The sequence below is a fragment of the Dyadobacter linearis genome (assembly GCF_907165045.1).
GTDB classification, from domain to species: domain Bacteria; phylum Bacteroidota; class Bacteroidia; order Cytophagales; family Spirosomataceae; genus Dyadobacter; species Dyadobacter linearis.
This window is the reverse complement of sequence record NZ_CAJRAU010000003.1, coordinates 1-230,686: the sequence shown is the minus strand read 5'-3', so window position 1 is coordinate 230,686 and position 230,686 is coordinate 1. Positions and strand designations below refer to the sequence as shown.

Annotated in this window: 200 protein-coding genes and 2 pseudogenes (1 of these 202 cut by a window edge); 104 read left to right on the top strand and 98 right to left on the bottom strand. The window is 45.9% G+C overall.

Annotated features, from left to right (window positions below; all coding sequences use genetic code 11):
- A protein-coding gene (locus KOD92_RS11445; protein WP_215233709.1) for an ABC transporter permease crosses the window boundary here: on the bottom strand, window positions 1–368 show its beginning. It extends 2,026 nt beyond the left edge of the window; 368 of the gene's 2,394 nt are visible here — the first part of the coding sequence; the start codon lies at window positions 366–368; its stop codon lies beyond the left edge, outside the window.
- 206 nt (window positions 369–574) lie between these two features.
- On the opposite strand from KOD92_RS11445, the gene KOD92_RS11440 reads away from it, so the two are divergent.
- On the top strand, window positions 575–2,059 hold the full coding sequence (locus KOD92_RS11440) for a glycine--tRNA ligase (RefSeq protein WP_215233708.1): 1,485 nt from the start codon (window positions 575–577) through the stop codon (window positions 2,057–2,059).
- A 72-nt stretch (window positions 2,060–2,131) separates the two neighbouring features.
- Here the strand turns inward: KOD92_RS11440 and KOD92_RS11435 are convergent, their stop codons facing one another.
- Window positions 2,132–2,389, bottom strand: coding sequence for a helix-turn-helix domain-containing protein (locus KOD92_RS11435; RefSeq protein ID WP_215233707.1), 258 nt, complete (start codon window positions 2,387–2,389; stop codon window positions 2,132–2,134).
- A 151-nt stretch (window positions 2,390–2,540) separates the two neighbouring features.
- On the opposite strand from KOD92_RS11435, the gene KOD92_RS11430 reads away from it, so the two are divergent.
- Window positions 2,541–4,016 carry a nicotinate phosphoribosyltransferase gene (locus KOD92_RS11430; protein WP_215233706.1) on the top strand — a complete coding sequence of 492 codons (1,476 nt, stop codon included), beginning with the start codon at window positions 2,541–2,543 and terminating at the stop codon, window positions 4,014–4,016.
- Between the two features lie 36 nt (window positions 4,017–4,052).
- Here the strand turns inward: KOD92_RS11430 and KOD92_RS11425 are convergent, their stop codons facing one another.
- The 3 genes from KOD92_RS11425 to KOD92_RS11415 form a co-directional block, all read right to left on the bottom strand.
- Window positions 4,053–6,863, bottom strand: a complete 2,811-nt coding sequence (locus KOD92_RS11425) for a M16 family metallopeptidase (RefSeq protein ID WP_215233705.1) — start codon at window positions 6,861–6,863, stop codon at window positions 4,053–4,055.
- 153 nt (window positions 6,864–7,016) lie between these two features.
- Complete coding sequence (locus KOD92_RS11420) at window positions 7,017–7,733, bottom strand: lipocalin family protein (RefSeq protein ID WP_215233704.1); 717 nt, start codon at window positions 7,731–7,733, stop codon at window positions 7,017–7,019.
- Window positions 7,734–7,920: 187 nt separating this feature from the next.
- The gene (locus KOD92_RS11415) at window positions 7,921–10,896 is read right to left on the bottom strand and encodes a DNA polymerase III subunit alpha (RefSeq protein ID WP_215233703.1); all 2,976 of its coding nucleotides are present in this window, start codon (window positions 10,894–10,896) and stop codon (window positions 7,921–7,923) included.
- A gap of 55 nt (window positions 10,897–10,951) precedes the next feature.
- Between KOD92_RS11415 and KOD92_RS11410 the strand changes: the two are divergent.
- Together KOD92_RS11410 and KOD92_RS11405 are read left to right on the top strand one after the other, a co-directional pair.
- A pseudogene (locus KOD92_RS11410) lies at window positions 10,952–11,204 on the top strand (type II toxin-antitoxin system RelE/ParE family toxin).
- Between the two features lie 6 nt (window positions 11,205–11,210).
- Window positions 11,211–11,510: a HigA family addiction module antitoxin gene (locus KOD92_RS11405; protein ID WP_215233702.1), complete on the top strand. Its 300-nt coding sequence runs from the start codon at window positions 11,211–11,213 to the stop codon at window positions 11,508–11,510.
- A gap of 8 nt (window positions 11,511–11,518) precedes the next feature.
- Here KOD92_RS11405 and dinB read toward each other — a convergent pair whose 3' ends face one another.
- Window positions 11,519–12,748, bottom strand: coding sequence for a DNA polymerase IV (dinB, locus tag KOD92_RS11400; protein WP_215233701.1), 1,230 nt, complete (start codon window positions 12,746–12,748; stop codon window positions 11,519–11,521).
- Between the two features lie 131 nt (window positions 12,749–12,879).
- Here dinB and KOD92_RS11395 point away from each other — a divergent pair, with 131 nt between their 5' ends.
- Window positions 12,880–13,641, top strand: coding sequence for a LexA family transcriptional regulator (locus KOD92_RS11395; protein ID WP_215233700.1), 762 nt, complete (start codon window positions 12,880–12,882; stop codon window positions 13,639–13,641).
- A gap of 1 nt (window position 13,642) precedes the next feature.
- Here KOD92_RS11395 and KOD92_RS11390 read toward each other — a convergent pair whose 3' ends face one another.
- Window positions 13,643–15,424: an ABC transporter ATP-binding protein gene (locus KOD92_RS11390; protein ID WP_215233699.1), complete on the bottom strand. Its 1,782-nt coding sequence runs from the start codon at window positions 15,422–15,424 to the stop codon at window positions 13,643–13,645.
- Window positions 15,425–15,653: 229 nt separating this feature from the next.
- On the opposite strand from KOD92_RS11390, the gene nusB reads away from it, so the two are divergent.
- The 6 genes from nusB to coaE all read left to right on the top strand — a co-directional run bounded on the left by nusB (window position 15,654) and on the right by coaE (window position 19,353).
- Window positions 15,654–16,820: a transcription antitermination factor NusB gene (gene nusB, locus KOD92_RS11385; RefSeq protein WP_215233698.1), complete on the top strand. Its 1,167-nt coding sequence runs from the start codon at window positions 15,654–15,656 to the stop codon at window positions 16,818–16,820.
- A gap of 96 nt (window positions 16,821–16,916) precedes the next feature.
- Window positions 16,917–17,219 carry a YtxH domain-containing protein gene (locus KOD92_RS11380; protein WP_215233697.1) on the top strand — a complete coding sequence of 101 codons (303 nt, stop codon included), beginning with the start codon at window positions 16,917–16,919 and terminating at the stop codon, window positions 17,217–17,219.
- Window positions 17,220–17,228: 9 nt separating this feature from the next.
- Window positions 17,229–17,666 carry a DUF1573 domain-containing protein gene (locus KOD92_RS11375; RefSeq protein WP_215233696.1) on the top strand — a complete coding sequence of 146 codons (438 nt, stop codon included), beginning with the start codon at window positions 17,229–17,231 and terminating at the stop codon, window positions 17,664–17,666.
- Between the two features lie 57 nt (window positions 17,667–17,723).
- Entirely contained in the window at window positions 17,724–18,026 is a 303-nt protein-coding gene (gene yajC / locus KOD92_RS11370) for a preprotein translocase subunit YajC (RefSeq protein ID WP_215233695.1), read from the top strand.
- Between the two features lie 12 nt (window positions 18,027–18,038).
- A complete protein-coding gene (locus KOD92_RS11365) occupies window positions 18,039–18,728 on the top strand; it encodes a YbbR-like domain-containing protein (protein WP_229254636.1) in 690 nt (229 codons plus the stop codon).
- Window positions 18,729–18,747: 19 nt separating this feature from the next.
- Window positions 18,748–19,353 (top strand): dephospho-CoA kinase, encoded by a 606-nt coding sequence (gene coaE / locus KOD92_RS11360; RefSeq protein ID WP_215233694.1) that lies wholly within the window; start codon window positions 18,748–18,750, stop codon window positions 19,351–19,353.
- Here coaE and KOD92_RS11355 read toward each other — a convergent pair.
- The 3 genes from KOD92_RS11355 to KOD92_RS11345 form a co-directional block, all read right to left on the bottom strand.
- Window positions 19,350–21,098, bottom strand: a complete 1,749-nt coding sequence (locus KOD92_RS11355) for a DNA polymerase III subunit gamma/tau (protein WP_215233693.1) — start codon at window positions 21,096–21,098, stop codon at window positions 19,350–19,352. The genes coaE and KOD92_RS11355 overlap by 4 nt on opposite strands.
- Before the next feature lie 35 nt (window positions 21,099–21,133).
- Complete coding sequence (locus KOD92_RS11350; RefSeq protein ID WP_215233692.1) at window positions 21,134–21,964, bottom strand: glycoside hydrolase family 16 protein; 831 nt, start codon at window positions 21,962–21,964, stop codon at window positions 21,134–21,136.
- A 144-nt stretch (window positions 21,965–22,108) separates the two neighbouring features.
- A complete protein-coding gene (locus tag KOD92_RS11345; protein ID WP_215233691.1) occupies window positions 22,109–22,546 on the bottom strand; it encodes a DUF6934 family protein in 438 nt (145 codons plus the stop codon).
- A gap of 110 nt (window positions 22,547–22,656) precedes the next feature.
- Here KOD92_RS11345 and KOD92_RS11340 point away from each other — a divergent pair, with 110 nt between their 5' ends.
- The 6 genes from KOD92_RS11340 to KOD92_RS11315 all read left to right on the top strand — a co-directional run bounded on the left by KOD92_RS11340 (window position 22,657) and on the right by KOD92_RS11315 (window position 31,576).
- The gene (locus tag KOD92_RS11340; protein ID WP_215233690.1) at window positions 22,657–23,658 is read left to right on the top strand and encodes a GSCFA domain-containing protein; all 1,002 of its coding nucleotides are present in this window, start codon (window positions 22,657–22,659) and stop codon (window positions 23,656–23,658) included.
- A 59-nt stretch (window positions 23,659–23,717) separates the two neighbouring features.
- Window positions 23,718–24,824: an Mrp/NBP35 family ATP-binding protein gene (locus tag KOD92_RS11335; protein ID WP_215233689.1), complete on the top strand. Its 1,107-nt coding sequence runs from the start codon at window positions 23,718–23,720 to the stop codon at window positions 24,822–24,824.
- Between the two features lie 69 nt (window positions 24,825–24,893).
- Window positions 24,894–25,151 carry a NifU family protein gene (locus tag KOD92_RS11330; protein ID WP_215233688.1) on the top strand — a complete coding sequence of 86 codons (258 nt, stop codon included), beginning with the start codon at window positions 24,894–24,896 and terminating at the stop codon, window positions 25,149–25,151.
- Window positions 25,152–25,265: 114 nt separating this feature from the next.
- Entirely contained in the window at window positions 25,266–26,981 is a 1,716-nt protein-coding gene (locus KOD92_RS11325) for a D-alanine--D-alanine ligase family protein (protein WP_215233687.1), read from the top strand.
- Between the two features lie 111 nt (window positions 26,982–27,092).
- Entirely contained in the window at window positions 27,093–29,783 is a 2,691-nt protein-coding gene (locus tag KOD92_RS11320; protein WP_215233686.1) for an MGH1-like glycoside hydrolase domain-containing protein, read from the top strand.
- Between the two features lie 29 nt (window positions 29,784–29,812).
- Window positions 29,813–31,576 (top strand): phospho-sugar mutase, encoded by a 1,764-nt coding sequence (locus tag KOD92_RS11315; protein WP_215233685.1) that lies wholly within the window; start codon window positions 29,813–29,815, stop codon window positions 31,574–31,576.
- Between the two features lie 77 nt (window positions 31,577–31,653).
- On the opposite strand, the gene KOD92_RS11310 is transcribed toward KOD92_RS11315, so the two are convergent.
- From KOD92_RS11310 to KOD92_RS11300, 3 genes are read right to left on the bottom strand one after another with little or no spacing between them, the layout of a single operon-like run.
- Entirely contained in the window at window positions 31,654–32,589 is a 936-nt protein-coding gene (locus tag KOD92_RS11310; RefSeq protein ID WP_215233684.1) for a hypothetical protein, read from the bottom strand.
- A gap of 51 nt (window positions 32,590–32,640) precedes the next feature.
- Window positions 32,641–33,390, bottom strand: coding sequence for a M56 family metallopeptidase (locus tag KOD92_RS11305; RefSeq protein ID WP_215233683.1), 750 nt, complete (start codon window positions 33,388–33,390; stop codon window positions 32,641–32,643).
- Between the two features lie 32 nt (window positions 33,391–33,422).
- Entirely contained in the window at window positions 33,423–33,791 is a 369-nt protein-coding gene (locus tag KOD92_RS11300; protein WP_215233682.1) for a BlaI/MecI/CopY family transcriptional regulator, read from the bottom strand.
- 192 nt (window positions 33,792–33,983) lie between these two features.
- Between KOD92_RS11300 and KOD92_RS11295 the strand changes: the two genes are divergently transcribed.
- From KOD92_RS11295 to KOD92_RS11280, 4 genes are all read left to right on the top strand, one after another.
- Window positions 33,984–37,100, top strand: coding sequence for a SusC/RagA family TonB-linked outer membrane protein (locus KOD92_RS11295; protein WP_215233681.1), 3,117 nt, complete (start codon window positions 33,984–33,986; stop codon window positions 37,098–37,100).
- 4 nt (window positions 37,101–37,104) lie between these two features.
- Window positions 37,105–38,532, top strand: a complete 1,428-nt coding sequence (locus KOD92_RS11290; RefSeq protein ID WP_215233680.1) for a SusD/RagB family nutrient-binding outer membrane lipoprotein — start codon at window positions 37,105–37,107, stop codon at window positions 38,530–38,532.
- 27 nt (window positions 38,533–38,559) lie between these two features.
- Window positions 38,560–39,036, top strand: a complete 477-nt coding sequence (locus KOD92_RS11285; protein ID WP_215233679.1) for a hypothetical protein — start codon at window positions 38,560–38,562, stop codon at window positions 39,034–39,036.
- Between the two features lie 146 nt (window positions 39,037–39,182).
- Window positions 39,183–40,331, top strand: a complete 1,149-nt coding sequence (locus KOD92_RS11280; protein ID WP_215233678.1) for a carboxypeptidase-like regulatory domain-containing protein — start codon at window positions 39,183–39,185, stop codon at window positions 40,329–40,331.
- Here the strand turns inward: KOD92_RS11280 and KOD92_RS11275 are convergent, their stop codons facing one another.
- Window positions 40,332–41,879, bottom strand: a complete 1,548-nt coding sequence (locus KOD92_RS11275) for an FG-GAP repeat domain-containing protein (RefSeq protein ID WP_215233677.1) — start codon at window positions 41,877–41,879, stop codon at window positions 40,332–40,334.
- Window positions 41,880–42,092: 213 nt separating this feature from the next.
- Between KOD92_RS11275 and KOD92_RS11270 the strand changes: the two genes are divergently transcribed.
- The 3 genes from KOD92_RS11270 (at window position 42,093) to KOD92_RS11260 (ending at window position 50,782) form a co-directional block, all read left to right on the top strand.
- The gene (locus KOD92_RS11270) at window positions 42,093–45,338 is read left to right on the top strand and encodes a SusC/RagA family TonB-linked outer membrane protein (RefSeq protein ID WP_215233676.1); all 3,246 of its coding nucleotides are present in this window, start codon (window positions 42,093–42,095) and stop codon (window positions 45,336–45,338) included.
- Between the two features lie 57 nt (window positions 45,339–45,395).
- Complete coding sequence (locus KOD92_RS11265; RefSeq protein ID WP_215233675.1) at window positions 45,396–47,135, top strand: RagB/SusD family nutrient uptake outer membrane protein; 1,740 nt, start codon at window positions 45,396–45,398, stop codon at window positions 47,133–47,135.
- Between the two features lie 95 nt (window positions 47,136–47,230).
- Window positions 47,231–50,782 (top strand): VCBS repeat-containing protein, encoded by a 3,552-nt coding sequence (locus KOD92_RS11260; RefSeq protein WP_215233674.1) that lies wholly within the window; start codon window positions 47,231–47,233, stop codon window positions 50,780–50,782.
- Window positions 50,783–50,856: 74 nt separating this feature from the next.
- On the opposite strand, the gene KOD92_RS11255 is transcribed toward KOD92_RS11260, so the two are convergent.
- From KOD92_RS11255 to KOD92_RS11235, 5 genes are all read right to left on the bottom strand, one after another.
- Complete coding sequence (locus KOD92_RS11255) at window positions 50,857–51,258, bottom strand: Hsp20/alpha crystallin family protein (RefSeq protein WP_215233673.1); 402 nt, start codon at window positions 51,256–51,258, stop codon at window positions 50,857–50,859.
- 31 nt (window positions 51,259–51,289) lie between these two features.
- Complete coding sequence (locus KOD92_RS11250) at window positions 51,290–51,490, bottom strand: hypothetical protein (RefSeq protein WP_215233672.1); 201 nt, start codon at window positions 51,488–51,490, stop codon at window positions 51,290–51,292.
- 3 nt (window positions 51,491–51,493) lie between these two features.
- Window positions 51,494–51,751: a hypothetical protein gene (locus tag KOD92_RS11245; protein WP_215233671.1), complete on the bottom strand. Its 258-nt coding sequence runs from the start codon at window positions 51,749–51,751 to the stop codon at window positions 51,494–51,496.
- A gap of 127 nt (window positions 51,752–51,878) precedes the next feature.
- Window positions 51,879–52,259 carry a hypothetical protein gene (locus tag KOD92_RS11240; protein WP_229254635.1) on the bottom strand — a complete coding sequence of 127 codons (381 nt, stop codon included), beginning with the start codon at window positions 52,257–52,259 and terminating at the stop codon, window positions 51,879–51,881.
- An 11-nt stretch (window positions 52,260–52,270) separates the two neighbouring features.
- The gene (locus KOD92_RS11235) at window positions 52,271–52,819 is read right to left on the bottom strand and encodes an RNA polymerase sigma factor (RefSeq protein ID WP_215234290.1); all 549 of its coding nucleotides are present in this window, start codon (window positions 52,817–52,819) and stop codon (window positions 52,271–52,273) included.
- A gap of 436 nt (window positions 52,820–53,255) precedes the next feature.
- Here KOD92_RS11235 and KOD92_RS11230 point away from each other — a divergent pair, with 436 nt between their 5' ends.
- The gene (locus tag KOD92_RS11230; protein WP_215233670.1) at window positions 53,256–53,621 is read left to right on the top strand and encodes a hypothetical protein; all 366 of its coding nucleotides are present in this window, start codon (window positions 53,256–53,258) and stop codon (window positions 53,619–53,621) included.
- 75 nt (window positions 53,622–53,696) lie between these two features.
- On the opposite strand, the gene KOD92_RS11225 is transcribed toward KOD92_RS11230, so the two are convergent.
- Both KOD92_RS11225 and KOD92_RS11220 read right to left on the bottom strand, forming a co-directional pair.
- Complete coding sequence (locus tag KOD92_RS11225) at window positions 53,697–54,734, bottom strand: Gfo/Idh/MocA family oxidoreductase (RefSeq protein WP_215233669.1); 1,038 nt, start codon at window positions 54,732–54,734, stop codon at window positions 53,697–53,699.
- Between the two features lie 61 nt (window positions 54,735–54,795).
- Window positions 54,796–55,749, bottom strand: a complete 954-nt coding sequence (locus tag KOD92_RS11220; RefSeq protein ID WP_215233668.1) for a sugar phosphate isomerase/epimerase family protein — start codon at window positions 55,747–55,749, stop codon at window positions 54,796–54,798.
- A gap of 122 nt (window positions 55,750–55,871) precedes the next feature.
- Between KOD92_RS11220 and KOD92_RS11215 the strand changes: the two genes are divergently transcribed.
- The 8 genes from KOD92_RS11215 (at window position 55,872) to KOD92_RS11180 (ending at window position 65,623) form a co-directional block, all read left to right on the top strand.
- Window positions 55,872–57,158, top strand: a complete 1,287-nt coding sequence (locus KOD92_RS11215; RefSeq protein ID WP_215233667.1) for a Gfo/Idh/MocA family protein — start codon at window positions 55,872–55,874, stop codon at window positions 57,156–57,158.
- Between the two features lie 116 nt (window positions 57,159–57,274).
- The gene (tsaE, locus tag KOD92_RS11210) at window positions 57,275–57,706 is read left to right on the top strand and encodes a tRNA (adenosine(37)-N6)-threonylcarbamoyltransferase complex ATPase subunit type 1 TsaE (RefSeq protein WP_215233666.1); all 432 of its coding nucleotides are present in this window, start codon (window positions 57,275–57,277) and stop codon (window positions 57,704–57,706) included.
- Between the two features lie 32 nt (window positions 57,707–57,738).
- The gene (locus KOD92_RS11205) at window positions 57,739–58,965 is read left to right on the top strand and encodes an alanine dehydrogenase (protein WP_215233665.1); all 1,227 of its coding nucleotides are present in this window, start codon (window positions 57,739–57,741) and stop codon (window positions 58,963–58,965) included.
- A gap of 131 nt (window positions 58,966–59,096) precedes the next feature.
- Window positions 59,097–59,501, top strand: coding sequence for a hypothetical protein (locus KOD92_RS11200; protein WP_215233664.1), 405 nt, complete (start codon window positions 59,097–59,099; stop codon window positions 59,499–59,501).
- Window positions 59,502–59,643: 142 nt separating this feature from the next.
- Window positions 59,644–60,081 (top strand): hypothetical protein, encoded by a 438-nt coding sequence (locus KOD92_RS11195; RefSeq protein WP_215233663.1) that lies wholly within the window; start codon window positions 59,644–59,646, stop codon window positions 60,079–60,081.
- 152 nt (window positions 60,082–60,233) lie between these two features.
- Window positions 60,234–61,148, top strand: coding sequence for an ABC transporter ATP-binding protein (locus tag KOD92_RS11190; protein ID WP_215233662.1), 915 nt, complete (start codon window positions 60,234–60,236; stop codon window positions 61,146–61,148).
- Window positions 61,149–61,178: 30 nt separating this feature from the next.
- Entirely contained in the window at window positions 61,179–62,504 is a 1,326-nt protein-coding gene (locus KOD92_RS11185; RefSeq protein WP_215233661.1) for an ABC transporter permease, read from the top strand.
- A gap of 143 nt (window positions 62,505–62,647) precedes the next feature.
- Window positions 62,648–65,623, top strand: coding sequence for a glycosyltransferase family 117 protein (locus KOD92_RS11180; RefSeq protein ID WP_215233660.1), 2,976 nt, complete (start codon window positions 62,648–62,650; stop codon window positions 65,621–65,623).
- 66 nt (window positions 65,624–65,689) lie between these two features.
- Here KOD92_RS11180 and KOD92_RS11175 read toward each other — a convergent pair whose 3' ends face one another.
- The 3 genes from KOD92_RS11175 to KOD92_RS11165 form a co-directional block, all read right to left on the bottom strand.
- Window positions 65,690–66,856 (bottom strand): endonuclease/exonuclease/phosphatase family protein, encoded by a 1,167-nt coding sequence (locus KOD92_RS11175; RefSeq protein WP_215233659.1) that lies wholly within the window; start codon window positions 66,854–66,856, stop codon window positions 65,690–65,692.
- Window positions 66,857–66,968: 112 nt separating this feature from the next.
- Window positions 66,969–68,135, bottom strand: coding sequence for a molecular chaperone DnaJ (dnaJ, locus tag KOD92_RS11170; RefSeq protein WP_215233658.1), 1,167 nt, complete (start codon window positions 68,133–68,135; stop codon window positions 66,969–66,971).
- A gap of 44 nt (window positions 68,136–68,179) precedes the next feature.
- Window positions 68,180–68,812 (bottom strand): nucleotide exchange factor GrpE, encoded by a 633-nt coding sequence (locus KOD92_RS11165; protein WP_229254634.1) that lies wholly within the window; start codon window positions 68,810–68,812, stop codon window positions 68,180–68,182.
- Window positions 68,813–68,923: 111 nt separating this feature from the next.
- On the opposite strand from KOD92_RS11165, the gene queG reads away from it, so the two are divergent.
- From queG to ppk1, 12 genes are all read left to right on the top strand, one after another.
- The gene (queG, locus tag KOD92_RS11160; protein WP_215233657.1) at window positions 68,924–69,871 is read left to right on the top strand and encodes a tRNA epoxyqueuosine(34) reductase QueG; all 948 of its coding nucleotides are present in this window, start codon (window positions 68,924–68,926) and stop codon (window positions 69,869–69,871) included.
- Between the two features lie 78 nt (window positions 69,872–69,949).
- Window positions 69,950–70,363 carry a DUF1761 domain-containing protein gene (locus KOD92_RS11155; protein WP_215233656.1) on the top strand — a complete coding sequence of 138 codons (414 nt, stop codon included), beginning with the start codon at window positions 69,950–69,952 and terminating at the stop codon, window positions 70,361–70,363.
- Between the two features lie 758 nt (window positions 70,364–71,121).
- A complete protein-coding gene (locus KOD92_RS11150) occupies window positions 71,122–74,250 on the top strand; it encodes a SusC/RagA family TonB-linked outer membrane protein (RefSeq protein WP_215233655.1) in 3,129 nt (1,042 codons plus the stop codon).
- Window positions 74,251–74,269: 19 nt separating this feature from the next.
- Window positions 74,270–75,853 (top strand): SusD/RagB family nutrient-binding outer membrane lipoprotein, encoded by a 1,584-nt coding sequence (locus KOD92_RS11145; protein ID WP_215233654.1) that lies wholly within the window; start codon window positions 74,270–74,272, stop codon window positions 75,851–75,853.
- Between the two features lie 128 nt (window positions 75,854–75,981).
- Complete coding sequence (locus KOD92_RS11140) at window positions 75,982–76,734, top strand: hypothetical protein (protein WP_229254633.1); 753 nt, start codon at window positions 75,982–75,984, stop codon at window positions 76,732–76,734.
- Between the two features lie 35 nt (window positions 76,735–76,769).
- Window positions 76,770–76,973, top strand: coding sequence for a hypothetical protein (locus KOD92_RS11135; RefSeq protein ID WP_215233653.1), 204 nt, complete (start codon window positions 76,770–76,772; stop codon window positions 76,971–76,973).
- The gene (locus tag KOD92_RS11130; protein ID WP_215233652.1) at window positions 76,970–77,419 is read left to right on the top strand and encodes a PIN domain-containing protein; all 450 of its coding nucleotides are present in this window, start codon (window positions 76,970–76,972) and stop codon (window positions 77,417–77,419) included. The genes KOD92_RS11135 and KOD92_RS11130 overlap by 4 nt, the downstream gene beginning before the upstream one ends.
- 212 nt (window positions 77,420–77,631) lie before the next feature.
- Window positions 77,632–78,504, top strand: coding sequence for a ThuA domain-containing protein (locus KOD92_RS11125; protein ID WP_215233651.1), 873 nt, complete (start codon window positions 77,632–77,634; stop codon window positions 78,502–78,504).
- 43 nt (window positions 78,505–78,547) lie between these two features.
- A complete protein-coding gene (locus KOD92_RS11120; protein WP_215233650.1) occupies window positions 78,548–81,721 on the top strand; it encodes a PVC-type heme-binding CxxCH protein in 3,174 nt (1,057 codons plus the stop codon).
- 199 nt (window positions 81,722–81,920) lie between these two features.
- Entirely contained in the window at window positions 81,921–83,618 is a 1,698-nt protein-coding gene (locus KOD92_RS11115) for a hypothetical protein (protein ID WP_215233649.1), read from the top strand.
- 197 nt (window positions 83,619–83,815) lie between these two features.
- Window positions 83,816–85,771, top strand: a complete 1,956-nt coding sequence (gyrB, locus tag KOD92_RS11110) for a DNA topoisomerase (ATP-hydrolyzing) subunit B (RefSeq protein ID WP_215233648.1) — start codon at window positions 83,816–83,818, stop codon at window positions 85,769–85,771.
- 164 nt (window positions 85,772–85,935) lie between these two features.
- Window positions 85,936–88,245, top strand: coding sequence for a polyphosphate kinase 1 (gene ppk1 / locus KOD92_RS11105; RefSeq protein ID WP_215233647.1), 2,310 nt, complete (start codon window positions 85,936–85,938; stop codon window positions 88,243–88,245).
- A gap of 1 nt (window position 88,246) precedes the next feature.
- Here the strand turns inward: ppk1 and KOD92_RS11100 are convergent, their stop codons facing one another.
- Genes KOD92_RS11100 through KOD92_RS11090 form a run of 3 tightly spaced genes read right to left on the bottom strand, consistent with a single transcriptional unit; the run spans window position 88,247 to window position 92,740 of the window.
- Window positions 88,247–90,721, bottom strand: coding sequence for a bifunctional UDP-N-acetylmuramoyl-tripeptide:D-alanyl-D-alanine ligase/alanine racemase (locus KOD92_RS11100; RefSeq protein ID WP_215233646.1), 2,475 nt, complete (start codon window positions 90,719–90,721; stop codon window positions 88,247–88,249).
- Between the two features lie 36 nt (window positions 90,722–90,757).
- Entirely contained in the window at window positions 90,758–91,879 is a 1,122-nt protein-coding gene (gene corA / locus KOD92_RS11095) for a magnesium/cobalt transporter CorA (protein ID WP_229254632.1), read from the bottom strand.
- 6 nt (window positions 91,880–91,885) lie between these two features.
- Window positions 91,886–92,740, bottom strand: coding sequence for a universal stress protein (locus KOD92_RS11090; protein ID WP_215233645.1), 855 nt, complete (start codon window positions 92,738–92,740; stop codon window positions 91,886–91,888).
- A 432-nt stretch (window positions 92,741–93,172) separates the two neighbouring features.
- On the opposite strand from KOD92_RS11090, the gene KOD92_RS11085 reads away from it, so the two are divergent.
- Both KOD92_RS11085 and KOD92_RS11080 read left to right on the top strand, forming a co-directional pair.
- Window positions 93,173–94,573, top strand: a complete 1,401-nt coding sequence (locus tag KOD92_RS11085; RefSeq protein ID WP_215233644.1) for a dicarboxylate/amino acid:cation symporter — start codon at window positions 93,173–93,175, stop codon at window positions 94,571–94,573.
- Between the two features lie 29 nt (window positions 94,574–94,602).
- Window positions 94,603–94,959 carry a Spx/MgsR family RNA polymerase-binding regulatory protein gene (locus KOD92_RS11080; RefSeq protein WP_215233643.1) on the top strand — a complete coding sequence of 119 codons (357 nt, stop codon included), beginning with the start codon at window positions 94,603–94,605 and terminating at the stop codon, window positions 94,957–94,959.
- Here the strand turns inward: KOD92_RS11080 and KOD92_RS11075 are convergent.
- Window positions 94,952–96,169 (bottom strand): THUMP-like domain-containing protein, encoded by a 1,218-nt coding sequence (locus KOD92_RS11075; protein ID WP_229254631.1) that lies wholly within the window; start codon window positions 96,167–96,169, stop codon window positions 94,952–94,954. The genes KOD92_RS11080 and KOD92_RS11075 overlap by 8 nt on opposite strands.
- 58 nt (window positions 96,170–96,227) lie before the next feature.
- Here KOD92_RS11075 and acs point away from each other — a divergent pair, with 58 nt between their 5' ends.
- Complete coding sequence (gene acs / locus KOD92_RS11070) at window positions 96,228–98,117, top strand: acetate--CoA ligase (RefSeq protein WP_215233642.1); 1,890 nt, start codon at window positions 96,228–96,230, stop codon at window positions 98,115–98,117.
- 297 nt (window positions 98,118–98,414) lie between these two features.
- Here acs and KOD92_RS11065 read toward each other — a convergent pair whose 3' ends face one another.
- The 7 genes from KOD92_RS11065 to KOD92_RS11035 form a co-directional block, all read right to left on the bottom strand.
- Window positions 98,415–98,573, bottom strand: a complete 159-nt coding sequence (locus KOD92_RS11065) for a FeoB-associated Cys-rich membrane protein (protein ID WP_215233641.1) — start codon at window positions 98,571–98,573, stop codon at window positions 98,415–98,417.
- A gap of 17 nt (window positions 98,574–98,590) precedes the next feature.
- Complete coding sequence (locus tag KOD92_RS11060) at window positions 98,591–99,127, bottom strand: YfiT family bacillithiol transferase (RefSeq protein ID WP_215233640.1); 537 nt, start codon at window positions 99,125–99,127, stop codon at window positions 98,591–98,593.
- A gap of 208 nt (window positions 99,128–99,335) precedes the next feature.
- A complete protein-coding gene (locus KOD92_RS11055) occupies window positions 99,336–100,130 on the bottom strand; it encodes an inositol monophosphatase family protein (RefSeq protein WP_215233639.1) in 795 nt (264 codons plus the stop codon).
- A complete protein-coding gene (locus KOD92_RS11050; RefSeq protein WP_215233638.1) occupies window positions 100,096–101,334 on the bottom strand; it encodes a lipoprotein N-acyltransferase Lnb domain-containing protein in 1,239 nt (412 codons plus the stop codon). The genes KOD92_RS11055 and KOD92_RS11050 overlap by 35 nt, the downstream gene beginning before the upstream one ends.
- Entirely contained in the window at window positions 101,324–102,025 is a 702-nt protein-coding gene (gene rsmI / locus KOD92_RS11045) for a 16S rRNA (cytidine(1402)-2'-O)-methyltransferase (protein ID WP_215233637.1), read from the bottom strand. Before rsmI ends, KOD92_RS11050 begins: the two co-directional genes overlap by 11 nt.
- A 45-nt stretch (window positions 102,026–102,070) precedes the next feature.
- On the bottom strand, window positions 102,071–102,313 hold the full coding sequence (locus KOD92_RS11040; RefSeq protein WP_215233636.1) for a 4a-hydroxytetrahydrobiopterin dehydratase: 243 nt from the start codon (window positions 102,311–102,313) through the stop codon (window positions 102,071–102,073).
- Between the two features lie 21 nt (window positions 102,314–102,334).
- Complete coding sequence (locus KOD92_RS11035) at window positions 102,335–102,763, bottom strand: hypothetical protein (RefSeq protein ID WP_215233635.1); 429 nt, start codon at window positions 102,761–102,763, stop codon at window positions 102,335–102,337.
- 119 nt (window positions 102,764–102,882) lie between these two features.
- On the opposite strand from KOD92_RS11035, the gene KOD92_RS11030 reads away from it, so the two are divergent.
- The 3 genes from KOD92_RS11030 to KOD92_RS11020 are packed head-to-tail and all read left to right on the top strand — an operon-like array spanning window position 102,883 to window position 104,782.
- The gene (locus KOD92_RS11030) at window positions 102,883–103,311 is read left to right on the top strand and encodes an OsmC family protein (protein ID WP_215233634.1); all 429 of its coding nucleotides are present in this window, start codon (window positions 102,883–102,885) and stop codon (window positions 103,309–103,311) included.
- Window positions 103,312–103,341: 30 nt separating this feature from the next.
- A complete protein-coding gene (locus KOD92_RS11025) occupies window positions 103,342–104,163 on the top strand; it encodes a thymidylate synthase (protein ID WP_215233633.1) in 822 nt (273 codons plus the stop codon).
- 10 nt (window positions 104,164–104,173) lie between these two features.
- Window positions 104,174–104,782, top strand: coding sequence for a trimeric intracellular cation channel family protein (locus KOD92_RS11020; protein WP_215233632.1), 609 nt, complete (start codon window positions 104,174–104,176; stop codon window positions 104,780–104,782).
- An 11-nt stretch (window positions 104,783–104,793) separates the two neighbouring features.
- Here KOD92_RS11020 and KOD92_RS11015 read toward each other — a convergent pair whose 3' ends face one another.
- Window positions 104,794–105,699 carry a DUF2911 domain-containing protein gene (locus KOD92_RS11015; protein WP_215233631.1) on the bottom strand — a complete coding sequence of 302 codons (906 nt, stop codon included), beginning with the start codon at window positions 105,697–105,699 and terminating at the stop codon, window positions 104,794–104,796.
- A 72-nt stretch (window positions 105,700–105,771) separates the two neighbouring features.
- On the opposite strand from KOD92_RS11015, the gene KOD92_RS11010 reads away from it, so the two are divergent.
- Window positions 105,772–106,311 carry an NUDIX hydrolase gene (locus KOD92_RS11010; protein ID WP_215233630.1) on the top strand — a complete coding sequence of 180 codons (540 nt, stop codon included), beginning with the start codon at window positions 105,772–105,774 and terminating at the stop codon, window positions 106,309–106,311.
- Here the strand turns inward: KOD92_RS11010 and KOD92_RS11005 are convergent.
- The 6 genes from KOD92_RS11005 to KOD92_RS10980 form a co-directional block, all read right to left on the bottom strand.
- Window positions 106,298–107,962 (bottom strand): S8 family peptidase, encoded by a 1,665-nt coding sequence (locus KOD92_RS11005; RefSeq protein WP_215233629.1) that lies wholly within the window; start codon window positions 107,960–107,962, stop codon window positions 106,298–106,300. The two genes, KOD92_RS11010 and KOD92_RS11005, sit on opposite strands and share 14 nt — an antisense overlap.
- Window positions 107,959–108,633 (bottom strand): hypothetical protein, encoded by a 675-nt coding sequence (locus KOD92_RS11000; RefSeq protein WP_215233628.1) that lies wholly within the window; start codon window positions 108,631–108,633, stop codon window positions 107,959–107,961. The genes KOD92_RS11005 and KOD92_RS11000 overlap by 4 nt, the downstream gene beginning before the upstream one ends.
- Window positions 108,634–108,650: 17 nt before the next feature.
- The gene (locus KOD92_RS10995; protein ID WP_215233627.1) at window positions 108,651–110,243 is read right to left on the bottom strand and encodes an FMN-binding glutamate synthase family protein; all 1,593 of its coding nucleotides are present in this window, start codon (window positions 110,241–110,243) and stop codon (window positions 108,651–108,653) included.
- A gap of 10 nt (window positions 110,244–110,253) precedes the next feature.
- A complete protein-coding gene (locus KOD92_RS10990; protein WP_215233626.1) occupies window positions 110,254–111,495 on the bottom strand; it encodes a 3-phosphoshikimate 1-carboxyvinyltransferase in 1,242 nt (413 codons plus the stop codon).
- Between the two features lie 51 nt (window positions 111,496–111,546).
- Window positions 111,547–112,161, bottom strand: a complete 615-nt coding sequence (locus tag KOD92_RS10985; protein WP_215233625.1) for a hypothetical protein — start codon at window positions 112,159–112,161, stop codon at window positions 111,547–111,549.
- A gap of 87 nt (window positions 112,162–112,248) precedes the next feature.
- Window positions 112,249–112,872, bottom strand: coding sequence for a DUF502 domain-containing protein (locus tag KOD92_RS10980; protein ID WP_215233624.1), 624 nt, complete (start codon window positions 112,870–112,872; stop codon window positions 112,249–112,251).
- A 161-nt stretch (window positions 112,873–113,033) separates the two neighbouring features.
- On the opposite strand from KOD92_RS10980, the gene KOD92_RS10975 reads away from it, so the two are divergent.
- From KOD92_RS10975 to KOD92_RS10930, 11 genes are all read left to right on the top strand, one after another.
- Window positions 113,034–114,113, top strand: coding sequence for an Ldh family oxidoreductase (locus tag KOD92_RS10975; RefSeq protein ID WP_215233623.1), 1,080 nt, complete (start codon window positions 113,034–113,036; stop codon window positions 114,111–114,113).
- A gap of 65 nt (window positions 114,114–114,178) precedes the next feature.
- Entirely contained in the window at window positions 114,179–115,216 is a 1,038-nt protein-coding gene (gene mltG / locus KOD92_RS10970; protein WP_215233622.1) for an endolytic transglycosylase MltG, read from the top strand.
- A 1-nt stretch (window position 115,217) separates the two neighbouring features.
- On the top strand, window positions 115,218–115,628 hold the full coding sequence (locus KOD92_RS10965; RefSeq protein ID WP_215233621.1) for an acyl-CoA thioesterase: 411 nt from the start codon (window positions 115,218–115,220) through the stop codon (window positions 115,626–115,628).
- A 6-nt stretch (window positions 115,629–115,634) separates the two neighbouring features.
- Complete coding sequence (locus tag KOD92_RS10960; protein ID WP_229254630.1) at window positions 115,635–116,582, top strand: YihY/virulence factor BrkB family protein; 948 nt, start codon at window positions 115,635–115,637, stop codon at window positions 116,580–116,582.
- A gap of 106 nt (window positions 116,583–116,688) precedes the next feature.
- Entirely contained in the window at window positions 116,689–116,928 is a 240-nt protein-coding gene (locus KOD92_RS27410; protein WP_229254629.1) for a glycosyltransferase family 2 protein, read from the top strand.
- Window positions 116,819–117,682: a glycosyltransferase gene (locus KOD92_RS10955; RefSeq protein ID WP_229254628.1), complete on the top strand. Its 864-nt coding sequence runs from the start codon at window positions 116,819–116,821 to the stop codon at window positions 117,680–117,682. The genes KOD92_RS27410 and KOD92_RS10955 overlap by 110 nt, the downstream gene beginning before the upstream one ends.
- Window positions 117,683–117,714: 32 nt before the next feature.
- Window positions 117,715–118,341: an L-threonylcarbamoyladenylate synthase gene (locus tag KOD92_RS10950; protein ID WP_215233620.1), complete on the top strand. Its 627-nt coding sequence runs from the start codon at window positions 117,715–117,717 to the stop codon at window positions 118,339–118,341.
- Window positions 118,342–118,443: 102 nt separating this feature from the next.
- Complete coding sequence (locus tag KOD92_RS10945) at window positions 118,444–119,103, top strand: WbqC family protein (RefSeq protein WP_229254627.1); 660 nt, start codon at window positions 118,444–118,446, stop codon at window positions 119,101–119,103.
- A gap of 64 nt (window positions 119,104–119,167) precedes the next feature.
- Complete coding sequence (locus KOD92_RS10940) at window positions 119,168–121,705, top strand: ATP-dependent Clp protease ATP-binding subunit (protein ID WP_215233618.1); 2,538 nt, start codon at window positions 119,168–119,170, stop codon at window positions 121,703–121,705.
- 162 nt (window positions 121,706–121,867) lie between these two features.
- Complete coding sequence (locus KOD92_RS10935; RefSeq protein ID WP_215233617.1) at window positions 121,868–123,547, top strand: carboxylesterase family protein; 1,680 nt, start codon at window positions 121,868–121,870, stop codon at window positions 123,545–123,547.
- A gap of 25 nt (window positions 123,548–123,572) precedes the next feature.
- A complete protein-coding gene (locus tag KOD92_RS10930; protein WP_215233616.1) occupies window positions 123,573–124,457 on the top strand; it encodes a sugar phosphate isomerase/epimerase family protein in 885 nt (294 codons plus the stop codon).
- A gap of 60 nt (window positions 124,458–124,517) precedes the next feature.
- Here the strand turns inward: KOD92_RS10930 and atpH are convergent, their stop codons facing one another.
- From atpH to KOD92_RS10905, 5 genes are all read right to left on the bottom strand, one after another.
- Complete coding sequence (gene atpH / locus KOD92_RS10925) at window positions 124,518–125,054, bottom strand: ATP synthase F1 subunit delta (RefSeq protein ID WP_215233615.1); 537 nt, start codon at window positions 125,052–125,054, stop codon at window positions 124,518–124,520.
- A gap of 15 nt (window positions 125,055–125,069) precedes the next feature.
- The gene (atpF, locus tag KOD92_RS10920; protein ID WP_229254626.1) at window positions 125,070–125,564 is read right to left on the bottom strand and encodes a F0F1 ATP synthase subunit B; all 495 of its coding nucleotides are present in this window, start codon (window positions 125,562–125,564) and stop codon (window positions 125,070–125,072) included.
- Window positions 125,565–125,692: 128 nt separating this feature from the next.
- Entirely contained in the window at window positions 125,693–125,956 is a 264-nt protein-coding gene (gene atpE, locus KOD92_RS10915; RefSeq protein WP_031525687.1) for an ATP synthase F0 subunit C, read from the bottom strand.
- A gap of 44 nt (window positions 125,957–126,000) precedes the next feature.
- On the bottom strand, window positions 126,001–127,095 hold the full coding sequence (gene atpB, locus KOD92_RS10910) for a F0F1 ATP synthase subunit A (RefSeq protein ID WP_215233614.1): 1,095 nt from the start codon (window positions 127,093–127,095) through the stop codon (window positions 126,001–126,003).
- 407 nt (window positions 127,096–127,502) lie between these two features.
- Window positions 127,503–127,751, bottom strand: a complete 249-nt coding sequence (locus tag KOD92_RS10905; protein ID WP_215233613.1) for an AtpZ/AtpI family protein — start codon at window positions 127,749–127,751, stop codon at window positions 127,503–127,505.
- Between the two features lie 135 nt (window positions 127,752–127,886).
- On the opposite strand from KOD92_RS10905, the gene porW reads away from it, so the two are divergent.
- From porW to uvrC, 4 genes are read left to right on the top strand one after another with little or no spacing between them, the layout of a single operon-like run.
- Window positions 127,887–130,085 (top strand): type IX secretion system periplasmic lipoprotein PorW/SprE, encoded by a 2,199-nt coding sequence (gene porW / locus KOD92_RS10900; RefSeq protein ID WP_215233612.1) that lies wholly within the window; start codon window positions 127,887–127,889, stop codon window positions 130,083–130,085.
- A gap of 50 nt (window positions 130,086–130,135) precedes the next feature.
- Window positions 130,136–132,436 carry a transglycosylase domain-containing protein gene (locus tag KOD92_RS10895; protein WP_215233611.1) on the top strand — a complete coding sequence of 767 codons (2,301 nt, stop codon included), beginning with the start codon at window positions 130,136–130,138 and terminating at the stop codon, window positions 132,434–132,436.
- 18 nt (window positions 132,437–132,454) lie between these two features.
- Window positions 132,455–133,603, top strand: coding sequence for a glycerate kinase (locus KOD92_RS10890; RefSeq protein ID WP_215233610.1), 1,149 nt, complete (start codon window positions 132,455–132,457; stop codon window positions 133,601–133,603).
- 15 nt (window positions 133,604–133,618) lie between these two features.
- The gene (gene uvrC, locus KOD92_RS10885; protein ID WP_215233609.1) at window positions 133,619–135,427 is read left to right on the top strand and encodes an excinuclease ABC subunit UvrC; all 1,809 of its coding nucleotides are present in this window, start codon (window positions 133,619–133,621) and stop codon (window positions 135,425–135,427) included.
- Here uvrC and KOD92_RS10880 read toward each other — a convergent pair.
- On the bottom strand, window positions 135,414–136,640 hold the full coding sequence (locus tag KOD92_RS10880; RefSeq protein ID WP_215233608.1) for a BaiN/RdsA family NAD(P)/FAD-dependent oxidoreductase: 1,227 nt from the start codon (window positions 136,638–136,640) through the stop codon (window positions 135,414–135,416). The genes uvrC and KOD92_RS10880 overlap by 14 nt on opposite strands.
- Window positions 136,641–136,752: 112 nt before the next feature.
- Between KOD92_RS10880 and KOD92_RS10875 the strand changes: the two genes are divergently transcribed.
- Genes KOD92_RS10875 through KOD92_RS10850 form a run of 6 tightly spaced genes read left to right on the top strand, consistent with a single transcriptional unit; the run spans window position 136,753 to window position 142,189 of the window.
- Window positions 136,753–137,805, top strand: a complete 1,053-nt coding sequence (locus KOD92_RS10875) for a saccharopine dehydrogenase family protein (protein WP_215233607.1) — start codon at window positions 136,753–136,755, stop codon at window positions 137,803–137,805.
- A gap of 12 nt (window positions 137,806–137,817) precedes the next feature.
- Window positions 137,818–139,356, top strand: a complete 1,539-nt coding sequence (amaB, locus tag KOD92_RS10870; RefSeq protein ID WP_215233606.1) for an L-piperidine-6-carboxylate dehydrogenase — start codon at window positions 137,818–137,820, stop codon at window positions 139,354–139,356.
- Window positions 139,357–139,410: 54 nt separating this feature from the next.
- A complete protein-coding gene (locus KOD92_RS10865; RefSeq protein WP_215233605.1) occupies window positions 139,411–139,677 on the top strand; it encodes a PqqD family protein in 267 nt (88 codons plus the stop codon).
- Between the two features lie 2 nt (window positions 139,678–139,679).
- The gene (locus tag KOD92_RS10860) at window positions 139,680–140,120 is read left to right on the top strand and encodes a lasso peptide biosynthesis B2 protein (RefSeq protein WP_215233604.1); all 441 of its coding nucleotides are present in this window, start codon (window positions 139,680–139,682) and stop codon (window positions 140,118–140,120) included.
- An 18-nt stretch (window positions 140,121–140,138) separates the two neighbouring features.
- Complete coding sequence (locus tag KOD92_RS10855; RefSeq protein WP_215233603.1) at window positions 140,139–141,053, top strand: phosphoenolpyruvate carboxykinase (ATP); 915 nt, start codon at window positions 140,139–140,141, stop codon at window positions 141,051–141,053.
- A gap of 14 nt (window positions 141,054–141,067) precedes the next feature.
- Window positions 141,068–142,189 (top strand): nucleotidyltransferase domain-containing protein, encoded by a 1,122-nt coding sequence (locus KOD92_RS10850; protein WP_215233602.1) that lies wholly within the window; start codon window positions 141,068–141,070, stop codon window positions 142,187–142,189.
- On the opposite strand, the gene KOD92_RS10845 is transcribed toward KOD92_RS10850, so the two are convergent.
- From KOD92_RS10845 to rsfS, 3 genes are all read right to left on the bottom strand, one after another.
- Entirely contained in the window at window positions 142,170–143,117 is a 948-nt protein-coding gene (locus KOD92_RS10845; protein WP_215233601.1) for an aldose 1-epimerase, read from the bottom strand. The two genes, KOD92_RS10850 and KOD92_RS10845, sit on opposite strands and share 20 nt — an antisense overlap.
- An 89-nt stretch (window positions 143,118–143,206) precedes the next feature.
- Window positions 143,207–145,276 carry an ATP-dependent zinc metalloprotease FtsH gene (gene ftsH, locus KOD92_RS10840; protein ID WP_215233600.1) on the bottom strand — a complete coding sequence of 690 codons (2,070 nt, stop codon included), beginning with the start codon at window positions 145,274–145,276 and terminating at the stop codon, window positions 143,207–143,209.
- A gap of 72 nt (window positions 145,277–145,348) precedes the next feature.
- Window positions 145,349–145,732: a ribosome silencing factor gene (gene rsfS / locus KOD92_RS10835; protein WP_215233599.1), complete on the bottom strand. Its 384-nt coding sequence runs from the start codon at window positions 145,730–145,732 to the stop codon at window positions 145,349–145,351.
- Window positions 145,733–145,817: 85 nt separating this feature from the next.
- On the opposite strand from rsfS, the gene KOD92_RS10830 reads away from it, so the two are divergent.
- A complete protein-coding gene (locus KOD92_RS10830) occupies window positions 145,818–146,543 on the top strand; it encodes a biotin--[acetyl-CoA-carboxylase] ligase (protein ID WP_229254625.1) in 726 nt (241 codons plus the stop codon).
- On the opposite strand, the gene KOD92_RS10825 is transcribed toward KOD92_RS10830, so the two are convergent.
- The gene (locus KOD92_RS10825; RefSeq protein WP_215233597.1) at window positions 146,533–146,874 is read right to left on the bottom strand and encodes a transmembrane 220 family protein; all 342 of its coding nucleotides are present in this window, start codon (window positions 146,872–146,874) and stop codon (window positions 146,533–146,535) included. The two genes, KOD92_RS10830 and KOD92_RS10825, sit on opposite strands and share 11 nt — an antisense overlap.
- A 78-nt stretch (window positions 146,875–146,952) precedes the next feature.
- Window positions 146,953–147,657 carry a tetratricopeptide repeat protein gene (locus KOD92_RS10820; RefSeq protein WP_215233596.1) on the bottom strand — a complete coding sequence of 235 codons (705 nt, stop codon included), beginning with the start codon at window positions 147,655–147,657 and terminating at the stop codon, window positions 146,953–146,955.
- 286 nt (window positions 147,658–147,943) lie between these two features.
- Between KOD92_RS10820 and fsa the strand changes: the two genes are divergently transcribed.
- Both fsa and KOD92_RS10810 read left to right on the top strand, forming a co-directional pair.
- Window positions 147,944–148,600 (top strand): fructose-6-phosphate aldolase, encoded by a 657-nt coding sequence (gene fsa, locus KOD92_RS10815; RefSeq protein ID WP_149638914.1) that lies wholly within the window; start codon window positions 147,944–147,946, stop codon window positions 148,598–148,600.
- Between the two features lie 24 nt (window positions 148,601–148,624).
- Window positions 148,625–149,302 carry a cell division ATP-binding protein FtsE gene (locus KOD92_RS10810; RefSeq protein ID WP_215233595.1) on the top strand — a complete coding sequence of 226 codons (678 nt, stop codon included), beginning with the start codon at window positions 148,625–148,627 and terminating at the stop codon, window positions 149,300–149,302.
- 68 nt (window positions 149,303–149,370) lie between these two features.
- On the opposite strand, the gene porX is transcribed toward KOD92_RS10810, so the two are convergent.
- Together porX and kdsB are read right to left on the bottom strand one after the other, a co-directional pair.
- Window positions 149,371–150,936 carry a T9SS response regulator signal transducer PorX gene (gene porX, locus KOD92_RS10805; protein ID WP_215233594.1) on the bottom strand — a complete coding sequence of 522 codons (1,566 nt, stop codon included), beginning with the start codon at window positions 150,934–150,936 and terminating at the stop codon, window positions 149,371–149,373.
- A gap of 173 nt (window positions 150,937–151,109) precedes the next feature.
- Window positions 151,110–151,847: a 3-deoxy-manno-octulosonate cytidylyltransferase gene (gene kdsB, locus KOD92_RS10800; protein WP_215233593.1), complete on the bottom strand. Its 738-nt coding sequence runs from the start codon at window positions 151,845–151,847 to the stop codon at window positions 151,110–151,112.
- 54 nt (window positions 151,848–151,901) lie between these two features.
- Here kdsB and KOD92_RS10795 point away from each other — a divergent pair, with 54 nt between their 5' ends.
- From KOD92_RS10795 to KOD92_RS10780, 4 genes are read left to right on the top strand one after another with little or no spacing between them, the layout of a single operon-like run.
- Complete coding sequence (locus KOD92_RS10795) at window positions 151,902–152,690, top strand: DUF4905 domain-containing protein (protein ID WP_215233592.1); 789 nt, start codon at window positions 151,902–151,904, stop codon at window positions 152,688–152,690.
- A gap of 3 nt (window positions 152,691–152,693) precedes the next feature.
- Entirely contained in the window at window positions 152,694–153,707 is a 1,014-nt protein-coding gene (locus tag KOD92_RS10790; protein WP_215233591.1) for a septal ring lytic transglycosylase RlpA family protein, read from the top strand.
- Window positions 153,708–153,726: 19 nt separating this feature from the next.
- A complete protein-coding gene (locus KOD92_RS10785) occupies window positions 153,727–153,939 on the top strand; it encodes a hypothetical protein (protein WP_215233590.1) in 213 nt (70 codons plus the stop codon).
- Entirely contained in the window at window positions 153,926–154,720 is a 795-nt protein-coding gene (locus KOD92_RS10780; protein ID WP_215233589.1) for a TIGR02757 family protein, read from the top strand. The genes KOD92_RS10785 and KOD92_RS10780 overlap by 14 nt, the downstream gene beginning before the upstream one ends.
- Window positions 154,721–154,782: 62 nt before the next feature.
- On the opposite strand, the gene KOD92_RS10775 is transcribed toward KOD92_RS10780, so the two are convergent.
- From KOD92_RS10775 to KOD92_RS10755, 5 genes are all read right to left on the bottom strand, one after another.
- On the bottom strand, window positions 154,783–158,187 hold the full coding sequence (locus KOD92_RS10775) for a ThuA domain-containing protein (RefSeq protein WP_215233588.1): 3,405 nt from the start codon (window positions 158,185–158,187) through the stop codon (window positions 154,783–154,785).
- A gap of 146 nt (window positions 158,188–158,333) precedes the next feature.
- The gene (locus KOD92_RS10770; protein WP_215233587.1) at window positions 158,334–159,386 is read right to left on the bottom strand and encodes a sugar phosphate isomerase/epimerase family protein; all 1,053 of its coding nucleotides are present in this window, start codon (window positions 159,384–159,386) and stop codon (window positions 158,334–158,336) included.
- Window positions 159,387–159,432: 46 nt separating this feature from the next.
- Window positions 159,433–159,798 carry a four helix bundle protein gene (locus KOD92_RS10765; protein ID WP_215233586.1) on the bottom strand — a complete coding sequence of 122 codons (366 nt, stop codon included), beginning with the start codon at window positions 159,796–159,798 and terminating at the stop codon, window positions 159,433–159,435.
- Window positions 159,799–159,870: 72 nt separating this feature from the next.
- The gene (locus tag KOD92_RS10760; RefSeq protein ID WP_215233585.1) at window positions 159,871–161,016 is read right to left on the bottom strand and encodes a Gfo/Idh/MocA family protein; all 1,146 of its coding nucleotides are present in this window, start codon (window positions 161,014–161,016) and stop codon (window positions 159,871–159,873) included.
- A 69-nt stretch (window positions 161,017–161,085) separates the two neighbouring features.
- Window positions 161,086–162,213, bottom strand: a complete 1,128-nt coding sequence (locus tag KOD92_RS10755; protein ID WP_215234283.1) for a Gfo/Idh/MocA family protein — start codon at window positions 162,211–162,213, stop codon at window positions 161,086–161,088.
- Window positions 162,214–162,459: 246 nt separating this feature from the next.
- Between KOD92_RS10755 and KOD92_RS10750 the strand changes: the two genes are divergently transcribed.
- The gene (locus KOD92_RS10750) at window positions 162,460–163,710 is read left to right on the top strand and encodes an MFS transporter (protein WP_215233584.1); all 1,251 of its coding nucleotides are present in this window, start codon (window positions 162,460–162,462) and stop codon (window positions 163,708–163,710) included.
- A gap of 75 nt (window positions 163,711–163,785) precedes the next feature.
- On the opposite strand, the gene KOD92_RS10745 is transcribed toward KOD92_RS10750, so the two are convergent.
- Both KOD92_RS10745 and KOD92_RS10740 read right to left on the bottom strand, forming a co-directional pair.
- A complete protein-coding gene (locus KOD92_RS10745) occupies window positions 163,786–166,194 on the bottom strand; it encodes an endonuclease MutS2 (protein ID WP_215233583.1) in 2,409 nt (802 codons plus the stop codon).
- 10 nt (window positions 166,195–166,204) lie between these two features.
- Window positions 166,205–166,723 (bottom strand): DUF7935 family protein, encoded by a 519-nt coding sequence (locus tag KOD92_RS10740; RefSeq protein WP_215233582.1) that lies wholly within the window; start codon window positions 166,721–166,723, stop codon window positions 166,205–166,207.
- A 133-nt stretch (window positions 166,724–166,856) separates the two neighbouring features.
- Between KOD92_RS10740 and KOD92_RS10735 the strand changes: the two genes are divergently transcribed.
- Window positions 166,857–167,159, top strand: coding sequence for a HesB/IscA family protein (locus KOD92_RS10735; RefSeq protein ID WP_215233581.1), 303 nt, complete (start codon window positions 166,857–166,859; stop codon window positions 167,157–167,159).
- Between the two features lie 9 nt (window positions 167,160–167,168).
- On the opposite strand, the gene KOD92_RS10730 is transcribed toward KOD92_RS10735, so the two are convergent.
- Window positions 167,169–167,741 carry an NUMOD4 domain-containing protein gene (locus tag KOD92_RS10730; protein WP_215233580.1) on the bottom strand — a complete coding sequence of 191 codons (573 nt, stop codon included), beginning with the start codon at window positions 167,739–167,741 and terminating at the stop codon, window positions 167,169–167,171.
- Window positions 167,742–167,859: 118 nt separating this feature from the next.
- On the opposite strand from KOD92_RS10730, the gene KOD92_RS10725 reads away from it, so the two are divergent.
- Window positions 167,860–168,219 carry a CoA-binding protein gene (locus tag KOD92_RS10725; protein WP_215233579.1) on the top strand — a complete coding sequence of 120 codons (360 nt, stop codon included), beginning with the start codon at window positions 167,860–167,862 and terminating at the stop codon, window positions 168,217–168,219.
- Between the two features lie 3 nt (window positions 168,220–168,222).
- Here the strand turns inward: KOD92_RS10725 and KOD92_RS10720 are convergent, their stop codons facing one another.
- The 5 genes from KOD92_RS10720 to KOD92_RS10700 all read right to left on the bottom strand — a co-directional run bounded on the left by KOD92_RS10720 (window position 168,223) and on the right by KOD92_RS10700 (window position 172,242).
- Window positions 168,223–169,224 (bottom strand): 3-oxoacyl-ACP synthase III family protein, encoded by a 1,002-nt coding sequence (locus KOD92_RS10720; protein ID WP_215233578.1) that lies wholly within the window; start codon window positions 169,222–169,224, stop codon window positions 168,223–168,225.
- 33 nt (window positions 169,225–169,257) lie between these two features.
- Window positions 169,258–169,965 (bottom strand): CDP-diacylglycerol--serine O-phosphatidyltransferase, encoded by a 708-nt coding sequence (gene pssA, locus KOD92_RS10715; RefSeq protein ID WP_215233577.1) that lies wholly within the window; start codon window positions 169,963–169,965, stop codon window positions 169,258–169,260.
- A gap of 21 nt (window positions 169,966–169,986) precedes the next feature.
- Entirely contained in the window at window positions 169,987–170,625 is a 639-nt protein-coding gene (locus tag KOD92_RS10710; protein WP_215233576.1) for an MBL fold metallo-hydrolase, read from the bottom strand.
- A 142-nt stretch (window positions 170,626–170,767) separates the two neighbouring features.
- Window positions 170,768–171,478, bottom strand: coding sequence for a hypothetical protein (locus KOD92_RS10705; RefSeq protein WP_215233575.1), 711 nt, complete (start codon window positions 171,476–171,478; stop codon window positions 170,768–170,770).
- An 86-nt stretch (window positions 171,479–171,564) separates the two neighbouring features.
- On the bottom strand, window positions 171,565–172,242 hold the full coding sequence (locus KOD92_RS10700) for an SAM-dependent methyltransferase (protein ID WP_406566166.1): 678 nt from the start codon (window positions 172,240–172,242) through the stop codon (window positions 171,565–171,567).
- 104 nt (window positions 172,243–172,346) lie between these two features.
- Between KOD92_RS10700 and KOD92_RS10695 the strand changes: the two genes are divergently transcribed.
- Window positions 172,347–172,778, top strand: a complete 432-nt coding sequence (locus KOD92_RS10695; protein WP_215233573.1) for a hypothetical protein — start codon at window positions 172,347–172,349, stop codon at window positions 172,776–172,778.
- Here KOD92_RS10695 and KOD92_RS10690 read toward each other — a convergent pair.
- Complete coding sequence (locus tag KOD92_RS10690) at window positions 172,771–173,547, bottom strand: alpha/beta fold hydrolase (RefSeq protein ID WP_215233572.1); 777 nt, start codon at window positions 173,545–173,547, stop codon at window positions 172,771–172,773. The genes KOD92_RS10695 and KOD92_RS10690 overlap by 8 nt on opposite strands.
- Before the next feature lie 471 nt (window positions 173,548–174,018).
- Between KOD92_RS10690 and KOD92_RS10685 the strand changes: the two genes are divergently transcribed.
- Window positions 174,019–177,423 (top strand): TonB-dependent receptor, encoded by a 3,405-nt coding sequence (locus KOD92_RS10685; protein WP_215233571.1) that lies wholly within the window; start codon window positions 174,019–174,021, stop codon window positions 177,421–177,423.
- Window positions 177,424–177,504: 81 nt separating this feature from the next.
- Here the strand turns inward: KOD92_RS10685 and KOD92_RS10680 are convergent, their stop codons facing one another.
- The gene (locus tag KOD92_RS10680; RefSeq protein WP_215233570.1) at window positions 177,505–178,413 is read right to left on the bottom strand and encodes a patatin-like phospholipase family protein; all 909 of its coding nucleotides are present in this window, start codon (window positions 178,411–178,413) and stop codon (window positions 177,505–177,507) included.
- Between the two features lie 268 nt (window positions 178,414–178,681).
- On the opposite strand from KOD92_RS10680, the gene KOD92_RS10675 reads away from it, so the two are divergent.
- Together KOD92_RS10675 and KOD92_RS10670 are read left to right on the top strand one after the other, a co-directional pair.
- Window positions 178,682–179,656: a polyprenyl synthetase family protein gene (locus KOD92_RS10675; RefSeq protein ID WP_215233569.1), complete on the top strand. Its 975-nt coding sequence runs from the start codon at window positions 178,682–178,684 to the stop codon at window positions 179,654–179,656.
- A 103-nt stretch (window positions 179,657–179,759) separates the two neighbouring features.
- Window positions 179,760–181,184, top strand: a complete 1,425-nt coding sequence (locus KOD92_RS10670; RefSeq protein ID WP_215233568.1) for a leucine-rich repeat domain-containing protein — start codon at window positions 179,760–179,762, stop codon at window positions 181,182–181,184.
- A gap of 3 nt (window positions 181,185–181,187) precedes the next feature.
- Here KOD92_RS10670 and KOD92_RS10665 read toward each other — a convergent pair whose 3' ends face one another.
- The 7 genes from KOD92_RS10665 to KOD92_RS10635 all read right to left on the bottom strand — a co-directional run bounded on the left by KOD92_RS10665 (window position 181,188) and on the right by KOD92_RS10635 (window position 188,580).
- On the bottom strand, window positions 181,188–183,365 hold the full coding sequence (locus KOD92_RS10665; RefSeq protein ID WP_215233567.1) for a DUF5916 domain-containing protein: 2,178 nt from the start codon (window positions 183,363–183,365) through the stop codon (window positions 181,188–181,190).
- 36 nt (window positions 183,366–183,401) lie between these two features.
- Window positions 183,402–183,701 carry a DUF3817 domain-containing protein gene (locus KOD92_RS10660; RefSeq protein ID WP_215233566.1) on the bottom strand — a complete coding sequence of 100 codons (300 nt, stop codon included), beginning with the start codon at window positions 183,699–183,701 and terminating at the stop codon, window positions 183,402–183,404.
- A gap of 139 nt (window positions 183,702–183,840) precedes the next feature.
- On the bottom strand, window positions 183,841–186,438 hold the full coding sequence (gene ccsA, locus KOD92_RS10655) for a cytochrome c biogenesis protein CcsA (RefSeq protein WP_215233565.1): 2,598 nt from the start codon (window positions 186,436–186,438) through the stop codon (window positions 183,841–183,843).
- Window positions 186,435–186,869 carry a cytochrome c maturation protein CcmE domain-containing protein gene (locus KOD92_RS10650; protein ID WP_215233564.1) on the bottom strand — a complete coding sequence of 145 codons (435 nt, stop codon included), beginning with the start codon at window positions 186,867–186,869 and terminating at the stop codon, window positions 186,435–186,437. The genes ccsA (KOD92_RS10655) and KOD92_RS10650 overlap by 4 nt, the downstream gene beginning before the upstream one ends.
- A gap of 8 nt (window positions 186,870–186,877) precedes the next feature.
- Window positions 186,878–187,102 (bottom strand): CcmD family protein, encoded by a 225-nt coding sequence (locus KOD92_RS10645; protein WP_215233563.1) that lies wholly within the window; start codon window positions 187,100–187,102, stop codon window positions 186,878–186,880.
- A gap of 71 nt (window positions 187,103–187,173) precedes the next feature.
- Complete coding sequence (gene ccsA, locus KOD92_RS10640) at window positions 187,174–187,863, bottom strand: cytochrome c biogenesis protein CcsA (protein WP_215233562.1); 690 nt, start codon at window positions 187,861–187,863, stop codon at window positions 187,174–187,176.
- A gap of 45 nt (window positions 187,864–187,908) precedes the next feature.
- Window positions 187,909–188,580, bottom strand: coding sequence for a heme exporter protein CcmB (locus KOD92_RS10635; RefSeq protein ID WP_406566165.1), 672 nt, complete (start codon window positions 188,578–188,580; stop codon window positions 187,909–187,911).
- 221 nt (window positions 188,581–188,801) lie between these two features.
- Between KOD92_RS10635 and KOD92_RS10630 the strand changes: the two genes are divergently transcribed.
- Window positions 188,802–189,029, top strand: coding sequence for a FeoA family protein (locus KOD92_RS10630; RefSeq protein WP_215233560.1), 228 nt, complete (start codon window positions 188,802–188,804; stop codon window positions 189,027–189,029).
- Between the two features lie 28 nt (window positions 189,030–189,057).
- On the top strand, window positions 189,058–191,193 hold the full coding sequence (feoB, locus tag KOD92_RS10625; protein ID WP_215233559.1) for a ferrous iron transport protein B: 2,136 nt from the start codon (window positions 189,058–189,060) through the stop codon (window positions 191,191–191,193).
- A 91-nt stretch (window positions 191,194–191,284) separates the two neighbouring features.
- Here the strand turns inward: feoB and KOD92_RS10620 are convergent, their stop codons facing one another.
- The 3 genes from KOD92_RS10620 to KOD92_RS10610 form a co-directional block, all read right to left on the bottom strand.
- Entirely contained in the window at window positions 191,285–191,512 is a 228-nt protein-coding gene (locus tag KOD92_RS10620; protein ID WP_215233558.1) for a DUF433 domain-containing protein, read from the bottom strand.
- Window positions 191,513–191,683: 171 nt separating this feature from the next.
- The gene (locus KOD92_RS27705; protein ID WP_215233557.1) at window positions 191,684–191,962 is read right to left on the bottom strand and encodes a BrnT family toxin; all 279 of its coding nucleotides are present in this window, start codon (window positions 191,960–191,962) and stop codon (window positions 191,684–191,686) included.
- 79 nt (window positions 191,963–192,041) lie between these two features.
- Window positions 192,042–193,523 carry an NAD(P)H-hydrate dehydratase gene (locus KOD92_RS10610; RefSeq protein WP_215233556.1) on the bottom strand — a complete coding sequence of 494 codons (1,482 nt, stop codon included), beginning with the start codon at window positions 193,521–193,523 and terminating at the stop codon, window positions 192,042–192,044.
- A 238-nt stretch (window positions 193,524–193,761) separates the two neighbouring features.
- Between KOD92_RS10610 and rplS the strand changes: the two genes are divergently transcribed.
- Window positions 193,762–194,124 carry a 50S ribosomal protein L19 gene (gene rplS / locus KOD92_RS10605; protein WP_215233555.1) on the top strand — a complete coding sequence of 121 codons (363 nt, stop codon included), beginning with the start codon at window positions 193,762–193,764 and terminating at the stop codon, window positions 194,122–194,124.
- A gap of 158 nt (window positions 194,125–194,282) precedes the next feature.
- The gene (gene dapF, locus KOD92_RS10600) at window positions 194,283–195,068 is read left to right on the top strand and encodes a diaminopimelate epimerase (RefSeq protein WP_215233554.1); all 786 of its coding nucleotides are present in this window, start codon (window positions 194,283–194,285) and stop codon (window positions 195,066–195,068) included.
- An 11-nt stretch (window positions 195,069–195,079) separates the two neighbouring features.
- Here dapF and KOD92_RS10595 read toward each other — a convergent pair whose 3' ends face one another.
- Both KOD92_RS10595 and KOD92_RS10590 read right to left on the bottom strand, forming a co-directional pair.
- Window positions 195,080–195,379: a rhodanese-like domain-containing protein gene (locus KOD92_RS10595; protein WP_215233553.1), complete on the bottom strand. Its 300-nt coding sequence runs from the start codon at window positions 195,377–195,379 to the stop codon at window positions 195,080–195,082.
- 9 nt (window positions 195,380–195,388) lie between these two features.
- Window positions 195,389–196,522: pseudogene (locus KOD92_RS10590) on the bottom strand (DEAD/DEAH box helicase); the annotation flags it as partial.
- A gap of 164 nt (window positions 196,523–196,686) precedes the next feature.
- Between KOD92_RS10590 and KOD92_RS10585 the strand changes: the two are divergent.
- Window positions 196,687–197,529: a hypothetical protein gene (locus tag KOD92_RS10585; protein WP_215233551.1), complete on the top strand. Its 843-nt coding sequence runs from the start codon at window positions 196,687–196,689 to the stop codon at window positions 197,527–197,529.
- A 6-nt stretch (window positions 197,530–197,535) separates the two neighbouring features.
- On the opposite strand, the gene KOD92_RS10580 is transcribed toward KOD92_RS10585, so the two are convergent.
- Both KOD92_RS10580 and KOD92_RS10575 read right to left on the bottom strand, forming a co-directional pair.
- On the bottom strand, window positions 197,536–199,266 hold the full coding sequence (locus KOD92_RS10580; RefSeq protein WP_215233550.1) for a M14 family metallopeptidase: 1,731 nt from the start codon (window positions 199,264–199,266) through the stop codon (window positions 197,536–197,538).
- 14 nt (window positions 199,267–199,280) lie between these two features.
- A complete protein-coding gene (locus KOD92_RS10575) occupies window positions 199,281–200,438 on the bottom strand; it encodes a lipase family protein (protein ID WP_215233549.1) in 1,158 nt (385 codons plus the stop codon).
- A gap of 216 nt (window positions 200,439–200,654) precedes the next feature.
- On the opposite strand from KOD92_RS10575, the gene KOD92_RS10570 reads away from it, so the two are divergent.
- A complete protein-coding gene (locus KOD92_RS10570) occupies window positions 200,655–201,920 on the top strand; it encodes a cation:proton antiporter (protein ID WP_215233548.1) in 1,266 nt (421 codons plus the stop codon).
- Here the strand turns inward: KOD92_RS10570 and KOD92_RS10565 are convergent.
- The 13 genes from KOD92_RS10565 to KOD92_RS10505 all read right to left on the bottom strand — a co-directional run bounded on the left by KOD92_RS10565 (window position 201,910) and on the right by KOD92_RS10505 (window position 219,824).
- A complete protein-coding gene (locus KOD92_RS10565) occupies window positions 201,910–202,935 on the bottom strand; it encodes a hypothetical protein (RefSeq protein ID WP_215233547.1) in 1,026 nt (341 codons plus the stop codon). The two genes, KOD92_RS10570 and KOD92_RS10565, sit on opposite strands and share 11 nt — an antisense overlap.
- A 5-nt stretch (window positions 202,936–202,940) precedes the next feature.
- On the bottom strand, window positions 202,941–205,625 hold the full coding sequence (locus tag KOD92_RS10560; RefSeq protein WP_215233546.1) for a DUF3352 domain-containing protein: 2,685 nt from the start codon (window positions 205,623–205,625) through the stop codon (window positions 202,941–202,943).
- 11 nt (window positions 205,626–205,636) lie between these two features.
- Complete coding sequence (locus tag KOD92_RS10555) at window positions 205,637–206,380, bottom strand: glycosyltransferase family 2 protein (RefSeq protein WP_215233545.1); 744 nt, start codon at window positions 206,378–206,380, stop codon at window positions 205,637–205,639.
- A gap of 73 nt (window positions 206,381–206,453) precedes the next feature.
- On the bottom strand, window positions 206,454–207,575 hold the full coding sequence (locus KOD92_RS10550) for an acyltransferase family protein (protein ID WP_215233544.1): 1,122 nt from the start codon (window positions 207,573–207,575) through the stop codon (window positions 206,454–206,456).
- Window positions 207,576–207,577: 2 nt separating this feature from the next.
- Window positions 207,578–209,275: a hypothetical protein gene (locus KOD92_RS10545; RefSeq protein WP_215233543.1), complete on the bottom strand. Its 1,698-nt coding sequence runs from the start codon at window positions 209,273–209,275 to the stop codon at window positions 207,578–207,580.
- Window positions 209,272–210,192 carry a transketolase family protein gene (locus KOD92_RS10540; protein WP_215233542.1) on the bottom strand — a complete coding sequence of 307 codons (921 nt, stop codon included), beginning with the start codon at window positions 210,190–210,192 and terminating at the stop codon, window positions 209,272–209,274. Before KOD92_RS10540 ends, KOD92_RS10545 begins: the two co-directional genes overlap by 4 nt.
- A 50-nt stretch (window positions 210,193–210,242) precedes the next feature.
- Entirely contained in the window at window positions 210,243–212,237 is a 1,995-nt protein-coding gene (locus KOD92_RS10535; protein WP_215233541.1) for an NAD-dependent epimerase/dehydratase family protein, read from the bottom strand.
- Complete coding sequence (locus KOD92_RS10530; RefSeq protein WP_215233540.1) at window positions 212,230–213,057, bottom strand: transketolase; 828 nt, start codon at window positions 213,055–213,057, stop codon at window positions 212,230–212,232. The genes KOD92_RS10535 and KOD92_RS10530 overlap by 8 nt, the downstream gene beginning before the upstream one ends.
- Window positions 213,058–213,181: 124 nt before the next feature.
- Complete coding sequence (locus KOD92_RS10525; protein WP_215233539.1) at window positions 213,182–215,044, bottom strand: glycosyltransferase family 39 protein; 1,863 nt, start codon at window positions 215,042–215,044, stop codon at window positions 213,182–213,184.
- 103 nt (window positions 215,045–215,147) lie between these two features.
- Window positions 215,148–217,184, bottom strand: coding sequence for an OmpA family protein (locus KOD92_RS10520; RefSeq protein WP_215233538.1), 2,037 nt, complete (start codon window positions 217,182–217,184; stop codon window positions 215,148–215,150).
- Window positions 217,185–217,255: 71 nt separating this feature from the next.
- The gene (locus tag KOD92_RS10515) at window positions 217,256–218,566 is read right to left on the bottom strand and encodes an apiosidase-like domain-containing protein (RefSeq protein ID WP_215233537.1); all 1,311 of its coding nucleotides are present in this window, start codon (window positions 218,564–218,566) and stop codon (window positions 217,256–217,258) included.
- A 25-nt stretch (window positions 218,567–218,591) separates the two neighbouring features.
- Entirely contained in the window at window positions 218,592–219,242 is a 651-nt protein-coding gene (gene rpe, locus KOD92_RS10510; RefSeq protein WP_215233536.1) for a ribulose-phosphate 3-epimerase, read from the bottom strand.
- A gap of 54 nt (window positions 219,243–219,296) precedes the next feature.
- Window positions 219,297–219,824 (bottom strand): Uma2 family endonuclease, encoded by a 528-nt coding sequence (locus KOD92_RS10505; RefSeq protein ID WP_215233535.1) that lies wholly within the window; start codon window positions 219,822–219,824, stop codon window positions 219,297–219,299.
- A 170-nt stretch (window positions 219,825–219,994) separates the two neighbouring features.
- On the opposite strand from KOD92_RS10505, the gene ligA reads away from it, so the two are divergent.
- From ligA to KOD92_RS10450, 11 genes are all read left to right on the top strand, one after another.
- Complete coding sequence (gene ligA / locus KOD92_RS10500; RefSeq protein ID WP_215233534.1) at window positions 219,995–222,085, top strand: NAD-dependent DNA ligase LigA; 2,091 nt, start codon at window positions 219,995–219,997, stop codon at window positions 222,083–222,085.
- A 65-nt stretch (window positions 222,086–222,150) separates the two neighbouring features.
- Window positions 222,151–223,041: a 4-hydroxy-tetrahydrodipicolinate synthase gene (gene dapA / locus KOD92_RS10495; RefSeq protein ID WP_215233533.1), complete on the top strand. Its 891-nt coding sequence runs from the start codon at window positions 222,151–222,153 to the stop codon at window positions 223,039–223,041.
- Window positions 223,041–224,099: an aminotransferase class V-fold PLP-dependent enzyme gene (locus tag KOD92_RS10490; protein WP_215233532.1), complete on the top strand. Its 1,059-nt coding sequence runs from the start codon at window positions 223,041–223,043 to the stop codon at window positions 224,097–224,099. Before dapA ends, KOD92_RS10490 begins: the two co-directional genes overlap by 1 nt.
- Before the next feature lie 70 nt (window positions 224,100–224,169).
- Window positions 224,170–224,883, top strand: coding sequence for an NUDIX hydrolase (locus tag KOD92_RS10485; protein WP_215233531.1), 714 nt, complete (start codon window positions 224,170–224,172; stop codon window positions 224,881–224,883).
- A 47-nt stretch (window positions 224,884–224,930) separates the two neighbouring features.
- Window positions 224,931–225,500, top strand: a complete 570-nt coding sequence (locus KOD92_RS10480; RefSeq protein WP_215233530.1) for a MarC family protein — start codon at window positions 224,931–224,933, stop codon at window positions 225,498–225,500.
- 47 nt (window positions 225,501–225,547) lie between these two features.
- Window positions 225,548–226,012, top strand: a complete 465-nt coding sequence (locus tag KOD92_RS10475; protein WP_215233529.1) for a pyrophosphohydrolase domain-containing protein — start codon at window positions 225,548–225,550, stop codon at window positions 226,010–226,012.
- 18 nt (window positions 226,013–226,030) lie between these two features.
- Entirely contained in the window at window positions 226,031–227,269 is a 1,239-nt protein-coding gene (gene pepT, locus KOD92_RS10470) for a peptidase T (RefSeq protein ID WP_215233528.1), read from the top strand.
- A 177-nt stretch (window positions 227,270–227,446) separates the two neighbouring features.
- Entirely contained in the window at window positions 227,447–228,079 is a 633-nt protein-coding gene (locus tag KOD92_RS10465; protein WP_215233527.1) for a ribonuclease H1 domain-containing protein, read from the top strand.
- Between the two features lie 4 nt (window positions 228,080–228,083).
- Window positions 228,084–228,806, top strand: a complete 723-nt coding sequence (locus KOD92_RS10460; protein ID WP_215233526.1) for a tRNA1(Val) (adenine(37)-N6)-methyltransferase — start codon at window positions 228,084–228,086, stop codon at window positions 228,804–228,806.
- Between the two features lie 61 nt (window positions 228,807–228,867).
- Window positions 228,868–229,839, top strand: a complete 972-nt coding sequence (locus tag KOD92_RS10455) for a glycosyltransferase family 2 protein (RefSeq protein WP_215233525.1) — start codon at window positions 228,868–228,870, stop codon at window positions 229,837–229,839.
- 51 nt (window positions 229,840–229,890) lie between these two features.
- Complete coding sequence (locus tag KOD92_RS10450) at window positions 229,891–230,502, top strand: inorganic pyrophosphatase (protein ID WP_255700582.1); 612 nt, start codon at window positions 229,891–229,893, stop codon at window positions 230,500–230,502.
- A 91-nt stretch (window positions 230,503–230,593) separates the two neighbouring features.
- Here the strand turns inward: KOD92_RS10450 and KOD92_RS27700 are convergent, their stop codons facing one another.
- Window positions 230,594–230,680, bottom strand: coding sequence for an IS3 family transposase (locus KOD92_RS27700; RefSeq protein ID WP_406566161.1), 87 nt, complete (start codon window positions 230,678–230,680; stop codon window positions 230,594–230,596).
- Window positions 230,681–230,686: the final 6 nt, after the last annotated feature.

Below are 230,686 nucleotides of genomic sequence, written 5' to 3'. Positions count from 1 at the left end.
GCAGCATCGGCAAAGTAAATATCATTGGCGACGACTTCATTTTTGCCGTATTTTACTTTCCCGCCGCCTTCCTGGCTGATCCGTACTGTTTTTTCAATTTCAGGATAATCCGTTTGCAATGCTATGGCGAAGGCAGCAGAAGTGAGCGGAAAGTGAAAACTGCTTTCGTCCCAGGAAGCGCGATGTACCACACGGACGATCCTGTCAGCTTTTTCGTGAAATCGGTCGTAGCTCAACTCGTCGGCCACGTACAGCACCATCAGCCAAACCGCCGCCATTCCGATACCCAGTCCGAAGATATTGAGGCCGCTGAAAAGCCTTTGTTTTCCGAAGTTCCGGAAGCTGATTTTAATATAATTGAGCAGCATGGCAGTTTAGGTTTGTTTGTTCTCGCTGTTTAAAAACGTATGCCATTTCCGGTAGCTATTAATAATCAATTAGTTAGCTTCATAAATATAGATAATTTGTCCGGTTTCGAACATTGGGTTTACGTATGTCCGGTCAAAATACCTAATTTTACCAACTTCCATATTTTGGATGCATTAACAGTATTTTCCCTTTGATTTTTAACTAAATGAACCCATCACCCGCTACCTCTTTACAAGACATCGTAGGGCATGCCAAAGAATACGGCTTCGTTTTTCCTTCTTCTGAAATATACGACGGTTTACAGGCCGTTTATGATTACGGTCAAAATGGCGTAGAGCTTAAAAATAACCTCAAAGCAGCCTGGTGGAAAGCGATGACGCAGCTGCACGATAATATCGTGGGCATCGACGCGTCTATTTTCATGCACCCGCTTACCTGGAAAGCTTCCGGCCACGTCGACGGATTTAATGATCCGATGATCGATAATAAGGATTCCAAAAAAAGGTACCGCGCAGATCAGCTGCTGGAAGGTAAGGCTGAGCAATATGCGGCCGAAGGTAATGAGGCAAAATCGCAGGAATTGCTGGCAGAAATGGGGCGGCTTCTCAGCGCCGAGGATCTGAATGGCGTACGCGAGCTGATCATTTCTGAAAATATCAAATGTCCGGTTTCAGGTACCGCTAACTGGACGGAAGTGCGCCAGTTCAACCTGATGTTCAGTACACAGGTAGGCTCGGTGGCTGAGGATTCAAACCTGATCTACCTCCGTCCTGAAACTGCGCAGGGTATATTCGTCAACTTTCTGAATGTGCAGAAAAGCGGAAGGATGAAGATTCCTTTCGGTATTGCGCAAATTGGAAAAGCATTCCGAAATGAGATCGTAGCGCGGCAGTTTACCTTCCGTATGCGTGAATTTGAACAAATGGAAATGCAATTTTTCATCCGCCCCGGCACTGAAATGGCCTGGTACGAATCGTGGAAAGAAGCCCGGATGAAATTTCATAAAGCGATCGGGTTACCTGCTGAAAAGCTGAAATTCCACGATCACGAGAAGCTGGCGCATTATGCAAATGCAGCCGTAGATATTGAATATCAGTTTCCATTCGGTTTCCGCGAGATGGAAGGTATTCACTCGCGCACCGACTTCGACCTGCGCAACCACCAGGAATTATCGAAGAAAAAGCAGCAGTACTTTGACTCTGACCTGGATGAAAATGGCAAACCCTATGGAAACTACATTCCTTATGTAGTCGAAACTTCGGTAGGAGCGGACCGCCTTTTCCTGGCTGCTTTCTGCAATGCGTACACGGTAGAAACAGTGGGCGAGGGCGAAAATCAGAAAGAACGTACTTATCTGAAATTGCATCCGGCACTGGCGCCTTTCAAAGTGGCAGTACTTCCATTGGTTAAAAAAGACGGGCTGGCTGAAAAAGCGCAAACTATTGCGAATTCGCTTAAATCTTCATTCAGAACTACTTACGATGATGGTGCCGCAATTGGAAAACGTTATACCCGCCAGGATCTGATCGGTACGCCGTTTTGCATTGCCGTGGATTATCAGACGATGGAAGACGATACCGTTACAATCCGTCACCGCGATACGATGGAGCAGGAGCGGGTTAAGATCAGTGAATTGAAAGAAAAAATTGGCTACCAGGTTTCTATCGAGCGTATTCTGGAAGCGATATAAGTAAATGCATTACAAATGAAAAAGGGCTGATTCACATGGAATCGGCCCTTTTCAGTTTTAACTTGTTGATGTTTAGTCGGAGGTGTGTAATCTCACCAGTTCTTCTGAATTTCCTTTAATCAGGTCTACCGAGTCAACTTCCAGGATTTGCGCGATCTGGATCAGTCGTTCCAGTGTGATGCGCGTGTAAGCAAGCTCGATCTTACTGTAAGCATTTTGTGAAATGCCTAATTTCATTGCGAGATATTCCTGAGTGTAATCCCTATACTCCCTGATCTTTCGGATGTTCAGTGCCACGGATCGGATCTTAGCCTCTATCGTTTGCTCCATGAAACTCCATTTTTAGTGTCGTTGAAAGTCTGTTCTCGAAACATACGTTTGACAGCGGGCAGAAAGATCAATTTGTGTAGAAAAGTGGAGTTATTTATTAATTTCACAACCTACCAGATAGTCGCTTCACTACAAACTAACACTGACATTGATGATCAATAAATTATATGATACTTCCCTGAGCCTGCTCACCGACCTGTACCAGCTCACTATGGCATACGGATATTGGAAGGCCGGAAAAGCAGAACAAGAGGCTGTTTTTAACCTTTATTTCAGAAAACATCCTTTTCAGGGCGGGTTCACAATTGCCTGCGGGCTCAATAGTGTGATCGATTACATTCAGGAATTCCGGTTCAGCCCCGAAGACCTGGCTTATATAGGTTCGCTAAAAGGAAACGACGGAAACAAGCTTTTTGAGCCAGGTTTTCTGGATTATCTCGAAAAAATGGAAATGCAATGCAACATTGACGCAATTCCCGAAGGGACCGTAGTATTTCCAAATGAGCCGCTATTGAGAGTTCAGGGGCCGATACTGCAATGCCAGTTACTCGAAACGCCGCTGTTGAACCTGGTCAATTTTCAGTCACTGATCGCCACAAAAGCGGCCCGAATGCGGCTGGTGGCCAAAGATGATGTGTTGCTGGAATTCGGTTTGCGACGCGCCCAGGGCCCCGACGGTGGGGTTACTGCGAGCCGCGCTGCCTATATCGGCGGTTTCGATGCAACTTCCAATCTGCTTGCCGGCAAATTGTATGATATTCCGGTGAAAGGAACACACGCGCACAGCTGGGTAATGTCGTTTGATACCGAGCTGGAATCGTTTGAAACCTATTCGCAGCATCTGCCCAATAATGTCACTTTGCTGGTAGATACCTACGATTCGCTGAATGGCGTGCGCAATGCGATCGAAGCGGGGAAATCGTTGCGGGCACGGGGCTACGATCTCGGCGGGATCCGGCTTGATTCCGGTGACCTGGCCTATTTAAGTGTCGAATCAAGAAAGCTACTAGACGAAGCCGGGTTTGAAAAAACGAATATCGTTGCGAGTAACGACCTCGACGAATACATTATGGACAGTCTGAAAATTCAGGGTGCGAAAATCAATGTGTGGGGAATAGGTACCAAGCTGGTGACAGCCTACGACCAGCCGGCTTTGGGGGGTGTGTACAAGCTGGCTGCCATTAAATCCGCCGGCGGAGAGTGGGATTACAAACTTAAATTATCTGAGCAGGCGATCAAGGTTTCAACGCCTGGTATTCAGCAGGTTCGGCGGTTCAGCGATAATAAAGGTTTTGTGTCAGATATGATATTTAATATCGAAAATCCGCTGATCGGTAAGTCGACGATGATCGATCCTTATGATTTTACAAAAAACCGCTCATTCGCAGAGAATACACATTTTGAAGATCTGCTGGTGCCTATTTTCGCAAATGGAAAATTGATTTACAGTCTGCCTTCGATTCATGAAGCGAAAGCGAGGGTACAGGATCAGCTCGCGCATTTTTACAAAGGAATTAAAAGGTTCGTGAATCCGCATACTTATCCGGTTGGGCTGGAAAAGCATTTGTTTGATATGAAAACGGAGCTGATCATGAAGCTGAGACAAAAAGAGCCCGAAGCTTTGTAAGTGCTCCGGGCTCGATCTTGACAATTGATATTTCAATTACTTCTTCTCAGGCATCAATACCACTTTGATAAAATTGCCGTCGTCGAAGTACTTTTCGGCGGCTGCCTTTGTACTGGCTACCGTGATCGATTTCAGTAATTTTTCTTGCTGGAAAATTTCGTCCAGATCGTCGCCCAGGAACGTATTATCGTCCAGGTAATTCAGCCAGAAATTGTTCGTTTTAACTGCCAACTCTGTTTTGCGCTGCGTTTCAGCCACAAACTTTTCAATATCTTTCGGATCGGCGCCATTCTTTTTGATCTTCTCGATTTCTTCCTGCGTCCGCTTTACCAGCTTATCCACGTTTTCAGGAGCACATCCAAAACCAATGCTAAACCGATAATGTCCGGTCGGGAATTTATCCGTCGATTCTGAAACGCCCACCCCATAAACGCCGCTTTCTTCTTCCCGCAAAGCCTCGATCAGCTTGATCTGAAGTACCTCCTGCAATGCTTCGATCTGGATATTATTTTCAGGATTATATTCATATTCTCCACTTGAAACCAATGTAACCCGGCTTTTTGGTTCTAATCCTTTATAGACAGTCTTTTCTATTTTTCCTTTCGGTGGGAAAATATTGGGATGTTGGAAGTCATCATTTCGCTCTGTGCTAGGCAAGCTTCCCAGGTATTTTTCCAAAAGCGGCTTGATCGCATCAACCTTGAATGCACCTACAAATGTGAACACGAAGTCGGATGCGTCGGAGAAGCGATCCTTATACATTTCGGCGGCCCTATCCAGATTTACCTTGTCCACACTTTCGGGTTTCAAAGGCTGACGTTTCGGGTTATTGCTTGTCAAAACTGCATTCAGCGAGTCAGAATAAACTTTTTCCGGAGTTAAAGTCTTCTGCATATTTTCCAGGTAAGCTTTCTGATTGGCCAGAATTCCTTTCACCAGCTCCGCGTCTTTTCTAGGCGCCGTGAAATAGGCATAGATCAATTGCAGCGTAGTTTCCAGGTCTTTTGGATTGGTGCTACCGCCGAACCCTTCGGTTAGTTCGCTGATATAAGGTCCCGCGCTGGCCGTTTTTCCGGCAAGGAATTTCTGCAACTGCGTCTGCGTATAAGGTCCTACGCCGCCTGACTGGATCAGATAACTACTAAAAACACCCGTTTCGCGCTCGTCGGGAAATAATGAATATCCGCCTTTTCCGGTCGCTTTAAGCAGGATTTCGTCGTTTTTGAACTCGGTCGGTTTTAATAATACCTTCACCCCATTAGACAATGTAAGCTCCGTCACCCCCAGTTTTTCAATGGATTTTTCAGCCGTCACCTTTCCTGCGACCGGTTCGCTGCTCAACAGCGGCGTATCAAGCACATCATCCACATAAGCCGTCACATCTTTGCCCGCATCTTTGAGCAACGCGCGGATATCAGCCTCAGTCGGCAATGCGCCCTTGCTTTGTTCCGGCCCCATTACCACTACTGCTCGGTTTTGGTCGGTTATATATTTCTTAGCAAGCGCATTGATCTCCGCCAGATTTACACTTTCCAGATTTTTCTGTACAAATGCATAATACGCTTCAATGCCCATGAAAGGCTTGTCGTGCAGGAAATGATTGAGGTATTCCTGTACATAATTGGCAGATTTGGTCTTATCGCGCTCCTTGTAATATTGTTCAATGCTATTCAGGAAGTCCTTTTTCGCGCGATCCAGCTCAGGCTGTGTAAATCCGAATTTTTGAACCCTAGCATTCTCTTCCAATAACGCGGTCAATGCAGTTTTCATTGAAGCGGCATCTTTCGAAAGTGCAATGGAAGTGTAGGAATCGAGGTTACCCAGGAAGTCGCCATATTCACTTCCCCCGTACAGAAACGGCGGGTTTGGTTTCTGGGTAAGTTCCTGCATACGTTGGCCCATCATCGCATTATACAATTCCTGCGCGAAGTTATTTCGCACATCTAGAAGGTTTTTCTCCTTGCTATTAGGTTGTTTGTAAATCAGTTGGATCAGGTTCTGGGGATATTCGGGATCTGTCACGATCGCAACCTGTGTGCTGCCATCGAGCGGAATCTCGTATTTCGTTCTCTTTTTCGCATTAACCGGCGGCTTGATCGAGCTAAATTTCTGAGTGATGATCGCTTCCACTTTGGCTACATCGAAGTCACCAACTGCGATCACCGCCATCAAATCCGGGCGGTACCAATCCTGGTAAAATGCCTTGATCGTCTCCGGTTTGAAGGATTTCAGGATACTGTCTTTACCGATCGGAAGGCGCTCCGCATAACGCGAATTGTTCAATATCACTTTCAAAAACTTGTCACGCATACGTTGCTGCGCGCCGCGGCCCATGCGCGATTCTTCCAGCACTACCCCGCGCTCCTTTTCAATTTCAGCCGGGTCCAGCAATGCGCCGTGCGCCCAGTCTTCCAGAACCTGGATACCCTTTTCAAGCAGCCCGGCCGAGTCGGTGGGTATCGGCAGCATATATACCGTTTCGTCAAATCCGGTGTATGCATTCAAATCCGCCCCAAACCGTACGCCGGTCTTTTGCAAGAAGTTAACCAGTTCATTCTTAGGGAAATTGGTTGTTCCATTGAAGTTCATGTGCTCCATAAAGTGGGCAAGTCCCTGCTGCGCGTCTGTTTCCAGCACCGACCCGGCTTTAACAGCAAGCCTGAACTCGGCGCGGTTTTTCGGTTCGCTATTCCTTCGGATGTAATAGGTAATTCCGTTTTTCAGTTTGCCTGTTTTGACATTCGGATCAAGCACAACTTTCTGCGAGGCAAGGTTCTGAGCCGAAACAGTGGGAATGAGGTATATTCCCAGAGCGGCGAAGTACAAAGCCAAAAATGCCTTTTTCATTATTTTTATTTTAAAATTGATAAAATCAAGGATAAACGAAATATATAGTTAAAGATCGCGATTGCAAAGCAGAAGCTGCAAATCTTCAACAAAAAAGCCGGGACGATTCCCGGCAAGTATGAGCTGAATAGTAAATTGCTTAGAGTTACAGATTTAAGGACATCTGATTCCTTTAAATGCAAGTCCATTCTTGAAGTCAAGCTTTGATCGATCCTTGAAAACGGTAACCCCGCGTTTCTGTTTAATATCTCCAAAACCTTCCACCCAACCCGAGCCATTTTTTAGAAACACCACCTCCCGCGTCGATTCAGAGCCTTCGGATATAAACTTATATTGTCCGAGTAAAGTGTCGCCCCGCATTTCACCTTCCAGTTTCCCCTTATTTTTATCTTTTTCGTAAAAAGCATAGAAGAGTTCGCCCGTCACTTTCTGGCCTTCCACTTCAATATGCAGGAACGCAGAATCTTTGGCAGCGGTGTAAACAAAGCAATCGTGGGTTTCAAAATCTGCAATATACTTGCTTGGATTCGCCGTTTTTGAATAGCGGACCTGCTTGCCGCGGTTTTCAAGTACCAGTGAACTGTCGCCAGCAGAGACTATTTTCAACGTGTCAGTCACCTGGCTGCCACCTTCTTTGCTTTCATCACTTCCTTTCAGGATCAGGAGGTTATCGACCTTTTCCCAAGAATCATACCGCTTTGCATTCAGGTTGATAGACGATGCCTGGCCATCGTCGTGCAATGTAAATCCTTGTTTGTGAATAGGTTGATCTGTTATTTCAGTCACCCAGTTGCCGGTAATTGAAGTTGAATCGTGTGTGCAGTCCAGAAAGAAAATAAAGAGCAGAAATAAGAAAGTGTGTTTCGTCATAACGTTGATGTTGATTGCTACTAATAGTTTTGCGGCAAAAACCGGCAAACTCTAAGAGAAACGAAAAACCGCAATTGTAATTATTCAAAGCCAAGCTATTAATGATCTGCCACTAATCAATTGCCGCGGGACTTCAGTCCCACAGATCAATTGCCGGGGACTTCAGTCCCCAGATAAAATTGATCTGCTATTTCTCTCTTGTAGCCGAGTCCATTCTTGTAATCTCTGTCACATCGACACTGAGAAAGCCAAATTCTTCACTTACAATGCCCCTGATCTTATAAACACCTTTGACTGAGAAGTTGGATTTAACTTTCACGGAGGGAAAATGAACCGTGTCAATAAACTGACCTTCCTGATCCAGAAAAGTCCCGAAATGCATAGTTTCACCGCGGGCAGTGCGCGTATTTTTCACCGCGACCAGGTAACCATATTGCACGATTTCCTGATTCACATACTTATGCAGATCCTTGCTCATCACGCTCGGCGGCAACGGATATTTCACAAGGTCAAATGGACTGCAAAGCGGGTAACCCAGCAATTCGATCTGATCATAAGCGTCGTCAATGGGGGAGGAATGGAAAACCGGAAGCTCGTAATCTTTGATCTCGGTCTCAAAAAGCTGCTTTTGCGGCACTTTCACTGGCGTGGTACTGAGTCGAAAATGTGCTTTCCAAAGTAATGTCTTTTTGTCAATCCCGGTAAACCGCAATGCATCTATCCGGATCAGGATCGTGAGCTGTTCAATGGAAATGACTACGCGGTCCAGGAAATCGTTAAGTGAAGTGAAAGGGCCGTCGGTCCGTCGTGCCTGGATGATCCGGTCGATGGTTTTTTCTTCCATTTCATTCAGAAACTGCATTCCGATGTAAATATCCTTTCCCTCGATCACCGTTTGCGCCAGACTGTGGTTGACGCAAGGAGGCAGCACGTTTCCACCCAGCATCCTGGCTTCGTGGATATATAATTCCTGGCCGTAAAAGCCGCCGCCATTGTTCAATACCGCCACCATAAATTCCAGCGGGAAATAGGCTTTCAGAAAAAGGGTCTGGTAACTTTCCACCGCATAAGAGGCAGAATGCCCCTTTGCGAATGCATATCCGGCAAAACTGGCAATCTGATTCCAGATCTCCTGCGTCATGGTCTCATCGTAGCCCTTCTCGCGACAGTTCGTGAAATACTTTTTTTTGACCCGCTCAAATTCGTCCCGACCGCGAAATTTTCCGCTCATTCCCCGCCGGATTACATCAGCTTCACCCAGATCGAGACCTGCAAAATAATGCGCGACCTTGATCACGTCCTCCTGATACACCATAATCCCGTAAGTATCCTCCATCAGTTCGAGCAACCTGGGATGCGCCTCGCCGCGGCGCTCGGGATTGCGGTGGCGCAGAATATACTCCCGCATCATCCCGCTTTTCGCTACGCCCGGCCGGATGATCGAACTTGCGGCCACAAGCCCGAGGTAGTTGTCGACTTCGAGCTTTTTCAATAACATTCGCATCGCGGGCGATTCCACATAAAAACACCCGATGCATTGCGCCTGCCGGATCAGGTTGTTGATATTCGGGTCTTTCTTGAATTTTTTTACATCGTCAATATCAAATTCCGGTGCGTCCGGCCGGTTGTAGCGGATCACTTCCAGCGTTTCCTTGATCTTCGCAAGTCCGCGCTGACCGAGGATATCGTATTTGTTCAAACCAACATCCTCCGCGATGACCATATCAAACTGCGTAGTTGGAAAGCCTTTCGGCGGCAGGTCGGTTGCCGAAAAATGGTGAATAGGTCGCTCCGAAATCAATATGCCGCCCGCATGAATACTGAGGTGATTCGGCTGGTTGTTTTTTTGAAAATAATCGGCATAACGAATGACCAGACCTGCATACTGATCGAGCTTTTTCGGATCGTATTTACCATTACTCAGTGCTTCAATTTCATACGCAGGCAGGCCAAAAACCTTCCCCAGTTCCCGTACTGCGGCACTATGTTGGAATGTGCTGTAAGTTGCCAAAAGTGCGGCCTGCCCTTTTTTACCAAAAGTGTCAAAAATGTACTGGGTAACATCCTCTCGGTCGCGCCATGAAAAATCAATGTCGAAATCAGGCGGATTTTTCCGGTAAAGGTTCATGAAACGCTCGAAATACAGATCGAGCTCGATCGGATCTACATTCGTTATATTGAGCAGATATGCGATAATGCTATTCGCGCCGCTCCCTCGCCCAACGTAGTAATAACCTTTCTGCCGGGCATAACTGGTTATTGAATGGTTGACAAGGAAAAAGGGAATGAAGTTTTGTTTTTCGATCAGTTCGAGTTCCATATTGAACCGGTCGAGGATCACGTCATTTACATTGGACCCGTAACGGTGCCGCAGCCCGTCACAGCCAAGCTGAAAAATACGCTGATAATCGTCTTGTTTACTTTCGCCGAATACTTGCAGGTTCTGGTGCTCGCGGTCGTCACCAAACCGGAAGTGAATGCTGCATTCATCCATCAGCTTTTCGGTATTGTAAATGATCCGGTCGAAATCCTTTTGGTTAAAATGATACGTCAGGACTTTCTTGGGCATCATTTGAGCAGCTTCCTCGGCAGTCTCGTCCGTTGAAAGTTTACTAAGCATCGTATTCTGATCGATCGCGCGGAGCAGCCGGTGCGCATTAAAATCCTTTTTATGCCTGAAACTGACCGGCTGCTGGATAACCAGTTTGTCTTTGTGTTTAAATAAAGGTGAAAACTGTAATCTGCTCAGGTCTTTTACTGAAATCCCGATGTATTCGTTTGGTAAAAATATCTCCTTCTTTTCCAGACGAACCCGTTCAAAGGGGTAAATAAAAACAGTGTTTTCCAGCCACGGTGCATTTGCAGGAAAGTCGGTTTTTGCATTCAGGTGCTGCGATAAAAATGCGTTCAGAACCTGGAAACCCGCATTGTTTTTGGCTAATCCTACATATTGCTGCACGATCCCATTCCTGAAATCGATCCCTACGACAGGTTTCATATCGTATTTCGGGGCGAGCCGGATAAAGTTAAGGCAGCCGGATGTATTGTTAATATCCGTCAGCGCCATGCATCCGTACCCATTCTCCCTGCCCAGGCTCAATAGCTCCTCCTCCGGTATCGTCCCGTAGCGCAAGCTGAAATAAGAGTGACAGTTGAGTAGCATGGTTTGAAAATGATAAACTATTTACTTACTTTCGGCGTTACTAACGCACTACGTTATGATTGTCAGTTTTGGCTCAAAGGATACTGAAAGAATATGGTTTGGCGAGCGTGTCGCCAAGCTTCCATTAGATGTTGAATAACTCACATCATCTCGTCGCTGATCTCAGGATACCACCATCAAACAGATTGGAAAAGTTGTCGGGCAATATGAAAGACTTTTATAGTATTCGTATCAATATCCAATGGCGCATAGTTTTTAGGTGGCAAGACGGTAATGCATTTGAAGTCAGTATCATCGATTATCATTAATACTCAATGGAAAGACTAGCTAACATACATCCAGGGGAGATTTTGTCGGAAGAATTTTTGGTTCCGATGGGCATTACTGCATACAAGCTCGCGAAAGACACTGCTATTCCTCAAACCAGGGTGAGCGAGATCATTAAAGGCAGGCGGCGGATTACTGCGGATACTGCGTTGAGGCTCAGCAAGTATTTTGGTACCACACCAAAATTTTGGCTCGGTTTGCAGGACGATTACGATTTGGAAAAGGAACAGCATCTGATTTTCAATGAGTTGAGTAACATAAAAGCGTTGGAACAGAATATTGCCTGATTCCGCATTCAGGCATTCCGGTGCGCTGGAATGATTGGCGGATCTCCGTTGAATGGGTTTCCCATACTGGATATATTGGGGATGCCAAGGGTGGTGGCCCAGCTGAGTATTGAGTTGCCGCGGTCGTCGATCCCGTATTTATTACGGATATGATCCATGGCGAGGTAGAGATTCAGGCGCTCTTCCGAGTCGTCGAACATATTGATCTGATGATTGCCGGTTACGAGGTCGCTGAAATTGACGCCGACCAGCCGCACCATCATCCGCCGGTTATGCAGCTGGTCGAAAAGCCGCTCGATGTGCGGGATCAGAATATGGTCCGCCGAAGTGTACGGAATTTTCGCCTGTTTGGAAAAGGTATTAAAGTCGGAATAGCGGATCTTGACTGAAATACAAGAGGTAAGCTTGTTGCCGGTCCGCAGCTGGTATGCCAGATTTTCCCCCATAGCCCGGATCATTTCCCGCATCCGCTTAATATCGCCGGTATCTTTCCCGAATGTCCGCTCATTAGAAATGGATTTGCGTTCGTGGAAAGGTACAATAGGAGAGTTGTCAAGCCCATTTGCCCGGTTCCAGAGCACAACGCCATTTTTACCCAAAACCTGACTCATTACCTGCACAGGCATTTCCTGAATGGTTTTCACATAACGTATCCCCATATTTTGCAGGATCTTGTCCGTTTTCTCACCGACCATCGGAATTTTATTCACAAGCATCGGCGCCAGAAACGACTTCTCCATTCCCGCATCCACTTTCCTGTAATTATTTGGCTTAGCTTCTTCGGTAGCCACTTTTGCTACTATTTTATTGGTAGAAAGTCCCAGTGAAATAGGCAGCCCACTTTCCTTTCGGATCCGCTCGCCCAGGTTTTTCGAAAGCTGGTAGGAGCCGAGAAATTTGTCCATTCCAGACAAATCCGCGTAGAATTCATCAATACTCGCTTTTTCGAAAACCGGAACTGTTTCACTGATAATCTCAGACACAATTTTGGATTCCTTCGAATAAATACCCGCCTCGCCACGGATCACGATCGCTTCGGGACAAAGCATCCGCGCCGTTTTCATCGGCATACCTGAATGCACGCCGAATGCCCGCGTCTCGTAACTACAAGCCGCCACCACACCCCGATCGCCCGTTCCGCCTACCATCACCGGCTTTTTTTCAAGCCTGCTATCGTGCTTTCTCTCGACTGATACGAAGAAAGTATCAAGGTCAAGGTGTAGTATCGTACGGTCCATCGCTTGGAATATTTACGGGTTACTGGATTTATTCCAAATATATGGATTGGTTCCAGTATAAAAAAGGAAATATTCCAAAAAAAATGTAGATTTGGAAAAGGATTGATATTGTGCAATTTGACAAGCAGAAAATGCCAGCAGACGAAGAATTCAAACGGTTTAAGCAAGTACGGGAAGAGCTCAACCTGACACAGGCTGCTTTTGCCGAGGAACTGGGTATCAGTGCCACTACGGCTGATATTGAAAGGGGGCGGACCCGCATTCCAGGGCAGGTTGTGAAAGAGCTGCTGAAAAAATACCATATTAACCCGCTCTGGCTTTTTGGCGAGAGTACCCAGAAGTTTTTGCATTCGGACAAACTATCGGTGAACCCGAAAGTGGTGACGGTGGATAATGAGGGAAAGGAGAATATCGTGCTGGTGAATGCAAAAGCTGCCGCGGGTTACCCGAGCAATATCGGGGATGCGCAGTGGTTTGAGAGTCTGCCTGCATTTGGAATTCCGCTTCCTGAATATCGCAATGCCACTTTCAGAGGATTTCAGGTCGATGGGGATAGTATGTCGCCGGTATTGGAATCGGGAGAATGGATCGTGGGTAAGGCGGTGGAAGATATGGAAAATCTGAGCAACCGGCGAATGTATGTGGTCGTGACAGCCGACAGTGTATTAGTCAAGAAAGTGCAGAAAGAAAACCAGTCCGGTTACGTCAATCTTGTCTCCCTTAATCCCGATTATGCCCCAATCCGCATCGATCAGAATGAGATCCGGGAAATGTGGCTGGTAAGCAGCAAGTTATCTTTCAACCTGGAAGCGAATGCACAGCAGGTAAGTCTGCAAAGTCTGCACAATGATATGAGGGAATTGAAAGAAGAAATGAAGAAGCTGACCAAATAGGTTACACTTCTTCTGCGATGAGCTGTTTTTCGTAAAGTTCTTTATAAGCTCCGTTCAACTCCATTAAAGCGGCGTGGGTACCTTGTTCGATGATCTTTCCTTCATCCAGTACCACAATTTTATCAGCCAGTTTGGCAGAAGAAACGCGGTGTGAAATGATCACGGACGTGCGCTGATCCATAATCCGCTTCATATTATTGAGTATGATATTCTCAGTATTGGTATCGACGGCCGACAAGCAATCGTCGAGCACGAGAATCTTCGGATCACGTGCGATAGCGCGGGCTATTGAAAGTCGCTGTTTTTGTCCTCCTGAAAGTGTAATTCCCCTTTCCCCCAAAACGGTATCGTATCCTTGCGGGAAATCTTTGACATTATTGTAGAGATCCGCATCCTTAACCGCCTGCTCGATCCGCTCGAAAGGCATATCCACGGTTCCGAAACGCACATTGTTTTGAATTGAATCAGAAAAAAGGAAAACATCCTGCGGAACGTAACCTATCTGACGCCGATACGCGTGCACATCGTAATCTTTCATCGGCACATTATCGACAAGTATCTGGCCGCCGGTAGGATCATACAACCGACAAAGCAAATGCGCCAGCGTACTTTTTCCGGAACCTGTGGTGCCCAGGATCGCAACCGTTTCTCCCGGTTTTATTTCGAGATCAAAATTTTGAAGCGCCTGAATGCCGGAATCGGGGTAGACGAAATTTACATTCTGAAATCTGATCCCGCCTTCGAGCTGTGTAACCAGGTTTTTCTCGGATACAAGGGTAGTTTTTTCGTTCAAAAATTCATTGATCCTGGTTTGGGAAGAAGCTGCGCGCTGGATTTGACTGGTAGTCCAGCCGAGCGCCATCACCGGCCACGTGAGCATATTGACATACAGAATAAACTCTGTGATATTGCCGGGAGTTAACCGGCCGCTGATGATCTCCTGGCCACCCACATAAATGATCAGTATGTTACTGAAACCGATCAGCATGATGATCACAGGATAGAAAAATGCATCAACCTTTGTCAGATTCAGCGACTTATCTTTAAAAATCTCCGCTTCTTTTTCGAAATTTTCAAAAGAGTGTTTTTCCTGAACGAAAGATTTAATAACCCTGATTCCTGAAAAAGCTTCCTGAACATAAGTCGACAATGCCGAAAGTTGCTTCTGGATTTCCTGCGAGCGTTTCATGATCATACTATTGACCACATAAACACTGATAGAAAGCACAGGCAGCGGTAACAGTACATAAAAGGTAAGCTGCGGACTCACCGAAACCATATAAGTAATCACAAGCACGAAAAGCACGAGGAGGTTGATCCCGTACATCAGCGCCGGACCTACATAGATCCGCACGTTGCTCACATCTTCCGAGATCCGCGCCATGAGATCCCCGGTACTGTGTTTCCTAAAAAAGCTGGCCGGTAGTGTCTGGTAATGCTGGTAAATATCGTTTTTGAGCGCGAATTCAATATGCCGCGACATGACTATGATAGTCTGTCGCACGAGGAACAGGAAAATTCCTTTTAAAAGCGCCATTAAAAGGATTAGCAAGCCGTAGAGCAGAATGCTGAAAGCAAAAATATCATAGATTTCACTTTGCAGCGAAACGCCATTGAAGAGGTAATATATATCGAGGGTTTCAATAACCAGGTCGAGCGCATATCTGACCAACTGAGCGGGAATAATCCCGAAGAGGTTCGATATAATCGTAAAAAGTATCCCGAGAATGAGATACCATTTATATTTCCACAAGTACTTATTGAGGTACTTTAATGCCTTCACAGGGTAAATTTTGGGTAAGAAAAAGTGGTCTTGCAATAGGCAACATCCTATTTATTCAAAACGTTGCAAAACTAGATGAACGCATTTCATTTTTTCGATTCTGAACAAAATAGTCTAATTTTGCGCTAAATTTTAGACATTCTCGCAAGGGTTAAAGATGTAGCCTTGCTTTATATGAAGAAACGTTCTTTGAATTACTGTACTTTTTTTTCAATTGTTACCCCGGCTTATGCTGAATAGGAGATTACTAAGGACCAAGGCTGTTCAGGCACTTTACGCCCGGCAATTGACTGCCGAGGCAAACCGCCTGCTGGCGCTGGATCACATTGAAGAGGCTTTTCTGCCGAATTTGAATTCGATGGAGTTTCAGGATAAGCCGAAGCTGGCCAGCTTGAACAAGATGGCAAATTTGGCACTCGACGAATTTATCAAAAACGGCGAGCTGAGTGCGGATAAGGATCTTCCCGAACAAGTAGTGAGAGTCGCCCGAAGTGCCTATCAGGCTTACGACAGGCAAACTAAGGGTGATGGAGAAAAGCTGGTGCGGCGGGTTTTAAATGAAACTGAGCTGATTTACACCGATTTTATCCGGATACTTTCCATGCTGATTGAACTGTCGCACCAGTCGAAGATCGACCGCGAGAGAAGATATGAAGATCCGGAAGCACCTTTTCCGAAAAGTTCTGGCCTTAATTCAAACCGCGTTATCCAGGTGTTGACCGAGGACAAAGCGCTCGCAGAAGAAATTATTCGCAGCGGGATCAATTGGAGCAATGAAATGGGTGTGATCCGTAAAACTTACAAAGAAGCCTTACGGAAAGATGAAACCTACGAAGCTTACTGTCGTGTCGCGGAACATACGCCCGAAGAAGATCAGGCGCTGATCCAGCATATTTTAAGACAGATCATTCTAAAACACGAAGTTCCGCTCGAATATCTTGAACAACGTGATCTCTACTGGGCCGATCACAGCGAACTGATCCGCGGATTGGCTATCAAAACCCTCAAATCCGCAGACAGCGCAGATACTTTTCAACTCGCTCCGTTGACAAAGGATTGGGAAGAGGATAGGGAATTTGTGGAAGAACTTTGTCGGATCGTGGTGGCTGAAAACGACCAATATGGTGTTTATCTCGAAGATCAATTGAAAAACTGGGAATTGGAAAGGGTAGCTCTCGTGGATCTGATTATTCTGAAAACCGCTTTGGCTGAGCTCATTCATTTCCCCGGTATACCCGTGAAAGTTACGATCAACGAGTTTATCGAAATTGCAAAAAGGTACAGTACCCCAAAAAGTGGTAAGTTTGTGAATGGCGTCCTCGACGTGTTGTCCGTTAAACTTGCCAAAGAAGGCGTGATACGGAAAAGCGGAAGGGGATTGATTGACAATAAATAGACCCGGAAATAGCCCCGGGGTTTTAAATGGAATAGTTTTTGGAGCTGTTAAACCATAGGAAGCTTTATGGCGACCAACAGCTAAAACAAAGAAATCATGAGTAAAACCAGTAACAGTCTGATAGCATTTTTGACCGGTTGTGTCACAGGTGCTGCATTGGGAATTCTTTATGCACCCGATAAGGGAGAGGTACTCAGAACACAATTAACTTTTCGTTTGTCTAAATACCGCGAAAGACTTCAGGAAGTAATTCAGGACTTAGTTGATAAAAAAGACCAGCCTGAAAATTTCACCCGTTCCGAAGGCGAAAGAGTAGTGAACGATGCCCGTGAAAAGGCGGAAAAACTACTGGAAGATGTTGACCGCCTGATGGCCCAGATCAAAGGTCAGGCCAGCTAAGCTACCAACATGAAAAAAATATCCGCTTGCATACTATTGGGAATTACGCTTTCCTTTTTTAATTGTTCAAATGAAAAAGGAGACAGTGAAAAACAGGCATCTTCAAAAATGCCTGTTTTTGCATTGCTTGACAGTGCTTCCCACGATTTCGGGACAGTTCAGGAAGGTGCGGTGGTAGAGCATGATTTTAAGTTTAAGAATGAGGGAGAATATCCTTTGATCCTGAACAACATTTCTTCTTCCTGCGGCTGTACCACTCCGGAATGGCCAAAAGAGCCGATCGGACCGAATGAAACTTCGAGTATCAAAGTTCGTTTTGACACAAAAAACAAAACGGGCCCGCAAGTGAAAACGATCACAGTTTACGCCAACACCGAGCCGGCATATTCCGAACTCAGGTTGAAAGGGATTGTGAATGCTGCTTCAAAACCAGCAACAGGCAAATAGCCGACTATCTTGGAATGACCGGAATCCGGTTTAAATTTTACTAATCAACCTCTTAATATGAAGCTTTCTCTCTTAGCCCAAGCGGCATCCGACGGTTCACAAACCATGATTTATCAGGTTGTAATGTGGGTCGGTATTATCGGCGTATTTTACTTTTTTATGATCCGCCCGCAGCAAAAGAAACAAAAAGAACAAAAAGAGCTTCTTACCAATCTTAAAAAAGGCGATCAGGTTGTAACGATCGGTGGAGTTCATGCCAAAATTTACACCGTTGAAGATGCAACTGTAACTCTTGAATTGGATAAAGGAGTAAAATTAACTGTCGATAAGTCGGCAATCGCACGCACCATAGCCGGATAAAACTAACAGGCCGTGAATCACGTACCACAAAACCAAAACAGAATCAAAACTTTTATTGGATGCTTGCTGGCTGCGTCTTTCTTTTGGCTGATGAATGTGCTGAACACGGAGAATTATTCGATCAAGCTCAATTATCCGCTTGAAATCGAATACGATAATTCGTCTTACGTTCCTATGCAGCCGCTGCCCAGGAGAATTTCAGTCAATGTATCGGGTGACGGATGGAGCTTGCTCCAAAAATCATGGCTGAATTTCAATGCTAACCCTGTGGTATACAAGGTTTTAAATCCAAACGAGGCCAGCTTTATCAATTCTACTACCCTCACAGACCAGGTAACGGAGCTATTCCCAAACCTGCACGTTAACTACGTGGTAGCTGATACGTTCGAGCTGAGTTTCGAACCCAAGATCAGGAAAATAATCCCGATCCGTATCGACAGCGTCGGTATTGATATTAAGCCGGGATACGTTATTTCCAGTGTTATCAATGTGTCGCCGTCGCTCATTTCCATCGACGGGCCCGTTTCGCTGGTGAAAACGTATCCCGATACAATCCGCATTTCCGTTCCGACTCCGAAAATCCAAGGGAATTACGACGAAAGTCTGCCCATTCCGCTTCCCGTTTCCCCTCTTGTGGATGTCAGCCACCGCGACGTATTCGTCAGTTTCGAGGTGGCGCAATTCCTAAATGTTCCTTTATAGTATACCCTAATTTCGACCCATGTCAGCTCCTCTTCAGATAGGCGTTACCGGTGGAATAGGGTCAGGAAAGAGCGTGGTTTGTGAGTTGTTCTCCTGTCTGGGTATTCCGGTTTACAACGCGGATTCTCGTGCTAAGTGGTTGACTAACAATAACCAGCAGGTTAAAGCTGATATTACTCAGCTACTTGGCGCGCGCGCGTATAACAGCGAAGGTAAATACGATACTGCATTCGTGGCTTCCGTTGTTTTTAAGGATGGAAATTTGTTAAAAAAGTTAAATTCAATCGTTCATCCGGCTGTGTTGAAGGATACGGAAGATTGGGTAGGAAGACAAAAAAACGTGCACTATGTGATCAAAGAAGCTGCGATTATGAATAAGGCAGGTGATAAGAATACGCTTGATTTTGTGATTGTGGTAGAGTCAGATATCGCTTTGCGCGTTGCCCGGATATTAAAGAGGGATCGTCGCAGTGAGTCAGAGATCAGGGCAATCATTGAGCGGCAGGTGTCGGATGAAGCAAGGCGGCAGGTTGCTGATTTTGTGATCACGAATAATACAAACTCCACTTTGATCCCGCAGGTAGTGCAACTGCACAAGAAGTTTTTGAGTATTGATAAAAATTAAAAATCTACGTCAAGTCCAAGTGCTTGTTTGAGTTCAAGGAGATACGGGTTTTTCTCAGCCATATAATTGAATTTCTCCGCCGGTGTGTAGGGTAACCGGTTCACTTCCTGAGGTGCTACTCTTGCATTAATATCCAGTTTCGGCGCATCGAGCCTGCTTTTCAAAAATCCGAGCAGATCATAACGTGCATTCTGGATCGCTTCCAGTTGGTGGGCATTGTTCAGCGGGATTTCAATCGTTGAGCCTTCAAGTCGAAATTCCTTTTTCAGTGAAATTTCCTCAGTTGTTGAGTTACCTTCTTCTTTTCTTTTTTCTGCAAATTCATACCACAGCCGCTGTAAGTTTTCCAGCGTCAAAGCTTCTTTGCGAATTTGCGTAGCAGGTTCAATTTCCTGCCTGTTCGTAGTAACACTTTCAGCGACGGCCCCCACGGGGCGGGTCATTGCCAGGGGAATCGTGTTCTTTAATTTCGACGAAACAACGGTAGGCGTCGAAGGTTGCTGCGCGGGAGCTGCTGCATTCCCGTTTGAATAAGCAGGAGACGTCGGTTCAGGAGCGGGGGGAAGCTCGTTTTTTACAGGCTCGGGTTCAGGCTCAACTTTTTTTTTTGCCGTTTCATCAACGGCTCCCAGCGAACTTAATTGAAGAATATGTGGCAGATTTGCCAGTTTGATCAGACAAAGTTCCGCATGCAGCCGCTGGTTTTTTGCTGCTTTATAATTGATATCGCATTGACCTGTGATACTCAACGCAGATAACAAAAAGCTCATATCCGCCGCGGCTGACTGTTCAACATACTTGCGCTCTGCCGATTCTGAAACCTGTAATAGCGTGACTGTTGCTGGATCCTTGCAAACCAGCAGGTTACGAAAGTGTTCCAGAAGGCCAACTACGAATAAATGCCCGTCAAAACCCTTTCTCAGAATTTCATCAAATAAGATCAGCGATTTTGAAATGCTGCCAGCGAGCAATGCATCTGTGATTTTGAAATAATAATCATAATCCAGAATATGCAGATTTTCGAGTACCGCCTCGTAAGTAAGTCGGTTGTCGGTTGAAAATGTCACATTGAGGTCGAACATCGAAAGTGCGTCCCGCAAACCGCCGTCGGCTTTTTGACCGATCAGTTCCAGTGCCTCTTTTTCAGTTTCTATCCCCTCTTTCTGAGCTATATCAGCCAAGTGGTAAGCGATATCTTTCGACTGAATGCGATTGAAGTCGAAGATCTGGCACCTTGACAGAATCGTCGGTAATATCTTATGTTTTTCGGTTGTAGCGAGAATGAATATCGCGTAGCCCGGCGGTTCTTCCAATGTTTTTAAGAATGCATTGAAAGCAGCCTGCGAGAGCATGTGCACCTCATCGATGATATAGATCTTGTACTTACCTGTTTGGGGCGGGTAGCGTACCTGGTCGATCAGGTTACGAATATCCTCGACGGAGTTGTTGGAAGCTGCATCGAGTTCATGGATATTGAAAGATGCATTATTCTGAAAACTGACGCAGGATTCGCATTCTCCGCACGCTTCCACATCATCTCCAAGATTTTGACAATTGATAGTTTTCGCCAGAATTCGCGCACATGTCGTTTTTCCAACACCTCTTGGGCCACAGAATAAAAAGGCCTGCGCCAGGTGATTTGTGCGGATTGCGTTTTTTAATGTAGTTGTAATGTGTGATTGCCCAACCACCGAATCAAATGTAACCGGGCGGTATTTTCTGGCGGAAACAACAAAATTATCCATGATGCAAGATAACCCTGTGCACTGGATTTTCAAAGCTACTTTTTCTCGCTGAGGGGGTAATAGCGCACGTAATCGATCTCCATTTTTTGAGGGAAAACGCTGTCATCCACGCCCTTTTGACCGCCCCAATTGCCTCCGACCGCAATATTCAAAATCAGGTGAAAAGGTTTGTCAAATGGCCATTCCGCCCATTTGTATTCTGCTTCTTTGGGAAATGTGAAGTAAGCTTTGCCGTCAACAAGAATGGTAACCGACTCGGGTGTCCACTCGCAGGTGTAAATGTGAAATTCCTCCGAAGCTTTGTCGACGATCACGTTATTGCCTTTATTGGTTTTCAAGACGTGATTAAAAGCTTTGGTATGCACATTCCCGTGAACCCGGTTCTGGTCGAAACCCACATGCTCCATGATGTCTATCTCTCCATTGTCGGGCCAGCTTTTGTTGCCGTAATTATTTTCACTGTAAAGCATCCAAATAGCAGGCCAGGTACCTGTTCCGGCAGGCAGTTTTGCCTTTACTTCTATCTTACCATACAAAAAATCCCCCTTTCCCTTCGATACCAGCCGCGCTGAACTGTATTCGGCTTTCCCGGATTTCTCCTTTATAGCTGTGATGATCAGGTGGCCATTTTCAACTTTCGCGTTCCCGATCTCATCTGTATAGTTTTGCAGCTCATTATTCCCCCACCCATTCTCTCCAAGCGCGTAAGACCATTTTGCAGCGTCAGGCTTGCCGGAATAGTTAAATTCGTCCTGCCAGGAAGGAGTTGAGGCGAAGAAGTTACCTTCGTTTTGCGCGATTACAGCAGGTTGTGAGCAAGCTGCCAAAGTTGTAATCAGGAATATAAAAATTACCTTCTGGCGCATATTAACTGTTGGCTTCTGCCTTAGCGAGGCTTCTGATTTTAGACAAATCAACCTTTTTCAAGATTGCATTCACTATTTTCAATTCCTGTTGCACCAACTTCTCGGCGGATAGTATTGTCGTTGCGTTTTCTTTGTTTAAAGGTCTCATAGCTTATTTGTGATTATGTATAGTTCGTAACATTCATCTTTTTGAAAATGCACTATTCCCTTCTCATTAATTCCTAAAATAACATATTTTTCTGATAGTTGTTGAAGTTCTCTCGAGATTGCGATTCTATACAATCGGTGTCTTCTTGAATCATTCCCCCGGAAAACGACAGAATAGTCTTTATCTCTTTCCAGAAAATTTGCCACGATACGAAACATAGTTGCCAAAACGGTTATCATATCCTGATTTCTTGTTTCAGTAATGTTGCTGCATTCTCCGGAATCCAAAATATCGAATAGCGCGAGATTAAATACATTTTCACTGCCCGTCTCTGTGAATGCGACAAGCTTCCTTACATTCTTTTCCTTCCCAATACTTAGAAATTCATATTCGTAACTTTTAGAAAGTGAATACTCATAGATGTCCTCGTTCATATTTGCTGTGTGTTCTTGATATCCTCAAACCTAATCCTTTCTACAATTACGACCACTATGCAATTCTCCAGCGGCTGGATATTACCTTTGTATACCGCATTTGACTTATCATGAGAGAAATAAAGCTTAGTACAGAAGTTGCCATCACCCCTTCCGACTGGAAAATGGATCACCATTCCAAAATTCTGACTGTCGGCTCGTGCTTTGCCGAAGTACTCGGGACGCAGCTGGAAGGCTATAAATTTGACGTACTGAACAATCCGCTGGGTACTATTTTCAATCCGCTCACCATTTGCAAAACGCTGGATCTGGCGCTGGATGAGAGAGGGCCGGCACCTGAGCTTTTTCTGAAAACCCCAGACGATATCTGGCTGCACCACGATTTTCATTCGTCCATCTGGAGCAATAGCCGGAAGGATCTGGAAGTTCAGCTTTCAGGGAAATTAGAGAATTTACGCGCATTCATCACCGAAGCCGATGTGCTCGTGATCACCCTGGGCACGGCCTACGGGTACCGTCACAAGGCAACAAATATGGTGATTGGGAACTGTCATAAGCTCCCTGCGGAGCATTTCATCCGCGAATTATTGCATCCCGACCAGATCAGTATGGCGATGGAGCAATTGATCCAGAAGCTGCTGATGTTCCGGCGGAACCTTCGGGTGGTATTGACCATCAGCCCGGTTCGCCACACGAAAGATACTTTGCCGCTAAACCAGGTCAGTAAGTCGACGTTACGGCTGGCCTGCCACCGGCTTGCCGAAAAATACAAGCATATTACCTATTTCCCTTCCTACGAGATCATGATCGACGAGTTAAGGGATTATAGGTTCTATAAAAGTGACCTGATCCACCCGAACGAACTCGCTGAGGAACATATCTTCCAGATTTTCGCTAGATCGTTCATTTCGCAGGGTTCTGTTGAATTAATGGAAGAATGGGACAAAATCCTGTCTACAATCAATCATCGGCCATTGCACGGATTTACGAAAAGTCATTTAAAATTCCTGAAATCGGTGTGGAGCAAGCTGAATGAAATTTCGCGAAAAATGAACGTAGCCGACGAAATGGAAGAGATAGAAAGGCGAATCGGAGAATTTCCGGTTTTGTAACAAACTCATCAGGGGATTTTTGCGTTGCATAGTATTAGTCAAGGTCCTCAGCCAGTATAATGGGAGAATTTACAATCAATAAAGAAAAAGTATTACAGGCACTGAGCACTGTGGAAGAGCCAGACCTGAAAAAAGATCTTGTGACCCTTGGAATGATCCAGGATATTGAGATCGGAGTGAATCAGGTGCGTTTTACAGTTGTTCTTACTACCCCCGCGTGCCCACTTAAAGAGTTGATCAGGAGAAGTTGCGAGACTGCGATTCATGAGCATTTAAGTCCTGATGTTGAAGTGATTATCAAGCTTACTGCAAACGTCACTACGGCGCGTCAAACCGGCCCACTCATTCCTGGCGTTAAAAATGTAATCGCTATTTCCTCTGGAAAAGGCGGAGTTGGGAAGTCGACAGTTACGGCCAACCTCGCGATGGCATTGCACCGTTCGGGAGCGAAAGTTGGTATTATCGATGCAGATATCTTTGGCCCGTCCATCCCTGTGATGTTTGGTGTGGAGCATATGCAGCCGACGATTACGCCGAAAGACGGGAAAAATTTCATTAATCCGATCCGTCAGTTTGGTATTAAAATGATGTCGATCGGTTTCCTTACGCCGCCTGATAGTGCGGTAGTGTGGCGCGGACCGATGGCGAGCCAGGCATTGAAGCAGTTTTTTGCGGATACAGACTGGGGCGATCTGGATTACCTGCTGATAGATTTACCGCCTGGTACCAGCGATATTCACCTTACCCTCGTGCAAACGGTGCCCGTAACCGGCGCAGTGGTGGTTACCACGCCTCAAAAAGTGGCACTGGCGGATGCTGTAAAGGGTTTATCCATGTTCCGGCAGCCGCAGATCAATGTGCCGATTTTAGGTATTATTGAGAATATGGCATGGTTTACGCCAGAGGAGCTTCCTGATTCCCAGTATTTCATTTTTGGAAAAGGAGGCGGGCAATCTTTGGCGGATAAATTTGATGTGCCTTTAATAGGGCAGATCCCTCTTGTACAGAGCATTAGGGAAGCAGGGGATGAAGGAAGGCCCGCTGTAATGGATACGAATCCGATCGTAAACGATGCTTTCCGGGATGCAGCAGAGTCGCTTGCACAGCAGGTTGCGATCCGGAATGCGAGCAAAAACAAGACGCAGACCGTCGAGATCCAGGTTTGATTTCGGGGCTGATCAGGATTTGATTTTTTGAATATTATCTTGCATCTTAGCAAATACATAATTGAAACAATGGATTCCAAAGAAAAAACAATAGAATTGATCGAGCAGGCACTGGAATCAGTGCGGCCGTATTTGCATGCTGATGGTGGTGATGTGAAGCTGGTGGAGTTGACTGACGATAACATTGTCAAGCTGGAATTGCAGGGATCCTGCCAAAGCTGCCCGATGAGCGCGATGACGTTCCGTGCAGGACTGGAAGAGTCGATCCGTAAAGCGGTTCCGCATGTTAGTAAAGTGGTAGCAGTGAACGTTCCGGCGCTGGCTTAGTTTCGGATCATATAAAACTTAAAAAAGGCAGTTCTTCGTGAGGAGAGCTGCCTTTTTTGCTTCATCCCGATTAGTCCCTTATCTTGCGATCTTTGAATGAAAACCGGAATTACTATGCGTATCGGAATATTTTTTGGAGGCCCTTCACGTGAAAGAGAAATATCATTTGCAGGTGGAAAAACAGCATTTGAGTACCTGGACAAATCTCTTTTCGAGCCGGTACCTGTCTTTGTAGACAGCTTTGGCAGGTTTATATTATTAGAAAAACAACTGATGTATTCCAGCGAGATCCGCGAATTTTATCCTGCGAAAAATATCCAGAAAGCTGGTTTTAAAACATATATAGAATCTTATCCCGAGCTGGCTAGCGAACCTGTCGACAATGAAACGGGCACACTGATCACACCGGAGCAATTTAAAGATTATTTTGACTTTGCATTCCTGGCGATGCACGGGCCTGATTGTGAGGACGGTGCAATACAAGGTTTGCTGGAATGGTACAAAATACCTTACAGCGGACCTGGCTTAATGGGGTCTGCTGTCGGAATCGATAAGATCCTGCAAAATGATATGATCGCCCTGGTTAATGGGCAGGAGAAAAAAAGCTGGACGCTGACTTATAAGAATTGGGTTCCGGAAGAATATGCGCTTCTTTTTCAGGTACTTAAAAAACACCTTGGCCTTCCTCTGGTAATCAAAGCGCCGCATCAGGGCTCCTCAATCGGTGTAGCTATTGTGAAAGACGATTCGCTTGAAGCGTTTATTTCAGCAGTAAACCAATGCTTTTTCCGGATCGAATTGGAAGCTGAAACCTGGAAATCGCTTGATACTGCCGAAAAACAGGCATGGGGACAGAAAGTTGCGAATCTTGATGAGGGTATCGGCTTTCCGGTTGTGCTGTCAGGAAAGACCATTTATCACCCGGCAGATCTTCTTCCTGAACTGGATAACCACTTTGTTGCCGGGCATACAATAGCTGTTTTAAGCAGCTCGAATTCAGAAGATCAGGTCCTGGTAGAGGAATTTACAACCGGGCAGGAATTCTCCTGCGGCTGCATTCAGTTTGACGATGGAAAACCGCTTGCATTACCGCCAAGCGAGGTGATCAAAATGGTTCAGGTTTTTGATTTTAATGCAAAATATAAGCCAGGAGCCAGCCGAAAACGCATTCCCGTAGATACTTCATTAGAAAACAACCAGGCTATCCAGAAAGTGATCGCCGAAGTTTTTGAACAGCTGGGCATCAATGTTTGTGTGCGTATTGACGGGTTTCTGACAGAAGAAGGCCGCATTATTCTGCACGATCCGAACACGATTCCAGGTATGTCCCCGACTTCATTTATTTTCAAACAAATGGCCGAGATCGGTCTGAATGTGACGCATGCGCTTACTTACCTGGTCCGCCAGTCAATCCGCGAGCGTATCAGGAGTGGGAAAAATACCTGGGCGCTCAGAACTTTGCTGGATGAGCTGGATCAGCGGATCAATGCAAATAATGCCATCGCAAAACCGGTGGAATATATTGTTTTTGGCGCAACCGATGAGGAGTATATTGATGCCCGCCTGCGTTACGGTCGGTTAAATGCAGAAGGGAAAATTCAGCCGGTGCCCGTTTTAAAAGGTAGGGACGGACAATTCTATAAACTCACTAATCCGCTGATGTTCAAGGAATATGTGGCGGATGTAGAAGTGCTGCTTAGTTCTGAGCGTCACCCGCTGCTGACTGAGACCTCGGAAAAGGCGGACAAGCTGACCAGATTTTATGCAGGTAACGTTTCCTTTAATGTAACCGCCTATTCCGATCTGGCTGCATTGCAAGTGACCGCCTGACACATTCCTGATTTTCAATTTTTAACCGGTTTTTGCTGTTTTTGGAAACCGGTTTTTTAAATTGGGTAGATTTTAAAGTGAAATTCATTCCTTTCGATAATCAACATATTAATGGCAAACGGCGCGGAAAAAGTAAGATTAAGCCTTCAAAAAGATAACAAGGGTTGGAAAAAGTGGGGGCCTTATCTGTCTGAACGCCAGTGGGGTACAGTACGAGAGGATTATAGCGGCAATGGCGATGCCTGGAACTATATTACCCACGAAATGGCGCTTTCCAAAGCCTATCGCTGGGGCGAAGACGGGATTGGTGGATTTTCGGACAACAAGCAGCATATATGCCTTTCCTTTGGATTCTGGAATCACAAGGATAAAATCTTGAAAGAAAGGATTTTCGGGCTTACAAACCGCGAATCCAATCACGGCGAGGATGTGAAGGAAATGTACTATTACCTTGATAGTACGCCCACGCATTCGTACACCAAGATGCTTTACAAATACCCTCAGCAGCTTTTTCCATACGATAAGCTGCGTCAGGAAAACGGCCGTCGCGGAAAAGAAGACCAGGAATATGAGATCATGGACACCGGGGTTTTCGAAAACGATGAATATTTTGACATTTTCATTGAGCACGCGAAAGCCGACGAGGAAGATATTCTCATGAAAGTAACGGTTTTTAACCGCGGCCCTGAGGATGCGCCAATCACCGTGCTGCCGACGATCATGTTCCGCAATACCTGGTCGTGGGGTTACGAAGCATTCAATTACAAGCCTATTATGAACGGTATCTCGAACCGTTTGATAGAAGTAACTCACCGCAAACACGGTAAATACAACCTTTACCTGGATAATGCCGACGAATTGTTGTTTTGTGAAAACGAAACGAATTTCAAAAAGCTTTACGGTACAGCCAACAATACCAGCTACCCGAAAGACGGTATCAACGATTTTATCGTGTCGGGAGGTAAATCCAATACGGTCAATCCTAATCATATTGGTACCAAGGCTTCGGCGCGATTTACACGCACAGTGAAGGCGGGGACCAGTGAGGTTTTTCGTTTGCGCTACGTAAATCACGCGATTTCAGAGCCTTTCGGTGGTTTTGAGGATCTTTTTGCCAAAAGGATCCGGGAAGCGGACGAATTTTATGACGACCTGCAACGCGACGTTTCCGATGCAGATCTGCGGTCTATTCAGCGCCAGGCTTATGCGGGAATGCTTTGGAGCAAGCAGTTTTACTACTATAATGTATACGAGTGGCTCAAAGGCGACCCTGCCCAGCCGGGTCCGAATCAGGGTAGAAAGTGGGGCAGGAACTCGGGCTGGAAGCATTTATATGCAGCCAATATCATTTCGATGCCCGATAAATGGGAATATCCCTGGTTTGCAGCCTGGGACCTGGCTTTTCACTGCGTACCGCTGGCCAGGGTCGACGCGGATTTTGCGAAAAGGCAACTCGAAATTCTGCTCCGAGAGTATTATATGCACCCGAACGGGCAGATTCCGGCTTACGAATGGAATTTCTCAGATGTAAACCCACCGGTTCACGGGTGGGCTACGTGGAAAGTCTATGAGATTGACCGCGAACAAAATAACGGGGTAGGGGATATTCAGTTTCTTGAAAAAATATTTCATAAACTGCTATTAAACTTCACCTGGTGGGTTAACCAGAAGGATGATACCGGAAATAACATATTCAGCGGCGGGTTCCTGGGGCTGGATAATATCGGTGTATTCGACCGGTCTACACCAATGCCTTTCGGTGGAAAGTTGCAGCAGGCCGATGCGACGGGCTGGATGGCGATGTATACTTTAAATATGCTTCGTATCTCGGTAGAAATTGCTCTGGTACATCCTGTGTATCAGGATATGGCGTCGAAATTCTTTGAGCACTTCCTGCATATTGCCGGTGCCATGGAATCGATCGGCGGGAAGAATTCTTCGATCAGTCTCTGGGATGAAGAAGACCAGTTTTACTATGATGTGATCCATATTCCGAACGGTCAGAGCATTCTGTTGAAAGTTCGATCGATAGTCGGTTTGATTCCGCTTTTTGCGGTTGAAATTTTAGATCCTCAGAATTTGGATAAACTGCCTGTATTCAAAAGGCGTGTTGAGTGGGTTTTGGCCAACAGGCCGGATCTGGCGCGGTTGATATCGCGATGGTTTGAATCAGGGAAAGGTGAAAACAGGCTGCTCTCAATTCTGCGCGGTCACCGGATGAAAATGATCCTGAAAAGAATGCTGGATGAAAGCGAATTCCTGTCGGATTACGGCGTGCGCGCATTGTCCAAATACCACGAAGAGAATCCGTATAAATTTTATATCAACGGGGAGGTTTTACAGGTAGATTATACGCCTGCGGAAGCTCTTACAGATATTATGGGTGGAAATTCAAACTGGCGCGGGCCGATCTGGTTTCCATTGAATTACCTCATATTCGATTCGCTGATGAAGTTCCATGCTTATTATGGCGAGGATTTTATGGTGGAATATCCGACCAACTCCGGCAATCTGGTTACGATCAAGGAAGCGGCCGTGGGTATTGCCTGCCGCCTGATCGACATTTTCAAGAAGGATACAGAAGGCAACCGCGCAGTATACGGGCACGATCAGAAAATGCAGAAGGACGATAATTTCAACGATCACGTGCTCTTTTACGAGTATTTCCACGGTGATAACGGGCGCGGCTGCGGAGCAAGTCACCAAACGGGCTGGACCGGACTTGTAGCCGAGCTGATCTTGAAAACAGCAAAAGAAACGGTGCGCAAGAGCGAAACGCAGGAAGCTGAGATCATTAAATAAAATCTAAATTAAATATACTTCAACTACTTATGACTGCAAATCTGGAACCGAACGTCAAGGCCAAAATAACCACCTGGCTAGACGGTGATTATGATATTGATACCAAACAATCCATTCAGCAACTGATTGATGAAGGAAATGATACTGAACTGACAGACGCATTCTACAAGGACCTTGAATTCGGAACCGGCGGTTTGCGCGGGCTGATCGGTATTGGCTCAAACAGGATGAACCGCTACACGGTAGGTACTGCCACGCAGGGACTTGCGAATTACCTGAACAAAGCGTTTCCGGGTGAAGAAGTAAAAGTGGCGATTGCTTACGACAGTCGCATTAAATCGGACGAATTCGCGAAGATCATTGCAGATATTTTCTCGGCAAACGGGATCAGCGTGTACCTTTTTGAAGCGCTGAGACCTACTCCTGAGCTTTCTTTTGCAATTCGTTTGCTCGGCTGCAAAAGTGGTGTTGTGGTAACTGCCTCGCACAATCCCAAAGAATATAATGGTTATAAAGCATATTGGGACGATGGTTCGCAGGTGGTTGCTCCGCACGATACCAACATTATCGGCGAGGTGAATGCGATCCAGTCGATCGATGATGTGAAATTCGATGGCGACGCTTCAAAAATTACTAAAATAGGGGTGGAGGTAGATGAGAAATATATGGATCATATTCTGTCTCTCTCAATTTCAAAAGATGCGTTGGCTCGTCAGAAAGACCTGAAAATAGTTTACACGCCACTTCACGGTACCGGTGTTACGCTAGTTCCTGCGCTGCTGGCGAAAATGGGTTTTGAAGCTGTGACTGTGATTGAAGAGCAGGCTGAACCGAAAGGTAACGGTCAGTTCCCGACGGTGGTTTACCCAAATCCTGAGGAAGCGGAAGCAATGTCGAAAGCGGTTGAAAAAGCGAAAGAAATCGATGCAGACCTGGTTTTAGGAACTGATCCGGATGCTGACAGGGTTGGTATTGCTGTTAAAAATCACCACGGCGAAATCCAGCTTTTGAATGGAAACCAGACAGCCAGTGTGCTGATCTATTACCTTCTGAATGCATGGAAAGATGCGGGTAAGTTGACCGGAACCCAGTTTGTTTGCAAAACGATCGTGACCACCGACCTGATCGATAAAATGGCGGAAGCTTACGATGTTAAATGTTATAACACATTAACCGGTTTTAAATATATTGCCCAGGTAATCAGGGAGAAAGAGGGTCAGGAGCAGTTTATTGGTGGTGGCGAGGAAAGCTACGGTTACCTGATTGGTGACGCGGTTCGTGACAAGGACGCGATCGCTTCCTGCGCGATGATCGCCGAGCTGACTGCTTATGCGAAAGACAAAGGTCTGAGCCTTTTTGATATGTTAATGGAGATATACAAGCAATTCGGTTTTTATTACGAAGGCTTGATTTCTTTAACCAAAAAAGGAAAAACGGGAGCTGATGAAATCCAGCAGATGATGGCGGATTTTCGTGCAAATCCTCCAAAAACGATTGCCGGCTCGCCTGTGATCAGGATGGACGATTACAAAGCGCTCACAACCGTTGACTTCACGAGCGGCACTTCGCATTCAATTCCTTCGGGCGAGATGGGTATTGAATCTTCGAATGTACTTCAATTCTTCACTGAGGATGGTACAAAGTTTACGTGCCGCCCGTCGGGTACCGAGCCGAAGATTAAATTCTACGTTGGTGTACGCGCTGCTTTGGAGAAAAATGAAGATTTTGACAACGTGTATGCTTCTTTGCAGCAGAAAGTAAAAGCAATAGGAGAAGAGCTGAATCTGAAATAGCTTATCTGATTTCTATAAAAGTAACGCGGCCGCCAGATTCCTGGCGGCCGCGTTTAGTAGTGTCCGACCTGACGTTATCACTTCGTCGAAACCAATACATACTTTTTCTTCTGTTCGTCTTCGATGATCTCTACTTCGGTGATACTTTTGAAGGGAAGGGCGTTGAGGTCTTCTAATGTGGTTCGCTGGGCGTCGAGGTATAAATCGGCTCCCTGGTAATCCGATTCGCGGATCACGAATGTGCCTTGTTCGGATTTCCCTATGCCCGACCTTTTAAGAATAGCAGGAGCATATTGGCCGTCGAAGGAATGTGGTTTGTACGAAGTACTTGAATTCATTCCAATTTCCTTGCTAAGTCTGACTTTAAAGTACTTCATTTCATTTTGCCTGAATAATCCCAGCGCTCTTTGATAGTCTGCGTCAGTTTCTCGTTGCAGCTGTGCAGGGATTGATAATGATCCGACCCCAATCCCGTTTTTGATCATATGGCCTGAATAGCCTTGAATTGGCATAAAACCTTGTCCGCCCGTAGAGCCTTCCCCCCTTGAACCCTTCGCGGTCACGACAATGCCAACCGAAGTAATGAACTGCTGCAACGGATCATACTCAACTTTGTTGACCACAAATTCACCACCAAACTGATTAGCCGCTTTACGCATCTGGACGAAATCTTCCAGTGCCATCATAGGCGAAACCGACCAGAAAAGTGTGTCATTCCGGATCAAAATACCTCTTACACGTTTTGTTCCCTGATCTTCTATAACGGTTTCAGAAGCAGGAATTACAGGCTCATTAATCTTCGCCGGCGCTTTCGCAGCCACCTTTTCGGCGGGTGCCGTCTCCTGGAATTTCTCCTGGATCAGACTTGCGACGATGGGTTTAACAGCCTTTGGCACCAGCGTAACCAGCTTGTGTTTGAAGGGTGCCACAAATGCGGAGGATAAATAAAGTACGGCGATCAGCGCGCCATATTTACCCCAGGCTAAGTAATGCGAAGGTTTGCGGTTCATCATTTTAATGCGGTTTTTGAGTAGTGATTGTGCAAATGAAGTAGTCAGTGGCAACTACCTGCCCTGCATTGCGGCAGTGAGCAAACTGTATTGATATTGCTTTTTCCCAATTCCGCCCTCTAATACTGCCCGATCGGCGAGGTATTCAAGATTAGCCTGCACCTGTTTCTGATGATACCATGCGAATGGATTGAACCAGAGTACAATACGTTGCAATTCTGCGGCTAACAGGTCTATGCTGTGCCATTGAAGCGCATGCTCGGTTTCGTGGGCCACAATATGTTGGAGTTCCTCCTTTGAATGATTTTCAGGATTGATAACTATCCATCGGAAGAAAGAATAGGGCGACTTAATATGCTTATTTCTGACAAAAAGGAGCTTCTGGTCACGTTCAATATCCGATTGTGAGAGCAAACGGAATATTCCACCAACTTGAAAAAGAAAGAAAATTGTGAGAGCAGTAACGCCAGCAAGGTAGACAAGCAGCATGCATTCCATGATGTCCGGACTGGAAAGGTTCTGTCTGGTAAGTGCAACCTGCGTGGGATTATATGCTGCTATCTGCTGCTTCACGGCAGGAATTACCTCCGCTAGCTTTGGAATAGTCTGATGAAATTCAGTCTGCACTTTAACAGGGCCCCAGTCCGGCATCGGGATCAGAGGCAATGTCCAGGCTGCGATTACATTTAACCAAAGCAATGCCCGGTTCAGTTTGGAGAACGTCTCGAACTGCACCATCCAGCGATAGCCTAGGGTGAGTACGGCCAGCAACAAGCTGACTTTCAAAAGGTAGGGAAATAACATAAGCTGCGGATTAATGGTGGTGCATCAATTCTTTACTCTCCTTCTTCAATCATTTTAATAATCTCCCGAAGCTCATCGGGACTCACTTTTTCATTCTTTGCAAAATAGGCGACCAGATCTTTGTAGGAATCATTGAAATAGCTGCCAACCACTTTGTTCAGCACAAAATGGTTTTGATAATCATCCTTTTTTACGACCGGGAAATATTCATAGGTATTCCCAAACTGCCGGTGGTTTACATACCCTTTTTCTTCCAAATTCCGGATAATGGTCGAAAGGGTATTGTAATGCAGCTTAGGCTCAGTGAACAGCGGGAGCATATCTTTCACAAATGCACTTTCCAGGTTCCAGAGTACCTGCATTACCTGTTCTTCCTTATTGGTCAACTTTTGAAATTCCATGTGTCCAAAGTATAAACTATTTTTATAGTTAGCAAACTATTTTTCTAGTGAGTAAAATTTTCGAGGATTTCTTTTAAACAATTCATACCATTTCATCCCCCATAAGTGACCGCAGGATTATTTACTGGGTATTTAATGTTAATTTTTAAAGAGAGAATATTAAATTACACGTATCTACATAACAAACCTATTATGATGAAAAAGTTACTTCACAATTCTTTGAGCGTCTTCCTGCTCTTCGTTTCGCTTTCCGTGCGAATGGTAAATGCGCAGAACGGAATGGTCACGGGCAGGGTAACCGATCAGGACGGCTCCGAGATTCCGGGAGTGAGCGTGAGTGTAAAAGGTACTTCGGTCGGTACTTCCACCAACGAAAAGGGCGAATATGGTATCTCCGTCGCGTCGGGAGGAACGCTCGTTTTTAGCTTTATCGGCTTCAAACGGACCGAGGTGAATGTGACCAGCCAGCCGGTTATCAATGTGACATTACAATCCGAAGCCTCTGTTTTGGATGAAGTCGTGGTGACCGCACTCGGGCAAACGCAGGAGAAACGGGCAATTGGTTATTCGGTGCAATCCATTAAATCGGACGAGATCAAAGAGTCGGGCAACCCGAATATGATCGGGGCATTGCAGGGAAAAGTGGCCGGGGCCGTGATCACAGGCTCGGGCGGCGCGCCGGGAGCGGGTGTCAATATCATTTTGCGCGGTATTACCTCACTGAGCGGAAGTGCTGATAACCAGCCGCTCTTCGTAATCGACGGGATTATTATCAGTAACGCCACCACAGCCGGTAATCCGCTGCCAAGTGCAGGCTCGGCTTCTCCGGGTGCTTCCGAGCAATTTGCAAATACCAACCGGGCGGCCGACATCAATCCCGACGATATTGAGAGTATTTCAGTATTAAAAGGTCCGGCCGCGACGGCACTTTATGGATTGCGCGCTTCAAACGGAGCTATTATTATCACTACAAAAAGGGCCAAAACGGGAAAAATGAATGTATCCGTCTCGCTTTCGGGCGGGGTAGATGTGCTGGGGAAGTCGCCTGATATTCAAGAGCGCTTTGTTCAGGGAAGGTTTGGTGAATTTATCTCGCCCACCGAAGTCAGGCAGCGGACTCCCTACCAGTCTTTCGGGCCTTCGATCATCGATAATTCTACGGATGAGATCATTGACAATTTCCGGGGATTTTATCAAACCGGCTTTCGTACTAATAATACAGTCACGATCTCAAAAGGAACTGAAAAAGGGAACATTTACTTTTCGGCTGGTAACAATTATCAGCAGGGCATTGTGCCGACTACTGATTTTTCGAGGACTTCGGGAAAGCTGGCAGGTATGTACAAGCTGACTAAGAACTTCTCGGTGTCAGGATCCTTTAATTACATTCGGTCGGGAGGGAAAAGGCCACCGGCGGGCGATAAGTCTATTTTTAGCGCATTGTCCTATTGGCCAAATACTTATGATGTAAATGATTATCTGAATCCTGACGGTTCCTATAAAAACCTGTTGCCCGGCTTTACTGATAATCCACGATACCTCGTCGAGAAAAGTCCGCGGGTAGATAAGGTCAACCGCTACATTGCGGATCTGACCTTAAACTACGACATAGCGCCCTGGCTGACAGCCAAGTACCAGCTTACTTACGATGCATTTAATGAGCGCCGGTTCCGGCAGGTCGACAGCACTTTCGACGTAGGTACAGCTGTGAAGGGTTTTTTGATCAAAGAATATATTAATTATCGCGAGATCAATTCAAACTTGTATGTTACTGCAACAAAGGCCTTTAGCGAAAGCTGGACCGGCTCGCTGATGGTCGGTAACTCGGTGGTAGACAGCAAGCGGCCTGATAGCTATTATGAACGCGGCGAAGGCTGGCGGGCGCCGTTTACAGATGATATCAGCAGTTACAGAAACCAGCAAACGCGACCCTATTCACCACTGCAATACCGGATTGTCAGCTTTTTCGCAGACGCGAAGTTGAGTTATAAAGATGTGCTGTACCTGAATGCAACTGGCAGAAATGACATTGTTTCAACGCTGCCGGTCGCCAGCAACTCTTTCTTTTATCCTTCATTTAATGCAGGCTATATTTTTACCGAAAACCTCCCTAAAAACAATGTGCTTTCCTACGGGAAACTGCGTGCTTCCTGGGCGCAGGTCGGAAAAGGGACGGATCCTTATGTAATAGGAGCTTATTATGAAATCGCCGATAATTTTCCCTACGGAAATACGGTACCCGGCTTTATCCGCCGCTCTACAACAGCCGCAGATAATTTGAAACCCGAAAGGACCACTTCCATTGAGTTCGGCACTGAGCTTCGTTTTTTCAAAAACCGCCTGATGGTCGACGCAACTTATTTTACGATGGATAGTAAAGATCAGATCGTGCGGGCGCCTGTTTCCAATGTGTCCGGCTACTCTTTCTATTATACCAATATCGGGCTGATCCGGAATAAAGGCGTCGAGCTTTTGCTTTCGTTGAAACCGGTTCAGACGTCGGCTTTCAATTGGGATATCTCACTGAATTTCACCAAAATGTCGGGCAGGGTCGTGGAAATGCCTGATGAACTGGAAGAGATTTCCTATTTCGACAATGGTAGCCGGGGTGTATTGAAAGTGAGGGAAGGAAGCAAGGTCGGAGATCTGTGGGGGCTCGATTATATGCGAGCGCCCGATGGTCAGAAATTGATCCAGGCAAACGGATTTCCATTAACCAGCTTGATCACAACCCAATACGGAAATGCGTTGCCCGACTGGACAGCCGGTTTGACCAACTCTTTCAACTATAAAGGTATTGGCTTATCGTTCCTGATGGAATGGCGGAAAGGCGGGGATGTGGTCGATCTGGGAGAAAGGAATGCATTTCGTGCGGGCTCGATCAAGATCACCGAAAGGAGGTACGAGCAGGTGGTTTTCAAAGGCGTTGTAGAGCAGACATCGGAGGATGGCCCGACTACTTATGTGCCTAATACCAAGGCAGTGGTGCTCGACGATGCATTTTACAATCCTTCCACGGCGCGCTACATGGGAAATGCGGCTGACTTTAATATCCAGGACGGTTCGTGGATCAGGCTGCGGACGGTAAGTCTGAATTATGCATTGCCGAAAAGTTTGCTGGCCAATTCTGTCTTCGCGGGCGGCGTCCGTTTTACTTTGACAGGTACAAACCTTTTCCTGAATACTCCTTTCCGCGGGTATGATCCTGAGGCACTTACGTTTGGTTCGGGTACCAACCTGATCGGTTTTGTGGGGCGGAATAACCCGGCCACGAAGAGTTTTCAATTTGGCGTCAATGTTAACTTCTGATTTTATGAAAAATATAAAAAGACTTCTGTCGGTCTGCATCCCGATGCTGCTGCTCGCGGGTTGCAATAACTTCCTCGATGTCAATGTGGATCCGACTTTAAAGGCGGACGCGACCATGCCGGAGCTGCTGCCGACGGCCCAGTTCTACACCGGTGAGGCGAGTTACCAGCAGGCTTACGTGGCTTGTCAATATGCACAGCAAATAGGGAATGCAATTGGCGAGAATGGGATTGATACCTACGCTGAAACGGACAATACGCTGGGCTGGTCGAATATGTACCTGTATGTGGTTCCGCAGCTGAATGCGATCATTTCAAAAGGGCAGGCCGAAAATGCGCCGGTTTATACCGGAATTGCGAAGGTTTTGATGGCGTACAATTTGGGTATTGCCACAGTGAACTGGGAAAATGTGCCGTATTCACAAGCTGACCAAAAGAACTTTTCTCCCGCCTACGACACCCAGGAGCAGATTTATGCGACTATTCAAAAGCTGCTGGACGAAGGAATTGCAGAGCTTGGCAAAAATACGGGAGTGCTGCCCACGACTGATGATCTGATCTATAATGGTGATGCCGGAAAATGGACCCGGTTGGCATATTCACTGAAAGCGCGTTACGCAATGCATTTGTCACTCAAAAACCCGCAACAGGCTGCGCAGGCCGCTATTACAGCTTTGGAAAAAGGAATGAAAGACAATTCGGACGATTTTCAGCTTCAATACAATTCCAAAAACCTGAACCCCTGGTACAGCCGGGTCGCGATACCGAATACGACGAGTAATTTGTCCGTCACCTTCACGAATACATTTGTTGATCTAATGAATGGAACCGCGCAGGGTATTACAGATCCAAGGTTGTCAAAAGTAATTTCTTTGAAAAATAACCAGACGGTATATTCCGGCGTGATTCCCGGGTCTGGCAGCGGCTCTACTGTTGATCTGACGGCCAAAGCCTGGCATTCGAACGTTAACTCTCCTTTGGTGATGATGACCTATTCGGAGACTGCGGCTATCAAGGCGGAAGCCCTTTTCTTATTGAACGGAGGCACTGCCACTTCTGCGGGAACGTCAGCGGCAGGTTACGGCGCCTATCTGGAAATGATCTCTTCGAATATGAAAAAGGTGGGCGTTGCAGATGCGGACATCGCCAAATATCTAGCTTCTGCGCCGGTGAATGTAGGTGCCGCCAAGCTGACCGCAAAGCATATTATTATCGAAAAATTCAAATCCATGCTGCTGATCGGGGATATCTGGACGGACGTGAGGAAATATAATTACCTGGATTTTCCGATGCCATCGAATGTAAATCCCGATCTGGCCGGGAACCGTATTCAGCGAATGCGTTACCCCGATTCGGAGATCACGCGTAACTCTAAAACGGTTCAGGCGAATCAGAAAGATCCGGAAGTACCTATGTGGTGGATGTCCAAATAATCAATGTTTTATCAAAAATTGACTGTCATGACTAAAAATATAAAATTCATCTTGCTATCGTTTGCAAGTATATTCCTGCTCACCGGCTGTTACGAAGAGCCGGACTTATTTGACGATCTGCTGACCAGCAACGGGAAAGTAGCACAGATCGCGGTGCTCTGGCTGGGTGATACCAAGGTTTATTCTGCGGCGGGCGTCTTGCAGCCTGGGATTACGGTGGACTCTGCGACTACTGTGAATGTCAATATCGAATATACCTCTGAAATAGCGGTGAAAGAGTTCAGGATCTATTCTGCTCCGACTACAACCGGCGCGCAGACACTCGTGACGACGCTGCCGGCCGGTACTCAGAAGTACGACGCTGAATTACGTAATTATGTGATAACAGTGCCGGTAAAAGCGCCTTTGACCCGAAATGCAAGTGTGGTACTCTTTGCCGAAGTGATTGCCGAGAATAACCTGCCTTCTTCACAGCGGAACGTAACCTTGAAAACAAATCCTTAATATTTCGATTGCATGCCGCCTGCGCGTAACTGACTTGTCGGGTAAGCGCAGGCGGTTTTGTTGCTGTTCAAATTAGAAAGCAGTATGATTTGAAGCCGATCTTTGAGTGCTTCACTTTATATTTGACCAAAAGAATAAAACTATAAATGCGGCTGATCTTCTGTGTTGAATATTTGAATGTGTGGAAAAGGTTTGGTTTACCCTGCCTGTTACTGCTGCTGATCACATTTCATGCGACTGCGCAAACGGGTACAGTTACGCTGGTTGGGAAGGTTACAGATGAAAAAACGGGCAAGCCGCTGCCATTTGCCAACGTTTTTATCAATAATTCTTCCATAGGAACCAATGCCGACGAAAACGGAAACTACAAACTGGCTAATCTGACAATCGGTAATCTGGAAATGGCGGTTTCGTTTCTTGGCTATGAAACGATCAAGCAAACGCTGCGTTTTGAACAGCCGGGTACCAAAACGGTACTGTTCAAATTGAAGGAAGGAATGGAGCTGCAAGGGGTTACTATTTTCGCTAAAAAAGATAAAAAACGTGAGCGGTACCTCAAAATTGTGACACGTGAGCTCCTGGGTACCAACCAGTTCAGTAAGCAATGCAAGCTGATTAATCCGGAGGTATTGCGCATTTCAATGGACGATGACGGGCATTTGACGGCACAGACCAAGAGCCCGCTGATCATCGAAAACCATGCACTCGGTTACCGCATTCACCAGGACCTCGACGATTTCGACTATTTCGCTTCCACGCTTTATTACGGCGGCAGCACCAGATTTGAATTACTTGTGCCAAAAGATAATGCGCAGAAAAAGCTGTGGCGCGCCAATCAGAAAGCTGCTTACCAGGGTTCGCTGAAACATTTGATTGCGAGTATGGTTTCGGATAGCTTGCAGGAGCATGGCTTCAAGGTTTTCCAGGAGATCCCTGACTCGCTCCGCATTTTCAAGAATGTAAGAAGTCAGAATGGGTATAACACGATCAAGAATCATCTGCACACGCGCATTGAGCAAGTGAGAGGAATGCGGCTGGTACAACCCGGCGAGCTGGAAACGGAGCGGCTGATCGTGTCGGGTACCCGGCTTGAAATATTTAATATGCAGAAAAAAGGACGTTCGCCGTATTCGGATATGGGCTATTCTTACACGCAAATCAGCTTTCCGAGCGGGTATATGGTGGTGACGCCGCAGGGTTGGGTGGTCATGCCGATGGGCTATCAGATCTCGGGCGAGCTAGGTAAGGATCGATTTGCGAACCTGCTTCCAGCCGATTGGAAACGGGAAGATTAGCTACTTCGGTTTAATGATCGTATTATTTTGGAGGATCACAAAAGGCATTTTCACATTCCAGTCTGGCTGTACGCGCTCCTGGTTCAGGAAACCTCTGGAAAAATTTCCTAATGCAATATCCATATCCCCATCTCCGTCCCAGTCACCTGCGTCCATACAAATCCACCGGCCCATTTTGTCCGGCAACGCAATAAATGGCGTAAAGTTCAGTGGTTTTGACGGATCACTTTTAAAGTAAAGGAATTTCTCGTAAGGTTTATTTTTAAGATCGGCGAAGAATGCGATGGTGGCAATATCCACTTTTCCGTCTTGGTCGAAGTCGGCGGCAACAGCTTTGGTGCAACCGTTGATCGGGTAGAAAAATGTTTGTTTGAAAGTCAGATTCCCGGTATTGGTGTAGACATAAACTCCGTGGTAAGGTTTCAAAATCCTCGAATAATCGCTGTTATCGCCTGCTGTGTATAGAATATCTTCGTGTCCGTCGGCATTCATATCTATCAATTGAAAGCTGCTGGATCCGTAAACCGGCGGAAACCGAAGGATATTACGTTCTTCGAATCCGCCTTTTTTGTTATTTAAAAACACCCATATTCCCTCGTCGCCGTGAGCAAAGAGTGCCATAATATCCGGCCAGCCGTCACTGTTGAAGTCGCGTATAGTGGTATGCGTTGCGCCGGGTACTTCTTTGACGACCACTTTCTGAAACGTGTGATCAGGTAATTGTTTGAGTAAATACAATCCGCCCAGGTTATGGCCAAATGCACACACCAGATAATCGGTGAGGTTGTCTTTGTTAAAATCTATTGGTGTCGTTTCAATAGGGCGGATCAGTTCTCTGGATATTTGAACTATTCCGGCTTGCTTGTCTTTGCCTATCAGTGAAATCTGGCCCCTGGTTTCGTCGAGTGCTCGCATTCCGCCCATTGCTGTTACAATGTATTTTCCGCCCTTTTCGACTGAAAAACTGATGTTGACAGGCGGCGAAAGCAACTTTTCCAGGAAGGTCTTCTGCAATTTCTGATTATAACTATAAAGTGCTGGCTCAATGGCTGGGCCAACAAGTAATTCATTTACCGTAGTATCGAATTTAACGACCATCGTACTAGCTGTCACAGAATCTTCCGCTGGTTTTACCAATTCGAAAAGCTCGTTTTGTAGTGCATTCGGTGCTTTTTGTCCGGGTTTGGTAAGGGAATCGGGAGCCAGGGTTTCGTAATATTTCAGGAGCTTTTGCCAATCGGGCGAGGAAATGGTCGATTGCTGGCTGTGGAGGTACATATTTCCTTCCAAAACCTCGATGCCCAGCCGCTCCGCCATCGCCGGAAGAACATTTTCCCGCCAGGTAATTTTGTCAAGCAGCTCAGGTCCGGGTGTGAGATGACAATTTCCGCAATATTTAGTAGCAAGTTGCTGCCCCTCAGCCAGCAATGTTTCGTCTTTGCCAGGCCCGCAGGAAATAAGTGAAATCACCATTATCAGACAGCCCAAAGCGATTTTCAGATTAACAGCGGATCGGTAACATCTTGTATTCAGGGTAAAAAGCGTCATAACTTTTTATATCAATATCGTACAATGATTTTTGTGAAGATAGGAAAGAAAGAGCGTCTTGAACTGGTCCAAAATCGGCTGAACTAACACTATTTTATCCGTTTCTAATACTATTATATATCAAAATAAAAATATCAATGAAAATGGGTCAATAATTTGTCCGAATAATGATAGATTTGATTGCTTAATAAATTATTAACCTAAAAGGAAACTATGAAAAGAATCTACAAGAGCTCCGCATGGGGTGTCTTATTCTGCTTCATGCTAAGTTTTGCAACACTTGCAGTTGCACAAGATCGAAAAGTTACCGGTAAAGTCACAGATGTCGCAGGGGTTGGCATACCCGGCGCAACCGTAGTCGTCAAAGGTACACAGAGCGGCACCAACACAAATGCAGACGGTGAATTCTCGATGAACGTCGCCTCGTCAAATGCCACGCTGATCATCAGCTTCGTAGGGTACAAGACTATGGAAGTACAGGTTGGAAATCAGACAACACTGGACATTAAAATGAGTGACGACGTTTCAGCACTGGAAGAGGTGATCGTAACAGGTTACTCTGTTGACAGCCGTCGTGAAACAACAGGGGCGGTTTCAACCGTTAAATCGAAAGATTTGACCGCGTCGCCTTCGGGTAACGTGGAACAGCAGCTTCAGGGTCGTGTGGCCGGGGTTACCGTAATCACAAACGGACAGCCTGGTACGACCAGCCAGATCCGTGTGCGTGGTTTTGGTGCTTTCGGGGGTAATGAGCCTTTGTATGTAGTTGATGGAGTCCCGACAGGTTCCACAGATTTTCTTAACCCGGACGACATCGAGTCGACCACTGTGTTGAAAGACGCTGCTGCTGCCTCCATTTACGGAGCCCGTGCTGCGAACGGTGTAATTGTTTACACTACCAAAAAAGGAACCAAGAAAGCGAAAAAATTATCTGTCACTTACGATGGACTTTTTGGTATCACAACTCCTGGAAAAGGCCAGCCAATGCTTAACCCGCAGGAACAGGCTGACTGGACTTGGCAGGCGATCAGAAATGATGCATTTCAAGGTGATTCACTTCCGAAATTTAACAATGTAGCGAGCGGCCAGTACGGTTCGGGAGATACCCCGGTATTGCCAGACTATATTAACGTAGGCGGCGCGACCGGCGTACGTGGTACTTTGGACCTGGAAGCTGAAAGAAAGAAATACAACGTAAATCCAGCGGCAGGTACTATCTACCAGGTAGTTAAGGCAAATAAGCAAGGTACTGACTGGTACGATGCGATCACCCGCAACGCGCCGCTTCAACGTCACACGCTTGGTTTTTCAGGTGGTGGCGACAACAGCCGCGTTTATGCAGGTTTTAGTATTCAGGATCAAAAAGGTATCCTGGAAAATAACAGCTTCAAACGTTACGCTTTCCGTATCAACTCCGAATTCGATGTGTTGAAAAACTTACGGTTCGGTCAGAATGCACAGTTTACTTACTTGCAGGTACTTGGCTTGAACGGTGGAAGTGGCGGTAGAGGAGTTGCTTCGGAAGAAAATGACATTCTTTCTGCATTCCGTATGCCTTCCATTATTCCTGTTTACGACGAATTTGGCGGATATGCAGGTACTGCTGCAAAAGGTTTTAACAACCCGAGAAACCCGGTTGCGAGCCGTGACGGTCTGAAAGACAATAATGCATTCGCAGGAAATGGTTTCGGTAACTTCTATGCAGAACTGGATGTGATCCCGGGATTGACATTGAGGTCCAGCATTGGCGGACAATACAGCAATTACGCCAACCGCGGATTTAACAGGTTACAATACGAAAACTCTGAGAACAACTCCGCATTCGGCTACAACGAAGGATCCGGACACCGCTTTTCCTGGACTTTCACAAATACACTTAACTTCAAAAAGCAGCTTGGACTGCACAATGTAGAGGTTTTGTTAGGTCAGGAAGCGTTGAACAGCGGAGTTGGTAAAAATCAGAATTCATCTGGTTTGAATCCTTTTTCCACGGATATCAACTACATTAATATGAACAATGTAGGGTCGAGGATCGTAGGCAGCGATTTCTATAAAGGGGTTAATTTCTATTCCCTTTTTGCAAGAGCTAACTATACGTTCAACGATAAGTATATCCTGACAGGGGTTGTTCGCCGTGACGGATCTTCCAGATTTGGATCTAACAGCCGCTTTGGTGTATTCCCTGCATTTTCGGCAGCGTGGAGAGTATCTTCTGAGAACTTCATGAAAAGCGTTCCTTTCGTTACCGAGCTGAAAGTTAGGGGTGGATATGGTTTGATGGGTAACTCGAATAACGTGGATCCAAACAATCAGTACAGCCTTTACGGTGCGAGCCTTGGGCAATCTTCCTACGATTTGAATGGTACCAACTCCAGCGCGCTGGAAGGATATTACCGGACCCGTATCGGAAACAAGGATGCGAAATGGGAAACCAGTATCACCAAGAATATCGGTATCGACGCGACTTTGCTGAAAGGCAAGCTGGACATTATCCTCGATTTCTGGCAAAAAGATACCAAAGACCTGTTATTCCAGGTTCCGGTAACTGCCACTGCCGGGTATGATGCCGCTGTTCCTTCTGTGAATGTGGGTAAAATGTCTAACAAAGGTATTGACTTGCAGATCATTACACGTGGCCGCATTACAAATGACCTTGGTTACGAAGTGAATTTCACGGCTGGTATTCTTAAAAACAACATTGAATCCCTGGCTCCTGGAATTGACTATCTGACGGTTAACCCGGATTTCCGCGGCATTAAGCCGATCAGAAACCAGATCGGATATGCGATTTCTTCTTTCTACGGTTACAATGTGGTTGGTCTGTTCAAGGATAGAGCTGAGGTAGATGCTGCCGCAACTCAGGAAGGTGCAGCTCCGGGCCGTTTCCGTTATGAAGATATCAATGGCGACGGTGCGATCAATGCTGACGACCGTACTTATCTTGGCAGCCCGGTTCCTAAATTTACGGGCGGTATCAATCTGCGGTTTACATTCAAAGGTTTCGATCTTGAAACCTACATGTACACTTCGGTTGGTAACAAGATTTTCAACGTATCGAAATGGTTTACTGATTTCTATCCTTCATTTACAGGAGCGGCTGTTAGCTCACGTGTGAAAGATTCATGGTTGCCAGACCGTACCAATACTGAAACGCCGATCTTCGAAAGCACTTCTAATTTCAGTACCAACACCCAGTCGAACTCATTTTATGTAGAGGACGGTACTTTCTTCAGAATGCAGAACGTGACACTCGGCTATACGCTGCCAGGTAACCTCCTGAGCAAGATCCGCATGCAAAAAGTTAGGATTTTCGCTTCGACCAATAACCTGTTCACAGTGACCAAATATCAGGGACTTGATCCAGGTGTAGGCGGAAGTGCAGATACCAACTTCGGTATTGACCTTGGTAACTATCCGATTACAAGAAGCTATACAGTTGGAATCAATTTAGGCTTTTAAGAAACAGTGAAAGCAGATTCAGACCAGTTTAGACACATGAATAACATTTCTGAAAATATGGAAAAATTAAAATCAAAGGGAGGTATAGTTCTGTTGGCGCTAGTGATGCTGATTGGCTATTCCTGCAAAGAAAGCTTTTTGGAAATACCAGCTACCGGTCAGCTTGATGAGGGCCAGTTGTCTACCAAAAAGGGAATAGAAGGAGTGCTTGTTTCCGTGTACGGACAGTTGAACGGCCGTGCAAACAGGATGGCGAGCGCAAGTAACTGGGTGTGGGGAAGTATCCGCGGCGGCGACGCAAACAAAGGAACTGACCCAGGCGATTTCAGTGATATCAACCCGATCCAGCGTTTTGAATATCAGACGACGCAGGGTGTTATTGTTGACAAGTGGAAGGGTAACTATGAAGGTGTAGCCCGTGCAAACCTGGTTATGAAATTGTTGGGTATTGCGCAGGCCGACGTTACGGAGGAGGATAAGAAGAGAATTGGCGGCGAAGCAAGATTTTTGCGCGGCCACTATTACTTCGAACTCAAACGCGGTTTCAATAATACGCCTTATGTAGATGAAACGATGGATTATGGAACCGGAATTGAGAAGGTTTCAAATACATCTGAACTGTGGCCGATGATCGAAGCGGATATGAAATTTGCTTACGAGAACCTGCCTGAAACACAGACTGCTGCGGGAAGGATCAATAAATGGGGTGCTGCTGCATATCTCGCGAAAGTGTATATGTATCAGAAAAAATTTGCCGAGGCAAAAGCACTTTACGACCTGATCATGGCTAGTGGAAAAACGACCAACGGAAAGAAATATGCGCTGGTTCCTCGTTTTCAGGATGCATTTAAAGCTTCAAACGATAATAGTCCGGAGTCTGTTTTTGCGATCCAGGCTGCTGCGAATACGGGAAGTGTTAACAATGCGAACCCTGATTTCGACTTAAACTGGCCTTATAACACAGGCCCGAATGGTCCGGGAAACTGCTGCAGTTTCTTCTCTCCAAGTTTCGAGCTGGTTAACTCATTCCGTACCGATGCGAACGGGCTTCCATTGCTGGACGGTTCTTACAACGTGGGAGCGAATGAAGTGAAATCTGATATGGGTATCAAAAGCAATGCTACATTCGTGCCAGACGCTGGTCGCCTTGACCCACGTTTGGACCATTCAGTAGGTCGCCGCGGTATTCCTTACCTGGACTGGATCAAACACCCGGGTGCTGACTGGATTCGTAACCAGGCTAATGCCGGACCTTATTCGCCTAAAAAATATGCGTATTACAAAGCAGATGTAGGTTCCTTGCAAGACAACAGCTCATGGACACCAGGTTATACAGCGATCAACGTGAATATCATCCGTTTTGCTGATGTGCTGTTAATGGCGGCAGAAGCTGAGATCGAGGCTGGATCACTTGAAAAAGCGCGCGAGTATACCAATACCGTTCGTGAAAGAGCATCACTTCCTTCAAGCTTTGTGAAAATAGATACATTAAACGCTGCAAACTACGTGATCGGGCTTTACAAAACGCCTTGGGCTTCTAAGGACGAGGCGCGTAAGGCAGTGCGGTTTGAACGTAAGTTGGAGCTTTCAGGCGAAGGCCACCGCTTTTTCGACCTGGTTCGCTGGGGAACTGCTGCAACCGAAATCAATGCTTATCTTACTTATGAAGGTAAAAAGTTGAGCGGCGCGCTCGGCGGTGCGAAATTTACTCCTAACAAAAACGAGTATCTTCCATTGCCGCAGGAACAGATAGATTTGGTCGGGAAGGATGTTCTTATCCAGAATCCCGGCTACTAGCAGTAATTAGTTTATAAATTAAAGGAGATGGTATTCATTTGCCATCTCCTTTATTAATTTCGAGTAATCCCTTGCAACAATTTTTACCTCGCTTAATGTCCGTGAAACATTTCCTCCTGGCAATCCTCTTTTCATTCCTTCTGTTCGCTTGCAAAAAAGAGGTCAAAACGTTTACCCAGCTCGACCCTGATGAGACCGGCATTTCATTTGCTAACCGCATCGCCGAAAATGATACAATGAACATACTTGCTTTTGAGTATGTGTATAATGGCGGCGGCGTAGCTTTGGGAGATTTTAATAATGATAGCCTGACCGACGTATACTTCACCGGGAATACCGTTGAAAACCGCCTTTACCTCAATAAGGGGGATTTTAAATTTGAAGATATTACTAAACAGGCGGGCGTCGCACCGAAAAATAAATGGTCTACCGGAGTGGCACTGGTGGATATTAATAACGATAACCTGCTGGATATTTACGTTTGCGCCTCTGTGAGGGAAGTGGCTGGTGAGCGGGAAAATCTGCTTTATGTCAATCAGGGACTGGATAAAAACAAAGTGCCCGTTTTTAAAGAAATGGGAAAAGAATATGGCATTGCCGACACTACACACACCACCAATTCCGCTTTCTTCGATTATGATAATGACGGAGATCTTGACCTTTTCCTGCTGGTCAATGAAATGGACGATAATAACTTTCCCAACAAATACCACAAAAAGATCGTCGACGGCTCGTCGCGCCGGACGGACAGGTTGTATCGGAATGATTGGAATGCCGGTTTGAAACACCCTGTTTTTACAAATGTCTCCAAAGAAGCAGGTATCCTGATCGAAGGTTATGGACTCGGAGTTAATGTAACGGACGTGAATCAGGACGGCTGGAAGGATATTTATGTGACCAACGACTACTTGACCAACGATCTGCTATATATCAATAACGGCGACGGCACATTTACCGACAAAGCGGCCACTTACTTCAAACATACATCCCATTCTGCGATGGGAAACGATATTGCCGACATTAACAATGACGGGCTCGTGGATGTGATCGCGGTGGATATGATGCCTGCAACCAACAAGCGGAAGAAAATGATGACGCCCGCGAATAGCTACGTCACTTACCAGAATAACGAATTATTTGGTTACCAATATCAGGTAGCGCGGAATACGCTGCAACTGAATCAGGGAGCGGCGGGGACTAGCAAAGACCCGGTATTCAGTGAGATAGGTTTACTGAGCGGCATTGCCGAAACGGATTGGAGCTGGACGCCGATGGTGACGGATTTCGATAATGACGGTTTGCGGGATATGATTATTACCAATGGTTTTCCGCGCGACATTACTGACCTGGATTTCATCGCCTACCGGAATGAAGTTTCAAGTGTGATGGAGCCGATGATGATGCTGGACTATATTCCGGCGGTGAAAATGAAAAATTTTGCATTCAAGAATGAGGGTAACCTGGGTTTCAAGGACGTGACCGATGCCTGGGGGATTGAAACGCCGGGCTTTTCCAATGGGGCCGCTTATGCGGATCTGGACAATGACGGCGATCTGGATTATGTTGTAAATAATATCAATGATTCTGCGGCTGTTTTTCGAAACAATAGTATCCAGATCAAAGCGGGGGAAAGCAATTATTTGCGGGTAGGTTTCAAGGGTGACCGGTATAATCAAAAAGGTATTGGTGCGATCGTCGAGATCACTTATGCAAATGGGCAGAAGCAAATAGCCGAAAATTCGCCTTACCGCGGGTATTTATCTACTGTCGAGCCGGTTGTGCATTTGGGGTTAGGCAAATTTAAAACCGTCATCGAACTGAAAGTGACCTGGCCGGGCGGCAATACGCAGATTTTGAAGAATATCGCAGCCAATAGGGTTTTGGTATTAAATGAAAAAGATGCGAAAACACCCGCTGAAACAGGCGGGGCGCCAACTGGGAAAACGCTGTTTCAGGACATTACCAGCGTGCTGAATGTACCTTTTGTGCACGAGGAAAACGACGTGATCGATTTCAATGTACAAAAGCTGATCCCGCATAAGTTATCCCAATTCGGCCCGTCGCTCGCAGCGGGCGACGTGAATGGTGATGGACTGGACGATATTTTTATCGGTGGGGCCGTGCAACACAAAGGTCGTTTTCTGATCCAGCAGCCGGGCGGCAAGTTTAAAGTGACTGACCTGCTGCCAGGAATGGACGGATTATCGAAGGATACCGAGGATATGGGCGTGCTGCTTTTTGACGCGGACAACGACAAAGATCTGGATCTGTTTATTGTGAGCGGAAGTTATGAGCTCAACCGGGATTCGCCGGGCCTGCGGAGCACTTTATATATCAATGACGGAAAAGGGAAATTCAGGCTGGACACGCCGGCTTTGCCGCAGCTTTCGATAAATGGTTCGTGCGTAAAGGCGGTGGACTTCGATAAGGACGGTGATCTTGACCTGTTCATAGGCGGTCGGGTTGAATCGGGCATGTATCCAAAACCCGTTTCCAGCTATATTTTAAGGAATGATACGAAGAATAATGTTGTGAAATTTTCAGATGCGACCGCCGCAGTAGCTCCCGAACTGGTGAATATGGGCCTGGTATGTGACGCGCTCTGGACAGATTTTGACAATGACGGTTGGGTTGACTTACTGGTGGCGGGTGAATGGATGCCCCTGACTTTTCTCAAAAACGAAAAAGGTAAATTGAAGAAAGTGATTTCTGGACTGGAAAATAAGAAAGGCTGGTGGGGAAGTCTGGTCGCCGGCGACTTTGACAACGACGGAGATATGGATTATATCGCCGGAAACCTGGGGCTGAATTCACTGAGCCGGGCTTCTGAAACGCGACCGGTAAGTATGTTTGCCAAAGACTTTAACAATGACGGTTACTTTGATGCGATACCAACCGTTTTTTACAAAGCCGAAGACCAAACCTACAAGGAATTTCCATACAACACCCGTGACGATCTTGGCAAGCAGATCATCCAGGTTCGCCAGCGGTTTCAGGAATACAGCAAGTTTGCACAATCTTCACTTTCCGATATTTTAAAACCGGAAGAATTAAAGGACGCGCTGCACGTAACCGCTAACTGGATGAAAAGCAGCTACGTTGAAAATCAGGGAAATGGAAAGTTTATCATCCGCGAACTGCCGCTGAGAGCACAGTTTGCACCCATTTTCGGTATGGTAGCCGACGATTTTGACCAGGACGGTTATCTTGATCTGATGATTTCGGGTAACGATTATGGTTCCGAAGTGTCTGTCGGACGTTACGATGCGTTTTATGGATTGGTATTGATAGGAAAAGGGAATGGTCAATTTGAGCCTCTCAGCCACGCTCAGAGCGGATATTTAACGAAAGGTAATGCAAAGGCACTGGTACGTTTGAATGCCGGAAACGGAAGACAGATCACCGCCACGTCGCAGAACCGCGATTCGATCCGTTTCCATCAGAATATGCTGACTTCCCGGATCGTACCGATTTCTGCATCCGAAATTTCCGCTATTTTGAAACTTAAAAATGGAAAAACCCGGAAAGAAGAGCTGAATTTTGGTTCCTCGTTTTTGTCGCAATCGGCCCACTCGCTTGCATTGCCGCCTTATGTGAAAGAAGCGGTTATCGTGGATTCAAAAGGAGCGCAGCGGGTAGTGAGGTAATATTATCTCAAAGGATATTTGATTGGCATCACATTAAAAAGCCTCTTTGCGAAATGCATTGAGGCTCTTTATAATTAACCCACTCGGATTTCTTTCTCAGGCTTTTCAGAACCCGGAATAATCGGGAGCGTAAGTTGCAGGATCCCGCCCAAATATTCTGCACGAATATTTTCTGAGTCTACGGTTTCGTCGATCAGGAATGTTCGCTCAAAGGAAGCTTTCCCAAATTCGTGGCGGATCCAGTTGCGCTTTTCGCTGGCATTTTCTTTCAGCTGATACGCAATACTTAGTTCGTGTCCTTTGATATTGATCTTGAAATCCTCCTTTTCCCGGTCGGGCGCAAAAACGTGCAGTTCGTAGCTGCCTTCATTTTTAACAATATTCACAGGAACGCGATACCCGCGATTCTCACCTGTAAACCGGCTGTACTGATCGTGGCGCATTCCAAAGCCGCGATTTCCATGTCTGTTACACATATTTTGGTTTGTTTTAAAGTGTCTGATTTATTTAAAATTGGCGCTCAGGCTCCGGTAGCGGCGCTTCCTGTTTTTGATCCTGATTTCTATTTCCCCAATGCCCGTCACAGCGACCGGCATTGAAACGCCCGAATGCGCGGTGGTGAAAACGGTCGCCCAATGCAAAATGCAGGCTGCCCGCCGTGAGCAATGCGACGCTGGCGCCGAGTAATATTCTGCTTCGTCTGTTCATGGTTTAGATTTGTTTTGGTTGTTGATTAAAATGATCGCTCAGCGTTTCCTTGTCGGGATACGGACTGTAACTCTCCTGAAATTGCCGGGGATACTCATACCTGCGCCATTGTCCAAAATGACGTCTCCGACCGGCCAGACGGAATATCAACCCGATAAACAGAAAGAGAAAGAGTGCTTTAATAAGCAGAAACGGGATCGCGAAAAGTAGGAAACCTGCGAGGATACCTGATAAAATGACTTTTAAAACGGATACGAACATGGCCAGCTAATTTTAGTTGAAACTTGAATTGATATACAAATTGGTGTATACAGTCGCTGACGTGGGGATCTGGTTTTTACTTTAAAACTTTTGAAATAAAAAACCCGGCTGTCGGGCCGGGCTGTACTTACATATTCTCTGGCGGCTTTCCGCAACGCCGCCGCATTTCCTGTTTGAAGCGGATTCTGTCTTCCGGCGTCATTTCCTTCCATTTGTTTCGCCAATAGCCAAACCGCGCCCCGCCGCCCGGCATTTCCGCGCTGCCATTTTTCCAGTTTCCCCAGTTGCGCGGGCCTCCGCCCGGCCGCCCGAAATTTCCGAAAAGAATGCGGCAAAGCACCAGCAGACCAACCGCCTGCCAGTAAGTGATATAGTTAACGTCCAAAAGCGCGGGCAAAATGGCATTCCAGAGCCACCTCACCACCGCCCCGAGCAGGAGTGCTGCAAGAAGCGCGAATAAGGGAAAGAAAAATGCAAGTCGCCTCCGGTTCATACCTCGCTGGTTCATGATTGACAAATTTAATAATTTACAAACTCCCGGTAAACCGTTTCGAGCCGCTCACGCAAATGCTTGACGGCATATCTTTTCCGGGAAATTAATGTTTTGATATTTTCGCCTGTACGGTCGGCGATTTGCTGAAAAGTCTCGTCTTCCAGCTCATTCCAGACAAATACCTGGCGCTGGTTCTCGGGAAGTTCTTCCAATGCAATGGTAAACTGCTCCCAAAACAGCTCTTTCAGGTAGGCGGTTTCAGGTGAGTTATCGTCTGCAAGCAGAATCTCCTTGAAGCTGAACTCGCCGTCTTCATCTTCGTAACCATAATCTTCCAGGAAATCGGGCTTTTGTTTCCGGTATTTATCAATGATCCGGTTGCGCGCCACGCGGTACAACCAGCTTCCTACCTGCTCAATCGCCTCGATCTCGGGTACACTGCTCAGCTGGTACCACACATCCTGCAAAATATCCTCCGCATCCTCGTCCGTATTCACCCGCTGACGAATGAAACCCAACAGCTGCTTGCTGTACGCGGTGACGGTTTGAATGATATTTGGCTTTTTCTGCGACAAGACTTTGGATATATGGATATACAGACGGATAGCTGGCGGAATTACTTTAATGTTTTTGCCACGAATGCACGAATGTCCACGAATATTCGTGCGCATTCGTGCATTCGTGGCATTGATAAAGATTTAAGTTTATTCTATTTCTAGAAAAAATACAACGAATAAGAATTGTACTATTTAAATCTATCTGTCAAATTTCAAACGACTTGTTGCACTTTTGTTATAATCATAGGATTATTCTAATGTTTATAGATAACTACAAAAAGAACTTTTAATAACTCAAAACCAGCCTGTTGACATTGGATAGCATTGTAGTGTACCTTTGAATCATCAAAACAGAAAATAAGAGCAATCGGAATTAGTTTTGAAAGTCAGAGTAGAGTAAAAACATTGAAAATATAAATAGTACAATTTACTATCACATTAAACATTCAAAAAAATGAAAAAGACAATTTTGGCAATCGCAGTTTTGGTGGGAGTATCAACTGCAAATTTTTCGGTAGCTGCTGACAAAGCAAAAGAAGCAAATGCATCTATTGAAGTTGTTGCTGCTGGTGAGCTTAAATTCAAATTGAAATTAGACGGCGTTAAAGAAAGATCTACGGTATCTATCAAAGATTTCAGTGGAACAACAGTTTACAGCACTTCAATCCCTAAGTCTGAAAGCTACACGAAAATTTTTGACCTGTCTAACCTTGCTGACGGATCTTACAGCTTTGTGATCAGCAACGGAAGCGAAGTTTCTACAAAACCTTTCTCTATCTCGACTGAAACCAAACGTCAGGTTACAGCGGTAGTAAAATAATATTAAGATTTGTTGATCAAGTTATTGAAAAGGCAGCCCGGTTTGAGGCTGCCTTTTTTCGTTTAATGCTTGTTATCAGTAATTGAGCACCTTTTTCTCGTCACTGCTCTGAATCGCAAGATCGATTACCCGCGTTGTGCGAAGAATTTCTTCCGGTTTCACGGCCAGCTCTGCATTGTTAACGATCGCGTCGTAAACGTTTTGGTAAAATGAAGCATAATCTCCGGCCTCACTTTCAATGATCGCAGATGCTCCCTCGCTATACAATGTACCCCAGCGGTCTTCGGGTTCAACGCCCCAGGGTTGGGTATCCGGTAAAATATCTTTCCGTAAAGTCTCTTCCTGCGGATCCAGGCCACCTTTTATAAAAGATCCTTTCGTTCCGTGGAGCACGTAACGCAACTTGTTTTCATAGACCATCAGACTTGATTTGACGATCACCAGTTTGTCTTTGTAGCCTAATCTGATGTCAAAATAATCGTCGATCTCGCTATTCGGGCGCACTGCTCTCACATCGGCGGTAACGGTTTCGGGCTCGCCGAACAAAACCAGCGCCTGGTCGATCAAATGCGGGCCGAGATTGTAGAGGTTACCACCCACCGGAACCTTCTTTTCTTTCCAGGATTCGGTGGGTACCACTTCACGGAACCGGTCGTAGCGGCTTTCGTATTCGACAATATCACCGAGTTTACCTTCGGCAAGTAGTTTTTTAAGTGTCAAAAAATCAGAATCCCAGCGTCTGTTCTGGTATGCGGTCAATACCAATCCTTTCTCTTCTGCCTTGGCAAAAAGTTGCCGGGCTTCTTCTTCCGTGGCTGCAAACGGTTTTTCTATTACTACATGCTTCCCGTTTTCCAGCGCATCCATCGCGTAGGGAAAGTGGGTTTCGTTGGGAGTGCAAATGAAAACGAGGTCAATTGATTCGTCGCTCAGCAGCTCGTCAACGGATCTTGCATTACCGATCTCGGGATCAAATGCCTGCGCATCGTTTTTAGTTCTTTCAACAACCGTTTTGATTTTAAAGCCGGGATTGGTACTCAGGAAAGGGGCGTGGAAATACCTTCCCGACAATCCGAAACCAATTAAACCGACATTCAGGATTTTTGAAGACATAGTTGTATTTAATTATTTTAGACTGAATGCAAATGTAACGCTGGTGACGATAAAACACAGGCTAAGCCTCCGCCCACAGGTCTTTTGCTTTTTGAAGATCCCTTTTCATCGCGTCAAAAACGACTTTTTTATCAACCGTAATATTGAATGCGCCCTGATCTGCGCCGCCGAGCGGATATTCGAGGTGCAGGCAGATAGGTACATCTATCTGATTGTCTTTCAGTAATTTGAAGTAGGTTTTAAAATCTACCATTCCTTCTCCTAGCGGTACACTTTTCGGCCCCCATTTTCCATTGTTTTTCTCCCAAATAAAATCTTTGAGTACAATCGTCCTGATACTTGGTTTGATCAGATTAAAGCCGGTTTGCCAGGATAAACCGCCTTCGAGCGTGGCGTGCCGAATATCATATTGCGCGCCCATAGTTTTGGGGTTGGCTTTTTGAAGGATTTGCCAGATCTCAAACATCGACGCGCCTACTAGCCTTCCTGCGTGGTTCTGGTAGCATCCAACGAGGTTCAGCGTCTCATTCAATTTCCCTAATCCCGTCATTTTTCCCTGGTATTGTTCCAAAAGCTGCGGAATGTTTTGCTGCTCGTTGTATTTGTACCAGTTCATCCGGTAGTATTTAAAACCCAGTTTGGACGCAGTTTCCAGCAATTTTTTGTCAATCGGGTTGGTCGCATCTTCTACTGCTGTGCAAAACATCGATGGAGAAAACCCCACTTTTTTCATCGCTTCGACAGCCAGCGGAAGGTCGGTTTCCACTTTTTCAGGCAATACGTGACCTTTCGGGCGTACAGTGAGGTCAATTCCATCAAACCCGATTTCCTTCGCCACTTCCGACATATCCTGGAAATTCAGGAATTGCAGGTGTTTTGAGAAGATATTGATTTTAAGATTTTCCGCTGGCCGGCTCAGTGGCGCGGCTATGGTTTCATTCAGTATCAATGGCGCTGCTGCACCTGCAACAGCCGTTTTTATCAAAAATTCACGGCGGGAAATAGATGGGATCATGGATTTTTTGGATTAACAAAACAACATAAAACTGCTGGCACTTTACAAAGACGCGCTTTTCAGTAGAAATACTGACTTTTAGCTTTATTTTACTTGGTATGAGGACATTTCGACTAAAAAATATGGATGCAGAAAGTATAAACCGGAGAGATTTCTTAAAGGCGGGCGCGGTCATTTCGTCTTTCATGATCGTGCCGCGGCACGTTTTAGGAAAAGGTTTTACAGCTCCGAGCGACAAGATCGTTTTCGGATTCATCGGATGCGGCCGGCAGGCGGGCGGGTTGAGGAACCGTTTCATGGCATTGCCCGATGTGCAGGTCGTGGCGGCTTCGGATGTGTACCCGGTCAAATTGGAAACGTTTGTGGCTCAGGCTAATAAAAGCTATGCAGAGAAAACCGGGAAAGCGGATTATAATGCCATGCAGGGTTTTGCTGATTTCAGGGAGATATTAAACAAAAAGGATATTGACGCGGTCGTAATCGCTTCGCCCGATCACTGGCATGCGTCGATGTCAGTAATGGCGGCAAAAGCGGGTAAGGATATATATTGTGAAAAACCGCTGTCGCTGACCGTCAGAGAGGGTAGGGCAATGGTGGACGCGACCCGCAAGAACAAGCGCGTATTTCAAACAGGCAGTATGCAGCGGTCTGCGCCGGAATTTACAAAAGCAGTTCAGCTCGTGAGAAGCGGGGCGATCGGCAAAATCGAGAAAGTATATATTAATGTAGGCGGGCCGCCAAAAGTCTGGGATTTGCAACCGGAAACTGTGCCGGCTGGTCTTGACTGGAAAATGTGGATGGGGCCGAATACCATCGAGCGCCCGTATAATAACCAGCTTGCGCCTGCAATGGATGCGAAATTTTGGCCAGCGTGGCGGAATTATGAAGAATTCGGCGGCGGCGGTATGACCGACTGGGGCGCGCACATGTTTGATATTGCGCAGTGGGGATTAGATATGGACAACAGCGGACCAGTCGAGCTCATTTACTCAGACCCTCAGAAGGGAATGATATTTAAATATGCAAATGGCGCCGAAATGATCCATAGGCCGATGGAAGGAAAGCAGCATTGTCATTTTGTAGGATCGGAAGGTGAGGTATTCGTGGCGAGAGGAGAGCTGAAAACTACGCCGGAAACGCTGAAAGACAAGACTTTTGCAGAGGGTGATTCCAATGTGTATGTCAGTACCAGCCACTATCAGGACTTTATCAATGCAATCCGCAGCCGCAAGCCACCGATCTGCGACGTGGAGGTGGGGCATCGGACTGCGTCGGTCTGCAATATCGGAAACATCGCTTACAAGCTGGGTCGCTCCTTAAAATGGGATCCTGCTAAGGAAAATTTTATAAAAGATAAAGAGGCGGATCAGCTTTTGGGGAGACCAATGCAGAAAGAGTGGAAAGTGTAGCTGCACCGTAGATATTGAAAAACCGGAGACTCCTTGGGGCTCCGGTTTTTTTGTTTTAACACAACAACACATTTCCGAATGTGCCCCGGTTCTTTCAAAATGTGTATTTTTGTAAAATGAGCAAACTGCCTGTCACGATCCAATTCAGTACCCTCGACGAGCTGGACCAAGTAGCCTCCGAGTTGATGAAATTGGGCAGGGATATTCCTGTCTGGCTGTTTGACGGACATATGGGCGCAGGAAAGACCACTTTGATCAAAGCACTTTGCCGGTACCTGGGCGTCACTTCCCATGTGCAAAGCCCGACTTTTTCACTTGTAAATGAATATGCAGCGGGCAAGGACACGATTTATCATTTTGATTTTTACCGTATCAAAGACGAAACCGAAGCGCTGGATATGGGCGTAGAAGAGTATTTCGATTCCGGATCCTATTGCTTCGTGGAGTGGCCGGGAAAGATTGAGTCGCTCTGGCCGGCCAGATACCTGCATCTCAACCTGCGTGCAGAAGAAAGCGGCACCAGAATATTAGAAGTATTAAAGGCATAGAAGGTTATATATAGATTCACTTTCTTCATTCAATGGCGCAACCACAGATTACCGGCTTTGAAGAGCTAGCCAAGCAGTCGATTTTGTATCCCCAGGAATCGTTAATGGCTGTTAAAAAGGATCAGAATTCATTGCATATCGGCTTGCCGAAGGAAGTTTCTTTACAGGAAAACAGGATTGCGCTGACGCCAGACGCGGTGGGTATCCTGGTCAGGAACGGGCATGAAGTGTGGGTGGAGCGGGACGCGGGCAAAGGGGCTAATTTGTCGGATCATGAATACAGCGAAGCGGGTGCCAAGATCGTCCAAACGCCCGAGGAAGTGTACCAGGCGAAGGTTATCCTTAAAGTGGAGCCTCTGGTAGAAGATGAATTCCGGTATGTAAAATCGGGTACTACATTAATATCAGTTTTGAATCTGCCGGTTCTTGAAAAGAAATATTTTGAAAAACTGAATGAACTTAAAATAACCGGAATAGGCTACGAGCTTATTGAGGATAAAGTGGGTGGCAAGCCTATTATCCGTGCAATGGGCGAGATCGCAGGAAGTACTGTTCTGTTGATCGCCGCGGAGTATTTATCCACTCCAAATGGCGGGAGAGGCATTATCCTGGGTGGTATTACCGGCGTGCCGCCGACCAAGATTGTGATCCTGGGCGCAGGTACCGTTTCCGAATATGCGACGCGCGCTGCGATCAGTGTCGGGGCAGATATCAAGGTTTTTGACAAACATATATACAGGCTCCAGAGACTGAAATATGCGATCGGGCAAAATCTTTACACTTCTATTATTGACTCGGATATTCTGGCTGAAGCGATTGCCAGGGCAGATGTTGTGATCGGCACGATGCGTGCCGAAAATGGACTTAGTCCGCTCGTGGTAACCAAGGAAATGGTGTCGAAAATGAAGCCGGGTTCGGTGATTATCGACGTGAGCATTGACCAGGGAGGATCTTTTGAAACTTCCAGAATGACCACGCACAAAAACCCGATTTTCCGGTATAACGATGTGATCCACTATTGCGTCCCGAATATTCCGTCGCGCGTGGCGCATACTGCCAGCAATGCATTAAGCAACGTTTTTCTTCCATTTTTACTCCAGACCGGCACAATAGGCGGGATTGAGGAAATGATTTATGCAAACCGTTGGTTTATGAAGGGGGTATACTGTCACAAAGGCACCCTGACCAATTCCCACATAGCCCGGAGCTTCAATATGAGGTACAAGGATCTGACATTACTGCTGGCAGCGAGGATGTAGTTAGTTATTGGCTATTAGCTGTTGGCTGTTAGCTGTTAGCTATTAGGTTTTGGGGGAATACTAATTGAATAGAATTTAATGTACAATAAAAGGCTGATAGCTAACAGCTAAAGGCCAACAGCTAACCAACAATGATCAACAACAGTAACGAAAACTCCCTGATGGATGATGCCAATTCTCCGGAATTGAATCGGAAGTTGATGGGGAATATATCTCAGGATTTTATTAAAGTGGCCGATCAACTTAAAGAGGCTTCTTACCAGATCCGCAAACGCGGATTTTCCGAACATCCGATTTTTGCAGTTACCAATAATGAAGTGGAGCTCGGCGCATTACTGATCGATTCGCAGGAGCTATCGAACGTTTTTTCGTACCGCGCTTCCTTTATGCAGGAGTTTGTAGACAGGAAACTGATCGGGGAGGAGTCGGTGCCATTATTTACCGAAAACTTCAAAAACCCCGACGAATACTGCTGCCTTTTTGCATTGATCGGCGAGTTTTCCGGTTTCGTATTTGTTCCTTATCCCGAAGACTGATTAGCGGTTTCCTGTACTTTATCCCGGTTTTACGCCGCTAAGTAAACAATAGCGGTAGGTTGCAGAATGTGGCAGTTGGTTTGGGAATAATATGATTAGTTTTAGTCACTGTTGTTTAAATAACCATTTCAGATATTACCCTATGGAATCAAAACTACCCCTGGAAAAAGAACTGGAACCTATCTTCCTTGTCAAATTTCCCCCTTTCTCAGAATCTGTTAAAGAGTTTCTGGTACAGTACGGTCCTTATTTCATTCTTGTTCTATCCGTCATCGCGGTTTTCGGCTTGCTTGTCGCTTTCGGTGTAAGCGGCGCGGCGCTTGGAATGGGCGCGGTGGCTCCCGGCATTGGGTTCAACTTTTACCTGAGTATTGCCTTAGGGATTGTCACCCTGATCATGTATCTGATGTCGTTTTCTCCGCTGCGGGCGAGGAAGCGCGCGGGCTGGAACCTGCTTTATTATGCATTATTAATAGGAATAGTGAGTAACCTGATCCAGCTCAGTATCCTGGGTGCGTTGATCGGAGCGGTACTTGGGTTTTGGGTTTTATTTCAAATCAGGGAGAAATACATATACTGACAATATCCGGAGGTACATTTCATCGAGCGAGCGGTTTTCCGCCCGCTTTTTTATTTTGCCACTAATCAGTCAAAATGCGCTTTCTTACTTGTAACTTTAATCATACCCCTCTACTTTGCATATTTGGGGCCTAATCACGGATTTCTCAACTTATGAATATTATTGAAGTCAGGAATGTCACGAAGGAATATTCCAACCATATTGCCCTCGACGACGTCAGCATTTCTATTCCCAGAGGACAGATTTTTGGTCTTCTCGGGCCAAACGGTGCCGGCAAAACTTCGCTGATCCGTATTATCAACCAAATCACAGGTCCGGATAAAGGCGAAATATTATTTGATGGACAAAGGTTGAACGACAGTCATATTTCCAGGATCGGCTACCTGCCGGAAGAACGAGGACTTTATAAAAAAATGAAAGTAGGAGACCAGTTGCTCTATCTGGCCCAACTAAAAGGATTATCCCAAAAAGAAGCACTTGAAAAGCTGAAAGTCTGGTTTGTTAAATTCGACATTAAAACCTGGTGGGATAAAAGTGTTTCCGATCTCTCCAAAGGAATGCAGCAAAAGGTGCAGTTCGTTTCAACCGTGCTGCACGAGCCCGATCTGATCATTCTCGACGAGCCTTTCTCCGGTTTCGATCCTATTAATGCGAACCTGATCCGCGACGAGATTTTAGAACTAAAACAAAAAGGCAGTACGATCATTTTTTCAACCCACAGAATGGAAACCGTGGAGGAACTTTGTGACCATATTGCATTGATACATAAGTCGAAGAAAGTGCTCGACGGACCGAAAAACGTGATTAAGGAGCAATTCAAGACACATACCTATTTTGTAGAATACCGCGGTTCACTTACCGGCCAGAATGGTTTTTACGAAGTCTCTGCTGAAAAAGAGCTGGAAAACGAGTACCGGCGCGCTACCATTCACCTGGAAGAAAACAGGAGCCCGAACGAGCTGCTCGCCAGTCTATTACCTTATGTCGAGATCCGGTCTTTCGGGGAAAATATCCCGAGTATGAGCGAAATCTTCATGCGTTCCGTCAACGAAATACCCGAGGCCTGACCGTTGCTTTATCATCTAAAAACCTTCACAATGCGAAATATTTTCCTTGTTATCAAAAGAGAATACCTGGTTAGGGTCAAGAAAAAGTCGTTTCTGATCATGACCCTGCTCGGCCCTTTGCTGTTTGTGGGCTTTTACGCCACGGTGATCTGGGTTGCGATAGGTTCGGTGGATACCAAAACGGTGCAGGTCCTCGACGAAAGCGGGCTGTTTCGTAACGAATTCAAAGATTCTGAAACGCTCCATTTCGATTTTATCAATGGCAATATAGATTCTGCCAAAACGGATTTTCGCAAGACGGAGGCGAGTGCATTGGTATACATTCCCAAAAACGTGATCAGGGAACCTAAAACGGTGCGGATATACGCTTCTAAAAACGTAAGTCTCGACTTGAAATCGGAGATCGAAAAGGTGATTGAGAAGCAGATTGAAGATATTAAGCTTTCAGAAGCTGGGATTACGCACAAGATCCTCGAAGATTCGCGGGTTAATGTAAGCTCCGAGACGATCAGTCTGAGTGAGGAAGGGGAGAAAAACAGCAGCTCGGCCGCGGCTACGGCGATTGGCGGCGTTTGTGCGTTTCTGATCTATATGTCGGTTTTCATCTATGGAACACAGGTAATGCGCGGGATTACCGAAGAAAAAACGAGCCGCATTGTCGAGGTGATCATTTCTTCCGTAAAACCTTTTCAATTAATGCTAGGTAAAATCATCGGTGTCGCACTGGTGGGACTGACCCAATTTTTACTCTGGATCATATTAACCGTCGGATTGACCAGCGCCACTTCGGCGATCGTGAGCAGTCAAATGTCAAAGGAATCGCCTCAGGTACAGCAGGAAATTGAGAAAATGCAGAACGGAATGCCGGGAAGGGGAATGCCGGGAAATGCGGTTGAAAATCCGATGGCTGAGATCCTTGGTGCTGTCAATAGCCTGAATATCCCGCTGATCCTGGGCTGCTTCCTTTTTTACTATCTGGGAGGCTATTTATTGTACAGTGCATTGTTTGGCGCGGTGGGGGCGGCCGTGGATAATGACGCGGATACCCAGCAATTTATGCTTCCTATCACGCTCCCGATCATATTCTCATTCGTATTCGCCCAGTTTGTACTCCGCGATCCTGACGGCAGCCTCGCCTTCTGGACTTCCATTATCCCATTCACATCGCCGATCATCATGATGGTACGGATACCATTCGGGGTGCCCGCCTGGGAGATCGCCTTGTCGATGGTTTTACTCGTGATCGGTTTTATGGGCACCACCTGGCTTGCGGCGCGTATTTACCGGGTTGGTATCCTGATGTACGGAAAAAAAGTGACTTATAAAGAGCTCGCCAAGTGGATTTTTTACAAATAGTTCTTAACACTTTTTAAGAGACGGAAAATCTTGACCTTGTGGTAAATTTGCTAATTTTGGCCGATCATTGATAAAACTGCTCCAAAAGAGTTACCATCTTTGCATATTTTGCATATAACCTTTTCAAATTTACCGTCTTTCAGATGACCCGTTTTAACCGTTCCAACAACCTTGCGGGTTGGATTGTATTCGCAATAGCATTCATCACATACGCACTTACAGTTGAACGAACCGCCAGTTTTTGGGACTGCGGCGAGTTCATTGCCTGTGCATTTAAATTACAGGTGCCCCATCCTCCAGGAGCACCATTTTTCCTTTTAATAGGCAGGCTGTTCTCACTTTTCGCATTTGGTGATCTGTCCAATGTCGCGTATTGGGTCAATATGGTATCTGTACTGAGCAGTGCATTCACGATCCTTTTCCTGTTCTGGACCATTACGCTGCTTGCCCGCAAGTTTGTTGCGAAAACTGAAATTGAAATGACCAATGCCGATACGATCCTGGTGATCGGTGCTGGTTTGATCGGCGCGCTGGCTTATACCTGGTCTGACTCGTTCTGGTTTTCTGCGGTTGAAGCGGAAGTATACGGAATGTCGTCGTTTTTCACGGCTATCGTAATTTGGGCCGTATTCAAATGGGAGCGTGTGGAAGATCCTGCTGCTGAAAACCGCTGGCTGATCCTGATTGCATACCTGGTAGGACTTTCAATCGGTGTCCATTTGCTGAACCTGGTTACTATCCCGGCGCTTGCATTGGTTTATTATTTCAAGAAATACCCTAAAACGAGCGTTTTTGGTGGTATTATGGCATTTGCGGGCGGATTGGTTATCCTGGGTATTATCAACTCTGGTATCATTCCCGGCTTACCGAGTATTGCGGGTAAATTTGAGATTTTCTTTGTCAACTCACTTGGAATGCCCTATAAATCGGGCGTGATATTCTTCATCATTATCTTTATCGGCGCCCTGATCTGGGGGATCCGCTATTCGCACCAGAAAGGAAATGTGTTGCTGAATACCGGCTTGCTTTCACTTGCTTTTGTATTGATCGGCTACGCCAGTTATCTGATGGTACTGGTTCGTGCAGAATACAATCCGCCTATTAATGAAAACAATCCGAATGACGTACTGAGCTTTGTTTCTTACCTGAAAAGGGAGCAATACGGAAGCCGGCCTTTGCTATTTGGTCCGTCTTTCGTTTCCCGGCCGGTAAGTCAGAAACGCGGTGCACCTATGTACCGGAAGCAGGACGGAAAGTACGTCATCTACGATTACCGACCGGAATACGAGTACGAGCCGGGCAGTAGCATGCTCCTGCCGCGTATGTACAGCACCCAGCCCGGCCACCCGCAGCTATACCAGCAAATGACCGGCCTAGCCGAAGGGCAAAAACCGACGATGGGGCATAACCTCTCGTTCATGTTCTCCTATCAGATCGGGCACATGTACTGGCGCTATTTCCTCTGGAATTTTGTAGGCCGGGAAAGTGACGAGGAAGGCGCGGGCAATATGCTGCCGTGGGATGCCGGCAAGAAATATCCCGAGCCGATCGCGAACAATAAGGCACACGACAACTTCTTCATGCTGCCATTTTTGCTTGGTCTTTTTGGCGTGGTGATGATGTATTTCAGGCAAAAACGCGACCTGCTTGTATTGGGACTACTGTTTGTCCTGACCGGCGTGGCACTTGTAGTGTACCTCAATTCCCCGCCGACTGAGCCGCGTGAGCGTGATTATATTTATGTAGGATCATTCTATATTTTCTGTATCTGGATCGGATTTGGCGTATTGGCTATTGCCGATGCGATCAGCAAGTTTGTTTCAAACGCATCTTCAAGAGCTGCGATCGCAACGGGCGTTGCGCTGGTAGTGCCGGTGATTATGGGCGTAAAAGGTTGGGATAATCATAACCGTAGCCACCGATACCATTCTGTTGATTTTGCCAAAAATCTCCTCAATTCCTGCGCACCGAATGCGATCCTATTTACGGGCGGGGATAACGATACTTTCCCTTTATGGTATGTTCAGGAAGTGGAAGGTTTCCGTACTGATGTGCGGGTTTGTAACCTCAGCTTACTCGGTACCGACTGGTATATTGACCAGATGAAGCGTAAGACATATCTATCGGAGGCGCTTCCTATTTCTTTGGATAAAAACAATTATGCGTTCGGTAAAAATGATATCGTGCCTTTTTACGAGATTCCCAGCGTAAAAAATGGCATTAACCTGAAAGAATATCTTGGGTTGGTGAAGCAGGAAAACAAAGCGATCCAGGTTCCGTTGACCAGCGGGGATATGACTTCGATCCTGCCTTCTTCGGTATTGTTCCTGCCCGTGAATGCGGAGGCGGTGAAGAAGATGAATATCATCAAATCTGACCTGATACCATTTGTAAGTGACTCTATCAGCTGGACGATCGGGAAAGGTGATTTATATAAATCTGACCTGATCATGCTGGATATCATCGCAACCAACGACTGGCAGCGTCCGATTTACTTCTCTTCTACTTTGGGCGGATCGAGTTATCTGAACCTGAAAGAATACATGCAACTGGAAGGTTACGCATACCGTTTACTGCCCGTAAAAGTGCCGGGTGCAACCGACGGTTACGTGAATGCAGATGTGATGTACAATAATCTGATGACGAAAATGTCATGGCGTGAGCTAGATAATCCGAATACGTATTACGATAATACATACCTGGGTTCGCCGGTAGCAACCGCTAGAATTGCCTTTTTGAGATTGGCCGGCCAGCTTTTGGCAGATGGTCGCAAAGATGAAGCTAAGAAAGCGATCGACAAGTCACTGGCGACCATGCCGGACAAGAGCATTCCTTATGATCAGTTCTCAGCCAACTTTATCGGACCGTTATTTGATCTAGGTGAAGCTGCACGTGCATTGAAAATCGCGGATACGATGGCACTTCGCGCTGACGAGGTACTGACCTGGGCCAAAGAAAACGGCACCACCAAACGCCGTGACAGCAATGTGTATCTGTATATCCTGCAAATCATCGTGCAGGAATGCCGCGAAGCGAAACAGGAAGTGGCTGCTAAAAAATACGAAACGATATTCCAGAAACACCTGGCCGCATTCAATATGTACGGTGGCGGGCAGTAATCTTCGACTTCGCTCAGACTGACACGCTCGGTCTGAGCGCACCGGGGCCGCTGGTCGGCCGAAGAGTTAATCCAGCTCTACTTTCACCCAAACTAAACGGTGATCAGAGCTGGATTCTCTTTTTTCTACCAGCTCAGCCAACGGTTCTCCCACTGCGGGCCAGAAAACGCCGCTCTTAATAACCTTAAAGCCTTTTTTGGAAGGAAGCACATAGTCGGCACGCATGCGCCAGAATGCTGTGTGGTTTTTAGCAAATACATTGGAACTGCTATGCTGCGCCCCGCCGCTGCTTGCTGGCGGCATTTCATTGTTGACTTTCGGATGTGCTAATAAAGCACGAATTCCCTCACCAATCGCATTGCCTTCGTCGGGAGAAGCATTCTGATCTCCCAGAATTACGAATGCGGCATCGGTAGCCAGGCCGCCTTTTTTACCCTTATCATCATAAATATAAGCGCCGTCGCTGATGTAATCTTTCCAGAAACGGATCTCATCGTGGTTCCGCTTCCCGTTCCGATCTTCCGCGCCGTCGAAGGAAGGCGGGGTAGGGTGGCTGGCCAGGAAATGGATCGTCTTTCCTCCAACTTGTACCGGGATATCCCAATGCGATTTGGAAGAAAGCGGGAAAAGAGCCCAGGCTTCGGGAGTATACCAGTCGGAACCATCGGCATTCGTCGTTTTCAGCGCGCCGGGCATATCTTTCCATTTAAAATGTTGGAAAGTTCTGACGTTCGCAGTGTCAATTGGAAAGCGCGAAAGTAACACCATTCCGTATTGTCCGGGATAATTCCCAAAGCCCCACGCATCGGCACCATATTGCTCGGCTTTTCCATTCCGGTCCAGATCGAACGGACTCGGCTGGCCGGTATTGACGGTTGAATAGTAATAATAAGGATAGTCGATTCCTTTTACGCCTTCGGAATCGTTTTTCAGGTAGTTCCTGATAAATGCGCCTGCGCCCGCATTGCCGTCCTGGATATAGTCAAATTCGTTTAGCAGAATTACATCCGGTCTGACAATCTTAATGATCTTCGCGATATTCCTGATCTGCTGATTGGTGCCTGACGCAAGTTCTTTTACCAAAACCTGCTCGGAAAGTCCTTTTGTACCTCTTGGATAATAATTTTCAGCTTCCATACTCACATTGTACGTAGCGAAAGTAATGTCGGCGGACTGCGCCTGCATGATAATCGGGCTGGTAGTAAGCAAAAGTGAAAGGAGTGAATTTTTCATTTATTTAAAAAACGTAATGATTGTCAACGAAGCGTTAATAACTGCTTTATGAATCTGGAAACAAAAAAAGCCGCCTCAGGTTCAGAGGCGGCTTCGTATTTTTTGTATGATATCAATGAAAAAAGTCTTTCATTTTGTCAAAAAAGCCTTTTTCATTCTTGCCCGGCTTAGGCTGGAAGTTTGGTGAGTGACGCAATGCTTCCAAAGTTTCACGCTCGTCAGAAGACAATTGCTGCGGTGTCCACACATTAATATGAACCAGCTGGTCGCCTTTTCCGTAACCATTCAGATCTTTAACGCCCTTGCCTTTCAAACGAAGGATTTTCCCAGCCTGCGTGCCCGATTCAACGGTAATACGCGCTTTTCCGTCGATCGTCGGTATCTCAACAGAAGTACCCAAAGCTGCGTCAATAAAGCTGAGGTGCATGTCGAATATGACGTTGTTTCCGTCGCGTTTCAATAATGGATCCTCTTCCTCTTCGATCACGATCAGCAGGTCGCCTGCCATTCCGCCACGCGTAGGTACATTACCTTTGCCCGACATCGATAGCTGCATTCCTTCTGCTACGCCACCAGGGATATTGAGGGTGATCAGATCGTCCTGCAACAATCTGCCTTCGCCTGCACAGGAGTCGCAACGTTCGCTGATGATCTTGCCGTCGCCGTTACAGGTCGGGCAAGTGCTCGTCGAAACCATCTGGCCCAGCATCGTGCTCACTACTTTGCGAACCTGTCCGGTACCGTTGCAGCTGTTACAGTTCGTCAGGGAAGTACCGTGTTTCGCGCCATTTCCACCGCAGGTATTGCAGGTAACGTGACGTTTTACTTTAATTTTCTTTTCAACACCATTGGCAACTTCTTCCAGGTTCAGTTTCAGCTTGATCCGCAGATCTGAACCTTTACGAACCCGGCGACCGCCGCCTCCGCCCTGGCGACCGAATATGTCCCCAAACGGGCTGCTATCACCGAATATATCTCCGAATTGAGAGAAAATATCATCCATCGTGAAACCGCCGCCGCTGAATCCGCCTGCGCCGCCTCCACTCGCTCCACCCACACCCGCGTGACCAAACTGATCATAGCGTGCACGTTTATTTTCGTCGCTAAGAATGCTGTAAGCCTCCGCTGCTTCCTTAAATTTATCCTCCGCGGTAGGGTCCTCCGGATTTTTATCCGGGTGAAACTTGATTGCAAGCTTTCGGTAAGCTTTCTTAATGTCCTCTGCCGCTGCCTTCCGGTCTACGCCCAGTACCTCGTAATAATCTCTTTTCTTTGCCATTATTTTTTGTAATGTAACATGTAAAGCGGCTGTGCAATCTTGTATCAGGCGCCCACGATCACTTTCGCGTAGCGGATCACCTTATCATTTAAATAGTATCCTTTCTCAATTTCATCAATCACTTTGCCTTTTAAATCCTCAGAAGGAGCAGGGAACTGTGCGATCGACTCGTGAATTTCAGCATCAAAGGTTGCACCCTTAGATTCCATTGGTTTTAATCCTTTGGATTCCAGTGCTTTGAATAACTTATTGTAGATCAGATCAACACCTTCTTTCAATGCTTCCACATCCGTTGAAGAATCGAATGAAACCTTTGCTCTTTCAAAATCATCCACGATCGGGAGGATCAGCTTCACCGTGTCTGCGCCTGCGCCGGAGATCATTTCCAGTTTTTCCTTTGCAGTTCTTCTACGGAAATTTTCAAAATCGGCATAAAGGCGAATGTATTTATCCTTCAACTCGGCGATCTCGGTCTTAGCAGCTGCCAACGGATCGGTGTCAGCAATTTCGGAAGGTACTTCGCCTGTTATTTCCTGTCCTGCATTGTCCAGCGGGACGGAATTGGAAATTTCATTGTTTTCACCTGTTGCCGTGTTGTCAGTTTCTAATGGCGCATTTTCCTCGTTCATTTCGTAATTTTTGTCTTGATCTATATTAAATTCTTTGTTTTCAGCCATAATTCTTAGCATTAACGTGACTTATGCAATGCCCCATTAAGAGTAAATTATTTTGCCAGAGCTAAATTACTGACAAGATGGCATTTTACAATCAATTTGTAAATTTGCAAGATGACGACCGCAGATCTAGTAAGCCAGGAAAGGAGTGAGTTCGTGAAGAGGAAGGCGACGGAAGTAGGTTTCGACTTCTGCGGGATCTCCAAAGCCGAATTTCTGAAAGACGAAGCGCCGAGGCTGGAAAACTGGCTGAAAAAAGGGCAGAATGGCGCGATGGGCTATATGGCCAACCATTTTGACAAGCGCCTTGATCCGACCAAATTGGTGGAGGGCGCTAAAAGCGTTATTTCCGTACTCCTCAATTATTATCCCGAAAAACGCCTGCCCGAAGGAGACGAAGACCTCAAAATCTCCAAATACGCTTACGGGACAGATTACCATGTTGTACTGAAAGAGAAGCTGGCCGCATTAATGCTTGCGATCAGCGAAGAGGTGGGCGAAGTAAATGGACGCGTGTTTACCGATTCGGCGCCGGTGATGGACAAAGTGTGGGCTGCAAAAAGCGGACTGGGCTGGGTGGGCAAGCATTCGAACCTGCTGAACCGCGACATGGGCAGTTTCTTTTTTATAGGAGAAATCATTTGCGACCTTGAACTGGCACCCGACGGTCCGGTCCAGGATTATTGCGGAACCTGCACCCGCTGCATCGATGCCTGCCCGACCGATGCGATCACGGAACCGTTCGTGGTGGACGGTAGTAAGTGCATCAGCTACTACACGATCGAACTGAAAGAGGCAATACCGGAGGACGTGCGCGGGAAGTTCGACAATTGGATTTTTGGCTGTGATATCTGTCAGGATGTGTGTCCTTGGAACCGGTTTTCGAAGCCGCATACCACACCAGAATTCAACCTGCAGGAAACGGTGGCAGGCTATCAAATGAGCGATTGGCTGGAAATTACGGAGGAAGTGTTTAAAGAAATTTTCAAACGGTCGCCCATAAAAAGGGCCAAATTTGATGGTTTGAGGCGGAATATAGATTTTGTTATATCCTCTAAATAAAAAGCACAACTAATAGGTAATCCTTTTATATTTGGGCTCGGGAGTTCCTTTCGATGACTGAAAAACACACTCAATATTATGAGAAAACAATCTGTCAATCTTTGGGCCGTGCTGGTGTGCGTAGTGATAGGGCAAGTGATTCCGGCTTTATGGTATGGCGCATTTTCTGATACCTGGATAGCGTTGAACGGATTCACACCGGAGCAGATCAAAGCAGCTACAAGCCCGGCTCCTTATCTCGCAAGTATCGTTTCTTCTTCTTTCACGGCGTATACGATCGCCTGGGTTTTTACCAAAATCCCTGTTAAATCGTCATTCGCCGGTCTCCTGATCGGGCTGCTCTTTGGGGTAGTCTTCGTCTTGCTGGAAACCGTCGTGAAGGATATGTTTTCTTTCAAACCTCTGCTATTATCACTGATCGACGGCGGTGTAAGTGCTATCGTTTATGGTATTACCGGTAGCATCCTTGGTGGCTGGCGCAAATACGAGTAGGCAGCGACTCTGTCTCTTAGCTTTATCTTCTTTTAATACTAGTTCTGGTAATCACCGCATTAATCCGACAGCTTAATCTATGCTGTTTTAGGTGGACTTTGTGCTAACATTGCCTTATTATCACATAATCTATACAAACCATAGATTATGGAGCAGCGTCTTCGAGCACGCAGTCAAAATATTCCGTACTTATAAATGTTTCTTCGACAAATAATATTTTACGGCAATGGAAAAGTTCAGCTTTTGATACCTGAAATTGCATTTCAGCCGGAATATTAGTTTAGTGCAATTAAATTTTTCGAAATAAATTGTTAGTGTTGTGAAATACATTTAAATTTCACCGAATTAAAGAATGCCGAATATTCTATAAGGTCGGTATACTTGATAATAAACCCGGATTCTCTCAACAAGAATATTACATAACCTTCCAGTATCCCGGCACGGGTAGCTCACTACGAAGGTTAAACAGAGCAAAATTCACTTACACCGAATAATATTCCGTCCAAGAATTCGGTAGAGGAAGAAATTAAAATATTTTAAAATATTGCGCTGCGCATTGCAGGTGAAGATCTTATTTAATCGATTGTTTAACCTCTAATTTGCCAAAGTACCGCTTGCCTATGATTTAATACTCTACGTCCCCTAACAGAATAAGTGCTTTATAGCTAACCACTTTAAGGCTTTCAACGCTTTGATCATCCTTCCGGATGTATGGAGCCTCCATGCCAAATTTTTCTTAACATTTAACAACAATCATTATGAAAAGAAAGCAAGAAGTAAAGTGTCCCATGTGGATGAAACTTACTTTTTACCAAATGGTCCTTCTTTCAGCTTCCGTGGGCGCATCGTTTGCTGCACCTATGACGCTGGGGAACAATTTGAAAGTAACCGTCAAACCACGCCTGAATGTAAAACCTGTTACAGGTAGAGTAACCGACAGCAAAGGCGAGGCTGTGCCGGGGACTACTGTTTTGATCAAAGGAAGCGAAACAGGTACAATCACCGATGCCGAGGGTAAATACACGCTCGACGTTCCGAACGACGGGACGATTCTGGTGTTTTCGTCAATAGGTTTCAATAGCAAAGAAGTTACAGTTGGGGCGCAAAGTACCTTGGATGTGGTTCTCGAAACATCCTCTGCTGTGCTTGAAGAAGTAGTGGTAACAGCACTTGGTATCCAGCGCGATAAAAAAGCACTGACTTATGCAACCCAGCAAATAGGCGGTACCGAATTGCGCCAGGCTGCCAATACCAACTTTGTTGATGCCCTTAACGGTAAGGCAGCGGGTATTGATATCAAGGTAAGTAGCTCAGGTGCAGGTGGTTCTACGCGCGCTGTTCTTCGGGGAAATAAATCGTTGCAGGGTTCCAGTGAGGCGCTTTATGTAATTGATGGTATTCCTATGGTGAATAACAAAGGCGGGCAGCCGGGTTCTTACGGCGGAACAGATGGAGGAGACGGACTTTCTGCTATCAACCCTGCGGATATCGAAAGTATCAGCATTTTGAGAGGAGCGAATGCGGCTATTCTTTATGGTAGCCAGGGTGCAAATGGTGTGATTTTGATTACAACCAAAAAGGGACAGGAAGGAAAATTGTCTGTGGATTTCAATTCCAGCGCAGTTTTGGAGCAAGTATCCGGTCTTCCTGATTTCCAGTATCGTTATGGTACGGTGGGTGGAGATTACAGCTGGACTCCGGTGGGAACTCCTGAGGTTAAATCAGACAGTTACCAGAAAGATTATATCAAAGATTTCTTCCAGACCGGGGCTACATTTACCAACTCGGTATCAATCACCGGAGGGAATGCGAAGACGAACGTTTATTTTTCTTACGCCAATATTTCGTCCAAAGGTGTAATGCCAACAAACACCTACAATAAGAACAACTTCTCGTTCAGACAAAGCACCAGGCTGCTGAAAGACAAGATCACGATCAGTTCAGGGGTGATTTTATCTGCGGAAACATCTAAAAACCGTCCGGGTGCAGGTTACTACAACAACCCGCTGACGGGGCTGTACCTGTTTGCCAGAGATCGTGACTTCAATAGCTTCAAAAACGGGTACTCCTTATTCAACGAAGAACGGAATATGGATAAAATGAACTGGTATTCGACCGAAGAGAAGCAGAACAATCCTTACTGGGAATTGAACAAAAACCCGAAGCTGCAAACGTACAGAAGGATCATCGCCAATATGAAGCTGTCGTACGACATTCTGGAAAACCTGAAATTCGAGGTAAGGGGTAATATCGATTATAATAATGTACTGGACGATAAGCGTTACGCGGCGGGTGGTAACTCAGTGAGTGTGAGCCCGAACGGTACCTGGGCTTATAACAAATACACAGATCAGGCAATTTACACAGATGGTATCCTGAGCTACAATACTAACTTTGGGGATTTCAGTGTGAATGCATTGGCTGGTCTCAGCTTCCAGAAAAATACGTACTTCGATGGGCTGAGCGTTGCAAACGGTACGGTGTCGCTTCAATATCCGAACGTATTCACATTTGCGAACATGCCTTACAATGTGATTTTCAATAATCACCCGGATTACAGCAAAACCGTTAAGCAAGGCGCATTCGCTAACTTGTCACTTGGGTTCAAGGATTTCCTCTTTCTGGATCTGGCCGGACGTAATGACTGGGCTTCTACGCTGGCGCTTACCGGTAACCAATCTTACTTTTACCCATCTATCGGTGGATCAGCAGTAATCAGTCAGATGATTGATCTGCCTCAGGCGATTTCATTGCTGAAAGTAAGGGCTTCGTTCTCGCAAACTGCCAACGAAGTACCATATAACAGGGTGCTTCCATTGAGCACCATCGGCGGAGCGGGCGGACCAACGGGTATTGGTGGTATCAACAGACCTACGCAGGTTCCGTTTACCAACCTGAAACCTGAAAAAATCGTAGCGAATGAATATGGTCTTGAAATGAAATTTTTCAAAAACCGGTTAGGCGCTGATTTCACTTACTACAATGGCGCGAGTACCAATCAGTTCCTTTCGCTTGCAGCGCCGTCGGGTTCAGGATATACGACCTATTTTGTGAATGCAGGAAGGATCGAAAACCATGGATTTGAGTTTACGCTGAATGCTGAGCCTTTCCGCACCGACAATTTTAGCTGGAACACGACAGTAAATGCTTCTCAAAACAAAAACAAGATCGTAGAACTGATCACTTCAAACCCTAACTATCAGGTGGGTGGCGACGATGAAGGTTTTGCGTCGATCATCAAAGCAGGTGGTTCTTTCAATGATGTATACATTTTCAAGTTTGCAAGAAACGATGCAGGAGCGATCATTCTGGACAAAAATGGCGTTCCTACCAAAGCTGCCAAGCAGGAACTGGTGGGTAATGTAAACCCTAAGCTTCTTTTGGGATGGACGAACAATGTGAGCTATCGCAACTTCTTCGCAAGCGTTCTCGTGAATGGTAAATTTGGTGGTGTCGCATTCTCCAAAACTGAGGCATTCCTGGATTCTTACGGTGTAAGTGAAAAATCTGCCGAGGCGAGAGATGCGGGAACAATGGCCATTAATGCAGTTACACCTGAGGGTGCGGCAGTTACTTCCATTGCTCCGTACACGTACTATTCTGCGATCGGTGACAGAAACAAGATCATGGAACCTTATGTGTTTTCAAGAACCAATGTCAGACTGGGACAATTTGTAATCGGCTACAACCTGAAAAGCAAAGCTGCAAACCCTGTATTTAGAGATGCTTCTATCTCATTCGTAGGCAGGAACTTGTTCTTCTTCTACAAAAAAGCACCTTTCGATCCGGAACAGGCGATGACTACCAACAATGCGATGCAGTCTACCGACGTGTTCGGTTTGCCCGCAACAAGGTCTTACGGCTTGAACCTAAAGGTTACATTCTAAAAACTCTAAAATCATTGATATGAAAAAAATATTCATTGCCCTGGTATCACTGATCGCGTTCGCGGCGTGTACAGACAATTTTGAAGAGATAAATAAAAACCCGAACCAGATTTCAGACGAGTTGCTGAAGCAGGATTTCAACCTGGTAGGTTCACCGTTTTCCAACATGATCTTCAATCTCAACGGTCACCAGATCGAAGAGGATCTTTGGGCTGACAACTGGATGGGATTCATGGGAACACCTACGGATTTTGTTGGTAATGTAAACAATACCACTTACTACATTCGCTGGAACACCTATTGGGACCGGGTATATGGTAGTGTAATGTCCCCAGCAAAACAGGTGATCCAGCTAGCGGCTGACAATAACCTGCCGCTGTTTGCTACATGGGCTAAATTGATCCGTATTGCTGCAATGTCCAAGTTAACAGCAGCGCACGGGCCGGTCATTTATTCTCAATATGGTACTACTGCCAATTCGATTTTGTACGATAAAGAATCCGAATTGTACCCGATGTTTTTCAAGCAGCTCGATTCTATCCAGGTTGATCTTGCAGCAAATAAAGAGTACACCGGGTTCAGGAAATTTGATCCGACAGCTTACGCAGGCAGTATTCCCCGGTGGCAGAAAGTGGTTAACTCGCTTCGTTTGAGATTGGCAATGCGCCTTTCAAAAGTAGATCCTGCGCTGGCGAAAACCGAGGGTGAAAAGGCTATGGCTGATCCTGCCGGCTTGATCACGACCAATGCTGACAATTTTATTAATTCCCTGAACGGTGCAAAAATCCCCGTGGCTCAGATTTCTTATGAATGGGATGATACCCGCATGGGTGCGCCGATGGAATCTTTCCTGGTGGGTTTAAAAGATGGGCGAATCTCGCAATTCTATGCACCTATGTCTGCGGCGAACGCTGCGTTGTATAAAGATCACCCAACTGTACCTTACAAAGGGATCCGCAATGGTGCTTTTATCAAGGCGAAAGCAGATCACGTACCTTTTTCGAAAGTGGCTGAAAGCTTTCAGACTGTGCAAACCAGAAGGAATTTTACGGCCGCCGAAGTTGCTTTTCTGAAAGCAGAGGCTGGACTCAGAGGCTGGGCAGGTGCAGGCGATCCGAAGACCAATTATGAAAATGGCGTTAGATTGTCATTCGCTGACTGGGGTGCAGGCGGCGTAGATGCTTACCTCGCGGACGCAACGAGCAAGCCGATCAATTACGTTGATCCGATCGATGCCCGTAACAACTTCACTGCCTCTTCCACCATTACCGTGGCCTGGAACAATGCAGATTCGAATGAATTGAAACTGGAAAAGATCATAACCCAGAAATACATTAATACTTTCACCAATACAATGGAAGCGTGGGTGGATTTCAGAAGAACCGGTTATCCTAAAATCCCACATGTGGCCAAAAATGACAGCAATGGAGATTGGGGTATTATTCCGGCGAATGAATGGATCAAAAGAATGCCTTTTGTGAATGCGGAAAGAAATGGCAATACTGCTGCCGTTGCAGATGCGGTAACCAAAATGGGCACGGGCGCAAAAGATGATATTGCAACGCGTTTGTGGTGGGATACCGGCAAAGTTGCCAACTTCTGACACGCAGCAACTCAGTATTTAACTCATTTTTTAATATGCTTAAAAAGCGGCAGGGGATCCAACTTCCCTTGCCGCTTTTGTATTATTATGCTACCTGGTAATCGATATTGACCTAAAATTGGATAGTTTTGGCAACACAATTCCTGATGCGCTCAACGATGACAAAAGCACTGATCCTGCTGATTTTGACCCTTATGCTGCCTGTTTTGCATACTTATGCGCAAAATCGGGCGGGTGCGGAGTGGAAAAAAGATAGGGTTGAAGATACGGTTACGGTCAAGGAAAAGGACGCTGAAAAGCATTATGTGCCCACTTGGCAATTCGGGTTGAATGGCGGGTTGGCAAAACGACTTTTCAGGTCGGGAATAATCCCAACTTCGGCAGAGGAAAAATACATTGATGATCTGAAATCGGGTATTTCCTTTGGCGCAAATGCCTCCTACTTTTATTGGAAGCAGATCGGTTTCGGATTGGTTTTTGATCGGTATCAGAGTAAGGCTACTTCGGAAGACGGCCTGACGGAAAGTGTACTGATCCAGCATTTAAGCGGCGCGGTGAGTTACAGAAGTGTTTTGAAAAGCTTAAAAACTTCCGTGATCAGTTCCTTTATGCTGGGTTACCAGCCTTATCGGAACAAGGCGGTAGCAAATGCGGAGCAGCTCACATTTTCCGGAAATACGATGGGGTGGGGACTGAGTGTTGGCATTGAGCGCAGGCTGGGTAATCGCCTCGCATTAAACCTGACCGGCAGCGCCATGATGGGGGCTATTTACCGAATGAAAAAAGAAACCCCTCTTCACACAACAGTCCTGCATTTATCGAAAGATGATCACGTAGATTTATCCAGAGCGTCACTGACATTGGGGCTGCGGTTCTTTTGAGTTATTTTGTTAAATTTGATTAAAACAGATTCATCATGGTAATTGAAAGAACTGACAAAGAAGTAATAATCAGGCTGCCGGCTACTGTTGACATTGAAGATCTTCAGGAGTTCGTTCATTTCGCGCGCTATAAAGAACTTACTTCCAAATTCCGGGTAGACCAGGAGGAGGTTGATGAGATGGCGAGCAGTATCAATGCAGGCTGGTGGAAAGAGCACGGCAGCCAGCACAGCAAATGAGGATCGTCGTAGACACTAATATTGTTTTCAGCGGAATATTAAACTCTTCAAGCCGGATTGACCATATTTTGATTAATTCGAAGAAGCATTTCGAATTTTTTACCTGCAATTTTCTGGAAGCTGAAATATCAAAGCATCAGGGAAAGCTATTAAAGCTTACTAAACTGGAACCTTACGAGTTAGCCGAACTACAAAAACTCGTTACCGCAAACATTATATTCATAAATGAGCAACTCATTCCGCCGGTAGAAATGCTGAGGGCTGAGACACTTTTAATGGATATAGATATCAACGATACTCCGTTTGTTGCCCTCACCAATTACCTCGATTGCAAACTATGGACCGGCGATAAAGTGCTGATCGAAGGGCTTCGCGACAAGGGGTACGAACATACGATCACTACTTCCGAACTTTCTCAATTACTGTCGGAATTCGAAATACGCTGAGGCACTATCCTGTTTTTGCTTTTAACCAGCAATAACTTGCATGCGTATTTCTAATCAATATTATCACTAAGTAAGGGAAAAATTGGATTTGCGAGTCTGATGTAGGGAGGCTGCGGAGTTGGACAATCTTAAAATTACATGAAAGGTGTGCCGCAACCCGGGTAGTATTCCGTTATTTTGGATTTATAATTCTAAACTCTTAATAGCCTGACATGAATAAATTTCGTACCTGCCGCCTTATATGGCTTCTGATCTGTGCATTATCAATAAATATCTTCACAAACAGCGGCGCTCAGGCGCAGAAAAAGAAACCGGTAGTTGTGTTCGTTACCGGCGATCATGAATATAGCGGAGAAGAAACGTTGCCGATCGTAGCAGCCGAGCTGGAAAAAAATTACGGGATGAAAACGATTTTCCTGAAAGCAAAAGACGGTCCTAATGATGAAAAAAATATCCCGGGGCTGGAAGCATTAAAGGATGCGGATCTTGCCATTTTCTATCTCAGATGGAGACAGTTACCCAAGGAGCAGCTTGCTCATATTGATGCTTACTTGAAATCCGGGAAACCGTTAATGGGCTTCCGGACAACTACGCATGCATTCAATTTTCCAAAAGGACACGAAAGTGAAAAGTGGAATGCATTCGGAGAGTTTGCACTGAATTCGCCTCCGGGATGGGGCGGCGCAGCCAAGCACACGCACTATGGACACGAAAGCAGCACGGATGTAACCGTAAATCCGGACCAGGCCAGCAACCCTATATTGACCGGCGTAACCGGCCCGTTTCATGCCAGATCGTGGCTGTATCGCGTCCTGCCGGATTATCCTACCAAGGGCTCTACTTTACTTTTGACAGGTAAAGCCGTGAATGCAGACAAAGAAGCGATTGAAAATCCGGTTGCGTGGACAGGTACCAATTCATTTGGGGCCAAAATTTTCATGACGACCCTCGGGCATCCAGACGATTTTAAACTCGAACCTTTCCAGCGACTGATTATCAATGCAATACACTGGGAGCTCGGTAAGCCGATCCCGAAATGGAAAGGCAAAATGAATATCGACGTGACCTACCGCACCGCAAATTAGTACCGCATACTTCCTAATCCCAACCTAAGAATTACGAATTAAAATGTCTAAACCCAGGAAAATCAGCGTTCACGTATCGCTTATTGCATTTGGATTGGCGTTGATCGCATTCAGTGCATTCAAATTCAATCAAACCGCTTCCATTGCTATTCAGAAAGGCTCTCACATTGTTTTGCTAGGAAACAATCTGGGTTCCAGAATGATGAATTACGACAACTTTGAGACGGAGCTCCACGTGCGTTATCCGCAGAACGAGCTTTTTATCCGCAATATGTGCGACGGTGGCGACACGCCGGGTTTCAGGCCGCATTCGAGCCGCAATTCTCCCTGGGCTTTTCCGGGAGCTGAAAAATTTCAGACAGAGCTGGCTAATCCGTCACAAAGTGAAGGTCATTTCGATACGCCCGATCAATGGTTAACCCGCCTCAAAGCCGACGTGATCATTGCTTTTTTTGGTTATAATGAATCTTTTCAGGGTAAAGAAGGGCTGGCCAACTACAAGGCTGAGCTGGATGCATTCATCAAATACACATTAACCCAGAAATACAACGGCTCTACGGCACCCAAGCTGGCGATCGTTTCTCCTATTGCATTCGAAGATCTGTCTGGTACTTATGATTTACCTAACGGTAAAAAGGAGAATGAGAACCTGTCCCTCTATTCGAAGGCAATGAAAGAGGTCGCGGACCAGAATAAAGTATTGTTCGTGGATGCATTTACCCCGTCTCAAAAATGGTATGCAGATACCCAGGAGCCACTTACGATCGACGGTTCGCAGCTGAACGCCGAAGGTTACAAGAAGTTGGGCGTATTGCTGGCCGATCAGGTATTCGGAAAAGCTGCGCCAAAAGCAGAGGCGAACAGAAAGCTGATCCATGATGCGGTAGACGAGAAAAACTGGATGTGGCACAACGATATCAAGGTCCCGAACGGCGTGCACGTTTATGGCAGAAGGTACAATCCGTTTGGGCCTGACAATTATCCTGCGGAAATAGAAAAGATCCGGGAAATGACGGATATCCGCGACAAGGCGGTGTGGCTGGCAGCTTCAAAAGGACAGAAAACGGATCTGGCCGCTGCGGATAAAAATACAAAGCCGCTTCCTCCGGTTAAGACGAATTTTAACCCGGAAAAAAATGGCAGTCTTGAATACCTCTACGGCAAGGATGCATTAGGTAAATTAAAAGTGCCGGAAGGTTATAAAATCGAGCTTTTCGCTTCGGAAGAGGAGTTCCCGGACCTTGCTAAGCCTATGCAAATGTCTTTCGATAACAAAGGTCGCCTGTGGGTTGCGACCATGCCGAGCTACCCGCACTATAAGCCGGGTGATACCAAGCCTGACGACAAGATTATCATCCTTGAAGATACCAATAACGATGGTAGGGCAGACAAGCAAACGGTTTTTGCCGACGGTCTGCACTTACCGCTGGGTTTCGAGATAGCGCCGGAAGGCGTCTACGTTTCGGCCGGTACCAATCTGAAATTTTTCACCGATACGAATGGCGATGATAAGGCGGATAAAATGGAGATCCTGCTGAGCGGATTCGACGACCATGATACGCACCACAACAGCCACGCATTTACAGTTGATCCATCTGGGGCTATTTACTCCGGCGAGGGTGTTTTCCTGCATACCAATGTGGAAACTTCTTACGGCCCGGTGCGTGCGACCAATGGCGGTTTTTACAGGTACGCGCCGCAATTAAAAAAACTGGAACGTACTGCGCAGCTCTCAATTCCCAATCCTTGGGGTATTGCATTCGACGATTGGGGCCAGCCGTTTTTTGCGGAAACATCCAGTCCCGATGTAAGGTGGATGATGCCGGGCTCTGTATTGCCGAGATATGGCGAGTCTACGCACAAGTCAGTGCAATTGATTGAAGAAAAACATCGCGTGCGTCCTACTTCCGGCCTGGAATTCGTATCCAGCCGCCATTTTCCCGACGAATTACAGGGAGATTTCCTGATCAATAACACGATCGGATTTTTAGGAACAAAAGAACATACTTTGGTCGACGACGGGACGGGGTACAAAAGCCGCCACCGTCAGGATCTGGTAGTAAGTGAGGATCGCAACTTCCGACCTGTGGATATGGAGTTTGCGCCGGACGGATCGCTGTATGTGATCGACTGGCACAATATCCTGATCGGCCACATGCAGCACAATGCGCGCGATCCTTTGCGTGACCATTCACATGGCCGGGTTTACCGTATTACTTACCCTTCCCGCCCGCTGGTTACGCCGGCAAAAGTGGACGGGGCGAGTATTGAGGTGCTTTTGGATAATTTGAAACTGCCTGAATACCGAACCAGATACCGCACGAGAAGAGAGCTTCGAGGTCGTAACGCGACAGAAGTTTTGACGAAAATGAATACCTGGATCGCCGGCCTGGACAAAAACGATCCAAGGTATGAGCACCATTTGCTGGAAGGTTTGTGGGTAAGCTGGGGATTGAATAAAGTGGATCAGAAACTGCTGAAACAACTCCTGAAAGCCAAAGATTACCACGCACGTGCTGCGGCGGTGGAAGTGGTGCGTTACACGGGACACCAGGTGCCTGATCAGGCCGAGTTACTAATGCAGGCTGTAAAAGACGAGAATAGCCGGGTGCGGCTCGTTGCGATTGTGGCTGCTTCGTGGATCGGCAAGGAAAAAGGATTACCTATCCTTGCAGAAGCGAAGAAAATGCCGCTTGATGATTGGACAATCCGCGCTTTTGAGGCAGCAGAGGCACATTTAAAAGGAGAGAATGTTAAAAAAGAAAAAGAGGACGTTGCCAAAACCTCTCTGAAAGGAAACGATCTGATCCTTTTTAATCAGGGAAGGCAGATTTATGCCAAAGAAGGCTATTGCGCAACCTGTCACCAGCCCGATGGAAAAGGGTTGGCCGCAGCCGGATTCCCGCCGCTTAACAATACTAACTGGGTATTGGGAAGCGATGAAAGGCTCATCAAGCTGGCACTGAAAGGTCTGCTGGGGCCGATAGAAGTGAGTGGTAAAAAGTATCCCGGGCAGGTTCCAATGACGCCTTTCGGTGGACTACTGAAAGACGACGAGATCGCGGCGGTACTTACTTACGTCAGAAATTCATTTGGCAACAAGGGGGCGGCAATTTCACCCGAAAAAGTGAAGCAGGTACGTGCTGCTACCGAGAGCAAAAAGGATTTTTACTCCCCTGAGCAGCTTTTGAAAGAGCATCCGATGGAGAAGATGTAATAGAATAAAAGAACAGGATTTAACGAAAACGAGCTGCCGGAAGGCGGCTCGTTCTCATTTGTAGTGTTTAGTAACCGGCGCTTTAAGAAATGCGGGAAAATTTGAGAATAACTACTAATGGGTTATTTTTGCCTGATACCGGCCAGCTGATGTTTATTTCTTCAAGGACCGGAATACTCCTCATCTATTTGTACGGTTTATGCAGCGAATCCTAGCGGTGGCGGTTATTTTCTTTGTAGCATTCATTTTTGTTATTTATAACTACTACTACGCAGTCAATTTTCCATATCAGGACGACTTTCTTCTAATCCAGTTTATCGAAACGATCTCCCAGGGGGGATTAGGTGTCGCCGGCGTATTGAAAGAAATGTTCAGGACGTTTAACGATCATAAGGCAGCTGTTCCGCGTTTTATTTCACTAATGGAATATTACGCGACGGGCCGGCTCAATTTCCGGTTTTACATTGTCCTGGTCTCGGTCAACCTTATTTACATCTTCTATTTTCTATACTTAGAGTTCAAAAAGTCGAGGCTGCCGCTCATTTATTTTCTGCCGGCGCCGTTCTTGTTTCTTCAGCCGCTTTACCACGAAATTTCCAATTGGGCGCTGACAGGAATGCAGCATTCTTACCTTACTGCGTTCACAGTCACTGCAATTATCCTGGTTTCCCGCCGCAGTAACCCCGCATTTTACGGAGCAATGTTTTGCTGTTTCCTGGCCACTTTTACGCACGGAAATGGCATATTATCCTTTCCCGCCATCATTTTCTATTTTCTGTGTTTAAAGGATTTCAAACGTGCGATCCTGACGACTGTGTTCATGATCACCTGCTTTCTGATTTACATCATAGGCTACGAATCCGGGCAGGCAGGAAAGTTACCGAATGATGTGATCAGCTTCCTGTCCTCACTTTTTGGTTTTATCGGATCGAGCATGTCGCTTTGGTCACAGCCGGTATTATGGTCGGCTGTTTGGGGTATCGTTATGGTGGCATTCATGGTATTTATTGTGTTCAAAATTGCGCGCACTTACTTCAATGAACCTGTGACTGTAAAGCCGGGCACTGTCGAATTACTGGCACTCTTCGCTTTCATTTTTATCACGAGCACCGTGATCGCGATTTTCCGGTCGTGGGCCGGCAGCACTATCGCCAGTCGCTTCCAGATCTATGCGTCGCTGGCGACAGTAATCTTCTACCTGATGCTGATCGATTACGCCGCTTTTTTCAGGAAAAAATCAGTACTCACGGTGGTGATCGGACTGAGTATTTTTTACTGCGCCTATTCGTACTACAAATTCACGGGTATGGTGGCCGGGCAGAAAACGACTTATCTGGCAGATGTATATAACTGGAAGACTAACCGCAATATGTTTTCGGTCGAGAAATCGATCACGCGCAATGCAGATTTTTATCTCACGCCGGGCTACGAAAAGGGCTTTTTCCATTTACCGGATCCTGTCGTTGAAAAGCCGCAGTTGGATTCCATGTTTGCCGCCGCCCGGCGCTCAGAAGTGGATTACCAAATCTATATGGAGAAGTGGGATATGGAGCGGCTTTCGAGAGAGAAGGTAGAGATATTGACCCACTATTTCATTTCCAGCACTGAGCTTCCTGCACGTAAAGGACTTTTGGGAGACCGTTTCCTGGTTTTAAAAGACCGGCAGAACGGGCAGCTGCACCTGGCGAATGCTAATCCGAAAGTGGAGGCCAGGGAGAAGATCGTCGCGAACGGGACCTACTATAAACCGGGGTTTCACTCATTTTTCCGGAAAGATGATCTCGCTGCCGGAGCTTACGATCTCGGTATCCTGGATGTGAGCGACGAGGGTGAAAAAGCGTTTTTTCTGCTTGATAAATCGTTGCTGGTAACTACCGCGGGACTTACTCTACAGTAGGTGGCGCGGCGATATTTCCCGTCTTAATTTACCGTTTGATTACTCAGCTGCAATATTGGTTATTTAATATTTCCAGATGCTCCTGCGACGCGCATTAAATCGCGTCCGAAGGCTGGAATCCTGCGAAAAAAATCGTATCTTTGCATGCTTAAAAGGCCGAAAATTGGCACTTTTTATTCAGGTGAAAAACAAACAATATGTCAAACGAAACAGTGCTTGAAGTGAACAGCTATTCAGCTGAAAATATCCAGGTTCTTGAAGGTTTAGAGGCGGTTCGGAAACGTCCGGCGATGTACATCGGTGATACCGGCTTCAAAGGGGTTCACCATTTAATTTGGGAGGTTGTCGATAACTCCATTGATGAGGCAATGGCCGGCTATTGCGACACGATCAATGTGACGGTTGAGAAAAATAATTCTATTACAGTTCAGGATAATGGTCGCGGGATTCCAACCGGAATGCACCCGAAAGAGAAAAGATCCGCATTGGAGGTCGTACTGACCGTTTTGCACGCGGGGGGTAAATTTGATAAAGACACTTACAAAGTTTCAGGAGGTTTGCACGGAGTAGGGGTTTCCTGCGTAAATGCACTTTCTATACACCTTCGCGCCGAAGTTCACCGGGAAGGAAAAATATTTGAACAGGAGTTTAGCGAAGGGAAACCTTTGTATGCAGCCAGGGTAATTGGTGACTCTGAAAAAACAGGGACATTTATCCACTTTTTGCCGGATGCAACCATATTCACGGTAACCGAATTCAAGTACGAAACCATCGCGACACGTTTGCGGGAATTGTCCTATTTGAACAAACGCATCCGCATTACGTTGGAAGACAAGCGTGAGGAGGATGAAGATGGCAAATTCCGTGGGGAAGAATTCTATTCGGAAATCGGTCTGAACGAGTTTGTAACCTACCTGGACGCAACACGCACGCCGCTTATTCCCGAGCCGATCCACATGGAAACGCTGAAAGGAACAGTACCGGTTGAAGTAGCGATGATGTACAACACTTCTTACAGTGAGAACGTGTTTTCGTATGTCAATAACATCAATACGATCGAAGGCGGAACGCACGTATCGGGCTTCCGGGCTGCGTTGACGAGAACTTTGAAAAATTATGCGGAGAAATCCGGCGTTCTTGCCAAAGAAAAGATAGAGATCAGCGGGGACGATTTCCGGGAGGGACTTACTGCTGTCATTTCTATTAAAGTGCAGGAGCCGCAGTTCGAAGGTCAGACCAAAACCAAGCTGGGTAACTCGGAAGTTACCGGAGTAGTAAGTCAGGTGGTTTCTGAAATGCTGGATACTTACCTCGACGAACACCCAAAGGAAGCGAGGGTAATTATTGAAAAAGTAATCCTGGCCGCCAAAGCACGTATTGCCGCGAAAAAGGCACGTGAGATGGTGCAGCGTAAAAACGTGCTGACAGGCACCGGCTTACCAGGAAAGCTCTCCGACTGCTCAGAAACCGACCCTAACATATGCGAATTGTATCTGGTCGAAGGGGACTCGGCGGGTGGAACTGCAAAACAGGGCCGTAACCGAGCTTACCAGGCGATATTGCCGCTGCGTGGTAAGATCCTGAATGTGGAAAAAGCACAGGAATACCGCATTTACGAAAACGAAGAGATCAAGAACATGTTCACTGCGATGGGCGTGCAGATCGGAAAAGACGGTGACGAGCGTGCTTTGAATATCGACAAACTGAGGTATCACAAGATCGTGATCATGACGGATGCGGATATTGACGGTAGTCACATTCGTACCCTGATCCTCACATTCTTTTTCAGGTATATGAAGATTTTGATTGATCACGGCTATATCTACATTGCTCAGCCACCTTTGTATCTGGTCAAAAAAGGAAAAGAAGAAAGATACTGCTGGACAGAACTGCAGCGTGAAGAAGCGGTAAGGGCAATTGCTGCCGGTCGCGAAGAATCGGTCCATGTGCAGCGGTATAAAGGTTTGGGTGAAATGAATGCAGAGCAGCTTTGGGAAACAACCATGAATCCTGAAAGAAGAAGCTTAAAGCAGGTTTCGATCGAATCGGCGGCTGAGGCGGATCACCTGTTCTCGATGCTGATGGGAGATGAAGTAGCTCCACGGCGCGATTTTATTGAGAAAAACGCAAAGTATGCACGTGTAGACGTATAGCCTTTGATTTCATACCGGATTTCTTGAAACGGGTGGCTGTCAATGGCAGTCATCCGTTTCTTTTTGTTCCAAAATTTAACAGAAACTTCATCCGGGTGGAAACAATAGATTATTTACATTCGTTGGAATTTTAGTAAGTTTTTTACATTATCAATACAGATTTTATGTCCGATTCAGCCGACCATACATATAGCAGTGAAAAGAAAGGCAAACTGAATAACCTGCTTGCCTTTTTCAAAAGCACCAAACAGATAGCCCCGACGGAAGAGCACAAGATCGTCAGCTCGACGGAAAAGGTACATACCCAGGTGCAGCAAAGCGATATGATCAGTCGCGACCTGAGCTGGCTTAAATTCAACGACCGGGTGCTGGATCAGGCGCTTGATGAAGAGAGAAACCTGTTCGACAGGCTTAAATTCCTAGCTATTACCTCTTCCAATCTCGATGAATTTTTCACTATCCGGGTTGGTAGCCTGTATAATTACCTCGATTTTGGCAAAGAGCGTCTCGACTATTCCGGATTGCGGGAGATACCTTTCCGGAAGGTAATGATGCGTGAGATCCATGAGTTCGTGCGCCGGCAAAATGAATGCTATACCAGCCAGTTGGAGCCGCTATTTACCAAACACGGTTTCAGGATAGTAGGTCTGGATGAAGTGGTGGACGAAGAAAAAATTGCTGTCGAAGAATATTTTGAGCGGACGGTTTACCCGATGCTCACACCAATGCTCTTCGACTACACGCACGCTTTCCCGGTCCTGCTCGCAAAAGTGCTTGTGCTGGGCGTAATTACGCAGGTGAAAGGTACCACCTCGGAGGAAGACAGGAAACTGTCATTTGTACAGCTGCCGCTTAATTTACCGCGTTTTTATGTAATCGAGCGCGAAGATGAGCTGCTGTTCCTGCCGATCGAGAATATTGTCAGAAAGTATATCAATAAGCTTTATAGAAATGTGGACATCGTTTCCACGAACCTCTTCCGCATCCTTCGAAACGGTGATTTTACATTGGAAGAAAGCGATGATATTGAAGCAGATTTTATTGATGAGATCAAACAAAAGATAAAAAGCCGGAGATTAGGCCGCGTCGTGCAGGTTTCAGTCGAGCCGGATATTAATCCCGACCTATTGAGCCTGATCAAAAAGCGCTGGGAGATAGATGATTACAACGTTTTTCCGACGCAGGGACTGATCGATTATACCGCATTCTGGAACATTATCAAACACCCGGAATTTAAAGACCAGATTCCTCCGATCCACCCGCCGGTACCGCCGCTTGGACTGGACAGGGAACGTATTCCGGATATTTTCGAAACCATGCGCGAGCGGGATATCCTCCTGCATCACCCCTATAACAACTTTGAGCCCGTTTTGCAATTGCTGGAACAGGCCGCAGAAGATCCCAAAGTGTTGTCAATCAAGCTGACCATTTACCGGCTGGCCAAGAACTCCCGCGTTACGGAAGCACTTTTGCATGCAGCAGAAAACGGAAAGCACGTGGCCGTTTTGTTCGAGGTGAAAGCCCGATTTGACGAAGAGAACAATATTCGCGAAGCACAGCGGCTGCAAAAAGCGGGCTGCTTTGTTATTTACGGAATAGGTTTGTTAAAAACACACACAAAATTGCTCCTGATCGTCCGTAATGAAGGAAACAGGGTATTGCGATACGCGCACCTTTCGAGCGGAAACTACAATGAAGATACGTCGAGACTTTACACGGATACCGGGCTGCTGACTTCCAATGAAGAATACACCCACGATATCTCCGAGTTTTTCAATGTAATCACAGGACATTCAATTCCCACTGAATACCAAAACCTGATCACAGCGCCGCGTTATATGCGGGCCAAGCTTATTGAGTTGATCCAGCAGGAGGCCGACAATGCAAGAGCGGGACTGAAAAGTGGTATTTGTATTAAAATCAACTCGCTGGAAGACAAGGATACGATTTTGGAACTGTACAAAGCTTCGGAAGCTGGTGTGCCTATTCGTCTGATTGTGAGGGGAATGTGCTGCTTGCGGCCGAAACGTCAGGGACTTAGCGAGAATATAACGGTGAGATCTCTGGTAGGGGACTTTCTGGAACATTCGCGGATATTTTACTTCCACCAGGACGGTAATCCGCTGGTGTACGGAGGTAGCGCGGACGCGATGGTGCGAAGTTTCGATAGACGCATTGAGTCACTTTTCAAGCTTGTTGACCCGCGTGTGCGCCAGGAGGCGATCCATATTCTGGCATACAGCCTCATGGACAATGTGAATTCTTACGAATTGCAGGAAGATGGTTCTTACATCAAATGCGAGATCGAGGACGGTGTGGAGCCGCTGAACGTGCACAAGGCATTTTACAATGTGACCCTGGACGAAGTACTGCGCACACATCTGTTTGAAACAGAAGACAAACAGCTCGAAATCAAAGAAGTAGAAGCGGAATTGACTACGCCGGAAGTTCAGGAAGAAACAACCGGGCAGTAAGCTATTCTTTATAAAAAACACGTTTTACCCGGTCGCCTATTCCCGTCAGGATCTCATAGGGAATAGTGCCGATCTTTTTGGCAAGGTCGATAATGGTTACTTCTTTGCCAAAAATGATCACTTCGTCACCTTCCGCAGCATTTGCATTGGTTACATCCACCATGGTCATATCCATGCAGATATTACCGATTGTCGGGCAAAGGGTTCCATTTACGAACACCTGCCCGACACCATTCCCAAGCCGCCTGTCGTAGCCGTCGGCGTAACCGATTGCAAGGGTAGCGATCGCCGAATCGTGGTCGATCTGGCCTTTCCTGCTATAACCGACGGTTTCGCCCGTGGTTAGGTATTTAATTTGAGATATAACTGTCTTTAATGTGCCCGCAGGCTGCAATGCATTCTGATCTTGTCCGGTCGCTTCTACGCCGTATAATCCAATTCCAAGCCGAACCATATCCAGCTTGAAGTCTTGGAAACGCACGATTCCGGCAGAATTGAGGATATGCTTTATCGTTTCATAACCGAGTGCCTCTTCTATTTGCGCAGCACCGCCGGTAAATAAATCATATTGGTGTTTTGAAAACTCATTGTGAACACCATCGTCGGCTCCCACCAAATGCGAGAATATGCTGGCGACTTTGATCGACGAATTCTGCTTCAATTTTCCAATCAGCCAGGGAAGATCATCCGCTACAAATCCCAGCCGGTGCATTCCTGTATCCAGTTTCAGGTGAATGGAAGGAATATAAGTGCCTTTTTCTTTTTTATCAATATAAGAAATCCAGTCTTCCAGCACGCGATGGCTATAAATCTCGGGTTCCAGTTTGTATTGTAAAAGCAGATCAAAAGTGGGCGTAGCCGGGCTCATTACCATGATTGGCAGCGTAATGCCATTTTGCCTCAAAACCACTCCTTCATCGGCATAAGCGACTCCCAGGTAGTCTACGCGGTGAAATTGCAGCAGAGAAGCTACCTCTGAACTCCCGCTTCCATACGCAAATGCTTTCACCATCGCCATTATTTTAGTCTCTTTTCCCACCCGCGAACGATAGTAGTTGAGGTTGTGTGAAAGTGCGTCGAGGTTGATTTCAAGCACGGTACCATGTGCCTTTTGCTGCAAGCGGTGCACGATTTTCTCAAACGAAAAAGGCCGCGCACCTTTCACCAGGATAAGACTATCTGATAGCGACTGGAAAGGAAATGTTTTTAGAAATGTATCTGTGTCAGGGAAAAATGCCTGATCCGGGAAGTCAAACAGCTGCGATTGTCCGCTGATATTCGGCCCAATTCCGATCAGTTGCTGAATACCTTTTTCCTTTAATAGTTTTGAAACCGAACCGTAAATCTCGGAAGGGGTTTGTCCGGTTTGTAAAACATCTGAAAGAATAACTGCCTTCTTTTGCCGCTGCTCCTGCTGGCCCAGAAAGTTGAGCGCCATCGAAAGTCCCTGAATATCATTGTTATAGGCATCGTCAATCACATAATTATGATTGATACCCTCTTTCAGTTCCAGTCGCATTGAAACGGGCTTCAAATGCCTGATCCGGTCCTGGATACTTGTCGCCGGAATGCCGAAATCGAGCATGAAAACAATACAATGCGTCAGGTTTTCAAGGGAAGCTTCATCGCGGAAACTGGTTTCAAATGTATAGGCGCCCGATTTTCCCTGAAGTGAAATAAGCGTTTTGTCTTTCCGATCTTCAAAAATTACCTGAATATCAGCCCCCGAGCGCGGACTTCCCCAGCTCACAGTTTGTAAAAACGCATTGACCGGCTTCAATATCAGCCTGATCTCCTCGTCAATATCCGTGTAATCTTTCCGGTAAAAGAGTTTTTTGACTTTGGTAAAAAGGCGTAGTTTCTCGGTGATCTTCTGCTTCCGGCTCCTGAAACCATGGTCGTGCGCAGAGCCGATATTGGTAAAAATGCCGATCGTAGGCTGCATTACAGGTTGCAGATATTCCATTTCGTGCGCCTGCGAAATACCCGCTTCAAAAATACCCAGCGTATTTTCGGCCCCCAGGTTCCATACTGAAAGCGGGACACCGATCTGCGAATTATAGCTTTTTGGGCTCGCTGCAATGCGGTTTCCGGGAGAAAGTAACTGTACCAGCCACTCTTTCACGATCGTTTTTCCGTTACTTCCCGCGATACCCACAACTGGAATATCAAGCTGCCCGCGCTTCTCAGAAACAAGCTTTTGCAATGCGCGGATCGCCGACGGTACTGACCATACTCTGGCGTCTTTCCAGACTGCAACTACCTCTTTAATATGTTCGGGCAAATGCGCTTCTTCTACTACGAACTCGCGCACTCCCATTGCATACAGGTCCGGGATAAATTGGTGACCGTCATGCCTTTCGCCTTTTATCGCGAAAAAAATGCTTTGTTCAGGAAAAGAAACCTGGCGGCTGTCGGTAAGGATGTAAGCGGCGTTTGTGGAGATGGGTAGTGAAGTATTTCCGGTAAAGCTCATTCCAATGCGGTTTTTCAGGCCACAAAGGTATCAATCCTACATCCATTTTTTAGTCCTGAAATAAAATATCATCCCCACTGTAACCATCGCCATGATCCCCCACACATAATAGTAGCCGTAGCGCATTTTCAGCTCGGGCATATATTCGAAATTCATTCCGTACACACCAACTATGAAGGTAAGCGGCATGAATATCGCTGAAAAGATCGTGAGCGTTTTCATCACGGAGTTCATCCGGTTGCTGATCGTCGATAAATGTACATCCACGAGGCTGGCTACGAGTTCGCGGTAAGAATCTATCGTATCGAGCACCTGCATCACGTGGTCGTAAAGGTCGCGGTAATAGGGAACCACTTCTTTGGCGATCTGCGAATTTTCCTCCCGGATCAGCTGGCTGAGCATATCTCGCAGCGGCCAGATCTGGCGTCTCGCTACGGAAAGCTCCCGTTTTAGTGCATACAATTCGTTCAGTGACAAATCGTCGGAGCCCGCGATCACACGGTCTTCGGTAACATCCAGATTATCGCCCAGCTTTTCCAGAACCAGGAAATAATTATCGACCACGATATCAAGCAAAGCAAAAAGCAGGTAATCCGGCCCATTCCGCCGCGTTTTCCCCACGGAAGCTTCCAACCGCGCGAGTACCGGCGTGAAAATGTCACTATTGCGTTCTTCCTGGAATGAGATCACGTAATTCGTCCCCAACACGAAACTTACGTGTTCCGCCGATAGGCATACCGGATTTTCGGATTCTACGTGTAACATCTTCAATGTCAGGAACAAATGTCCTGAATCGTAGAATTCTAATTTTGGCTTGTGCTCGGTATTTACTACATCTTCCAGCAGCAGCGGGTGCAGCTGATATAGCTTTCCCAGCTTTTCGATCAGCCCTGTTTCGTGGATTCCGTCTACGTCCAGCCACGTGATTATCGGCTCGCCGACGGGCGCGGGCGCGCATTCGTTCAGCGATTTCACCGCCTCGTCCCGGATCATTTGCTCGTTATACTGGATCCGCCTGACCTTGGTTTTCAAGGCAATTTCGGGACCGATATAGGTCAATGTACCAGGAGAAGTAAGCAGGTTTCGCCGTTTGTAGCGCTTTGTTTTTTGTATCAAAGGGCGCAGTTCCGGGCCGGGAGCACTTTCTTCTTTATCCAATGCTGATTAAGACTTTAGGTGGAAAACAAGCAGGGGCACGTGGGTATCGATGATCAGTTTCCTGGTCACGCTTGGGTTGATCAGAAATTCTTCAATAAACGAACGTTCGCGCGACGACATAATCAGCAGATCAGCGCCCACTTCGTCGCAATATTCTTCAATACCGTCCAGAACGTGGTTCGACTTGCGGAAAACGATCTGATCGTCGGTGATCGCGAAGTTTTCCTTGATTTCGGAGATATATTGGTTGTCAGACTGGATATTCGGTTGCGTGTCAGACTGTATTTTGAGTAAAGTAAGATTCCCGCCCAGGTGGTTCAGCAATACAAAAACCTCTCTCAGAATATCATTCTCATCATATTCAAACTGAGTTGCATATACCACTTTACTGAATTTGCCGGGCGTACTTTGCGGCGGAATGACCAGGACCGGGCATTTGGAATGCAGCGCGATCTGAGTCGCAGAACTTCCGATCAGTTTATCCAGAAATCCACCTGTACCTGTTCTGCCAATCACGATCAGATTAGGGTTATATTCTTCAATTGCTTCTTCCACAGCCGAATGCACGCTTCCGAGAATCCACAGCGGCCGGACTTTGTACCCTTCTGCCCTTAACTCGTCCGCATAATCTTCCAGCTTTTTATGAAATTCGTCTTCGAGCTCGGTCGTCATATTCAGAAAGTCCGACCCGCCGATACCCGGCAAAACGCCGCCCGGAGTGAGATTGACGTCTGCAATATACGGTTGGTAAGCGTGCAGTATCAGGAGCTCGGTAACCTCTTTTTCGGAAATTGTTTTTGCCGCCGAGAGTGCGCGTTTCGCATTTTCAGAAAAGTCGATAGGGATAAGTATACGGTTCATTTGGATAAGCGTTGAAGTTAGAAATGCTCGGTCCGAACATATTCATTTTAGACGCTGGATCAAAGGATTTAGCTCATGTTTTCAGAAATTCAGGACCTGAAATGCATATATCTAGCGGATTGTCTGCAAATTTGATGTACTATTAAAGGGGCGCATTAAAAATTTAGTGCCAAATTGAGTAACGCGTTTGGCTTGCGCTCAACGGGCTTACCAGGACTTCTGTTTTGCATTTATCCCAGCCAATTAGTCAGTAGTAAAACAGTTTTATATTTTATTTTTATAACAAAAATTAATATAAAAAATATGCTAATGAAGGTTCAAGCGAGTTTTTATTCTGCGTTTGACTACTTATTCCAATATGCATATAGTTGGTCTTAAATTGATTTTTTATAAGTTTACCATTACAAAAGATCTTCCATTTCGATTCTCCATATGAAGAGTAAAATTACAATCATCAACATTGCACTGATCACAATCGCGGCGCTCGCCTCAGTTTTAAGTGCTTATGATATTATTTCCCTCTCTGATAACATTCTGATCACACTGCGGTGGCTCGCGCTCGCCGGGCTGATCGTATTTGCGATAATCAAGAAAAACCTGACCACTTCTATCCTGATCTCTATGCTGGTGGGAACGGAGATCGGTTACGATTTTCCAAAAATGGGTACCGATCTGCATTTCCTGCGGCAGATATTTTTGCAGATGATCAAAACCGTCATTGCGCCGCTCCTTTTTGCAACGCTCGTAACAGGTATTGCCGGACATTCCGACCTGAAACAAGTTGGGAGAATGGGCTGGAAATCACTGCTTTATTTTGAAGTAGTTACCACTTTTGCATTGCTGATCGGCTTGTTTTTTGCCAACTGGTTCAAGCCTGGCGAGGGCATTATTCCACCCGAAAGTTTGAATGCAACCTTGCCGAAAGTAGCCGAGCAAAGCTGGCAGGATATCGTTTTGCATTCATTTCCTGAAAACGTAGCCAAGTCGATCTACCACGGAGAAGTATTGCAGATCGTTGTTTTTAGCGTTCTTTTCGGGATTAGTCTTGCATTGTTACCTGCTGCGAAAAAGGAAAAATTTGTACATGGCGTGGAGTTACTGGCTGAGGTGATGTTTAAGTTTACCAAGATCATCATGTATTTCGCGCCGATCGGGGTAGGAGCTGCGATTGCAGAAACGGTCGGTCACATGGGGATCGACGTTTTGAGAAACCTTGCATTGCTGCTGGCTACCTTATATTGTGCATTGATCGTATTCATCCTGATCGTTTTTGTTCCGATCGCATTGTTTGCACGGATACCAATTATCAAGTTCGCTAAAACCATTTTTGAGCCCGTTTCCATTGCATTTGCAACTACAAGCTCAGAATCCGCATTGCCCAAAGCGATGGAGAAAATGGAGAAATTCGGTGTGCCGAGGCAGATCGTTTCATTTGTAATGCCCACCGGGTACAGCTTTAACCTCGATGGTTCCACATTATATCTCGCACTCGCAACGGTTTTCGTGGCGCAGGCAACCGGTACCGAAATGTCGATCGGGCAGCAGCTTACGATGGTGTTGCTATTGATGCTAACCAGCAAAGGAGTAGCAGGTATTCCGCGTGCAACGCTCGTTATTTTACTTGGCGCGATCGCGAATTTCGGAATGCCCGAGTGGCCGGTTTTACTGATTATGGGCATTGACGAATTAATGGATATGGCGCGGACTTCGGTCAATGTTACCGGAAACTGTCTCGCTACTGCGGTTATCGCACGCTGGGAAGGGGAGCTGGACGACGAGAAAATGCATAACTCCGATCTGATCCCAGACGAGCCGGCTGCAACCCAGATTTGATTTATTTTGAATAAAGAATTAGTAAAATAATGCTGACCCTGTACGGAATACCCAACTGCGATACCATTAAAAAAGCCCGCACCTGGCTGGAAAAGAACAACATAGCTTACACTTTTTATGACTACCGGAAAGAGCCGATCACGACCGACAAAGTCGAGAAATGGTTTCAGGTTTTTCCCTGGGAAAAAGTGATTAATAAAGCGTCGACGACCTGGAAAGAGCTCCCTGCGGAAGAGAAGCTGGCTATTACGGATGAAAAATCGGCCGCAAAACTAGCTGCTGCACATACTACTGTTATTAAGAGGCCGGTAATAGAAGATGCCAGCGGGAAAGCAGTTACACTCGGTTTTTCAGAGAAGATTTACGAAGAGACTTTTCTTAAGTAGCAGCTTTCGTCGTCACGATCACAACCCTTGTATTGTCCGAAAGCGTGGTGGCGAAAAGGTAATAATCGCCGCCTTCTTTCAATTTCCATTTCTTTCTCAATTCTTCTGTTTTCGCGGGAAAATTCCGGGTGGTCAAATTCGCTTTATCGCCGCCAATATGTTTCGAGATTTCGCGCATATCAGGCTTGCAGATTGCGGTAATTTTAAACGATCGGCCTGGGAAATCAGCTACCAGACTTTCAGAAGTGTACAGCTGGCTATTCGCCGCGATTTTGTTCAAAGCATACCTTTCACAGCTTGTCTTAAATGCTCCTGCCTTCAAAACTGCGGCGTGTGGTTCGTACAGATAGCTTGCTGGTGCAGAGTATGTTACCTTTGCATTCCGCTCCATTTCCCGGTCAAAGTCAAGCGATTTCAAGGGATATCCCTGATCATCTAAAATGCGGACTTTAATTGTAAACTCTGCTGAATTGTGATTTTTATCCAATACAAAAAGCAGCTCCTTGCATTCCTGCTCGTAACCAATTGTATAGACTTCTTTGAGATTTTGTAACTCTCGGGCGGCAAGATCAATATCGAGCAGCGGGGAGGTTTTGAGCAGAATATTAGGAGTATTCTCGAATAGTATTTCCTGATTTGAAACAATATCCGGCGTGCAGTCAGAAAGCAAAACTACTTTTTCCCGCTGCTCATTTCGCCTCGCCGGATCTGCGTAAATCCAGTCGGCGGGGATATTTTCAGCCTCTAATGCAGCAAGAGAATCGGCAGCATGGACTTTTATATTCGCTGCTCCAAGTTGCTGAAAGTTATATTCCGCAGTAGCAGCGACGGTTTCCTGCATCTCAAAATAATGCGCATTCCCGAACTTCCGGCTCATATAGAAACAATCCACGCCCATTCCACCGGTAATATCCACGAGCGTTTTGCCAGAGACGAGGCTCGCCTTGAAACGCGCAGTAGCCTCCGACGAACATTGCTCCACGGAGAGGGCAGGAGGGAAGATCAATTTTTCATTCGCATACCATTCCGGCAGCTTTTTGGCTGCTTTTTGCCGGGATATGATCTGCGCTGCTAGTTTCTTGATATCCAATCCCTTGAACTGCCCGGCTCTCAGGATGAGCTGACTTGCATTTTCGTGTTTGTGCGTATTGATAAATGCGATCTCCGAATCGGAGAGGCCGGTTTCTTCCATTTCAATTCTTTTATCCAAACCAAAATTATAACTTGTCGCCCAATATCCTATTTCCCTAAGTTAACCTTTATAAATCATGAGAATTAAGACCTTTGAAGAGTATCAGGTTGCCTACAAACACAGTGTAGACGATCCCGAAGGTTTCTGGGCGGAAGTAGCCCAACAATTTCAATGGAGAAAACCCTGGAAAAAAGTCCTGAGCTGGGATTTTACACAGGCTAATGTGAAATGGTTTGAAGGTGGTGCTATGAACATCACCGAAAACGCGCTCGACAGACATTTAGAAACGCAGGGAGACCAGATTGCCATGATCTGGGAGCCGAATGATCCCGAAGATGCAGCCGTTTCTATCAGTTATTATGTGCTTTACGACCGCGTTTGCCGGTTTGCTAATGTGCTGAAAAAGCACGGGGTCAAAAAAGGCGACCGGGTTTGTATATATCTCCCGATGGTTCCCGAGCTGACTGTCGCTGTGCTGGCCTGTGCCCGTATCGGCGCGGTACACTCCGTTGTATTCGGAGGTTTTTCCGCCAAATCTATCGCCGACAGGATCAATGATGCTGCGTGCACGATGGTAATTACCTCCGACGGAGCATTCCGGGGAAATAAGGTAATTCCTATGAAAGCGACTGTCGATGAGGCGCTTGTGCAATGCAATACGGTTAAGAATGTAATTGTAATGACCCGCACCCGCACACCGGTTTCTATGCTCAAAGGGCGTGATCTGTGGTGGGAAGAGGAAGTTAAACACGTCGATTCTGTTTGTCCGGCCGAGCCAATGGACGCGGAGGATATGTTGTTTATCCTCTATACCTCGGGGTCAACGGGCAAGCCGAAGGGTGTTGTACATACCTGCGGCGGCTATATGGTGTTTGCTGCTTATACTTTTGCCAATGTATTTCAATATGAAAAAGGCGAGATACATTTCTGTACGGCCGATATTGGCTGGATTACCGGTCACAGCTATATTGTGTACGGGCCACTTTGCTGTGGAGCAACGTCCGTTGTTTTTGAAGGAGTTCCTACTTTTCCCGATGCAAGCCGGTTGTGGCAAATAGTTGAAAAACATAAGGTTAATATCCTTTACACTGCACCTACGGCAATACGTTCGCTGATGAGCTTTGGGCTTGACTATGTAAACGGACATGATCTTTCGTCTCTTACCAAATTGGGTTCCGTAGGTGAGCCTATCAATGAAGAGGCCTGGCATTGGTATAAAACCAATATCGGCGGCGATCAATGTCCGCTTGTAGATACCTGGTGGCAGACTGAAACGGGAGGTATTATGATATCCCCGCTAGCAGGAATTACGCCTGAAAAGCCGACTTACGCTACTTTGCCGCTGCCCGGCATTCAACCCGTGCTGGTCGACGAGTCAGGGAATGAGATTGAGGGAAATGGTGTGAGTGGAAATCTTTGTATTAAATTTCCGTGGCCGGGTATTGTAAGAACAACGTACGGCGACCACGAACGCGCGCGTCAGACCTATTTCTCTACTTACCCGGGCATGTATTTTACCGGTGACGGTTGCCTCCGTGACGAAGATGGTTACTACCGCATTACCGGCCGCGTTGACGATGTATTGAATGTATCAGGTCACCGGATCGGGACGGCGGAAGTGGAGAATGCGATCAATATGCATTTGGGTGTGGTCGAATCCGCTGTTGTGGGTTATGCGCACGATATCAAAGGGCAGGGCATTTATGCGTACGTCATCGCGGAAAATGAAGTTGACGATGAGGAAATGTTCCGCAAAGATATTGCCGCAACTGTTGCGCGTATTATCGGACCGATTGCGAAGCCCGATAAAGTGCAGTTTGTGACAGGTTTGCCGAAAACGCGTTCAGGGAAGATTATGCGGAGAATTTTAAGAAAGATCTCAGAAGGCGATGTCAACAATCTGGGCGACACGTCCACATTGCTAGATCCGGCGGTTGTGGAGGATATTAAGAAAGGTGCATTATAGATTAGAATAAAACGTCATGAATGTCAGGAAGCCCCGCCGGGGCTTTTTGTCGTATATAGAGGTCGCGGGCTATAAACAGGGAATGCCTCCGGCATTATTTTAAGTAGAGAAATTTTGCTGCGTAGTAACTGCCTACCGGTGGAGCTTCACCCAGACCAATATAGCCCTGGCGGGGTTATAAACAGGGTTCGACCCGGACCAATTTAGCCCCGGCGGGGCTCCCTGTTTATAGGAAACATCGTAAACAAGAAAAGGCCCCAGCGGGGCCTCCTGTATAAATATCAATGCAAAGTCGTTTTACCTTTTTACATTCACCGCCGCCTTATCTGCCGCGCAGCCGCAACCCTTCGCACATCCTCCGCTATTCTTGCTGTCAAAGGCCTTCCAGGCGCGCCAGGCGATATATCCGGCGGCTGCAAGAAAAAGCACTAATATGATAATCTGTTGCGCGTCCATAAATCAAAAACGTTCACCTACCTCCAATTGTTCCTCGCCGCAAGTTGAAATGCATGTTGATAATGATGCTCGCTGTGCCAGGCGTAATTGGCAATCACTTCGTCGAGGCGGAAAACCCGGCCCGTCGCAGGATGCGTGTAAGTTCTGGCCAGGTCTTTTTCATCCATCGAATTCAGAAGCAGAACCCAGCGCAAATGCACATAGCGCATCAGTTGAATGGACAAATCGATCTGCGCCGTCTTCGCATCGGGCAGCTCTGCCCAGAGTTGCTCTTCATAAGGTTTGATCACCGGATTATCTTCTGTCAAAGCGAGTCGACAGCGGGTATATGCATTAATGTGACTATCCGCAACGTGGTGTACCAACTGGCGAACTGTCCAGCCATCTGGCCGGTAAGGTGTATTTAGCCTATCGTCTTCCCAGCTTCCCAAAAGGTTGATAAACTTAGAAGGCAAAGCACTAATAATCTGAATATTCGACTTCACCTCAGCAGCAGAATAACTTTCCTGAGATTGAAACAAGCCGATAGGATAACGTAATTGATCGATGTCCATTTTTTAATGTTGAATGATTGAATGACTGAATGAGCCGCGGTGGAAGGGGAATAATTAAATTCGGGGAGGAAAGGGAGAAGGGAGGAAAGGGATGAAGTAAAATTTTTCGGCTATTCTTTCCTTTTCCTTTATCTATTCCCTTTCCTCCCTTTCCTCCTTCCTCCCTTTCCTCCTTCCTCCCTTTCCTCCTTTCCTCCTTCCTCCCCTTCTAAAAATTCTCCCTAATTACCGCCACCAATTCATGGTGTGCGGGGCCGGCGGTGGCGATGATGTCGCCGCCGAAGAGGTAATTGTCACCGCCATTGAAATCGGTAACCGTTCCGCCTGCTTCTTTGATCATCAAAACACCCGCTGCCATATCCCAGGAGTTGAGGTTATATTCGTAAAAACCATCAAATCTGCCCGCTGCTACGTACGCGAGGTCGACTGCGGCTGCGCCCATTCTGCGGATACCATGCGTTTTCTGCATTAGTAACTCAAGAATGTACATATAGCGTTTTTGTTTTTCGAACTTATAATAGGGAAAGCCAGTCGCAATAAGACTATCCTGCAGAATCGGCACGCTCGACACTTTCATCGGCTTTCCGTTGCACCAGGCACCACCCTCTTTCCACGCATAAAACATTTCATCAAGATTAGGCTCGTGGATAACACCCAGCAAAAGCTCTTTTCCTCTTGCCAGCCCCACGCTGACGCAGTAGACCGGTATTCCATGAATGAAATTGGTCGTTCCGTCAAGTGGATCAATAATCCAGTTAAGTGCAGTCGGGTCCGGTTCAATGCCGGTTGTACCTTCTTCGGTAATATAGCTGGCTTCGGGTAAAAGGTCGCTTAATCCTGCTACAAGCAGCTTTTCGGCCTCCTTATCTACATAAGAAACCAGATTGTTCAAATCCTTATATTCAATTTTATCCCGCGAAAACAGCGCTGCTTCCTGTTGAATAAAGGTAGAAGCCTGCTTTACGATCTCAATCGTTTTTTGTGTTAGCAATTCCAGATCCATACTCCTTTTCCCCCGAGGGGATTTTTGAAAGTGAATTATTAATGTAATATACCCTTACGATCAATATGAGCAGAATAGGGATAACTACAAAGTTGTGCTTGGTAGCATTACCTGTTGCGCAAAGTAAGAGAAATCCATAAAAAATCAAGAAAAACTGGAACCAGTAAGGTTTCTTCTTTTCAGAAATCACAAATATCACCGGAAGCCAGAGCGGAAATGCCCAGAGGATATCGTAGTTCCACGTTGTAACACCGTGGTTGGTCCCAAACCAGAGTAAAAGCAATATCCAGCCTGCAAGCCCGACAATGGAGAACAGAATTTTATCCAGAAGAAAATTAATCTTCTCTTTCCTGATCTGCCAGTAAGTGAATGCAAGTACCAGCACAGCGAGTGTCCAGAAGCAGACTGCAGGCGTGAAAAATCCGGGCGGCGGAGTTGGCGCAGCGGTAAAAATAGGTTGTGTGGTCAAGACCAGCGGCTCGGTACCTTTGGCGGTTTTCACCTTCGCATCCGCAAATGCTTTTGCCATATTATCCGGCAAAAAAGTAGCCTGATCGGCAGTTGCGATCTCGTCCGAAGGCGCGCCTATTGCGAGGTCCATTCCAAAATCGGCCCAGGGCTTTTGCTTGTAGGCATACCGATCGATCCACTGCCGGAAACTTAGCTTTTCTTTGGTATAACCGTTATAAATCAAGCTATCGCCGCAAGCCGCCTGCAATGCGCCCGACATGCGCGTGGAGCAATTGTCGTAAAAGAATTTGTATTGATACTCGCGGTTTTCAGGCAGATAATTTTTTTCCAAAAACTCAAAAAGCTTCTGTTTCTGGCTGTTTGAGAGGTTTAATATCTGCTCGGATATCGAGCGGTTCTCCATTTGCCAATGCGCAGCCTGCAAGGAAAGCTCGGAAACGGATAGTGAATAGGGAAGCGTGCCGCGTAAAAATTTGATATAGAAGTTACCTTCCCCGAAACTGAACGTACCATAATTATAAGCGCGGTCGACGCCTGTGACGGGATCGTAAATCCAGAGTACACTGTGCCCGAAACCAGAATACAATTCCTGGCCGGGACCGACGGTAACCAGACTGGCCTTCGACTCGGCGCTCAGCAATGGCACCTGCGCGCTGGCAGTTGCTATTTTTAACAAAAACACAAACAGGAATATAGCAATACTCCGGAAACGGCGGGGGATGTTAATCCTCATATTTATCAGTTTTCTTTTTTTCTTCTGCTTTGCCGGCAAGTACGATCACAATCTCGCCTTTTACGGTTTTTAGGGTAAAATAGTCAATTACTTCTTGCAAAGTACCTTTTACATTTTCTTCAAAAATCTTGGTCAGTTCCCTGGAAACGCAAACCTGCCGGTCGGCGCCAAAGTATTCCACGAACTGCTGCAAGGCTTTCAGTAACCTGTGTGGGGATTCGTAAAAGATCATCGTCCGCTCTTCGCCAACCAGATTTTGCAGCCGCGTTTGCCGACCTTTTTTATGAGGTAAAAATCCTTCGAAAGTAAAACGGTCGCACGGTAAGCCCGAATTCACGAGCGCAGGCACGAATGCCGTCGGGCCGGGCAGACATTCAACGTCAACGCCATGTTTGATACATTCCCGTACCAGCAAAAAACCGGGATCCGAAATGGCAGGTGTTCCGGCGTCTGAAACGAGCGCCATTGTTTCGCCTTTCAAAATCCGATCGACGATTCGCGTTACCGTTTGGTGCTCATTATGAATGTGATAGCTATGCAAAGGTTTGGAAATCCCCAGATGTTTGAGCAGCGAGCCCGATGTGCGGGTATCTTCGGCCAGTACGGCGTCGACGCTTTTTAAAACATTGATAGCACGCAAAGTGATATCTTCCAGGTTTCCGATGGGGGTAGGTACGATGTAGAGTTTCATTTAAAAATAGCCGGACAATCACTCGCGTGAAGCCGGCCGATCGGTTTATTTTCTTTTTTCAAAGATCGTGTCAATAGCTGCTGCCAGTTTTTGGTCTTTTTCGGTGACAATATCCCCTTCGCTGTGCGTATTCAGCTCGAAGCTCACTTTGTTGTAAGTATTGGTCCAAAAAGGGTGATGGTCCATTTCGTTGACTACCTCCGAAACCTCGGTCATGAATGCAAAAGCTTCCCGGAAATCCTTGAAAGTGAAGCTCTTGTTCAGCTTGTTATCTTTCTCAATCCACATAATCCTGTTGGTTTGTTGCTCTTAGTTTTTAGTAGCGTGGTACTCCACGAACTTGTCGGGCGCATTTCCTTTGATGCAGGTGATCGTTTCGATCACATACAGACTATTGCCCTTGAAATTCCCGGTGCCTTTCATGGATATTCTGCCGCAACCATCCTCGCCGGTCCCTCTGTCGAAACTGAACTCCATTCCATTCATTTCCAGCTGCTTAATGTGGTTAAAAGGCGTGACTTCTTCGAGATTATATTGCTTGTCCGTCACTTTACTTACCTTGATCGTGACAGCCAGCGAATCCTTTTTTGACTTGTTAAAAAACTTGTACCCCTGGTAGGTCCCGCTCGGCTCACTGTCTGCATTGAGCCTTTCAGTTGGCTGTGTATTGTCGTCAGCTTTTTTGCAATTGACGAGCAAAAACAGCGAAAGCAGCATTGCTATGCAGGTTTTTAACATTTCATGGCGCGGTTAACACTTATTCAAACGAATATACGAGGATTATCGTTGTTTTTAAATGATCGGGTTAAACACCCGAATCGCATTTGATAAGTATATTTGCAGCTTTTAAAATTGTTATGAAAATAGAACTAGTCCGCGTCGATGATGCCTTCCATTTCGAAGGTTCGGGTTCATCAGAAGTAAAAGTACATACCGACGGTTCTCCTGAAATAGGAGGTAAAAACCAGGGTGTCAGACCTATGGAGCTGCTGCTCATGGGATTGGCCAGTTGCAGCGCGATCGATGTGGTCATGATCCTCAAAAAGCAGCGGCAGGATATTACCGACTTCCGCGTGACCGCCGATGGTGACCGGGAGCAGGAAGAAAATACCGAGCGCAAGCCTTTCCGCAAGATTCATTTGACTTTCAAATTTGCCGGTAATCAACTGGATGAGAAGAAAATAAACCGCGCGATCGGTCTTTCCATGGAAAAGTATTGCTCTGCCACCGCACAGCTTGAAGCACTTGCGACGATCACTTACGACGTGGAAATTGCAAACGTTTAACCCTCATTATTGACTTTTTATCACTGCCAGATGCAACAATACCACGACTTACTCCGCCATATCCTCGACCATGGAGTCCGCAAAACAGACCGCACCGGGACCGGAACGATCAGCGTTTTCGGCTATCAAATGCGGTTCAATCTGAAAGACGGATTTCCTTTGGTGACCACTAAAAAGGTGCATACCAAGTCGATTATCTATGAGCTGTTGTGGTTCTTGAAAGGGGATACCAATATTAAATACCTGACCGATCACGGCGTTTCGATCTGGAATGAGTGGGCGGATGAAAATGGCGATCTGGGGCCCGTTTATGGAAAGCAATGGAGAAGCTGGGAAGGTGCAGATGGAAAGTCGGTTGACCAGTTGCAGGAGGTTTTGAAACAACTGAAAAATACGCCGGATTCCCGCCGGATCATGGTTTCAGCGTGGAACCCGTCGGAATTGTCGAAAATGAAATTGCAACCTTGTCACGCATTGTTCCAGTTTTACGTGGCACCGCCTGATACGGAAAAAGGAGAAACGAAAGGGAAACTATCCTGCCAGCTTTACCAGCGCAGCGCGGATGTTTTTCTGGGCGTACCCTTTAATATTGCGAGTTATGCGTTGCTTACGATGATGATCGCGCAGGAATGCGACTTGGATCTGGGCGATTTTGTGTGGACGGGCGGGGATACCCACATTTACCTCAACCACCTTGAACAAGTAGAAACGCAGTTAAGCCGCGAGCCGCGTGCATTGCCGACAATGGCGATCAATCCTGACGTGAAAAGTGTACTGGATTTTGAATTTGAAGATTTTGAGCTTCGTGATTACAATCCGTGGCCAGGCATCAAGGCGCCGGTAGCAGTTTAGCATTTCAGAAATGAGTATTCAATACATTCTTGAAATCATCGGGACTTTTGCCTTTGCGATCTCCGGCGCATTGGCTGTGAAGGACTTACAAAATCCGGATTGGTTTGCGGCCTTATTTACCGCATTCATTTCCTCGATCGGCGGCGGAACTTTACGGGACATTCTGCTTGGCAGCTACCCGCTCGTCTGGATCAGCGACATTACCATTATCTACGCGATATTGGCTGGTGTGCTGGCTACTTTTGTATTCTTTAAGTTTCTGTTGAGATTAAGGAAAACGCTATTCCTTTTTGATACTTTCGGAATTGCTCTTTTTACGATTGTAGGAACTGAGAAAGCGCTCCATTTGGGAGTAAAACCTGAAATAGCGGTTATTATGGGCGTTTTCTCAGCTACTATGGGTGGCGTGATCCGGGATGTAATGACGAATGAAATCCCCATCATTTACAGAAAAGAAGTGAATGCAACCGCCTGTCTCGCAGGAGCTTGCAGTTATTTAATATTTAACGACCTGGGCATGGAGCGGAATACCGCATTTATCTCCGCTTCACTCGTGATCATCGTGATCAGGCTTCTCGCTGTAAAATTTGAATGGAGTATACCCCGGTTCTTTCGGTAAAAATCAGCAGGCTATTTCTTCTTTTTCTTGCTTTTTACGCTCGCTGTGGCTGTTTTTGGAGTCACTTTCGGTTGAATCGCCGCGATCGTTTTCTCAATTTCTCCTTTAAAGAAACCTGTAAAAGCCTGATCTGACGCAGTGCCGAGTGTCAATGCTTTCTGAGCTACCGGTAATGCCTCGTTGTGTTTCCCCAACTTAGCCAGTATTGAAGCTTTCAGCCACATATTGTAATACGATTCTTTGAGTCCGATCGCTTTGTCGGCCCAGGAAAGTGCCAGCGGCAGATCTTTTCCTTTTGTAAGTAAATAGCCCGCTGCGCCTTCCAAGGCAGCAGTATCCTCCGGCTTCTCAGCGATTATTTTATTGAGCGCATTCATCGTCAGCGTTTCCGTGCGAACCGCTACCGGCACAGGCACTTTTACCGAAGACCAGGATAGAATCATATAACCAGTGCTGTCGGTAACAGGCTCAATATCAATCTTGAATGCTTCATTGAACTCACCCGAAGTAGGCGCAACCTGAATACGGGCTACATCTTCGGATTCCTGGTAAGCCTCGGTTCCCTGGTCATATTTTTTGTTTAAAATCAATGTCCACGCAGCGCCAGACGGAATGGAAAGCAATGCATATTTCCCGGCAGGTACCGTTCTGCCGCCAAAGCTGAATTCTGTACTGGCTTCGAAGGTAGTGGGGCTATTTGCGCCTGTACGCCAAATCTGGTTGTACGGTGCCAGCGCAGAGCTATCGGCGAAAACTTTCCGCTTTTTGAGTGTTGGCCTGGAATATTTAACCGTAAAATCAGTCACACCGATAGTCTGCATAACCTGCGCGCCCTGGCTTGGAGCCGGCGTGCGCTGCCCGATTGCATAAGTGGTAAGCAAAACAGCAAGCGAAACAGTAAGTAAATGCTTTTTCATCCGAGTAAGGTGGTTTTGACGTGATATGTTAAACTTGCGGTGAATTTAGAATTAAAAAATCAGATAGCCTAGATGAAACGACACAGCTTGCTTGCACTCCTCGACGCGTACACACCCGAAAACGGAGAGGAGGAAAATATGTATTTGGACATGATTGAATTTATCAGAAAAAACCCGGATTGTTTCAAAAGAACCCTTTTAGAAGGACATATTACCGCATCTGGTTGGGTTTTATCGGCTGATAAAAAGTCGGTACTGTTGATGCATCACTTCAAACTGAACCGCTGGTTCCAGCCCGGCGGACATTGCGACGGAGATCCTGACGTGAAAAGTGTTGCGCTTAAAGAAGTGTGGGAGGAAACGGGAATCAAGGATCTGATTTTAGCCAAAGAAGGAATTTTCGATATTGATATTCATACAATACCTGCCCGGAAAGACATTCCCGAGCATTTGCATTACGACGTAAGATTTGCATTCCAATCTGATAAGGATCAGCAGATTGCGGTCAATAGCGAATCTCTTGACGTAAAATGGATCCCGGTTTCGGAAGTAGCGAAGTACAATGATTCCGAGTCTATTATGCGAATGGTTAGGAAGACTATTTCTTTATAAACTTTAAAATACGCTCCTGATTATCAACTTGAATGCTGATGAGATACAAGCCTGCGGGAAGATCGCCGGCAAAAATGGTGTGGCTTTCAGTCAGTCGCTCATTTTTATCGTAGCGGGAAACACCATTGATCCCGAGCAAATTCAGTCGCGCATGCTTGCCGATTAATGCAGGAGGAATAGTGAGGGTAACATTGGAAGTGACCGGGTTAGGAGCCAATACAATTGCGCTAACGAGCTCTTTCTCAGTGCCAAGCGGAGTGAACTCATCGGCTATGATCTGCTCCGCTTTTACCGCGCTAGGCACGCCATAACCCAGCAAATTGTCCGGCGCAGCGGCCTGGTGACCTGATTTTTTGAGCACGTAAATAATCTGCTGGGCTGTCAGGCTCGGGTGCGCCTGCCAGAGTATTGCAGCAAGCCCGGCGATCAATGGAGATGAGAAGGAAGTACCGTTGCCGCTTGCCGCAGATCCTGAAATGGTACCGACCACAGTTCCTACGCCAACAGCTGCTAAATCTGGCTTTTGCTGGCCTGCCGCATTGGGCCCGATCGAACTCAGGGCTGCATAGCTGCGATCATAGTTGGAAGCGCCCACCGTAAGCACAGAATCCACGTCAGCCGGGGCAGTAATATAACGCCACGAATTATTGCCTTCGTTACCAGCCGAGTTCACGACCAGCATTCCGGTACGCGTCGCATAACGGGCCGCACGGCTGATAATGGTCGTTTTTCCGTCCATATCCTCGTAAGTGTAGTTATAGGCGTCACTCGCGAAATCATCATCAAATGAATAGTAGCCCAGCGAAGTATTGATCACATCCGCACCAAGACTATCCGCGCGCTCCGCTGCCAAAAGCCACGTAATCTCTTCGTAAGGAGATTCGCCAAAGTCATTTTCGGTGTGATACAATGCATAAGAAGCCTTGAATGCCGCGCCGATCATAGTGCCCGGCTGGTAGGCGGCCATTGTGGAAAGCACATTGATACCGTGAGAACCTGAATTGTAAACGTTGGTTTCACGGTTAAGGAAATCGTAAGTATCCAGGATCCTGTTCTCGGTGCGCAGCTGATTTAAAAAGCCCAGCGTATTTCCGTTTACAAAACCATTATCCATGACTGCAATCAGCATATTCTCGCCCTGAAAGCCTTTTTTATGTAACTCTGGGACTTCCATTAATGCGAGCTGGGCATTCATATTTCCGTAGTCCAGGTCTTCTGCTGCTTCGAACTTTTCATTCGTTTTCGCAACGCGCTGAATACCCGGAGATTTTTCGGAGACGTTAGCAACCGGCAGATTCAGTTCAATACCTTTAAAAAAAGCCAGTTTTTTGATCGCGTCGAGTTGCGTGGCCGAGGCTTCAACCAAAACCCCATTGAACCAGCGGGACGGAAAAATTAATTGGGCGCCGGTTTGTTTCAATGCAGTGATATAGGCAGGATTTACAGGCAAGTCGGCGTTTGTGACCGAGATATTTTGCCGCATTCTCCTTGCTACTGCTCTTTCGGAAAGGAAGTCTGCGGGCTTGTCGACGGAATAGGGCGAGCCGGCTTTGTCTTTAAAAAGCACGAGATACCGGGGGTTGCTTTGCGCAAATGCTGCATTTGAAATGGCAGCTATTATGAAAATGACAGTGAATAAAGATTTGCTCATTGTTTTCCGAATTTTTCAAGAATAAAAACTTCCTTCCAGCCCGATTCAATTACGCCTTTTCCAATGCAGTCGCCTGAATGACAGTACTGCAAGTTAAGCCGCTCGCGCATTACCAGTCCAACGTTTTCGGCATATATTTCAATATACTTATTTCGCGACAAAAGTGTTGAATCGTCTTGGCGGATAATCGTTACTGTTTTTGGATAATATTTGCCATTGATCTCCAACGGTCGATCTACATCCCGGGCAATGCTTTCGGAAACGTTTGAGCTGTTGTAAGTGCTACCATCCCATTTTAAACCTTCTGTTAATGGAAAATACATTTTGGCAATAGGTTTACCATTTTCCTGTTCAAATGCCTGATTTACATTTGTCCAAGCCGCGCTTACAGAATCGGTTTTCCATTCATTTGCTGCATTTCTTGTACTGAAATGAATAGGATAAATGAGTTGACCGTCGGTATTCATGGCCTCGCCCAGTAGTCGGCGAACTTGTGAATCTGTTTTCTTAGTCGGCTGATTCTCAGAATAAACAGTTTTCTCAACCCTAAACTCAGAATAAGTGCCCGCTTCCAATGGGTAGTAGCTCTTTCCGGGCGAATCCGGCCCGGGGGTATGTTGGCAGGAGATAAATAGTAATAAGGAAAATAGTGTGGTAGTGGTTTTTAGCATGTGTATCTGGTTAAATATCAGGCGACTTTCTCTCCGGGAATATCGCGCCCGCCTAAATGCGGACATTCAAGCAAATCATGAATGCCTGAAAATGGCACGATGGTTTTGAGATATCCATAATTTTCGGCCAGTGTGATCGTCCGGTTGTGATCGCCCATTGAAATATCCACATCATTCATACCAAACTGGCACGGATGTTCATAACCCGATGCGTGTGTAATTTCAATGATCTCCTTGGCGAGCGTGGTCATATAATTCGCAAAACGCACGCTTTTCAATGCCGGATCAATACCCGATTCGAGCCACTTATTATTCGTAGTAATGCCGGTAGGGCAGCGGTTGGTGTGACAGATCTGCGCCTGAATGCAGCCGATCGACATCATTGCTTCTCTTGCTACATTGATCACATCCGCACCCATGGAAAACGCCATTACAGCCTGTGCAGGCAGTCCCAGTTTGCCGGAAGCAATAAAAGTGAGCTTATCATTCAGGTTTCTTTTCTGGAAAATTTTATAAACAGTACTAAAAGCAAATACCAGCGGAAGCGAAACATGGTCCGCAAACGAGGGCGGCGCTGCTCCGGTACCGCCTTCACCGCCATCAATAGCGATAAAATCAGGGCCTTTTCCCGTTTCCACCATCAAGTCGGCCAGCTCCTCCCACATTTCCGTTTTTCCTACCGCGGATTTAATACCGACTGGCAAGCCGGTTGCGGCGGCCATTTCTTCAATAAAATCGATCATTCCGCGCACATCCGAAAACGCGCTGTGGTAAGGGGGCGAAACAACGTCCACGCCCATGGGTACCTGTCTAATCTCTGCAATTTCCGCACTGATTTTGCTCGCCGGAAGTACGCCGCCTTTACCCGGTTTGGCCCCCTGCGACAATTTCAGTTCGATCATTCTGACAAATGGATTTTGGCTCGTCATTTTCACCAGTTTTTCCATCACAAAATTCCCTTCATGATCACGCACGCCGAAATAGGAGGTTCCCATATTGAATACCACGTCGGCTCCGTAACGGTGGTAAGGCGACAGCCCGCCTTCGCCTGTATTATGGTAATTTCCAAAACGAAAGGAGCCTTTGTTCAATGCTTCGACGGCCCTGGAAGATAGCGAACCGAAGCTCATCGCGCTCACATTAATGATCGAACGGGGCCGGTAAGGTCTTTTGCGGTTATGATATTGCCCGATCACTTTCGCCGCGGGAATCGTATAATGGTGCGGATCGTTGCCGTTTTTGACGTGGTGATTGTGGGTGGAATCGAGTCTTTTGGGCAGCATTGAAGGTTTTACGAGCACATAACCCGGCGCGTGCATGTCCTGATCAGTACCGAAACCCTGGTAGTTATTTTCTTTTTTGGCAGAAGCATAAATCCACGATCGCTGCCGGCGGTTGAATGGAAGTTCTTCTCGGTTATTGGCAACAATATACTGCCGAAGCTCGGGCCCGATCGTTTCGAGCATATAACGGAAATGCCCAACCAGCGGAAAGTTGTGCTGGATCGTATGTTTTCTCTGCAAAATATCCCTCAGCGCAATCAGGACGATCAATATCAATATATAAGCCCAGATAGGGATCGCGGCCAAAAACGAGAGGGTACTGTCCATGAAAGTGGTTTTAAATTTCTTTTTCTTCCCAGACAGTCACTTTGCTGAGGTCTTTCCAATAGCCGGGATAAGATTTTACAACTACACCGGGTTCTTCAATTCTAATCGGTGCTACCATTCCGGCCGGCGCAAATGCCATTGCCATGCGGTGGTCGTCGTAAGTGTGGATAGAAGGCAATTCAAGCGGTTGGAAATTGCTGATCCTGGAAACTTCATACAAATGGTCTTTCTCAATCTCCGTCAATTCTGCGCCCAGCTTTTTCAATTCCTGCTGCAATGCGAATACGCGGTCTGTTTCCTTGATCTTTAAACTTTCTATGCCCGTCATTGACAGGCGAATATCTTTCACTGCGCAACACACAGCAACGGTTTGAGCCAGATCGGGGCAATCAGTGAAATCCCAGCCAATGGATGCAGCTGCGGGTATTTTGGTTAGTAAAACTCCGCGGTCGGTAAATTCGCTCTCTACTCCCAAGTGCCTCATAATCTTCACAATAGCACTATCTCCTTGTAAAGAGTTTTGTTTCAATCCCAGCAATTCCACTTCTGCATTTTCAGATAACGCCACGATGCTGTACCAATAGCTCGCGCCTGACCAATCGGATTCGATGGCGTAAGGTTTTGGCTGGTATTTTAATGGGGGAACAGTAATGGTATTGGCTTGCCAGTCGGCTTTGTAATCAATACCAAAATACGCCATCTGGTTGAGCGTCATTTCAATATAGGGCCGCGAGCCAACTTCACCTTCGAGTTGAATAGTCAACCCGCTTGGCAGCTCGGGCGCGATCATCAGCAAAGCTGAAATGTACTGACTGCTCACGTCACCGCGCATAACGAGCTTGTGTTCACCTGAATAGTTGAAACCGTTCAGTTTCAACGGTGGGTAACCTTCCTCTTTCTGATATTCAATATCTGCACCCAAAATCCGCAATGCATCCACCAATATCCCGATCGGCCGCTCGCACATGCGCGGCGTACCTGTCATGATCTTGGTTTGATTGGTCACCGAGTAATAGGCAGTCAAAAACCGCATAGTAGTACCTGCGTCGATCACGTCGGCAACTTCGTCCTTTGAATCCAGTAAACGCATCATGGTTTGTGAATCCCTGGCTTCGGATACGTTGGAAAGTTCGCATTGAAATCCGGTCAATGCATTGATAATCAGCGCGCGGTTGCACTCACTTTTAGATGCTACCAGTTTGATTTCGGCTTTTACAGGTTGTTTCGGTGGGTAAACGACAATCGATTTCACTTTGAAAAGGTCAGATTTTGAGTTGGCAACGGGAATGCGCCGGTTAGTAACTTAATATGTTTCGAGTACTTTCAGCTTGTTACGACCATTGATTTTCAGAGAAGAAAATGTGAGCCTGTAACAGATATAGCCGGCGACGACCATGGAGCCGCCTACTACGAGCGAAGCAGTATCGGTGGTGAAACGTTTACCGTCTACGCCGCGGTTGAAAAAATCGGCACCCACAAAAAGCAGCCCTGCAAGCGGAAGGATAGGGGCCAGCTGAGATATAAAAGGAATGCGGCGCGACACTTTCATCAGGCGGATATCTTTCAATAAAATTTCCTGATAATCCATTCTTCCTACTGCTTCATTCAATATCCCGATCGTAAAGGAAGAGTCTGAAACACTGGCAATGGTTTCGTTGAAACGGATCGTTTCATTATGCATTCTAAACTTGATATTGTCGCCGGGAAAAAAGCGGTAGCGATGAAATCCGCCGATGGTCGGAGAGGCGTCGAGTACGAGGTATTTTTGTCCGGGGTTTGCGATAACCCTGTTCGAACCGCCTTGTTTGATAAACAATTCTTCACTGGAAAGGGCTTTCTGAGCTTCGTAATGGTCCTGCGACCAAGCTGTAAGATTCCCAAAAATTAACACAAAAAAGATAAGCAGCAGCTGTCTCATAGCACAAAATGAATGTTTCAAATATAGGGAATCATTCTCTTAAACGGGCAGATCTGTTGCAATGTTGCTGATTTTAGCCACGTCGGATCAGTCAGCTTCCGCCGTTTCTTCCTTGGGAACTTTAACCGAAACACCACCCGAAACGATCATTTTCATGACGTCGGTAGAAGGCGCATCGACTGGTACTACCAGGGCGGTAGGGACAATGAGGAGCTCGCCGGAAAGTGAATAGGAGAATGGCATATAAACTGCGACGTGATCTGAAATTTTGAGGTGGGTCAGATCATTTTGTGTGATGAAACCGATCTTTTTAATCTCAGCATCTTTGTAAATGGTGACCAGTACGGGTTGGTTGAATTTCTTTTTGTCACCGACAAATGCAAGTATGAGGTCTTTAATGGAATAGTAGATCAGGCTTACAAGCGGAATGCGGCGCATCAGCTTTTCAGTAAACTTGAAAAAGGACTGGGGAATGATCGTCGAAAACAGGAACCCAAGTAATATGATCCCGGAAAGGATGATCAGCACACCCAGCCCGGGCAGGTAAATGGACTGCTGATCGGAGATCGGAATGTCGATCCGGATAATATTATCGAGATATTCCACGCCACTCCAGATAATCAGCCCGGTGGCATAAAGCGGCGCAACGAGCACGAGCCCACGTATAAAATAGCTGATGATCCTTTTCAGGATCGAATTCTTAATTTCCATTTAGTTTGAAGCCTTTGCGGCGAAAAGGTAGGTAGTATGCGGACAGATACGGCGAATGAAATATTGGACGATGCCGATTGAATTTTGATATTTGCACCCCGACAGCAACTTTTAGCTGTAATCTCCGTAAAAATAAAGAGAAGTTCACTCATTTGACGTATATGTATCAGGCCAGTTATTTGAAACATTTTACAGAAGAAGTTTTTCGCGCAATCGGCTGTCCGGCCGAGGAAGCGGAACTGGCTTCGACCGTATTGATCAGCGCAGATCTTCGCGGCGTCGATTCGCACGGAATTGCGCGTTTGGCGGGTTATGTGCGGTTATATGACAATGGAAGGCTGAATTCCACGCCGCAGGTGAAGGTAGTTTATGAAACGCCAAGTACGGCGGTGGTTGACGGAGACCGCGGGTTGGGACTGGTAGTAGCGCCTCAGGCGATGGAAATTGCGATGGAAAAAGCGGAGAAAGTTGGTTCAGGCTGGGTTTCAGTGCGTAACTCGAATCACTTCGGGATTGCGGGATACCACGCGATGCTGGCGCTTCAAAGGGATATGATCGGTTGGACGATGACCAATGCGGCCCCGCTGGTCACGCCTACTTTTTCACTGGATAAATTACTGGGAACCAATCCAATAGCGGTGGCAGTTCCGGCGAACGAGGAGCCTGCATTTGTAGCAGATTTTGCTTCGACCGCTGTCGCTTACGGGAAGTTTGAGATATTGCAACGCAAAAATTTGCCAGCTCCACTAGGCTGGGCCCAGGATTCGGAAGGAAATCCTACGACGGATTCTAATGCTGTAAAAAGCGGCGGCGGGTTATTGCCGCTGGGTTCGGACAGAGAGCACGGAAGCCACAAAGGTTATGGTTTGGGTGCTATTATAGATATATTCTCGGGTGTGCTTTCGGGTGCAAATTTTGGCCCGTGGGTACCGCCTTTTGCTACGGCAGGGTTTATGTCGGCGCAGGAAGGAGTGGGGTTGGGTACGGGGCATTTCCTTGGCGCAATGCGGGTGGATGGTTTCAGGCCGGCCGATGATTTTAAGAAAGATATGGATAAATGGATCCGTGCATTCAGAGGCGCGCGGGCGGTGGAAGGAGAAAAAGTATTGATCCCGGGCGATCCTGAGCGGGAAATGGAGGCAGATCGAAGTGTGAATGGAATCCAATTGCTGGAACCTGTTGTTTTGTCGCTGGCCGAGCTGGCGAAAAGGTTCGGGATCCCATTTGAAGCTAATTTATAAACAAAAAGAAAACAGCAGAAGCCGGGCGCCGGGCGCCGACTGCCGAAGCTGACAGACTTATCACTATGTCGCGGAATTTCAAAGTAGGGTTATTTGTAACCATCGCCATTCTGGCCACCACATTTTCATTTTATTTCTGGCAGATATTCAAAACGCCGAATCTGCAAGTTGATAAGCAAACGAGTTTCGTATTGCTGATCCCGGAAGGCGGGACTTATCAATCTGTTTTGGATACGCTGAACAAGCACGATGTGATCAATGACCACATTTCATTCCGTTTCCTGGCAAAATTGCTGGACTATCCGGAGGAAGTGAAACCAGGCCGCTACGTGATCAAGCCCGGTAGCAGCAATTATACGGTAGTCAAAAAACTGAGCTCGGGAAACCAGGATGCGGTGAAGCTCACTTTCAATAATATCAGGCTGAAAGAAGATCTGATCAAACGCATTGGCAGCAGGTTTGAATTTGGAGAAGCCAATTTTCGCAAAGCATTGAACGATCCCGCAGTTTGTAACAAATACGGACTGGATACGCTCACGATCGTGTCTATGTTTTTACCCAATACCTATGAAATATTCTGGACAACGGGTACTGAGAAGTTTTTGGACAGAATGCATAGTGAATACAAGAAATTCTGGACGGATGAAAAGGTGGCGAAAGCAAAGGAAATCGGGCTTACACCAGTTCAGGTTTCTATTTTAGCTTCCATTGTCGAAGAGGAGCAAGCCAGGAAAGTGGACGAGCGTCCACGTGTGGCGGGTCTGTATCTCAACCGTTTAAAGGCTGAAATGCCGTTGCAGGCTGATCCTACTATCAAATTTGCATTGCAGGATTTTGCGATCAAACGGATATTGAATGGTCAGCTGATGATCCAGTCGCCTTACAATACCTATCTCAACACCGGCCTGCCTCCCGGCCCGATCCGTGTAGCCGATTTCAACTCGCTGGATGCAGTCCTGAATTACGATAAGCACGATTATATTTATATGTGTGCAAAAGCGGATTTGTCTGGTTACCACGCATTTGCGACCAATTATGATGACCATCTCAAGAACGCCCGTCTTTACCAGGCTGAATTGAACCGGCTTAAAATCCTGAAATAGCATGTTTGTTTATGAAGTAAAAGGCATTCGCGTCAGGTATGCTGACACGGATCAGATGGGGTATGTGTATTACGGAAATTATGCCCGGTACTACGAGATTGGCCGGGTGGAATCGCTGCGCAGCCTTGATTTTCATTACAAAGCAATGGAAGATGAGGGAGTTATGATGCCCGTTTACGAAAGTCACTTCCGCTATTTAAAACCTGCCCGCTACGACGATCTGCTGAGTATCCGCGTTACGATTCAGGATATGCCGGGTGTTCGGGTTCGTTTTTTTTATGAAATTCGAAACCAGGACGATATTTTACTCAACACAGGAGACACGACACTCGTTTTTCAAAGGCGCGATAACGGGAAGTTGTGTACAGCTCCGGAGAAGCTCAAAGCAAAGCTTCTTGCCTATTTTGAATAAGTAACTATGGAAAATATGCTTGAAAAACTGTTGCGAAACCGCCAAATCAAGCGACTTATTACGTGGTTACAGAAGTCGATGCTATGGAAGGGGACGGTATCACCTTACGAGATCATCCTGAACCTGGTACAGAGCAACCGAAAGTACGATATCGACCAGCGCGCTTCGGCTGTTGCTTACAGTCTCACACTAGCCGCATTCCCGGCCATTATCTTCCTTTTTACACTAATACCTTATATTCCAATCGAAAATCTGGATCAGCAGATCATGGAACTGTTGCGCGAAAATATGCCGCGCGGGATCTATGAGGACGCCGACCAGACGATCATGGATATTATCAGCAGGCCTCGCAGCGGCGTACTTTCTTTCGGTTTTATTTTCGCGATGATTGCTTCTACCAACGGTATGATGTCGCTGATGCGGTCATTTGATATGGTGTATGAAGACGACGAGATCAGGGGTTTTTTGCTGACACGCGGCATTGCTATCCTGCTTACTTTGCTGCTGATCCTGGTTTTGTGCGTGTCTGTGATTTTGCTGATCGTCGGTGACGCTGTGATGAACTTGCTTTCTGAATGGAATATCGTAATGGACAGCCTGCTACTGACCATGCTGAATGTGACGAGGTACCTGGTCAGTTTCGGTTCACTTATGCTGACGATTTCAATTATTTACCGGTTCGCGCCTTCTCACGGTCGTCAAACCGCTTTCTTGAATGTGGGGTCGATTATCGCTTCTGTTCTGATCCTCGCTTCTACTTACGGATTCTCGTTTTATCTCTCCAAATTCAGCTCGTATAACAAATTGTACGGCTCTATTGGTACGATGATCGCATTGATGATCTGGCTGTACCTGCTTGCATTTGTAATTATTTTGGGCTTCGAGATCAACGACAGCATCGCGACTGCGCGAAGGAGCAAAGGCTATTCAAGGCGTTCATCTGCCGTAAAATAACAAACTCCGTTGGTTGTTCGGATACTTACTAGTTTTGTCAGGAAAGGCGCAATTCATCAACAACTTCCGCGCCGTTGTGAGCTAGACAGCACATGTGCGTGTACAAATGAAACAATTGGAACTGCCACTGGTTACGGTAATCCTGACCGTATTTAATCAGGAAAAATATTTAGAGGAGACACTCAATTCGGTATTCAGCCAGACTTATCCTTCCTTACAGCTTATCGTTATTGATAATGCCAGTTCAGACGATTCTCTCCGCATTATCGATCGTTTTTACGAAAAAGGTCCTGCATTTCAACTCATCAAGAACCATAGAAATCTCGGCTTGTGCCGCGCGTTTTAACCAGGGTTTGCGCGTTGCGGAAGGGAAATATGTGATTGACCTTTCTGGCGACGATATCATGCTTGCTGACCGTATTGCAAAGCAGGTAACAGCTTTTGAGGCACTATCGGAGGAATATGCGGTTCTTTTTTCCAATGCTATTTATATTGATAAATCGGGCCACGAGCTGAATTACCATTATCCGGTTGACGAGTGGGGGAGAGCTTTAATGCCGGTACCTTCGGGCGATGTGTACAAAAAAGTGCTTGAAAATTATTTTATCTGCACGCCCACGATGATGATGCGCAGAGAGGCGCTGCATTTGCTTGGAGGTTATGATGAAGATCTGCTTTTTGAGGACTTCGATTTCTGGATCAGGTCGGCAGTTCGGTTTAAGTATCAGTATCAGGATGAGGTTTTAACCAAAAAAAGACTGCTGCCCGCTTCACTTTCCAGCCTGGTTTACCAAAAAAACAGCGGCTTGCTAAACTCCTATTATGCTGTCTGCAACAAAGCTTACGACTTGAACCGTGACCAGCAGGAATTTGATCTCCTGGCGGCACGTATTCGTACATTTATCCGCAAATGTTTGTACGCGCAGGAGTTTGAATTGGCAATGCGTTTTCGTCGTTTGCTGAATTACATCGAAAACCCAGGGTGGCAGACGGAGGTGATTATATTGTTGTGCAGATTACATCTTCCGGTCAATTTTGCTTACCGATTTTATATTAAAAACTTAAAAAAAGCATTTGGTCAGGAAGGATTTAGCTTTTAGCATTGTTAGTTAATAAAAAGTTACAAGTTCCTATGCCTGCTGAATTCATCAAAATATATCCCCAAAACCCCGACGAGCGTCGAATCAGACAAGTTGTTGATTGCCTGCGCGGGGGAGGATTGGTCATTTATCCAACTGACACGATCTATGGTCTCGGTTGTGATATCTACAATTCAAGAGCGGTTGAAAAGATCGCACGTATAAAAGGGATCAAGCCTCAGAAAAACGATTTTTCATTCATTTGCTACGATCTGAGCCACATTTCGGATTATGCAAGAGTTGGCAATACAGCTTTCAAAATGATGAAGCGCGTGCTGCCTGGTCCCTATACTTTCATTCTGGAAGCCACCAGTAACGTACCCAAGCTTTTAAATACAAACAAAAAGACGGTCGGTATCCGGGTACCCGACAATCTTATCCCAAGGCTGATCGTACGGGATCTTGGGAATCCGATTGTGACAACTTCTATCAAAGATGACGACGAAGTGATTGAGTATTCAACTGATCCTGAGCTGATCTACGAGAAATTCCAGCATCAGGTCGATATCGTTGTCGATGGCGGTTATGGTGGCAATATCCCTTCGACCATTGTGAAAGCGGATGCAGAGGAGTTCGAGGTAATCCGGGAAGGGTTGGGCGATATCAGTATTTTTTCGTGACCTGAATTGTAAAGATCCAAGCCGGTATTGAAGATTGCCGACTACGGAAAATAATTATTATAAATTTTTTGATAATATCGCTAGCCTTTAGCATATTTGGTAGTGTCGGAAATATCAGTGAATAGTGCGAAAACAAGTGCAGCGAGGATAGAATTACAGTATTTGCCCTGCCTGGAATACTTTACCTGCATTCTTCAGTACGACCGGATTTTAATTGATATCGAGGAAAGATATGTGAAGCAGACGTTCCGGAACCGGTGCAGTGTGCTTACTGCCAACAAAATCGATGTACTGACGGTCCCGGTGAAAGGATACGATGCAGTCGCCCCCACAAAAGATATATTGATCGATTACAACCAGGATTGGTTAAGACGCCACCTGGGCTGCCTGAAATCAGCATACGGAAAATCTCCGTTTTACGAATTTTACATATCTGAATTTACCCACACTTACGAAAAAAAGCCACGATTTCTGGCGGATTTGAATTATGAATTATTGACAATTTGTCTTAGATTGGTAGGAATCAAAAAGGAGATCAGGTACATTTTGTCAGGTGAACGGGAAGAAGAAAAGGGTGTCGATAACGTTATATCGCTCATAAACAACAAGAAAAGCCAAAATTCTTCGATTTACTATCAGCCACTACCTTATTATCAGACTTTTGGGAATGATTTTGTAGGTAATCTTAGCATAATTGATTTACTCTTTAACATGGGGCCGGAAGCAAAAAGTGTTTTGTTAAGATCCTGTAAATCTCGATAAAGCTATTTGAACAAAGAGAGCTCAAGTAGCGTTAATGACTTTAAACACTTTTTATTGCTACACGATGGAAGCAAAATTTTCGAATAGAGTGAAAGAAGTAATTTCTATGAGCCGGGAAGAAGCCCTCCGCCTTGGCCATGATTACATTGGAGCAGAACACTTATTACTAGGGATGATACGTGAGGGTGACGGTGTAGCGATTGGATTACTTAAAAAACTCGGCGTTTCGTTGGACGATGTACGTCAAACGATCGAGCAGGCAACCAAGGGTGCCGCAACAAATAATGTCAAGAATCTTCAAAATATACCTTTGACAAGGCAGTCGGAAAAAGTACTTAAAATCACTTATCTGGAAGCCAAAATTTTCAAAAGTACGCTGATTGGAACTGAACATTTATTGTTGTCGATCCTGCGGGATGAAGATAATGTAGGGACGCAGATCTTACATAAATTTAATGTTAACTACGAAGTCATTAAGGAAATGTTAGAATATCAATCATCTGGATCCAGACCTCATATGGGGCCGGAGACCGAGGACGGAGACGACGAAGCAAGAGGCGGAATGTTTGGAGGCGGCGGATCTTCATCCGGAAAAGAATCAAAAGGTGCAGAGAAATCGCGCACGCCAGTATTGGATAATTTCGGACGAGATTTGACTAAGATGGCCGAAGTCGGCAAGTTAGACCCTATTGTAGGTCGTGAAAAGGAAATCGAGCGCGTTGCGCAGATCCTTAGCCGTCGTAAAAAGAATAACCCCATTTTGATCGGTGAGCCGGGTGTAGGTAAAACTGCTATTGCAGAAGGACTTGCATTGCGGATCGTTCAGAAAAAAGTATCGCGTGTGCTTTTTGGCAAACGTGTTGTAACGCTGGATCTGGCTTCGCTGGTAGCAGGTACCAAATACCGCGGTCAGTTTGAAGAAAGAATGAAAGCGGTGATGAATGAATTGGAAAAGTCTCCGGACGTGATCCTTTTCATTGATGAGCTGCATACGATTGTCGGCGCAGGTGGCGCTTCCGGTTCGCTGGATGCTTCTAATATGTTCAAGCCGGCATTGTCACGCGGAGAAATCCAGTGTATCGGTGCTACCACCTTAGATGAATATCGCCAGTATATTGAGAAAGACGGTGCATTGGCACGTCGGTTCCAAATGGTAATGGTGGATGCGACTTCGATCGAAGAAACGATCCAGATCCTTGAAAACATCAAAGATAAGTACGAAGATCACCACCACGTAAATTACACGCCGGAATCGATCAGTACTGCTGTAAAACTTTCGGAAAGATATATTACCGACCGTTTCCTGCCGGATAAAGCGATTGACGTATTGGATGAAGTGGGCGCAAGAGTTCACATCAGCAATATCACGGTTCCGGAAGATATCTTGGTTCTGGAAGAGCAGATCGAAAATATCAAGCAGGAGAAAAATCGGGTTGTTAAAAGCCAGAAATACGAGGAAGCAGCTCAGCTTAGAGATCGTGAGAAAAAATTGATTGATCAGCTTGACCGTGCGAAACTTGCCTGGGAAGAAGAAACCAAACAGAAACGCTACACAGTTACCGAGCACAATGTGGCTGAGGTAGTGGCGATGATGACTGGTATCCCGGTAACAAACGTATCTATGGATGAAGGCAAGAAATTGCTGAATATGGCTGAGGAGCTGAAAAGCAAGGTTATCGGACAAGATCCGCCAATCGAAAAGCTTACCAAAGCGATCCAGCGTACCCGTGTCGGATTGAAAGATCCTAAAAAACCAATCGGTTCGTTCATCTTCCTTGGACCAACCGGTGTAGGTAAGACGGAGCTTGCGAAGGTATTGTCGACTTATTTGTTTGACAAAGACGATTCACTGGTTCGTATCGATATGAGCGAGTACATGGAGAAATTCAGCGTATCTCGTCTAGTCGGAGCGCCTCCGGGATATGTGGGCTACGAAGAAGGTGGTCAGCTGACTGAGAAAATCAGAAGAAAACCATATAGTGTCGTTCTTTTGGATGAGATCGAAAAGGCGCACCCTGATGTTTTCAATATCCTGTTACAAGTGTTGGACGATGGGATTCTGACGGACGGACTGGGAAGAAGGGTCGATTTCAGAAATACGATCATTATCATGACTTCCAATATCGGAGCGCGTGATTTGAAAGATTTCGGATCGGGTATCGGTTTCTCTACCAAAGCGAAATCTGAGAATCAGGATGAGATTATGAAAGGGACAATCCAAAGCGCCCTTCGTAAGGCATTCTCTCCTGAGTTCCTAAACCGTTTGGATGATGTGATCGTGTTCAACTCGCTACAACGTGAGGACCTGCACAGGATCATCGATATTTCTCTCGGCAAGTTGTTTAACCGTGTGAAAGGGTTGGGTTATGAAATCGAGCTGACTATTCCGGCCAAAGATTTTCTTTCTGAAAAAGGATACGATCCTCAGTATGGAGCCCGTCCTCTTAACCGAGCGATCCAGAAATACCTCGAAGATCCCGTAGCAGAGGAAATCCTTAAAGGTGACTTGCGTGAAGGCGACGTGCTGGTTGCGAACCACGAAGAAAACAGTGAGCAGCTCGTAATTACAGTAAGGAAAAAAGAAGAAGAATTGGCTAATTAAGCGGCTGATTAATAGTAAAATATAGAAGTGCAAAAAGGCAGGTCGAAAGATCTGCCTTTTTTGTTGACAAATATTAACACCGGCCTTTCAAAGCATTTGCCGGATTTCTGCGTTCACATGATGAATTCGTTTATATTTAACCAACAAATAATTAAATAGCAGATGAAGGTTCATTTTATAAAGGCTGTATTTCTTCTCATTTTCGGGTTAGTATCGACGATCTCTACTTTAAGTGCTCAAAAATATGCAAGTGGGCCGCAGGTGCTATCTTTCTTCTCCGATGCAGACGATACTGATCAGCCTTACGGACTATATCTTCCTCCCAATTACGATGAAAATAAAAAGTACCCGCTCGTAGTTATGCTGCACGGCGCAGGTTCTAATCACAGACTTGCATTGCGCCGGGTTTTCGGGAAAACCAACGGAGAAGATGAGACTGATGTAGAGGCAAGCCGGTCGTTTCCGAAATGGGACGATGTAGACTTTATCGTAGCGTCGGTTTATGCGCGCGGTACTGCGGGTTACCAGGGCATTCCCGAGCAGGATGTTTACGACATGCTGGATGATGTCAAAAAGCGATTCAAAATCGATGAAAATAAAACATACCTGACCGGTCTTTCGATGGGTGGTGGTGGAACGCTCTGGATTGGACTGACCCGACCTGATATCTGGGCAGCGATTGCGCCTGTTTGCCCTGCGCCGCCAGCTGGTACCTTTGACCTGGCAACTAATGCATTAAATTTCCCTATCCACTTTTTTCATGGCGATGCAGATCCGGTTGTACCTGTTGAAGGTACGCGCAAGTGGGTAAGTCATTTGCAGGATATTGGTGTGGAGGTAAGCTATAAAGAGTTTGTTGACGTGAAGCACGATAGCTGGGTGAGTGCCTACGATAATCAGTTCATATTCGAATGGTTCAGTCATGCGGAACGAGTTCCTTATCCCGATCGTGTGCGGTTTGTGAGCAAGCTTTACAAGTATAACAAGTCTTTTTGGGTGACTTTTGATAAAATTCAGCATGGTACATTGGCTGAGATCGATGCTAATCTGGCTAAGCCGAATGCGCTGGAAATCACGACCAAAAATCTGGACGCATTCACATTGAACCTAAAAAACCATCCGAAGTTCAAACCAGGGACATTGACTGTGAAGCTGGATGGAGTTACTCTATCAGTAAAGACCGACAGCACAGCTTCATTTTCAAAGAATGGCGGAACCTGGGCAGTCGCGCCTAATGCGGTTGCAACTGCTTCGGGTAAAAGGAAAGGAGCGGAGGGACCTATTCTCGACGCATTCTCTGCGCGGCACGTGTATGTGTACGGAACTGCCGACAATCCTTCACCGGAGGAACTGACGAAACGTCTGGAAATTGCAAATACTGCCGCGAACTGGTCCCAATACCGCGGACCGTTTTTGGGCAGGATCATGTTTTTCCCTCGTGTGCTGTCGGACAAGGAAGTGCGGCCCAGCGACGTGGAAAGCAGCAACCTGATACTTTTCGGTACAAAGGAAACTAACTCCTACATCGCAAAATTCGCCGACAAGCTTCCAATGCATTTGAGTCCGGCTGACAAAACGCACGGCCTGTTTTACGTTTTTCCAATGGATAAGCATTATGTTGCGGTCAATTCCGGCTTGCCGTGGTGGATCGGGACCGAAGATCAGGGTTATCCTTTTGTGCCAGTAATGCACCGCAAGTTATCTGAATACAAAGACTTCCTCTTATTTAAAGACAGCGCGAAAAACATCGTGACAGACGGCTATTTTACGCCTGAATGGAAGCTTCCTGAGGATATTAAGACAAAGCTGTCAGCCTCAGGTGCTGTGAATTTTACCAAATAGAAACATTACTTTTTATAAATAACCGATGAACTACGACGAAAAGATTTCGAGGAAATCCTTCATGAAGGCCGGCGCAATGCTGCTGGCGACTCCGATGCTTTCCAAAATAAACTGGGAGCAAAAGGCGGCTTCCAAAATTGGCTTGCAGCTTTATACGCTCCGCAACGAACTGTCCAAAGACCTGCTCGGAACACTTAAAAAAGTGTCATCGATAGGGTACAAGGAAGTTGAGCTTTTTGGATACAACGATGGTAAATTCTTTGGTAAGACGCCGAAAGAATTCAAAACGATCCTGGGCGATCTTGGTTTAGATCCGGTAAGTGGGCATTATGGTGCTGGTGTTGAGAATAAAAAAGCGATCGGCAGTTTGAGCAACAACTGGCAGCAAGCTATCGACGATGCGGCTGAAATCGGTCAAAAGTATGCAGTATGTGCTTATTTGACGGAAGGTGAGCGCAAGACTATAGATCAATACAAGAGCTATGTAGATCTGTTCAATAAGTCGGGAGAAGTGGCCAAAAAAGCGGGTCTGCAATTCGGTTATCACAATCACGATTTTGAATTCAAGAAAATCGACGGTCAGCTTCCTTACGACCTGATCGCTTCTACTGATCCTAATCTTGTAAAGCTGGAACTGGATCTTTACTGGATCGTGAAAGCAGGCATGGATCCTGTTGATCTTTTCAAGAAATATCCAGGCCGTTTCCCACTTTGGCACGTGAAAGACATGGATAAAGGTGACCAATCATTTGCTGAGGTCGGTACCGGCTCAATTGATTTCAAAAAGATATTTGCGGCCAGAAAGACAGCTGGACTGACGCATTTCTTTGTAGAGCAGGATGTAGCCAAGAGACCTCCACTTGAAGCGATCGAGATCAGTTTTCAGAATGTTACAAAAATGAAAGTATAGGAACAAAAAAAGACCCGGCCGCATAGCAGCCGGGTCTTCCAAATTATGCAGATAAAAATTTCAGTTTGTTAACTGTAATTTAAGTTCATTCAACCTGGTCCTCAAAGATGCGTCAATCTGACGGTCTTCAATAGTCAATACATAGCCACCGATAATGGCTGGATTGATCTTCTCGGCAAGTTGTACCGTTCTTCCTGTTGCGGATTTAACGATTTCTTTGAATTGCTGACGCAGTTCCTCAGTGAGCGGGGTAGTAGTCACTACGGTCGCTTTCTGGATTCCCTGGTTCAGGTTATATGCTTTTATGAATTCGTTGGCAATTTCATCCAGGATCGACTCACGGTTCTTTTTGGTGATGATCTTGAAGATCGCATAAGACACCGGGTTAACGCGCGCTTCGAACAGGGCTTTCAGAATACCTGATTTCTTCTCGTGACGAACAACAGGGCTTTTCAATGCAAGCATCAAACCTCTGTTTTTGTCGGCAGTGTCTTTGAACAAAATCATATCCTGGTAAACTGCTTCAAGCACATTCTGCTCTTTGGCGAGTTCAATCAGCGATTTTGCATATCTGGCAGCTACTATACTTACTGACATCGTAAATCAAATGTTTTAATTAAGACGTGCAGAAGAAGCAAGTTCCGCGATCAAATTTTCCTGAGCTTCCTTATCTTTCAATTCACGCTGCAATACTTTTTCAGCGATTTCAAGAGAAAGTGTAGCTACTTCTTTTCTGATTTTTGATACTGCCAGCTGCTGTTCGTTACGGATTGCAGCTTGGGCATTTTCGATCATTTTCTGCGCTTCCACAGCCGCCTTATCTTTCGATTCAGCAATGGTACGGTCGGCCGCATCTTTTGCTTCGCGAAGGATCTGATCACGAACTGCATTCGCCTCAGCTATCAGTTTTTCGTTGTCAGATTTCAACTGGATCATTTCAGCTCTGGTCTTTTCAGCCAGGTCCAATGCACCCTGAATTTCGTTTTCACGGTCTTTAAGTCCTTTGATGATTGGTTTCCAGGCGAATTTGGCAAGGATAAAAACCACCAATAAGAATACTACAAGCATCCAGAATATAAGACCTGGGTTTGGAGTAAGCAATGACATAGAATAATGAGTTTAAGTGTAAGTAGCTCTCTTTTTTCAAAAATCGTGGAAGCCTAATGCTTCCACGAAGAGTTTCATTTTACTTCTCAGCCTAATGCATTTGAAGTAAGGACTAAGTCCAGTGTCGATTAAAGCTTGAACGAGATCAGCAGACAGATAACCGCCGCGAACAACGCTACCGCTTCAATAAGAGCCGCGATGATAAGCATTGCAGTCTGAATAGCACCAGCAGCTTCTGGCTGACGAGCGATACCTTCAACAGCACTTCCACCGATTTTACCGATACCAAGACCAGCACCGATTGCAGCAAGACCAGCACCGATTGCAGCACCGAAAACAGCAAGACCAGCACCGCTCTGCTCAGCAGCTTGAAGCAAAATTTGAAGCAACATAATTGTGTTTGTTTAAAATATAATTGATAAAAAGAGATTCAGAATCAATGTCCGTGGTCAGCATGGCTATGTTCTTCAATAGCGCTGCCGATGTACATGGACGATAAAAGGGTAAAGATAAATGCCTGGATAAATGCGACCATGATCTCGATAAAGTTGAGGAACAGGGCGAAAAGCGAAATAACAGGCGCGATCACGAAACTTTGGAATATAAAGATCAGACCGAAAAGACTTAAAAGGATAATGTGGCCCGCAGTAATGTTGGCAAAAAGCCGAACCATTAATGAGAAAGGCTTCATAAATACACCTACGATCTCAACCGGGATCATAATCAGCAACAATGGAACTGGTACGCCGGTTGGTTTTACAAGGTGCTTATAGTAGTGTCCGTTTGCATTCAGGTGAACGATGATGAAGGTTAAAACCGCCAGCGTCATTGTTACTGCGATATTACCTGTCAGGTTAGCCGATCCCGGAAGCAAGCCCATGATATTGTTGATCAGAATAAAGAAGAACAATGTGAGCAGGTAAGGAAGGTATTTTTCGTATTTCGGACCCACGTTTGGTTTCACAACTTCGTCGCGGATAAAAAGGATGATAACCTCCATCGCGGACTGAAACCCTTTGGGAGCCTTATTCTTGTTGTTTTTATAAAAACGGGCAATGCTTGTGAAAACAAGTATCAGAATAACTGCGCTGATCAGCATTGACGCTACATTCTTGGTAATGGAGAAATCGTAGATCTTGCGGGATTCGTCAACGGGAACAATCTGCTCGGAATCACCGTGAACCAGGTGGTAACCGTTGTATTCGTGGTGCTCGTTGTGGAAGTTAGAAGAAGAAAAAACTTCAAGTCCCCGGTCTGCTGAATAAAGGATAACCGGAAGTGGTATTACTACACCGTGGGTGATTTCCCATTCGTGAGAGTCAGCAATATGGTGCATGATCATGCTGCCGATATCGAACTTCGCTTCTGACTCTTCAAGCTTATGTTCAATTTTATGCTCCTCCTCATTAATGCTTTCAGTCACCTTTTCGTGCTCATGCTGAGTAGGTTCGTCGGCACTTGCCGGAACGCTGAAAAGGCAGGTAGTAGCTACCAGGGCAACTGCAAAAAAACGTTTGATATAGATATACATAAATGCTTGAAATACTATGCTTTGTCAATCGCGGCGCAAGTTACGATACAAACCATATATTTCAAAACATGTATAAAATAAATAGAGTGCAAAAAAGTTGATAACAAATAGGAATGAATCAGTTAGCCCCTGATATAAAAATGCAGCGATGAATACCAAGCTGAGTATGATACGCGCAACGGTGAAGGAAAGGTAAAAAGTGACAAATTTCTCCCGGTTGTTTCGTAATCCTATTTCCATCAGCCGGTGACCTAAAAAAGACAATCCAACAAAGAAGATCAGAATGTACCATATATAGGAGTGAAGAATGGATCCCGGGTAAAAGTATTGAACAAGGAATAATACAATTCCCAAAAAGACTGTCGCTAAAATCGTACGTAACATTTGTAATAATAGGATAGACCGGTTTACGGTTTTGAAAAACTCCGGATCAGCATATAAAGCGAGCCGGCGATAGATGTGAGCGACAGTATAAGGGTCCAAACGGGCACCCCATTTTGCTGGTGATTGTCAAGCCAATACCCTCCATAAGTAAAGAGCAGAATTGTGCCGAGCATCTGAGTGGCCAGCCCGGAATATTTTAAAAACTTGGAAGACTGATTTTTAACCACCAGCTTCCCGTTTTCCTTTCCGTTCCCTGTGCTTTCGCTGTCCATGGTGAAGGTTGATAATATTAAGGTAAAATTGCTCCAAATTTCACAAATGCCATTATCTTCGATACGGTTTTATTTAAAATGCCGTTTTAGTTTTCTAGTAAGAAGAAGAAAAGCACCATCACTAATACCATCCTTGTGATCGAAAGTTTTGCCTCTCATATCAGAAGAATCACACCTTACCTTGCGCTTTCTATCTTGCTGACAGCTTGTTCGCAGTTCAGTACGAGGCCGGGAGCAGTGAATTTTCACAATATTTCTGCCAGATACAATGCGTATTTTATGGCGGAGCAGGATATGCTGGAAGCAGAGTTCGCGATGAAAAAAGCGTTCAAGGAAGATTATAATCAGCTTCTGCCCATATTGCTGCCGATGGATTCTATCCTGGCGCAACCTGTGAAACCGCAGCTGGACAATGCAATTCGAAAAGCTTCGATCGTCGCAGAAAAGCACCAGAACAGCAAGTGGCTGGATAACAGTTATATTGTTTTGGGTAAATCCAGACTTTATTTGGGACAGTGGGCGGATGGTTTGGAAGCATTGCGATATGTATATGCCAATGGTCGCGACGAGAATGATAAAAATGACGCATTGATCCTTTTAATGCGTGCCTACATTGTCAGAAAGGATTATTCCAATGCGCTTGGCGTGGCCGAACACCTTAGCCAGCAGCCGCTCGACAAGTCTTCCATTCGGGATTTTTATCTTACCAAAGCATATCTCCACCAGCAAAACGGTGAATACCTCACTTCTGTCGCGATCCTGGAAGAGACTTTTCCATTGTTGAAAAAATCTATTGAAACTGCCCGCATTCATTTTGCTGCGGCGCAGATGTATGACAGGTTGGGCCAATATGGGCTTGCAAATAAACATTACCGGAGCGTTTCCAAGAACCGGCCTTCCTACGACCTTGGATTCTATTCTGCCATGAATTCATTGCAAAATGAAGTGGTATTGAATCCAAATAAAGACCTGAACTCGATCGGTTTTGATAAGATGCTGCGGGATAGAAAAAATGACGATTTGCGCGACAGGATCTATTTCACAATGGGTTTGCTGGCTGAACACAGAAAACAGATACCGGAAGCAGTAGGATATTTGCAAAAAGCCGCAGTAGCATCAAAAGGGAATTTACAGCAAAAAGCATATACTTACCTGCAACTGGCCAGGATCAATTACGAATCACTTGAAAATTTTGAGGTTTCGAAAGCGTATTATGATAGTGCATTGACCATTCTCCCACGGGAAGCACCGGAATATTTACTGGTTTCAGAAAGAAAACGCGCTCTGGATAGCTTTGTAGCTGAATATACCATTGTCACAACTGAAGACAGTCTGCAAAATCTTGCTAAAATGAATCCGGCCGCGCTGGATAATAAAATTGACGCAATCATTGAGGATCAGGAGAAGCGCAGACTGGAAGCGGAGGCAAACGAGCGAAAAGCAGCATTGGCAGCGCAGAATGCCAATAAGCAGGGCATTCCAAATCCGCTTGCAAATGGAAATGAGCGTCGCTGGGAACTGTATGATCCTGCTTTGATCAATCAGGCAAAACTGGATTTCAAAAGAATATGGGGAAACCGGCCGCTGGAAGATGACTGGCGCAGAAGCAGCCGGCCTTTGCAGGCAGCTTCCGGCAATAACCCGGCAGGTACTGATAGTACAACTGCGGTAAATACGCTTGCAGCCGACGAGGGAATGAAAAAAGGGACGCCAGAATGGGATCAGGCCCACGATCTGCTCAAAAAGAACGTTCCGCTGACCGACGCCCAGTTTGCGGACTCACAATTAAGAAAGGAAACCGCATTGTACGGACTTGGAAAAATTTACAGATTTGACCTGAAGGAGTCACAGCGCGCGATCGCGACTTTTAATAGAATGCTGAGCGAATATCCCCAAACGCAGTACAAGGACGAGATATATTACCTTTTATACCTGAGCTACGAAGAAGAAAACCAGAACAAGGCTTCCTGGAAATCCAAGCTTCTGAGCGAATTTCCAAACTCAACTTATGCCCGGCTGGTCAGTAAATCAACCGATGCTGCTGGTAACTCCGGCAACCCTATTAAAGAATATGAGGCGGTTTACATGCTTTATTCAAAAGGCGAATATGTAAAGGCACTGGAAGATATCGAGCGGAATTTACCCGCGTACAAAGGTGGTTCAATGGAGGATAAATTTGCATTGCTCCGCGTTTTCCTGATCGGCAAAGTAAGAGGCAAAGATGCTTACGGTCAGGCGATAACGGAATTTATGCGGCTATATCCGGCCAGCGTATATCTGCCTCGGTTAAAAGAAATGCAGGAATTCAATTCCCTGTCTATGGGTAAAAGGTAATTTCCTTAAATCCTATCTTTGTTAAACTTCAATAAATAATCCACATCCTGATGATTGAATTGCAACCCGGAAAGTATCGTCGTACCATCATACGTCTATGGAAGTATGTGGGACTTGGAGTCGGTCTGGTTATCCTATATATAGTTGCGGTTAGCTTTAATTTCTTTTGGCTATTTGGAGGAATGCCAGATCTGAAAATTCTTGAAAACCCAAAAAGTGAGCTAGCCTCCGAGCTGATTAGTGAAGACGGAAAATCGCTGGGCAAGTATTTCTTCGAAAACAGGACGCAAATCGATATTTCGCAAATATCTCCCAACCTTATCGACGCACTGGTGGCGACAGAAGATGCCCGTTTTGTAAACCATTCCGGTATTGATGCGAGAAGCTTGCTGCGTGTTTTTAAAGGAGTTGTTTCAGGAAATGCAAGTTCGGGAGGTGGAAGTACGCTCACGCAGCAGGTAGCTAAAAACCTTTTTAATACCCGATCGGAAGAATATGAAGGGTTATTGGGTAAAATACCGGTGGTTCGGATTGTGATCGCTAAAACAAAGGAATGGGTGCTGGCGGTGATCCTGGAAAGAAAATATACGAAGCAGGAAATCATGCAAATGTACCTGAACACCGTATCCTTTGGTAATAACACTTACGGTATTAAGGTTGCTGCGAAAACGTATTTCGATAAAGAAGCCTGGGACCTGAATGTGACCGAAGCCGCATTGCTGGTAGGTATGTTGCAAAATCCGACGCTGTTTAATCCATTACGCTTTCCCAATAATGCGACAAACCGGCGGAATACGGTACTGGCGCAAATGATGAAATACGATTACATTCCCGAAGAGGATTTTCTGGTATACAAGGAAAAGCCACTCGGAATGAACTTCACGGTCGATAGTCACAATACCGGACTGGCGCCTTACTTCCGGGAATCCATGCGGAATTACCTCAAAAGCTGGGTGAAGATCTATAATGAAGAACACGACAAAGATTACGATCTCTATACCAGTGGCTTACGCATTTATACTACCATTGATTCGAGAATGCAGCGCTATCAGGAAGATGCTTTGAAAGAGCACATGAAAGAGCAGCAGAGACTTTTTGACGCGCATTGGAAAGGCAGAAATCCCTGGACTTTCGACAATGGAAAGGAAATACCCGGCTTCCTGACCGCCGCGGCTAAAAAATCACCGCATTTTATCTCGCTGAAAAGAGATCTGGGAGAAGAAGCGGCGTGGAAAATTATGAAAAAACCTTACAAAATGAAGGTTTTTACTTGGGATGGAGAGAAGGAAATGATGATGAGCCCGATCGATTCGATCGCCTATTACAAACGTTTCTTACGTGCCGGGATGATGTCCATGGATCCGAGAAACGGTCATGTGAAAGCCTGGGTGGGAGGTATTAATTTCAGATATTTCAAATACGATCACGTGAAACAGGGTTCACGCCAACCGGGCTCCACGTTTAAGCCGTTTGTATATGTGTCAGCATTGGATAAAAGCTTTCTTACTCCATGCGACCACGTTACTGATCAGCCGGTTTACTTTGGTCCGTCTGACGGCGTGCCGGGAGGCTGGTCGCCTAGCAACTCGAATAACAAATACTCCTATCAGTCACTATCCCTGCGACAGGCACTTGGAAAATCTATCAACACAGTGAGTGCACACCTGATGAAAATGGTGCGGCCTAAGACGGTTGTTGAATATGCACATAAGCTTGGTATTACAAGTAATTTGCAAGCGGTACCTTCCCTTTGTCTGGGAATCAGTGACGTGTCGGTTTATGAAATGGTGGGAGCCTATTGCGCATTTGCAAATGGAGGACACCGCACAGAACCTATGACCATTCTGCGCATTGAAGACCGTTATGGGAATGTATTGCAGGAGTTTTTCCAGAAGCAAAATCAGGAGATCAGCGCTAATATGGCATATAATATGCTCTATCTAATGCGTGGTGCCGTGGAAGATCCGGGTGGCACGGCAGGCAGATTGAGACAGTGGGGCGTAACCGACGGTAATGAAATTGCTGCCAAAACGGGAACAACTTCCAACTATTCCGACGGCTGGTTTATGGGTATTACTCAAAATCTGGTTTCCGGAATCTGGGTAGGCGGTGAGGATCGCGCGATTCACTTCCGTACGATTGCGCTGGGTCAGGGAGGTCGCGTGGCGATGCCGGCCTGGGGGATGTTCATGCAAAAAGTATATGCAGACCAGACTTTGGTCCAATACCGTAAAGGGCCATTTAATAAGCCAGAAAACTACGTACGTGAATGCGGAAATGTGCCTGCCGGCGACAGTACCGACACTTATGTACCGCCTTCGCGCTCCAACGATGAAGGTGTGTTGTTCTAATTTTTTTCAAACCGCCTTGTGAATATTCTCGTTGCACCCGATAAATTCCGCGGTTCGCTGGAAGCGAACGAAGTTTGTGATGCGATCAGGGAAGGGATTTTGCTTGCATTTCCTAAGGCGAATGTGACAACGGTACCGCTGGCAGACGGAGGCGAGGGTACAGCTCAGATTTTGACAAAGCAGGCAGGTGGAATCTCGGTCACCACAAGAGCAACAGACCCGCTTGGCCGCGAAATGGACGCTTCCTACGGTTTATCTTCGGATCACAAAGTGGCATTTATAGAAATGGCCGCCGCTTCTGGTTTGAAGCTCTTAAAAACATCAGAGCGAAATCCTGCATTGACCACTACTTTTGGAACCGGTGAGCTGATATTAGATGCTTTGAATAGAGGCGTAACTAAGATCATCCTGGGAATCGGCGGCAGTGCCACAACCGACGGAGGTATTGGCGTAGCGGCGGCGCTGGGTTACCGGTTTTTAGATAAAAACAATGCACAGCTTGCGCCAACTGGCGAGTCGCTCGGTTTGATAACCTACATTGACACTACCAATGCGGATCCACGACTAAAGGATATTTCTATTGAAGTAGCTTGCGATGTTACCAATCCATTATTTGGTCAAAATGGCGCTGCTTATATTTATGGTCCGCAAAAGGGCGCAACGCCTGAAATGGTAGAAACGCTGGATAATGGACTGAGAAATCTGGCGAGAATAGCCGCTGAAACTTTCTATGAAGATTATAGCGAAATTCCGGGCGCTGGTGCATCTGGCGGGCTTGGGGCAGGTTGTATGTGGTTTTTGAATGCAACATTAAAAGACGGGGTCAGTATCGTAATCGAGCAAAGTAATATTAAGGAGTTGATCAAAAACGCCGATCTGGTAATTACAGGTGAAGGTAAAATTGATGAACAGACATTGAGCGGAAAGGTCGTGAAAGGACTTGCGGACCATTGTCAACAATATGATGTTCCGCTTGCGGCTGTGTGCGGAACACTACAAATTACTTCTGAGCAGAGCCGGGAGGCGGGTATTACTTACGCAGTATCAGTTTTAAACCGGCCAATGGACCTGGAAACCGCGCAAACGGAAGCTTTCGGGTTAGTCCGTGACGCAACTTTTCAACTGGTACGCTTGTTTTTTCAAAAGACCCGGTCTGATAATTCCTGAGCTTATTTACATTAAATGTCTGAATTCAATTACAAAGAGGAGATTTCAAAAATCCCAATGGATCCCGGAGTTTATCGTTATTTCGACGAAACGGGGGAAGTTATCTATGTGGGCAAAGCCAAAAGCCTGCGGAACCGCGTTTCGAGTTATTTCCTGAAAAATAATCAGCACGACAGAAAGACAAGAAGGCTGGTCAGTCAGATCAGGCGGATTGAATATACCATCGTTTTGAGCGAGTGGGACGCACTTTTGCTGGAAAACCAGCTGATCAAGCAGTTGCAGCCCAAATTCAATATTCTACTAAAAGACGATAAAACATATCCCTTCATTTGCATTACCGACGAGCCTTTTCCAAGGGTATTCCCAACCCGGAATATGGAGCGCGGCAAAGGTACTTTTTATGGCCCTTTCGCTAATCTGAGGTCCATGCACACCTTGCTGGATATGTTCAAATCGCTGTACCAGATCAGGTCCTGCCAGCTTCCGCTGACCAAGCAGAATATTGAAGCAAGAAAATTTAAAGTTTGTCTGGAATACCATATTGGCAATTGCAAAGGTCCGTGCGAGGGATTGCAAACTGAGCCGGAATACAATGCCGAGATCGAGCAGGTTCATAATATCCTGAAAGGTAACCTGTCTTCTCCCCAGCAGTATTTTAAAGAGAAAATGCTGGCTGCGGCTGAACAAATGGCCTTTGAAAAGGCGCATTCCTGGAAAACCAAGATCGAACATCTTTCCAATTTCCAAAGTAAAGCAACGGTAATCAACCCAAGAATCGGCAATATCGATGTACTCACGATCGTGTCGGATGAAGAATCGGCTTATCTCAATTTTATGAAAATAAAACAGGGATATATGGTCGCGACGCAGACGATTGAGGTGAAGAAAAAGCTCGACGAAACGGATCACGAGATTCTCGCGATGATGATCATTGAAATGCGTTCCACTTATGGTTCAGAAGCGAAAGAATTGATTTCTAATATCAAACCAGACCTTGAAATGCGGCTCGAAGTAACTGTTCCGCAAATTGGTGATAAGAAAAAGCTGCTGGATATGTCCATGAAAAATGTGATGTATTTCAGGCGCGAAAAAGCGGAGCGGCGAGAGGTGGAAGCTTCGGCGACTTCTTCAAAAAAAGACCGCATACTGATCAGGTTAAAGTCGGATTTGCAGCTGAAATCGCTTCCAAGGCATATTGAATGCTTTGATAACTCCAATATCCAGGGTACTAACCCGGTGGCCGCAATGGTTTGTTTTAAAGAAGGAAAACCCTCGAAAAAGGATTACCGGCATTTCAATATCAAAACCGTGATCGGGCCCAATGACTTCGCCTCCATGAACGAGATTGTGGGTCGGCGATATCTCAGGGTGATTGCCGAAGAGCAGCCGCTACCCGATCTGATCGTGATAGATGGTGGAAAAGGGCAGCTCGGCGCTGCGTGCGACGCATTAAAAAGTCTGGGTATTTACGGACAGATTCCGATAATAGGTATTGCGAAAAGGTTGGAAGAAATCTATTTTCCAGAGGATTCTCTGCCGCTTTATATTGATAAAAAATCAGAATCACTGAAATTGATTCAGCAAATCAGAGATGAGGCTCACCGTTTTGCGATCACATTCCACCGCGATAAACGTAGCAAAGGAAGTCTGGTAAGCGAGCTTGAAGGAGTAGTAGGTGTCGGTAAAGTGACGGCTACCAAGTTGCTGAAACATTTTGGCTCGGTGCGTGGTATTCGTGAAAGTTCACTCGAAACGCTTACAGATCTGGTAGGGCTGGACCGTGCGAAAAAAGTACGTGCCTATTTCGATGCTATGGCTGAGTAATGCCAATATTTTTACCCGCAATATAACCCGTCGTCCAGGCATTCTGGAAGTTGAAGCCGCCGGTAATGCCATCCACGTCCATTACTTCTCCGGCAAAGTACAAACCAGGAACCGAGCGGCTTTGCAATGTGTCGAGGTCAATATCTGCCAACGCAATGCCGCCACATGTCACGAACTCTTCTTTAAAGGTAGTTTTACCACTTACCTTAAACTGACTGTTCGTTAATACCTCGGCCAACCTGTTCAACGATTTGTTGCTTGCATCAACCCATTTCAGGTTCTCCGGAATTTCGACAATATCTGTAAATGCCTTCCAAAGCCTTAGCGGCAGACCAAACCGTGCATTGGAAGCGATCTGCTGTTTGGGCGTTTTATTTCGCTCGCCGGTCAGAAATTCCCTGACCTGCTGCTCGTTTAATTCCGGCAGCCAGTTTACTTTGCAATTGAAATTGTAGTCATTTTCAGCCAGTTCGCGCGCTCCCCAGGCTGATAGTTTTAATACTGCCGGCCCGCTCAAACCCCAGTGCGTGATCAACAGCGGCCCGCGCCATTCAAATTTGGTACCCATAATTTTCACCATCGTATCCTGAACAGACACGCCGGCGAGCGGCAGCAGGTAGTTTTCAGGAGTATTAAATGTGAAAAGCGACGGAACCGGCGAAATGATCTGGTGCTGGTGCTTTTCGATCCAGTCGAAACTGCTTAATCGGGGATAACCGCCGGTAGCAATCAGGAGCCGATCGGTCTCCATACTTTCATTTTCGCCTATATTTAATACAAAACCTCCGTTTTCCTTTGGAACAAAAGAGTCCACGGTGGTACTGGTGCGGATCTCGATGTTTAGCAGTTTTGCGGTCCGGAGCATACATTCGATCACCGTATGCGATGAATCGGAGATCGGAAACATTCTGCCGTCGGGCTCCGTTTTCAATTTTACCCCGCGTCTTTCAAACCAGGATACGGTTGCATTAGCGTCAAATCTGGGCAGCAGCTTCCGCATCAATTTTTCTCCCCGTGGGTAATTTTTAATGAAAAAACGCAGGTCAGTAGGGTTATTGGTCACATTACAGCGCCCACCGCCCGAAATGCGGACTTTATTCAAAACTGTCCTGTTTTTTTCCAGAACAACGATTCTGGCTCCTGGAAATGTCTCGGCGGCGGTGATGGCAGCCATAAAGCCGGAAGCGCCGCCTCCGATAATTGCGATGTGCATAGGTATTGATTTGATCATGCAAAAATGAAATGTAAGTTTTAAAATCTGGTATTTCTTTTCATATCTTTCAAACCCCTTGAAAAAATTTAACTAAAACCAGCAAAAACTATACATGCAAAAAATCCTCGTTATCGGTTTAGGCAAAGTCGGCTCCCTCGTGGGAACGCTTTTAAGCAAAAGATTTACAGTTACAGGCCTGGATAAGGCATCGCCATCTTCCAAACTACCATTCACAGTACATGCTGGTGATGTAAATGATCCGGCCACACTCGACCAGATGCTGGCTGGGCAGGATGCTGTCGTTTCCTGTATGCCTTATAATCTCAACCTTCCTATTGCCCAAAAAGCTTACGAACACAGCATTCACTATTTCGATCTTACCGAAGATGTAGGCACCACCGCCGCGATCCGCGAGCTTGCCAAAGACAGTAACAATGTTTTTGCGCCGCAATGCGGACTTGCGCCAGGTTTTATAGGAATAGTAGGGATGGATTTGGCAAAGCGATTTACCAAACTTCGGGATATTGAGCTCCGGGTAGGCGCATTACCACGCTACCCGAACGGATTAATGGGCTATTCGTTCACTTGGTCGCCGGCAGGTGTCGTGAATGAATACATTAATGATGCAGAAGTGATCCACAATGGTGTCCGCAAAATGGTGCCGTCGCTGGAAGGCATTGAAATGATTAATATCGAAGGCCAGGAATTCGAAGCATTTATTACTTCGGGCGGACTCGGAACAATGTGCGAGACGCTGGAAGGAAAGCTGGATACGCTCAATTACAAGACGATCCGCTACCCGGGACATTGCAGCCTGATGCGTTTTATGCTGTATGAATTGTGTTTAAAAGACAAACGGGAGCTGGTGGAGCAGATATTAACCGAAGCCAAACCGCCTGTCCAGCAGGATGTTGTGTACGTATATGCGGTTGTGGAAGGCTGGAAGGAAAACCGGCTGGAACGCGAGGAGTTTTATAAAGCCTATCATCCTGTCGAGATCGACGGCATGCATTGGCGCGCTATTTCCTGGACAACTGCTGCTTCTATTGCCTCAGTTGTGGAACTGGTGGCAGACGGAAAGTTGCAGCAAAAGGGTTTTATCAGACAAGAAGACATATTACTGGCCGACTTCATGAGCACAGAGAATGGTCAGTTTTTCAAATAAAATCTTATTAAAATGACTGATATAAAAATCGTTTTAAGCAAGCTGGGTATTCAGGATCTTAATAATGGGATCAGTACCGGGCAGAAAAGCTGGATTGGTGACGGGGATGTGATCGAATCTTTTTCACCGGTGAACGGACGAAAGATCGGTGGCGCTAATCAGGCAGAGCGAAGTGATTATGATGCTGTGGTGAACAAAGCAGCCAGCGCATTCAAGTCCTGGCGGGAAATGCCGGCTCCTAAAAGAGGTGAAATTGTTCGGCAAATGGGCGAAGAGCTCAGGAAATTCAAGTCCGAACTAGGTACGCTGGTAAGTTATGAAATGGGCAAAAGTTTGCAGGAAGGGCTGGGGGAGGTTCAGGAAATGATCGATATCGCCGATTTTGCAGTGGGGCTGTCGCGCCAGCTTTATGGACTAAGTATGCACAGCGAGCGCCCACAGCACAGAATGTACGAACAATGGCACCCGCTGGGTATTGTCGGGATTATTTCTGCATTCAATTTTCCGGTTGCAGTATGGTCTTGGAATGCGATGCTTGCGTGGGTTTGCGGGGATGTTTGTATCTGGAAGCCTTCGGAAAAAACGCCGCTTACTGCGCTGGCTTGTCAAAATATTATCAAAACAGTACTTCAAAACAATAAGATCCCGGAAGGTGTTTCGTGTGTGGTTACTGGCGGACGCGACGCAGGTGAGTGGCTGGCAGGCGATCCGCGCATTGCGTTGGTATCCGCAACAGGCAGTACCCGAATGGGCCGGGCAGTTGCGGAGGCAGTCGCGAAAAGACTGGGACGCAGCTTGCTGGAACTGGGCGGAAACAATGCAATAATCGTTTCGCAGCACGCCGATCTGGCAGTTGCGATTCCGGGTATTGTTTTCGGGGCAGTAGGCACAGCCGGTCAGCGCTGCACTTCTACGCGCAGGGTAATTTTGCATGAAAGTATTTTTGAAGACGTTAAGGATAAATTAGTTCGAGCCTATTCGCAGCTGAGAATAGGCAATCCGCTCGACCCGGAAATTCATGTAGGGCCTTTGATCGATATTGATGCTGTGAAGGAATATGAGAAAACCGTTCAAAAGGTGAAAGACGCCGGTGGAAAATTTCTGGTGGAGCCGCGGGTGCTGACAGGCGATGCGTTTTCGTCCGGCTGCTACGTCGCGCCATGCATTGCTGAGGTTGAAAGTCAGTTTGAAATTGTACAGCACGAAACCTTTGCCCCGATTTTATATTTAATCAAATACAGCTCGCTGGAAGAGGCGATCGAAATTCAGAACAGTGTGCCGCAGGGGCTGTCTTCCGCAATCTTTACGCTGAATATCAGGGAGTCGGAACAATTTCTGTCGCAAGCTGGCTCCGATTGTGGCATTGCGAATGTCAATATAGGCACGTCGGGTGCAGAGATAGGAGGGGCTTTCGGAGGTGAGAAGGAAACGGGCGGAGGAAGAGAATCGGGTTCAGATGCGTGGAAAGCGTATATGAGAAGACAGACGAACACGATCAATTTCGGAAATACGCTGCCGCTGGCGCAGGGAATAAAGTTTGAGATTGACTGAGTAAAATTTTTAACTTTGTAGAAGTGGCATAGCAATCATTTCAAGCTTCTCTAAATGAAATACCAGTTAACCTCAGATCAGATTTCTTCGAAAGTAGCAGGTGAAACAGTTATTCTGAATCACAAAAAAGGAGCATATTATGGTCTCGATGAGGTAGGTGTATTGATCTGGGATTTGCTTGAAAAAGGCCCGCAGACTCTTGAATCGCTTTGTGAAGTTGTGGAGAGTGAATATGAAGTCGACGGGGAAACTTGCAAAAGTGACCTGGAAGTTTTACTTAAAGATCTGATGGCAGAGAAATTGGTTGAAATAGTTAAATAGATGTGACGAACTTGCGCAGGTTTATCGGTAAATGGAATGAATTGTCCGGCTCAGCTAAGCTGACTTTCATCAAAGCCGCGACCAGTTTGCTTTTAGTAAAGCTTGGGCTCGCATTGTTACCGTTTTCATCGTTTCGCAAGGTTTTTCACTGGTTTACCAAAACGAAATCTGTCGAAGAATTACCGCAGGCGCAAATCGACCAAACCGTGTGGGCAGTCGATACTGCTGCAAATTTGCTGCCTTTCGAGTTGCTATGTTTGCCCCGGGCGTTGGCGACGAAGTATTTGCTGAGAAAAGTACCTTCGATGACGCTTGAAATAGGGATTGAAGTGAACCCGGCCAAATCGTTTGAAGCGCACGCGTGGATAGAAAAGAATGGAAATATTATCATTGGCGATTGGCCCGACAGTGTTTCCTATAAGCGCCTCTGGGTTTGGGAATGATTTAATTGATTGATATACATGCATTATTATAAGGCCTTCGGGCTGAATATCCGATCTGAAATTCCCCTGTCCGAACTCCTAACCGGCGACGCCAACGCCTCGGTGGATCTGCACATTAAGATTGGCGGGGTAGTACTTCCCACGCTGACAAAAACTCAAATATACCGCCGGGCTGCCCGCGCATCTTTCGGTCAAAGTGAAGATAATCTGTATCTTTTTTGGGAGAATATCGCAGCTTTCCAGGCCAGAAACGGCAATATTTTGATCGTAGATACATTCTCCGACGACGCCAACCTGCTAAGCCTTTTTACGATCAGTGAAGCATTGGGCCTGATTTTATTCCAGAGAGGGTTGTTTCTGCTTCATTCCAGCTCGGTAATGGTAGGGGATGAAGCCTGGTGCTTTATGGGCGCTCCCGGGACAGGTAAATCAACAACTGCCGCTGCGTTTATCAAAGCAGGTTGTCAGCTTTTAAGTGATGATCTTACTGCTATTAAAATTGAAGAGAATGGAAAGGTCAACGTCATCCCGGCTTACCCGCAACTGAAAATCTGGAACAAGACTGTTGAAGGTCTTCACTACGAAATGGCGGATTTGAGTCCGGTGAGTGAGGGAGTTAATAAGTTTGCCTATCAGCCCAAATCCACTTTTCCTGATCAGCCGGTCGCATTGGGTAAGCTTTTCTTTTTACACAAAGCAAAAAACAGGGCTGCCACTGAGCATTTAAGTATTACCGAGTTGCCTGGGGAACTGATAAAGCACTTTCCACTGCCCGTCGAATTGCTCACCGGCGATTATTTAAAGAGACATTTCATGCAGACAATCGTTTGCGCAAAGGTTGCGGAAACGTTGAAAAAGCGACGCCCTGAGGGTTTTGGTAACTTGGAAAAATGGGTAGAAGAAAGCCTCGCATTAAGTACTGACGAAAAATGATTCTAACACCCGAGATGAGCTTACTGATAAAGGCATCTTTGGGTGATGCATGTACGCTGCCATTTCCGGTCGAACAAAGGGAAATTGATTGGGTCAAATTACAAAGGCAAGCCAGGTGGAATCAGGTTCGGCCACTACTTTTTGAAAATCTACCGGAGCCTGCTGCAGGCGATCGTGCTGATCGGGTAGTCGCTTATCTGAAAGATTTCAGCGTTGGTCAGGCGGTTACCAATATGGCCTTTTCCGGTATTTCTGTCGACTTATACCAACAACTTACAGATCGCGGTATCTCGGCATTTTTAATGAAAGGCGCGTTGTGGGCCTGGATGCTTTATGAAAAACCGGGTTTGAGGGAATTTGGAGATATTGATTTTTTTGTAGCCAAGCATGATATCAAGAACAGTCTTGCCGTTTTTTCTAAAAATGGCTTCGAACCTGACAGCTATCGGCAGTATCTGCTCAATGAAAAGGATACTTCGGAGGAATACCTAAATACCGATTATCAGCTCCCGTTAACTCCCATTGAAGAAAATACATTACAATCGCTTGAAATTCAATGGAATTGCAGCTATCCGAGGTATTTATTCAACTTCTCCTGGGAAGAGCTAAGTCAGGATATGATGGAATTTACCATCATGGGAAAGGCGGTCAAAATACCCAGAATTGAAAACCAGTTCCTTATGATGCTGGTACATCACGCGGGTGTTGAACAGTGGGATAAGTTGAAATATATGGCAGATTTCGTTCGGCTTCTACAACGTTTCGCCCATTCAATGGACTGGCAATATGTTACCGAAGTCGCCCGCCGGAAAGGTTTCTATAATCTGATGATGGAGTCGCTAGGAGTTGCAGCCGCATTTACCGGGGGAAATTACACAAAGCTCGCTGATGCAGCTCACATGAAAAGCTACCCTTCCAAAGCTTTCCTGACGGAAATTCTGCAACATTGGGAAGATGAAAGAGTATCCGTAAAAACGAAGTCTCTACGGATACTATCTTACAATATGCGTTATCGGGATGATTTAGAAACGAAGTCAGCCATTCTCGCCGCTCATGTGGGTTACGCCACACATTGGCGACTGATCTGGAATAAATGGGTTTGGTACAATCGTCAGACTAGTCAAGCTTCAAAGTGATCCGTCCCTCAATCGTGTGACCCGGAGCCAAAATATTCAGTCCGTCACCCGAGTTGAAACTATCTACATTCGCTGTAAGTGGCTCTATCGCAATGCAATCTCGTGCAGGTGGTGTATAAATCACCAGATAATTGAATTTGCCTTCGCCCGTTTGCTGTGTGATTTTTAATGTAATGTGCTGATTTTCCGAAATCAATTCCGTTGTCGCAGCGGCACCGTCGCTGCTTACCACGAAAGCATTGTCAAATGCTTTTTTGTACAATAGGGTTGGCTTGTCAAGCGCCAGATTCGCTGTACCCGTTGGAATCTGATTATCGTCAAAAGTTACGACGGTATTGGATGGTATATTGATCTTCCAGGCATCTACATCTTCATTTCCAAGCACAAAATACGGGTGCCAGCCAAACATGACCGGGCAGGGCTGAGTGCCCTGGTTCACGGCGTCGTAGTCGACAGTAAATCGTCCATCCGAATGCAATGCATATTGAACCTGGAATTTTACCTGAAAAGGATAACCATCAGGCGAGTCGAGTTGGTAGGACAATTTCAGCAATGCATGATCTGAATGCACCGCTTGTTCTTCCAGCTGAAAATGCTGCTTTCTAACTAATCCGTGAATTGCATTCTGGTTTCCGGTTTCGTTCTTTTCCAATTGATATTCCTTTCCGAGAAACCGGTATTTCCCTTGTGGAATGCGACTGGCGAACGGAAATAGTAACTCACTGGCGCTTTTGGAATCTTCCCTCAGCATTTCAGGAGTTGGAGGCGTTTTGAGGATAGAGAAAAGGGTTAACTCTTTGCGCAGGGAAAGCTGACGTACTATTGCTCCCAGCTCAGGAACAATCACACACCTGTTACCCGTAGTGCTTTCCTGAATAACATATTCATCCAGATCACCGAATTGCTGCTTGAAAATTTCGAAAGACATATTATGAAGTTTATGTGTTGCCACGAGGTCAAAAAAATAGCCGGGCGATTTACTGCCCGGCTACTATTTTATGTTATTTATTTCAATTTCTAGTCATTTGAAGCACCTTTTTCAGCTTCTGCCAATTCTTCCTCTTTCTTCTGATCATCCTTCTCTTTCTCCAAAGTGTGCTTCACAACTTCTTCGTGAATAGCAGCTTCTTCATTAGAGCGACGATTGATGTAAGCCTGGTAGCTCGTTTCCTTTTCGTAAGGGCGTTTGCCGATCAGCTTTTCAAGGTCACTCTGGAACAGAATTTCTTTCTCAAGAAGCTCTTTTGCAAGTACTTCCAAAGCTTCACGTTTCTCGCTCAAAAGGTTTTTAACAAACTGATAGGCTTTGTCAACCAACGTTCTTACCTCTTCATCGATAGCCTGTGATGTGGCTTCTGAATATGGCTTGGTAAATGCATAATCGGATTGTTTTGAATCATAAAACGAAATATTTCCGATTCTTTCATTCATCCCGTACATCGTAACCATGCTGTAAGCCACTTTCGTAACTCTTTCCAGGTCACTCAATGCGCCGGTAGAAATTTTACCGAACACAACATCTTCGGCAGCTCTTCCGCCAAGTGTCATGCACATTTCGTCAAACAACTGCTCCGTACGATACAGATACTGTTCACGCGGGAGATATTGTGCATAACCTAGCGCGGCTACACCGCGCGGAACGATCGACACCTTAACCAACGGATCAGCATGTTCCAGGAACCAGCCTGCTACTGCGTGACCTGCTTCGTGGTAGGCAACGATCTGCTTTTCTTCCGGTGAGATCAATTTATTCTTTTTCTCCAAACCACCGATCACACGGTCCATTGCATCCTGGAAATCCTGCATAGTAACTTCGTCGCGATTTCTACGAGCTGCGATCAATGCAGCCTCATTACAAACGTTCGCAATTTCAGCACCAGCAAAACCAGGGGTTTGTGAAGACAACTTCTGAATATTAACGTCAGTAGCCAGTTTCAAAGGTTTCAAATGCACTTTGAAAATAGCCTCGCGGCCAATTACATCCGGCTTATCAACAGAAATTTGTCTGTCAAAACGGCCTGGGCGAAGTAATGCCGGATCCAGTACATCAGGACGGTTGGTTGCTGCTACGATAATGATACCAGAATCGGTAGCAAAACCATCCATTTCAACCAACAGCGAGTTCAATGTATTCTCACGTTCGTCATTTGAACCTGGCATTGCGCCACGTCCACGTGAACGGCCTACTGCATCGATCTCATCGATAAAGATGATACAAGGCGCTTTTTCTTTGGCTTGCTTGAAAAGATCACGAACACGCGCCGCACCCACACCAACAAACATTTCTACAAAGTCAGAACCTGACAGGGAGAAGAACGGAACACCAGCTTCACCGGCTACTGCCTTTGCAAGCAAAGTTTTACCAGTTCCCGGAGGTCCTACTAGCAATGCACCTTTTGGTATTTTTGCACCCAGTTTCTTAAACTTATCAGGGCTCTGCAGATATTCTACGATCTCTTTAATCTCCTCTTTCGCTTCATCAAGTCCGGCTACATCATTAAATGTAATCTTAACCTTGTTTTCGGCATCGAAAAGTGTAGCGCGTGATCTCCCTATATTGAAGATCTGGCCGCCGGGACCAACTCCTCCGGACATTCTGCCCAGGATGAAGTACATCACCAATATCATTACAATAAAAAAGCCCCAGGTTCCGAGGAAGCTGGTCCAGTCATTACGGGTATCTACCACAAAAGGCACTTTGTCATCATCAGGCACTTTCTCCTGAATCTTGTCAAAGTCCTTCTTGAAAGTTTCTGCCGACGTTACCTGAAATTGGTAATGCGAAGCAGTTTCGCCGCCGAAGTAGTTATTTTCCTTTGCAACAACCTTGTATTTGTCAGATTTTAGAGCCTCTGGCTTCAAGGTAACCTCCACAGACTTATCGTTCACGATGGTTACTCTTTCAACCTCCTTATCCGCCATCATCTTTTCAAAACGCTTCTGAGTAGTCTCGCGAATGGTTGATGTGCGGTTCAGGTAGGTTATCCCGAGTATCGTGGCTATAAGAGCGGCTATGATCCAGCCCTGATATCCTTTTTGGGGACTTTTAGGACTGAGAGGCCCTCTTTTGTTATCGTTTTCGGACATTCTTTTGTTTCTAATTAAGAGGAAATTTATTTAACAACATTTGCGGCAGGTCGAATGTTCGCCTGCCGCTCTTTATACCACGGAATCTTCCAGGTATGTCACCTCTGCATCTCCCCAAAGTTCTTCCAGATCATAATGCTTACGGCGATCTTTGTTGAATATATGGGCTACAACGTCCACATAATCAATTAAAATCCACTCTCCATTAGCCTTCCCTTCTTTCTGCCAGGGTTCCGTCTTGGACAGTTTGTAAACCTCGTCTTCGACCGAAGTGGCCAAAGCATCTATCTGTGTATCGGAGTTTCCCGAACAAATAACAAAAAAATCAGTTATTGAATTTTTAACTTTTCGGAGGTCGAGAATTGCAATATCCTGGCCTTTCTTTTCTGTCATTCCTCTTACAACCAGGTCGGAGAGATCTTTTGAAGATAGTTCTTTATTTTTGCGTTCTTTCATGCGTAATGGATTCCTTTCTAAACCCTAAAGTAAAGCAAAAAAATTGTACAACTCGTTACCGGATACCCTAATAATTGGTAAAAAAGTGATCTATCTGCCAACTTGTCATTCTACAAACGACATTGCGGCTGAAATAGTACATGCCGGGTTATTCAGCGAAGGGACGATTGTCATAACTGACGATCAGCTGTCAGGAAGAGGCCAGAGAGGAACGAAATGGGTTGCCAATCCAGGTGAAAATCTGACGTTTTCTATTATTCTCGCCCCCCAGTTTCTCGAAATAGACAATCAGTTTCTGATAAGTCAGACTATCGCGCTGGGCATTCGATCTTACGTAGCAAGCTATTTAGCGGAAACCCAGGTGAAGTGGCCGAATGACATTCAGGTTAACGGGAAAAAGATTTGTGGAATACTAATCGAGAATTCAATCCAAGGTGCAAACCTGAAAAGTTCGATTGTCGGTATCGGTTTGAATGTTAATCAGTTAAGTTTCGAAAATAGTTTTGCTACTTCGCTTTCAACGGAGACAGAAGAGGCATTTGTTCTCTCGGATGAATTTCAAAAACTGGCCAGACACATTGATGCATACTACCTGCGTCTAAGATCGCGAAAACAGGATAAAGAGCTGCGTGACGAATATTTGAACAATCTTTACGGGTATTCAAACGACGTTAAGTTCTCTTATCAGGAACGAATTTACTCCGGCAGAGTAAGCGCGGTATCGAAACAAGGTAAGCTGTCTGTCAGATTGTCAACCGGAGAAGAAATCGCGGATCTGGGACTGAAAGAAATAGTCTGGATCAAATCCTAGGAGTACCCCACTTGCCGATCACAACCATTACCACCGAGCAGATCAAAAGCCCGAGCGATTCTCTGGCAAGTTCGATATTCAGGCTCCGCATTTGCGCTTCTCCAAAAAATATACCTTCAAACTCGGGCGGCCATTGAAGTACCGCGCCGACAATATAGCCCGCAGCCAGCAGATAGAACACCCAGCTAGGCCATAGATTGCGGAGGCTCATAAAGCAAGCCAGCGCAGCAAAACTGTAAATCCCAATCCAGACACCGGAATCCGGATCATCCAGCTGGAAATAGGCAAAAATGACAAAGATAATACCGAAAAATATGGTGAAGAGTCTCATTAGATTTAATCGAAATACAAGATCAGAATTTCATTTATAAGCGCAGGTAAATGCATTATTTACCTACCGACAGCGATACTATTGCTGACAAAATTGGGCCAGCGCGGTAGCCGCATCATTATAGCCCAGATTGGAAGCTTGTTTCAGGTTCGTACATCCAAGCTCTTTCTCGCCGTCATACCATTGAGCAAGCCCAAGGCCATAAAAGGCTTTTCCATATTGGCCGTCCAGTTTGACAGTCTGACGAAATGCCAATGTTGCTTTTTTAAAATCCTTCTGGCGATAGTAGGTGTTGCCGAGATTATACCAGGCTTGTTTGTTATTAGCATCCAGTTTCGTGGCCTTTTCAAAATCGGCAATCGCCTCAGCTGGTTTTTCCATGAGCACCAGCACCTGTCCGCGGTTTAAGAAAACATCAGCTGTATCAGGGGCGAGGGCGGCTGCTTTGTTGTAATCGGCATATGCGGAGTCGAGCTTGTTTTCGTCGGTGTAAAGCAATGCACGGTTGAAATAGGGACGGTAGGATTGAGGCTCTAATTTGATAGCCTGCCCGAAGTCAAGCAATGCATTCGGGAATTCTTTCAATTCGTAATAGGCAACTGCCCGGAGATTAAAGGCTTCGGCACTGGATGTATTCTTTTCAATCGCAGTGTTGATAAACTCGATCGCCTCCCTGGTTTTCCCTTCCTGCATTAATTCTTTCCCTTTTTTGAGGTAAGTATCGGAAGATTGGGAGCACGCGTAAAAGACAAATAAAAAAATTAAAGAAAATAAGCGGGGCATACTGGTTCATTTCTAGATGATTCGCACAAAAGTAGCCCGAAACGCGAAATGAATGTTTTCTTTTTGTCAATAAAATGTCTTTATCTTTGCACCCGGCAAATCGGAACTACCAGCTCCTTCCGAATCCCCCAGGTCCTGACGGAAGCAAGGGTAGGTGGTCGATGCGGTGAGATTCTCGGTTTGCCTTTTTTTATTTCCGCCCCCCTGGTGTTCCCCCTTCTTTTCTTTTTGCATTTGACCAGCGTTTTCTACTTTTGTGGAATATTCTAACCAATAAATTCCCGTTATGAAATTTTTTATTGACACTGCCAACCTGCATGAAATCCAGGAGGCACAGGCGCTTGGCGTTTTAGATGGCGTTACTACAAACCCATCGTTGATGGCAAAAGAAGGAATTACCGGTAAGGATAATATCATGCGTCACTATAAGGCTATCTGCGATATTGTAGATGGAGACGTAAGTGCAGAAGTAATCTCGATCGATTTGGAAGGAATGATTCGTGAAGGTGAGGAACTTGTTGAGATCGACGATAAGATTGTGGTTAAAATTCCAATGACCAAAGAGGGTGTTAAAGCTCTGAAATATTTTTCAGGAAAAGGTGTGCGTACCAACTGTACGCTGATCTTCTCTGCCGGTCAGGCGCTGCTTGCAGCTAAGGCAGGTGCAACTTACGTTTCACCGTTCATTGGCCGTCTGGACGATATCTCAACTGACGGTATTGGATTGATTGAACAAATTCTTACTATATATAGAAATTACGGGTTTGATACACAAGTACTTGCGGCATCCGTTCGTCACCCAATGCACATTATTCAGTGCGCAGAAGTTGGTGCTGATGTAATGACAGGGCCGTTGAGCGCAATGGAAGCATTGTTGAAACACCCGCTGACAGATATTGGTCTTGAGAAGTTTCTTGCTGATTACAAAAAAGGGAATTCTTAAGATTATTGCTACTAAATAGAATCTATGACTGAGTCGTCGGAGCCGATTATCGCACTGGAACAGGCGGATATTTATCAGGGTGACCGTCCTGTTTTAAATGATGTGAATTTCGAAATCAAAAAGGGAGAGTTTGTCTACCTGATCGGTCGTACCGGCAGTGGAAAAAGTTCTCTGTTAAAAACGCTTTATGCGGATTTGTGGCTGCATACCGGCTCTGCAAAGGTGGCCGGCTACGAGCTCCATCATATCAAAAGAGCTGATATTCCCTTTCTCAGACGCAAGATTGGTATTGTGTTTCAGGATTTTCAGCTTCTCTCTGATCGTTCGGTTGAAGATAACCTCGCGTTTGTACTTCGTGCAACGGGCTGGGATCAGCAGGCGAAAATTTCGAAGAGAATTGCTGAGGTACTAATGCAGGTTGGTTTAGGAACCGCCCACAAGCGGATGCCGCATCAGCTTTCCGGCGGAGAGCAGCAGCGCGTGGTAATAGCCCGTGCAATGCTGAACGAGCCGAAGATCCTCATAGCGGACGAACCTACGGGTAACCTCGACCCCGAAGTTGGCGACCAGATCATTAATGTTTTCCGGACGATCAACAATGCCGGCACAGCAATTTTAATGGCGACTCACAACCACGATTTTATCAAGAGGTTTCCTGCCCGCGTCCTGAAATGCGAAAATGGTAGCGTAACGATCAGTTAATCGATATTTTATAAAACAAAAAAGCGAGTGCAGTGATGCGCTCGCTTTTTGTTTTGAACTGGATCAATCTATTTCGAAGTCATATCAATCACAGGAATGATCATCTCTTCCAGCGAAACGCCTCCATGCTGGAAGGTATCTCGGTAAAGGTTCACGTATTGGTTATAGTTATTGGGATAGGCAAAGAAGTAATCTTCCTTGGTAAATACGTAAGAGGTCGAAACGTGCGGTTTAGGAAGGAAAATACGCTCAGGCTTGCGACAAACCATTAAGTGGTTATCATCAAAACCCAGGTTTTTTCCATGCTTATAGCGCAGGTTCGTATTTGTTTCCCGGTAGCCAATAATTTTCACCGGTTTTTGCACACGGATCATACCGTGGTCAGTTGTTAATATCAGCCGACATTTCTTTTCTGATACCTTCTTGATAAAATCCAGGAGCGGCGAATGCTGGAACCAGGACTTCGTAATAGACCGGTAAGCGGCTTCGTCCGGCGCAAGCTCCTTGATCATCTGAACATCGGTTCTGGCGTGTGAAAGCATATCCACGAAATTGTAGACCACCACATTCAACTGGTTGTTCAGCATATTGCTGAAATTGTCAATCAGCGCCTTTCCCTGATTGGTATTCAATATCTTGTGGTAAGAAAACTTGATATTGAAGTGGTTCATTTCCAGCTGTTTTTGCAGGAAATCCTGTTCGTGGTTGTTCAAACCTTCTTCACCTTCCGGCGTATTTTCATCACTAACCCACCACTGCGGATGTTTCCGCTCCATTTCGCTCGGCATTAAGCCTGAGAATATTGCATTCCTTGCATAGCCAGTTGTAGTAGGCAAAATAGAGTAGTAGGAAGATTCTTCTTCAATATTAAAATACTCTTGCAAGATCGGCTGGATCATTTTCCACTGATCATAACGGAAATTATCTATCAAAAGGAAAAACACAGGATCATCAGAGCCTTTCAGATGTGGGAACACTTTCTGTTTCATCAACTGATGAGAAAGAATTGGCTTATCTGATCTCGGATCGTTCAACCAGTCTTCGTATTCCTCTTCAATAAACTTGCAGAAATTAGCATTAGCTTCACTTTTCTGCATACTGAAAACCTCTGACATTCCCTGATCCTCAGAACTTTCCAGCTCCAACTCCCAGTAGATCAGTTTTTTGTAGATATCCGCCCATTCTTCGTGACCAATGCGGTCCTGATATTGCATTGCCAGACTTCTGAATTCCTGCTGGTAACTCAAAGTCGTTTTTTCAGTCACCAGCCTTTTATTGTCAAGTATCTTTTTAACAGATAGTAGTATCTGGTTTGGATTCAAAGGCTTGATCAGGTAATCGTCTATTTTAGAGCCGATTGCATCTTCCATAATATGCTCTTCCTCACTTTTGGTAATCATCACCACCGGAAGGTTTGGTTGCTGTTGCTTGATCTGCGCGAGCGTTTCAAGACCCGTCATTCCGGGCATCATTTCATCCAGGAAAACAATGTCAAAACGATCATTTTCAATACGATCCAGTGCGTCGGCACCACTGTTGACAGGAGTTACATTGTAACCCTTGTTCGTAAGGAACATGATATGTGGTTTAAGAAGATCTATTTCATCGTCGGCCCAGAGAATGTTATATTGCATAAGCTTGTTTTTTCATTGATGGTTAAATGGAAATGCCTGTAAGGGTAACGCGGCATTTTCGAAGTGTGGTATAAAAATACCTGTTTTAACACTTTTTAAGACAATCACACCTTACCCTATACGTTGCCTCAGAAAGCTAAAAAATGCATACCACTTATGTCGATTTGACTTGGTTACAAGAACTTTTTAGTCACCCGGTCAAGGTCGTCGGGCGTGTCCACACCGTGTGAATCGTCAGAAGTAATTACCGCTTTAATCGCGTAACCGTTTTCAAGCCAGCGCAGTTGTTCAAGCGCTTCGGCCTTTTCGAGAGCAGATACGGGTAGCTTCGTTATTTCTGCAAGAACATCTGTCCGGTAGGCGTAAATGCCGATATGTTTGTAGAAAGTATGTGTGTCCAGCCACTGCTCTTTTTCCGCATTTCGTAAATATGGAATTGTCTGCCGGCTGAAATACATGACCTCATTTTTTTTGTTTAAAACTGCTTTCGGCACATTGGGGTTAAAGAGAATATCTTTCTGATCAATAACTTTTACCAGCGTAGCCAGCTCCGTTTTCTGATCAAGTACCTGTGCAAGGTGATCGATAGGTTCAGGGCTGATAAAAGGTTCATCTCCCTGAATATTAATCACATAGTCAAATGTTCCTTCTATTTTCAACAAAGCTTCGTAGCATCTGTCGGTGCCGCTCTGGTGGTCGGGAGACGTCATTACCACCATTCCACCGAAAGCTTTTACGTGCTCCTGTATCCGCTCGTCGTCGGTAGCTACCACCACCTGATCAAGTTTTGTAGCTTTCGATGATTGTTCGTAAACTCTCTGGATCATACTTTTACCCCCGATATCCACGAGCGCCTTTGCCGGAAAACGGGTAGAAGCGTAGCGGGCAGGGATTATTCCTAATATTCGCACGAGGTCGTTGTTTGTTTGGTAACTTTCTATTTTGACCCAAAATAAAGCTAAAAATTGCAAAAACTCTTTTCATATACCTTTTCCCAGCACATCTGGCGAATTATCCCTGATGCAAATCCGGATAGTGACCAGTGGGCTATTGAGCTGCGTGATACGGAGAATAAAATTGCGTCAGTCGCTATTCTGGATCTATCAAAAAAAGAGGTCATTTGGCAGGGAATACCGGAAGGAATGGACTGGTGGGCATCCGTGACCGCATTTTCAAACGGTACCTTCTTCCTGCATCATTACCGCTACCCTGACTTGCCGGAGCCGACCGATTTATCTGCTTTCTCGGCCCAAACGGGAGAGATTATGTGGAGTTTGCCAAACTATTTAATGGTAAGGGTAATTGATGATCATACTATTGAAGTTGCTACCAAAACGGCTGTGCTGTTTACCTATAAGCATTGCGATGTCCGCTCGGGCTCACTTTCTGCACAGCCTGAAAGTCAGCCGCAGCAGGAAAACCAAATAATTTTGACAGAACCTGTTCGTTACAAGAAAGGAAACAGCTTTTTTGATAGGCTGGCTTCTTTTATCAGCAAGGAAACCGGAGGGCACGAAGCCATAAGTATTGATTATTTGGAGAAGAGACCCTATATTATCTTTTCTTATTATATTTACCATCAGGATAAAACAGCGCAATATCTTCTGATCGTGACAGATCAGGGGGAATCTGTTCTTCACGAAAAGCTATCTGAAGAACGCGCCGGCATAGGTCGTTCCACCATGCTATTAAAAGCTTCAACGCTGGTTTATCTGAGAAACAACAATGAGTTTTCGAGTTTAACGCTTTCATAATAAATGAAATACATTTTTTGCCTGACTTTGGTGGCAGGTATCTTATCTGGAATGGTCGGTGCCCGGGCAACGGGATTTAATACAGTGGATTCGGTGGGTATTGAGAGAGCGGGAGGGAAGATTTTTGTCATACACCAGGTCAATCCGGGGCAGACTATGTTTGCGGTGGTTCGCCAGTATGGTACTACAATCCAGGCGCTTCGTGAAGCCAACCCCGGAATGAGTGATCAGATCCAATCCGGTCAGACGATTCGTGTTCCCTACACGAAAATGACAAAAAAGGAAGTCAAAAAAGAAGAACGCGAAGCGAAAAGGGAAGAAAAGAAAGAAGCTCAGGCGGCTGAGGCAAAAGAAACGAAACCAGCCGATCCTGCGCCTGTTTCTACGCCGACGCCTGCTACCACTTCCGCCCCCACTGCCGGAGCTGCCGTTTCGGTGTCCACAAATGGAAAACATATCGTAGCGCCGGGAGAAACTTTGTACCGCGTTGCAGTCAAATACGGTGTTTTAATGGCCGATTTGCGTAAGTGGAATAATTTGGCAGATGATAATTTGAAAGATGGTCAGGAACTGATCGTAGGTGAAAAAGGTACAGAAAAGCCAGCTCCTGCGGTAACCGCGCCGGTTGCACCAAAAGTTACCACGACCACTGTTGTTAAAGACTCGGTAAAAGCCAAAGCTGTTGTGCCTGAGAAGGTTGTGAAGCCCGTTGAAGAGGTTGTGGAAGCGCCGAAAGTGATAAGGGGTAAGAAAAAATCGGAATCCGGCTTGGCGGAAGTTATCGAAACAGACGAAAGTACCAGCAAGTTTTTAGGGCTTCACCGCACTGCACCAGTAGGAGCATTGGTAGAAGTTTTGAATGAATATAATCAGGAAAAAATTATCGTTAGAATCATCGGACGGATCCCTGATACGAGCGTGAATGACGATATTGTAATCAAGTTGTCGTCGCGCGCATTCGAAAAGGTTTCCCCCAATAGTAAGCGTTTCCGGGCGGTTGTGAGTTACCTGGAATAATTTTGTTAGTAAGATTGCTATGAAACATTCACCAGAATTTCGTTCTAAAAGAGAAGAGGAGAGAGCTGCACTGAAAAAAACCGCCGGCTACAAGGTTTGGAGTGTGATGTTCACGATACTTTATCCTTTCGTCGCCGTTTTTACATTCGTATTCTCAGCAATTGTCATGTTTTTTTCGGGTATCTCAAGAGTTGTGGCTTACCTGTTTGGAGGTAGCCATGCCGAGCGCTGATTCCCCTGTTCCTTCCTATATTTTTGATCTGTTGGAGGAAAAAGTAGCGCAATACAACAAGCCCGACTTCATTCCTTTCGACCCGATCAGCATTCCCCACCGATTTTCCGTCAAGCAAGATATTGAGATAATGGGATTCTGGGCAGCTATTTTAGCCTGGGGCCAGCGCAAGACGATCATCAATAAGTGTATTGAGCTCGCCTCGTTCATGGACAATGCACCCTATGATTTTGTGAAAAACCATACGGACAGTGATTTAAAGCCCTTTCTCAACTTCAAGCACCGGACCTTTAACGCGACGGATACGCTCTATTTCCTGCATTTCTTCCAAAACTACTACAACAGTCACGATTCGCTGGAATACGCATTCAGCAGCCATTTAGCAAATGGTACCGAGACCATTGAAAACGCATTAATAGGCTTTCATGACCAATTTAGTGATTCAGAAAACTTCCCTGCCCGCACCAAAAAACACATCGCGACCCCTGTGCGTAAGTCTTCCTGCAAAAGACTGAATATGTTCCTGCGTTGGATGGTTCGAAAAGATGATAAGGGAGTAGATTTCGGGATCTGGAATAACATTTCACCTTCGCAGTTGGTATGTCCCTGCGACGTACACGTAGACCGCGTTTCCCGCCTGCTCGGCCTTATCAAACGTCCCGTCACCGACTGGCAAACCGCCCTCGAACTAACTGCCTCACTCAAACTACTGGATAGTACTGACCCTGTCAAATACGATTTCGCGCTCTTCGGATTAGGTATTGAAGGTTTTGCGAAGTAGCATAAAAAAAGTGCGGACCTCCGTAACGAAGCCCGCACTTTTAGATTCAAACATATTAACTCTTACAAAACCGCATTGTCAAACCGCACAGTTCCGATCGAGAAAAGTGGTTTTTGACCGGCGGTTGGATTTTTGAAGACGAAAAACAGTTTGTGCATTTTTCCGTTGGCAGCAGCTTTAACAGGAATGTTAAGTGTTTCGGATTTATCAACCTTCCCCTCGCCGATCTTTGTTCCGGCTGGTGAGTCAAGGCGAATTTCCAGCATTCCTCCGGCTGTTTGTCCTTCGCGGCCACCCACAGCTACGGCCAGATTTGTGATCTCCGTCAGGTCGATATCGTGGAATGCGATGAAACTTCCGTCTTTCAATCCCAAAACAATCTCTCCGTTTTCAGTTTTAAAACTGGCAGTACTTCTGGTACTGTCGGCCGTAGCAGCTAAAAGTGTCGCAGGACGCAATGCAACCGTTTTCGAGCCTGTAAGCGGGCCCACCGTTCCGTTTCCTTTGTCGGTGTAGCTGGCCGTGAAAATATAAGATCCGTCCTTCTTTTTGGCCTGTGTTACATAGCTGCTTTTCAGCGGCTTTTTGTCCACTGCCTTATCATTTGCAAGTGACAGAATATATTTAACCATTTCATCGATTTCCTCCGTTTTGTGCTGAGGGTGCCCTGGCATTGCCTGCTCGCCCCAAACGCCGCTACCGCCTTTCAATACTTTGTCACTAAGCATTTTAAGTGAGTTGCGTTCGCTTGCATATTTCTTGGCTACTTCGCGGTAAGCAGGTCCGATGGATTTTTTATCCACGGAGTGACAAGCTTTGCAGTCACTCAGCTCAATCAGCCGTTTTCCAGTTTCGAAACCTGTATTTGCCTGGTGACCCTGCGCAAGCATCGTTTTATCAAAACCTTCCAGGTAGTTGATCGTCAATGTAACTTCCTCTTCGGGGATCTTCTTGTCGGCGATACTTCCGTCTTCCTTATCCGAAACAGAAACTTCATAGTTCACTGGTTTTTCGTTCCAGTAAAAAGTCTTGTTTCCCTTAATAGCCAGATCCACCTTTGGGATCGCATTACCCACTCTGATAACCACTTCCGAAGTATTGGAATTACCTACTTTGTCCGTCACTTTCAGTACAGCCGTGTATTCACCAGCTTTCGCGTAGGTGTAACTTGGATTGGGCAATGTGCTCTTTGGCAAGCCTTTACCAAACGACCATTCATATTTAATTGCGTCTCCATCGTGATCCATTGATCCTTTTGATGAGAAATTCACTTTCAGAGGCGTGGCGCCCGTGGTATTAGTAGCCGAGGCAATTGCCACCGGCACGCGGTTTCCTGCATTGAATGTGATGTGAGACAAACTTGCCTCGTCATTTTGAGCAAACCAGTTAGGTCCGTATTCCAGTGTATAAAGCGACCCGTCATTTGCAAACTGCATATCAATCGGGTGACTGAATTTAGTATTTGGCATAAACCGTTCAATACTCTTCAAATCTCCCTGCTCGTTCATGGTTACGATATTGATATAATCGCGGATCCAATCGTAGGCGAAGAACTTACCACTGTAATACTCCGGAAACTTGCCTTTGCTCGGTTGGAAATCCTCAGCGTAATAAACCGGCCCAGCCATCGCATTTCTCCCGCCTTTTCCTACAATCGCGCTAAACTCCGGCGAATCTGCATAAGGATAGAAAATGAATGCCGGATTAGCTGGCGGTAGTTCCTGCAAGCCAGTGTTATGAGGCGAGTTATTAATCGGTTTCGCAGCGTCAAAGGGTTTTCCCGAAGTACTGTCCGCGAAGTTGAAGTCGATATAAGGTTTATTATCAGCAATAAATAACGGATAACCGTAATAGCCTGCTTTTTTGGCCTGATTTACTTCATCATAACCTCGCGGCCCACGCTTCGGATCGTCGAGCGAAGCGTCAGGACCTACATCTCCCCAGTATAAAAATCCGGTGCGCTGATCAACTGAAATACGGTATGGATTCCGGGTTCCCATTACATATATTTCGGGACGGGCTTTAGGGTTTCCAGCTGGAAAAAGATTGCCTTCTGGAATATCGTAGAGGTTTGTTCCGCCAGGCATATTCGCACGACGATCTCCATACCGCGGCTTGATGCGCAACACTTTTCCTCTCAAAGAGTTAGTATTGGAAGAAGTATGCTGACCGTCAAATCCTTCCCGGCCCGGACGTTCGTCAATCGGGCCAAAACCGTTTGATTGGAAAGGATTCACGTCATCGCCAGTCGATAGGTACAGATTTCCTTTTGCATCCCAGGCAATAGACCCGCCAGTGTGGCAGCAATCGGTCCTTTTAACGGGAACCGTCAATAATACTTCCTCCGTATCCAGCAGCAACGTGTCTTTAACGTCATCATATTTAAAGCGCGACAAATGCTGGGCGGTATCCGCAGCCGACGAAAGCGGCGAATAGTACATATAGATCAGCTTATTGGTTTTAAAGTTCGGGTCGATATTCAAACCCATTAATCCATATTCCTGCTTCGTGTAAACAGGCACTTCACCCGCTACCTTGATCTTGCCTGTTTTTGGATTGTATAACTTCAATTTGCCTTTCCGCTCTGCCAGCAGAACCCGTTGATCATCCAGTACAACCAGCTCAGTCGGCTCGTCCAGCTTGGTAGCCAATACTTTTTTGCTGAACCTGTTTTCTTCCGGGCGGGCCTTGGAATAATCCAGCTTAGCAGCCATCGCCCATTTCAAGCCGCCAATAAAGTGTTTTACAAAAACAGGATCCACATAAGTCGCGTCTTCGTGACCGAAATTGGTGTAAAATGCCTTTCCGCCGTCATATTCATGGTACCACGACATCGGGTGGTCGTCGCCCATTTTTCCATCTTTATAGGTTTTTTCGTCGATCTTAACGAGCACTTTTACATTCTTGTTGAAATCTTTGAAATCATAAAATTCATCCTTGATCTTCCATTTTTTCGGAAAACCTTCCATTGAAGGATGCTGATCATCAACTACATAAGCCTCGCCTTCCTGTACATTCGGGTTGCCTGGGTGGCTCGCAAAATAAGCGCCGGATAATTTGTTATACCACGGCCATTCATATTCAGTGTCCGTCGCAGCGTGAACGCCCACATAGCCACCGCCAGCTTGAATATAACGCTCGAAAGCATCTTGCTGTTTGTCATTCAGGATATTGCCTGTGGTATTCAGGAAAATGATTGCGCTGTATTTTTGAAGATTTTTCTCCGAAAACGCCACTGCGTTTTCGGTTGTGTCAACAGAAAATCCATTCTCTTTACCCAGCTTCATAATAGCAGCTTTACCGGCGGGAATGGAAGAATGCCGGAATCCGGCGGTTTTAGAAAAAACGAGCACCCGCTTTTCGGGCGTGACAGTTTGCGCGAATGAAGCGAAACCAAGGCAGATAAATGCGGCAATGCCGATTGATCTGATGTGATTTCCCAAGTTTGAATAGAGTTTATCAAGCATTACAGAACAGGTAAACGGTTAATTTTTGGTATTCGAAACAATTAAAAATGATACTTATTAAAACGAAGATCAACTGACTGACGGTATAAAAAAAACCTCCCTTCCATAAGGAAGACAGGTTTTTTTTATACTTGTACGTTCGACAGTTATAACCCTAAAACTTTGCGGTTGAAAGCTTCGTCAGCTCCCGTTCCTGCAAAGTCATCAAATGCTTTGGTAGTAACCTCTATAATATGGCTCTCGATGAATGGAGCACCTTCGGCGGCGCCTTGTACTGGCGACTTAATGCAGCATTCCCATTCCAGAACCGCCCAGCTATCGTAATTATATTGAGATAGTTTAGAGAAAATACCTCCGAAATCAACCTGCCCGTCTCCAAGCGAACGGAACCGACCAGCCCGGTCAGCCCAACCTGCAAATCCGCTGTAAACGCCCTGCTTTCCGGTAGGATTGAACTCGGCGTCTTTTACGTGAAATGCTTTGATACGATCGTGGTACAGATCTATAAATTGCAGATAATCAAGTTGCTGCAATACAAAGTGACTAGGATCGTAGTTAATATTCGCTCGGGTATGACCGTCCAGGTAATCCACGAACATTTCGAAAGTGCTACCGTCAAAAACGTCTTCGCCGGGGTGCAGCTCGTAAGCTACATCCACGCCGTTTTCGTCGTATACATCCAGAATCGGCTTCCAACGGGCAGCCAGTTCTTTGAATGCAGTTTCAACCAGTCCGGCGGGGCGCTGAGGCCAGGGGTACAGGAAAGGCCACGCCAATGCGCCTGAGAAAGTAGCACTCGCTTTTAACCCCAACCTCTGACTTGCTTTTGCAACCAGTTTCAAATGCTCAGTCGCCCACTCAGCGCGAGCTTTTGGGTTATTGCGGACTTCCGGTACTGCGAATCCGTCATACATTTCGTCGTAAACAGGATGCGAAGCCACCAGCTGGCCGATAATATGAGAAGCCAGTTCGGTAATTTCAAGACCTTTATCTTTCAATTTGCCTTTCAGTTCGTCTGAATAAGTCTGCGAATCAGCGCATTGCTTCACATCGATCACCCGCGGATCCCAGGTAGGAAGTTGAAGGCCTTTATAGCCCAACCCCGCCATGTAATCAGCAATCGTATCCAAAGAATTGAACGGAGCCTCGTCGCCGAGGAATTGCGCCAGGAAGATCCCCGGCCCTTTGATTGTTTTCATAGTTTCAATGATTGAATGACTGAATGATTGAATGATTGAATGACGCTTATCTGGTGTTCTTGCGTGCTTTCGAGAGAATCTTCACAAGTTCTTCTGCTTCTGTCATTAATGAGTTTAGCTTTTCAATCGGAAGTATGCCTGCTTCTGCGATTATTTCTAACCAAAAGAGCGATTCATCGGCTTCTTCAATTGTGACACTCAACTTTGCAAAAAATTCGTTCTGACTTCTTGATCTGCAAACAGCGCGATAATTAGCTCCGACTGACGATGCTGACCGAAGAAATTGTTTGCCAATTATTCTCGCCTCCTCAGTTGAGGGTAAAGCTTTGAAAACTTTGATACTTCTTAATACAAAACTCTTGGTTCGGTCTTGCAGTGAAGAAACAAACTGGTTTTTCTCAATTCCTTCCATAAGTCAGTGTGCGTATAAGCAAGAGCATTCATGAGCCAGTATTCGGTCATTCAATCATTCAAGCATTCAAAATTAAATACTAACCCAAGCCTGCGCTCTGTTGCTTTCCAGGATCTTTTCACAGATCAGCAACTCACGGTATCCGTCTGCAAAGGTTGGGAATGTTGGATTTTCTGGTTGTTTGCCTTCGGCAATGGCGGCGTACACTTCCTTGAACATTTGCTTCGAAGTGTCCGGGAAGCCTTCGTTGTGCCCGCCTGGAAAAGTAATCGTAGAGCGAACATCTTCATTAACCAGTGAAGGATCGCGCAGCAATATTTCATTACTCTTATCTCTGTTACCAATCCACATTTCATTTGGCGACTCTGAGCACCAGTTGAAAGTCTTTTTAGAACCGGCAATTTCAAGTGTCATGCGGTTTTTACGACCGGCAGAAACCTGGGAAACTGTGATCACCCCTTTATTTCCATTATCAAAACGCAGCAATACGTTCGCGTGATCTTCTGTGGTAATAGGTACATCAGCATAATCTTCCGGCTGCAACATCTTACCCGAATACGTTTCAACCGGTTTCAGCGGCTTTTTACGCGTTTTGTGAATGGTATTGAAATCCGCCATTACAGCTACTGTTTTCAGGCCCGTAATGTATTCGAGGATATCCATTAAGTGCGAACCAATATCGGCGATCGCGCGGGAGTCACCAGATTTGTCCGGCTCCAAACGCCAGTTATAATCCGTTTCGTAGAAAAGCCAGTCTTGCAGGTAAGAACCGATGAAAGAATAGATCTCACCCAACTCACCTTTTTCGCGCATCGATTTCATCTGGCGCGCCAGCGGATAGTAGCGAAGATTAAAGTGCACTGCATTCACCAGTCCGGTTTTTGCAGCCAACTCCACCAGCTCTTCCGCTTCTGCCAGGTCTTTTGCCAAAGGTTTTTCGCAAATAACGTGCTTGCCAGCCAGCAGAGCAGCTTTCGACTGAGAGTAATGCAGGAAGTTTGGCGTACAAATGTGAATAGCCTGAATATCATCTTGTTGCAGCAGCTCATCGAAAGTGTAAGAGCGGGCAATGCCAAGTGAATCGGCTTTACTTCTCGCTAATTCGGGAGTTACTTCGCAAAGTGCAGCTACTTCAACATTAGGAAGGCGTCTCAACGCTTCAATGTGCGCGGGGCCGATGAAACCTGTGCCGACAACGCCAACTTTAATTTTATTCATAAATGGGAATAGATATTAGGTGAAAAAGGCCGCCGGGGCGGGTTGAATTTGAATTGAGTAACTAGGAGGTCAGAAATTGGTCCACTTCGTTTCTGTCTTGTCCGAGGCGATCACAGCATCGATGAACTTCATGCCTCTCAAACCGTCCTGAGCAGTAGGGAAATCGTAAACAGGATCTACTTTCCGGCCTTCCCAGGAGGCTCTTACATGAAGTGCGAAATTGCGGTAAAGATTGGCAAATGCCTCGAAGTAACCCTCAGGGTGCCCGGCTGGAATGCGGGTGTGCACCTGCGCAGCTTTTGAAAGATTACCAACTCCGGTACGGATAATGCGCGCTCCCTGGTTGGTCTTGTGGATTAGCGTATTTGGATCCAGCTGCTTCCATTGAAGTCCGCCAGTTTCTCCGTAAACGCGGATATTCAGGTCGTTTTCTTCCCCGTTTGCAATCTGACTGTTTTGAAGGATACCTTTCGCACCATTGTCAAAACGAAGCAAAATGTGCGCGTCATCGTCTAACAGGCGACCTTCTACGAAAATGGTCAGATCGGCACAGATTTGCGTGATTTTGAGGCCGGTAATGTATTCAGCAAGGTTTTCTGCGTGAGTACCAATGTCGCCCAGCCCACCTGCCGCGCCGGAACGCTTGGGATCTGTGCGCCAGGCAGCCTGCTTGTTACCAGTTACCTCCACGAGCGTAGCAAGCCAGCCCTGCGGATATTCAACGATCACTTTGCGGACTTTGCCGATCGCTCCAGAAGCGATCAGCTCGCGCGCTTCTTTCACCATCGGGTAACCCGTGTAATTATGCGTAAGACAGAAAATCAACCCCGTTTTTTCAACCAGAGCCACTATTTCTTCTGCTTCTTCGGTATTTAAAGTGATTGGTTTATCGCAAACGACATGGAAACCGTTTTCAAGGGCAAGTTTGGTAGGAGCGTGGTGAACGTGATTTGGGGTTACAATCGCTACAAAATCCATCCGCTCGCCTTCCGGCAACTGCTTCTCTTTCGCGATCATCTCCTCAAAGTCATTATAAACGCGGTGCTCCGGTAGGTATAATGCTTTTCCTGTCTCTTTTGACTTCGCCGGATCGGAGCTGAAAGCGCCGCAAACAAGTTCAATTTCTCCATCCATGATCGCTGCACGACGATGAACCCCGCCAATAAATGCGTCCAGGGAACCACCTACCATGCCCATTCTGATCTTTCTTGACATTCCAGTTGGTTTAAAGTTTTGAAAAGATTTTAAAAGTATAAAGAGTAGTATAGATGACTCTTACTTCTTACAAATATAATTTTAACACTTAAAATACACCCCTAAAACGCCATTAAAAGCAGTAGAATCGAATTGAATTTGTTTTTTCTGTGAAATTCCAAGGTTAAAACATTGCGCTGAATCACTTTCAAAATCATCTAATTTAAATAATTAAACCCTTTAAGTCTTATGACTCAAACAGTTAATGCCAACAGGCTTTTCAATGCCAGTTGTCTAGCGATCATTACGACGGCTTTTTCCTTCAGTATCAGGGCGGGTATTCTTCCTCAGCTGGGATCGGAGTTCAACCTTTCTGCCGAGCAGCTGGGTTTTATCAACTCCATGTTCTTCTTTGGTTTCCCTATTTCGATGGTTATAGGCGGGATCGTTTATCACTCGGTGGGTCCTAAAATCATCATGCAAGTAGCAGTTGTGGCGCACACACTCGGTATCCTGCTTACCATCTATGCCGGCGGATACATGGGTTTACTGATCTCTACATTCTTTATTGGATTTGGTAACGGTTGCACAGAAGCAGCTTGTAACCCGATGATCGCGGATATGTACAGCAGCAACAAGCTGAACAAAATGCTCGGTCGCTTTCACATGTGGTTCCCGGGCGGTATTGTATTGGGAAGTTTGATCTCAAAATTCATGACCGACGGCGGGTTCTCATGGCAGACTCAGATCTGGGTATTAATGCTTCCTACGATCGTTTATGCATTCCTTTTCTTCGGACAGCCTTTCCCAAGACCAAAAGTGGAAGGTGTTACTTCGCTTGCTAAAAACTTCCAGGCGATGCTTACGCCGCTTTATATCTTCATATTCTGCTGCATGGCGCTTACAGCGATCACAGAATTCGGTCCTAACCAGTGGGTGAATGTAGTTTTGAGCAGCAGCGGAGCAGATCCAATGTTGGTATTGGCATTGACTTTCGGTGTGATGACAGTAGGAAGACTTTTCACTGGCCCGGTTGTGGATATGGTGGGTCAAACAGGTATCCTGCTTTTCGGAGCGGTTCTGGCAGCAATAGGTATTTATATGTTTAGCACTGTAACTGGCCCGATCGCTTATTTTGCGGCTGTTATTTTTGGTCTGGGAGTATGTTTCAACTGGCCAACGGTTATCGGTTTCGTAGCACAGCGCGTACCGTTGAGCGGCGCTTTGGGAATGTCGATTATCGGTGGAGTAGGTATGTTGTCCACTTCGATATTCCAGCCGATTATCGGTCGCTGGATCGATTCATCGCATGCTGAATACTCGGCGCAAGGTCTTACCGGCCCTGCATTGGAGCTGGCTTCTGGACAAGCTACACTGGCTACTATGCTCACTTTTCCGATCATTCTGATCGTTGCATTTGCAGTATTGTGGTTCTGGGCTGGAAATCCAAAGCCAGGTGCAGTGGAAGAAATGAAAGTCGCAGAGCAACCTCAGCTGTAAGATTTTATATTAAAACAGAAAATGGGCAGGTGAATCAATCACCTGCCCATTTTCTGTTTTAAGCTATTTAAAAATCTATTTCAATTTCACGATCGTCACGCCTGCGCCGCCGCGATCTGAATGTTCATCCTGCATGTCGCGAACTTGGGAATACCCTCTAAGGTGATTCCTGACAAGCGTTCTCAATATCCCGTCGCCTTTTCCGTGGACGATCCTGAGTTCATCATAACCCAGCATAATCGCATTGTCCATAAACTGATCTACCAGCCCCAGTGCTTCTTCGCCCCGCTTGCCGCGCATATCGAGGTTGAAGCTGAAATTGAGCATTCGCTCGTTCAGGTCCACACCTTTGGCAACGGTTTTTACTTTCTTCTCGCCGGTAGCGGCTCTGTATGTTTTGTTGGAAACCTTTTCAAGCCGGTTCAATTTCACGGTTGATTTCAGGTCACCAATCCGTATCTCGATATCTTTTCCTCTTATCGCAAGTACCTCGCCAATAGCAGTTTGTCCCAAAATACGCACGTAACTTCCAGGAACGATATCGCCGCCTTCCGGCTCATAGATTTCCTCGGCGGGTGCAGTTTCTACCACTTCCTCTAATGCCAGGTTTTTCTTGCCAAAAGTTTCGAGCGTAGTTCTTACGGTTTTCGTTTTTTCCTTTTCTGCCTTATTCTCCTTGATCTCGCGAATTGTGTTTTCAATCAACTGGTTAGCGTCAGAAATCAAGTTTTTGGCTTTCTGTTTTGCTTCGTTGACGATCTTCTTTTCATTGTTTTCAAGATTCTCTTTTAATGCGGTATAATCAGAAAGCTGCTTGGCTAGCTTCCTTTCTTTAATACCCACTTCAATATTCTTCTCAGCAAAAACGCGCCGCTCAATATCGAGCTCTTTCAGTAGTTTTTCAAAGTTAACCTGCTGCTTACCAAGCTTTTCCTTCGCCCTGTTGACCACAGCCTCAGGCAAGCCGATCTTCGATGCAATCTCAAATGCAAAAGAGCTGCCCGGTCGGCCTATTTCCAGCTGGTACAAGGGTTCCAGGTGTTCCCCGTCAAATCGCATCGCGCCATTTACAAGCCCGTCCGTCTTGTCTGCAAGTACTTTCAGGTTCGTATAATGCGTATTGATCACACCATAAGCGCCCGATTTGACCAAATTCTCCAATATAGATTCCGCGATCGCCCCGCCCAGACCCGGCTCAGTACCTGTCCCGAATTCGTCTATCAGAAACAATGTGCGCCGGTTCGATACCGTCAGAAAATGGCGCATATTGGTTAGGTGTGAACTGTACGTACTCAGGTCATTTTCAAGTGATTGCTCGTCGCCGATATCAATGAATATATTCTGGAAAAAACCCATGGAAGAACCTTCCTCCACCGGCACCAGCAGCCCGCATTGAAACATATACTGGATCAATCCCACCGTTTTGAGCGAAACCGATTTACCACCCGCATTCGGCCCGGAAACGATCAGTATCCTCTGTTTTTCGTTCAGTTCAATATTGAGCGGGACAACTTTCTTGCCCTGTTTCTGGAAAGACAAATGCAGCAGCGGGTGCCGCGCATTGCGCCAGTCTATAAACTGTCGGTTGGTAAATGGTGGGTTGATCGCATTCATTTCCGCAGCCAGTTTAGCTTTGGCGCGCAGAAAATCCATTAATCCCAGGAATCCATACGCTTTTTGCAGATCAGGAACATAAGGCCGGAGCTGACTCGTCAGTTCAAGCAATATCCGGTTGATCTCGCGCCTTTCCTCATATTCCAGTTCACGGATTTCATTATTCGATTCAAAAACGTCAGTTGGTTCGATGAAAACCGTTTGCCCCGTCGCTGATTCATCGTGAATAAAACCTTTCACCTTGCGTTTGTGCTCCGCTGCGACCGGAATAACCATGCGACCATTTCTCACCGTGAGCGAAACATCGTCGCCGATCCAGCCACTGCTCCGGGCCGATTTCAATATCGTATCAAGTTTTTTGCGAATACCCGCCTGCTCGGAAATCAGCCGTTTTCTAATTCGCGACAATTCCGAAGAAGCCGAGTCGCGGATCTGCCCGCGGTCGTCGATAATGCGGTCAATCGCGTCAGTGATAGCTTTGTCAACACGGATATTTCTGGAATATTCGCCCAGAATAGGGTAGGATTCGGGTTCCTGGTTTTCGAAGAATCTGATACACAGCTTGATAGTCTGCAAGGAAGCTTTCAGGTCCGAGAATTCTGCCTGGGTCAGTAGCATTCCTTCAATAGCGGCCCTTTTCAGATACGGCGTCGCATCAATATAGTTTTGTGAAGGGAAATTTTCACCCATTTCAAGGATCCGCTGCATTTCGGCGGTCTGGCTCACCAGCTTTTCAACCAGCGTAAAATTCTCCGAAAACTTAATTTTTTCAACAAAAGCCTGTCCAAGCGTGCTGATACAAGCCTCTTTTAACCGCTCCCTGAGTTTGTCAAAACCTAGTTTTTGTTCTAATGTATTTGGGTAGAGCATTTGTCTGTACTTAAAAAACCAACCTGATCTCCTCTTTCAATACCTTCAGTGCATGTGCGGCGGGCTGGACTTCCTTTTCGATCACTTGTGAAAATATCTTTTTGGCCAGTTCAGCAGGTGGAGCTTCGCCGGGTACGTCGGTTGCCGCCTGGTTGATCGCTGCTACGGTTTCATTCATCGCATTCGTGATCTGTTCCCAGGCATTAGTGCTCATATAGAGCTGCTGGGCCACATTGTGATTATATTCATCCCGAATTTCCTGCAAGAGGGTCTGCTGCAATTCCAGCGCGCTCATGGCCGATGGTACCAGCCTGAGCAACAAATTGCTGGGTGTAATGCGTTCCAGAAACAGACACATGCGTTCATAAGCCTGTAACCGCAGCGGCAGCGTAATCTCGATATTCTTTCCCCTGATATCCCATTTCTGCTTTTTAAAAATCTTGTCTGCTACCGTGGTGATCGTCATGTATATTCCGAAGGTGACGATCGCTCCGAGGAGCAGCACGATCAGTATCATTTGGTATTCCATATAAAATTGAGTTTCATGCCAAAACGAAATGCAAAACTAGCGGATTGCCAGAATTAGCTATAATTTATTTGAAATAGCGAATGCAATAGGAGGGAAGTGTGTTAGGATATTTGTCTGAACAAGAATAGCAATTATGGAAAGTCCTGTCCAACTTACGGAGAACGCAAAGCTGGAAATTATATCTACGCTGAAAGCAAACAAGATCCCGGATACTTATGGGTTGCGCGTCGGGCTTAAAGGCGGCGCGTGCAGCGGTACTTTTTTATTGGGTTTCGATACAGCAACCGATTTTGATCAGACTTATCTGGTCGAAGGGATCAAAGTGATCATAGATAAGCGTCACCTGATGTACGTGATCGGAGTATCTGTTGACTACGAAGAAGGTTTGAACGGCAGCGGTTATACGGTTTCCGCAGCTGATAAAAACGTAGAATAACTTCTGATTTTATTCTTCAATAGTTACATGTTTCCAGTTCTCTCCTGACCGGATCCTGTTCAGCTGGGTGTGTGTGATACCAAACTGTTTTGCGATCATTTTAAGGCGGTTATTGTCGTTTTTAAGCAACTTTTTGATAATCCGAACCTTACTTTCGGTAAGCTTGTAATTCTTGGTGCGCCGTGGGATTACCCGGTTTATGAAGGCTGGATTTTCACGGTTATGTTCGATCATTTCAGCCTTTGTCACCCATTTCAGATTTTCAAAGTAATTGTTCTGCTTCTCGAAATCAACGTGAATCACAAAATTATGATCCGCATCCGGCCTGTCCAGAAAATATTCCGCTACCAGTTTGTGCACGTACCTGTTGATCGTTTTTCCACCCGCTACCCTGATATTCAGCGATCTGTATCCCTGAATTACCGATCCTTTTATAACTACCCCTTCCTTTGGGTTGTTTTGAAAACTTTTTAGCCTGCCATAATTAGATACTTCGTAATGAGGAGCGTTCTCAATCTCGTCGAATTTAATTTTAGCCCACTTTTCGTTCCAGAAACTCCGACTTACATTTAACTCATTCATTTTATAAAGATATTATTAGGTTAATAGGCTTTGAAACGAAATCCATCTTGTTGTGTGTTCTTGGGGTGTCCTGGAATGCATTTTTTCGCGTTCCTGTTTTTCATCAAAACTAAATACCATGAAACGTACGCTGATTATAGGTGCCACTTCCAATCCTTCCCGCTATGCTTATCTGGCTGCTCAAAAACTCAGGAACTACGGTCACCCGATCATACTCGTAGGCCGGAAAAAAGGGTCTGCACTGGGCGAAGAGATTCATCTTGAAAAAACAAATTGGGAGGATGTAGATACCGTAACACTTTATATCAACCCCAGCCACCAACCTGAATATTACGATTACATTGTCTCTTTAAATCCCAAACGCGTCATTTTCAACCCCGGTACTGAGAACCCTGATTTTAAAAACATCTTGTTGGCTAAAAATATCATACCAATAGAGGGTTGTACGCTGGTAATGCTTTCAATAGGGCAATATTGAGAATTACCACTTAATCAGAGCCGAAGCCCACGTGAACCCGCTTCCGAACGCAGCCAGGCAAAGCAGGTCGCCTTCCTTCAACTTTCCTTCCTCCCAAGCCTCCGACAATGCGATAGGTATGGAAGCGGCTGTTGTATTTCCAAACCTTTGCAGGTTGTTGATCACCTGCGACTCGTTCAGGCCCAGTTGCTGCCTCACGTAATCGCTGATCCGGATATTAGCCTGATGTGGCACCAGCAGGTCCAAATCCGCCGCCGTGTATCCGTTAGCCTGCAGCGCTTCTCCTATTACCTCCCCAAACCGCACAATTGCGTGTTTGAATACCGCATTTCCATTCATAAATACATTAAATCCACCTTCTTCCAGCAATTCCTTGGTTACAGGGCGGTCGGGCCGGCTGCTGCCGGGATCGCGAACGTAAAGTTCTTCTGCATAACGCCCGTCTGCGTGCAGGTGTGTAGATAATATACAGTGTTGGGGATCGTTCGTTGCGGTAAGGACTGCCGCGCCGGCGCCGTCTCCAAAAATGACTGCTGTGTTCCGCCCTGCAGTACTTTTATCGATCCATGAGGATTGTATTTCCGAACCCACTACGAGCGCGTTTTTATACATACCCGATTTGATAAACTGGTCAGCGATGGAAAGCGCATAGACAAAGCCCGAGCATTGCTGCCTGATATCGATTACCGGTTTTCCATCCATTCCCAGCTCTCGTTGCATTAAAAAGGCCGAGCCCGGGAAAAAATAGTCGGGAGTAATGGTTGCATACACGATCACGTCGATCTCGTTGGCGGTCAGTCCTGCACGGTCGAGAGCCTGGCGGGAGGCTGCTGTGGCCATACTGTAATTGGTATCCTTGCCATATTCAAAATACCGGCGCTCGCGAATGCCCGTTCTTTCCTGGATCCAGGCGTCCGAAGTTTCCATCCACTTGCTAAGATCGTCGTTCGTTACCACGTTTTCAGGGACGTAGTAACCCAGGCCAGTTATGCGCGAGTATGTCATATTTTGTTTAAATTCTTATATCAATTGCAATGATCACACACCACTGCGCTTCCGCACATTTTCAAAAACGGATAGCAGAATGTAGACGATCAGTATTAAGGGTACTGCCAATATTTTTAAAGTCACTAACAGCACGACTGATGTGATGATCAAAACAAATCGTGCCTCATTTCCCTTCCACCCAAAACTTTTGAATTTCAATGCAATAAGCGGCAGCTCCATCACGAGCAAATAGGACATTACAACCGCGAGTATCAGCAGGTTAGTAGTATTGATGATGATATCTTTCCAGAATGCATCTTCCGTGAGCAGTATAACCGGCAGGGAGGCAATAAGCATTGCATTGGCTGGGGTCGGTACGCCAATAAACGAATCACTTTGCCGGGTATCGTTGTTGAATTTCGCAAGCCGAATCGCGGAAAAAATAGCGATTATAAATGCGGGGTAAGCTTTCCAGATGCCCATCAGATCGGGAATGCTCTGCATGAGGAGCTGGTAAAGAATAATGGAGGGGAGTAGTCCAAAGGTGACCATATCCGCAAGTGAGTCAAGGTCTCTTCCTATTGCCGAGCTCACTTTCAGTATTCTTGCAACAAATCCATCAAAAAAATCGAAAATCAATGCGACGCCGATCAGCATGCATGAGATGATCAGGTTATTGTGAAACGCTTCAACCACACCGACGCAGCCGCAGAGGAGGTTTCCGCAAGTGAGCGCATTGGGTATATTTCTCCGGATCATGAGGCGGCGGGTAAGGTATGTTTATCTGAAAAAAGGATTGTTTTTCTTTTCAAAACCCACCGTTGTAGGTTCCATGTGACCGGCGTAAACCGTGTAATCGTCTGGTAGTGTGAATATTTTTGTGCGTATACTTTCTAAAAGTGTGGCATGGTTTCCTCCCGGCAGATCGGTTCTCCCGATACTGAGCCGAAACAATACATCGCCGCCGATCACAAAACGCTGCGCATGGTTTACAAATGCAACGTGGCCGGGCGCGTGGCCGGGTACAAAAATGATTTCAAGCGCTGTTTCACCAAACTGAAAAACTTCACCTTCTTTTAAATAAGAATCAATTTCGGGTTCATCGAAGCCGTGAAAACCATAGTTGGAAGCGTAAGTTTTCACTGCTTTCAAAAGCGGCTCGTCGAGCTGATGCAATGCAAATGGTATGTCATATTTACGTTTCAGCGCCGCAATGCCCAAAACATGGTCGATATGTGCGTGAGTATTGATCACATAAACCGGTTTCAATGAATTGGCTTCCACGTAGCTCTCAACAGCAGCCAGCTCGGCTTTATCCGAACAACCCGGATCGATGATCACAGCCTCGCCTGTCGCGTCGTGGATAAGATATGTATTTTCAGAAAACGGGTTAAAAACAAAGCTCTTTACCTGTACCATACTCGTCGGTTTGTCACATATTGATAAGCGGCGAAGTTACAAAAGACTTTGCAAACCCGTTTGCCGCGTTTCTCCAATTGTATGTTGGTAAATACAAAAGCCGCGCTGCATGTGATTGCAGCGCGGCTTTTGGCAGCTTTTCCTAGTTAAGGTTTTGCTCCGTGGCTGTAATTCTAATTCTATTATAATAAAGTCTCGTGAGCCCCTCAAATCCCGAATCAGTCCCCACATAAAACCAAAGCTCTCCGCTTGCATTCGTTTTGATCAGAAATGGTTTGTCTGTATTGTTCCTGTTTACCAAAACATAAGTGGTATCCGAAGTCCCATTTGAAACGTCGCCCAACACAATTCCGTCGACACCGCTTTGCGATTGTATGCCTTTATCCAGATTGAATACATAGTTAATACCTTGAAGCCGGGTAATAGGCTCCACCAGTGTTACGCCAGCCTTTACATACACCGCATTTGCAGTTGAGCCGCCTGCTCCAATACTGCCCTCCGGGGCCTTCGTTCCCAGGTCAATATCAAAAACTACTGAATACGTTTCATTAGGCTCAAACCCGGTAACTTTCTTTTTCAGATACATAAACATATCGTCACTGCGGTTATTGCTCTGCATCATAAATGCATACTGCGAGGTATCGAGACCGAATGGGAGCCGCGTGCGGCCAAAACGAAAGGCAATACTGGCAGTGTCAATTTTCGTATCAAATTCCGCCAGGCCGGGAGCCCAGCCGTCTACACCCGTTTCAAAATTGGAATCGATCGTTGAAATAGCGTCCAGACCTTCGTCGCTGCATCCCCATAGGGTCAATGCAAATAAAAGTCCTGCGCCTGAGATCCATTTTTTCATATTTTAATTTCGATTGCTGTTGATGTTGAGGAAACGATTGCTTCTCCATGGAGCGGTATGCATGCGCGATGGTTGGAAACAAATGGCTAGCCTATTAAAAAAATAGTAGGTCGTTTATGCAGGTCCGGTTTGTTCGATTTCCAGTTTTTGACAGGCATTGTTTTGATAAATTCTTCCGGCCCGGTTACTTCCGCGGCAATACAAAGAAAGGTATCTGGCATGCAGGCTTCCAATATCGTTTCCAGCAACTGGTTATTTCTGAATGGCGTTTCCATGAAAATCTGCGTCTGCTGGCGCTGCCTGCCTTCCCTTTCCAGCGTTTGGATCGTCTTTTTTCGCAAAACTTTGTCAATCGGCAGATATCCGTGAAATGCAAAAGACTGCCCGCTCATTCCCGAGGCCATTAATGCAAGCAAAATAGAAGAGGGACCCACAAGCGGAACAACATGGAAACCAAGCTGGTGTGCAATATGAACTGCCACTGCGCCCGGGTCGGCCACGCCGGGACAGCCTGCTTCTGATATAATACCTGCATTGGTTTTCAAACTTTTGAGCGCACCGGCAGTTTCACTTTCCGGTGTATCTTTGGTCAGCTCGATAAATGTCAGGTTATCTATTACTTTTCCCAGTTTGAGGCTGCTGATAAAACGCCGGGCAGTCCGTGTATTTTCGACAAAAAACACATCAAGCTCGCCGATTACCCGCAGGATCTGCGGACTTAGTACCGCTTCCTGCGTACCTTCCGCCAGAACCGTGGGAATCATAAAAAGTTTTATAGGGGAATCGGTCATAGCGATTTGTAAATGTTGCTTCTTTCCAACCAATCAAACAGTATTTGAATCATTAGAACTATACAAACTTAAATACAATGAGAAGGCTTTTATATATCACCCTGTTCTTATCCGTTCTGATTTCCTGTAAAAAAGACAGTTTCGACTACATGCCTAGCATGGCTGAGATCAACTCTCTTGGCGGAAAATGGTACCTTACCGAAGTTGAAAGAGTGTCGATCGATAATAAGAATGTATGGGAAAAAGTGCCTGCCGCGGCGACAGATACGCTGATGTTCCGCAGCGACGGCGTGATCCTTTACGCAGACGGACTTCCCATGTGCTGTTCCCCCAAATCGCTCCTCATCAATGGCCGCCTCATCGATATCAAACCACAATTTGCATTACCGGCAAACGATTTCTGTGCGAAGGTTAACTGCGCATTCTGCCCGCTCTGGGAACTGACGGTCAATCAAGACGAAATGATCATTTCTTCCTGCAACAATTTCAGAAGGAAATTCGTCAGATAGTTTCGTTGAGAAAATTCATCAGTACTGACACAAAAGCTTTCGGCTGTTCGGCCTGTACCCAGTGCCCCGCATCCTGGATCGTTTCAAGCTTTGCCTGGGGAAACAGTTCTTTAATTCCCACCATATCTTCATCCTGAATGTAATGCGAATTGGCGCCGCGGATAAATAGTGCCGGCGCCTCTACCTGCTTTTCAGACTTTATTTCTGCCCCCACTTTCGGCATATCCGATGTGAGTACCGGCAGGTTAAACCGCCACGCAAAACCGCCTTCATCGCTTCTGTAAAGGTTTTTTAGCAAAAATTGGCGCACCGCCAGAATAGGTTCATACCGACTCAGAATTTCATCAGCTTCATTCCGCGATTCGATCTGATCAATCGGAATTGCATTCAATCCTTCCAATATTTTGGTGTGATGAATAGGGTAACCCTTTGGGCCAATATCCACAATAACCAGTTTTTCAAAAGTACCTGGGTAAGTAACTGCATATTCCATCACCGTTTTTCCGCCCATTGAGTGGCCGAGCAGGATCGGGTTTTCGATATTGTGCTCTTTGATAAACCCTTCCAGATCTTTCGCAAGTGTAGGAAAATCGAGCGGCGCTTCGTGCGGAGAGCGGCCGTGGTTTCGCTGGTCTACCAGATATAGCTGATACCCGTGATCTGCGATTGCTTTACTGATCGTGAGCCAGTTGTCCAGAAATCCAAAAACGCCGTGAAGAATCAGCAATGGTTTCCCGCTATCTCCGATCTTTTTATAGTTGAGTTGCATTTGCTCTTTGAGTTCAATAAAAGTGGTGGTACTAGATAGTAACAAAAGAAGGCTACAATTGTTCAGCAGGAAAATTTTTGGAATATTTTTTTCAAATGCCTTTTCTGCCGAGCTTCTTTCGTTCGGCACGCTAAGTATTGAAAACTTAACAAAATCTTAACATATTGAATTATGGCTTATACGTCCGTACAAGGTAATTCTACATAAAAAGCCCATTTTAGGCTGTGGATAATGATTATCAGACATTCGAAAAGGTTATAAAATTATAATAACCGGCGTTTTGGTAAATGTTTAATTATTGCTTTAATAAAATTCATTATTCCAATAAATCAGGTAGTTACGTATATTAGTATTGCATTTTAGTAGGATTTTGATTTTTGTTTCTCAATCTAAAAAGGTATTATTTTGCAGTTAATGGTGCTTGTCACCAGAAGTGAACCACTAATAGTACAAACCTAATCACCAAAGTTTATGAGAAGGAAAAGTTTACTTTTCAGGGCAGTGTTTACCGCACTGGTTGCTACTTCATTGTTTTTACTCGGAGGGCAACTACAGGCGCAGGTAACTACTTCCGCAATTAACGGAACGATCACGGACTCCAAAGGGGAAGCGCTCCCGGGAGCCACGGTGGTAGCAGTGCACGAACCGTCGGGAACGCAATATGGTACCGTAACCACCGATGCAGGCAGGTACAGTTTTCCATCGGTCCGGATTGGGGGACCTTATAAAGTGACCGTTACATTTGTAGGCTTCTCGGAGCAAAGCAAATCCAACATTTTTGCTGAACTCGGTACAGCCAGCAATATCAATATCGTACTCACAGAAGGCGGGACCGAGTTACAGGAAGTAGTAGTTACTTCAGGTGCAGGCCAGGTTTTCAATGGGGAAAGAACAGGCGCCGCGACTTCGGTGAACAGCGAGCAGCTGAGAACTTTACCGACCGTATCCAGGAGCATCAGTGATTTCACACGGTTGACACCTCAGGCAAACGGTAACAGCTTCGGTGGCCGCGACGGTCGTTATAACAACTTCCAGGTTGACGGAGCAAATTTCAATAATGGTTTTGGTTTGAATGATAACCCGCTTCCGGGCGGCGGAGGTCTGTCTTTGGATGCGATCGAAGAAATTCAGGTGAATATCGCACCGTTTGACGTTCGTCAGAGCGGTTTTTCAGGAGCAGGTATTAACGCGGTAACCCGCAGCGGAACGAACAAGCTGACAGGTTCTGCTTACGGATTTTACAACAATCAGGATTTACAGGGCAAGAAAGTCGATGGAAGTGAGATTACCAGACCAGACGCGACCAGCCAGACGATCGGTTTGAGATTAGGTGGTGCGTTGGTGAAAAACAAATTGTTTTTCTTCGTGAATGCAGAGCAGATCAAGAAAACAGGCTCAGGTGTAGGCGCAGTGAACTTGTGGAGACCGTCGGAAAATGGTATTGCTGACCAGACACAGAATATCTCGCGTACAACAAGAGCAGACCTGGAAGCAGTTCGCAATCACCTGATCAACCGCTGGGGTTACGATCCGGGCGCTTATGAGGGTTATGCAAATGACAACAGCGAAAAAACGACGAGCATATTGGCCAGGATCGACTGGAACATTAATAACAAGAACAAATTGGCAGTTCGCTATAATCAGGTAGAGAGTTCAGCTCCTTCTTTGGTGAATGCAAACTCAGGTGCTAACCCGCGTACACCTTTCGAAAGTGGTCGTGTGAGCGCGCTTTCAATGGCATTTGCAAATACAATGTATTCAACTAAAAACATTGTACGCTCAATTACAGCTGAATTGAACAGCGAGATCACCCCGAAACTATCGAACCAGTTCCTTGCTACTTACAGTCGCATTCAGGCGACCCGCAGTTCGCCAAGTGCTGAGTTCCCGATGATCGATATCGGTTTTGCAGGAGACAATCTGAGAGACCCGGCTACTACTACTTATCAGAACTACATTACAGCAGGTTACGAGCTGTTTACTTACGGTAACGACGTTTTGAATGATAATTTCAGCTTTATCAATAACCTTACCTACGTAACAGGCAAGCACACTTTTACGGGAGGTATCAGTTTTGAAATGCAGAAATTTGGTAACAGATACCTGAGAAACGGTACTTCTTATTACCGTTATGCTTCGGTTGAGGAATTCCTGGCAACTGGTACACCGAGTGAAATTGCTCCTTTGCAGTTTGCATTGACTTACCCTTACGAAGGACAGGATCCTTACGCTCCTGTAAAATACGGTCTTCCTTCGATCTATATTCAAGACAAATTTGACGTAAACGAAAGACTGACCATTACAGCGGGACTTCGCGCTGAAATGCCGGTATTCCTGAATGATCTGACAAGAAACTCGGCAGTAGATACTTTGAGATTATTGGGATTGAATGGCGCTGAGCGTACTTACGACACAGGTTCGTGGCCTAAAACGCGCGTGATGTTATCTCCGCGTGTTGGTTTCAGATGGGATGCAAAAGGCGATAAGTCACTGATCTTCCGGGGAGGTACAGGTATTTTCGCTGGTCGCGTGCCGTTTGTTTGGCTTACCAATATGCCAACCGGACTGGGTGTGATCCAGAATGTGGTTGAGCCGGGTAGCTATGCAGCTTCTGCGCCGTGGATCAAGGATATTCGTTTTCAGCCTGAGAAATATTACTGGCTGAACAATACGCCTGCCAGCGCAGAGAATGTATTTATCAAAAACCCAAGAGCTGGTCTGCCAAGTACATTGGCCCTGGTTGACCCTGAATTCAAGATGCCGCAAATTTGGAGATCAAGCTTCGGTGTGGATTACAAAATCCCGGGAACGCCATTTTCTTTGACAGGAGATGTGATCTATACCAAAGATATTCAGGCTGTTTACCAATTTGGTGCAAACAGAAAAGCAGCTACACAGCGCTTGAATTACAGCGGAGACGATCGTGAATTTTACCCAAATACGGCTTCTTACCAGTATAACAGCAGAATCGGAGCAAACTCTGTGAGTGTTTTGAGCAATACTTCAAAAGGTTACTCGGTGAATGCTACGATCGGTTTGACGATGGCTGCGCGCCGCGGCTTTTACGGATCGGTATTCTACTCGCATACTACCGCCAAAGGAACAACAGACAACAGCGGATCTAATGCAAGTTCGGCCTGGGGTGCTACGCCGAATATCAACAACCCGAATGACCTGAGCCTTTTCAGTTCTGTGGATGCACTGCCAAACCGCGTGATCGGTACATTGTCTTACCGGGTTGAATATGCAAATCACCTTGCTTCTACGTTTTCATTGTTCTACAACGGATCTAACCTTGGAAACTACGGTAATGTTACCCAGGGCAGATTTTCGTACACCTATAATGGTGACTTGAACGGAGATGCGATCGGTGCGGATATGTTATATGTGCCTCGCAGCGCTTCTGAGCTTACTTTTGATAACAATACCGTAGGCGGAGTGACTTTCACAGCCGAGGAGCAGCGGGCAGCTTTTGATAAGTATATCGAGAGCAACGAGTTCCTGAAAAGCAAAAGGGGCGGATATGCAGATCGTAACGGTGGTGTAATGCCTTGGCTGAACCGCGTTGATTTCAAATTCTTGCAGGATATCTTCACGAATATTGGCAAAACTAAAAATACATTGCAACTGAGTGTGGACGTGATCAATGCTGGTAACCTGCTTAGCTCGAAATGGGGAGTTCGCCAGGAGCTTATCACAGGAGCTAATATGCCATTGCGCCGCAAAAGCGTAGATGCAAATGGTGTACCGGTATTTACGATGAACACGATTCAGATCGATGGAAAAACGGTTCTGCCGACAGACCAGATCTTCCGTAATAACACGACCACTTCCACTACATGGAGCATGTTGGTAGGTGTTAGGTATTTGTTCTAAAATCAGGAATTACAATATAAGAAAGGCCGGGAGCAGCGTTTGTCTCCCGGCCTTTTTGTATTCAGTCCTTTGCTGGAATTGTTATTCAGCTATTTTCTCTTTTTTTAAAAGTACTTCCATACCTGCGCGGTAACCTTCCACGATCAATCTCGATATATCGTCGGAAGTGAAATGCTGTAAATCCAGGAACAATGGGGTCAATGGGCGGATCACGGTCAGTTTCATTTGCTTGCCCCGCAAAATAGACCTGTCCACATAAGATTCGGCCCAGGCGATATTGCTGTTCACGATCTGGTTGACGGTGATATCTCTTACCCTTTCGATCAGCGTGATTAAATTTCTTGAGTTAATATCCTCCGGCTGGTACAATAGGGGTGAATGACAGGCGATGAGCACGATTTCCGTGGCGCCGTCTTCAATTGCCTGCCGCACGGGCGCTACTTCCCGCATTCCGCCGTCGAGAAAAAGCTGCTGCTCAATCTCTACCGCCGGCATCAGCATCGGAATGGACGAACTTGCGAAGACAAAGTCAAGGTAATGCCGGTCGCTGGGCGATACATATTTGATCTCCCCGCTGTCTATATTCACTGCGCCTACTTTCACTTTCACAGGCGTGTTTTCAAGAAAATCCTTGTTCACGTACTTTCTGATCATATTATGCAGCGGAACAGGATCCACGATTCCGTCAAACCGGCTCATCAGGGTATTCATTCCGAGCATAACCCTGGAACGCAGGGTAGAGATATCCTGGGGCTGTGTGATATTCTTGATCCAGAATTCGAGCAGCTTCCGGCTTGCAAAAGACCAGTTTACCGCATTCTTCTCGCTGAATTGCCTGCCCGCCTCATTGGCCAGAAAAGTAGTATTCAATGCGCCAACCGAGATCCCGTAGATCATATCCGGTTCAAATCCCTTTTCCAATACCGCCTGGATAACGCCCACCTGAAACGCTCCCTTCATAGAACCTCCCCCGAGGACAAGTGCTTTCATTTAAGTTTATGAGTTTATTAGTTTAGAGTTTATGAGTGACGGTGTTTCCTATCACCTTTCCTCCTTCCTCCTTCCTCCTTTCCTCCTTCCTCCCTTCCTCCCTTCCCTCCAATTCTAAACATTTTCACACTTAAATTGATATAAACAGAAGATTTTATTCCAAATTTGAAGATTAGTGTTCGGGAGTAAATTTGACTTTCAGCCTGTCTGGAAAGTCCGTTGAACATCCTTTCAATTTCCAGGGGAACATGGTCCCTTTTTCAAGCATATGACCCTTTCAATAAAGGAAATCCAGCTTCCTATTGCAGACGAAATGAAGGCTTTCGAGCACAAATTCCGTCAATTTATGAAAAGCGATGTAATGCTCCTTGATCAGATTATGAACTACATCGTGAGGCGAAAAGGTAAGCAGCTTCGTCCGATGTTCGTTTTTCTGTCTGCGGGAGTCTGCGGCAATATTACCGAATCGACTTACAGGGGCGGGGCGCTGATCGAATTGCTGCATACTGCCACGCTGGTTCATGATGATGTGGTGGACGATTCCAACTACCGCCGCAGTTTTTTTTCTGTCAATGCATTGTGGAAGAACAAGATCGCAGTGCTCGTTGGTGACTACCTGCTTTCGAGGGGATTGCTGCTTTCTGTGGATCACGGAGAATTTGACCTGTTAAAAATCGTTTCTACCGCCGTGCGTGAGCTGAGCGAGGGAGAATTATTGCAAATAGAAAAGGCCCGGCGGCTCGATATCAACGAAGAAGTTTACTACCAGATCATCCGTCAGAAAACTGCGTCACTGATCGCTTCGTGCTGTGCAGTAGGCGCGAGTTCCGTAGGTGCGAGTGAAGATATTGTGAAGCAAATGCACGCTTTCGGGGAAAAAGTCGGAATGGCATTTCAGATTAAAGACGATTTGTTTGACTACGGCGAGGAGGAAATCGGTAAACCGCTTGGGATCGATATCAAGGAAAAGAAAATGACTCTGCCACTTATTTATGCATTGAACAAATCGTCGTGGCTCGAAAAACGGAGCATTATCAATATCATCCGCAACGAAAGTCACAAGCCGAGGAAGGTGAAAGAAGTGATCGATTTCGTCAAAAATTCCGGCGGATTGCGCTATGCGCAGGAAGTAATGCAGCGGTATGTAGAAGAAGCCCAGGTAATTTTAAGTCAGTTTGCCGACTCTCCGCATCGCCGGTCGATGGAGCAATTAGTTCAGTTTACGATCGAGCGCAGTAAGTAAGAGGGTGGAAGTGAGGATACTTATTTTATTTAGTATATAAGTAAGTATAATAATATGACTAATAACTTAGTTATATTTGAAACCTCACTTAACTCCGCTGCCGATGAAAACTTTTCTCCTGTGTCTGCTGCTAGCATGTGGACAAATCCTGATTGCTCAGCCGGTTATAATCAACCAATATGATCCGGCCTTCAAATCGCTCCCTGCTGATCTGGGAACGCGGTACAAAGCGAACACCGAGCAAACCGTTGAAACGCCATACAGTATTCAAAAACGCTTTCATGACGTTTGTTTGCGCCTTTTCGGAAATGAAGCGCAGCCGGAGCTGAACGTGAGAGCTTCCGCTTATGTGAATGAGCAGGGCAAAGTCGATTATTTCATTTTTTCTTTTTCAAATCAGTTTTATCGGGTTCAGCCGGAACAAAAAGGTCCGATCAAAGTGGAAGGAAACGATTCATTATCGGTCATTTTCAAAGAAGGTATACAGCCTTTTCTCGCCGATCTTGTTTCCAAAAGGACTTTGGGCCAAAAGGCTATTCTTGGCTTATTTGCTTATATAAATCCTTCACAAAAATCTACTAGGGAAGTGTCTGCGCCGCGCGATAGTGTAGTGAAATCCGTTGCTGCGGCGATCGAGGTGCGGGACACATTGAAGGTGAAAGAACTCTCACTCAACCGCGCGCTGCTCACTTCCATGCCCGACGTTATTTACCGTTTTCCAAATCTGGAAAGGCTATTCCTGGCCGATAATGATATTGAAAATGTGAACATCAACCTTGCCCGCCTGCCGAAATTGCAGCAGATTGACCTGAGCGGAAATATATTGAAAACCGACGCTATTGAGTTGACAAAAAACAAAACACTGATTTCGCTGAACCTGCTGAAAAACCAGATAGACGATATTCCACCGGCGGTTAAAAAATGTAAGAAATTGCAGACGCTCTGGCTGGGCAGTAACCAGATCACAAATTTAACAAACACCAGTTTCAGAAGAGCAAAACCTGTCAGGGATCTTAATTTGTACAAAGCAGAACTTACTTCGCTGCCAAAAGGGGTGAAGAAACTCAGGAAACTGGAAGTGCTCGATCTGTATTATAACAAGATCGAAACCTTGCCTAAAACCATTTGTAAGCTCAGGAGACTGACGCATCTGGCGGTTTCCCATAACGATCTCGGTGCATTGCCGGAGAAAATTTACAAGCTGAAAAAAGTGCACACTCTTTACGCGCATCACAATCACCTGAGCAAGCTGCCTCCTCGAATGGTAGAAATGCAGAACCTTCAAATCCTGGATCTGGGCTATAACTGGCTCACAAATTTCCCCGAGCAGCTGACCGCTTTTACGAAATTACAGGAACTTGATCTGTCGGGAAATAACTTCCCGGATTTTCCGCAGCAGCTGCTACAAATCAAAAAACTGGACAAGCTTTACCTTCGCGGAAATCCGTTCTTGGGTGAAAACAGGGAAATAAAATACGAGCAGCAATTCAGTTTACTGAAAAGCCGGAACATAGAGGTTTTCTATTAAATCCTACCAATTCCACCAATAGGTAAGTTTGAGAACCACAGCGCGGTTTTTAACGCGGAAATTTTCAGGAAGGTAGTTGTCCGTGTATACGATAAATAAATCGGAAGCGGGCTTGTATCTCCATTGCAGACGCGCATTCAGGTTGATATTGTCAGCCTGATTGTTGTACTGCATGAATGTGGTGAAAAACAGTTTGTTGGTAAATGTCACATCAACCCGAGGCCCGACGAGCCAGAGCTGCGTCCGATTCCAGGGTTCCGGCAGGCGGATATCGTTATAATTTCCAGCCATCGTAATCGCTACGTAAGGTTGCACGCGGTAACCGATCTCAGCGCGTAGGTTGTTCCGGTGCCCGTTTTGATAATAGCCACCAAATATGCCCGATGTTAGGAATGTAAGCCGGTTTTGTGGTCCTGAAACAATATCGAAACCGGTTGCTTTCCAGCTGTGAATGCCTCCGGTTGGTAACGTAAAGCTGCCCAGGTTAGTCGGGTCGAACGGGCGTAGTAAGCGGATGTTGTAACTTCCACCCCACACAGAAATCGTCGCGCGGTTGATAAAATTGATATTATAGGAGAGCGTAAATTCTTTGTCGCTGACATTAAATTTTTTGTCCCAATACACATTGCTGACCAACTTCGGGCCGTGGCTGATGATTTTGGGGGATTTTATAAAAAACAGATAACCCACATTCGGGCTGATCTTGTAGTATCCCATTCGCACTGCATTGGGCACGTAACCTACTTCTGCATTGTAGTTTGCACCCACATATTCGTGCTGCCACTGCCAGAAGAAGTTTGCTTTGTTAAATTTTAAATCTGCCGCGTGCGTGAAATCGTTACCTGTTTTTCCCGGCGTGAAAGATTTGAGGACCATTACCTTACCAGTCCAGAGGTTTTTGGCACTTGCGAGGTTAAACTCCGCGCCCACATTCCGGTTATAGCGATTTGTACCTACATGCTGTTCAGCCGCAAAATTGGTCGCATCTTTATTTACAAAAATGAACCTTACATTGGATCTCGCGAGTACCTGGCGCTGCAATGCAAGCACTGCATAGTTGTTATGCGGGGTAAGCGTGTCGTTTGAGCCGGTTTGCACGTCGAGGAGCCCCACGCGCCAATTTTTGTTGATCTTTCCACTTACCCGCGCTCCAAACTGAATCGGCACGCCCAAACCAATGCGCCGAGAGAAGAACGGCCGGATACTTGCATAACCGAAGTTGGCAAACAGGTCGGCGTTTTCAAGGAAGAACTGCCGGCGCTCGGGGAAGAACAGCTCAAAACGGTCGAGATTGGTTTGCTGCACGTCCACGTCTACCTGTGAAAAATCGGGGTTGACGGTCAGGTCGAGGTTCAGCGAAGGAGTTAATCCAATTTTTACATCACCACCTATTGCGGGCTTGTAATTGGGACGTGAGTCAGTCCGGTAATCTTTCGTCAGCCGCGTCGCGGCGTAGGGGATTACTGAAATATTAGGTCCCGGATTGGGTGGCGGGGTATCCCAAACCAGCACGCCTGTGTAGGCTAGTGAGGCGGAGGGAAACTGCCTTGGTACCGGCGCCCAGGCCGATTTTTCAGAGATAGTAAGGTCCTGCCGGCTAAAATTGATACCCCAGCGTGTGATACCAGGTTTGTACCGAATACTTTTAAAAGGTATTGCAGCTTCCCAAACCCATTTATCATCGTCGTTTTTTACTGCGCTGACCCACTTATTATCCCAGCTGAGGTCCACAGTTCCGCCGTCGCCCTGTTGTCCGTCCCAGGGTGCGCCGGCTGCATTGGCGCCAAATGAGAATCCGTTGGTACGATCGTCGAATGTATCCATGAACAACAGGAAGTTGTCATTTTTACCAAAAGAAAAATCCCTTTTCAGCGATTCTACCACGATCGAGCCTTTTACGGGCTTGTAGTTAATTACCAGAATGTACAGATTGTCCTTATCGTAGCACATCTTCACATCCGTTTGCGCCCTGGAAAAACTGGTATCCATCGGCGTGATCATGAAGAAATTATTGGCAGTTTCCGCCGACGACCATGCAATATCATCGGCAACACCGTCGACTTTCAGATCGGATACAGCGGAGTGAATGTGGTACTGGTAATTTTCATTGGGTTTCTGAGCAACGCTTTTAAATACGATTAAACAGAAAAAAAGGCAGGTTAGGTTAGCTTTGGTTAGCACTTTTCAGGTTTAGGATTTAGGAATGTTGGGGGCAAGCTATTCTCTGAACCACTTGGCGTCAGCGTAAAATGTCCCGAAGGGAATGATCGATGATAAAAATGATAAAAAGGATTTTTTAAACGACCATTCTCTTTCTATTGCGACCTGGATAAGCAGGATCACGAACATGACAAATAGCACTCCATGCGCCATACCGACCGTTTTTACAGCCTGAGGGAGACCAGCAAAATATTTCAATGGCATAGCAATGCCTAATAGCACGAGATAGGAGATTCCTTCTATAAATGCGATGATCCGCAGTCGGCCCAAAGGCGATTTAATCAGTTCAGTAACCATATATTAGTGGATTATTGAAAATAGTACATTTTTACGTAAAGATACATACAGAAGCTTTTGGGTGCGTTTCTATTTTGCACTCAGGGCATAAAAAAAGGGTTCAGCGTATCACTGAACCCTTTTTATCATATATCTAATCTCAGGCCGTAACCACTTTTGATTTTGTCTTGGGCGTAGCAGCCGAAGCCGATTCCCTGTTTCTCATTTTGATGAAATCCTTAAACCTCCGGATCGTCGCCATCACAAAGCCGATCACCAGTACGAATGTACCGAGCCAAAGGATATTAATGAGCGGTTTCTCGGTGGCCTTCATGACGATAAAATCACGTTGGGTGGTATTGACACCGAAGGTAAACTGACCGGTTTGCGGGTTGATTTCCTGGAATTGCAAACGCATACCCAGCTCATTGCTGGTCTCGGGCTTGCGGGCTACCATTCTGTCGCGGATCACGAACGATGGCGTGATTACAAATTCTTTGTCTTTATCCAGAATGCGGACAATCGCTTTCACAGCCGCGTCGCCCTGGCCCAAAGTCACACCTTCCACTTCCTCAGTCCTGACTACGTTATCAAGGATTGCGACATAATCATTAACAAAGAAAGTATCCCGAAGATTGACGGTAAAGTTCTCAGTCTGGCTCCAAACGGGCTCGGCAGTCGGGTTAGTAACCATCGAAACGTAGGTATACAAATCCTTATCAACCTTGCGCTGGATATCCGGCGATGAAACAATGCCGCCCATGCGTGGGTTGATTTGTACGCGGGGGAACAAGGTGAATATCCTGCCGGAAGGCTCGCGGTATTCGATTTCATAGTAGAAGTTCTCAGGGAAAATCTCGATCGTGTCACCCTTTGAATTGTATTTCTTGCCATCGACTTCAATGTCGCGTAATGCAACAGCGTGGAAATCGCCTTCTACGATATCAACCCAGCTTTTTGGAATGTAGCCCGGAATGTGGCGCGGCTCCACGCGGACATCGCGCCAGGTGAGCATATAATCGCCCATTTTCTCTGCCTTATTAAGCCAGAGCGTAATATTTTCCTTGTTCTCCTTGTTGTCGTTGCTCGTAAACTCTTCACTCCGGGAGATCATTAAACCCGAATTATTGATCGAAACAACCCTTGTGTAGGCAGAAGAAAAGAGGATACCGACAAGCATTAACGCAACGCCAATGTGCGTAACCGCGCCGCCAGATAATCCGTAGTTACCTCTCATGATATTGAGCAGAATAGTACCGTTTGCAACAATCGCAAAAATGGCGGTTGTGAGCAGGACGATGTACTGAATGTCTTTTACACCCTTGAAAGTGATCACCGCCGCACTGATCAAAAGTGCGATCAGTAGTGGGTTATAGAGCGCCTGCAAGTTTCCTTTTCCGGTTCGTTTCCACCAGAAAAACTGTCCGATACCCGTTAATGCGATGATCAGCGAGAAGAACCAGAGCTGGAACTTGTTATAATGCGCGATCTGATCGGCGGGTAATGCCATATTCAATACAGTACCAAATGCTTCTGCGATCTTGTTGTAAACCGGGATTGAAGTGGTTGCAAGTATTTGAAAACCAGACAAACACAATAAAGTCGCTCCGATGAATATCCAGAATTCCTGTGAGTAAGTGGAAACTTCTTCTTCGTCACTTGGCAGCGATTTCCAGCGGTATATCAATAATCCGATCGAAACGATGGTGAATGTGAGCAGATAAATCAGCAGCTGGCCGGATAGACCCAGATCGGTAAACGAGTGAACCGATGCATTTCCCAAAACCCCGCTTCTCGTCATGAATGTAGAGTAGAGGATCAGGATAAATGTGGCAATCGTCAGTATGAAAGAAGTTTTCAATGCAGTCGCATTCCTTCTTGCAATGATCATCGTATGCACAGCCGCCACCAATACGATCCAGGGAACGATAGACGAATTTTCCACGGGATCCCAGTTCCAATAGCTACCAAAGTTGAGCGTTTCGTAAGCCCAATAAGCGCCCATTAAAATACCAACTCCTAAAACCAATGCTGAAAAAAGTGCCCACGGCAATGCAGGTCGAACCCAATCCTGGATTTTCTTGGTCCAGAGTCCGGCGATAGCGAAGGAGAATGGGATCAATGTAGAAGCAAAGCCGAGGAACAGGGTAGGAGGGTGAATCACCATCCAGTAGTTCTGCAACAACGGATTCAATCCATTTCCGTCTTTGGGAATGAAATTGGCGTCCATTTTGTAAACCGGCAGATCCGGCATTACTTCTTTAAGCAGCAAGAACGGCGTAGAACCAATCTTTACATCAAGCCCGGGAATAACAACACCCAGGATCATGGAAGTAAGAAATGCCTGAACCAATGCAAAAACGGTCATCACCGGCGCTTCCCACGATCTGTTTGAGAATATCAGAATACAGCCTAAAACCACATTCCAGAAGATCCAGAGAAGGAAACTGCCTTCCTGATCCTGCCAGAAACTGGAAATGGTGTAACCAGTCGGGAGCGAAAGCGAAGAGTTTTTCCAGGCGTAATGGTACTCAAAATAATGGTTACCAATGATCCAGTAAAGCGAGAATACCACACCGACAACCGCCGCAACGTGCACGTAAAATATCATACGTGCAAATCGTTTCCAGGTTATCGTTTCTTCGATAGTAGCAGAAGAAGTCCCGGATTTAAAATAAGCAAAGGTTGCAAAGAGCGCACTAACAAATGCAACAATAACCAGCAGGTGACCTGCACTTCCTATTGTACTGTGGATCATGATTTTGCAGCAGTATGTTCAGTGGTTTCCATTTTCCCGTTTTCATATTTGGACGGGCATTTCATCAGAATTTTTTCGGCTGAGAATGTGCCATCTTTCATTTTTCCAACCACAACCACCTGTTCTGATTTGTCGAAATCCTGCGGTTTTGAGTTTTTGTAAACCACCCGCTGCTCTACATTATTATTATCTACCAATGTAAATACGAACAGGTTTGGATCAATTTCAGGCTGATATTCCATTTCCAGGATCTGGCCCACCGCATCTTTTTTCAGTTTTCCTACCACGTGAATGCTTTCATCGTCACCATCCTGCGCCATGGTTTTGGCTTTGGTAAAATCGACGTAAGTGCTTGCGTCCCCGGCAGTTGAGACAATAATTCCTATTGCGACGGCTATAATGATAAGCCCGAAAATCTGTATCTTTTTCATCGGTTATACTACTTGATATTTAATTCCTTTTCAATTTTCCTAAGCTTACTATCGATCCGCAGCATATTGACTGCTATTCCGGCAAAAACGACCGCAATCACAGCCACCACGACCCAGATCTTACCATCTTCGCGCAGCTTGTCGGCCATAGGAACAGCTTGTTCCGAAGCTTGCGCAAACAATTTATCAGTAATAAGAAGCAGGGTCAGCAGGAGGGGAAAGATCCGTTTCATGGTAATTCTTGAATTGCTCAAAATCTTAACGAAATTTTGATTTGAAATGTTTATAAAATCTTTAAAAAGGCTCAATGCGTTACGTGGCCAGCTGAATCGGGGATTTCTTCCCTTACCCGGTTAATGCGTTTCATCCGGATCCGCAGTTCGGCGAGCCACAATCCGAGCAATATGTAACCGATCACGGCCGGGTAAAAAACCCTGCGGATGCTGTTGTCGAAATCATAGGAGCCGAAAGTACTGTTGCCGCCGCTTCCAGGGTGCAGCGAGTCGGTGAGGCGGGGAAGAATGTAAATGATCGGGATAAACACCGCAAATGCGAAAATGTTGTAAACAGACGATATCCGGGCTTTACGCTGCTCGTCTTCAAAAGAGCTTCTCAGCAACAGGTAAGCCAGATAAATTAGTATTCCGACCGCGGCGCCATTCAATTTAGGATCATTTGGCCAGGGATCGCCCCAGGTGTAATTGGCCCAGATAGAGCCGGTTAAGCAACCGAGAATGCCGAAGAAGATCGCAGATTTAGCCAGCTCACTCGCAATATCATCGTCGTTGATCCGCCCTTTGATCAGGTAGCGGACCGAAAATACCATGGAAGCAAACAACAGGGTGGTCATTGCAAGCCAGAGCGCCACGTGATAGTAGGTATTGCGGATGCTTTCGTTGATGATCGCCAGATGCGGCACCTCGCCCATTAATCCCATCACGATCACATAAAATATGATCACGATACAAAGGATTTTCCACCAGATCTTTCTCATTTTGAGTCTTTTTACTAAAATTTTAACCCAGCCTTTTTTCGAAAATCAACTTCTCCACAAATAAGGAAAAAGCAGATAGCTGAGCGTTATTACTATGAGATCAATAGATAATAGTGTGGTGATTTCGTCTGTACTGACCGACCAGTCCAGTCCGTCGAGCGCATTTTTTGCCAGCTTGATGGTCATCAGAAGCATAGGCAGGATAAGTGGGAAACTCAATACGGCCATCAAAGTCGCACTGTTGTCAGCTTTGGAAGCAATACCGGCTACCAATGTCAACACCGATGCAAATCCAATCGCAGCGAGCAGGATACTCAGCAGGTAAAGACCAATGTCACCGACCGGATTCCCCATTACGAGCGAGTAAATTCCAAATCCAATACCCGACAACGTCAACATAATGAGTGAGTTGTAGATGATTTTGGAAATGATGATTGCCTGTGGACTGCAAAGGCTGTAATAGTAGATCAGTCGACCGTAACGTTCCTGGGAAAAGCTTTTTGCAACCGCATTCACCGCCGTGAAGAGAATAATGATCCAGAAAAGGGTATTCCAGACGATCGGAGTGAGCTGGTTGCGGCGTAGACTAAAACTGAGATAAGCCACGAAAACGGTACTGACCACGTACAGCAACATGCCGCTGAGTGCATATTTCTGCCGCCATTCCAGCGTTACTTCTTTCCAGATAAGGGTTTTGATCTCGTTCAAATCTCGCAATCGGCTATCAGCGGGCAGCTTTTTTCAATTAAAATCCTGATAAAAGATTCCCTGTTTCAAACTGCAAAAATACGACATAAAGGCCGAGGGAAATAATAAAACGGTCATGATTTTGGGTGATCGGAAGCAGAAACGCGGCATATTCCAGCCTAAAATATTTGAATTCCGGGCGGATAGTGCTTAATTTGTGGTTTAAATAAAATGAATCTAAATAAGAATAAATGCAACTGAAAACGGTATCGCAGCTTCGTAAAGGTGAGACAGGAATTATAAAATCCTTTACAGATAGTGCATTGTCGTTAAAGTTGCTGGAAATGGGTTGTCTGCCCGGCTCGGAGGTGCGGCTTGACGCTATTGCTCCGCTGGGCGATCCGATTTGCATTAGTGTAAGTGGTCAGTATAGCTTGTCTCTGCGCCTGAATGAGGCATCCGTGATTGTGTTAGAGTAGATTTACAAGTTGTTTATTAAATTCTCCATTGAAACAAGGAAATATAAAAGTTGCGCTGGTAGGTAACCCGAATGCTGGCAAATCGACATTATTTAATGCATTAACCGGTTTACGTCAGAAAACAGGCAACTTTCCGGGCGTTACAGTTTCTAAGAAATCGGGTACTTTCCGAATCCCTGCTACCGACGGACTTGCTGACAAAAACGTCGTGCTCGTCGATCTTCCCGGACTTTATAGCATTTATCCCAAATCCAAAGACGAGGCGATCGTCATGGATATCCTCGCAAATCCCAAACATCCAGATTTCCCGGATGTGGTGATCGTCGTGATCGACGCGTCAAATCTTCAAAGGAATTTATTGCTCTTCACGGAGATCCGCGACCTCGGGATACCGTCGGTGGTTGCATTGAATATGTTGGATGTGGCGGAGAGTATGAGCCTGACTGTGAATGCAGTACAGCTTGCCATGCAATTGCAGGTGCCGGTGGTGAATATCAATGCGCGTACGGGGAAAGGTGTTGATAAGTTGAAAGAGGCAGTTCATCAGGTTTACCAGAAAGAAGAGCAGCCGGTTCTTGCCAATTTTTACGAGCCGAAGGAAAGTGAAGTTAGTCTCATAGGAGAAGTTCGCGAGATATATCAGCTTGATAATGATTACGTTGCGCTACAATATGTTTGTCAGCACGATAATTTTTCCTTCCTCGAACAACCAGCGAGGACGCGACTTGACAAGCTGATCGAGAAATATGGTTTTGACGAAAATAACTTTCTCGCGACTGAAACAATTGCTCGCTACGAGAAGATCAAACCGATTGTTTCCAAAGCGGTCAAATCGCAGGGTCAGACCGAACAACCTTACTGGACGAGGAAGCTGGATAGTTTCCTGTTGCATCCGTTCTGGGGTTATGTGTGCTTTTTAATAGTATTGGTCATCGTTTTTCAGGCGATTTTCGCGTGGGCTACTTACCCGAGTGATATGCTAGACGCGGGCATTGCGCAGGTGATCGAATGGACAAAAGCTGCTCTGCCAGAGGGAGTTTTGAATGACCTTATTACTGACGGGATATTGGCTGGTATTGCTGGGATAATTGTCTTTATTCCACCGATTGCGATACTTTTTGCATTGGTATCCCTGTTGGAAGAATCGGGATATATGGCGCGGGTGATGGTGATCATGGACAAGCTAATGCGCCCATTTGGATTGAACGGAAGAAGTGTTGTTCCACTTATATCCGGCGCAGCTTGCGCAGTGCCGGCGATTATGACCACACGGAGTATTACGAGCAGATATGAAAGGTTGCTCACAATCCTGGTGACACCTTTAATGAGCTGCTCAGCGCGGCTTCCTATTTACACGATTTTGATCGCGCTTGTCATTCCTTCAACAACCGTTTTCGGTTTCCTTAATTTGCAGGGACTGGTTTTACTTGGTTTATATGCATTAGGATTAATAGGCGCGCTGTTCTCGGCCTGGCTGCTCTCTCTTTTTATTCCTAGAAAAGAAACCAGCTATTTTATGCTGGAAATGCCTTCCTATAAATTGCCGCGCTGGGGCCACGTCGCTTATACGATGTATGATAGTGTAAAATCTTTCGTGGTTGAGGCTGGGAAGGTGATTATGGCGATTTCCATTGTGCTTTGGGTATTAGCGAGTTATGGTCCTGGTGATCGCATGGAAGTTGCTGAACAACAAACTATTGCGAAAATGCAAAATGCACCTCAGGAGCAGATCGACGCGGCAGTATCGTCTGCCCGCCTGGAACATTCTTACGCGGGACATTTCGGCCGCTTCATCGAGCCCGCGATCCGGCCTTTGGGGTATGACTGGAAAATCGGTATTGCATTGCTGGCGTCTTTCGCCGCGCGGGAAGTTTTTGTGGGTACGATGGCGACTATATATAGTATCAGCGGAGATTCGGAAGATGTACCGACGGTGAAGGAGCGGCTGATGCAGGAAAAAAATGCAGAAACAGGCCAGCCTATGTTTACGCCTGCTGTTTGCTTCTCGCTGTTGATGTTCTACGTTTTCGCAATGATGTGTATGAGTACGATCGCAGTCGTACAGCGCGAAACCCACGGATGGAAATGGCCGTTGATCCAGCTGGCATACTTAATGGTACTCGCGTATGGGTCTGCGTTTGTGGTTTATCAGTTAATGAGTTGAGCGCATTTAGAAAGTATAAATGACCGGAGCTTCTCCAAGCTCAGATATTTGACAAGTTTGATCGAAATATGCACGTCGCAGATGAAGTCCATTACGCAGCCTGACTAATCAATCTTCCCGAAACAAGCATTTTGGCGTAGTTCAAACTTGCCAGAATGTCTTCCCTGACCAGTTCGGGGTGATCTTCAATGATTTCATCTATTGACATTCCCGAACCCAGCATGTCCATAATTACTTCAACCGGCCACCGCATTCCTCTAATAACCGGTTTGCCGTGACATATATTAGGGTCTATTGTGATTCTTTCCAGATGTTGCATATCAAGATTATATTGTCAAATGATTAGTTGATGAGTTAAGTGGTTTGCATATCCTTTAACTCGATCTTTTTATGACGTGACAGGAGACATAATGCTGATAGATCACTTTGCAAGATCTGATCGAAATCTCTTAGTCTGACATTTTTGGGAATGTCTTGGACAAAGAAAGTTTTAGCGCTCTTTGTTGTAAAATTCCTTTTCTTTTTGCCGGGCAATTCTTGTCCCGATGATCCTGACTTTTCCATCTCTAATAATAAAATAAGAAGTTAGTATTCTTTCAAGATAGCTTCGACCAATACAAAGAAAACGAACTTCCTTTGATCTGTTACTAATCATGACCAGTTTAACGGGATCTTTGAAAATACTTTCGGCTTCCAAATTACTAATGCCGTGCTTTTTTTCAGACTTACTTTCGTTGCCGGTATCCCAAAAAAATTTCAGTGGTGCCAATATGTGATCGAGCTATGTTAGGAGTTCCTCCTTTAGACGCCCGATCCTTTAACTGGTAACGCTAAAAAGCAAAAAATGTTTACCAACCCAAATTCTCAACAACATCCGACGCGATCAGGGCGATTTGTCCTTTTTGTTCGGCGGCGCGGTCGCCGGCTAGGCCGTGCTGGTAAACGCCCAGGATAGCGGCTTCGGCGGGTTTGTATTTTTGAGCTAATAAGCTGGTGATAATGCCGGTTAATACGTCGCCGGTACCGCCGGTTGCCATTCCCGGGTTTCCGGTGGAGTTGAAATGTACTTCGCCATTTGGGAGGATTACCGCCGTATTCGCGCCTTTTAAGCAAATTATCACCTGATATTTTCCCGCAAAATCCCTGGCCAGTTCCAGTCTTTCATATTCATCGCCGCTTTCTCCGGCCAGGCGCTGGAATTCTTTTGGGTGTGGAGTGAGAATAGTATTCGGAGGTAACTTATCAAGCAAACTTCTGTTGCTGGAAAGGATATTCAATGCATCTGCATCAATAATAAGGGGCACTTTGACCTGATCCAGCAACTCTTCCAGCAATGCAATTGTAACCGGCTCCTGCCCTACGCCCGGCCCAATTCCCACTGCCGAATAAGGTTCCAGGTCGGGAAACTGGCTGATATGTCTGTCATTTTTGTCAATTGAAACCATTGCTTCCGGTGATGAGATCTGTATAATGTCATATCCGCAGACCGGAGCATGCATTGTGAGCAGCCCCACTCCCGATCGAAGACAGGCTCGCCCCGATAAAACTGCCGCACCCATTTTACCAAAACTACCAGCCAGCAGTAATGCGTGACCGAAAGTCCCTTTATGCGAGAATTTGCCACGTGGCTGAATAAGTTTTTCAGCTGCTTTTTTATCTGTAAACCAATAGGGTGTAGGCAACTCCTGAATATATTTCCCGCTCAGCCCAATATCCACAACATGCCACTCGCCGGTAAAGCGAACATTTTGAGGAAGTAAAAAAGCTAGTTTCGGAAGTTGAAAAGTCACTGTATGATCTGGCTCAATAATCGGGTCATTTTCCCCATTTGCCTTATCCATATATAAGCCACTCGCAATATCTACCGACACAACCTTGTTAGGCAGCGCATTGATTTTGTGAATAATGCCGGCAAGCAAACCCTCAGCCGGCCGAGACAAACCCGATCCCAGCAATGTATCAATACACACTACCTGAGACGAAAGTGTCGGGAATTGATCAGCTGAGCTTATAAATGCGAGATTCAAGTGCGTTTTAAGCCGATCAAGGTTTTGCGTAAAATCGTCGGAAGCATTTGGCGTATAATCTGCAACTACAACCTGCACATCGTAACTCAACTGGCTCAGCAGCCGCGCGATAGCCAGTCCGTCGCCACCATTATTTCCTTTTCCGCAGAAAACACATACCGGGCGCGTATTCACAAACTGGTTACAAAACCAACCCACAAATGCATTGGAAGCCCGTTCCATCAAGTCGAGAGAGGATATTGGTTCATTTTGTATGGTGAATTGGTCGAGCGACCGGATCTGTGCGGAGGTCAATATTTTCATAATTCTGATAGCGTCTATTTAAGTTTGTGTGTTAAATGTCTGTGCCAACCGGTTGACTTTCACGAATCGGTCCTGCAAACCTTCATGGAATATTTGCAATTAATGCTTTTCAAAGCTTTTAGATAAGCGTAAATAATCTTAGCTTTGCACTCGTTTTTCCCTGGGTTGTTTTGAATGAAGGGGCGTCACCCCATCCGCTGAGAACAAGCTATTACTTTAAATCTATAAAGCATTCGTCATGAGTGAACTTATTAAACTCGTAGAAGCTACGATTGAAAATCGTAAATCCGAGTATCCTGATTTTGGATCAGGCGACACAATTAACGTACACGTTAAGATTCGTGAAGGTAACAAAGAGCGTGTACAGCAGTTCCAAGGTACTGTTATGCAACGCCGCAATCTTAATTCAAGTGGTGAAACCTTTACAGTACGTAAAATATCAAACGGCATAGCTGTTGAACGCGTTTTCCCAATTCTTTCACCAAGTATCGCAAAAATCGAATTGATTCGTCGCGGTAAGGTGCGTCGCTCACGTTTGTTCTATCTGCGTGGACGTCAGGGTAAAGCTGCTCGTATCAAAGAGCTTAAAGTAGCGAAGTAATAACTTCTCTCTAAAAATTTAAAACCCTGCAGGTGATTTTTTCTTGCAGGGTTTTGTTTTTAAATAGACTGCCGGTTTTAACCGGCGGTAATTAAGAAATCCCTATTTTTTTAATTTTCGTTGGTTTCAACCGACGGAAAAAGCCGCAGAACAGAACTATGAAAATTCCTTTTTACAAATACCAGGGCACTGGAAACGACTTTGTGATGGTGGACGATAGAAACCTACAATTTCCGGTTTCAAAGGAATTCATCGCCTCCATTTGTCATCGCAGGTTTGGGGTAGGCGCCGACGGGTTGATTTTGTTGCAAAATGCCGAAGGCTACGATTTCAGAATGGTCTATTTCAATGCAGATGGGGGAGAAGGAAGTATGTGCGGTAACGGCGGCCGCTGCGTTGTTCAGTTTGCGAAAGATCTGGGTTTATTTACTGATACAACCAGATTTATCGCAGTCGACGGCGAGCATGAAGCCAGCGTTGACGGAGATATTGTTAGGTTGAAAATGTCTGGCGTGAAGGATTTGGAGCGCTACGATGAGTTTGATTTTATGAACACCGGCTCGCCACATTATGTGACGTATGTGGACGATGTTACAGAAGTCGATGTCGTGAATATCGGTAGCGAAATACGTTACGGTTCCGTTTATGGCCCGAAAGGCGGCACTAATGTGAATTTTGTAGAAGTAATCGAAGGTAATCACCTCAGCGTGAGAACTTACGAGCGGGGCGTGGAAGACGAAACTTACAGTTGCGGAACCGGCGTTACTGCCTGCGCATTGTCAGCTCATTTAAGAAAAGGTTGGGTAAGTCCAATCAAAGTAGAAACGATCGGCGGATCGCTGGAAGTAGCGTATTCCAAAAACTCCGAATCCGGGTTCAGCGACATATATTTGATTGGCCCTGCTGTGAAAGTATTTGAAGGAGATTTACCTGCCGGGTCGTAAAACCTGGCAAGTTAATCTCCTAATATACCTCCGTGAACGTGCAGAATGCTTTTCTCAGACCATTCCGGTACCCGGCAATAATCCATGGCAGCCACTTTGCTGCGCACGCCATTTGTGCAAATCACAACTATTGTATTATAGCTATCTAGTAGTATTCGTTTTTCGCGTATTTCCGCCAGCGGGATATTAATCCCCCCTTCATTGAACTCCTCAAATTCCCAGGGTTCACGCACATCAACGAGTACCGAACCAGATTCTTTTAGTAGTTCCAGTGCTTCTGATAATGGTATATCCGAGTAACTGCGGCGCATTTATTTCTATAATGCGTAGGGATGATTGCTTTCAACAGGGATGTTTTTCGCGATCAATTTGTGGATATCACGCAAAAACAGTTTCTCTTCCCGGTCGCAAAACGAAAACGCAATTCCTTTCGCTCCCGCCCGGCCCGTTCTGCCTATTCTATGCACATAAGTTTCTGGTACGTTAGGGATTTCGTAGTTGATCACATGCGTAAGATCGTCTACATCAATTCCTCTCGCGGCAATATCGGTCGCAACCAAAACCCTGGTAGTCTGGCTTTTGAAGTTCTTTAATGCATTCTGACGCGCATTCTGGGACTTATTACCATGAATAGCCTCCGAAGTAACGCCCGCTTTTCTCAGCACTTTTACAACTTTATCAGCACCGTGTTTGGTACGGGTAAAGACAAGCGCAGTCGAGATAGACTGGTCTTTCAAAATGTGCAGAAGCAGATTGTTTTTATCCGATTTATCAACAAAGAATACCGATTGCCTGATCGTATCGGCCGTAGAAGAAACCGGGGTAACCTCCACTTTAACCGGCTGAATAAGGATCGTATTGGCCAGCGCAACAATTGCCGGCGGCATCGTAGCCGAGAAAAACAGCGACTGCCTTTGCTGTGGGAGAAGCTTGATCACTTTTTTAACATCGTGAACAAATCCCATGTCGAGCATGCGATCGGCTTCATCCAGTACAAAAAATTCAAGTTGATTTAACTTTATAAAACCCTGAGTAATAAGGTCAAGCAATCGACCAGGCGTCGCTACGAGGATATCAATACCCTTTCGCAATGCATCAGTTTGTGGTTTTTGACCAACACCTCCGAAAACCACGGTGTGTTTCAAGCCGGTATAGCGACCATACGCAGCAAAACTCTCGCCGATCTGGATCGCCAGTTCACGCGTCGGAGTTAATATCAATGCCCGAATTCGCTGTCTTTCCGAATTTCCAACCGGCTTATTATGAAGCAATTGAAGCATTGGTATTGCAAAAGCTGCCGTTTTTCCTGTACCGGTCTGCGCGCAGCCCAGCAAGTCTTTTTGGTCTAAAATAATGGGGATTGCTTTTGCCTGAATGGGGGTAGGGGTGTCGTAGCCTTCTTCTTTGAGAGCCTTTGTAATTGGCTCAATGAGGTTTAATTCCTGAAATGTCATTTGTGTTTTTTAGCGGCCGGGTTGTGACTTGCGGCCAGGATCATACTAATCGGCTTATAGCCGTCGGTATAACAGAACTTCGGGTTTTAACGTTCATTCAAAAAAATCAATCGGTTTTTCCTACTTTGTATAAATTTCAAAAGAACGAACAACTAATTTCAGCCATGATCAAAAACGCTACATTAACATTGCTGCTTTCCCTGGGAATTCTTGCCGCGAGCGCCCAGGATGTGATCGTCAAAAAAGACGGCAAGACCGTTGAAGGAAAAGTGACAGAAGTTGGCATTGACAGGATCACTTACAAAATCAGTAATTCCGAGAGCAGCGCCAATTTCGTGATCCTTAAAAGTGAAGTTTCGCGGATTGAGTTTGACAACGGGCAGACCGTTTTCATCAGCGACAAGCTCGACCGCGGCCGGAGGAGAGGCCTGGGCCCACAGGAAAAACCCGTCAGCCCGCAGGATTCTGAGCCTTTGGGCGGGAATATGATCAATATATCGCCTTTTAAAGCATTGGACAGCGGGCCGGGATTTGGCGTGAGCTACGAAGTCTTATTGGACAAAAAGGGTTATTTCGGTTTGTTATTACCTTTAACGATAACGATTCCGGGAACCTACTCCTACATGGATGTAAGCGACACAAACGGTTCATTCATGTTTTACGTGTCGCCCGGACTAAAAATCTATCCTTTTGGGCAAAGGAAAGTGACATACGCAGTTGGGCCCAGCTTGTTTTTCGGAAGAGGCGAAAGGTGGGACAATAGCGGCACTTACGATCCCACAACCGGAACGTATATTAATGGCGGGCGATCCAATACGATGACGAGAATGGGCCTGATCGTAAATAACTATGTGAATTTCCAGGTTACCCCCAAGTTCCAGATCGGTTTGAATGGCGGGCTCGGTTCCAGGTTTGTTGACAGGGAAGCGTATTCTTCCAGAATTTCTTATACCAGGGGTTTGCAAATCACGGGCGAATTTAATTTCAGCCTCGGTTTTCGCTTTTGACAAACCCTATTTCATTACCCTGAAAACGGGATAACGCAGATATTCTTTCTCTCTGTACGCCGATTGATCGTAAATAAAGTCGAGCTGGGCATTTGCATCTTTTACGAATTCCGGCTCGGCTTTTCTTTTCGCATCCAGTTTTGCTTTGAGCTCCGGCGATTTTTTGAGCAGCTCCGCAGCCAGGTCTTCAAACACATAGCCCGAATAATGTTCCTTCGCCTGCAAAATGGTATCGAAGAAATTCCATTTGAAAAACGAATCGACCGCTTTTGGTTCGAGCGTTTCGATAATATATCTGTTAGTCCATTGATTGACAGGAATATACCAATCGCCTTTTTTGAAAGTAAGTGACTGATTTTCCTTTCTCAGAGATACACTTGTGTGCCAGTAATGTCCCTCAAAAGGTGTTTTCGGCGATTCATAATTTTCAATATAATAGGTCTCAACAGCCATTTCAGTATCATTTTCCAGCTGCTTCATTTCGACTTTATTCAATTTCAGCAATGCGATCACATTGTGCCAGCCTTGCGGGATAATATAAGCCGCTGGTTTGGTCACTTCGTCGAGCGGCACGTAAGTATCGTAAAACGGAATTGTTTTGGTAAAAGGCTTTGTACGGTCGTAATGCAGTCTTTTTTCACCACTTACCTCGCTTGTCACATATTCAGGTTCGTAACCTTTAAACTCTATCTGCGTATTCTTTTCTTTGTTAACCTGCCAGGTAATCGCAAATTTTTCCTGCGTTTTCACCGATTCCTTGGTCTCTTTCCGCAGTTTCAATAGCTGCTCCCGATGCGCAGCCAGGAATTTTATGTTTCCGTGCAGATATGCATAAGTAGACTTGACACGCTGATCGTAAGGCTTCAACATGTGCGTCTCAGTCATTACACCGATTGTGTGAAACAAGGCCGCGTAACCTGTTGAGTACCTCGGCCAGTCCGGAAACTGAACGAATCCTTTATCCGGAGTTTGTCCCCATGAATTCACATAAGGCGTCGCTTCATAGCCGGCTTCTTTGAGGTGCTTGTACATATAAGGCAGAAAAACTTCCTCATTAAACGTTCCGAGCTGGCCGCCCAGCTTGTCTTTCTGAGCATAATCCAGCGTCATTACGTATTGATAATCAGCTCCGTTGCTCACGTGGGTATCGGCAAAAAGATCAGGATCCAGCTCGTGAAAAATAGCGGCAAAGCTTCGCGCATTCCGGGTATCACTTTTGATAAAATCGCGGTTCAGGTCATAATTTCTGGCGTTTCCCCGAAAGCCATATTCTTCCGGCCCGTCCTGATTGGTACGTGTGGTACTGTTCCGGTTCAATGCGCCGCCGATATTGTAAAATGGAATTATTGCCAGCACCACATTTTCCAGTTCAGGAAACTTCTGAGGATTGGTAGCAATATCCCTGAGCAGCAACATCGACGCGTCGACACCATCCGACTCTCCGGCGTGTATCGCATTGTTGATCAGCAAAATAGCCTTGCCCTGGCTTTTTAATTTCCTAATATCAAATTCCTTATTTTTTGAATACAATACCAAATGAAGAGGCAGGCCGCTGTCAGTAGGACCTTTTTCAGTGATCTGGATTTGCGGGAAATTTTTAGCCAGCTTTTGATAAAAAGCAATACCCTCCTGATATGTCGGAGTTTGCTTCCCGCCACTTAGCTCAAAGCGGGTTTGATACTGAGCGGTCGCTGGAAAATAGAGAAATAAAGTTAGAGCAAAAGCAAAAAAGCGCATTGATATAGGCTGAATTAGTATTTGTATCTATCCATCAAATATAGATAAGGCTCTGTAAGATGGTGAACGAAAATGGTTTTCTTTGAGTCAGGAAATTTCTTATAATACTCAGCATCAGGCATTAACATAATTGTGGGCCCGATCCTGACATAGTTGCTGGTCTTCGCATAAACCGGCGGCTGAAATTCAGGAAGTATCTTTTGAACCGACTTGGAAGCGTAATTCCCAAGATACTTTACATAGTTCCGCTGCGCCTTCATGCTCGGATTCCGCATTTTCTTATAGGCGTGTTTCAACGCAATTCTGGCAATCAGCTTCTGCTTTTTCACCACCGCGTCAATATTCTGAAAAGGATTTGTTTCATTAAAATCGTCCAGCGTTTGCACCGAGAACGGAACTTCCGGGATCCAGTCGGCTGCATTGATTACCGTATATCCCCAACCTCCGTCGACCAAATGCTCGTATTCATAGGCATAGTACGTATTGCCCGCCTTCGGAGCCGCGCTGCAATAGGTTTTGAAACGAATATCCTTTGGAAGTTTTCCCTGTTTTTGAAGTGAATATAAATGTGAAGTAAGCAGAAATGCGATCGCGCCGCCCTGGCTGTGGCCCATGATCAGAAATTCACGTGTGCCTGTTTTATAGGAAGAGTCGATTTTCGGAACAATATCCCTGGCCAGAAACGCAGTTCCTGCCAGCCAGCCAATATGGACAGCCGCTTTCGGGTGATCTGCCAGATCGTATTGAAATGTAAAGGAATTGCTCATTTTCAACTCTCCTTTGGCAGGTACCATCGCGGCGTAAAAATTTTCAAGCCAGCCCACCGGCTCCTGGGTAGTACCCCGCACATTGATCGCCGCAGTTGTCGCATTCTTCCGCCACAAGCCCCATTTATTATCAAGCCCCATTACCGCCGACTGATACACCTGCTGGAACTGCGCTGGTTTCGGCGTTATAAATTTCGGGCGTGTTGTGTCCGTTTTAGTCGAATCGTACAGGAGCACGTGCATGTAGAAAAGCTCCTTGTACTCCGCTTTGTCAAAGCCGGGGCGGAGTGCGGGGCTCAATTTTTGCTGCGCCATTGCCGGGCTGAGAAGTAACAGACAAATGACGAGACACATTTGCGACCTGCGCAGATACCTGAATAAAATGAAAAGTAGATGGTTTTTCATGAAGTGCATTGAGGTCAAAACTCCTGCCAATTAGCAATCTTAAATGTAGGAAAGAATCGGGTGAAATGGTATTCTCAGCTCATTCAGGTTACACAAAGTGCCCAAATCAGATCTTTCTAAAGACATTAGAATACCTTTAGAATCGTGTTCACGGCGATGTTTTGCTTGGAATACCCTTTGTCAATTCGCTATTTTTGACTAGCCTAAAAATATTTCATGGAGTTATATTATTCATTTTCAGTTCTCATCGTTCTTTCAGCAATCTTCTCCTACATCAATGCAAGGTTCCTAAAACTGCCTGCGTCAATTGGTGTAATGGTCATCGCGTTACTCGTTTCAATCGGGCTGATTGCGACTGATAGTATGTTTCCGCGCATATTTCTGCGCATTTCGACGCTCATTGCCAGCGTCGACTTAACCGAAATTTTAATGGGCGCAATGCTGAATTTTCTGCTGTTCGCCGGCGCTATCCATATTCACCTGGAAGATCTCCGCGAGCAGCGACTTCCGGTAATCGTATTCTCGACTGTCAGCGTGGCGATTTCCACGTTTGTGATCGGATTTCTGATGTTTTATCTACTGCCTTTTACAGGTATTCAAATTCCTCTGATCCAGTGTCTCGTATTCGGCGCGCTGATTTCTCCCACCGACCCGATCGCCGTTTTGGGGATTTTGAAACAGGCGGGCGTACCCAAATCACTCGAAACAAAAATCGCCGGCGAATCCCTTTTTAATGACGGGATGGCGGTTGTGGTTTTCATTTTAATGCTCGCAATGGCGAGAGGGGAGGAAGTGAACACATCTTTCAGCGGAATTTCCATGTTACTGATCAAAGAAGCGCTCGGTGGGATCGCACTGGGCGTGGTACTCGGATTTATCGGATCTCAAATGATCTACCGCGTCGACGGCTATAATGTGCACGTTTTGATCACACTCGCGATCGTAATGGGCGGGCACCTGGTTGCGCAGGCTATGCACATGTCAGGTCCGCTGGCGATGGTCGCGGCCGGTTTGGTTGTGGGTAATTATGGTAAAAATCTGGGTGGCGTTTCGGATATCGAGCGCGACTATATCGATAAGTTCTGGGAGCTGGTGGATGAGATATTAAACGCTATTTTGTTCCTGATCATAGGTTTTGAACTCCTTCTAATCCCCGATTTGAAACAATATGGTTGGGCGGGTATTATCGCGATTGTAGTCGTGCTGCTTTCCAGGTTTATCTCCATTTATATTCCTGTCAAACTGATCCCGTTCCGGACGAAGTTTGGAAGGAAATCGATCACAATCCTGGTTTGGGGTGGCTTGCGGGGAGGTGTATCCATTGCGTTGGCACTATCGATCGACAATGAGCTGAACAAAGAAATCCTGCTCGCGATCACCTATTTCGTCGTATTGTTCTCTATTATCGTACAAGGTTTGACAGTCGGGAAATTGACTGCGAGAATGAGCAATGCAGAAGAGGCAGCTGCGGCTAAGGAGTAGTTGCTACCATTCGGTTAATCTCCGTATTTACTTTGTTGAGCCAGAGAAACTGTCCCTCGCAAGTCCAGTGCGAATCTCCTTTCAAATAAGAATGCCGGCCCATTTGGCGAAAATCAGCCAATACATCAATGGTCGGCATTTTTAATTCCGGGTGCTTATAAATGCGCTCGATCAGGCGGTTGTAAACACCATATTCCGGCTGCAATACAGAAACCTTATTGGGAATTATTGAGAGAAATACATGCTCAAAGCCCAGCGAATCGGCGAATTGGGCAGAAGTATTAAGATGGCGGACGATCGAATCAATTTCACTATCCTCTGCTGGCGTAAATGAAGAAGTGATCCCGGAAGTGTCGGTATCCATATAAAACACCATATCCTGATCATCATTCACCAGCGTGACAGATTCGTTGACGCGACGAAAAAGCTTGTATTGCAGATCAGCCTTCCATTCTTTAAAAGTCAGGAAAAAGTCATTTTGAAACAAAAATGCATCGAGACGATCGCGAGTAAAAGTACCGTTGAAAGCATTGTCCAGCTGCGTCATATAACCCGGCGGATCTACCACGGAAATGAAAGTAGCAGTGTCCGGGATCAGGACTTGGATAGGCGCCACCATTTTTTGGCGGAAATGGCGCTCGACCGACTCGATCAAAAGTATATTCGTCTCAGTAGTATCGAGCTTAATGTGCAGGTAATCAGCCCAATGTACGCGAGTATATTTATCTGCAACAAAATCCTTCGGGCCTACGCGCTCTTTTTCCGAAAAACTGTCGCCGATGATATATAGGTGGACTTTTTTTGAATGCGGAGGGCGGGCCGGTGGCGTGTAGCCTCTGCAAGTATCTTTCTGATCCTTAAATTTTGACAAATTGGCCAGCCTGTAAAGATCTCCATATTGATATCCGTCTTTGATCAAATGCCATTCACCCACCTTGGTAAGCAGGTATTGACTCTGGCCAACTGCCCAGATCAGGCACCCAACAACCAATACGACATATTTCAATAGCTTCATTCCTGTCATCGCAACTTTACAGACCAAACCTGAATTTTCTTCTCCGATCTGCTGAATATCAATAATTTATAATATCCTGGTTGATAAGTAAGGCGCACCGGCATTTCCGAAGGAATCGCTTTGTCGCCCAGTCTCTTGCCGCTCATATCGAAAACCGTAGTATAGTTGCCCGACTTAATCGTGATAAACCGGTTATCTACTCCGAAGAAATGGTATTGAATGACAGAATTCGGCAATATATCCTTAATCTCAAAAAGCTCTTTTCCGTCTTTGTTGATAATCGCAATTTTCGAATTTACTGATCTCACCAAAATCCAGTCGAGCGAGTTGCGGTCAGCCACGATCTTGAACGAAGAGCCTGGTTCTGGCCGCAGGAGCTGCCTGCGCGACGTGACTTTCCCGTCCATATTAATGCTGATCAGCTCGCCCGATACGCTCACGCCCACGATCTCCGGCTGCCCGGTTGTTGGGTCCTGTGTCCAGGTAAATGCACTTTCGGACCTCGTCAGAATGTCGACCGGGAAATTTTGCCGCACACTGCCATTTTCCCTCAGTACATAAATCTTACCGTTCTTTTGGGTAACGATAAATCCCTTGTTCCCAATCTGGTTCAATGCGATCACCGGCCCCTGGATATTCTGAAATGCCACCGAACTGTTAAGCCTTCTTACTGGTTTACCGACACTCTCCCAAATGAATAGTTCTTCCGCGGTAGTCTTGATAATGAACCTGTTACTGCCATCATCGCCACCGTCAATCGCGTACAATGCATTAATGTCTGCCGACGAAGGAAGTATGCCTTTGAAAGTAGTCACAACCGTAGAATCGTCTTCGTCCAGCGCATAAACCGTTCTGGCAGTTGCAAATATCCGTTGCTGCCTGCCAATGTTCAGGAAATCGACTTTATAGGAATTCGTCACGATCGGCCCGTCCAGTTTCGCAATTACTTCGGTTTTTCCTTCTCGTAAATTATTGGTTCTGTGCAGGTTATTTTGTTTGTCGGTTAAAAGTATCTCGGAACTTCCATCCACCGGATTTTGCAGCGCAGTCAATTCTGTGTCAAACAGATCCGGCCACTCAATATCGATATTCAGGAAAGTCCGGTTAAGTACTTTGCTGGCTGTCTGGCGTTTTTTTGGCGTAAAAGTGATTTCCGGAAATGCGTTATCACCGTTATATCTGCATTGAAAGGTGACCGATTCCATTTTTGAGATCAGATCGGAATACTTTTTAAAACCCTCGTTTCCAGCTCTGGTCTGCGCTTTTCTCAGGTTGACGATCACCGAAAGTTGCGCTTCGCTATTGGTTTTGGTTAAAATACTATCGTATTCCGGCGACTGTTTCCAGGTGATCTGGTTTTCATAATCAACTATATAATTCTGCAAAACCTGTGAGTTGTTACTGATCACCAGATAAGGCGCGATATAAGTAAAGTAACTTCTCGGAAACCCAGGAAACATCGGTCCATAAAGACCCGAAGGAAGCTCAGGAATAGGCACCGAGTAAATATCATAACCCTGGTACTGATCCACGGAAGCATTGCTCTCAGAATTTGACAGCCGCGCAAGCTTTTGAAGAACAGGTCTCAGTTTGTCATAATTTGAAAATTCAGCCAGCAATATCTTCCCGTCACTGATACTGTTATTCTCTTCGAGTTGACACAAAATGAGCTCAGAACCCAGGTTGTCGATCAGCAGGTTGCTTTCGGCAGAAATGTAATATTTCAACTTGTCCCATGCCGGCGACTTGTGCTTTTTGTGCCACTTTAAAAATTCCTTTTTAAAAGCATCTTTATCAACCACCGCTGAGCGATACAGAAAGGAAGTTTGCTGTGAAATATGCTTGTGGCCAGCAAATGGAATGCCGGGAATATCTTTGAGGATATTGGCCATATAATAGTCAGGCACATCTGCGCCCAGCGATTTTAATGTCAAATTCCCTTTTTTACCCAGTTTTGATTCAATATGAAAATCCTGGTAGCTCGGAAAATTTCGGGCGAATTCTGTGTAGATACCTATCGCATTGTCAGGCGAAACAACCGATTTCCAGGCGTCGTTGCGCAGATAAATGCTGGTACCGAAGTCAGAATCGTCGATACCCGAGAATTTTGACCTTAGCCTAAAAGACTGAATACTGAGTGAAGAAGCGCGTATTGCATCCTCGATCAGATCACCATAGTAACTGACGATCAGCAAATTATCTTCTACCAGATAGGAGAACAGTGGCCGTGAATTGCGGTCGACGATATCGGTAATGCGGCGGTTCTGGAAGTTGTGGTGCAGCGCCCGGATATTTGGATTCTGTGGGCTCGATAGCCACGTTTTTTCCTCCTCAGTTACCGGAATATACATCAATACACCCCATTCCGTGCTGGTGCGCGGGTGATAGGAATAGGAAACTGTTTTTGCTTTGAGAAAATTATGCAGCCTTTTCTTATCAGTAGCGAACAGGTTCAGCAGTGAAAGATTATCACTGGCTACATCGAGTAGCGGCAGGCGCTTAATGTCCATTCCCGCCTCGGTAGCCACATAAGTGGAATCCTGTAAATGCTCACTCGTAATCACCACGACCGCATTGGTAGGAATAAACTTCCACGCAGCCGTAGACCCGCGGGTCCATTTATATAAGAAATATCCTGCTGACGCTATGACGACAATCAACAGGACTATTATAAAGTTCTTTTTTGACACCAGCTTATTTGTTAAGCACGTATCGCCCTAACTTTTTTGTTCAGTTCGAGACGAAAACGCAACAGTTCCTTGAAGCTTCGGATACAAACTTTCCACAGGTTCCATTTCACGATCGAAACGGTTCCGGTTTCTCGGTCCTTGTGCGTAATAGGGATATCAAATAATTCCTGACCCGACTTTTTCGCCATTACCGAAAGAAAAATATTGGGTGCAAAAGGCTCAGGGTTGGGCAACTGGTTCATCAGTTTTTGCAGGAAGCTTCCTTTGATGAGACGGAAAGGGATATTGCTGTCCATAATGAAAGTACCATACACCGTTGATATCGTTCCGCGAAGGAATTTGGTAATAAAAAGGCGCACACCTGCATCGTGACGCACTTCCCGATATCCCAGAATAAACTGCGATTGCTCGCGTTTTTCCCATAACTTTTTAAAATCGTCGGACACGAACTGATCGTCGCTATCAGTCTGAAAAACATATTCAGAGTTCAGTTCCAATGCTTTACGATAACCATTTACCACTGCATTACCGTGTCCGCCGTTTTTCTGGTTGATCACAGTCAGGTTGGAAACTTCTTTTTCCAGTTTATCCAAAAGTACTTTTGTATTGTCTTTGGAACCGTCGTTGATTACAATCAGGGTTGTATTGTCGTTTGGAAAAGTCTTTTTGAGGAAATCTGTCCAATTATAAACTACTTTTTCTATACAATCCTGTTCATTGTATGCGGGCATTACTATACTGAGACGGTATGACATGCAGAATTTTATTTGGTATGGTTGTGCGAAATTAATAAATAAAGCCTGTAACCGGTATACGCCGATTGATTATTTACTTTGCGTACCTGTCCTTCAATGCATTGATCGGCTTTTCAAAAAAATGCCAGGATAGGGACGCTACTGCCACAGTTAAGGCCATGACAACCAGGGCTTCAAAAGCCACTGAGCCTTTTAAATCGGGTACATATTGATATATCTTGTTAAATAAACGCACCGTTGGATGCATTGGACCACTATGGAAATGGTTGTAGACGAAATTATGATAGAGGTATAAACCGTAACTGATCTTTCCGAGGTAAATACTCACCGGATTTTCCAGAAAAGCGGCCATTAATCCATTATATCCCATCACCGCCCGTCCTATCAGGAAAAACCCAAAAATGGACGATATTGTTCTGTCAAAAACGACAAACGAAATATTGAAGCGATTATCGAACGATTTAGACCATACCTGTAACAAAATCCAGGCCAGCAATGCCAATACGACGGGCCACGTTCTTCCAAAAAGCTTACTAAAAAAATCGTTCTTGTAAACCTGCAGCCACGCCATTAACCCGCCTAATGCAAAAGAATCCAGGCACGCAGGCGTACTTACGTAAGTAACGATCCAATCGTCAATACTAAATTCCTGGTTTGCATTGAAATAATACAGCCGAAACAGAATGCTCAATACGCCCATAATTCCCAATACGGGAATGAGCTTGTTTTTCGGGACAAAGAAAATCAGGAAAGGGAAAAACAGATAAACCTGCTCTTCCACGGCAAGTGACCACAAATGGTCCATAGAGCCCATCCAGGTCTTGTTGACCGCCATGTAGATATTAGTCCCGTACAAAGCCAGCCAGCCCACCTGCTCACGCACCGGAGACACATTGAAAATGAATAGCAGCAGGATCACGAGATAGTATACAGGAAAGATCCGTATTGTTCTTCTAATGAGGAACTTACTCAAATATTTTCCAAAGCCGCCGGGTACATTTATGTTCTTATCCCTGCTTTTTAAGAGAATTCTTGAGATCAAAAATCCACTCAGTACAAAGAATATGGTAACGCCCGTTGCGCCCACCGGCACGGAGTTAATTTCTACAAAAAGATGCTCAACAAGGACCAGCGCAATCGCAATGAAACGGATTCCGTCCAGCTGAATAATATGTCCCGACGAATTTGTACGCATGATTACCAGTTTACCCGAACGTTGTTATCCTTAATTCCGTCAATGGTAACTTTCTGATTTTTAAAAAGAATACCTGTCCGATCACCATCCTGCCGGATTAATGCAATGTCGTAAGTGCCTTTTTCCAAAGGTTCTGTGAAAGGAATATCGACGTAAAAGCCTCTTGAAAAATAATACTGTTTAAGAAATAATTCCTTGCGGCTCTTGTTCCGGCTGCGGTAGGCAGGGAAAATGTAGAACCGTTTTTTGGAACTCAATAGTATATATACGCCGCTATCCTGCAAACGCTGACTGCTGAAAACGCTGTTTTCAACCGAAAGTTGGTTTGGTGATTTTTTAAATGTTGTCTGATCAAAAAGCTCGACCAGGCCACGCGAGCTTCCTGCGTAGGTTTGCCGATCTGCTATTGAAATGAGCGAGAGCCACTTATCATAAATTACTGGTGTTTTTTCAATGATATTTGCGGCAAAGGATGTGTCGGCAGGATAGGTCAGCGCTTTGTCCTTGAAAGTCCAGTTAAACTGATCTGTGATCAGCATTTTTCTCAGATTGTAGGCTTCTACTAAATGATAATGGTAGCTGAAAATATTAAATGTAACCGCCAGAAATACGATTGCCGTAATATAAGGAGACAGGAAACTACCGCGGATCGGGATCACTACATACAGATATGCTACGAGCAAAAGGAGCACCGAATAGATCTTGTACCTGCTGGTAATCAGCGTTTCTATGCCAAAACCGGCTCTCGAATAGACAACGATCAGTGCTGTCCCGAGAATAAAAAGCACCGTACCCAGACAAAACAGGTCGGTTACGCGCTCAAATTTATTGGTGTATTTATTCCTGATTATTCTGAATAGGGTAGTAGAAACGATCGAAATCGCGACTAAAAACAGGACAATACCCAGGAAGAAGCAAACCCCAGAATGGTCGAGGACCGGGAAGGATTCCGCAAACGAACCCAAAAAGGACATATACCCTTTGAAAAGCTGGAAAATCGTCGCCTTGGATTCAGGGTTATATTCTGGTTTTTGGTATGTAAAGAAGTAACCGACAACTGCCGCAATACTCCACGCGAGCCAAAGCGCAAATCTTTTACGATTTCCTGAAAGAAACAGGAGCAAAGCGCCCAGCGGAAGTACCAGCAGTCCATTTCCGCTGGTCAGGATCGTGACAATAGCCAGGCCGAGCGATGCTATGAATGCCGCCGAATTTGGTTTTACACAAAGAAAAAGCGTCCAGAGCGTCAATGTTACGACCCCAAAGTTCTGGATCGCCGACATACCCCAGAACATATTCTCATGGAATGCGAGCGTGAGCCATAAAAACGGAACGGGTACAAGTGCAAAAAGCGGCTTTTTGTTCTTTTTCAGCAGCTCATACCAAAGCGGGATCACAGCAAGCAGCAGTACATTTCCTGCGATCATCAAATGCCGGTAATTCAATGCACCGAAAATTTTGAAGTCGAGCCAGCTGATCAGCCGGGTGAGTGCGATACGGTGTTCGTTGTGCTGCCGCATTAATGCACGCAATTCACCTTTCCAGTCAGCTGCCTGGCTGAATTCAATGATGAACGCCTTGAAAGTATGGTCGTCCCACTTGGGGATATTGATAGCGTAGTAGTTCCAGACCGTAAAATAAATGAGGACCGGTAACAAAAGGATCAGGCTCAGAATGATCGTTAAAGCCTTTTTTGTCATGCCGGTATCATTAGCTGGCCTAAATGTGCCAAAATGGAATCCGGATCAAGGCCCGAGATTTTCTGATGATAACTTTGGCTTCCGTAGCGCGCATTTGGGTAACCTTCTGCTTTGAGACTTTTGAAAGCGCGAGGCAGAATACCTTTTTCCAGCAGCTGAACAGACAATTGCTGCGCAAGTCCGCCCGTGCTGATATGCTCTTCCGCGACCAGGATAGCCGGTGCATTTTTGATAAGCTCCGCTAGTTCGTCAGTGATATGTAACGGGAAATGCAGTGCAGTTACCACGTTTACTTTAGCCGAAAGTTCTTCGGAAAGCGCAAGTGCGGACAGTACATTGTTAGCAATTGGGCCCAATGCGAAAACGGTAATATCCGCATTTTCAGGTTTGTGAATGATCTTGAAAGAACCTGATGCGATGCTGTTTTCGGGAGTAGTTTTTCCAGCGCCCAAACGCAGATAAGCCGGGCGTGCATCTGTCGAGATCTGTCGAACAATTTGCTCTACTTCATCGGAAAACGCAGGTACCCAGACGTTTGCATTCTGTTGTCCGCTCAGGCAAGCGATATCTTCAATGGTATGGTGGCTGCTGCCCATGATCCCGTATCCGTAACCACCGCCGTTTCCGACCAGGAAAACGGGTAAGTTATTGAAGCAAACGTCATTCCGGAATTGTTCAAGGCATCGGTACACGATAAAAGGCGCAATGCTGTAACAAAAAACCTTATAACCTTTATGCGCAAAACCTGCGGCCACGCCAACCATATTCTGCTCGGCAACGCCTGCATTGATAAAACGTTTACCGAGTTTTGCCTGTAAGTTTTCCAGTGCATTATAGCCAAGGTCGCCAGTGATAAAAACGATAGAATCGTCTTCCACTGCTAACTGTTCCATGGCATTTGAAAATTCTTTTCTCATTGTTGATGATGAATCAAACTGCTAATTTAAACTGCTGGCTAGCAATTATACTATTTCCTCAATTGCTTCACTAATGCCCGAATCTCATCTGCGGTTTTGTATGATTTGGCGCCGCGGCGGATTCTGGTGCGAATGTATTTCGGTCGCTTTTTAGTTTCTTCAAATATCTTGGTAATGTATTCTCCTAAAAACGAAATGCCGAGGATCGTTAATCCGCCAAAGAATACGATCAGAACAATAATTGTCGTCACTCCGTGCGGCGTGTCCCGGAAGAAGAAGAATTTGGCTAAAATCTGCCAGATAATTCCTAAAATAGAAAGTCCCGTTAATGCAAATCCTGCATAGCTCATCAATTCCAGCGGGGCGAAACTGAATGAGAAAATCGCCTTTTTCGCCCACCAGATATTTTTCGTCCAGTTATTGGTGGAAATTCCAAACATCCGCTCCGGTCTCACATAAGGTACTCCTGTCTGCTTGAAACCAACCCAGGCGCGAAGACCTCTTAAAAACTGCTCAGTTTCAGGCAGATCAACCAATTCCTTCACAACTTTCCTGTCGATCATTGAGAAATCACCAGCGTCGCGGGGGATTGGAATGTAGCTGAGTCCCTGGAACACTTTGTAAAATGTCTTGTAGAAAAAGTGAATGTGCGGCTTCATTTCACGCTGCACCCGCACGCCGTAAACCACATCATTTCCTTCCATCCATTTTTCATAGAATGCAGGTATGATTTCCGGCGGATCCTGTAAATCTCCATCCATCAGCACCACACAATCACCCGTAGAGATTTCCATTCCGCTCAAAAAGGCAGACTGCGAACCGAAATTCCGCGAGTGACTTATCCCCACCACATTCGGGTCTTTGTCACAAATTTTATTAATTACTTCCTCCTGGTTGTCAGGCGAGCTATCGTTTACGAAAATGATCTCGTATCGAACTTTCAGGTCGTTAAATGTTTTCACAAGGCGCTCGTACATGAAGGGTATCGCCTGTGCATCCTTATAACACGCAATAATGGCGGTGATAACAGGATTCAGTTTTGGGTTTTCGAAAGCCGGGATAACCTTGTATTCGTACTGGATTTCTTCCTGCCACTGACTGTATTTCGAGAGCCCGGTTTCGAGAGAAGTTCGCGCCTTCCAGCCAAAATCCTGCTCGAACGAATTTGGGTCGCCAAACCATTCTGCCAGGTCCCATTTCCGGTTAGACATGCTGCCCCACTTCGGTTGGAGAGAAATAGCGAATGTAGAACGCGTGGTCTCTACCAGATCGCCCATCGTCGTTTTCTTGCCTGTGGCGATATTATAAGATCTGCCAGCAGTTTCTGTGCTGATATTCAATGCAGCATCAATAAACGCCTCCACGCAATCCTCAATAAAAACAAAATCCCGGCTGATATCAGGTGAGACCAGAGAAGGAAGCTGCTTTTTTCGGGCGTTTTCAATCAGTTTAGGGATCAGCCTGTCCGGCTCTTCCCAATATCCGTAAATGGAATATAACCTAAGATTCAGTGTTTTGAGGTTAGCTACTTTGGCATAATATTCCAGCAAATAGGCCGCCGAAACCTTCGAAACTGCATAGTGGCTGTTCGGCTCGACGCGGTCGGTTTCTTTCGGGGCTGTACAATTGAAACCATATTCGGAGCTGCTTCCTGCGTGAATGTAAACCATTTCCGGCGTACAGTTTTGCAGGATATTCACCGTCCCGATCACATTCGTTTCATAAGTCAGGTTGACGTTACTTTGCTTGCTGTAAGCGCCGTAAGCTGCCAGATTGAATATGGTTTGCGGTTTATATTTTTCAAAGATCTCCTGAACGGAGTTATTGGAAAGGATATCGCAGTGGATAATATTTTCAAAAGGGACATTGAGTAATTTCAATCTCCAAGCTTTGGTTGCATCGTGAGTTAATGCATAGCAATCCTTGCGGATCTTGAAAATATCATTAAATAGATTAGCGCCGATAAAGCCGCTGGCCCCGAAGACGAAAATTGGACCTTTTAAACTCTCAATTTTCTCGCGGTAAACCGGTAAATGATCAAGCATTCGTTAATTCATTAAAATAGCGCTCCTTCACTTCAAGGGTTGCCTGCTCATATTGATCCTTATTCATTGGCAAATAGTGCCACTCCAACTTGTTTTCCATGTAGGAGACGCCCTTTCCTTTCACTGTATTTGCAATGATAGCCTTTGGTAGGCCGTTTTTATGCGTTTTCAATTCGTCGATGGCCATACTGATAGAAGCCACATCGTGACCGTCGATTTCAATCGTTTCAAAACCAATCGCATTCCATTTTTCAACAGAAGCCGTTTCTCCCAAAACCTGATCCGTAAATCCAAAACCCTGCAAACCATTTTTATCAATGATCATAATCAGGTTATCCAACTGGTTTTGAATCGCATAATGCGCTGCTTCCCAGGTAGTTCCTTCATTTGTTTCGCCATCAGAAAGTAATGCAAAAGAATAAGTATCCTCGCCGCTTACTTTTGCAGCGTGCGCGATTCCGGTCGCAATAGGAAGGCCGTGGCCAAGCGAGCCGGTCGCAAATGGAATTCCTTTATATTGTCTTGGTGCAGGGTGGGCTGGAAGTGTGGTACCGTCAAGATAAAAGGTATCAAGCTCTTCGTCGGTAATTTCTCCCAAGGTATTCAGACAGGCGTATAATGCAGCTGCCGCGTGTCCTTTCGATAGAATAAATGTATCGTCAGCCGACTTTTGAAGGAAAAGAACTGCGACCATCAGGTCGATGCAGCTGAGTGAGCAGCCGATGTGCCCCGCATTTGCTTTATGGTATAAACCCAGAACTTTCAGGCGAAGCTCCCCGCTTATTTGCCTCGGGTCGTTGAATATGTCTTCTGCGGTCATGCGTGCTGTGTATGTCAATGTAAGTACCTGCTCACAAAATAACGGTCAAATCTTGTGTTTTAAGTGCGCAATATACGAAATCTTATTGGACGGCTTTGTAAAGACCCGCTATTGAAAGCGCCGGTCAATAGCGGACACCTTTCAGATTTTCGATTTCAACAGGCTCAGCCTGACCGGACCTTTTGATCCAGATACGGTCAACCTGCAACGTGTCAAGCACCTGCACATATTGTGCATCTTTGGGAAGATAAATGTTGGTCAGCTGAGCATCCTGAACGGAAACGGGCAGGAAAGTCTTATCCATCTCACGCATCGCGACTAGTTTTGCAGCAGGATAATAGATCGTGTCGCCGGGCTGGTAAGTGCTTTTGATCTTCTGAGCCGCAGCATAGTAAGGATTCGGTTCTCGCGGATTTGCAAAATAGCCGTATTTGGTCGACCTATCCTGGTAAAACTCCCGTAATCGCAACCCAACAAAACCAAGCTGGATAAGCAGAAACACGTAAATCAGAACTTTGAACTCAATATCCAGCTTGCGGAAATATTGCAAAAGTAGGCTGAGCAATATGATCACATAAGGAAAAGAGAAACCCGGGTACCGTTGGTTAAGACCATAAGTATGCCCTCCCCGGAATGCCATGAAAATCAGGAAAAACGTTGGGATAAGGCCCATTAAATACAACATCCACAATCTCTTACGCTTTTCTGGACTTGCCTGTTTATGAATATCAGGAATAAATGAAAGCGCAAAAATGCTGATTGACAAAATCGTGAATTGTAATTTGTGGTGATTATAGAAAAAGCCGGCCGCGATAATCACAAGAAAAGGCAACCTGTGGATCAGCCAGCCTGGTGTATTGATTTTGTGTTTAAATCTGAACCACAGTATTAGTAAAATCCCTACTGCGAGTGCTAATACTACATTCCTTCTTCCGGATAATGCATCGGTAAGTCCATTCGTAAATATCACTAAATCAGTAAAAATAGGCAGTGCTCTTTCGAAAACGTTGGGGAGCGTTGCCGGCAATATCAGTCCGTAGGGATTGTTGTAAGGGGCGGTTTCGGCCATTCTTTTGTAAAGATCCGCCTGGTCTTTCAGCGTATATAAAGTGTAGTACCCGCCTCCGAAAGTGAGCCACCAGGCCAATCCGGAAAGTGATAAAACCGCTGCAATCGCCATTCTGATCCAGCCTTTGATGCTGCGCAGGAAAAACAATGCATAAGCAGCGTGCGCAATCAGTACGGAAATGGTTAGAAAGTGGGAAAGTAATCCTAGCCCTGCGGACAGAATATAGCCGAGGTAAAACCAGAAGGTTTTTCGTTTATCATACTTATTCTCAATAATTTGTAAAAAGAAATAAGTAGCGAGCAATGTCAGAAAGAAGGTAAGCGAGTAGTTGCGCGCCTGGTGACTATATGCTACAAAAAACGGCTCAACTGCCACAATACCAGCGGCGATCAAACCAGTATTTACACTAAAAAATCTTTTCCCAAACAGAAAAGTGAGCGCGATGATCATCGTACTGAAAACCACCGAAAGCGCACGCGCGGAAAAATCAGACAGACCAAAAATGTCCATCCACAAATGCAGGAGAATATAGTAAAAGGGGCTATTGCCGATATCGCTGCGGGTGATTGCGTCGTAATAATCCTGAATACTTTTGGGCGCCCAAAATTCGGCCGGCGTGAATGGGCGCAGTGTCGGTATCTCTTCGTAGGTGAATGATCTGATCACGCCGACAGGCGGCTTGTAATCCAGCTTCGGCGCTTCCCAGAATTCTTTAACCGCCAGCCTTTGTGTGGAATAAACTTCTTTTTGATTTGCCCCTTCGAGCACAATACCCTGGCTGACCACCATTGTACTTTTCTCGTCGAAAAAAATGCTGAACCGATCGAGACGGTAAAATCTTAAAGCGAGACCTGCTACTAAAATGATGAAGAAAATAAGCCAGGGACGCAGATTTTCGCTTTTGGTGTTTTGGGACATTAGATATTAGCTGATGATTTCTGTATTCCGCTTTCAAAAATCAGCGGAAGTAACATATCCAGTTGCCGCGAAAATAAGCAAATTTCCTTTTATAGGATATTTTTTAGATTTTAAGAATCGTAAATTCAACTCTCCGGTTCCGCTGGCGCGTCTGTTCCGTTGAGTTGCTGGCAATAGGTCTGGCTGGTCCCCAGGCCTTTGTCTGAATGCGTTTTGCCGCAATTCCTTTGGATAAAAGGTATTTTTTAACCTGCTCTACGCGGTCGGAGGAAAGCTTTACATTTTTCTGAACTTCCCCCTGATTGTCCGTGTGCCCTTCCAACAGGATTTCCATCGCCGGGTAGCTCGCCATCGCATTTGCGATTTTATCCAGTTCCGCATAGGAAGACTTGACAACCTCGGCGCTGCTTTGTGCGAACATCGTATTGTTCAACCGGATCTGCTGACCGGATTTCAGCGGTACCAGGTACAGGTTTCGCCGGATCGATTTTACCGTCGAGTCTGTGGAAAGATCAATTTCTTCGGAAATAGGGAAATATCCTTCCGAAGCCGCAGACATTTTATAAGCATCTTTCAAAGGCAGAACAAATTTGTATTCCCCCGTTTCCGGGTCAAAAGAAGCCTTGGCAAACAGGCTGTTATCCTTTTTGAGCTCAGCCGAAACATCCGATCTGATTGGCTTTGTGGTTTCTGCTTCATACACATTTCCGGAAACGATCGCGACGGGCTCGGGCCTGATCTCAGGGTCCAGCCGGATCCTGAAAATATCTTCCTGCCCTTGAATTTTGTCGCTGGCGCTGAAATAGGCATAGTCGCCCACAGCGGGCACATTGAGATAAGCATCCCAAAGCGGCGAGTTGACTGCCGGCCCAAGGTTCTCAGGCTTTGACCAGTTCAGCCAGGTATCGTCCAGTCTTCTTGTTAGAAAAATATCTGCTGACCCGAAGCCGCTGTGACCGTGGGATGAAAAATACAGCGTCTTGTTGTCGAGGGCCAGAAACGGCGTGCCTTCGTCGTCGGCGGTATTCACTGTCGCGCCGATATTCTGCGGCTCCGACCAGGTTTCGTCTTTTTGGAGAAATGAAATATACAGGTCCCTGGAACCCTCGGTATCGGCTCTTTCAAGGGATAAAATCAAGACATTTTCATAAGGGGAAACTGCAATTTCAAGCGAGGTAGCGCCTTCTTTGAATGCGATTTTGGCCAGATTCGAGATCTTGGATTGTTTAGGAAATGACCAGCCTGTTTTTGTTTTAAATGATTTTGAGAAACCGAGATGCATGCTTCCGTCAGGCTGGTATTCATTGAGCAGGTATATCGTTTTCCCATCGGACGAAATACTTACAACTGCATTATCACCGGGCGTATTAATTGGCGGGCCCATATTAACTGCATTCGACCACTGACCTTTATCATTTGAACTGGAAATCCAGACATCCTGCGGTTTAGGAGCACCAATATTTCCTTCAAAGTTACTTCGTGTAAAAAAGAGCGTCTTGCCGTCGGGCGAAATGACCGGAGCAACTTCCTGTGCTTTGGTATTAATGGCGCTGCCCATATTTTCTTTCTGGGTTTTCAGGTCCATCTTGGCAGCAAAGCGGATTTTTGCTTCAATAGGCTCGGTACTTTCAGAGATTCCGATTGCGTCAACCTGATTAAAGCCCGACACTCTATCGGGCCGAAGTACGATCTTTACCGCACTGACCTGAATATCCTGTGTCAGAAAAACGCGCAACATCCTGCCAACAACCGCCTGCTGGCCCGGCAGAGCCTCGGATACCAGATATTCTTTGCCGGAAGGATCGTAAGCATATACCCGCACAATTGCGCCAGGATTAAAATTTTCGGCGATCGCGATCTGCTTCGCCTGAATAGCTTTTGCAAAACCGACCTTGATCCATTCCTCATTCCGGCTATCCGCTTCGGCCGGTGACCAGGCCGACCGGCTGTTGCCAAAAGAGGGTAGTTTATTAGGTTCTCCCAGGATCTGCTTCGCCCGAAAAGCGTGTCCATAAGCTTCTGGCCGATATTCGGAAGAATAGCCAAGTACCTTACTGGCCCATAGTACTCCCTGGGCAAAACCGGTAGCCGGAAAAATTAATAGCAGGAAAAATGTTAGAATTCTTTTCAATAAAATCATGGGCAAACTATTCCCGGCGGGGGCAAATCAGTATTAAGTAATATTATTAAGAATACCGGTGAATGTCAAACTTACTGTTTGGAGCCGATCAGTAAGATCCAATCCCAGCCCGGTTGAGAGTCCGGCGGCTGAACAACTGCCTGTTGTTTGTTGGTGAATTTACCTCCGTCCCAGCGTTTGCCCGTGCGCGGACTATACCACACGGCGCCAAATTCGGTTCCCTGCAAGTGGTTGAGGTCCAGTCTGACTGGCTTTGACGAAGGCAGGTAAAGCATGGACATTCTTTTATTCGACAAAGAAACGATCCCGATTTCTGCTTTATCGACCGAATCAGTCAGCAGATCAGGTTTGTCGGGCTGCATATATTCCCAGGGAATTCCTTTCAGGATCTTCACCAGTTCGTGAATGTATTCCGCACCATCTTTCCCGATATTCACTTTCCAGGTAGGATTGAAATTCTTGATCGTGCTCATGTGACAAAAACCTGCGGCAGAGCTCATAATCGACTGGTAAGCCTGATTCCGGATCATTACCGACTGGTCGGTCATTTCTCGTGGAAATTCAGAGTTCGCGATCAAAAATGGCCTCAATGCAGCCTCCGCAGAGTTTTTCTGCCAGTTGGCCAGCGCCGCATATTCCGACGGAGTCACTGTTGAATCGGGAATAATGAATTTGAGATTGGAATGGTTTGGAGCCTGATCATTGATATTAGTCGGCGAACAGGTATTCAGCGAGGCCAGTATCTGCCCATCCGAAACGGACCTTATTCCTTCTGAAATAGCTGAAAACTGCGCCGCACTCTGATATTCCTCCTCGCTCACGATCCAGATGATATTGGAATGTTTTGCAAAAGCTTTTCCTACGTAAGTACCATATTCTTTCCAGGCGGCCTCGTTGTGCGCGTCGAATACTGCATTCCAGCTTTTTCTGGAAACAACCACCCCTACAACCAGATTACGCTCTTTGGCAGCGGCTATAATTTTATCAAAATAGTCAAAATAAGCCTTATTGGGTTTGCTGATATCGTTATTAACGAATGGCGCGACCTTCTGATAGTTTTTCTGGGTGGGGAGCATCGGAAGCAGCTGCACCAGGAAAGTATTGAAAGACTGGGCTTTTCTGATATCCATATAATGTACCGCTTCGGTGTAGCTAAGGCGCCTGAGCAACTGCCAGGCCACATCGGCGACCATCAGAAAGGGGACCCCGTTATTATCAATAATATGTCTTCCGTTCGGACTGATCTTCAATGGGAACTTCGACGCCGCTGTTTGTGCTGGCCGGGTAATGCTTATAAAGCTGAGGCAAATGCACGCAAATGCGCCGAAGGCGAGCAGTGTAAAACGGGCGCGACGGTTCCTTTTTTCTGGTAATAGGTTCAAGTTGAGTGTTTTGGAAAGCCTGGGTCTAACTAGCTACTTTCAATTGCTCGATGATCCCCTTCGGGTCAGACGAACTAAATACGAAACTGCCGGCGACGAGGATATCAACCCCTTCACGCACCAGCAGTGGCGCATTATCCAGATTAACGCCGCCATCCACTTCAATCTTGAATGAATAGCCAAATTTTTCGCGCAGGCTATGTAACCTCGCGATCTTTTTATAGGTGTTATCAATGAATTTCTGTCCGCCAAAACCCGGGTTTACTGACATGATCAATACGAGAGAAACGTCTCCCAGCACGTCTGTGAGCAATTCTACCGGCGTGTGCGGGTTCAATGCAACTCCTGCCGAAAGTCCAAGTTCTTTCAGGTTTTCTATATTCCGGTGCAGGTGGGTACAAGCTTCATAATGCATGGTGATCCCCCAGGCGCCTGCTTTTTTAAACGCCTCGAAATAACGCTCCGGCTTTTCGATCATCAAATGCACATCGAGCGGTTTTTTTGCGTGTTTGTGAATCGCTTCGCAAACAGGTATTCCAAATGAGATATTGGGGACAAAAACTCCGTCCATAATATCTACGTGGATATAATCGGCAGCGCTGGCATTCAGTAATTCGACGTCGCGTTGCAGATTACCGAAGTCGGCGGCTAGTATCGAAGGGGCAATTTCGGCCATGAAAATCTCAAATTATTGAAAAACGATATATGGCGAAATTAGGGAATTACTTGTTTAAAAAGGAAAAACAGACTTTGCTTCAAGATTCAGATCCGGGAAAACGGGCGTTTGTACCAGGTGCTCGCCTGTGAAGCTGCCGTGAAGCTGATATTGCCCTAAATGCAAGGTATGAACCTCGATAAGCGCTTTTTCTGGAAATACCAGCCAGTATTCCTTTACTCCATAGCGTTCATAAATTTCCTTTTTGATAACCATATCCAACTTTCGCGATCCCTTAGACACGATTTCTAATACCATATCAGGTGCACCGCGAATCCAATCCTGCATGATCGCCGCCCGCTCGTTTGAAACGAAAAGAATGTCGGGCTGCAATACATTGAATTTCTCTTCCAGAATGGTGTCAAGCGGCGCTGTGAAAATTTCGCCGAGCGCGTTCACTTTAATATGTTCAGCTAATTCCAGCAAAAGTTGCATCAGAATCCGCTGGTGGGAAAGTTTCGGGCTAGGAGACATTACTTCCTCTCCGTTGATGATCTGCGTAAGATCGGGATTGTAATAAATGGTCGTTTCCATTGTCTTCATGTTCAGTGCTGTTAACGAAAATACATAAAATCGAAACAATATTCATTTTGCTGTTTGGTAGACTTTTGCATTTAGACGTAACATTGAGCAGGAGGTAACAAGATTTTTTTAAGATTCTCAAAATTTTAAATAAATCTTAAATTTGGCCCGAATCATTAACGCCATTCCGAATGAATCCCGAACAGCAGATCCAGGAGCTTACCGACAAGCTGAACCACTATAACTACCGCTACTACCAGGATAGCGTGTCCGAAATATCGGATTTCGAGTTCGATCAGCTTTTGAAGGAATTGAAGGCACTGGAAGACGTATATCCCGAATTCAGGCAGGCAGATTCGCCGACCCAGCGGGTGGGAGGTACGATTACGAAATCGTTCAATACCGTCTACCACCGGTATCCCATGCTGTCGCTCGACAATACCTATAATGAGCAGGAGCTGCGGAATTTCGACGACCGCGTCCGCCGCGGATTGGATGGTGAGGAATTTGAATATATCTGCGAGCTGAAATTTGACGGAATATCGCTCAGCTTCACCTACGAAAATGGCGTTCTGGTGAGAGGGGTAACCCGCGGGGACGGAACGCGTGGCGATGAAATCACGACCAATATCAAGACGATCAGGACTTTGCCCCTTCGTGTGAAATCCGACAAATTGCCGCCCGTTTTTGAAATTCGCGGCGAAGGTTTTATGCCGCTCAGTTCATTTCAAAAATTGAATGAAGAAATGGAGACGCTGGGTGAAAATCAATATGCGAATCCCAGAAATGCAGCTTCGGGTTCCTTTAAATTACAGGATTCCGGAGAAACTGCGCGCCGACAGCTCGACTGTTATATCTATTCTTTTTTAACCGACACCGAATTCTTCAAAAGCCACGAAGAAAGTTTGCTGGCGCTGAAATCGTGGGGTTTCAATGTATCTCCGGGCTGGAAAAAGGTTTCGAACATCGACGATGTGATCGCCTATATTCACGAGTGGGAGGAAAAGCGATCAACGTTGCCGCTCGCGACCGACGGTATTGTTATTAAAGTAAATTCATTCGAGCAGCAGCGTGAGTTAGGTTTCACTGCGAAAAGCCCTCGCTGGGCTATTTCATTTAAATATAAAGCCGAAAACAAACCGGCTATCCTGCGCATGGTCACTTACCAGGTCGGTCGCACTGGCGCGATTACGCCGGTTGCCAATCTTTGCGACCTGACCGAGCGCGCGCTTCCATATAAAGATGTTAAAGGCGTGCATTTGTCGGGTACGCGGGTGAAAAGGGCGACGCTGCATAATGCGAACGAACTACTCAGACTTGGCCTCGAACTTGGGGATACCGTTTTTGTTGAAAAGAGCGGAGAAATCATTCCAAAAATCACGGGCGTAGATGTAACCCAGCGCGAATTGTTTCCCACCGAGCCTATTACTTTCCCTACCAAATGCCCCGAATGCGGCTCCGAGTTACAGCGGAATGAGGGAGAAGTCGCATTCTTTTGCCCGAACGATAGTCACTGCCCGCCGCAGCTGAAAGGCCGGATCGAGCATTTTATCCACCGGAAAGCAATGAATATCGAAAGTCTGGGGGAAGGTAAAATAGAAACACTTTTTGACCTTGGATTAGTAAATACACCCGCAGACCTGTACGATCTTAATGAAGGAAATTTGCTGGGAATTGAAAAAAGTATCTTGAATGAAGAAACCGGCAAAGTGAAGAAGATCAGTTTCAGGGAAAAAACGGTCGAAAATATTCTGAAAGGCATTGAGCTATCCAAAACTGTCCCGTTTAAAAATGTGCTTTTTGCATTGGGAATCAGGTTTGTAGGCGCGACGGTGGCCGAAAAACTGGCTAATTATTTCAAATCCATCGAAGCATTGCGCAGTGCCAGTTACGATCAGCTCGTAGCTGTGCCCGAGATTGGCGGCCGGATTGCGATGAGTATTGAATCGTATTTCAGCGTTCCTGAAAATCAGCAGCTGGTGGCGCGATTGCAAGCGGCCGGACTGCAAATGGAAAGCGACGAAAAGCCTGTTGAAAAGGAAAGTGATGTTTTGGATGGAAAGACCTTTGTGATCTCCGGAGTTTTTGAAAATTACGACCGAGACGAACTGAAAGACAAGATAGAGGTAAATGGCGGCAGGATATTGAGTGGCGTTTCGGGCAAACTGAATTATCTGCTGGCAGGCGCCAATATGGGCCCGTCGAAGCTGGAAAAGGCCAGGAAACTAGGCGTGACGATTTTGTCTGAGGAAGAATTTTTGGCAATGATTGATAATAAGTAAGGTAAAATGACTTAGAAAGCTAACTTTGCGTTTTCGATAAGTCAACCAATTATATAGATTTAATAATGCCATTGGACCAACGTTTCAAAGGGGTAGGTGCAGCTTTGATCACTCCTTTTGATCAGCAGAATGAAATAGATTACGCAGGTTTGAAAAGACTGATCGACCTGGTAAGTGAGGGAGGAAGTGACTATCTGGTTGTGCAGGGAACAACAGGAGAGTCACCAACGGTATCTTCGGAGGAAAAGCGTGAGATCCTGGCATTTACGATAAAGAACAACTACAAATCGCTCCCGATCGTCTACGGAATCGGGGGTAATGATACCAAATCCGTTCTGGATTGTATTCGCGACACGGATCTGACAGGCGTGGATGCGATTCTTTCCGTTTGTCCCTATTATAATAAACCAACTCAGGACGGTATTATCGCGCATTTCAATGCGATCGCCGATGCTTCGCCGGTACCTGTGCTCCTATATAATGTACCCGGCCGCACCGTGATCAATATGAAGGCGGATACCATCGTGAAACTTTCGGCGCACCCGAATATTATTGGTATTAAAGACGCAGGCGGAAGCATCGAGCAAAGTATGGAGCTGGCTTCCCGAGTGCCGGACGATTTTCTGCTGCTTTCCGGCGATGATAACCTGGTTACCACGATGATCAGCGTCGGCTGGCATGGGGTTATCTCCGTGATCGCCAATGCATTTCCAAAAGAATTCGGTGAACTGACCTGGCACGCGCTGGAAGGAAGGTTTAAGGAAGCAGCCAGATTACAGCTCGCGTTTCTTGAATTTGACACCCTGCTTTATATCGAGTCTAACCCGGTGGGTATTAAAAAATGTTTGGAAATTAAGGGAATATGCAGCTCGGACGTTCGTTTGCCTTTATTAAGGGCTTCCCAGGAATTGGGTGAAAAGCTCGAAAAGGCAATGATTCGCGAAGGTTTTATATAATGATTACTTTTTATCCAGGGCCGTCCAAAGTTTATCCTGAGGTCGGTCAATATTTGCAGGAAGCGTTCGAAAGCGGCGTGATCAGTGCCAACCACCGTAGCGCGGCATTCATGGAAATGCTGGCGGAAACGATCAGCAATCTCAAATTGAAACTGGACGTTCCGGCTGATTACGAGGTCTATTTCGTGTCTTCCGCAACGGAATGCTGGGAAATTATCGCCCAGTCGCTTATTTCGGTACCAAGTCTCCATATTTACAATGGTGCATTTGGTGAGAAATGGATGGAATATACCCAGAAGATCACCTCAGGCGCCAGCAGTTTTTATTTCGATCACAATGCATTACCCGAGCTGCCGTTTGCCAGCAAATTGTCAGGCAGCGAACTGATCTGTCTAACCCACAACGAAACTTCAAACGGTACCGCTCTCCCCGCATCTTTTCTGGAGTCGCTGCGATCAGAGAGCGACAACTTAATTGCTGTCGATGCGACTTCCTCGATGGCGGGCGTCGAACTTCCGTGGGAATCGGCGGATATCTGGTATGCTTCCGTGCAAAAATGCTTTGGCTTGCCGGCTGGAATGGGCGTCCTGATTCTTTCTCCAAGAGCCGTGGAACGCGCCATTGAACTGGGCGAGCGCAAGCATTATAACAGCCTCCTTTTTATCCGCGAAAATTTCCTCAAAAACCAGACACCCTTTACACCTAATATCTTAGGTATTTACCTGTTGAACAGGATTATGCAGCAGGTTAAGCCTATTGAAGAAGTAGCGGAACAAACTGCTTTGAGAAGCCGCGAATGGTATCAGTTTTTAACGAAATACAGATACCCGTTAGTGGTAACAAACGAAGCTGCGCGCTCGGAAACTGTGATCGCAGTGGCTGGTACCAGAGAAAAGACCGCGCAGATCAAGGAAGCCGCGAAAAAGGCAGGTATCGTCCTCGGTAACGGTTATGGAACTCAGAAAGATACCAGCTTCCGGATCGCCAATTTTCCCGCTATTTCCAGCCAGGAAATCGCTATGTTGCAGCAATTCCTTGTTTCGTTTGCCGGAAAATAGGCGATGAGTAGTAAAGAGGGAGGTTTGTATTTACTAATAAATTCAACACCAATCCCTGCAATAGTAAGTTGTGCGATTAGATATCTTAAAGCAATACCAGGCGCAAACCAAATGTCTCGTAGCACTGGACTCCATCATTTTTGGATTTGATGGGGAGGAATTGAAATTACTGCTCGTCAAAAGAGGCATTGAAGATGAAGACCGCACCTGGTCTTTAATGGGCGGCTGGGTGCAGCCCGATGAAAGTCTCGAAGGCGCTTCCTCCCGTATTCTGTTTGAACTTACCAGCCTGACCGATATTTACCTCGAACAACTTCACACTTTTGGAAGCCCGCAGCGTGACCCGGTGGAGCGGACCGTTTCGGTTGCCTATTTTGCATTAATCAATGTGGAAGATTACGCGCACAAGCTTTCTAAAAGCTATGAAGCGCAGTGGTTTTCGGTCCAGGAACTTCCTAAGCTGCTTTTTGACCACAGTTCGATGGTTGAAATGGCGATCGAGCATTTGCGGTACAAAGCCTCGCAGCACCCGATCGGCTTCGAATTGCTACCCGAAAAATTCACAATTCCGCAGTTACAGAAGTTGTACGAAGCGATTTTTGGTACAGAACTCGACAAACGAAATTTCAGCCGGAAGCTGCTTTCTACCAATTTACTGATCAAACTCGATGAGAAACAGAAGGGTTACTCTAAAAAGGGGGCATTCTTTTATAAAATCGATGAGGAGAAATACAAAAAGCAGTTTAATACTTTCCTGAATTTTTTGCCGGGAAGTACCTCCTGAATCCCGCGATTTTAGCAACTTTGCGTTCTGACCTCAATGCGGACCGCATGTTCAATTTCAAAGAAATCGTTTCAGTAACCCTCATTCTCTTCTCCGTGATCGATGTGCTCGGCTCGCTGCCGGTAATTGTGGATTTCAGAAAAAGGCTGGGTAAAATAGAATCTGAGAAAGCGACACTGACCGCCGGTATTATCATGGTGGTCTTTTTGTTTTTGGGGGAAAGATTACTAAGTCTTTTCGGGGTAGATGTGGCTTCTTTCGCGATTGCGGGCGCTATTATCCTTTTTTTACTCGGACTGGAAATGATTCTGGGGAGAAACATTTTTAAGCACGATAATATCTCTGTCGGCGTCGCATCCATTGTCCCGATCGCATTTCCGATTATCGCCGGCGCAGCCACGATGACCACATTGCTTTCGCTCCGCTCTGCTTATCAAACTGAAAATATACTTGTCGGAATCCTGCTCAACCTGTTTTTTGTGTATCTGGTATTGAAATCGTCGAACTGGATCGAAAAGAAACTGGGGCAGGGCGGTACGGATATTCTCAGAAAAATATTCGGGATTATCCTGCTGGCGATCGCGATCAAGCTATTCAAGACGAATCTGGTTTTGTGACGCGACGGGGCAAAAACTGAATATTCAAATCAATACAAAATATAAAAATGCAACAACTGGACAGCCTCAATCAAGTAGCCGAATTTCATAAAACGTTTAAACACCCGATCGTGGCTTCGCCTGCAATACCTTCCGAGGACCGCAGCAGACTGCGCGTTGCATTGCTGGCAGAGGAGCTGAAAGAGCTGGAAGTGGCTATTCTTGAAAAGGATATCGTGGAGGTGGCCGACGCGCTTTGTGATCTGCAATATGTATTGTCAGGGGCAGTTTTGGAATTTGGTTTGGGTGAAAAATTCAGGGAGCTGTTTGACGAAGTGCAGCGTTCGAATATGTCAAAAGCCTGTGAAACGGTGGAGGAAGCAGAGGCGACCGTAGCGCATTATCAGGCAAAAGGTACGGAATGCTATTTCAAGGAAGATAATGGTAAATACCTGGTTTACAGAACTTCTGATGACAAGACGCTGAAAAATATCAACTATTCTCCTGCCGATCTCACTTCCATTATCGGCTAAGTCAATTCATTTTTTCTTATGAAAACATCAGTGCTCGACAGGTTCCTGCGTTACGTGCAGATCGACACGCAGTCGGATCCCGGCTCGGAAAGTTTCCCGAGTACGGCCAAGCAGCGCGACCTGAGTAATTTGCTGGCTGTGGAGCTGCTGGAAATCGGCATTTCTGATGCGCACGTGGATGAACACGGTTACGTTTACGCCACAATTCCTTCAAATTCAAACAAAACGCAGATTCCTGTGATCTGCTTTTGTTCGCACGTCGATACTTCTCCGGACGTTTCCGGCGCGAATGTGAAGCCGGTGATCCACAAAAATTGGGACGGAAGTGACATTGCATTGCCCGACGATCACACGCAGGTTTTGCGCATCGGCGAACTCCACGATCTGGACCAGCAGATAGGTAATGATATTATTACTGCAAGCGGAAAAACCTTGCTGGGGGCTGACAACAAAGCCGGAGTAGCCGAAATTATGGCTGCCGCTGAATACCTTGTAAATCATCCCGAGATCCGTCACGGGGATATTAAAATACTTTTCACCCCCGATGAAGAAGTAGGTCGCGGCACTGAAAAAGTGGATCTGGCAAAGCTCGGAGCGGATTATGGATATACTGTGGATGGAGAAGCAGTGGGTACTTTGGAAAACGAAACGTTCTCTGCCGACAGCGTCAGGATCACGATCAGCGGCGTAAGTACGCACCCAGGTTACGGGTTGGGAAAGCTGGAAAATGCGGTAAAAATAGCAGCAGATATTCTCGCAAAACTCCCGAAAGACACGCTATCCCCTGAAACCACTTCCGACAAAGAAGGTTTTATTCATCCCGTTCAAGTGGAGGGTATTCAGGAAAAGGTCACAATCAGCTTCATTATAAGGGATTTCACAACAGCCGGACTTCACGAAAAGGAAGCTTTTTTGAAGGGGATATTGGATGAAGTTTTAAAACAATACCCTAATTCTACTGCCGATTTCAAAGTCCAGGAGCAGTACCGGAATATGAAAGAAGTGCTGGACAAATATCCCCAGATCATCGAAAATGCAGAAGAAGCAATGCAGCGCGCCGGTCTTGATCCGGTTTGTCGCAGCATTCGCGGCGGCACCGACGGTTCCCGACTATCATTCATGGGCTTACCCTGCCCGAATATCTTCGCCGGCGAACACGCATTTCACTCCAAACTGGAATGGGTATCCGTGCAGGATATGGAAAAGGCGGTGGAAGTGATTGTTAATTTGGCGAGGGTTTGGGAGGAGAAGGCTTAGTTTGGGAGGAAAGGGAGGAAAGGGAGGAAGGGAGGAAGGAGGAAGGAAGGGAGGAATTCAATCATTCAATCATTCAATCATCGCACCGGCGACCCGGTCAATCATTCAATCATCGCACCGGCGACCCGGTCAATCATTCAGTCATCGCACCGGCGACCCGGTCAATCATTAAAATAAATGTCTAAGAAGACGAAATATTATGTAGTGTGGCAGGGGAGGAAGACTGGGATTTTTACGGATTGGAAGGAGTGTGAGGCCCAGATCAAAGGTTTTGAGGATGCCCGTTACAAGTCTTTCGAGTCAGTGGAGGAAGCTGAAAAGGCGATTCAGCGGGATTATTGGGAGTTTGTTACCAAAAAAGATGCAAAGCCGGTATTGAAAGAAGCACCTGCTTCGGTGGGTAAGCCGATTAAAAACAGCATCATCGTCGATGCCGCCTGGAATACGGCGACGGGCGATATGGAATACCAGGGCATTTACTACCAAACCGGTAAACGGATCTTTTTGCAAGGACCATTTCAGGATGGTACCAATAATATCGGCGAGTTTCTGGCGATCGTGCATGCACTCGCTTATTTGCAAAAAAACGAAAGCAGTTTGCCGATTTACAGCGATTCCCGCACTGCGATCAGCTGGATTAAAAAGAAACACGCAAATACAAAACTGGCACTTACCCCAAGAAACAAACCCGTTTTCGAAATGCTGCAACGCGCCGAAAGGTGGCTCGCGAGCAATACCTATCCGAATAAGATATTGAAATGGGAAACAGAATATTGGGGTGAAAATCCGGCAGACTTTGGACGAAAATAAATATATGGGCAAAAATTCACACTTTCAGTTCAAGCAATTTACCATTCAGCAGGACCAATGCGCAATGAAGGTCTGCACCGATGCGTGCGTACTCGGGGCGTGGACCGACGTGGATAATGCCGACCGCATTCTCGATATTGGTACCGGCACAGGCTTATTGTCCTTGATGATCGCCCAGCGGAATACCTATGCGGCGATTGATGCCGTCGAAATGGAGGCGGAAGCTTTTTTTCAGGCTGGCGAAAACGTGCATGAAAGTCCATTCCAGGGGCGGATCCAGCTTTATCATGAAGCAGTGCAGGATTTTGAATCGGAGTACCAATATGACCTGATCATCACAAATCCGCCATTTTTTCAGTCTGACCTGCGCTCGCCGGCAGAGAAGATCAATCAGGCGCATCACGCCGAAACGCTGGATTTTGCTGACTTGTTGAACGCAGTAAGAAAGCTGTTGAAGCCCGAGGGCAGGTTTTCAATTCTTTTGCCGATTGAAGAAGGCATTCAGTTCAAGAAAATGGCAAGTGAGCAGGGCTGGCAATTGCGGCGTGAAATGACCCTTTTTCACAAACCGGAAAAGAAAGCATTCAGGTCGCTGATGGAATTTCAGGACCAGGCTTTGCCCGCGCAGGAGGTAACTGAGGAGACTTTGCATATTTACGAAGCCGACGGTGTTACTTACGATGCGAAGTTCAAGGAACTGCTCGAAGACTTTTATTTGAAATTTTGATCGGGAAAAAAGCGAACTTTGCGGCATAATACAATCCGGCCGCGCCATTGCAGAACATTTCATGACCCATTCAGCTATCCAGATATCCGTTGTTATTCCGCTTTATAATGAAGACGAGTCGCTGCCCGAACTTTGCGAATGGATCACGCGGGTGATGAATGAGAATGCATTTACTTACGAAGTTTTGTTTATTGACGACGGAAGTAAAGACCGTTCCTGGGAATTAATTTCAAGGTTATCACTTGAAAATCCGCACGTAAGAGGATTTCGTTTTGTCCGCAATTATGGTAAAACTGCCGCTTTGCAAACAGGTTTTCAAGCCGCAAGAGGCGACGTGATCATCACGATGGACGCCGATTTGCAGGATAGCCCCGACGAAATTCCGGAATTATACCGCCTGATCGCCGAAGACAAATACGATTTGATCTCAGGCTGGAAAAAGAAACGTTTCGACCCGATTACCAAGACTATTCCTACCAAAATATTCAATGCGGCCACGCGCAGTATTTCCGGCGTTTCGCTCCATGATTTCAATTGCGGGCTGAAAGCTTACCGGAAAGAAGTCGTGAAAAACATTACGATCTACGGCGAAATGCACCGTTATATTCCGGTTATCGCCAAATGGAATGGTTTTGTCAAGATCGGGGAGAAGGTTGTGCAGCACCGCGCGCGCAAATACGGACACACAAAATTCGGTTTGGAAAGGTTTATTTTTGGCTTTCTGGATTTGCTTTCGATTGCCTTTGTGAATAAGTTTGGACGTCGGCCGATGCATTTATTCGGTAGTCTGGGAACTCTTATGTTTTTTCTGGGAAGCATTATAGCTTTTTGGCTTCTTGGTAAGAAAATCTATAATATTTACCATTTGCTTCCTTACCGTAACGTTACAGACAACCCACTGTTTTTTCTTGCGCTGGTGGCCATCATGGTCGGTTCTCAGTTATTTCTTGCGGGGTTTTTGGGCGAACTTTTTGTGAAGCAATCTGTTTCGAAAACAGGCGATTACAATATCTCCGAGCGTGCCGGTATTTAATTACTCAATTGTTAATTCTTTAAAATATAAAATAAGTTACTAATACAAATAATGATCGCTAACGTACACAAAGCACATCCCTGGCATGGAATTCCAATGGGTGACAACGCACCCGAGCTTGTAACCGCATTTATTGAGATTGTTCCTACTGATACCGTTAAATACGAAATTGACAAGGCGTCGGGCTATCTGATCATCGACCGGCCACAGAAATATTCCAATATTGTTCCGGCACTTTACGGTTTTATCCCTAAAACATACTGCGCTGATAAAATCGCTGCATTGGCGCGTGAACGTTCGGGCCGGGATGTAACGGAGGGTGATGGCGATGCACTTGATATTCTGGTACTTTGCGAGAAGATCATTTCGCACGGAGATATCCTTTGCCAGGCCAAGCCAATCGGCGGCATTCGTCTGATCGATGGTGGTGAAGCTGATGATAAAATTATCGCGGTTTTGAAAGGAGATGAGGTTTATGGTGGATTTTCAGATTTGAGCCAGCTGCCAGAAGGTATCGTGGAGCGTTTGAAACACTACTTCCTGACTTACAAAAACCTGCCGGGCGAAAAGGCGCATATCGAAATTACCAATGTTTATGGCAAGGAAGAGGCGCACGAAGTGATCATGACCTCTGTTGAAGATTACAAGCATTCATTCTATTGAACAGCTGATATTCAGCACGAATAGCTGAATGCTGTTATAATTTAGAGCCGTTTCCGATGGACTGAACCCCAAAAGTTGGACGGTTTAAAATTTAGCGATTAGTGTGATGAGCCCGGTATTGTGCCGGGCTCATTCCATTTAAGTTCAGCCTGATCCTTTCATTGTTGTAGTATTCAATATATTC

What these genes read in the sequence shown, in the direction of transcription:
- KOD92_RS10620 (WP_215233558.1), bottom strand. Translation starts at nt 191,512, where the DNA reads ATGCAACATCTGGAAAGAATCACAATAGACCCTAATATATGTCACGGC.
- KOD92_RS10570 (WP_215233548.1), top strand. Translation starts at nt 200,655, where the DNA reads ATGGAGTTATATTATTCATTTTCAGTTCTCATCGTTCTTTCAGCAATC.
- atpH (WP_215233615.1), bottom strand. Translation starts at nt 125,054, where the DNA reads ATGTCAGTAAGTATAGTAGCTGCCAGATATGCAAAATCGCTGATTGAA.
- coaE (WP_215233694.1), top strand. Translation starts at nt 18,748, where the DNA reads ATGTCAGCTCCTCTTCAGATAGGCGTTACCGGTGGAATAGGGTCAGGA.
- KOD92_RS10575 (WP_215233549.1), bottom strand. Translation starts at nt 200,438, where the DNA reads ATGAAAAACCATCTACTTTTCATTTTATTCAGGTATCTGCGCAGGTCG.
- dapF (WP_215233554.1), top strand. Translation starts at nt 194,283, where the DNA reads ATGAAAATTCCTTTTTACAAATACCAGGGCACTGGAAACGACTTTGTG.
- KOD92_RS10645 (WP_215233563.1), bottom strand. Translation starts at nt 187,102, where the DNA reads ATGAAACGGATCTTTCCCCTCCTGCTGACCCTGCTTCTTATTACTGAT.
- KOD92_RS10705 (WP_215233575.1), bottom strand. Translation starts at nt 171,478, where the DNA reads ATGAAAAAATGGATCTCAGGCGCAGGACTTTTATTTGCATTGACCCTA.
- KOD92_RS11185 (WP_215233661.1), top strand. Translation starts at nt 61,179, where the DNA reads ATGCGAAATATTTTCCTTGTTATCAAAAGAGAATACCTGGTTAGGGTC.
- KOD92_RS10490 (WP_215233532.1), top strand. Translation starts at nt 223,041, where the DNA reads ATGATTACTTTTTATCCAGGGCCGTCCAAAGTTTATCCTGAGGTCGGT.
- KOD92_RS11375 (WP_215233696.1), top strand. Translation starts at nt 17,229, where the DNA reads ATGAAAAAAATATCCGCTTGCATACTATTGGGAATTACGCTTTCCTTT.
- ccsA (WP_215233565.1), bottom strand. Translation starts at nt 186,438, where the DNA reads ATGATCCACAGTACAATAGGAAGTGCAGGTCACCTGCTGGTTATTGTT.
- KOD92_RS11195 (WP_215233663.1), top strand. Translation starts at nt 59,644, where the DNA reads ATGGAATCAAAACTACCCCTGGAAAAAGAACTGGAACCTATCTTCCTT.
- KOD92_RS11245 (WP_215233671.1), bottom strand. Translation starts at nt 51,751, where the DNA reads ATGTTCGTATCCGTTTTAAAAGTCATTTTATCAGGTATCCTCGCAGGT.
- KOD92_RS11355 (WP_215233693.1), bottom strand. Translation starts at nt 21,098, where the DNA reads ATGGATAATTTTGTTGTTTCCGCCAGAAAATACCGCCCGGTTACATTT.
- KOD92_RS11340 (WP_215233690.1), top strand. Translation starts at nt 22,657, where the DNA reads ATGAGAGAAATAAAGCTTAGTACAGAAGTTGCCATCACCCCTTCCGAC.
- KOD92_RS10820 (WP_215233596.1), bottom strand. Translation starts at nt 147,657, where the DNA reads ATGCCCCGCTTATTTTCTTTAATTTTTTTATTTGTCTTTTACGCGTGC.
- KOD92_RS11015 (WP_215233631.1), bottom strand. Translation starts at nt 105,699, where the DNA reads ATGAAAAAGCATTTACTTACTGTTTCGCTTGCTGTTTTGCTTACCACT.
- KOD92_RS11145 (WP_215233654.1), top strand. Translation starts at nt 74,270, where the DNA reads ATGAAAAAAATATTCATTGCCCTGGTATCACTGATCGCGTTCGCGGCG.
- KOD92_RS10785 (WP_215233590.1), top strand. Translation starts at nt 153,727, where the DNA reads ATGAAACATTCACCAGAATTTCGTTCTAAAAGAGAAGAGGAGAGAGCT.
- rsfS (WP_215233599.1), bottom strand. Translation starts at nt 145,732, where the DNA reads ATGAAAGAACGCAAAAATAAAGAACTATCTTCAAAAGATCTCTCCGAC.
- KOD92_RS11250 (WP_215233672.1), bottom strand. Translation starts at nt 51,490, where the DNA reads ATGAACAGACGAAGCAGAATATTACTCGGCGCCAGCGTCGCATTGCTC.
- KOD92_RS10480 (WP_215233530.1), top strand. Translation starts at nt 224,931, where the DNA reads ATGTTCAATTTCAAAGAAATCGTTTCAGTAACCCTCATTCTCTTCTCC.
- KOD92_RS10525 (WP_215233539.1), bottom strand. Translation starts at nt 215,044, where the DNA reads ATGTCCCAAAACACCAAAAGCGAAAATCTGCGTCCCTGGCTTATTTTC.
- KOD92_RS10650 (WP_215233564.1), bottom strand. Translation starts at nt 186,869, where the DNA reads ATGAAAAAGATACAGATTTTCGGGCTTATCATTATAGCCGTCGCAATA.
- KOD92_RS11265 (WP_215233675.1), top strand. Translation starts at nt 45,396, where the DNA reads ATGGAAAAATTAAAATCAAAGGGAGGTATAGTTCTGTTGGCGCTAGTG.
- KOD92_RS10780 (WP_215233589.1), top strand. Translation starts at nt 153,926, where the DNA reads ATGCCGAGCGCTGATTCCCCTGTTCCTTCCTATATTTTTGATCTGTTG.
- KOD92_RS11290 (WP_215233680.1), top strand. Translation starts at nt 37,105, where the DNA reads ATGAAAAATATAAAAAGACTTCTGTCGGTCTGCATCCCGATGCTGCTG.
- KOD92_RS11405 (WP_215233702.1), top strand. Translation starts at nt 11,211, where the DNA reads ATGGAAAGACTAGCTAACATACATCCAGGGGAGATTTTGTCGGAAGAA.
- KOD92_RS11080 (WP_215233643.1), top strand. Translation starts at nt 94,603, where the DNA reads ATGCTGACCCTGTACGGAATACCCAACTGCGATACCATTAAAAAAGCC.
- KOD92_RS11305 (WP_215233683.1), bottom strand. Translation starts at nt 33,390, where the DNA reads ATGTTATTTCCCTACCTTTTGAAAGTCAGCTTGTTGCTGGCCGTACTC.
- KOD92_RS10865 (WP_215233605.1), top strand. Translation starts at nt 139,411, where the DNA reads ATGAAATACCAGTTAACCTCAGATCAGATTTCTTCGAAAGTAGCAGGT.
- KOD92_RS11025 (WP_215233633.1), top strand. Translation starts at nt 103,342, where the DNA reads ATGCAACAATACCACGACTTACTCCGCCATATCCTCGACCATGGAGTC.
- KOD92_RS10985 (WP_215233625.1), bottom strand. Translation starts at nt 112,161, where the DNA reads ATGAGACAGCTGCTGCTTATCTTTTTTGTGTTAATTTTTGGGAATCTT.
- KOD92_RS10720 (WP_215233578.1), bottom strand. Translation starts at nt 169,224, where the DNA reads ATGACATACTCGCGCATAACTGGCCTGGGTTACTACGTCCCTGAAAAC.
- pssA (WP_215233577.1), bottom strand. Translation starts at nt 169,965, where the DNA reads ATGATCCGGAGAAATATACCCAATGCGCTCACTTGCGGAAACCTCCTC.
- KOD92_RS10790 (WP_215233591.1), top strand. Translation starts at nt 152,694, where the DNA reads ATGAAATACATTTTTTGCCTGACTTTGGTGGCAGGTATCTTATCTGGA.
- KOD92_RS11040 (WP_215233636.1), bottom strand. Translation starts at nt 102,313, where the DNA reads ATGTGGATTGAGAAAGATAACAAGCTGAACAAGAGCTTCACTTTCAAG.
- ccsA (WP_215233562.1), bottom strand. Translation starts at nt 187,863, where the DNA reads ATGAGAAAGATCTGGTGGAAAATCCTTTGTATCGTGATCATATTTTAT.
- dinB (WP_215233701.1), bottom strand. Translation starts at nt 12,748, where the DNA reads ATGGACCGTACGATACTACACCTTGACCTTGATACTTTCTTCGTATCA.
- KOD92_RS11240 (WP_229254635.1), bottom strand. Translation starts at nt 52,259, where the DNA reads ATGAACCAGCGAGGTATGAACCGGAGGCGACTTGCATTTTTCTTTCCC.
- KOD92_RS11065 (WP_215233641.1), bottom strand. Translation starts at nt 98,573, where the DNA reads ATGGACGCGCAACAGATTATCATATTAGTGCTTTTTCTTGCAGCCGCC.
- KOD92_RS10760 (WP_215233585.1), bottom strand. Translation starts at nt 161,016, where the DNA reads ATGAATAAAATTAAAGTTGGCGTTGTCGGCACAGGTTTCATCGGCCCC.
- KOD92_RS10895 (WP_215233611.1), top strand. Translation starts at nt 130,136, where the DNA reads ATGATTGAATTGCAACCCGGAAAGTATCGTCGTACCATCATACGTCTA.
- KOD92_RS10740 (WP_215233582.1), bottom strand. Translation starts at nt 166,723, where the DNA reads ATGGAATACCAAATGATACTGATCGTGCTGCTCCTCGGAGCGATCGTC.
- KOD92_RS11270 (WP_215233676.1), top strand. Translation starts at nt 42,093, where the DNA reads ATGAAAAGAATCTACAAGAGCTCCGCATGGGGTGTCTTATTCTGCTTC.
- KOD92_RS11330 (WP_215233688.1), top strand. Translation starts at nt 24,894, where the DNA reads ATGGATTCCAAAGAAAAAACAATAGAATTGATCGAGCAGGCACTGGAA.
- KOD92_RS10540 (WP_215233542.1), bottom strand. Translation starts at nt 210,192, where the DNA reads ATGAGAAAAGAATTTTCAAATGCCATGGAACAGTTAGCAGTGGAAGAC.
- KOD92_RS11115 (WP_215233649.1), top strand. Translation starts at nt 81,921, where the DNA reads ATGCAGCGAATCCTAGCGGTGGCGGTTATTTTCTTTGTAGCATTCATT.
- KOD92_RS10660 (WP_215233566.1), bottom strand. Translation starts at nt 183,701, where the DNA reads ATGGTTACTGAACTGATTAAATCGCCTTTGGGCCGACTGCGGATCATC.
- KOD92_RS10595 (WP_215233553.1), bottom strand. Translation starts at nt 195,379, where the DNA reads ATGCGCCGCAGTTACTCGGATATACCATTATCAGAAGCACTGGAACTA.
- KOD92_RS10580 (WP_215233550.1), bottom strand. Translation starts at nt 199,266, where the DNA reads ATGCGCTTTTTTGCTTTTGCTCTAACTTTATTTCTCTATTTTCCAGCG.
- KOD92_RS10555 (WP_215233545.1), bottom strand. Translation starts at nt 206,380, where the DNA reads ATGTCATACCGTCTCAGTATAGTAATGCCCGCATACAATGAACAGGAT.
- KOD92_RS11315 (WP_215233685.1), top strand. Translation starts at nt 29,813, where the DNA reads ATGACTGCAAATCTGGAACCGAACGTCAAGGCCAAAATAACCACCTGG.
- atpE (WP_031525687.1), bottom strand. Translation starts at nt 125,956, where the DNA reads ATGTTGCTTCAAATTTTGCTTCAAGCTGCTGAGCAGAGCGGTGCTGGT.
- uvrC (WP_215233609.1), top strand. Translation starts at nt 133,619, where the DNA reads ATGTCTGAATTCAATTACAAAGAGGAGATTTCAAAAATCCCAATGGAT.
- KOD92_RS11180 (WP_215233660.1), top strand. Translation starts at nt 62,648, where the DNA reads ATGACCCGTTTTAACCGTTCCAACAACCTTGCGGGTTGGATTGTATTC.
- pepT (WP_215233528.1), top strand. Translation starts at nt 226,031, where the DNA reads ATGAAAACATCAGTGCTCGACAGGTTCCTGCGTTACGTGCAGATCGAC.
- KOD92_RS11205 (WP_215233665.1), top strand. Translation starts at nt 57,739, where the DNA reads ATGGCGCAACCACAGATTACCGGCTTTGAAGAGCTAGCCAAGCAGTCG.
- KOD92_RS10535 (WP_215233541.1), bottom strand. Translation starts at nt 212,237, where the DNA reads ATGCTTGATCATTTACCGGTTTACCGCGAGAAAATTGAGAGTTTAAAA.
- queG (WP_215233657.1), top strand. Translation starts at nt 68,924, where the DNA reads ATGACGACCGCAGATCTAGTAAGCCAGGAAAGGAGTGAGTTCGTGAAG.
- KOD92_RS10735 (WP_215233581.1), top strand. Translation starts at nt 166,857, where the DNA reads ATGGAAAGTCCTGTCCAACTTACGGAGAACGCAAAGCTGGAAATTATA.
- KOD92_RS11125 (WP_215233651.1), top strand. Translation starts at nt 77,632, where the DNA reads ATGAATAAATTTCGTACCTGCCGCCTTATATGGCTTCTGATCTGTGCA.
- KOD92_RS10630 (WP_215233560.1), top strand. Translation starts at nt 188,802, where the DNA reads ATGCAACTGAAAACGGTATCGCAGCTTCGTAAAGGTGAGACAGGAATT.
- KOD92_RS10845 (WP_215233601.1), bottom strand. Translation starts at nt 143,117, where the DNA reads ATGTCTTTCGAAATTTTCAAGCAGCAATTCGGTGATCTGGATGAATAT.
- KOD92_RS10460 (WP_215233526.1), top strand. Translation starts at nt 228,084, where the DNA reads ATGGGCAAAAATTCACACTTTCAGTTCAAGCAATTTACCATTCAGCAG.
- KOD92_RS10935 (WP_215233617.1), top strand. Translation starts at nt 121,868, where the DNA reads ATGAAGGTTCATTTTATAAAGGCTGTATTTCTTCTCATTTTCGGGTTA.
- KOD92_RS11215 (WP_215233667.1), top strand. Translation starts at nt 55,872, where the DNA reads ATGGATGCAGAAAGTATAAACCGGAGAGATTTCTTAAAGGCGGGCGCG.
- KOD92_RS11190 (WP_215233662.1), top strand. Translation starts at nt 60,234, where the DNA reads ATGAATATTATTGAAGTCAGGAATGTCACGAAGGAATATTCCAACCAT.
- KOD92_RS10695 (WP_215233573.1), top strand. Translation starts at nt 172,347, where the DNA reads ATGAGAAGGCTTTTATATATCACCCTGTTCTTATCCGTTCTGATTTCC.
- KOD92_RS11005 (WP_215233629.1), bottom strand. Translation starts at nt 107,962, where the DNA reads ATGAGCAAATCTTTATTCACTGTCATTTTCATAATAGCTGCCATTTCA.
- KOD92_RS11175 (WP_215233659.1), bottom strand. Translation starts at nt 66,856, where the DNA reads ATGAAAAATTCACTCCTTTCACTTTTGCTTACTACCAGCCCGATTATC.
- KOD92_RS10455 (WP_215233525.1), top strand. Translation starts at nt 228,868, where the DNA reads ATGACCCATTCAGCTATCCAGATATCCGTTGTTATTCCGCTTTATAAT.
- KOD92_RS10475 (WP_215233529.1), top strand. Translation starts at nt 225,548, where the DNA reads ATGCAACAACTGGACAGCCTCAATCAAGTAGCCGAATTTCATAAAACG.
- KOD92_RS10675 (WP_215233569.1), top strand. Translation starts at nt 178,682, where the DNA reads ATGACCCTTTCAATAAAGGAAATCCAGCTTCCTATTGCAGACGAAATG.
- KOD92_RS11085 (WP_215233644.1), top strand. Translation starts at nt 93,173, where the DNA reads ATGAAGAGTAAAATTACAATCATCAACATTGCACTGATCACAATCGCG.
- KOD92_RS10545 (WP_215233543.1), bottom strand. Translation starts at nt 209,275, where the DNA reads ATGACAAAAAAGGCTTTAACGATCATTCTGAGCCTGATCCTTTTGTTA.
- KOD92_RS11325 (WP_215233687.1), top strand. Translation starts at nt 25,266, where the DNA reads ATGCGTATCGGAATATTTTTTGGAGGCCCTTCACGTGAAAGAGAAATA.
- KOD92_RS11200 (WP_215233664.1), top strand. Translation starts at nt 59,097, where the DNA reads ATGATCAACAACAGTAACGAAAACTCCCTGATGGATGATGCCAATTCT.
- KOD92_RS11285 (WP_215233679.1), top strand. Translation starts at nt 38,560, where the DNA reads ATGACTAAAAATATAAAATTCATCTTGCTATCGTTTGCAAGTATATTC.
- KOD92_RS11020 (WP_215233632.1), top strand. Translation starts at nt 104,174, where the DNA reads ATGAGTATTCAATACATTCTTGAAATCATCGGGACTTTTGCCTTTGCG.
- KOD92_RS11440 (WP_215233708.1), top strand. Translation starts at nt 575, where the DNA reads ATGAACCCATCACCCGCTACCTCTTTACAAGACATCGTAGGGCATGCC.
- KOD92_RS11090 (WP_215233645.1), bottom strand. Translation starts at nt 92,740, where the DNA reads ATGAACCGTATACTTATCCCTATCGACTTTTCTGAAAATGCGAAACGC.
- KOD92_RS11425 (WP_215233705.1), bottom strand. Translation starts at nt 6,863, where the DNA reads ATGAAAAAGGCATTTTTGGCTTTGTACTTCGCCGCTCTGGGAATATAC.
- KOD92_RS10685 (WP_215233571.1), top strand. Translation starts at nt 174,019, where the DNA reads ATGAGAAGGAAAAGTTTACTTTTCAGGGCAGTGTTTACCGCACTGGTT.
- KOD92_RS11435 (WP_215233707.1), bottom strand. Translation starts at nt 2,389, where the DNA reads ATGGAGCAAACGATAGAGGCTAAGATCCGATCCGTGGCACTGAACATC.
- atpF (WP_229254626.1), bottom strand. Translation starts at nt 125,564, where the DNA reads ATGTCATTGCTTACTCCAAACCCAGGTCTTATATTCTGGATGCTTGTA.
- KOD92_RS10755 (WP_215234283.1), bottom strand. Translation starts at nt 162,213, where the DNA reads ATGGGCATGGTAGGTGGTTCCCTGGACGCATTTATTGGCGGGGTTCAT.
- KOD92_RS11320 (WP_215233686.1), top strand. Translation starts at nt 27,093, where the DNA reads ATGGCAAACGGCGCGGAAAAAGTAAGATTAAGCCTTCAAAAAGATAAC.
- KOD92_RS10725 (WP_215233579.1), top strand. Translation starts at nt 167,860, where the DNA reads ATGAAACGTACGCTGATTATAGGTGCCACTTCCAATCCTTCCCGCTAT.
- atpB (WP_215233614.1), bottom strand. Translation starts at nt 127,095, where the DNA reads ATGTATATCTATATCAAACGTTTTTTTGCAGTTGCCCTGGTAGCTACT.
- KOD92_RS11255 (WP_215233673.1), bottom strand. Translation starts at nt 51,258, where the DNA reads ATGTGTAACAGACATGGAAATCGCGGCTTTGGAATGCGCCACGATCAG.
- KOD92_RS10690 (WP_215233572.1), bottom strand. Translation starts at nt 173,547, where the DNA reads ATGCAACTCAACTATAAAAAGATCGGAGATAGCGGGAAACCATTGCTG.
- KOD92_RS10855 (WP_215233603.1), top strand. Translation starts at nt 140,139, where the DNA reads ATGCATTATTATAAGGCCTTCGGGCTGAATATCCGATCTGAAATTCCC.
- KOD92_RS11310 (WP_215233684.1), bottom strand. Translation starts at nt 32,589, where the DNA reads ATGATGAACCGCAAACCTTCGCATTACTTAGCCTGGGGTAAATATGGC.
- KOD92_RS11335 (WP_215233689.1), top strand. Translation starts at nt 23,718, where the DNA reads ATGGGAGAATTTACAATCAATAAAGAAAAAGTATTACAGGCACTGAGC.
- KOD92_RS10955 (WP_229254628.1), top strand. Translation starts at nt 116,819, where the DNA reads ATGCCAGTTCAGACGATTCTCTCCGCATTATCGATCGTTTTTACGAAA.
- tsaE (WP_215233666.1), top strand. Translation starts at nt 57,275, where the DNA reads ATGAGCAAACTGCCTGTCACGATCCAATTCAGTACCCTCGACGAGCTG.
- porX (WP_215233594.1), bottom strand. Translation starts at nt 150,936, where the DNA reads ATGCAATATAACATTCTCTGGGCCGACGATGAAATAGATCTTCTTAAA.
- gyrB (WP_215233648.1), top strand. Translation starts at nt 83,816, where the DNA reads ATGTCAAACGAAACAGTGCTTGAAGTGAACAGCTATTCAGCTGAAAAT.
- acs (WP_215233642.1), top strand. Translation starts at nt 96,228, where the DNA reads ATGAGAATTAAGACCTTTGAAGAGTATCAGGTTGCCTACAAACACAGT.
- KOD92_RS11395 (WP_215233700.1), top strand. Translation starts at nt 12,880, where the DNA reads ATGCCAGCAGACGAAGAATTCAAACGGTTTAAGCAAGTACGGGAAGAG.
- mltG (WP_215233622.1), top strand. Translation starts at nt 114,179, where the DNA reads ATGTCGCGGAATTTCAAAGTAGGGTTATTTGTAACCATCGCCATTCTG.
- KOD92_RS10520 (WP_215233538.1), bottom strand. Translation starts at nt 217,184, where the DNA reads ATGATTTTATTGAAAAGAATTCTAACATTTTTCCTGCTATTAATTTTT.
- KOD92_RS10930 (WP_215233616.1), top strand. Translation starts at nt 123,573, where the DNA reads ATGAACTACGACGAAAAGATTTCGAGGAAATCCTTCATGAAGGCCGGC.
- KOD92_RS10950 (WP_215233620.1), top strand. Translation starts at nt 117,715, where the DNA reads ATGCCTGCTGAATTCATCAAAATATATCCCCAAAACCCCGACGAGCGT.
- KOD92_RS11055 (WP_215233639.1), bottom strand. Translation starts at nt 100,130, where the DNA reads ATGGATCTGGAATTGCTAACACAAAAAACGATTGAGATCGTAAAGCAG.
- KOD92_RS11100 (WP_215233646.1), bottom strand. Translation starts at nt 90,721, where the DNA reads ATGAGCTTTACCGGAAATACTTCACTACCCATCTCCACAAACGCCGCT.
- KOD92_RS11350 (WP_215233692.1), bottom strand. Translation starts at nt 21,964, where the DNA reads ATGCGCCAGAAGGTAATTTTTATATTCCTGATTACAACTTTGGCAGCT.
- KOD92_RS10880 (WP_215233608.1), bottom strand. Translation starts at nt 136,640, where the DNA reads ATGCACATCGCAATTATCGGAGGCGGCGCTTCCGGCTTTATGGCTGCC.
- KOD92_RS11345 (WP_215233691.1), bottom strand. Translation starts at nt 22,546, where the DNA reads ATGAACGAGGACATCTATGAGTATTCACTTTCTAAAAGTTACGAATAT.
- KOD92_RS11010 (WP_215233630.1), top strand. Translation starts at nt 105,772, where the DNA reads ATGAAACGACACAGCTTGCTTGCACTCCTCGACGCGTACACACCCGAA.
- KOD92_RS11420 (WP_215233704.1), bottom strand. Translation starts at nt 7,733, where the DNA reads ATGACGAAACACACTTTCTTATTTCTGCTCTTTATTTTCTTTCTGGAC.
- ftsH (WP_215233600.1), bottom strand. Translation starts at nt 145,276, where the DNA reads ATGTCCGAAAACGATAACAAAAGAGGGCCTCTCAGTCCTAAAAGTCCC.
- KOD92_RS10825 (WP_215233597.1), bottom strand. Translation starts at nt 146,874, where the DNA reads ATGAGACTCTTCACCATATTTTTCGGTATTATCTTTGTCATTTTTGCC.
- KOD92_RS11035 (WP_215233635.1), bottom strand. Translation starts at nt 102,763, where the DNA reads ATGTTAAAAACCTGCATAGCAATGCTGCTTTCGCTGTTTTTGCTCGTC.
- KOD92_RS10960 (WP_229254630.1), top strand. Translation starts at nt 115,635, where the DNA reads ATGGAAAATATGCTTGAAAAACTGTTGCGAAACCGCCAAATCAAGCGA.
- KOD92_RS11120 (WP_215233650.1), top strand. Translation starts at nt 78,548, where the DNA reads ATGTCTAAACCCAGGAAAATCAGCGTTCACGTATCGCTTATTGCATTT.
- KOD92_RS27410 (WP_229254629.1), top strand. Translation starts at nt 116,689, where the DNA reads ATGAAACAATTGGAACTGCCACTGGTTACGGTAATCCTGACCGTATTT.
- amaB (WP_215233606.1), top strand. Translation starts at nt 137,818, where the DNA reads ATGACTGATATAAAAATCGTTTTAAGCAAGCTGGGTATTCAGGATCTT.
- KOD92_RS10770 (WP_215233587.1), bottom strand. Translation starts at nt 159,386, where the DNA reads ATGAAAACAATCAAAGGGCCGGGGATCTTCCTGGCGCAATTCCTCGGC.
- KOD92_RS11030 (WP_215233634.1), top strand. Translation starts at nt 102,883, where the DNA reads ATGAAAATAGAACTAGTCCGCGTCGATGATGCCTTCCATTTCGAAGGT.
- KOD92_RS11295 (WP_215233681.1), top strand. Translation starts at nt 33,984, where the DNA reads ATGATGAAAAAGTTACTTCACAATTCTTTGAGCGTCTTCCTGCTCTTC.
- KOD92_RS11225 (WP_215233669.1), bottom strand. Translation starts at nt 54,734, where the DNA reads ATGTCTTCAAAAATCCTGAATGTCGGTTTAATTGGTTTCGGATTGTCG.
- KOD92_RS10940 (WP_215233618.1), top strand. Translation starts at nt 119,168, where the DNA reads ATGGAAGCAAAATTTTCGAATAGAGTGAAAGAAGTAATTTCTATGAGC.
- rplS (WP_215233555.1), top strand. Translation starts at nt 193,762, where the DNA reads ATGAGTGAACTTATTAAACTCGTAGAAGCTACGATTGAAAATCGTAAA.
- KOD92_RS11135 (WP_215233653.1), top strand. Translation starts at nt 76,770, where the DNA reads ATGGTAATTGAAAGAACTGACAAAGAAGTAATAATCAGGCTGCCGGCT.
- KOD92_RS11220 (WP_215233668.1), bottom strand. Translation starts at nt 55,749, where the DNA reads ATGATCCCATCTATTTCCCGCCGTGAATTTTTGATAAAAACGGCTGTT.
- KOD92_RS11060 (WP_215233640.1), bottom strand. Translation starts at nt 99,127, where the DNA reads ATGGACATCGATCAATTACGTTATCCTATCGGCTTGTTTCAATCTCAG.
- ligA (WP_215233534.1), top strand. Translation starts at nt 219,995, where the DNA reads ATGAATCCCGAACAGCAGATCCAGGAGCTTACCGACAAGCTGAACCAC.
- KOD92_RS11415 (WP_215233703.1), bottom strand. Translation starts at nt 10,896, where the DNA reads ATGCTACTCAACTGTCACTCTTATTTCAGCTTGCGCTACGGGACGATA.
- KOD92_RS11430 (WP_215233706.1), top strand. Translation starts at nt 2,541, where the DNA reads ATGATCAATAAATTATATGATACTTCCCTGAGCCTGCTCACCGACCTG.
- KOD92_RS10980 (WP_215233624.1), bottom strand. Translation starts at nt 112,872, where the DNA reads ATGGAAATTAAGAATTCGATCCTGAAAAGGATCATCAGCTATTTTATA.
- KOD92_RS10995 (WP_215233627.1), bottom strand. Translation starts at nt 110,243, where the DNA reads ATGGACAGTACCCTCTCGTTTTTGGCCGCGATCCCTATCTGGGCTTAT.
- KOD92_RS10550 (WP_215233544.1), bottom strand. Translation starts at nt 207,575, where the DNA reads ATGCGTACAAATTCGTCGGGACATATTATTCAGCTGGACGGAATCCGT.
- KOD92_RS11230 (WP_215233670.1), top strand. Translation starts at nt 53,256, where the DNA reads ATGAAAAAGACAATTTTGGCAATCGCAGTTTTGGTGGGAGTATCAACT.
- KOD92_RS10505 (WP_215233535.1), bottom strand. Translation starts at nt 219,824, where the DNA reads ATGAAGACAATGGAAACGACCATTTATTACAATCCCGATCTTACGCAG.
- KOD92_RS10975 (WP_215233623.1), top strand. Translation starts at nt 113,034, where the DNA reads ATGTATCAGGCCAGTTATTTGAAACATTTTACAGAAGAAGTTTTTCGC.
- KOD92_RS10465 (WP_215233527.1), top strand. Translation starts at nt 227,447, where the DNA reads ATGTCTAAGAAGACGAAATATTATGTAGTGTGGCAGGGGAGGAAGACT.
- KOD92_RS10905 (WP_215233613.1), bottom strand. Translation starts at nt 127,751, where the DNA reads ATGGACAGCGAAAGCACAGGGAACGGAAAGGAAAACGGGAAGCTGGTG.
- KOD92_RS10775 (WP_215233588.1), bottom strand. Translation starts at nt 158,187, where the DNA reads ATGCTTGATAAACTCTATTCAAACTTGGGAAATCACATCAGATCAATC.
- KOD92_RS10670 (WP_215233568.1), top strand. Translation starts at nt 179,760, where the DNA reads ATGAAAACTTTTCTCCTGTGTCTGCTGCTAGCATGTGGACAAATCCTG.
- KOD92_RS10700 (WP_406566166.1), bottom strand. Translation starts at nt 172,242, where the DNA reads ATGATTCCCACGGTTCTGGCGGAAGGTACGCAGGAAGCGGTACTAAGT.
- KOD92_RS11000 (WP_215233628.1), bottom strand. Translation starts at nt 108,633, where the DNA reads ATGCTAAAAACCACTACCACACTATTTTCCTTATTACTATTTATCTCC.
- yajC (WP_215233695.1), top strand. Translation starts at nt 17,724, where the DNA reads ATGAAGCTTTCTCTCTTAGCCCAAGCGGCATCCGACGGTTCACAAACC.
- KOD92_RS11150 (WP_215233655.1), top strand. Translation starts at nt 71,122, where the DNA reads ATGAAAAGAAAGCAAGAAGTAAAGTGTCCCATGTGGATGAAACTTACT.
- KOD92_RS11050 (WP_215233638.1), bottom strand. Translation starts at nt 101,334, where the DNA reads ATGAGGATTAACATCCCCCGCCGTTTCCGGAGTATTGCTATATTCCTG.
- KOD92_RS10810 (WP_215233595.1), top strand. Translation starts at nt 148,625, where the DNA reads ATGACTGAGTCGTCGGAGCCGATTATCGCACTGGAACAGGCGGATATT.
- KOD92_RS10745 (WP_215233583.1), bottom strand. Translation starts at nt 166,194, where the DNA reads ATGCTCTACCCAAATACATTAGAACAAAAACTAGGTTTTGACAAACTC.
- ppk1 (WP_215233647.1), top strand. Translation starts at nt 85,936, where the DNA reads ATGTCCGATTCAGCCGACCATACATATAGCAGTGAAAAGAAAGGCAAA.
- KOD92_RS10765 (WP_215233586.1), bottom strand. Translation starts at nt 159,798, where the DNA reads ATGGAAGGAATTGAGAAAAACCAGTTTGTTTCTTCACTGCAAGACCGA.
- KOD92_RS11130 (WP_215233652.1), top strand. Translation starts at nt 76,970, where the DNA reads ATGAGGATCGTCGTAGACACTAATATTGTTTTCAGCGGAATATTAAAC.
- KOD92_RS10875 (WP_215233607.1), top strand. Translation starts at nt 136,753, where the DNA reads ATGCAAAAAATCCTCGTTATCGGTTTAGGCAAAGTCGGCTCCCTCGTG.
- KOD92_RS10965 (WP_215233621.1), top strand. Translation starts at nt 115,218, where the DNA reads ATGTTTGTTTATGAAGTAAAAGGCATTCGCGTCAGGTATGCTGACACG.
- KOD92_RS10680 (WP_215233570.1), bottom strand. Translation starts at nt 178,413, where the DNA reads ATGAAAGCACTTGTCCTCGGGGGAGGTTCTATGAAGGGAGCGTTTCAG.
- KOD92_RS11155 (WP_215233656.1), top strand. Translation starts at nt 69,950, where the DNA reads ATGAGAAAACAATCTGTCAATCTTTGGGCCGTGCTGGTGTGCGTAGTG.
- KOD92_RS11275 (WP_215233677.1), bottom strand. Translation starts at nt 41,879, where the DNA reads ATGACGCTTTTTACCCTGAATACAAGATGTTACCGATCCGCTGTTAAT.
- KOD92_RS10585 (WP_215233551.1), top strand. Translation starts at nt 196,687, where the DNA reads ATGATCAAAAACGCTACATTAACATTGCTGCTTTCCCTGGGAATTCTT.
- KOD92_RS11165 (WP_229254634.1), bottom strand. Translation starts at nt 68,812, where the DNA reads ATGGCTGAAAACAAAGAATTTAATATAGATCAAGACAAAAATTACGAA.
- KOD92_RS11260 (WP_215233674.1), top strand. Translation starts at nt 47,231, where the DNA reads ATGTCCGTGAAACATTTCCTCCTGGCAATCCTCTTTTCATTCCTTCTG.
- fsa (WP_149638914.1), top strand. Translation starts at nt 147,944, where the DNA reads ATGAAATTTTTTATTGACACTGCCAACCTGCATGAAATCCAGGAGGCA.
- KOD92_RS11280 (WP_215233678.1), top strand. Translation starts at nt 39,183, where the DNA reads ATGCGGCTGATCTTCTGTGTTGAATATTTGAATGTGTGGAAAAGGTTT.
- rpe (WP_215233536.1), bottom strand. Translation starts at nt 219,242, where the DNA reads ATGGCCGAAATTGCCCCTTCGATACTAGCCGCCGACTTCGGTAATCTG.
- nusB (WP_215233698.1), top strand. Translation starts at nt 15,654, where the DNA reads ATGCTGAATAGGAGATTACTAAGGACCAAGGCTGTTCAGGCACTTTAC.
- KOD92_RS10530 (WP_215233540.1), bottom strand. Translation starts at nt 213,057, where the DNA reads ATGACCGCAGAAGACATATTCAACGACCCGAGGCAAATAAGCGGGGAG.
- KOD92_RS11380 (WP_215233697.1), top strand. Translation starts at nt 16,917, where the DNA reads ATGAGTAAAACCAGTAACAGTCTGATAGCATTTTTGACCGGTTGTGTC.
- KOD92_RS10750 (WP_215233584.1), top strand. Translation starts at nt 162,460, where the DNA reads ATGACTCAAACAGTTAATGCCAACAGGCTTTTCAATGCCAGTTGTCTA.
- KOD92_RS10450 (WP_255700582.1), top strand. Translation starts at nt 229,891, where the DNA reads ATGATCGCTAACGTACACAAAGCACATCCCTGGCATGGAATTCCAATG.
- dnaJ (WP_215233658.1), bottom strand. Translation starts at nt 68,135, where the DNA reads ATGGCAAAGAAAAGAGATTATTACGAGGTACTGGGCGTAGACCGGAAG.
- KOD92_RS11300 (WP_215233682.1), bottom strand. Translation starts at nt 33,791, where the DNA reads ATGGAATTTCAAAAGTTGACCAATAAGGAAGAACAGGTAATGCAGGTA.
- KOD92_RS10730 (WP_215233580.1), bottom strand. Translation starts at nt 167,741, where the DNA reads ATGAATGAGTTAAATGTAAGTCGGAGTTTCTGGAACGAAAAGTGGGCT.
- KOD92_RS10565 (WP_215233547.1), bottom strand. Translation starts at nt 202,935, where the DNA reads ATGAAGCTATTGAAATATGTCGTATTGGTTGTTGGGTGCCTGATCTGG.
- KOD92_RS10850 (WP_215233602.1), top strand. Translation starts at nt 141,068, where the DNA reads ATGAGCTTACTGATAAAGGCATCTTTGGGTGATGCATGTACGCTGCCA.
- dapA (WP_215233533.1), top strand. Translation starts at nt 222,151, where the DNA reads ATGCCATTGGACCAACGTTTCAAAGGGGTAGGTGCAGCTTTGATCACT.
- KOD92_RS10710 (WP_215233576.1), bottom strand. Translation starts at nt 170,625, where the DNA reads ATGGTACAGGTAAAGAGCTTTGTTTTTAACCCGTTTTCTGAAAATACA.
- KOD92_RS10610 (WP_215233556.1), bottom strand. Translation starts at nt 193,523, where the DNA reads ATGAAAATATTGACCTCCGCACAGATCCGGTCGCTCGACCAATTCACC.
- rsmI (WP_215233637.1), bottom strand. Translation starts at nt 102,025, where the DNA reads ATGAAACTCTACATCGTACCTACCCCCATCGGAAACCTGGAAGATATC.